This window comes from Dyella choica, from assembly GCF_003977665.1.
Classification (GTDB): Bacteria; Pseudomonadota; Gammaproteobacteria; order Xanthomonadales; family Rhodanobacteraceae; genus Dyella_B; species Dyella_B choica.
Window position 1 is genome coordinate 342567 of the sequence record NZ_RYYV01000001.1, and the last position, 224733, is coordinate 567299.

Here is a 224733-nt window from a genome sequence, read left to right on the forward strand (position 1 = left end):
ACCGGCTGGGTCCTTACCACCATCGGTAGCGGCGATGCGATTGGCAGGGATGTTGCCATCGATGCCGCCGGAGGAATCATTGTCGGCGGCTACTCCAGTGCGGGCAGCTACCGCCAGCTGACCTTGAATCGCTACGACTCGTTCGGCAACCAGGACTACAGCTTCGGACCTGTTGCAACCACCGTCGGCAGCTCGAATGCCGCTGTTCAAGGGCTCGCCCTACAAGGCGACGGCAAAATCGTCGTCGCGGGCTATGGCAACTCGCCATATACCTTTGTTGTTGCGCGCTATCAGCAATAAGCTTCCGCTCGAAATCGCAAGCCTCAACGGTAGCATCGGGAAAGCCCCTCCCCTCTCGCCCACGGCGGGAGGGGAGGGGGTGAGGGTTCCTCGCTCTTTTTCATCGGCCAGCTCAATCCTGCTGAAACGGGGCGTGCCGAAACGGGCTCACCATTTCGCCAAAAGTGACCCTGCCCCCGATTTCCCGAACGTTGTTCAAAGCTTCAATCCTCCGAATGACGGTTCAAATAACCGGCCCAGCTACCGTTTTCAAACGACGGCGATCCATCTGACCAGCCCGAGGCTTGCCAGAAGATGTCGAGTTGCTCATGAAGCAAACTTGCCATGGGATTCGATAGATCAACAAGCCTTGCTGCCGGTGGCACGACGTAAGGCTCGCTAATACGCTTCTTAATTGCGCTGTGCCCTCGCATAAGTCGAACATCTTCTACACCATCGAGTGTCACTGAGACCAATGCTGCGCCACCCAACCCCAATTCGACGGCGCAAGTTGCCAAGTTTTCTAGCATCCCTACAACTGTTGACTCAAGGCTGAGACCATCGACCAAGATGTCCCGATCATCGTCAATGCGCTGCCCAATATTGATTTGAAATTCAAAGTATCCAGGACGAGCGATTCGCACGAGCCAGCTAGTCTCTGGATTCTGTGCTGGCCGCCGCTGGTGCGGCCGGGCGCATCTCCACCATTGCTTTGCATCGCAGTCGCCTTCGACGGGCGCATCAAAGTGGGAAGAAAAACGGTCCAGCACATCACTGACCAGCTGCGGACTAAGTCGCTGATTCAACGTCGCGGCAAAAGGCACCAGGCGCAAGATCAGTCGTGGTCGAGTGACAATTTTTGGAACCCCTCCACGACCTGCGTCGAACGAGAGTTCATTTATCGCGGCCTCGGCGGCAGCCTGACGAATGCGAAATTCTTCGCCAGATTTATCGCCCATTTCGGTTCGTGCTGTCTCATCGTCAAAGACAGCTTTTAAGGCCGTGATCAACTGCCTCGTAAGCGCGTCTTTGGCCTCTTCACGAGTTTCGCGATTTGCACCATCTGCGCAGGAGAAGAGCATTGGACGACGGGTGTGGCGGATGTCGAACGGCAATTCGTGCTGGCCTGGATCGCCCATGCAAGTGTTCATAACGGCCAGCACGCGACGCCACCCTAAACTCTTCAGCGCATAACCATGTTCAATACAAACATTCGGGTTTGGTGTCCGACTTCCATCAATCCGGTGAGCCACATAGGAGAAATCAGCGACGAAGACCGCTGCTTCGTCAATTTTTCGAAAGATCGTCTCCATAATTGGCGGTGATCCGGGAACACCACGCGTATCCCGATCCACGGTTATGTCGCGATCAGCAAGATCAATGGATGCATCCGCCTTGATAGCTTTTATCGCTTGCTCGATACATGCCTGAATGAAGCTTCGTCCGATGGCATTCGGGGTATCACTTTGCCACGAAAAGAAGATGCGATACGCCATTGCAATAGCTCACGGAGGACAGGGAAGCCGACCCACATCGGTCGACCAACAAAATGGTGAATAAATGCACGCGCGACAACAAAGATGGGCATCTAATACGTCGACTTTACATCGACCTATTCGAAGTCGCCTGAAAACTTCGTGTGCGCAGTGAATGTCCTCACCACTTACCGTATAAGATGATTCGTTTTTTTCAGCGAGCGCAACTTCCGCCGCGACCCCGTTCTCCTTGGCATGCGGCCAATCATGAAATTTGCACACTGAGCCTAGAGGTGTCGCCGTTTTATAAAACCAATGCTCGCCAGTTACGACTAGGTATTCGGGGTACCTTTCGCCTACGTGAATCACGAATCTCGGCGCCTGTTTTTCAACTTGCTGACCCGCAGCGGCAACTGCTGCAATGGTTGTTGGCTGAGCCACTTCGTCGCGCCATGAGTCAGAACAGAAGCCGGGAAATTCCAGCAATGGACGTGCCACGAGGTCTAAGCGCCCCAACATTTGAAGCAATTGCCTTTCGAAATCGGACCCTCGCGTGACTAACTCCTGGATGACATCCGGGAGCTTCGTTGGATCTAGAGGGTCTTCGAGCAATCCTCCGCCAAAGTCAACGATCGCGAAGGGCCGGTCTACGGAGATTACGACTAAAGCAGGAAGAAGCGTGCGCGTCGGGTAGTGTCGACGCCGCGGCCCGCTTTCGCGCGTCGCGACTAGTACACCCCGAAAATAACCAGCTATGGTATGCGGCGCAAGAAATTCAGCTGCGTCACCACGAGTAAAAAGCAGCGGGAGCGTATCAACTAGCCGCGGCCGATGCAGCAACTGAAACAGCGTTGCACTTCTGTCAAATATGTCCGTGAAGCTAACAAAGCAATGAATGAATCCACTAGGCGGCGGGCCGTCATCAAGAAATACCATTACGGGCTCCTCAAATACCACCACCCATTGGCCAGCCGTTGATACAACCCGACGAAGCGTGGAGCGGCCAAGTTCACTGAGTGAACTCACATAGTCTCGTAAATCGCTTAGCCATGTTATCCACTCCGCCAAGATCGAGTGCTCTTTCCTACCCGACTTTAGGTCAGCAATGGCGCCGCTGATCAAGTCCGTCATAGAACGAGCATCCAGCGATGCGCCGTGAGGTTTTCGCGGAGCGCCCTTGTCGTAGGCTTTTGCTTCTACAAGAACCACCGGCGTTCGTGTGAGTGACGAGATTCCGAGGTAGTCAAAATAAAGCCGCTCCCCTTCTTGATCCCAGCTTCTCACCTCTTCCCCGACTTGGTTCGGATCGTCTGGATTCCAATCCAGCGCCCGTAACATTCGATCAACCAGGAAGCGCCTCGTCGGTCTCTCCAGCAGCTCGTCGTCGTCTGCACCAGGCGGAGCATTGCCGCTATCGACATCCCGGGCATACTGGCTACGGATATTTTGTTCCTCAGCCTGAAAGAACTCGAAGGCGCTTAAGAGCGCCCTGCGAAATGCAGCGATCGCCGCTTCTTCACTCAACGAAGCAGGTCCGGCAGCTCATATAACAATTTCAAAGCGTCCGGCCATCCTTCGGAGGAGAAACTTTCGAGGACGGCAATGAGCTGTGCGCGCCTGGAAGGATCTTCAAAAATTTCACGATGGTCAGCGAGATAGACTCGAATTAGTGAGACCAAAACCTGAGCACCAAGACCCTCTGACTGATAGTTCTCGGAGAGAGCTGGCCCAGTGAGGATGGATGCAACACGATCGAAAACGTCACCGGGCGATGCATCAACCAAAAAGGCGTAAAGCTCGATAAGATGATGAATAGTTTGAGCTGCCCCATGTTGTCCTATGACATCGAGTTCCGTGCGATAGTCGACCAGGAAAGAACGCATCTCTGAGTGAGAAGTGACGCCAGGACCTTCCTTTGCAGATTCGCGGAACGCTCCCGATCCGAAGTAAAGCTCATCGCATGCATGTCCGATTAAGCGCTCACCGGCAATGTATAGTGCCTCCGCCGAAGATTTCTCCAAATCCGGTGCATCGCTAGAACGCAAAATTGGTTCCGCTCTTTGCTTTGCATCAGCCGCCGCGGCCAAGATCCTTTCGAGGGCACACTTCGCACGCTCCCGCACTGCGACGAATTCAGATTTATCTGAAGCTTTGTATCCGAGAAAAAAAGCACCTCGAAGACTTGAAAGCATGGACCAAAGAAATGAGTCATACCCAACGACATCAGCGCACCACATGTTGAATCGGGCCCATGCTTGAGCGCTGTCCAAGCTCACGCACAGCCATCCAATGAGATTGCCGACAGCCTCGTAGAAGTCGTGGGGGGTGGAACGCGTGCTACCGGGTATAACGGGAAAACGGTCGAGGATTTCCGATAGCAGCTGTCCAGTACGAACAGGCTCTGCGCTAGCGATTCTTTGCAGCGGCCCTCCTACAAAGAAGGCAAGGACACCCAGGCTGGGTTCGTTTTTCGCTATGTAGTCAGCGAGTCCCCACATTCGTTCACGGGAGACATCCCAAAGAGCATTTACCGATTGGGCGACTTGAAGCCGCACGGTTCGAACGCGATCCCTGACAAATAAGTCGAGCTCATCCAAGATTGCAGGATGGGTACCTGTAAAACGCCTGGCAAGTCCTATAGCTGTAGACGCGGCATAGACACGTACGTCCCAGTTTCCCCATGCCATTAAAGCACTCTCATCGTCGTTGAGAGCACTCTCATCCCCTTGTTGACGGGGTTCTGGATAAGGGCTTTGGCGAAGACGGACGTTTAAGGCGAGCAACTGCGGCAGCCCGGGATGACCATCGGATTCCGGGGCGTATGCCTCGCTGTTCACAATCTGCTCGAGGGCGTTACTGACCGCCCCCCAACTTGAATGCAATATTTCAGCGTGTGGCGCGGGATCGAGATACTCGTCGATGGCATTGATGACTTGAGAAATTTTGCGCCAAAGGCCAGGGATGTCTACTTGTTCAGATTCGCTTCTTCCTGGTTTAACGGCGTCTTCGAGCGCCTTGGAAACGAAGCGCAGCGACCGATCTGGCTCGTTTTGAAGATCGACGCCTCCTCGGGTAAGAAGGACATCCCCAATTTCCACATCCCCACCAAATTTAGCTTCGATCGATATGAAAGGCGGATTTCCTTGTAGTCGGTTCTTCGAGGCCAATGTCGCCCGATATAACTTCATTTCATCCGTGGCTAGCGCGTCTTCCGGAAGTACGGAAAGCCAGCGCGCCAAAAGACCGCGCCACCAGTTCCCGGCGCGCGTGTCGTTTAGAAGCTGTGGACTGAGTGCTGACGCTTCAAATGCCACTCGCTCACGAGCAGACCGCGTTGGATAAACTCTTTGGAGATAAATTATGGCATCCCTAGCGAATCCCCCGACGCTGACGAATGCCGGTGTTGACGCAATAGGCCAAAGCAGATCATCGGCTGCACCCAATTTTTCTGATGCAATTCGCAGAAGTCGTGCCCAGACCGATGAAGCCGTCTCAGTCGCCAAAGCGATGTTCACTGCAAGCTTGAACTTAACTGAATCCGCAGCCACCAAAAACTGAGTGAATGCATTTAGGACGTTGTATTCTGTATTCGATGTTGCCCGCGAATCTTGCCTCCAGTCCTGCAATGATTCGAATTCGTCGAGAATATTGATGAACCTTCCATCGACTTCGATCGCTTGGATTTCTACCCTTGCCGCGCGTCGCCCGCTCGTGGCTGCCCCATTGACGGCCCCAATTACCGCAGCAATGGCGTCAGCGGGTGCCACATCGAGAAAGAATGGAATTGCTTGACTTAAATGCCAATAGGCGTGCTCATACTCTTGCTTCATATCGATGGACAAGGGGAGTATCCGACTTAGTTGTCCACCTAACCAGGTCTTGCCAGCTTTGGGCGCCGGCCTAGCATATAAAGTCCGATAGATCGTCGCTGCGAATGGAGCATCGTATTCAATCAAGTTTCGGACGCTTTCCGCTAGCCATGGCACTTCCGTATGGGCGTGCTCCGAAAAATGTGGTTCTTCAAAAATCTTACTGAGCAACGTCCGCGAGGCATCAGCATCGGAGCTATAGCTTCTTGCTACGCAGCGAATGGCGGTCGCCGTAATCGAAGATACATACGGGGACATCGACAATGCCGTACGAAGCAAGGACCTCGACGCCGCACCAAAAACTGCTGTGAAATTCGCGTCTTTGAAGTCGGCGCGCTCAAAGAGCGACCAAAGCAAAAAGCGCGCACCGTCGACAAAGCATCGATCCCCTAGCTCCGAAGCTGCACGAGCAACCGCGGCCCAAGCTATACCAACCGGGGGCGAGAGCCCCTGAGCGACTGCCATGCCTACGAAGCGAGCCAGCTTCGAAAGTGTAGATCCGGCGATGGGCCGATCCGTAGCGCTCGTTAGATATGCAACTAAGCCCTGAACGTCCTCCTGGCTTTCGACCCGCTCCGCGATGGTTCGCAATGCAACGCTTGCCATAATCGGATCCACATCCGTCGATGACGCGATCTTCGTCGCAAGTTTCCAAGATTGCCATCGATTCACATCATCGTTTTGCCAAATGCGCTCCATCGTAAAGCGAAGCGCAGGGCCCAGAAGCAATCCCGCCCCGGAATCATCAGAGACTTGCGCTTTCAGGCGATCTATATCATTCCATGAGAGATAGAACCGACTCGCCACATGATCGAAAAGTACGTGATGCGCAAACGCAACAAGGTCGCCCGCCTTGACCATGACACCTGCTTGCAAAACGTCATCAAGTGCATCGTGATCAACTTCGACCTGCGGAATACTAAGTCTACGGCTAGCCACCATTGCGCCAATTGCAGCGGATGCAGCTCGCTTTAATGGCTGCGTTCGTAGCCGCTCATCTTCATATCGGTCAATCAATTCAGACTGAGTTGTGACATTGCGGATAGTTGAAGATGCGACACCGGCCTTTATTAGATCTGCAGCCAGCGACAAGTTAAAAATATTCTGTAGCAAGCCGTGCAACGTCGGCGGCGAAGTGGCAATGAGTTCGCCGAGCTTCGGTGCATTCTTGCCGATCTGACCCAGCTCGCCGGGCGACAATGCCTTTACCGAGAAATGTCGAACTCCGCGAAGCCGTAAGTCGGCATAGCTTGGGTCTGGGGAATCGCCGCGCATTACGTCACGAAAGCGACGTCCATTGATGAGGTCGAAGGTGCGGATCGAAGCAACAATCGACCATCTGTCGCCAACCTTTCGCTGTGCCAGTTCAATCAGCAAAGCGAACACAGCTTCTGAAGGGCCTCCTCGAGATGCATCGAGCGCGTCAACGATGAGAATGCCGGGCTCCTCACCTGGCCATGCGGTCAGCACTTCGATTAGATCGTGTTGTAACCCCAGCTCCCCTTTCAATGCTGAGAGCGTCGACACTCCGGCTAGACGGTCAACCGACAGAAATATTAAGGGGCGAGATTGATTCAAACTTTGCTTGGCGAGAGCGACGAGCACTCCCGTCTTGCCCGCTCCCGGCTCACCGATCACGAGGAGACTGCCACCGTCGATTGCAGTTCTCAGAGCTGGCAGACAATCTCGATCCACGGGCGCAGGCGAATCGGCATCTAATATCGTGTGGCGCGCAAGACGTTCGCATTCCTCGGTTGCGTATCTGCGAAGCACGGCGACATCAGTGTCGAATCCAGGCGCATGTGTTTCGGGGTAGCCCGACGACCTTAACGCACGAGCCAGTCCGAAACGATTGGCCGATGCACCACTGCGAATCATTTGCCGAACAAAATTCAACAGCGCCAAAGTCGGTTGTTCCCCGAATTCAGCCCCCCCGTAAAGGCGAGAACCGATGACGCGGGTCATTTCGCGCCAGTCTGTGCTCGTAGCATCGGCACCAAAACGCCTAATTCGAAATAACTTCGCCAGCTCAACTAGCTGATCATCAGTGATCGCCATGCCTGTATTGTGATTCCAGGCTCGACCAGCATGAAGCTTGAAGCATCCAAGCGCAGTTTTCTGTGCATCTGACACGCGTCCTAACACGCTCGCCCACGCCTCTCCATGATCGAATTGCCGACATGCCTCCTCCAAAGCATCGATCGATCGCGGCGCATTGTCCGCAACAGCGAGCACCGCAGCGGTCAGGCTTGGATCCAGTGCCGCGGCTTTCGCCTGCTGCGCAATGGCAAACGTGACAAGTTGCGCAATTGTTTTGCCTAAAGCGGAGTCCGGGCCACTCTCTAACGAGGGACGAGTTTTGCACTGAACATAGATTGCGGCGTCATTCGTGAGCCTTAGAACGACATCATCCAGAGCATCCCCCGTTTCGAATTGTAGCTCGATGGGTTGAAGGTCACTGGTGAGCCCGAATCGCGTGCCGGGACGCATATCGGCGATGAGTTGCGTGGCCAGCCACGTTCCGACCATTGCCTGGAATGACATTCCTGCTTCAGTAGCGCGACCACCCGCTTGGGAACTAGAAGAGCCAACCATCAGAGGATCGCTCTTGGGTAGGCTTCGCATAAAGCACTTACCCCACGTAAACCTCCTAACGCTAGGTGATGAGCGGGATGGCTACGCGCGATGACGCTTGATGCCGGGAATACAAGACCGCCAATTACTGTAGGCATTGCCTTAAGCAGCCCAGCGCTCGCCATAGGTTGACGACATGGTGAGAACGCACGACAGAATGATCGGCTTATCTGCGAGGAATGCACTTCCTTGCCCCTGTTCCTGAGCTCACTGATTGGCGAATCTAACCGAAGAATGCGGTCAGATTCCACCGACTTTGCTTCCAGGCCGCCAGTTAACCTCAAGCAGTGAGTCAGGCTTCGACAGTGTCCGCGTCCTATTTACGCACCACGAATGGTGCGGCGCAACGTGTGCTGCCGGTCCGCTCTGCGCACTGCGCTGCATCACCCCCGGTGAACTAGCTAAAGCTCGCGAAGTAGGGGTTTGCTTGCGAGCTTCGGACCGTGATCTGACATTGGCGTCTAGTTGGCCAGGGACCGCTTCTTGGATGTACCCGATTCCACTTGCCGGCTCCATGCAGATTCTGATGCTTCTGCTATTTCTTTTGGTCCTTCCGTACAAGCCTGAGTGGGCCTAACTTTCCACTCTTCACCCTCCTCTTGACCTCAGTCAGGAGTTCATCAAGGGATGGTTCATCGTAGAGCTCACAAAGCTCTGCGACGACGAAGAAATCTGGTCGCCTCTCGGAAATCTCTAGGTCAGAGACGGCCGTTTGTGCGATGCCCAGCCGCTCAGCCACGTCGGTTTGGGACAAGCCGGCATTAAGCCGCATTTCCCGCAACACCCCACCCAAGGCCGCCTGAAGCGGTCGATGTACTGATGTCTTTTTCATGCCTGGGTCCTTGTGTAAGGCCCAGAAATTTTTTACCCCAAATTTCTTTAAGCAAATTTTACTTATTTATGCAATTTTCGTTTAGACTTGTCCGCACGGTCATCGTGGAATAAGGCGATATGAACTCGGCCACCACCAAAGGCTCTGGCTCGCCTCAGCCAATTTCTGAGCAAGCAGATCGCCAACACTGTTCTCTGGCCTACCCGGCGCCCGTGCTTAAACTCACTTTCCTCGCTTCGGCAGCCAGCGTCCCCGTCCCCGTCCTCACCCTGGATTACTTCCTCGTTGACATGGGCGGCTACTTGGCAACCCTGACCACAACGGCCATGGGGACAGCCACAGCCTGGCTGCGCCTTCGCAGCCTGCATAGCGGCAGCCACGCTGAGATTCGTCCGTGGGTTCTAGGCCCCCAGCAACAGTACCCGACCCGCCGTCCCGCAGCACCCACCGTACACCCCAGCCGCAGTTGGACGCGCCGTACGCAGCGTACGGCGTGACTACCTTGGAGTATTCGTGATGAACGCATCTCCCAATCGCATCTTTTACCCTTCCCGCAAAGCGCAGCTGTTTAAGCCTTTGGCAGTGAGAGAACCACCCGCGTCGTATCACGCGCGATCCCAGGCGCCGGCGCGCATCCTGGTGGTGGCGAATGATCCTGAAACGCGTAGGGTTTTGACCGCCGAACTCAAGGCGCTTAGCCTGGACCCGCTCCCCGTGCCTGACAGCCTGGCGGCCTTGAATGCCATCGATTTGCAGGTGCCCGACGTGATCTTGATGGCCTTGGAGGGGCCGGACGCAGCCGTCTACCAAGCCGTGCTGCGTTTCGCGATGGCTAACCTTGCAAGGCGCACCCGCATTCCGCTCGTTGCCGTCGTTGGGCAAGGCGGCGAAAGCTGGCGTCGCGCCTTGGATGGCTGTCTGGCAGGCGTCCTGCACAACCCCCTAAGCCCCGAGGAGCTGTATGCCACTCTCGCGCGGTGGCTCGACCTGCCGCCTCCCGCCAATCAGGCACTGGATGAACCCCTGCCGCTCGCATGGAGCCGAGCCTGTATCGACCTGGACGTCCAGGAGTATGAGCGAGCCCTGGCAGGGCAGGACACCGCCAACATGGTGCACTTTGCGCATCGCGCGAAGGGCGCGGCGCTGGTGCTGCATGCGGATCGGGCAGCCGAGCTGGCGGATCGGCTGGAACTGGCGGCAAGAGGCTATGCACCGCTACAACCGCATGAAATACAGCGCACGCTCGCCGCGTTGAAAGCGGCTATCGCCCGCCACTTTGGCTAAGCAGAAGGTGCGGGCAACGTGAGAGGAAAACGGAAGGCCAGGCTCATCTGAAAAGGAAGTAGGACATGTCCGATCCCCTGTCGCCGCGCTTGCGCGTGATGTTGCTCGAAGACCACGTGCTGGTACGCCGTGGCATGGAGCTATTGCTCAAGCATGAGTACGGAATGGACATAGCAGGCAGCTTTTGCGCGCCTAGGCAACTCTTCGAGGCGTTAAAAGAAGATCGGCCCGACGTGATCGTTACGGACTACGCCTTGGGTGCAACGGATACCGATGGCGCCAAGCTGCTGCGCTCCTTGCACCTGCATTATCCGCATGTGCGTGTCTTGGTGGTGTCGTCCCACTGCAACGCCCCTACGATAGCTCTGGCGATGAAAGCCGGCGCGCACGGCTTTATTCGCAAGACGCAGCACGAGTCCGAACTGTATGCGGCCATCCGAGCGGTGGCGGCGGGCCGAACCTATATCAGCCAGCAATTGGCCGATGTCGTCGATGCTATCCACCCTGCCAAATCCAGTGACGAGCCCGTCGCGGACCTCGGCGACGAGTTACTGGACTCCTTCAAGCTTTCCGCGCGGGAGCACGAGGTGCTGCGCTGCCTGCTCGATGGCATGTCCGTTACAGCCATTGCCAAGAAGTTTTCCCGGTCCGTCACCACGATCAGCGCGCAGAAGCATTCGGCCTTCCGTAAGCTGGGCTTACGTACTAATCATGAGTTGTTTAGGGTGCGGTATCAGTGGGGGTGAGCCGGCGGCCATCGGATAGCAATGAGTTGAACCGAGGCCATCAGGCCATGATGGCCCGCGTCAGTGGTTTCACTCCGAGGATCTTCATCACCCGCTTCTTGTTGTACCGTCTGCTGATCTGCGATTAGCATTGATTCGTGCCATAAGGCTCAAACCATTGGTACCGGATGATTGCTAACGAAGCACCGATCAAGACGCAGTGCCTTATCCTCGAGCCATTGCTCGTTGCGCATGCATCCGCACTCTATCACGGGCTGTGTTCCCCGGAACTGTATTGCTACACCGATGATGAGGCGCCGCCCAGCTTGGAATGGCTGCACGCGCGTTATGCGAGGCTTGAGCGCCGGACTTCGCCCGACGGACTGACAGGCTGGCTGAACTGGGCGATCTGGTCGATGGAAGGCGCGCGTTATGTCGGTTATGTGCAGGCCACCGTCCCAGCGCCGGGAAGCGAGGCTGAAATCGCATACGTCCTGTTCCTAGCCGACTGGGGCAAAGGTTACGCACGCGAGGCCGTGACTGCGATGGTGGCCGTACTCATCGAGTCACGAGGTGTCTCGAGCTTCGTAGCAAGAACAAGCCCGGGTAATATTCGCTCGAATGCGCTGCTCGAATCGCTTGGATTTTCCCGCGCGGCCCTGCCTGATCCCGGGTCAGGTGATGTCCTTTGGCATCTCGCCAAACGCCGCTAAATGCTGACATCCGCTTAAACAGCCCAGAGGTCCAACAAGCCTAGTCGCCGTCGCCATTCCATGAGCGCGCCATGAAACGCGCCTTGCCACCTGACAACACATACATGGCCCGCTCAAGATGACGCTCCTTGGCGTCGGCGGATTTCACCTGCTCGAAATAGCGCAGGATTTCTTTTTGCAGACTTGGTATCAAAGCATCCCAGGCTTGCCGCGCGACGGGATTATTTTCCAGGGCTGTGCCAAATGCCGGTGGCATGGGGTGAACGGGGCCGCTGCGGTAGTCGTTATCGAACTCCAGCTCCACGTCGACGACCTCGCCCACCTTGCTGCCTGATGCCTTGCGCACCTCGGCATGCAAATACAAATAAAAGGAGCCATCGCCGACCGGCATCATATTGATGCGCCACGGCGCTTCCGGCTCGCCATTCACCCTGATTCGCACCGGCATCGGCTTGCGCCAGCCCGGCTTCAGCTGATGCGCATCCTGGGCGCTGACCAACACATAAGGATTGATGTTATTGATCTCGATCAGGGATCGAAAACGCAGGATGGTCATACCTGCCCCCCAGTGCCGGGATGCGATGCCTGCAGAGGCTTCATAGGCAATTAGCTCCTGAGGTATCCCCACGTTTTTCAATCAACAACCATCGGTGCATCAGGGATGATAGCTTATCGCGGCGATGTCCGACGATTTTGCTCGTCATTCCGGCAAAGAGCGAGGCGCTTTGAAATAGCATCCCTGTGATACCGAATTTGACGGGAGGCAAGCTAAAAACTTGGAGATAACTCTGTGGCAGATCCCCTTTCCAAAAATCCACGGACACTTAGTGTCAGACGGGCTGCCGTCCGGGGCTAGGGTTTACCCTAGTGGGAGGGACTGTATCCTGATGCTCCAATAGTAGCCTCGACCCAAGAATGCGCAGACGGCGTTCGTAATTGCTCGCATCAACGTAGCGCTAGAGGAACTGCCTGGCACCAAATGCCTTGGACGCTTCTGAGATGAATTTGTTGGCGGATAAATCAAGATCCGTCCACATTCGTCGGATCGCGTTATGGCGGAGTTCCGATCGGCGCGTTTGGGTTGAACAGGGGAATTTCGCCGCCATGCGCCGGGCCATTGACTTCTTAATTGACGACGGACTGTCTACTGTAGGAATCCACCGAAAAAAAGCGAAGGCGCCTTAAAGCGCCTCGCGCAACAAAGCAAAATCCTTGTAGAAATCCTTTTTATTGTTCCACCAACGAGCAACGGATCCAAAAATTCCAAAGTCAAGGAGATCGACCCATGAGTCATCGTTTCCAAAAACTCGGACTTGGCGCAGCCATTCTCTTCGGGCTATGTAGCCATGTCAGTGCACAAGGTCGCGTAGCATGCGATGCCAGCGGAGGGTACAGCACTTGCACGGCCATGCAATTGCCGACAACCAGCTCAGAACTGTATCCCGATTTCGCCAACAACGGCGTGATGCATGGAAATTCCAACAGAACCATCAATGTTCACTTTATTTTGTATGGAAGCTGGTACTACGACGTCAGCGGTCTTGGCATGTATTACCAGGATCCCCAAGTAAACCTAATGCAGCACTTCATTGTGGACGCGAACAATTCACAGTGGCTTTCGGGCGTTGCCGACTACTTCGATCAAGCTAGCAGTGCCGCAACTACGCTTTCCCTTGGCAGCACGGTCGTCGACGGTTTGGCGAACTACGGGTTCTCCAACACAGCGCCAAGTCAGGGATTTCAAATCCAGGACAGCACCCCTACCGCCTCGTCTATCATAAAAATACTTACGCGCGCGCTGACCACGTCACTGGACTACAATTCGTCAGGGAATTACCACGGGACCCTCCCCACTGACCGTACGGCACTCTACGTCATTGTCGGGAAGGGATCGTCGATCAACAATCCCGTTGTCAACACAGTTTCGGCGGTGAATATAGGCGGTGGAAACACATACCTATTGGGGGGATCCAACGGACAAGAATGTGCTTATCACGCGTCAACCAAATATGCCTACTATGTAGGTAGCGACAATGGCACAAATCAAGGCTTGAATGCTCAATCCGAGGTCTTCATCAACGGACAAAACATTCATTACATCTACATCTCGGACCCGGCATCCAATCCGTCGCTATGTGCCAGCGGATATTCAGCGAGTGGCCCCTCCCCGAATGGAAGTGTTAGTGGTGACGCCATGGTGAACCTTCTCGCCCATGAGCTCGTTGAAAGCATCACTGATCCTCACTCCTTTTCAACGGGCGGCCCCTCAACCGGCATCATTTGGCCAACCATCGGGGCTCAAGGGAGCGGAGCTTGGATTACCGAAATACCGCACTATTACAACAATACGACTGATCAAGCCGTTGGCGGATATGCGACACGGGTCAGTTGGCAGGGTGGAGAGATTGCCGATCTATGCATGTCTTCTTCGAACCTGACGGCATTTCCCAATGTTGCTTACGTCCCGCCAGGCCAGCCTAACGCTGGGGCGCCCTATAACGTGATCGCCAGATCGGGCATGCATTATCTTGTTCAAGCCTATGGCCGCGCCTTCGACGGCACATGCCACATGGGTCATTTGCCGGATGGTACGAACAGCTCTTTCTGATTCGTACGCAGTCAGAGGTCAGCTGCTTGCAAAAGCTCGTTCGCGACAAGAATCGGGGCGGAGATAAATCAACTCCCCCTGGTTCCAAACCTTAGGGAGGGAGGCGGTTAAATCAAGTAACCTCCTCCGTCTCTGAGGGTTCCCACGCTTTTTTGCAACCAGCCCCGCAAATTCAGCGTTACATTGATGCTGTTTCAAAGCGAGTTGTCATTCCGGCGAAGGCCGGAATCCAGTTCTGATATGCGTCCGAAGGACACATTACTTTTTTATGTCGAGTGCCTCGCACGACGTACTTGAACTGGATTCCGGCCTTCGCCGGAATGACGAGCGAAAAAACAAGCATGGCATCGATACACCACCTTGCTGTTTTGGCGAGGGTTCGAGGGCGAAAAACGTGAGCATACCCCGGTCTCCACCCCGATTTCCGCGAGCCGGAAACCTGTAAGGCGTGAAATCGTCGCTCTGCAAGCATGCAACAGGCACTCCGCATCTCGCCAAATTTGTTACTCCCACCCATCGAGGGCACGACGGCAATCTCTCCCACGATCGCCAAACACCGGAAACAACCGGTAGCGGCACGACACGAGGAGAAATGGCATGAAAGATATCGCTGTGTGGGGCTTCGCCTGGGTACCGCCCTTTGCCCAGGGCCTGGTGCGCGATCTGCGCGTGCGTTGGGCGCTTGAGGAGGCGGGGCTTGCGTACGAAAGCAGGTGGATCGACGCTGATGAGCGAACCTCCGAGAGCTACCGGCGCAAGCATCCTTTTGGCGCGGTACCCGTGCTTGAGAGCAATGGCGAAGCCATGATCGAATCAGGCGCCATCCTCTATGCCATTGCCGAGCAGTGCGATGTGCTCATGCCACCCGATAGGCGCACTGAGACGCTCGCCTGGATGTTCGCTGCGCTCAACACGGTCGAGCCATCGATCTGGAACCTCTTCGTGATTGACCAACTAAAGAGCGACGAGGCATGGACAAAACTGCGCCGTCCCGGTGCCGTCGACGAAGTGAAGGCTCGGCTGGCCTCACTTTCTGCGTGGCTTGAGGGCCGAGAGTACTTGCTTGGACGCTTCACGGCAGCCGATATCCTGATGGCAACCGTACTGAGATTCATACGGCACACGAATTTGGTAGCGGAGTTCTCGACGCTCGATAGCTATCTCAAGCGTTGCGAAGCGCGGCCAGCATTCCAGGCTGCCGTGCGCAATCAGGCGGAAGGTTACGTGCGCAACACTCCAGTCGCGGCCTGAGTTCGACCTTGAGAGATGCCGTTGGCTAGTGCAACGGCACCAAAATTCATTCTCAGATGCACTACCAAGCAGACAGCTCCACACTGGTGGGGCTTTCTGCGCGTAAAAATGGATCGTTGCGCACCCAATAGCCACTAGGCCGGGCGGGAACAGCCGGCCTCCAGCCGGTGCAGCCAGCCCTGCGCCATCAGCATGTCGGGATTCAATGCCGCCGCCCGCTCGAAAGCATCGCGCGCCTTGGCGGCATCGCCCGCGCCGAGATGGCATAGCGCGAGGTTGTAGTGGGCTTCGGCTGATTCGCCCCGCTCGGCCATGCTGTGCTGATAAAGCGTGGCAGCCTCATCCCAGCGCTGCAGGTGCTGGCACAGGTGCGCGATGCGGAACAGGGTGTCGGGCGCCCCAGGCAGCCGATTGCGGTTCGAGGCAATGCGCGGCAGCGCAGCGAGCAGGTCTGCCGACACCGCCGGCATCGCCTCGCCGAGGCGGCTCAGCAGGGCGTCGTACATGCCTTCGAACACGGCGGCGTCCCAATCGGTCAGCTTCAGCAGCGACAACAGGGCGGCCACGTCCATGTTGAACCGATGCGGCAGCATCGCGTTGACCAGGCCATAGACATCGCCGGGACTGGCCGCGTCGAGCTGCCGCGCGAAGGTGCGCGCACTGCGCCGCGACTGGGGCCGCGACAGGCCGATCAGCCATGCGGCTGTGGCGAGCGTGCTTTGTTGCGTACTCTGCAGCAGGCTCACACCGCCCTGCTCCTCGACGTGGCGTCCGATGGCGTGCATGTTCACCAGCATCGAAGCGCTCACGAACGAGCCGACCTCGATGAGGCTGCGTTCGCGCAGGGCATGCTCGGTCGACAAGGCCTTGTCGGAGCAGACCAGCAGCATGCGGTCGTCGCTCAGCATCCGCAATCGCTCGACGCAGGCCAGCGCGCCGGTGGGCACGACCACGTGTCCGCGCAGGCCGGCTTGCCGATAGTCGGCCACCCGGCGCGAGACAGCCGGCGGAAGGTCCGAATCGACATACGGCCGGAAGTCGAAGGAAAGCTCGAACCGCTCCGGATCCAGCGTGTCGCTGTTCCCGGCCTGGCCGAAACGCACCGTCGCGCGCAGAGTCTCGTCTTCGCGCAGCAGGAAGATATCCTGCGGCAAGGTGTCGAATAGGTAGTTGGCGATGAAGATGCACGGCGCTGCGCCGGCGCCGCTCGGCCAGTCCTGCGCGCCGAAGAGCATCGAGGGATCTGCATCGGCCAGGCAGTCGAAGCGGGCAAAACTGGCCCAGCCCGCGTCGAGCGCCGCCGAGAGAACGGGGTTCTGCTGCCAGCCCGCGACATTGCTCTGGGCCAGGTCGGATGCAATGTAGTGCACGCGTACACCGATCGCGTTGAAATCCTCCTCGGCTTCGGCCAATGCCTGCAGCATGTGTCCGGTGAACACGCCGTGGCCGCTGCCCAGTTCGACCACGTGCACAGTTCCGTCGATGGCGCCGTGCGCGACGATCCAGTCGTCCAGAAAAGCCTGTATCAGGTCGACGTAGCCGGCCGCGATGTGTGGATTGCTGGTGACATGATAGGGAATGCGTGCATGCCAAGCGTTCGGACCTTCGTCCTGATAGAAACGGGCCAGGCGTCGCCAGACTTCGGAGTCGGAAAGCCAGACTCCCTGTTCGACGCTCTGGTTGCAGCTGCCATCGTGCATCGGCTCCTTCCCTTTTTTTGTGTTCTGTCCACTTCAATTGACCATGCGTCTTGCAAATCCGAGCCGCATGGCGAACGCCGCCTAATTCTGGTTGATCGGGAGAATTTCCTGCGCTTCGCTTCGTTTGAACCAGCGACTTGCCGGGTCGTACGAGGCTTTGTACAGATCCGCGTCGCAGACCAGGCTGGTTGGAAATGCCTGCGCGGCCCAGGCCGCGAAATTGATGAGTTCGAGACGCCACGCAGCCATGTCTGCTTTATAGTTCAGGTATTGATTCTGCGCATCGGCAGCAGCGGGAATCAGCGGCCCCAGAATGTTTTCCGCTGCCACATTGCCGGCCAAGATGGTGGCTCCGACTCCTCCCGCCAAAGCACCCAATGTCACGGCAGCCTGTGCGGCCTGATAGGCATTTTTTGCGGCAGCCGCTGGCAAATTGAGAGCCTGACCAAGATCCCTTACGCTGGCACCCACCGAAGCGTGATAGTTTTCCACGATGTTGGTCTGGATCGTAGGCGACAGCACACCGCCGTAAGTCGGCACGACAGTGTAGTGGATCCAGCGGGTTGCCTTGCCTAGGCCGGCGGGATCGGCGGAATGCGTATACGGCTTGGCCACGCCCGCGACATTCACGTTCGCGTTCGGTGCGGCCGCTTGCCGCCCGACCATCGCGGGGTTGACAGGCCCGTTCCAATAGGCGACGTCCGCGTGCAGGAAGTTCGGCGGATCGGCCGCCAGCTCGTTGTCATAGGTCGTAGCCGTGTCGGCGGCGGCCAAGCCTACGCGCAAAGGATTCTCGATCTGGGCGCGATGATGGTTGTTGTCCGCGGTGGAACCGAGCACCAGGTTGTTAACGGTCCCCGGCCCGTGCAACTTGCCGTTGATAAGGTGCATGTGGGTGTAGCGCTTATTGCCGCCCGGCTGAAACAGGATGCCGTTGCCGAGCGCGGCGGAGAAATGCGTGAACCCGCCGAGATCGTTCGGCGCGGCATAGGGCGTGGAGCTGGCGATGTTGATGGCGCGTGCCGTGGCGCCGGCCTGCTGTCCGCCTGCGTTGTTATTGGCGCCGCCAGGGAAGGCATCCATGTTGGCGCCCAGCGGCAGATTGTTCGGCGCGAAACCGGGCCCTGTATAACCTAGGAAGGCGCCCTGCACGACCGTGTTCTGCGTGGGTGCGACTCGTTGCAGCGGGCGTGCCGCATGTTGCAGAGCGGTCTGCAACGACACCGGCTCAGCGCGCTTGAGCTGCATGGCGCGCGAGCCCATTACGTCGGCCTCACGCTCAAGCGCGGGATCGTCGTTGACCTTCACGCCCTGCAGTTGGGTGGTGGCGCCAACGCGTCCCTGCTTTTGTTGCACGACATGCCACGCTTCGTGCGGCAGGTGCCGCTCTTGCCCCGGCGCCAGGTGGATGTCGGTTCCCTGGGCATACGCATGGGCGGCCATTTGCGCCGGCTTGGAGGAGTTGTAGTGCACACGCACATCGTCCATTGCGTGGCCGGACAGAGTCTCTACGCCGGCCTGCAGCCCCGGCGGTAGGCCGCCGGACGCTGCCTTGCGCTGGACGGCGGGCGCCGCTGCCGGATCCAGCGCGGCGAGCCTCTCGCGCTGCGCCACCATGCGGGGACTGTCGGCGATCTTGGCGTCCAGCGGCGACGCCTGCGCGCCGACCCGCTGAGCAACCCCACTTTCGCCTTCCCCCGATTGCTGCTGCGATGCCTGTTGCGGGCCGGGCCTAGCATTTTCCGCCATATCTGCCACTCCGTACCTGGATCGATTGCTGCACGAAGCGACGAGAGCCCGCCCACCGCAGAGCGCCGATAAACTAGCATGCAGCGAGCGGCGCATCCAACGCTAGGGTGTCGAGGTCATGCGTAGTGTGTTGCATTGACCGGCTGACGCCGCAACCCATAGCAGACGCTTCATTTCCGAATAAAAGCTGAAATTCAAATGGGTCACATCGGGTCAGATGGCGTTGCCATTGATAGACAAAGCGACAGCGATGCCCTGATGGGAAATTTGTTCGCCATCCCCCATGTACGGTGACCTCTGGCACTCGCTGCCACCCGGCCAGGTGCTAGTTTTGCCTAGTCGAGTGGATTTCAAATCCATGCACTGCTTCAATCCATTGTCGACGCTCCAGGGAAGTGTTTCGGCGAATCTTGCAACCGATCTGTCCCAGCATGTGGCGGCGACAGGGCTGGGTTCACCGCATCTGTTACGCAATGCAACCTTGTCAGTAAAGGAGCAATGACGGTGACGCATTCCATGAAGGCAATTCATTTGACGTTTGTCGCAGGGCTTCTGGCTTTTACGGGCGCATCCGCCAGCGACATGGATAGTAACGCCGCGAAGATATCTGAAGTCGAAAACGGACTTCGCCCGGCGGCGGCGATAAACGGCAAGCCCGTTCCCGTGCATAGCTTGCGCGAGGAAATGACGGCGATGCACGTGCAAGGGGTTAGCATTGCTGTTATCGACCACGGCCGCATAGCCTGGTCTAAAGGGTATGGCGTCTCCCGGCACGGCGGTGCACCTATAACGCCAGAAACGCTTTTTCAGGCGGGATCGATCAGCAAATCGCTAACGGCCGTAGCCGCGATGCAGTTGGTGCAGGATGGAAAAATTCAGCTAGACGAAGACGTCAACGGTGAACTGACAAGCTGGCACTTCCCCTCCAATGCCTTTACCAAGAGTCATTTCGTTACGTTGCGGCAACTTCTTTCGCACACGGGCGGCATAAACGTCCATGGCTTCGAAGGATATGCCGCGGGCGCAGCGGTGCCCACTCTCTTGCAAGTGCTAAATGGAAGCTCTCCGGCCAACTCCCCAGCTATCCAGGTTGTCTCGGTGCCAGGTTCGGCATGGAGCTATTCTGGAGGTGGGTATACCGTAGCGCAGCAGTTAATCATTGATATCACGCGTACGCCCTTTGAAAAATGGCTCCAGCAGCAGGTGTTAATCCCTGCAAACATGCAGCACAGCACCTTTTCGCAGGTACTTCCTCCGGAGTTGGCGAACTACATCGCCATGCCCCACAAGGAGAACGGCGAGCCGGTAGCCGGAGGTCCCTACCGATACCCTGAAATGGCAGCGGCAGGTCTATGGACAACGCCTACTGACTTGGCAAAGTTTCTTATCAGTATTCAAACGGCCTGGAACGGAGGGGATGGCGCGTTAATTCAGCCCACTACGGCCAAGGAGATGCTCAAGCTGGTCAAGTCGGGTAGCAGCATGGGCTTTGACATCGGAGGGTCGGGTGACGATCGCTACTTCGCAAAAGGGGGTGACACCACGGGATTCGCGGGCCAAATGGTCGCATTCAACTCGCGTGGTGAAGGTGTGGTCATACTCACCAATAGCTCCGACGGCAACGCACTTGCCGACGAGCTCATTCGGAGCGTTGCAGCGGCTTACCATTGGCCCGCACTTCAGACGCACATGCGTAGCGTCGGCCATGTTGATGGAAAAAAATTGCATCTCCTGGCAGGCAACTACGCCTATGGTGATCGGGGGCGTTTCTCCATACAAGTTGAAGGCGGTCATTTGAGTATCAAGCAAATCTTGCGCCCCGCAGAAAGCATGTACCCCCAGAATGCGACGACGTGGTTTACTCTCTCCGACGACGAGAAGTATGTCTTCAACGATGACAACGGCGCTTCCGGTTACATAGACGACGGTGGCGAGCGTGTCTCTTTCCATCGTCTGAAGGAAAGTGAATTGAAGTGAGCCGTGCGCCGAACAGCGTGAAGGGAGCTGCGCGAAGGAGGTCGGCATCGAAGCTTCGAACGATTCTCCTGATGGTGATAATTCTCATCGTAAAAAAAAACAGGGCTGTAATTTCGTCGTGCGTGCAGGGCAACCAGGAAGCCTCTGACCTATTCCTATTGACCCGTAACCGCACTGAATACGTGCCTCGCTTCGCGTAGGTTGGGGTGCAAACCCCAACTTCGTGCAGCGCGGGGATGGCCATGTTGGGGTTTTCACCCCAACCTACACGGTGAGGCGAAGCGAGGCGCGCATACAGTGCTGCCACACCATATTGAATTTAAAGACAGGGTGATATCCAGAAGGCCCGCAGGCCATTGCCTCGCGGCTTGAACGGACGGCCACGTGCCCCCGCGGGTCTTCCGGACGTCATGCCGGCACGTAGGAATGGATCAGAGGCTCCTTAGGCCCGCTTACGTCCCGGCGCGGATGTCGCAGCTCGTTTGCACGGATTGGCTGGGCATCAAACCTCGATAAAGGTCGCCTCATAGCTGATTGGAAAGTTCACCGACCTTGCGATAAAGCAGAAGTGATGGACTTCGTGATGCAGCGATTCGGCCTCTGCGAGGTCCGCACCGCGTTCCACGCTGATCGTTGGTCGAAGCACGGCCCGGACGAAACGTCCCTCACCGCGCGTGCCAGTCTCTCCAACGCCAAGCGGCGCATCCTCATAGTGCTTTACGACGATCCCCGCGTTGCTCGCCAGATGCAGATACCAAAGCATGTGACAGGCAGAGAGGCTGGCCAGCAGCAAATCCTCCGGATTGGGTTTGGAGGGGTCGCCGCCAAGCATAGGGTCGTTGGAGCATTCGATAGGGGCCTTGCCCGGCGTTGCGATGCGCCAGGTGCGGTCATAGCCCCGGTAGGTCCTGGTTCCCTCGCCGCGGTCGCCGGTCCAGACGATCTCTGCGGTGAAATCGTGGTTCTTAGCCATCTGCTGTCCTTGAGGGTTAATGTATACATGTATACACTTTGCCTCCAGCGAAGACAACCGTTAGGAGCAGCACGATGACGCCGGAAATGATAGCCAGCGAATTGCGGGGCGAGCTGATGGCGGGCGTTCTGCGCCCCGGGACGGATCTTTCACAGGTCGAGCTTGCCGAGCGATTCGGTGTCAGCCGAATTCCCATCCGGGATGCGCTGCGTATCCTGGCCGGTGAGGGGCTGGTCGACATCGTGGCCAATCGGGGCGCCAAGACCATCAGCCTGACTCCCAAGGAGGTTCGCGAGATCTACGACCTGCGCATCCTGCTGGAGTGCGATTGTCTTCAACGCGCGGCAGCGGCGATGACGCCAGCGAATCTTGAGGAGATCGACCGCGTGCGCCTCAAGTCCAACCTGGACGCAGGCGGCCCCGATTGGGCGGACGGCGACTGGGCATTTCACCGAGTGATTTACACGCTTGCAGGACGTCGGCGGCAGCTTGCCATGATCGAAGCCCTGCGCCGGACGTGCGTCTTGTTTGTCAGCGCCTACGGCACCATGCCTTCAAAGAAACCTCGTTGGCTGGGCGAGCACGATGCTATCGTGAAGCATCTGCGCCGAGGCGAAACGGAGCAGGCCGTTCTCGCGCTTCAAGTACATCTGGACGGGGCGGCGACACACCTGCTCACGCATATGAAGGCGTCGACGGGTTAGCGAGATAACCCGCGTCAAGGAAGCATGGGCGTCGGCAAAGGTGGGCATTCGACCTGAAGCGGACCTCTAAAATAAGGCGTTTCTGCAGGCGGATTTCCGAATCTCAGTGGAATGAGCGTTCACTTGAGAAATTGGCTCAATTGGCAGCAATCCATGGCGCTGCGTACCTAGCCGGTGATTCCGCGATGCAATTTTCGCTAGTGGTTACCGCCAAGAACTCTGGGCGATATATCACCCTTGAGAGCGTCGACCGAATATAGTCGCTCAGCATGTCCGCTTTTATCCAAAGCGGACATCCCGAAGAGACAATCACTGTTTCGATTTGGTATCGAACAACGAAAGTCCCTACACCTATGGTTTCGTCGCCGACGTAGACGAGGGTTCGATCACAAAAGTGGTGACGGAGAATGGAGGCAGGCTATACGAGAATGTTCCATTTACAATATTGACGGACCCGAGATTCACCGGGTTAGCCGACGAACTGCTTGACTGGTCCCGCCTCCACACGACCGCCGTACCGGCATCGACGCCATTCAAGGCAATACTCGCCGCCTGATAGAGGCTGGGGTCCTTGTTGATGACCACGATGTTCTTGGGATTGTCCGAGGCGTATACCTCGACGTTGGGTAGGCTTGTGGTCGACTGCACCAGCTTGGTGCCGAACCGGGGGAACAGACCTTCGCCTGTGTACATACCCAGGGCGTGATACATCGACGTCGGGTCGTCCATCTTCCCGTTGGGGACTTCGGCACCCGTCTTCAGGAGTAGGTTGCCTTTGTCCGCATACAACATCCCAATCCCGCCTGCTTTCAGGATATGTCCCATCGCAGAGGCGCCCCACGCCGTTTCAAAAGGCGTGTACTGCAGCAGATGCCCGATATAGTCGAGATCCCACTCACCTACTTCAATCGAGATGGCCGAAGCCCGGGAAGGGACGGTGGCTTGGATACGCTTGTAGAGATCCAGGATATCGGTCTCGTAAGCTTGAGCCTTGCCAAATAGCACACCGTAGGAATGCTGCGTCGATCCCTGCGCGTAGCCGTGGAAATCAAGAAAGTCCACGCGACTGCCTGAGACATTCAGGAAAGTCTGCAGATAGCCACTGTCGTACCAGGCAATGGTCGGACCGCCGATAAGGATGGTCTGATCCACTTTCTTCATGGCGTCATAGGTGACATTGAAAGCGGCGCTGTAGGTCGCCGCATTCTGCCCGTGGATATTCGGCTCGTTGATGCCACCAAGCCACCGGTGGACAACATTGTTGGTATCCACGTTGAAATGCTTCACCAGGTTCGGCAGATCGCTCGGATTGGTGGGATCTTCCACGACGGGCTCCGCCCCAATCGCTTTGATATGGTTGACCCAATCGTCACCGCTCCATCGGCTGTCGCATCCGGCGGCGCCGCAAACAATACGGCTGTTCGGGTTGCCGGGCGTGCTGTATTTCAGATTGATCCGCATATAGGGAACACCCAGCAGCTGCAGCCTGTTTTGCTGCAAGGTGTCGTTGACCAACACGTAGGGCGCCCCATAAGCACTTTCGTCAGCGCCTCCGACGGCCAAGGGGTCCAGCGTTCTTACCACGCTCGCATAATTGACGGAGATGTTTTCCGCAGCAGGCGAACCCGCCGCAAAAAGCGCCATGGGGACTGCAAAGGCAAGGGGTCGGAGAAACGTTCCGATACGGCGCAACATGTAACCTGCGCCTGCATTCTGATTTGCTTCATGCGTAATTCGCGTTTGAGTCTCTTTCATATGACAGCCTTGTAGTAAGTAGTTCATACGAGGGAAGTGCGGTCAGCCTTGACCGCGAATAAGCCTGTTTTGCAGGAAAGGTGCATCTGTACTAAGCGCATTGAGCTCTGCGCACAATCTAGCTTTGCCGGCCAAGAAGGTCCGGGTTCGTGCATCCGGCTTTTGCTGTGCGCTCGTCGTGATCCGAGCTTGTCTAAAACCGGGATGCGCACGACGCAGTCGCTTCCGGTCGCTAATCGTGATGGCCACGTCAACCTCCTCGTCCCCTGAGTGCTTGCAAAGGCTGCCATCACGGTTCGGTGCACGGACCTTTAAGCCGGCCCCACCTTGGCTCTATCGGTAGGTTGAAAGCGCGACCGTGCCATGAACTGCACCCTATTCATGGCGCGGCGAGTATGCGGACACCCCCTCGGCGGTTCTGTGAACTGGCGTGCACTTTCGATCTACTGCACAGAGGCACCGGACGTGCGTGAGGAGTACAACTAATTCGGCAGTCGGGCACGGTTTTGACACTTCGTTGGACAGGCGAAGTCGCACAGGTTCAAATAGCCCGCGTCCCATTCACAACAGTTGTGAGCAGATGATGCATAAACTTGCTCTGGTTCTCGGTGGCGGTGGCGCTGCCGGAAATGCGTGGTTGATCGGCGTCATCGCAGGCCTGGCCGAAGCGGGGTTCGATATGACAAAAACCGCCGATCTGGTCATTGGCACCTCGGCCGGTGCCACCGCGGCAGCGCACGTACGCAGTGGCATACCAGCGGCCGAACTGTTGGCCGCAGTGCTAGCTCCGCCAACTCGACCTGTCGGACAGAGCCCGGAACAACCACCATCCTTGCCGATGCCCCAAGTGTTCGAGCGGATGCGTGCCATCGGCGCTGCCGCCACCTCGGCAGCCGATCTGCAACGTGCGATGGGCGCATTCGGGCTGGAGAGCGACTCCAAACTCGGACCCGCAGCAGCGGGACAGCGCCGCGCGCTGGTCGCCGCCAGGCTGCCTTGCCTTGATTGGCCGGATAGGCCGATGATCTTGGTGGCCGTCGACGCACACACTGGCGAGTTGGCAGCGTTCGACCGCGATTCCGGCGTCGAGCTAGTGGACGCAGTCACCGCGAGCACCGCGATGCCGGGTCTGGCCCCCACGCACGCCATCAACGGAGCTCGCTATATCAATGGTGGCGTGCGCTCCGGCGAAAACGCCGACCTTGCTTCGGGCTATGCAAACGTCGTGGTGCTCTCGCCGTTCGGCGGACGGAGCGGACCCCTGCCGGAAGGCCAGTTCGAAGGCCTGCGCAGAGAACCGGAATGGGGCACGGACCTGGCAAGTCAGGTTGCGGCCCTGCGCCAGCAGGGCAGCCGCGTCGAGGTGATCACACCGGACGCCGATTCCCTAGCCGCCATGGGCACGAACCAGATGGATCTTGCGACCCGCATCCCTTCTGCCCGCGCCGGATTCGCCCAAGGCAAGCGAGAAGCGAGCAGAGTGACGCTGCGCTGACGATGGCATGCTGGAATTGGGGCGCAGGCAGTTAAATCATTCAACTACCTCCGTCCGATTCCTCCAAAAGCCAGCCTCACGTCGATGTCGTGTCAAAGCGGGTCGTCATTCCAGCGTAGGCCGGAATGACGACCCGCTTTGGTGTGAAGAATGTCCCTTGGAGCATGCCCAGGACTGACCTTCGGGGTTGAAGCCAGTTACTGCTCTCAACCCGAAGCCCACGCCTGAAGAGTCGAGGCACGCAATGCTTTGTAGCATGTACAATCGACTCCGCAGATCTCTCATGTCAGTTGGGAAGCCAATCGTTCTGATCCAGGAGGATTGCATGAAACCATCCCTACTTTTGCGAATCGCGTCTGTCCTTACGTTGCTGCTCGCGGTGGGACATACCACCGGCGGATTGAGCTTCTGGTCTCCTGCCGGCGAAACGGATGTTCTGCGCGCCATGAGGTCGTTTCATTTCGATGCAGCGGGCGCCAGCCGAACGTATTTGGATTTCTATCTCGGCTTCGGCTATGTCAACAGCGTCTACCTATTCTTGCAAACAGTCGTACTCTGGCAGTTGGCGTCCTTGGCGAAGACGGATGCGGTTCGCGTTAGGCCACTGATAGGCTCGCTCCTTTTAGCGTCCGTCGCGTCCGCAGCCTTGGCATGGAGGTTTATCTTTGTGGTGCCAGTGGTGTCGTTTCTTGCGATTGCTGTTTGCCTAGGGCTTGCGTTTTACGCCGCTGGGAAACGCGGATAGGCGTGGCGCTTGAGTTGAGCCGGCTTTCGGAAGTGAAGTCCGGCTCCCTTGTCGGGTGACCGTACCCGATATCCGCCTCCGACCCCGACGCTCCCCTACGTTTTTGGCTCGATGATTTCAATGAAATCAGTTGGCCAATCCAGATCTTTGAAATTGCCTCACCGTCATTCCGGCGAAGGCCGGAATCCATGTCTCGAACTGCAATAGATTCTGGCCTTCGCCGGAATGGCGGCGGGGAATAAATCAGAGCATTCTTAGGCCTCCGACTCCGTTTCGAGGCGCTCGAAGTAGCGGCACCAGCTCTATTTGTCGAAGCTTCCAAAATCAGAATTTTTGAATCTATAGGCAACAAAAAGGTCATTGCCAGCCATGGCGGTCTTCAAATCCCATTGGGAGATGACCTTCGACCCCGAAAAGCCAAATCCAACAACAACGGGCTGCACATCAATGGTGTCTATGGAAATGGTAAACCTTGCATCAAACCCCGTGAGTACCAATTGGTGCCCTGAAATATCTTTTAAACTGACTATAGATCCGGAGTTTGACATGACTCGATCGCGAGCTGTAAACCTAGTCACTTTAAATGTCTTTGTTGGCCGGTCGTAAACAATCATGATCTTGGCAGTTATCCTACCACCATTGCCGTTATCGTCGATTCTGCGAGGATTAAAGTGCCCATAGGATCCGGCTATCATAAGAAGAACATCAGCCTCATGATCCTCCCACTGAAAGCGGTGAAATCGCGCAGGATCACTGGTCGCGTCCGGCGCACCTACACGAAGAATCCCTAGATCAAGGCTCGGCAACAGAAGCTTCAGCTCCTCAGTTCCGTAAGACGGAATCAATGACGAACCCTCAAACATCGTGATGTCGGTGATCTTACCGTCCTTATCGCGGGTGATGTAGTTATGTCCATCCTTGCTTCTACCTTCAGCATCAAAATCGGATTCGCTTGATACGTCAATATAGCGATTAAGATGCGAAACTAATGCTGCCAATTGCGGCATATCCGCTGAAATAGTGTAAGACACAGTCACGTCATAGTCGATGACACGGTAAAGACCTCGCCGCACTTCTGAGATGAGTTTCGTCTGTTGTTTGACCTGTTCGGCCATTTCTGCCAGCTTGTCGGCGTGATCCTTGGCCTTCTGTATCAACTCAAGACCAAATAGTGAGAGCGCGAGAACCGCAGCAACGATGATGCCCGCGATCTTTATTTTGTCATCGCGAGTCAACGGCCCTTTGGACTCTTTTGATAATGTCCCCAAAACACCAAAGACCGCACCGATAACAATAGACAGCGCCTGCACAATACTGCTGATTGTCGGCCACATGAAGAAACCTCTCTTCGCTTTCCTTAAACCATTGGCGAGAATTGCTGTAATATTCGGAACGGCGCACCTTCAGTTGTGGTCGATATGCAAATGAGGATCCGGACCTGAGATTCCTCCACACTTCACACTTCATTTGATCGAGCACATGAGGCTACAGAAAGCGTAGTGCCAATAGCTGCTTTTCTTGATTGACTTACAGCAAAATGCCATCACAATTGTCTTGATGTTCGTGGAACCGAACTTAGCCCTCTGATTGTTCTGAGACCCAAGAGCGTTAAGTGATGACCACTTAAACGGCGAATTCCAAAATCGCGATGTCGGCATAATGCTACAGGAAAATCAATCCTTCCCCAACTTACTTTATCTATCGACCTGATTCGATAGACATGCCGCGTGCACCCATGCAACGTTGGCAAAGTCGGGATCGCCCTTGGCCACTGGAAGTCCGCACCCGACGTAGGATGTAAAGCGCGAGCCGCATGATGTGCGAGCTCACACGACCCGCTAACCATAATAATTTGCGACGTGGGACCGCTTAATTCATCACCTCACGCCAGTACGGAGAAGAAGGCCCGGCGTTCCGTCGCCGGTAGCCTACCGGAGCATGTGCGTTTGGCAACGGAAGGGTGTGAAACTGCCCGGATGAAGATTGCCCGCCTTCGGACAGGGGCTATCCCGCGAGGGATTGCCCTCTTCTGCTAGCGTCGACGCGAATGGGGTCTCTGGCTGAGCTGCACGGTTAACCCAAGTGAAAATATCGTGAGTTTCAGCTGGTGTCGTCTGGCAAAACTGTATCACCCCTGCGCGGCCATGGCCCACGTATAAAGCCCAATTGCTGTTATGGCTCTTGACTAGATTCTGGCTCAGCCCGAGTCTGAGAAAGTGAGGATACCTGTCTTGCGGGTCATCGTTACTTGCGGGTACTGATCGAAGTTCCGGTTCGGTCGGTTGCTAACGCCGCTAAACGATCGAAGTGGGCATGTCGATTCGGCGGTGAGTCGTTCGTCGTCATGTCAAAGAGGGCAAGAAAAGCGCCCTAGGTTGAAACCAAGCATCGGCGCCGTGGCTTCCGAGAGCGGCGCCGAGCCACCACGATCACCAGGAGACTCCGATGACTGTCACCCTTACTGCCTTTGAACGGTCGCCCGATGGCGGCATGGGGCTGGCGCGCGATACGCGCGTTCGCTGGGCGCTTGAAGAGGCGGGCCAAGCCTACGAGGTTCGTCCTGTTTCGTTCTCGGCGATGAAGGAGCCCGCGCATCTGGCCGCTCAGCCCTTCGGGCAGATTCCCGTCTATCAGGAAGGCGATCTTGTGCTGTTCGAGTCAGGCGCGATCATTTTCCATATCGCCTCGCACCATTCGGGTCTGTTTCCGGACGACGCCAACGCCCGGGCGCGCGCGATCACCTGGATGTTTGCCGCGCTCAATACGGTGGAACCGCCGATCCTTGAACTCATAACGGTCAAGTTTCTGGAGGGCGATAAGCCCTGGAACAAGGATCGCTTGCCCTTGGTCTTCGATCGCATCCGCCACCGACTGACCCAACTTTCCGCTCGCTTGGGCGATGCCGACTGGCTCGATGGCGCGTTCAGCGCGGGCGACCTGCTCATGGTGTCGGTGCTGCTCAGGACGAGGCCGTCGGGCATCTTGAATGAATTTCCCAGCCTGGCCGCCTATGTCGCCCGCGGCGAAGCACGGCCCGCATACAAGCGAGCGTTCGCCGCCCAATTGGCGTTCAATACGGCCCAGCCAGCGGCCAGCTAGAGCTGGCCCTGGAAAATGGAACCGCGTGGTAGTTCGCCTCCCACTACTACAGGCGTTCTGAAACCGCGTCCGCCAGATGGTCCAGGATATTCCCCCAGCCCTTGGTATGACCTTCAACAATGGCCGAGGTCGGTAGGCGCTCGTGGGTCAGCACGAGTTCGGTTTCATAGCCGTGTGGATGGAGTTCGACGGTTACCAACGTGTCCACATGGTTCGTCAGCGGGCCCATCCACGTGAATACAAGCTTGCGCGGCCGGTCGACCAGCACATAGATGCCCGATACGTCGCGGCTTGATTCCCCCGACGACATGGCAAGGCTGAAGGCTCCGCCAGGGCGAAGGTCGCAGCTCGCCTTGCAATGGACCGCACCCGGAAAGGGACTCAGCCACCGAACCATCAAGTCAGGTTGAGTCCACAGGTCGAAGATCTGCTCGGCACCCGCCTTCAAGCGCCGGCGTATCTGGACGGTCGGGGCCGTTGTGTCAGCGTGAACCATGCTTGCGATCCTTGTGACTCGATTTGGGGTCCTGCTTGAGTTCGACCAGCAGGCGCTCCATGGCGTCCAGCCGCGCGTCCCAAAAGTGGCGCATCCGCTCGATCCAGCCATCGACCTCGTCCAGCGAACCGGTATTGATGGAGAGGATGTGGTCGCGCCCTTTCCTGTGTCGCTCGACCACGCCGCTCGCTTCCAGCACGCGGATATGTTTCGACACCGCGTTCAATGACATCTGGAAGGGTTCGGCGATCTCGGTCACGCGCGCCTCGCTGCGTGAGAGCCGTTCGATTATCGCCCGCCGCGTGGGATCGGCCAATGCGGCAAACACCGCATCGAGACGCGCGGTGCGCGTAGCGGCTTTCTTTCGAGCTTCGGTCTCAATCATGGCGGCAACGTGCTCGATTCTCCATCGCAAAAATATTCTACCAAAGAGATTGACAATCTTTCGCCGCGATGCTTTTATTCAACCTGTAGGTTGAGCATTTTCATTGATATAGGAGAGATCGATGCTAAACAAAGCCCTTGCCGTTGCGATCGCAACGGCTGCACTTCTGTCAGCAGCCGTATCCCCAGTGCGGGCTGAGCCAGTCAAGAACGTCGTCATCGTCCACGGCGCCTTCGCCGACGGTTCCGGATGGCAGCGTGTCGCCGACCTTCTTGGTAAGGACGGCTATAAGGTCAGCATGGTGCAGGAGCCGCTGACATCACTTACCGACGATGTCGCAGCGACCCAAAGGGTGCTGGATCAGCAACAGGGCCCCACTCTTCTGGTCGGCCACAGCTATGGCGGAGTGGTCATCACCGAAGCGGGCAACGCACCGAATGTCGCCGGCCTCGTCTACATCGCCGCTTTCATCCCCGACCACGGCGAGAACGCAGTCGGCCTGCTCTCGCAGGCTCCCCCTGCCAACAAGGACATGCGCGCCACCAAGGACGATTTCCTGTATCTGGATCCGGCCGCCTTCCCCGCCGATTTCGCTGCCGATGTTCCGTCTGCCCAGGCGAACTTCATGGCCCATTCCCAACCCATGCTGGCCAAGGCCGCCGCAGGCGCAACGGTGACGACACCCGCCTGGCGCCAAAAGAAGAGCTGGGCACTGATCGCGACTCGCGACCACAACCTCAATCCCGATCTCGAACGCAGCATGGCCAAGCGGGCCGGCAGCGAAACGATCGAAATTCCCGCCAGCCACGCGGTCTATCTTTCCAAGCCGAATGAAGTGGCGCGTTTGATAGAGCGGGCAGCGAAGGCCTCCAGCCAGTAACCCATTCCTACAACATGACTCGCCATGTCCTTCTCCCTCTCCTGCTTGCAGGGGAGGGGCGGGGTGGGGTTGTACGAGCTTGCCGCCATGTTCAAGTTCATCGCGAGGTTGTTTCACTTCACCCCACCCCAACCCTCCCCTACTACACGTAGGGGAGGGAGCAGATAGCAGCAAACTGAGGTTCGACGTCAATCAGGGAACTCAATGAAGATGCCCCGTTTCACTAGCATGGGGATCATGTCTGTTCCGGGCGAAGGCGATAAGAAACAGCAGCGAAGCCTGGCACCGTAAGGCGCCAGGTCGCTGACAGAACGCTAGATAGTCTGCCCTCCCCCCTAGTGATGGCGTTCCAACCTTGCGCTTCCGTTCTTGGCATTCACACGAGCCACCTTGTGGAGGTCTGTGAATGGCACAGCCTCAAGGTCCTTGGGTACTTCAAGGACTTCGTGCTTCTCACCCTTCGATGGGACGTAATGCACCGTGAAATCAGCTCCACGCATTTTTTCCGGGTTGAACATGGTAAGAATGGTGCCGTCCGCGTCATAGCTGACTGCAAGTTTCATGATCTGCCCCTTATGCCGTTGGATTGGTGTTGCTAGTCGCCGATGCTGGCATTCAGCGACTAATTGCTCCCGACTTGCAGGTTGTAATAGGTGGAATTCGGACCATTGTTCTTGACCGTGTAGCCAAACGAATACTGGCCACCGTTGTTCAAGCTTACGGACTCCGACCCGGCATAAAGCAAAGAAGCCCCGGTATTCAGCGGCTGGGGCTGAATGAACGTGTCACCTTTCCAGCCGGGATTATTCCAGGTTGTGATCCAGCCCTGTGACTGGCCGTTGGCGATGTAAATGTTTCCAAGTGTGATGGATGACATGTCAAATACCTCTCTCTTGGCTTCGCGGAAACCGCGTCCCATTCAAGAACACGCTCTTTGACCGCTGCGCTCGTTTTGAGCGGCAGTGCTGGTGCTGCGGTGACGCCGACTTACGTTTTGCAACGCAAAATCCCAAGTCGAAGCTGTGACGCTAATTAGGAGGACGCACGAACTGCGTCGGGCACAAGGTGGCGATGCTGGAAGTCGCCACAAAACAGGGTCGGTTCAAATTGAAGCTAACGACACAACCAAGTCGTTAAAGACTATCAATTGGCATGTAATCCACGCGTCAATATTGTTTTAAGAAGAGTCTCTTGGCCGGGGACACGGTCATTCAGCTCTGCCTCCCTCTTTCCACCTAATCATTACCCAAAAGAATTTCCACTGACCATGCTCACGCCGTAGTAAACGCAGCATCTCGCCATGCATCGATGAAATCGGCCTGTCGCTTCCCTTCCGAAAGCCGGCATCGAAGTAGCCCTATTCGAATGCCCAATCTCCGGTGACGCGGATGTTTGGAGTGCCTTCGCGTTGTTCATGAGCGTAACGCGCACTTCCAGTTCGCGCAGTTCCTCGATCCCGGCAAGATCCGCAGGATCATTGATGCCTCGGTAATCCATTGTCGATGCGCTGGCAACACCGCACGCATGACACTATCAAGCGAGTGTCCATCGAGCATGCCAACGACAAAAACCAATGTGTATCGCCCCATCCTCTTCAGTTGTATCAACTAAACCTCTTCTTTATGGATCTGACAGAATTTCCCGTCGGAATCGCGTCGACATCGCCATCACCGCAATACGCCCGCATCCAAAATGCCGCCTCCTACAAGATACTTCACCACCCCTTCACGGACATGCCGGTGATATACGTGCCACTTATTCCGTGCGCTACGCATTCCTAAGGAAGCAAGGGGGGCTGCATGGTTGGTCATACGATGCACTTGCGCTGCATGGTCCGATATCGCTCGGCGAAGCGGATACCCGCATCGATGTAATCACGCGTCGGCGGCTGGGCAGACACCGATTAACCGCGCAAACATTGCCGCTGCAAATTAATACCTGCTTTGAGGCGAAGACCCATCTTCGCCCTTGATATCTACTCGCCGCTCAAATGGAAGGTCACGGGTAGCGCGGCGTTTTTTCCGGCACTACGACCACAAAGAGATTGGTGGGCCATCATCGGGCCCTTCGCGTAGGGAGCTCGGCGCCAAGCCGCAAAAGCTCTTGGCCGAGTTGTTACATATTGTGAGAAGTGAAGAGGTTACGGCTGCGCAACATCAAACCAGGAGGATGAGCTAGCTATGAACACGCACGATTTTCGCTCTATCACTTTGATGCTTACCCTGTCTCTACCCTGGCTGTTCGCCACCTCGGCTCACGCAGATACATGTGTAGCCACGGATTCGGGTTCACCGTATAAAACGGCAGTTGGTTGTAATGCTCTACAAGCCAACACCACTGGCCAGGCGAATACGGCAACGGGATTTCAGGCTCTGCTATCCAATACGACCGGTAGTGAAAATACGGCATCCGGTAGCTACTCCATGCAACTCAATACCACCGGCAACCAAAATACCGCATCCGGCAAACTTTCGCTCCAGAACAACACCACCGGGTCTAAGAACGTCGCCGTTGGAGCGCTTTCGCTTCAATACAATACGACCGGAAGCTCAAACACGGCCACCGGTTTTGAGTCGCTGTTGAACAACACTACCGGCCAATACAACACTTCGATGGGATCTCTATCATTGAGCAACGCCAAGACCGTCAGTTCCAACACCGCCATTGGCTATAGAACTCTTTACTCTGACACAACGGGCCTGGGAAATACGGCAGTCGGCTCTCAGTCGCTTACATCCAATACAACCGGTAACTACAACACTGCCACCGGCGTCAATACGCTATCTGCCAATACTACCGGCTATTACAACTCGGCGTTTGGCTATTATGCGCTCCAGAATAATACGGGCCCGACCAGCGACCTTCCCAAGGCAGGCACGTCGAACACCGCGATCGGCTATAAAACACTTACGGCCGATACGACCGGGTGGCAGAATACGGCCGTTGGCGAATCGGTGCTGACAAGCAATACCACCGGCTCACACAACACGGGAATCGGCGAAGACTCCCAGTTCAACAATTTGTCCGGAAGCGACAACACCGGCCTGGGCGAGTCGACGCTTTACGACAATACCGCCGGCAACTACAACGTTGCCGCTGGCTATTTCGCACTCAATCATGACCTTGGTGACGGCAATGTTGCAGCCGGCTATCAAGCGGGTCTTAGCGTCGCCAGCGGAAATTACAACGCGCTCATCGGGTATCAGTCCGGCATGAACCTGACCAGTGGCGACTATAATTCGTTCCTTGGTTATCAGTCCGGCACGAATCTCACCAGCGGCAGCCATAATATTTACGTTGGTAACGTAGGTGCCAGCAGCGAGTCGTACATAATACGCATTGGAACGCAGGACAAGCATCTGGGTGCCTACATCGCCGGCATTTACGGCGTGACGGTAAGTAATGGCGTCGCCGTCTACGTCAACTCCAGCGGACAGCTTGGTGTGCAGCCGTCTTCCTTGCGCTTCAAGAAAGACGTCCAGCCTTTGAGCGATGCCACCAATGACAAGCTCATGAGCCTAAGGCCGGTGAGTTTCGAGTATAAGCAGGTCGATGAAAGCGGTCACTACCCCCTTCAATATGGCTTGATAGCAGAGGAAGTAGCCAAGGTCTTCCCGAATCTGGTGCAAGCCGACGCCAGCGGCAAACCTTTTGCTGTCCGTTATAACTTGCTCATTCCGCTGCTTGTGAAGGGGTTGCAAGATGAGCATCTTGAAAGCGCGAGGCAGCAGGCGATGATCGCCTCACAGCAGGAGGCGCTAGCTTCCTTGCAAGCACAAAACGAAAAGCTCAAACAAGAGATGGACGCGCTACGCGCACAGCAGCAGAAGCAGCTGACCATGGATGAAGAAGCGCGGCCTACTAAAGAAGCCTTGGTGAAGGAAATTGTCATCCTTCAGAAGCAAGCGGATGTTCAAGCTGCTCGGTTGGCATCATTCGAGCAACGGCTTGATCGCAATCAACACCTCCAAAGTGCCAGCTATGCCAGTGCCGATACCGAACATTAAGCAGGAACATTCGCTGGAGCATTAGGACAGCCCCCTGGCTGACGGTTCATGGGGTAACCCGGGCAGTCGGGTGTACCGTGGCCACCGCATTGCTAGCCAGGCTTTTACCCCCGGGGGCTTGGCGGCCCGCCATGCGGGCCGCCATAGCCAAAAGCACTTTTGCTTACCTGCCGCCGTGTACGTCAACGGGAACCATGGCAGAAAGAATGCATGACGGGGCTTGGGTTCGTGGCGTAAAAAGCATTACGACCTTCACATGCCCCGCATAAGCCTTCGGGGTTAATTTAAACCTACCTTCGTCATGGATCATCCAACGGACCGATTCAGGCGATTTGGTGTGAACCAAGGCGTCACAGGAGGAGACGCTACTCCCAACAAGGAAGAAAAGTATCTTGGCAGCCACCCCACTGCCGCGATGCCATTGACATCGATTGAAAGCCGACGACCGCGCGAGCGGTTGAACGGTTTGTCACACCCCAAACCCACGAGCATCCCCATGAAAACCAGTCAAAAACCTACAGCCTTTGGGCGCCGGCATCAAAATCGCCACTACGCGATCAGGCTCATGGCGGCGATAGCCGTGAGCGCATTCGGCGCCATCGCAATCCATTCCGCATACGCGCAGTCAACCAGCTCCAGCATTTTTGGCAGGGCACCCGCGGACAGCACCATCACCGTGCACAGCGACAACGGCGGCGCCCGCCACGGAACCGCCAACAGCAAGGGTCGGTACACCCTCACTTCGCTGCTACCCGGTACTTACGTCGTCTCGCTGGAAAGGAACGGCCAGACAGTCGCCAAGGTACAGGGTGTTCCGCTCTTTGCGAGCAGGTCATCCCAAGTCGATTTTGTTTGCGACAATGACCAGTGCACGGGAACGTTTGGTCGCTGATCACGCGGCCCCTGGTGTCATGCCCTAGGGCATGACACCAAAGATCCGGGCGCCCACCACGGGCTCCCTACAGCGAAGCTGATCTGCCTGGTGCCAGTACACGACACTCCTTGATTACCTTTCTGGCCTGGTTGGCGCCGGATGTCACTGGATCATCGCCGTCGCGCTGCGAAGGCGATCATCGCCAGGGAAATCCGCACTGAACATCTGCGGGCCGGAAGCGAGCACGGTTTGGTTGATGCCAAAGGAAAAAGAACCGTCCGAGCGGGTTCTCACCGTGCCTATCGGCGTCTTGATCGATTCGAGGTAGAGGAATCGCCGTCCGACCTCATGCCCTGCGTCGTCGACAAACAACACGGCGACGTAAGCGGAGTGTTCAACGTTGATGCGCGCCTCGTACGGAACTTCCAACGTAAACGCCGCACCAGGCGTTACGGGAAATTTCGCGGAATTGTTGTACACGGTACCGCTCGCATCCACGGCAATCTTGCCGCCAGGAATTTCATGAACATTCGTCCTGCCACCTCCGGCTTGAGCATTCTCATAGTAGGTGACCTTCCCAATGTTTGCGGTGACGGGGCCGGAACAAGTGCACTGGAGCTCCTTGTTCGCCCGCACGGCGAACAAGGCCGCGCGCGCATTCTTAAAGGCCGTGCTGGATAGGTTTCTGGTGGGCATCGTTTCTCCCGTCATCGCACCGATGTCGGCGATTGAGATGGGAGCGCCGCTGATCGCTGCACCCGCCGAATCGCTCAGGCGACCGGAAAGGGTCGTCCCGTTACGCATGAGTGTCATCACGCTACGCGGTCGCAGATACTCAAGCACCAGATTCGTGAGCGTACCTGCTGTTGCCTCTGGCAGATTGTGCGATGGAAGCGCCACCCAAGTCTGAAAAACCGCCTGATCCGGGATGACGCCAAGGCCGGACTCGATGTAGGTGAAATGGTCCGCCGCTGCACGAGCCCAGGATTGATCCGTTTGTCCGTCGGTGTTGCCGCCGTTGTAGATAATGCCAAAACTTATCCGGCGTGACTTTCTGACAAAAGAAGACAGCAGCGGCAGGTTGGCCATTCCCGCCGGCGACCAGCTCACATCCGCGTGCAGGAATTCCAGATTGAATCCAACTGCTTCGCGGTACGCATCCACCCATTCCTCGGTAGCCTGGAGAAACGCCTTCGAAGCATAGACGACTTCGATATCCCCGATCTTGACGTTGGGAAAGATGCGCTTGGCCAACTTCACATTCGGGGCCACGTCCGCAGCTACTTGCCGGACGGAAAGCCTGCAGGCGTCGCCGCCTTGATATTCATGGCCATAGTAGAGCGGCTCGTCCATGGCGATATAGGAAGGTTCTCCGCCCAGGCGTTTGACTCGCTGCAGCAATCCCTCCACCAAACCCGGCTCTCCATAGGCCTCGGTGCGCTCCTGACAATGCTCCGACCGCGTCGCCATCCCGATCTCCAGCGCCAGTTTGATGTTGCGACGCTTGAGCTCGGAGAAAATCCGTTGCAGATCCTCGTCCCTGCCCTGCTGCACGAATCCCGGCCCTATTTTGAAGACGCGCAGGTTCGCCGCCACCGTTTTCCACTCGGAATCCGCGCGGAACAAATCCATGTAATCCTCGCTGGCGTTCCAGTTGTGAGCCGCGCGTGCGACCGGGTCCAGCGGGCTGAGCCAAACTTCATTGGCATGGGCGCTACCGTAGACGATGCAAACGACGCACATCAGCCGAAGTACCCAAGTGCTGACGGATGGAAATTTTGCCTTGTTTCGATTTTCGAATTCGGTCCGCATGATCATCCTTTGCGATGGCTTCAACCGGGGTTCCACGAGCACCGTGCATCCATTGACTGAATTCGCAGTCGAATGTGGACATCCCGCCTATGCTTTCAGCACCTGCCTTGGCTGTCAAAGGGCCAGTTCAGGTGCGTACCTGTTGAACCCAAGCACGCGTTTTGGAAGCCCAACCGGGTTCACATCCGCCGGAATGCCAGGAACGAGGTGGCCGCTGCGGTTCGAGTTATCGGATGGCAGCTTGCTGGTGGCCGGTGGTCGGCTGACCGGCTACGCCTGGTCTGAAGAGGTGTTGGCCGGCATTGCCAAAGATGTGCCCTACAACGCCGAGCAAGCCATGAAAGACCCCGGCGCGCTGTACGAAAAAGCCTTGCTTCCATTCGTCTCAAACGTAGTGGTGGATGGTCGGCTCGTCACGGGTCAAAACCCGGCATCGGCCAAAGCCACCGCCATGCAGGTCGCTTCCATGCTTCGATCACCCTTTGACGCGTAAAGAAAGAACCGCTTTCGCAAAAAAAACCGGTCAGGCGCGTTATTGGTTTTCAGGGAAATCCCTAGCTCGGGATAGCCCCAGCTTGTGGGTGCAAAGCGCCCGGCACCTCACAGGATCTCAGCAAGTCCTTAAATGACCCGGTGTATCTAGGCGCCGTCGTCGGCGACATGTTTTGCATAGGGGGAAGTATTGCCGAAGTCTTTGGCGGTGAGCTTGCCGGCGAGCTCATCAACTGCGCGGGGATACTGATAGCCGCACCGTTCCAGGTCACGGGTGGCGCTATCGACAGCATCAAGGAAGAGAGTGAACTGAAAAATCAAGCAAAGGAATATCTAAAGCAAGCGAATGAGCTCGGTAACGCCGAGACACGGGATAAACCGGACGGTTTGCATAGAATCCGATCGCTGGGTGAAACCGGCGGACTGGATGACAAGACCATCGACGCGCTGGTCGATAATGCCGGCGTCTTTTCATCGTCACCCGACAAAGCCGAGGAGTACTTGCGCGAGCTGAGCAAGTTGCCCCAGCGAAGCCGCGGCTCTTTTAAGCTAGGGATGCTCTGATCTATTCCACGTGCCCGGCCTTCTGGACGTCACCCCGTCATTCAAATTTAAGATGTGGGGGCCGAACTGTATACGCGTCTGGTGGAGCGTAGGCTGGGATGGCAATCCCAGCATCGCGCGGCTGTAGGCATGGCAATGCTGGGTTTCTCAACCCAGCCTACGCTCCGCCAGACGCGCATACAGGGCGGTGACGGGTACGTGGAATAGATCAGAGCATCCCTAGGGGGCCGGAACTTCCGCCTAGCTCTTCAACGCGAGCGATGCGCCTAGATCATCCATGGATCTCCACGCTCGCCACGATGTCGGAAGCCATCCAGGCGGCCAGAAGACTGCCGGCGCGAGTAACGCCCTCTGCTTCGCCAAGGTGCTCAACGACGACATCACACATGGCGTTGAAGTCTCCATCATTCAGCAGCGATAGGAGCGCCGCGCGTTCAATCGCATCGACCTGTCTGAGCTGTGATGAAAACCCGCGACGCCAGACAATTACGCCGGCTGGCGTATCGAGCATTTCGGCCTCGATCGCCTCAGTCTGATGGTGCAATGAGGACCAGACGTCAACGGCATTGGTGGTTGCGACGTGCTGACGAAAGCTTGGCGTGAGACGAAGGCGTGCGTGGTCCCAGTCAATGTCACCCAATGCCTGGATGGTCAGGGTCGTTGCGTCTGGCGCCACGAAGCACTCCGAAAGTGTCCACTCGATCCACGCAAGTTCGTCCAGATCCGGGTTGTCCGGGTATATCACACGCAAGGTCTGGCGAAAGTCCGCGCCATAGTCGTCCAGGGTCCACGACGACGGCGGATGAAGGTCGATGTGACGGATGGCTGTCTGTAGAAAGGCGCCCTCACCCATTCGGCTGAGAAGTTGCGGATAGCTCGCCTTGAGGACATTCACCAGCTGGGAACGATAGTTGTTCTGATAAGCTGCAAGCCCGCGCGGGGAAACAAGTCGGCGTTGGAGACGATTTTCGTCACCCGTGTTGACCAGCCAATGGTGAAAATCCCGCTGCATGTCGGCCAACATCACGCTGCCTCCTGCAAGGGAAGATGGCGTTGGCGCAAATTGCGCGCAAGGTCGAGTTCGCCCAACAGATCGGCAAGCGGCGGAATGGCGTCATCGCGTTCGATCATGGTGGCGACAGGGCCTAGCACGGACCCAGCTCTCGCATACAGCGCCCACACGTCCACGCCTACGGGTTGGTCATGGGTGTCGATCAGCATGTCCGAGCCCTGGGTGTGGCCGGCCAGGTGGATCTGGCGCACGCGGTCAACCGGTATGCCGCTCAGGTAGGCCTCCACGTCCCAGCCATGGTTCCTTGCGCTGACGAATAGGTTGTTGACGTCGAGCAAGAGGCCGCAGCCCGTACGTCGGGTCATTTCGCTGAGGAACTCCCACTCCGTCAAGGTGGAAGCCGTGAAGGTGACGTAACTCGACGGGTTCTCGAACAGCATCGGCCTGCCGACGGCCTCCTGCGCGGCGTGAATGTTCCGGCAGACGATGGCCAGCGTTTCCTCCGTAAAGGGAAGAGGAAGCAGGTCGTGCGAATTGAATTGCTCGAAGCGAGACCAGCTCAAATGGTCCGATACGAACAAGGGGTCAAGCCGATCCACCACAGAACGCAGGCGGCGCAGATACGCCGGCTTCAAGCCGTCCGCCGAGCCAATGGACATCGATACGCCGTGGAGCGCGACGGGATAGCGCTCGCGTACGCGGCGCAGGATATCCAACGGCTGCCCGCCATCGACCATGAAGTTCTCGGAGATCACTTCCACGAAATCGACCGGCACCTCGGTTTCAAGAAAGTCGTGGTAATGCTCTTTGCGCAAGCCGAGACCGAAGCCGGCAAAGGTGGGAAGCGATGTGGACATGGCGATGCTCCTGGGCAAGGAAAGGCGCTGGACCCGCTCGCAGCGGGTCCAGCCAGGCGATCACTTCGGTTCGGTCAGCGTGCCGCCGGCTGCGGCACACTCGCTCGGGGTCTTTACGATGACGCCCTGGCCCTTGCAGTCGTTGAGGCCCTTGCAGTCGTGCTTGGCCATGGCGCAAAGGCTTTGGCCCTTGCAGGCGTTAGCTCCGTAACAGCGGGTCGGCTGTTCTTTGTGGCCCGACTGATCGGCGGCGTGCGCAGCACCGTTGAGTGATGCGATAGCGAGTGCGACGACGGCGGCCGCCGCAGCGAAACTGCTGCGGGACTTGGTGGTGATGGTGCTCATGAGTCGTTTTCCTGTTGGGTAAGGGTTTAGGTCAAACCATTGGGGGTATGACGCGGCGCTACTTCAAGCTCTTCGCCGCGTTCTCGATCACTTGCGCAACCTGTTCCGGCTGCGACATGTAGACGAGGTGGCTGCCCTTGATCTCGGTGATCCTGGAACCGGCTCGCTGATACATCGAGCGCTGCAGATCGGGGCTGTAGAAGTGATCTTCGGTCGCAACCACCGCCCAGCTGGGCTTGTTCTTCCAGGCAGCCGCTTCGGTAACGGCGCCCAGCGCAGGAACCGTTGCGGGCACCTGGGAAATGGCCAGGTAGTTGGTGCGGTTGGTAGTCAGATCGTTGCCTAGGTCGGCGCCGAAGTGCTTCTCGTTGACGTAAACAAATCCGTCCCAGGAGGCTTCGATGTCGTTGCTGGGCTCCGGCACGGAGTTGACTAGTATGCTCACGCTTTCACCCACGCTCGGCGCTACCGCGGCCACGTAGACCAGGCCTTTCACCTTGTCGCGATTGCCGGCTACCGTGATCACCGCGCCGCCGTAGTCACTGCCTACCAGCAAGGTCGGGCCACTCTCCTTGCGCAACTGGCGATAGACGGCTTCGGCGTCATTACTCAGCGTGTCGATGCGCGGTTGCACGACATTTACGCTGTAACCATGCTTGGTAAGGATGTCGTGGACGACGCGCCAGCCCGAACCGTCGACGAAGGCGCCGGGGACGATGACGATGTTCTTGACGCCTTCGGGGGCGTCGCCAGCAGCGAACGCGGGTGCGGTCGACGCCAGCATGAGCAACAACAAACTCAATGGCTTTCGCATGATGTTTCCTGAGGAAGTGAAATTGATGGGAATGGGGAGTCACGCAACGGAAGGCGACCGTTGCAGCGATCGGTTGCGACGGATGTGATCCATCGACCACGCGCCGCCGCCGCGGACCACGAGCGGAAGCAACAGAGCGGCCCAGCTAAGGTGCGTTGGCCATGCGTCCGGGTAGACGAAGATCTCGATGACCGTGGTCATGCCCAGCAAGGCGAGCGCGGACAGCCGCGTGCACAAGCCCAGCACCAGCAGCACGGGAAACAGGTGCTCCGCGCCTGTGGACAAACGTGCGGCGATGTCCGAGGGAATCAGTGGCAGCGCGTACTCGCTGGCAAACAGCTGATAGGTGGACTCTTTGATCGTCAGGAGGCCTTCCACTTTCGTACGGCCCGACTGGAAGAACACCGCAGCGATGCCCAGCCGTGCCATCAGCAATAGCATGGCCTCCGGAACGAAACGTTGCGGCGCGGGCCATGCGCTCATGGCTTGGCCTCAAGCGAACCGTACCCCTTGGGGGTCTTGAAGGTCGTACAGGTGCCCTTGTCGACCAGGATCCAGGCATTGCCCTGGTAGTCGACTTTGGCAGTGCCCGCACACGTCGTACCAGGGCCGGCGGCGCAATCGTTCTTGCCGGCGAGCGCCACGCCGTAACATTTTTCCATCGGCTTCTTGGCGTTCTCGGCATGACCGGCCACGGCGAAGCAGGCCAGGCTGAGGGCGAATGTGGCGGCCAGTGCCGCGCGAGTGCTTTTCATGATGATTTCCTTGGGAAGGTGGGGAATTTTTCGGCTCAGCGCAGCTCAAGCCACAGCGATACGCTGTTACGGTTAGCTTTAGCGCGGATCTTGTCCGCGCATCGGGTGTTGGGCATCGGGTAACTCCGGTATGACTGGAAATGCCGGTCGCGACCCACTGAATCAGGTCTTACGCGAGGAGGCTGGGTGGGCAGAAAACTACCCCCTACCCGATTCATTCAGTAGCCGGTAAATTCGAGAGGCGCCCTTTCACAGGGTGAGAGGCTCAGGACGAAAAAGAGGCCCGCTTTCGACCAAAGCGGACCGCTTCGACGGACGATGTACGCTGACGCGCTTGCGTGTAAAAGATGAGCCTGGCTGCGTATCGTCATTGACCCGAGCGGGGCATCGCACCAATGACCCACTACACCTACATTTGGGAATTCATGGTCAAAGCAGGAAAAGAGGCTGAGTTCGTTGAGCACTACAGCCCGGATGGGACGTGGGCAAAGCTATTCAAGCAAGCTCCTGGATACGTCGAAACATTACTGCTCAAGGACAGGAAGGATGGACAGCGCTATTTCACTGTGGACCGTTGGCGCAGCGAAGCGGCCTATCAAGCCTTCAGATCCCGGTTCGCTGACTCGTATGCCGCTCTTGACCGGGTCTGTGAAGACCTGACCACTTCGGAGAAGCCAATGGGCTGTTTCGATGAATGACCGACCCTTGCAAGTCTACTTCTCGCCCTACTCGCCCTTCGTACGCAAGGTGCTGGTTTGCGCTGCCGAGCTCGGTATTGCAATCGAACGTCTGCCCTGCGCAGCGCATCCGGTGACGCGCGATCAAGCCATCGTTGCGCTCAATCCCCTCGGCAAGGTGCCAACGCTCTTGAATTCCGATGGCGAGGCGCTCTATGACAGCCGGGTGATCTGCGAGTACCTCGATGCGACAAGTGCGAATCCCCACCTGTTTCCGATCCAATCCCCCGCGCGTTGGCAAAGCCTGCGGGAACAGGCGCTTGCAGATGGGCTCCTCGAAGCGGCTGTGCTGATGCGCTACGAACAGGTCGTTCGTCCCGAGGAGTTGCGCTACCAACCATGGTATGAAGGGCAACACGCGAAGGTGATCTCGTCCCTGGACCAGTTCGAGGCATGGGTGCCGGACTTCGGCGAACGCGTTGACATCGGTACGATTTCGGTTGCCTGTGCGCTCGGTTACCTCGACCTGCGTTTTCCCGGCGAAGGATGGCGTTCGCGCGAGAACCTGGCGGCGTGGTATGCAAGTTTCAGCGAACGACCCTCCATGTCAGGAACTCGCCATCCCCAAGCCTGATACCATTGAGCAGGACACGCAGACCCCCACACTTCGGGAGAACTCATGTTTGACCACGTCGTCTTCGGAGTCAGCGATTATGCAGCGAGCAAAGCGTTTTTCCTCAAGGCACTCGAACCGCTCGGCATAGAGGTCGTCCACGAGAGGCCGGACGGCATCGAGCTCAGTTCGGACGGCAAGGTTTCATTGTGCCTGCTGCAAACCGAGGAGAAGCCGGCGCATCTCCACCTGGCGTTCGTCGCCGAGAGCCGCCAGCAAGTCGAAGCCTTTCATCGCGCAGCTCTGGCTGCGGGCGGCAAGGACCATGGCGCGCCCGGTCTGCGCCCGCATTACCACGCGAACTACTATGCAGCTTTCGTGATTGATCCGGACGGGCACAACATCGAAGTGGTTTGCCACAGACCCGAGGCCTGATCCTTCCATCTATAGGATGTTCAGAGCGGGAATCGCACGCTTGCGCTCGCCCTCCTTCCAAACGTTATCGACGTCATCGGGGAGTACGGGAATTGGTCATGGTGTGATTGAGCAGGGCCATCTTGGCATGGATGGCTATGAGATCGAACTGCTGTACGGGAACAAGGATTGATGATGAAGAACGCCTTTCCAATCAAGTCTGCTCTGGCGCTGTGCTGCCTGGGCGGTGTCATCGAGGCGGGGCATTCGATGCCGGCTGATCCAGCTGTGTCCGGGATATCGGCACCGTCAAGCTTCGTGATTGGGCCGGAGGCCGGCGATTCTCACTCGCACGCGGCCTTCCCCCACGTGCCCAAGGCCATCATCAAAGTGTCATCGCGTGTGCGCGTAACCCATGCCGTGGGCCAAGGTCTCAACTTTTTTGCCATCCAGGTCAATTTTCCCAATCGAACCTGGGCCCATGGCGGCCCTCAGCGGGTGAGCGGCAAGTATCAAATGAACTGGGGTGGCCTGGTGTCCCGCGGGGGCGGCGCTACGGATTATCGCGAGGAAAACCCCGCTTCGGATCTGCAGCTGATGCAGAACGCAGGTGATGCTGAGCGCAGTGCACCGTACACCTGGGTGGAGGGAAAAGACTACGAGCTGACGATCGAGCGTGGCAATCAGGTCACGCTTCCCCCGGGACAATACATCTTCATCGGATCTGGCCCCACCGTTTCCGTAAGCAACGCGCGCAACATGTGGGAATGGAAGTTCACGCTGAGGCCGGCGGACGGGCATGGCCCGGTCCAAGTGTCCACCTTGTATGACGCGGCCGATCGGATCTCCAGTTTCTACATCTGGAACGAGTGCGGTTACGGCTCATGCGGTAAGAGACAGAGCGCCCGCTGGTCCATGCCTGTCTATTCGACGCTCGACGCACCAGGCAAGAGCGTGCCAGCACAAGTGCTGACACGTTTTTGAGCCGCCAATCACCTTCACGTCCATACCTTGCGAGGATCGGCGTCAGGGAAGTGCGTAGGCTGGGATGGCAGTCCCAGCATCGGGATGTCGCGTGGACAGCTGGGATTATCATCCCAGCCTGCGTGCTTCATCTGTGTTGTATCGTAGATGTGCTTGCACTACGTCTCGGGAGGAGGACGGTATGAGCTTTCAAAGGCGCCAATGGCTTCAATCCTTGTCATACGCTTTCGGGGCCAGCTTCATTCTGCCCAGGAACGTATTCGCCGTGACGGCACGAAACCCCGCGCAACCGGCAACTGCTGCTACGCCAGGGCAGGCAAATGCCAAACATGAGTCAGCGGCAGCGGAAAGGGAGAAAGTGACCGGAATCGGTGGACTGTTCTTTCGAGCCCATGATCCCGATGCGCTAGGGCGCTGGTACCTGCAACATCTGGGGATCGCACTCACCCCCACCAGCAACGACGCCCCCGTTTGGCAGCAGGAGGCCGGACCGACCGTCTTCAGCCCCTTTCCCGAGAAGAGCGGCTATTTCGGGGACCCGCACAAGGTTTGGATGGTGAACTTTCGCGTGCACAACCTCGACAAAATGATCGCCCAGCTACGCGCAGCGGGGATCGAGGTCAAGCTTGATCCCCAGACTTATCCCAACGGTCGTTTTGCGCATCTGCATGACCCTGAGGGGAATCCGATCGAACTGTGGCAACCTGCCTGACGCTTATCTCCACGTCCCCCCAAAAAACTGTTGGCGGACATGTTCGCGCTGTTCTTCAAAACGAAGAACTTCCACTGGCCTATGACAGGTCCGCACTTCCGCAACTACCACCAGCTGCTCGACGCGCAAAGCATGCAGATCTTTGCTGCCACGGATCCGATTGCCGAGCGAGTCCGAAAACTCGGCGCCACCAGCTTGCGATCCATGGTGCAAGCAGCCGGCCTGCAACGCAGTGAAGTAACCACAAAGATGACGTGGCTGCGCACGACATACTGTCTGAAGCGAAACCTTCAGCCAGATCCAGCCGTCAAACCTGTGCTGGGAGGGCAATCCCAGCACAGCGATGCCGCGTGGAAGCTGGGATTATCATCCCAGCCTACGCCCAGGCAAACGCGCTGATAGGGTCACGGTCAGGTCTGGACAAGTGCATCGCGAGCGAAGCGCAGGAAATTCTCTGCCATGGGATTATCCGATCCCGATCGCACGGCAACGTCGATGGTGGTGCGTGCGCTGCCTGGAAATTCACGAAAAACCGCACCACGCACGGTGAGCTGGGTCATACAGGCCGGGGCGAGTGAAACTCCGATGCCCGCGGCGACCAGGCGGAACATCGTGGCAAATTGGGGCGAGTACTGCACGATATGAGGGCTGAAGCCGGCGCGCTTGCAGCAATCCATGCTGCGATCGTAAGCCAGTGGCCCCATGTGCCTCGGAAATAGCACGAAAGGTTCGGCGCGAAGGTCATGCAAGCGCAACGTTTTTTTTGCCGCGAGGGGATGGCTCTGGGGAAGTACGGCGACATAGCGCTCGCGCAGCATGGTTTTGACCGCCAGGCCTTCGCCAGCCTCTCCGTCGCGTAAAAAAGCAATGTCCAACGATCCGTCACGCAGCGCCTTGGCCTGCGCGGAAGTCCACATTTCATGCAGCTGCAGTTCCACGTTGGGGTATTTCCTGCGAAAGCGATGAATCGCAGCCGGCAATTCGGTGAACATCACCGAGCCGGTAAATCCGATACTGAGGGCACCTTTTTCGCCCAGGCCAACACGACGCACCTGTGCCAGGTCGTCATCGACGCGCGCTATCGCAGCGCGGGCTCGCTCCGCGAGGAGCTCCCCTGCAGCGGTGAGTTTGACGCCACGCGTAGTACGGATAAGGAGAGCATGGCCGAGCAACGATTCGAGCCGGCGGATTTGTTGACTCAGGGCAGGCTGCGCAATGTGCAGCTGTTCGGCCGCCCGCGTGAAGTGCAGGTTCTCCGCAACAGCAAGAAAGTAACGCAGGTGTCTGAGTTCGATTTCATCATTCATAAGTTGATCATATCAATAGCAATGAGCAAGATATTGGACTTATGAAATGCAAAATGCGAAGGTCGGCGCAAGGGGCAACCGACAGCGACAGGTAACAGGGAGATGAACGAGGAAATCAGGTATTTCAGCCCGGGCAGCGACCAGTCCCCTCCCCTTCGGGCGATGGCGCGAAGGTGTTTCACGGATACTTTTTCGCACCTGTATGAGCCGGAGCCGTTTGAGCGGTTTCTGAATGCGGCTTACGGCGACCAAGGCTCCATGTCCAAAGACCTGCTCGATGCGGGCATGGAGTGGCGGGTCGCGCAGGTGCACGGAGAAATCATCGGCTATGCCAAGCTTCGTCCGCTCGCGGCACCTGCACCCAACCCGCGCAAAGGCGCCTTGGAGTTACAGCAGATTTATGTGCTGCGCGAATGGCACGGGCGTGGGGTCGCTGACCGACTGATGCACTGGGCCCTGGATCGTGCCCGCATGCTCGGCGCGCCGGAAATATACCTTACCGTGTTCGACCATAACGAACGGGCCAAACGCTTCTACGCGCGACATGGCTTCGTTGAGGTTGGGCGCTGTACCTTCCAACTCGGGGACCGGATCGACGACGATCGCGTCTGGCAAAAGACGCTTTAGCGGTTTCGGAAAGAGGGTATTCGCAGAAGCCACGCTTTCCTGCCCTAGCGGACATTGCAACGACAGCGCAGGGCCTGAGGCATCCAAAGGGGGGCTTTCAGGCTCGATTTGCCTCCAGCCTGGACTCTTACCGCTTATGGCGATCGGACGTCACGCCGCCGCGTGATTGACCAGGACGGCATTAATCGGCCATCCAGACGGACGATCAGGTGCCGGCGTGGTTCTTCGCCAATCGCTCTTTGAGGAACTCGATGAAGCGCTGGGTCTTGGCCGGAAGCAAGCGTGTTTCCGTCAGCGCATAAACCGGTATGGGCTTGCCTTGCCATTGGGGCAGCACACGAACCAGCCGCCCCGCCGCCACGTCGTCCGCAGCCAGTTCATCCGTGATCAGAACGATGCCCATGCCGAGCGTCGCGAAACGGCGGATCAGGCCAACGTTGTTGAGCGTGAAGCGGCTGCTGGTCGAGACCTGGATCGACTGCTTCCCTCGGTGCAAGGTCCATGGCCTGTCCCTGAGGACGTTAAGGCATTCGTGCCGCGCAAGGTCGGCTGGCTCCATCGGCACACCCGATCGCTTCAGATAGCTCGGCGAGGCGTAAAGGCGCTGCACGAAAGACGCCAACGGGCGCGCAATCAGATGTGAACTCTCCGGCTCGCCGATACGAATGGCCACATCGAAGGGTTCACTCACCAGATCCACTTGTCGTGGCGTGAGGTCGAAATCGAAGCGGATGCCGGGATACCGCTCGGCGAACTCGGCGATCAGCGGCGCCATGTAGATCACCGCGAAATCGACCGGCAGCGAGGCGCGCAGTACGCCGCTGGGCTGGGCGAGCATCTCGCCCAATTGTTCGTGCGCGAGCCTGGCCTCATCGACGATGCGCTTGCAGCGCTCGAAATAGACCTGGCCCGCTTCGGTCAGCTCGACCCTGCGCGTCGTACGGTGCAGCAGACGCAGTCCAATGGCCTTTTCAAGAGCGCTGATGCGTCTGGAGAGGGTGGAGTTCGGTACGCCCGTCGCCTCGGACGCGCCCCGAAAACCCTTGGCCTTGGCGACCTCGACGAACAAAGCCATATCGTTCAGAAGTTCCATGACATTGCTCCATAAATGGATCAATGTTCTCCACTATACCTCCTTTATTCCATCCATGGTTTGACCGCATGATTTCGCCAACCCGATTTCGAGGACTTGATCATGCATCAGCTATTCCTGCCGGTTCGCCTTGGCGACTACACCTTGCCAAATCGCCTGGCAATGGCGCCGATGACGCGCAGCCGCGCCGAATTGGACGGCACGCCGGGCGAACTGACCGTTGAGTACTACGCGCAGCGCGCTGATCTGGGCCTGATAGTTACCGAAGGCACACAGCCGTCGGAGGATGGCCAGGGCTACCTCGCCACACCGGGCATCCACACCGACGAGCACGTCGCAGGATGGCGCAAGGTTACGTCGGCCGTGCGCGCCAAAGGCGGTCGCATCTTTATCCAGCTGATGCACGCGGGACGCATGTCGCATCCCGATAACACGCCCCATCATCGCCAAGGCGTTGCTCCCTCCGCGATCGCTCCGGGCACGCCGATGTTCACGGCCAAAGGCATGCAGGATATCCCTGTGCCGCGTGCCCTCACCACGGAAGAGGTACGCCAGACCGTTGCCGACTTCCGTCACGCCGCACGGCGTGCGATCGAGGCTGGCGCCGACGGCGTCGAGATTCACGGTGCCAATGCCTATCTGATCCATCAGTTCCTCGCCCCGAGTGCCAACGTGCGAACGGACGAATACGGCGGGTCGATCGAAAATCGCGCGCGCTTCGCCATCGAGGTGGCCACGGCCATCGCCGAAGAAATCGGCGCGCATAGAACCGCGATCCGCTTGTCGCCCGGCACCAGCATGTGGGGCATCGACGAGGGCGTGGAAGGGCCGGATCTGTACCGCCACCTGGTCGCGCAACTGGATCAGCTTGGGCTCGCGTACCTGCACATCATGCATCTGGGCAATGAGCCGCTGCTTGTCGATCTGCGCAAAGCCTGGACGCAATCGTTGATCCTCAACCGACCGGGACGTGCGCGCGAACAGATCGGAACGGACGTGGCCGCAGGACTGGCAGACTTGGAAGCGTATGGGCAGATGATCCTGGCCAACCCGGATTTCATAACCCGCTTGAGGACGCATGCGCCCCTGAACGATGCCGATCGCAACACGTTCTTCGGCGGCGGCGCGCAAGGGTATGTCGACTACCCCGCGCTGAGCGAAGCGCTCACTGCCTGAACGCAAACCAATCAGGCGTGCGAGCGTAACGGACACAGTGGATGGAAATCTGCTGAGCCGGATTGTCCGCCTCGAATGGCGGACATCTCGCCTCATTCGACCGTCAGTTTTCCGCACGCATGCCGATTCTTTGATGCACTTCACATCGCCAGCAAAACGATCACTTAACTGAACGCCAAGACCGGCTTGTGTCGAACCGCCCTTATGACCAACACTTCCCGCGTGCTTAGCTAAGCCCTAACGGCGAATCGCATTCGCAGACACGGGGCGTGTGACGGAACCACCCGCTTGCACGAAACAGGGGGTTTCTCACATGCATTTCGGGAGTCGGTTATGCGTACCTGCCGTTTTTCAAAGCGGTTGATTTGCTGCAGCATCATGCTTGCGTTTGCCTCGGCACTGCCGGCTTACGCACAGACAAGCACCACCACAACAACAACAACGACCACGACGACCAGCACAACGCAAGAAACGTCGCGGCTCACCAACGAATTCACCCCGCTTGCCGGTTCCACCAGCAATGCTCAGGCGCTGGTCAACGGCCTGCACAATGGCTCGACCGTTACCTTGACGAGCACGTCGCCGACGGGAGCTATCACTACCACCACGTTCACGCCAGATACGGGCAAGCTGGGCTACGGCAACGTGCGTATCGCCCTGTCGCTGGCCGAGGCAAGTCTTGCGAAGCAAGGCATTACCGATCCCACTTCGGCCGAACTCGCCGCGGCGCTGAACGGAGGCAAGCTGGTGCTTGCCGACGGCAACACGGTTTCACTGCACGGTGTGCTTGCGTCGCGCGCAGCGGGAGAAGGCTGGGGAGAGGTCGCCAAAGGCCTTGGCTTCAGGCTTGGCGATGTGATGCGTTCGCCCAAGGCGGTTGGCAGCGAAGCCGCGGAAGGACATGAGCATGCGAAAGTGGCGCATGTCGAGATCGCAAGCCGCGATACCCACTCGACCCTCACGCATCCCGATCACGTAAGCAAGCCGGACTCCGTCCAGCGGCCCGAGCGCGTGGAAGCACCCGAGCGTCCGGAACGTCCGGAACGCCCTGATCGTCCTGATCACGCTGGCCGTCCCGGCGGCTGATCTTTTTTTCTACTCCGTTGGCACGCAGCCCTTAGCTGGGCTGCGTGCCTCCTTATGCATGCTCCAAGGAAAAACCATCGATGTTGAAGAAGCCCTTTTGGATGATGACCGCCAGCCTGCTGCTCGGCACGACTGCCGTTCACGCGGCAGGCACCGCCGATGATCAGTTCAGCCTTGCCGCCGGCGCGGACTTCTCCAGCGGCAAATACGGCACCGACACCACGACGGACATCTGGTCGGTACCGGTGACGGCTACCTACAACATGGACCGTTGGACCTTCAAGCTGGTCGTGCCGTATGTCCACATCAGCGGCTCAGACAACGTCATCCCTGGCGTTGGCCGCGTCAACAACGGCAATCCGCACGGGCGCGGTCATGGCCGCGGTGCAGGCAACACCGGCACCACCACGACCACCGCCGCCGCAACGAACGGTTCTGCCTCCGGGCTCGGCGATATCGTCGCTTCGGCCGGCTATGAAGTATTCCAAAGCAGCGACCGTACATTCGGCGTGGACCTTACCGGCAAGATCAAGTTCGGTACTGCCGATGAGAACAAAGGGCTCGGCACCGGCCAGAACGATTACGGCGCCTCGCTGGATACCTATAAGGTCTACGGCAATTGGACTGCCTTCGGCGGCGTGGGCTGGATGAAATACGGCAGCTCGCCCTATATCCAGCTGAAGAACGGCTTCAATGCCAATGTCGGCCTCGGCTACAAGCTGAGTCACGACGACGATTTCGGCGTGTACTACAACTATCGCCAGAAGATCGCCACCAACGGCGGCCCGCAAAGCGAAGTCACCGCCTACTGGAACCACAAGCTCAATCAGAACTTGCGCGTGCAGGCCTACGTACTGGGCGGTTTCGCGAATGGAAGTCCTGATTACGGCGTGGGCGCTAGCCTGAAGTACCTGTTCTGAGCGGTATGCAACTCCCTCCCCTGCTCGCAGGGGAGGGTCGGGGTGGGGTCGCACGAGCTTGCGACAATGCTTGAATTCATCGCCGCGCCAGTTCCGCCAGCAACAGCCTGATCGCTGGCGACGCAGCGATACCAGGTCGCGTAACGGCTTGAACAATGCGAACGAGCGCATGGTCCTTGGGCGTACCGATGCCCACATTGACCTTGCTTGACCGGTCCAATGCCAATCGCGGGACGAAACCGACACCCAGCCCCGCCTCGACCATCTTGAGCACCAAATCATAGTCGTCAACGGCGTGCACGATCCGCGGCACAAATCCCGCGGCGGCACAGGCGCGTTCCGCCAACAGCCGATCATCCAGTTGACGCGATCCGACGATCCAGTCGTCCTGCGCAAAGGCTCCCAGATCGATGGTCGAACGCTTGCGTGCCTTGGAATGCGGGAAGGCCAGGAGCACCGGTTCTCGAAATAGTTCTTCCACGATCAAGCTGTCATCGTTCGGTTTGGGGACGAGGCTGTATGCAAACGTCACCGCCAGGAGGCAGCGTCCGTCTCGCAGTGCAACGAGGGCATCGTCGGGTTCCATTTCATGGAAGACGACGTCCAGTTCGGGACATTGCGCCCTGACCCGAAACAGCGCGGGCAGCAAATGGGCCACCGCGTACGTTGCGAAGCAGGCAATCACCAATCTGCCAACCGGTTTCGTCGTTGCGCCGCGCAGATCGAGTTCCGCCTTCTCCACCGCGCGCAGAATGACGTCCGCGTGCTCGGCCAGCCGTTCGCCGTCGGGCGTCAGGCGAACGCGCCGTCCAACCCGTTCAAGCAATCGAACCCCTGCCTCGCGCTCCAGAATGGCCAGATGCTGCGAGACCGCCGAAGAGGTCAACGCCAGGGATTCGGCCACCGCGGTCATCGTGCCGAGCCGGGAAAGTTCGCGAAACAAACGCAGGCGGACCAGATCAATCATAAAGTTTTACTTAGCCATTGAATTAGCTTTTCAAAGTAGAAGTTTGCAATAGCCTGGGCTAATTTGCGACCGACCGCCGCTAGCCGTTCGCCAGGGCGGGCTTCGTCAAAAAATCGGGAGATCCGGCCATGGCCAAGGTATCGCTGCTCGGCGTCCCGCATGACGCCAACTCCTCCTTCCTGCGAGGTGCCGCGGACGCGCCACCGCTCATTCGCAGGGAGCTGTACTGCGATGCCTACAGCATCTGGAGCGAATCAGGGATCGACTTGAGCGTACCCGGCAGACTCGTCGATCACGGCGACGTGGCATTCGAACCGACAACCGATGCATGGAAAAGCATCGAGGATCACGTCGACCGCCTTTGCGGCTCCGGCGACCGCCTGATTTGCCTGGGTGGCGACCACGCCATTACGCATCCGATCATGCGCGCTGTGCGTCGACACCACCCGAAGTTGACGATCCTGCACATCGACGCGCACGCCGACCTTTACGACAGCTACCTGGGTAATCCCCGCTCCCACGCCTCCCCGTTTGCCAGGATCATGGAAGAGAGGCTGGCGGACCGCTTGATCCAGGTCGGTCTGCGCACGATCAATGATCATCACCGTGAGCAGTTCAAGCGTTTCGGGGTCGAGGTAGTCGAGGCCGCCCGGTGCGGCGAGTCACTGCAAATCCGTTTGGATACCCCCGTGTACCTTTCGCTCGACATGGACGGGCTCGACCCCGCCCATGCGCCCGGCGTATCGCACCGCGAACCCGGCGGTCTGTCGACCCGCCAGGTCATCCGTCTCATTCAAAGCATCGATCAACCCGTCGTGGCCGCGGACATCGTCGAGTTCAATCCGCGCAACGACATCGGCAACATGACCGCCACCGTGGCCGCGAAGCTTACGAAGGAAATTGCCGGCATCATGCTGCGCTGATTCGCGGAAATTTTTTTGCCGCAACGAATGTTTCCGCGGCCACTTGTTTTGCGCCCATTCCGGCATCACTTGATGGTCAGTTGCAAAAGGGCGAAACCATGACCACCCAAACCGAAACAGCCATCCTGGCCGGCGGATGCTTCTGGGGCATGCAGGATCTGCTGCGGCGCTACCCCGGGGTGTTGTCCACGCGCGTCGGCTACTCCGGCGGCGAAGTGGCCAATGCCACCTACCGCAATCACGGCACGCATGCCGAAGCGATCGAGATCGTGTTCGACCCGGGCCGGATCAGCTATCGCCAGATCCTCGAATTTTTCTTCCAGATCCACGATCCGACCACCCCTAACCGCCAGGGCAACGATAGGGGTACCAGTTATCGCTCGGCCATCTTCTATCGCGACGAAAAGCAAAAACAGGTCGCCGTTGACACCGTGGCCGATGTCAACGCATCGGGCCTCTGGCCCGGCAAGGTGGTCACCGAGATCGCTCCTGCAGGCCCGTTTTGGGAGGCCGAGCCGGAACACCAGGACTACCTGGAACGCTATCCCGAAGGCTATACCTGCCATTTCATCCGGCTGGACTGGAAGCTGCCGCCACGCGCTTGACGTGGTGGTATTTCGAGCGTTGCATTCCAGCGATTTCCGCAACAGTGTCTTCCGCACGGCGTCTATTTGCTTGGCGCCGGCATCGGCCTAGGCTTGCCTTCCCGACGAAGTGGGCGGCACGCACTTCGGCTGTCTTTTCAGTTGAACCTACAGGAGAAAGAACATGGCAAACGGATACTGGGTCATAACGTTTCGCTCGGTCTCGGACCAGGCGGGCCTCGACAAGTACGCAGCAGTCGCCGGACCGGTGATCAAGGCGCTCGGCGGCAAAGTGTTGATTGCCGGCCAGCCTTCATTCGCCTATGAAACCGGCATAGCTCAGCGCGTTGCCGTGGTGGAGTTCAGCAGCCTGGCCGCAGCAGATGCCGCCTACAACAGCGCAGAGTACCAAGCCACGGTGCAACACCTTGTCGGTGCGGCCGAGCGCGACGTTCGCATCATCGAAGGACTATAGGACGCCCCTGTATATGCGTCTGTAGGCTGGGATGACAATCCCAGCTTTGCACGCGGCATCCCAGTGCTGGGGTTGCCATCCCAGCCTACGCCTGGCCAGACACGCACACAGTGCGGTGACGATGTTTCAGCTCAACGTCGACTTCGAAAACAGATCTCACGGCAACGATTGCTCAGCTAGTTCCAGGAACATGCTTTGCAGCTCTCCTTCAAGCTGCCGCCCGGCATAGCTCAACCGGAAAACGCCATCGGCATCTGCCAGCTCCTGGGTTCCATCGATAACGCCAAGGACGTTGGCTACGGCGTCAATCGTGACATGGCGGGTAAGCTCCAGTAGCACTTCTCGCTGGTCAGCACCCAACTGGCCGAAAAGCGTCAGGACGCGCTGCCAATACGGATCGGAAGCCTGCTCCACCCCGGTATCCAGCAGCAGGCTGCGGTAAAGAGCGTAATTCTTGTCGACAACTTCGGCACCGAGTTTCGATACAAAGTCCTGCGGCGTCATGCAAGTCCCCTGATTTTAGCGCTTAGGCTGGGATGATAATCCCAGCTTTCATGCGACACCCCGATGCTGGGATTATCATCCCAGCCTACGCGCTGCGATGACGGGTACGTGGAATGGATCAACGCCTGGTCGCCAGCACACCATCCAAGGCCAGCTGCGCCTTGAATCCCGCCTTCTCCAGGCGCTTCGCCACTTCGCGTGGAACGTCGCGATCGCTGGTGAGCTTGTTTGGGCTGCCGGTGTAGTGGAACAGGCGACCGCCACGGCGAAGCACGCGCGCAAGCTGATCGTAGAATGCCTGCGAGTAGAGTTCGCCGGCGATGCCGAAGCGTGGCGGGTCATGCAGTGCGGCATCCACCGAAGCATCCTCGATCTGCGCGATTATTTGCTGCACGTCGGCATGGGTCAGCTCCAGGCGGCCGCCGTAGGCGGAATCGTCCGGATCCGGCGACCAAGGGTTGAGCTGGCGCAACCACAATACGTCGGGGTTCTTTTCGAACGAGCGGATGCGCGTCACGCCAGCCTCCAGACAGCAGGCCGCGAAGTAGCCCAGCCCGCCGCAGGTATCCAGCAGCACCTTGCCGCGAGGCTCGACCAACGCCACCTTGCGGCGTGCATCCTCAACCGGCGATTCCTTCGACGTAGGCAACATCTTGATGCCGTCAATCTCGAAGGTGGGCGCTCCCCACTCGGTAGGCACCAGCTTGATCAGCGAACCGGAAAAACGCGAAACCGGCGCGAACTCGTCACCATCCCAGTAGTAGATCGTGCGGTCTTTCAGCTTGTGCGGGTAGGGATAATCCTGGCCCTTCCACTGCCACCTATCCGCGTGCAGCAATGCATCGCCATGGGAGCGGCCAAGGTCGAGGGAGCCATTCCATTCGACGGCACCCGCGCCGCATGCAGCCAGCATGGATTGCGCGGCAGCGCGCGTGAGCAAAGGGCCGGAGTAATGCGTCACGAAGAGAGGCTTCCAGGGGGGAGAATGCGGATTTTAGGCAAAGCTGCCCGGATTCACGAAGCCCGGTCATCCCACGGCACGATTTCGGCGCGATGAGCAAACAACCCGCCCCAATCGGCCATTCACCCGAGGCTGCTTGCGCTTACCTTTGGCGCCCCGGCGAGTCACACTGCGCCGAATGAACCTCTCTCCCAGCCATGAGGAAGTGTCATGAACGCAAAAAGCGGATCCATGGTCGGCCTGCAACGCCCGGACGGTCAGCGGCTCGAGGGTTATTTGGCCCTGCCGGAAAGGCCGGATGGCGCGCCCGCGGTGGTGGTGATCCAGGAATGGTGGGGCCTGAACGGGCAGATCCGGGGGGTGGCCAACCGGCTGGCGCAATCGGGCTACCTCGCCCTGGTGCCTGACTTGTATCGCGGCAAGGTCACCGTGGAAGAGGAAGAAGCGCATCACCTGATGGAGGGCCTGAACTTCGGCGATGCGGCCTCGCAGGACATTGCGGCCGCTGTGGCCTACCTCAAACAACGCATCACCAAGGTTGCCGTGCTGGGCTTCTGCATGGGCGGCGCACTCGCCCTGCTCGCCCTCGGCCAAAACGCCGATCTGTCCGCGGGCGTCGTGTGGTACGGCCTGCCGCCGCTGGAGTACATCCAAGCCTCACGCATCAAAGTACCCGTGCTCGGACACTGGGGAACGCAGGATGCGTTCTTCTCGATCAAGTCCGTGGACGCGCTGGAAACGAAGCTTGCCGAAAGCGGCGTACATGCACAGTTCCACCGCTACCTCGCGCATCACGCCTTTGCCAACGAAACGGCGATCGGTCATGGCCGAATTGCCGGTACGCAATACGATCCCCAATGGGCGCAGCTGGCGTGGGACAGGACGTTTACCTTCCTGGGGCGCACGCTCTGGGCGTAGGCTTACGCTGCAAAACCCAGCATTGCCATGCGACAGCACGCGCGATGCTGGGATTTCATCCTAGCCTACGTCATCGCTCCGGCAACGATGCAGCAACCCGGCGTTGCCATACATAAATCGGCAGCCCGGCCAGAAGCAGCACCGCACCCCACAGCATGGTCTCCGTACCGGTACCGATAAGTGCCCAAACACTGAAAGCGAGCGCGCCCAGAGCAATCCCTCGACGCAATGGGCTGACGACGGTGTCGATCCGCCACCATGCCAGCACTGTTATCAGATAAGGCAGTAGCGTTGCGGCGGTGGACAGCAAAATGGTGAATGTAAACAGCGCAACCAGCGAGCGGCTGTAGTTGGAAACGATCAGCGCACTGGCCAGTACACTGCTTGCAAGCAGGCCAAACCAGGGCGTGCCGCGCTTGTCCAGGCGGGCGAAGGCTTTGGGAAACAAACCGTCCAGCGCGGGAGCAAGGGTGGTCTGCGCCTGCAGCAGCACCCAGCCGTTGAGCGCACCAAAGCACGATATGGTAGCGATGGCGCCGATCCCCATACCCGCCGCATTGCCCCATACGCGTCGTGCGGCTTCGGCCATCGGCGCCGCCGAGGCGTGCAGCACGTCTGCTGGGAGCATGCCGACCACCACGGTGCAAGCGAGCATGGTGGCGACTCCCGCGACAGTCATGCCGATCACTGTGGCGCGCGGCACCGTGCGTTGCGGATCACGCACCACACCGGTAGGCACGGTGGCCGTCTCCAGGCCGAGGAACGCCCAGAGCGTAAGCGAGGCGACCGACGAGGCCACGTTCACCAGGGAATGACCACTGGGATTGAGGGGATGAAAAGCGCTTGCATGCACCCAGCCCAGTCCCAGCAAGCCGAATACCACCAGCGGCACCAGTTTGAGCGTAGTGGTGACGATCGCCGTATAACCCGCCTCGCGCACCCCAGACAGGCTGATGGACGTGCAGATCCATAACGCACCCAGCGCACACAGGGCGCCACGCAGCGGCGTGGCAGTCGCCACCGGCCAGACGTAGCCGAGGCTGCCGGCAAATGCCACTGCAATGGCTGCATTCGCCGACCACACGCAGACCCAATAACTCCACGCCGCGAGAAATCCGACCTGGTCACCGAAAGCGCGACGGGCATAGGCGTACGCGCCGCCGTAGTTGGGAACGATCTGCGCCAGCCGCGCGTACACCAGCGCCAGCATCAGCGCGCCGCCGAGGCTGATGCCCCAGCCAAGCAAGCTCGCGGCACCATAAGGCGCCAACGCAGCCGGCAACACGAAAACGCCCGATCCGATGATGTTGCCGATGACCAGTGCGATCAGCATCCACAGCCCGAGCGACCGCTGCGCCGTAGTCATGCTTGGTCGAGCGAGTTGCGATAGGCCCGGCGCACCATTTCATGAAAATGGTGAACGGCATTTTCGCGCAGCGGGTTCAAGCGCCCGGCTTCATAGGAACCCGAAGCCAGCCCGCGTTGCACGTCTTCGCAAATGGTGACGTCCTCATCCTGCACTTCATCGCTGAACTGGATGTCCTTGGCGCGCCGCGCCTGCGCCTCCGGACGGCTGTCCGGCGCGTAATAGAAATCGAACTCCACCCGGCAGCGGTCCACCCCAGCCGGCAGCACGCGATTGGTCTGCAGGCGGCCAGGCAGGATATTGAGCATGGCATTGGGATACAGGAAGTAGTACAGCGCTTCGCCGCTGCCGTAGAGATCGTCGCCGCTTTCCAGCGGGCTGTACTGGAAGGAATACCATTGGGCCGTTTCGGTGATGTAGCTGCGGTAATCGAGCAGGCTGTTCAATCCAGGATGGATACACGGCACGTGATAGCCTTCGAGATAGTTGTCGACGTAGACCTTCCAATTGCAGGCCACGTCGTAGCTGACACGGTGATGGAACTCGTAGCCGTCCAACGCGCGCTGCGGCCCGAGGCGCGCATCGATACCGGCAACGAATGATTCGAACGGCGGGGCTTCGCCAAGGGCGACGAACACCAGGCCTTGCCACACCTGCACCCGCACTTCAGGCAAGCGGATATCCGCCGGATTGAAATCCGGCGCGCGGCCCATTTCCGGCGCTCCGCGCAGCACGCCATCCAGGCCGTACGTCCAGCCGTGGTAACGGCAGCGCAGGTTTTGCGCGCCGCGTCCGTCACAGCTGGCGATCGGCCCGGCACGATGCCGGCATACGTTATGGAAGGCCCGAATGCTGGTCTCAGTACTGCGCACCACCAAAAGCGGCAGCCCCGCTATCTGCGTAACCACATGGTCCCCTACACCCGACAGTTGCGACTGGTGGCCTACCAGTTGCCAGCTCCGCGCAAAGATGGCCGAAGCATCCAGGGCCGGGATACGGGGGTCGGTATAGAAGCGGGCCGGCAGGGTCAGGGCGTGATCGAGCTGTTGTGCAGCGAGTGAGTCGGGGGAAAGCAGCTCGACCATGGCCATACCCGTAGGCGGTGATGACCGAGTATTTATCGGACCGCAGTGCAGCATCAATGCGAAGGGCGGGCGTTCCGTGGCGCCGGCTCACAGCTTGCCGGCTATCTCCATCTCCTGCCCGGTCCATGACGTCCCTGGGCATCGAATCGCTGCTTGTGCCGTGAAATGTCAGGTTTCCGAAACACCGGCGCCCGCCCGCTCGGCAAAAACAGGGGTAGCGAACGTCGGGAAGGCCGAAAACTTAACGGCACGGCAACATTCATCGCGGCGTTTTGCCCTGCCCCTGGCCAAATATTTGAACTTCCAACGCTGCGCTTAACGACGCCGGCACAGTCACGGCACCAAATCGTGATGTACAGCACATTCCAACTGCAAACATGGCGTGACGCGTGCATCCATGTAAGCAACTGGCGAGGAGTCCTGAACGGGCCTCGCCTGTACGGCAGGGGGAAGCAGGAGATGGAACAGATCGTTGAATGTTTTATTGCCGGTGGCCCGCAGCATGGCCTGGTGCGTCTGCAGCTGTGGGACCCTCAGTATCCGGCGCCACCGGTAGTGGCGTCCAATGACGGCAAAGTGTGCATCGCGGCAGCGCGCCTACCGGCGGGTCAGTGCAGCAAGCGCTTTCTGGTACTGCATCCGCAAGCAACCGGTCAGCAGATCCTTGCCATGGTCGCCAGGTTGCGGACGCACGCCATGTCCACCGTTGCCTGAGCTGGGCTGGAGAAAGCGAAGCTATTTCTCAATCCCATCAATGCAAGCCTTCCATCGCTACAGACTCCAATGCCGATAGCACTGATCGATCGCCTGGGCCGATGGCAGGTAAATTTTCGGCAATGGCGTTTGCCGATAGATCTCCGCGTACCGGCGACGGCTCCATGGAGTGACGATGGCAATATGGTGGATCATGGCCCATTTGATGCTATCGCGAGCGCCCTCCAAAGTACCGACTCTGTCGCGAGCGCACAGTGTCCTTCTCGCATATCGGAACAAGCTGAGGGGCATGCTTACATCCAGCAAAATCAAGCCCGTTGCGCGCAGAAAACGCTGCGGCATGCACTTGGAGTAATTGCCGTCCATGACCCATTGGTCGCCTATGATGGCGTGGTCGTGCAGGGCGACAAATTCATCTGGGGGACGCGGCGTCCAATTCGAATTCGGGATGTGATACAGCTGGTCCAGATGGATCGCCTTTAGCCCGCACTTTCGCGCAATTGCATTGGCCAGGGTGGATTTGCCGCTGTTGGACGGACCGAGTATGCATATGCGTTCTCCCAGGTCCGGGAGCTGCACGTGCTTGGATGCCGCGGCTGGAATCCGGCGCACAAACTCTCCCCTGTTTCTTTGGTCGGCGAACTCTACAACATCAGGCCCCCTATGCCCGGCCGGACCTCTCAATGATCCTTGTCATGGGAATTGAGGACTGACCAGACTTGAGCAGCGCCATCTTTTGGCTCCGATCGATAGCCAGTAGGCGGCACATGACCGCGCTGGGAGAGAAGAAAAAGTCCAAGCAGCGCGCTGCCCAACACGGGAATGATCCAGATGATCAAGATTTGCAGCACCTTCTGTGCGTCCGCTGTAACCCGCATCGACCGCAACAGCTATCGAAACCACCGTATTCAAAGCGGCCAAGGCAAGCCATGCCGTTCGAAACCACTCGTGTGCGTTCATAAGCCCCTTTGCTTTGTTCGTAGTGTATGACGACTCCGCTCATCCTCCGCAATGCCGGCTAACGCAAACTTTGCAGAGCCGTTTTCACTGCGATTCATCCAGCTGTCCGACAGCTGAAACCCGCCCGATTTCGTTCAGGATGCAGTTGCCCTCATTCGCCTAGCGTCTGCTCGCCACGTCAGAAGAACGCGGCGTTCCCCACTCGGAGGTTACCCTATGCGCAAGTCCATTCTCGTTGCCGCCATCGCCACCGCCAGCGTGCTGAGCATCCCCGCTTTCGCTCAAGTCACTGCCGGCGGCGCTGTTGGCGCAGGCGTCGGTGCGGGTGTGAACGCAGGTACGGCCTTGCACGGCGCAACGCAAACGACGACCGGCGCGACCCAAGCGGCTAGTGAGACCGTCGAGCACACGGCTCGCAAAGCCAAGCACACGGCGCACAAGGCTACGCATACCGCCGCATCGACTGCTGACGAAGCCTCGACCACCGCCAAGAAGACCACAATGGGCGCAACTGAGCCCGCCGATGCCAAGGTGCAGACCGGCGCTTCGGTGAACGGAAATGCGGGTGCCGCCAATGCCAACGCCGGCATCAGTGCGAATGCGGATGCTGCTGCCGGCAAACAGTGATCGTTTGACATAGCGCATTTCGTCGTAACGACCAAGCCGGATCCCTCGGGATCCGGCTTTTCTGCATTCAACGCTGCCGTTTTCGCGCAGGGAACTTTACGTCAATGGCCCGCGTTCTCTGCCGCTGCCTGTTGCAAGAATCCGTCCCTGACGCGCGCCAGCAAGCTCTGAAACAAGACCAGCTCGTCCGTCGATAGGCCGGCGAGCGCATTTTTGAGCCTGCCCGCATTCATTTCCATCGCACGCGTGATGACCTCGCGGCCCTTTTCCGTGAGCTTGGCGAGCAAGCGCCGGCGATCCTGCGGATCACCGGCCGACTGCACCAGGCCATCTTGTTCCAGCGAATACATCAGCGCGGAAACGGTCGCGCGCTTCACTTGCAGCGCGGCAATGATGTCCTGGTGCGGAACCAGGCGACCACCGGCCCCCCACAGCAAGGCAAGGGTCTGAAAGCGCGCTTGCGAACCGGCCGTGCCTTCCAGCCATTCGTTCAAGACATTGGTGATCTGCTGGGTGGCGGAGCGCAGGGCAAACACTGTTTCCACGCGCTGGAATGCCTCGGGAGGAAAACGCTCCAGATAGGCCTGGCGCAGGTACTGGGGTGGAAAGACCGGGCCATGGGGGGAATCGGGGTTTTTCAATGACATGACCTCTTCCGGAACAATTCCTCAGCTGAATTGTATGGCTTAGTACAAATAAGTTCCATTGTAAAAACAATTACATAGAAAATAGTATGTCAACGAACTGTATGTTTATTGACTAATTCCTCGAACGAGAATATTGTCTGCCTCCATACAAATCGCAGCACGGCACGCGATCGGCGCCTGCCGGCCGGTGAATTGGAGAGTTGGACATGACCCCTGCAGAAGAACCGGAAGGCGCCAAGCCCTTGCCCGCCCGGCCACCCTGGTCCCGCAAAACCCGTATCACGGCGAGCGTGGCCGCTGGGGCGCTGCTGGTGAGCGGCATTGCCTATGCCGTCGTGGCCGGCCATGAGGTTTCCACCGACGATGCCTATACGGATGGCCGGGCCATCACGGTGGCGCCACACGTCGCCGGCTACGTCAGCGCGCTGGAGGTAACGGATAACCAGTTCGTGCACCGGGGACAGGTACTGGTGCGCATGCAATGCGCGGACTATCTCGCCGCCCGTGACCGAGCCCAAGGTGCGCTGGAATCAACGCAAGGCCAGTTGGCTGCCGCGCAATCGGAACTGGCGCTGGCCAAGATCACCTACCCCGCCAAGTTCGCCGCGGCCCAGGCCACGCTCGCCACGCAACACGCCAATCTGTTCAAGGCGCAGTCGGAGTTCCTGCGCCAGCACGACATCCCGAAAGAAGCCACCACTTCCCACGACATCGACTTCGCCACCGCCGAACGCAACGCGGTGACAGGCGACGTGGCGCAGGCGCAGGCGCAATTGCGCATGGCCGAACCGGTAAGCCTCAATATCGATGAAGCGCAAGCCCATGTCGTGCAACTGCACGGCGAAGTAAAGCGCGCCCAGGCCGATCTTGATCAGGCCAAGCTCAATGTCGGCTGGTGCGACATCACTTCGCCGCAGGATGGCTGGGTCACCAAGCGGGGCGTCGAGCAAGGCGATTACGTCCAGGTCGGCCAGCAACTGTTCTCGATCGTGAGTCCTGAAGTGTGGGTAACGGCCAACTTCAAGGAAACCGAACTCACCCACATGCGCGCCGGGCAGCGTGTATCCATTGCAGTGGATGCCTACCCAGGACTCAAGCTGGAAGGGCACGTCGACAGTATCCAGCTGGGCTCCGGGGCGAAATTCACCGCCTTTCCCGCGGAAAACGCTACCGGCAACTTCGTCAAGATCGTCCAGCGCGTGCCGGTCAAGATCGTGATCGACTCCGGGTTGGACCCCAAGCAGCCACTGCCGCTCAATCTTTCGGTCGAACCGACGGTAGCGCTGCCATGAACGCGGTGTCCGAGGCGCAAGGCATGGCCTGGAAACCGCGCGCCAATCCGTGGCTGATCGCACTGGTGGTGACGCTCGCCGCGTTCATGGAAATCCTCGACACCACCATCGTCAACGTCGCCCTACCCCATATCGCCGGCAGCCTTTCGAGCAGCCCGGATGATGCGACATGGACACTCACCTCGTACCTGGTCGCCAACGGCATCGTGCTCACCATTTCCGGCTGGCTGGGCTCGGTGATCGGCAGGAAACGCTACTTCCTGATCTGCATCGCCATGTTCACCGTGTGCTCGCTATTGTGCGGGCTGGCGCAAAGCCTGCCGCAGCTGATCGTGTTCCGTTTGCTGCAAGGTTTCTTCGGCGGCGGCTTGCAGCCGAATCAGCAAGCCATCCTGCTCGATTCCTTCGAACCGCGCAAACGCGCCGCAGCGTTCGCCATCACGGCCATTGCAACGGTCGTGGCACCGGTGCTCGGTCCCCTGCTCGGAGGCTACATCACCGATCATGCCTCCTGGCGCTGGATCTTCTTCATCAATGTTCCGGTCGGCATTTTTGCGTTCTTTGCCATCGGCGTGCTGGTGGACGATCCACCGTGGGCGGTGAAGCGGAAACGGTCGGTCGACTACATCGGCCTGTCACTCATCACGCTAGGCCTGGGTTGCATGCAGGTGATGATGGACCGTGGCGAAGACGAAGGATGGCTGCACTCCCCCTTCATCGTGCATCTGGCGATCCTGGCCGCACTCGGCATTGCCGGTGCTGTGCTGTGGCTGCTGGTCGCCAAGAAGCCAGTGGTCGATCTACGCGTGTTCAAGGACCGCAACTTCGCGGTCAGCTCGATCCTGATCATCGGCATGGGCATGATCCTCTATGGCAGCGCCGTGCTGATTCCGCAATTTGCGCAAACGACGATCGGCTATACCGCCACCTGGGCCGGCCTGGTGCTGGCACCCGGTGGCGTGGTGATCATTCTGCTCATCCCGTTCGTCGGACGGCTGATGAAGGTGGTGCAACTGCGTTACGTCATCGCAATGGGCTTCACCGTCATGGCGTTCGCGCTTTGCTATTCGAACACCCTGGTGCCCTCGATCGATTTTCGCACGCTCACCACGATGCGCAGCCTGCAGACGGCCTCGCTGGGGTTCCTGTTCGTCCCGATCAGCATCATGTCGTACCACAGTCTGCCCAAGTCGCTCGGCGCAGATGCGGCAGCGCTGTTCGTGATGTTCCGCAATGTTTCGGGCTCGGTCGGGATTTCCATCGCGACCGCGCTGGTTTCGGAGCGCACGCAAGCGCGCCAGGCGCATTTGTCGACGTGGCTGACGCCGTTCAATTCGTCTTTCAATGCGCTGGTCGCCCGGAATGAAGCCGCGTTGCGCTCGCTTGGCCGGGCGGCCGGCAGTTTGCACAGCCAGGCCGTTGCCTACGCCTTTCGCACCCTGGAACACCAGGCCGCCGTGCTGGCGTATAGCGACGCCTTCATCTACAGCGCCGTACTCGCGGCATTGATGGTTCCCGCGGCCATGCTGCTTTCGCCGGTCAAAGACGGCCATGCGTCGGCACCGATGCATTAATGAGGATCAAGCTCATGCACGCTTTCAAGTCTTCGATAATGGCGGCCGCCGTGCTGCTGGCCGGCTGCACCGTGGGCCCGGATTTCACCCGACCCGACGCCAAGTTGCCGACAGCCTGGTGCTCGGCGCACTGCCAACAGAACAGTGCTATACCGAGCAAGCCAACGGCTGCGCCCATCCCCGCCTCTTGGTGGACCTCCTTCAACGATATGGAACTGACCAAGCTGGAGGAACGCGTCGCCGACGCCAACTTGGATCTGAAAGTGGCCTCGCTCCGTCTCGCCGAAAGCCGTGCCGAACGCTCGATCACGGCGGCTGATCAATATCCCACGGTCAACGGCAGTGCGAGCGCTGTGCGCGAACGCGCCAGCGCCAATGGCGTGATGAGCATCGCCGGCGCGCTCACCCAGCCGACCAACGCAGCGACGGCAGCGAACGGAACCGGCAGTGGCGTAGTGACCACTCCCGGCAACGGCAAAGCTTCCTCGGGCCCGGCTCCGTTCAACCTGTTCCAGGCCGGCTTCGATGCGTCCTGGGAACTGGATCTATGGGGCCGCGTGCGACGTGAGATCGAAGCCGCGGACGCCTCCGTGGAAGCCCAGGCAGATGCACGCCGCGACCTATTGATATCCGTCATGGCCGAAGTCGCGCGCGACTACATCCAGTTGCGTGGCTACCAGACCGACTACGCCATTACGCTCGACAACCTCGCCGCCGCCAAGAATGCCGAACGCGTGACCCGCGAACGGCAGGCGCACGGCCTCGCGAGCGAACTGGACGTAGTGGAGGCCGCCTCGCAGGTGTCGGCCGAAAACGCGCTGTTGCCGCAGCTCGCGCAGCAGCAGGATGAAAGCATCAATCGCCTCAGCTTCCTGCTCGGCCAGGCACCGGGCGCGCTGCGTGCCGAACTGGAACAAAGCAGGCCGGTACCGCCTACACCCCCGGTTGTTCCCGTGGGGCTTCCTTCCGACCTGGCGCGGCGGCGCCCGGACATCCGCGAAGCGGAAGCAACGCTGCACCAGGCCACCGCGGAAATCGGCGTGGCCACGGCGGACTTCTATCCCAGCATCACACTCTCAGGCAGCGCCGGCCTACAATCGCTGCAGTTCAACCAGCTAGGCAGCTGGGCATCGCGCCAGTTCAGCATCGGCCCATCGATCAGCCTGCCGATCTTCGAAGGCGGCCGGTTGAAGGCGACGCTCAATCTACGCAAGGCACAACAGCAAGAAGCAGCCGTGAACTACCAGCGTGTCGTGCTCGCGGCATGGCATGACATCGACAACGCACTGACTCAGTATTCTTCGCAGCAGCTTCGCCACGATCAGCTGCAGGCCACCGTGCAGAATGACCAAAAGGCGCTGCGGCTGGCACAGACGCAATACACCGCGGGCACGGAATCCTTCCTGCAGGTGCTCGATGCGGAACGGCGCTTGCTGTCCGCGCAGCAGGATCTCACTGACAACACTACCCAGATCTCGGCCACGCTGGTGTCGCTTTACAAGGCACTGGGCGGTGGCTGGGAAGCGACTTATCCGGAAGTGGTTGCCAATGGCCTCGACGCGACACCTGCCGATAACGAGCGGCACTCGCTTGCCCTGAACCAGGCGCCGCGCGCCTAACCCGGAAAAAGAAGGCGAATATGGGCAAACCTCTCACGTCTAAGGCTGGCGGATGCAAACCGCGCTCACCGCCTGCAGAACACTACGCCATCGCCAGCTCGCTGCAAGCACCCATCGAAGCGATCCATAAAATCGCGCAAGTCTGCCGCAGCTTGCGGAATGCCACCCACACCATGGAAAGACTGGTTCGGCTAGCCTCGGGCAGCAGCGACTTGACGCTGGCGCATTGGCTGGTATTGGTTCACTTGTCGAAGACCTCCAGCTGCAAGCAAGCCGATTTGAAATCCGCTACCGGCTTCGCGCCCGCACACCTGACAAAACTGCTGGACGAGCTGGTGGACCGGCGCCTGGTTCATCGGCATCGCTCTTCGTGGGACCGCCGGCAAATCCTGCTGGCGTCGACCGGAACCGGAAGAGAGACAGCGCGCAAGCTGCTGCTGTCGTTGAGCCAGCTTGCGGGTAAGGCGAGGGTAGAAGCCATCGAAAGCTTGAGCTCATCCTTGGAGGGATTCGTCTCCATGACGGCAAACGACGGATGGCTGGATGGGACGGGCACCGAGAGCAAGGTCCCCGACGACCACCCCACCGTGTGACATCGGCTTTTTTTGCAGCAATCAGCGCATCTGTGCACGTTAGTCGATCAGGCATTTTCCCAAAGGAATTCGCTCAGCTTGCGCAGCTCATCGAACTGGCTGGCCAGTTCGAAGCTCAGCAGGAAGGCGCCGACGTAGAAAGCTCCCTGGTATTTGACCGACCAATCGAGCACCGGAGTGGCGAGACGCCGCCGTATCACGGCGTGGTTGAGCAGGAGGCAGATCACGACACCCAGAACGGCGCCGGCCAATACATCCGTTGGGTAATGCATGCCCAGATAGATACGCGGAAAACAGATGAAGGCAATGGTGTAGACGAACGCGACAATGCCGAGCCGGCGAGAAGCCAGGTAGACGCCGGTGGCCACCGCGCACCACATCATCGCGTGATCACTGGGAAACGAACTCCACGAACGCAGGACCGGAACCCTGCAAGTGGAGACTTCTGCGGGGAAGCGCAATGCCAGTGCAGGATCGGCAAACGGGCGAAGCCGGAACGGCAGATAATGAGCAAGAAGCCTGCCTGTGAACAACGCAAGCATCGTCGCCACTGCGGTGCAGATGACGATTTCACGATCACGGCGCACATCGGGCCCGTTACGGAACCAGATCCACCACAGCAGACAGATCAAGCCGAGGCCGCGCGTGAAATAGAACTTTTCGATGGCCATCGCCATGTAGTCGAAAAGCGTCGATCGAAATGCAAAGTGATTAACGAACCTGAGAATGGCAAGGTCGAAAGCATTCATTTTAGGTACGGACTACTGCAAAGCGGTGACGTCCCACTCATCTACTCATTGGACCGTGGTCCAAATGTGAAAAGCAGTTTGCGGCAGTGGTCCGCCGCAAGCCGTATTCGGCTGCGGTTTTGCATTCGACGAGGAAGAGCGGTCCAGCACGTTGGGCCTTACGCCATCAACACCGAAAGGCCATGAATGCTCAGGGGTCGCCGGTAGGAACGATGGCGGCCGTTTCCATCATCAGGATGACCGCCCGCTCCGGCGCTCGAGTGCGGTGCACGACCCCTTTGGGGACTACGTAGCCCTGCTGGGGCTCAAGTTCGATCGATTGCCCCTCGAGATCGATGATGAAGCGTCCGTCCAGGACAAAGAACAGTTCGTCGTCATCATCATGCTTGTGCCAGTGGTACTCGCCCTGCATGACCCCCAGGCGCAAAACCGAGTCGTTGACCTTGCACAAGGTCTGATTGAACCACTTGGCCTGGACCTGAGAAACGACGCTGGGGATGTCGATCACGCTTAGCGAAGGGAACAGGATGTTCAAGTGGGTGGTATAGGGATAATCGTCTGGTTGGTTCATGATCTGCCTCGAGCGATTGGCCGGATGCCAAGCTTGGTAAGTCACACCGGATCTTTCTCGTACCGTACAACCGCGTCCGGCAGTTTCACCCAGGCATGCCGCCGGCACTCATAGACAGAATCCTGCGGCGGCGGGAAACCAGGGTCGGCAAAGGCGCCGATCGCCACCATGACATATGGGTCGGCGCCTTCTTCGGTATGAAACACATTGCTGCCGCAAACGGGACAGAACCGGAAGCGGAACTTCGCGCCCTGGTCGCCAGTGCGGACGAACTCGGTGGCCTTGCCGGCAACCGTGTAAGGCGAGGCGAAAGCTGCAAGCGCAGCAAACACACTGCCCGTGCGCTGCTGGCATGACAGGCAGTGGCAAACGCCCGTGCCAAGGACTTCGCCTTGAACTTCTATGCTTAGCTGCCCGCAACAGCAGGAGGCCGTTCTGCGCGACATAATGGTCCCCAAGAAAGTTTTAGGACTAGAGCGCATGGTACGCCTTCCTGACGCAGGGGATGCAATCAGCAATGACCTCTGGCATTGGTCCTTCCCACCACGAGTTCGCATGCTGGTCCGGCTTTTTTTCCATTGCGGAGCTTCGAGTGAATGCCTGGCGCCGTTCTCTGCTTGCCTCGTTGCTGTGCCTTGTCGCCGTGGGGACAACCGCCCAGCGCGCACCCCAAAGACAGGCGTTCGATCTGCGAGTGCCATGGATACCGCAGCCGGTAAGCGTGGACGGCAAGGCGTCGCTGGTCTATGAGTTGCACCTTACCAACTATGCGCAGGAACCCCTGAAGCTTGAGCGGCTGAGCGTACTCGACAATCGGGATCATGTGCTGGCCGAATGGGGGCCTACTTCCCTCAATCAGATCATCGGTCGGCCCGACCACCCCGCGGATCATGACAATGGCTTGCTACCTCCCGGTATCACTGCCGTCGCCTACCTGTCGGTTCCCATGGACGACAACCCGGAAGCCGCGGCCCGAATCACGCAGCGCATTTCGTATGCAACGAGTTCGGGGCAAACCTTCAGCGTCGATGGCGGAGCCTTCGCGGTCGATACACGCAAGCCGTTGCAGTTGGGACCACCGTTGCGTGGCGGTCCCTGGGTAGCGATTTATGATGCCCGCTGGGAACGCGGTCATCGGCGCGTCATGTACGCGATCGACGGAAGTGTGCACATCCCCGCACGTTTCGCGATCGACTGGATCCGCGTAGGCGCGCATGGCGGCTACGCGCGCGGCGATGGTGCCGCACCTTCGCAGTGGTTCGGCTACGGCGCCCAGGTGCTGGCCGTGGCGGACGCGGTGGTAGCCTCCACCGGTGAAGGCATTCCTGAACCGCTTACCCTGGCCGAAGGTATCGCGCACAAGGTTCCGCTGGAGAACGCGGCGGGGAACTATGTGGCACTGGCCCTTGGCGATGGGCGCTACGCGTTTTACGAGCATCTCAAACCGGGCAGCATCAAAGTCAAACCAGGCGATCAGGTGCGTCGTGGGCAGGTGATCGCGCAATTGGGCTTTACGGGTGAATCCACCGGACCTCATCTGCATTTCCATGTCAGCGATGCGAATGCGCCGCTCGATGCAGAAGGGTTGCCTTATGCGCTTGACCCTTTTCGCGTACTGGGCGCCTACCCGTCCATTGAAACCTTCGATCAAGGGAAGCCGTGGCTGCCCTCGGACAAAGCGGGTGGAGACGTACGCACCGGCGAATTTCCAGCTCCGTTGTCGGTGGTCGATTTTGGTGGCGCCGCCATGCCTTGAGCCGTTGCTGGCATCCGTGGATTTCGTGAAGGAAAGCAACGCTGCATAATGAGCCTGGAGGCAAGGATTCTTTCGCCTGACGCACGACTGTCTGCCAAGCGGCATGGCTTCGATCCGTGCGCCCACGCGCGTAGAGTGGACAACATCTCGCGGATTGTCCCCACTGCGCAGCACAGGAGTCCCAAATCATGGCGGCCTTCCCTTCCTCGCCATTGCTCGGTCGGCTTGGCATCCGGCTACCCATCATCCAGTCGCCGATGGCGGGGGTATCTTCGCCCGCCATGGCTGCGGCGGTCAGCAACTACGGTGGCCTCGGCTCGCTTGGCGTCGGCGCCATGACGGCATCGCAAGCGCGCGAAGCGATTCATCAGTTCCGTGCCCTGAGCCAGGGGCCGCTCAATGTGAACGTATTCGTGCATCAGCCGGCGCAGACCAATCCGCCAAAGGAAGCGGCATGGCTCAAGCGTCTGGACTCGCAGTTCGGGCGCGCAAAAGCGCAGCCGCCGGCAACCCTGCACGAGATCTACACATCCTTCCTCGTCGACGACGACATGCTTGCCATGCTGGTGAAGGAGAGACCGAAAGTCGTTAGCTTTCACTTCGGCGTGCCGCGTCCGGACCAGGTCGCCGCGCTGCGTCAAGCGGGCATTGTGCTGCTGGCATCCGCCACCAATGTGCAGGAAGCCAAAGCACTCGAAACGGCAGGTGTCGATGCCATTGTCGCGCAGGGCTACGAAGCAGGTGGACATCGCGGTGTGTTCGATCCGGATGGTGAAGACAATTGCCTAGGCACATTCGCTCTCACACGTTTGCTGGTACGCACGCTTGGCATTCCCGTCATTGCAGCGGGAGGCATCATGGACGGTGCTGGCATTGCTGCAGCATTGAAGTTAGGCGCTGTTGCCGCTCAATTGGGTACCGCCTTCATCGCCACCGACGAGTCCCTGGCGGACCAGGGATTTCGCCAATTGCTGTTCAGCGACGCCGCGCACCACACCGTGATGACGCGTGTGATTTCCGGACGGCCTGCACGCAGCCTCGCGAATGACTTTACGCGCTGGGGCGCGGGTGTGCCCAATGATGCGGTGCCTGATTACCCGATTACCTACGACGCAGGCAAGGCGTTGAATGCGGTCGGGAGGGCCGCAGGGTTGAGTGGCTATGGTGCGCACTGGGCGGGGCAAGGTGCACCGTTGGCGCGGGCGCTGTCTACCGAGGCGTTGATGGAGGCGTTGGAAAGAGAGCTTGAGCGAGTGCTTGGTTGATACCGGTGCCTCGTTGAGACTTTCTCCATCAAGAAGCCTTGTTTCGGGTAGGCTGGGGTGCAAACCTCAGCTTTGCCATGCGCGCAAATCGCGATGTTGGGGTTTGCACCTCAACCTGCATGCTGGGATTGCCATCCCAGCCTACGGGTGTTGGCGCTGGACGGCTTCGCTAGGCGCGCTCCCGAACCTGTAGCAAACTTCCGGCTGCCGCCATCCACGCATACACCCTGAGGCACGCCGTATGGACCGCATCGACGCCATGAAAGTCTTCGTTACCGCACTGGACGAAGGCAGTCTCGCCGGTGCGAGCCGGAAAACCGGACGCTCTGCTGCGGCGGTGAGCCGGGCGATTGCTTTCCTGGAAGCGCACGTGGGCGTACCGCTGCTGCATCGGACTACTCGCTCCATCAAGCTGAGCGAGGCCGGCGAACGCTATGCGATGGCGTGCCGGAAGCTGCTGGCGGATCTGGAAGAAGCGGACCGCCAGGCGGCGGGAGAGAAGTCGGTGCCCCGCGGCACGCTCACGATCAGCGCTACCGTCTACTCGGGAGTGGAATTGCTGCGCCCGATCGTGGATGCGTTCATGGAGCAATACCCGACCGTCAACGTACGCATGTATCTGCTGGAACGGCCGGTCAACCTGATCGATGAAGGCATGGACCTGGCCTTGCGCATTACGCATCTTGCCGATTCGACGTTGGTTGCCCTTCGTGTCGGCGAAGTTCGCAGGGTCGTGGTGGCGTCACCACGCTACCTGGCCACGCATCCGCGCATCGAAGAGCCTGCGGACCTGTCCAAGCACTCGGTCATCGCCCTGCAGCATGCCGGCGTGGATTCGTGGACTTTCCCGCCGCAGAAAGGTTCGTCGGTACCGCGTGCGGTGCCCGTCACGCCTCGCCTGGTGGTAAACAATGTGCGTGCAACCATTGCGTCCACTGTGGAAGGGCATGGCGTCACACGTTTGCTTTCCTACCACGTAGCGACAGAAATCAAGCAGGGTTTGCTGCGCATCGTGCTTGCTGATGCGGAATCGGCGCCGATTCCGGTGCATATCGTGTCACCTTATGGCCGCCTTTCCGTACCCAAGGTGCGCGCCTTCGTCGATTTCGCCCTGCCCCGCCTGCGTGCGCAATTCACGCGCCTGGCGAGGGATGCAGAAACCCGGCCGGAGGCGCCGATTCCACCGCGCCGCGGAAGAATGTCTGCCGGTTAGCGGAGATTCGCTAACCCCCATGATGAGCCTAAATTGAAGGTGTCGGCGCTCCACGACTCATTCGGCAGCGCGCTGGCTTTCCTTCCTTCAGAGATCATCATCATGAACAGCTCACGCAAAGTCGCCATCATTACCGGCGCATCCCAGGGTATCGGCGCAGGCCTGGTCAAGGCATTTCGCGATCGCGATTATCGCGTCGTGGCCAACTCGCGTTCGATCAAGCCGTCCAGCGATCCGGACGTACTGACCATTCCCGGCGACATCTCCGATCGCGCCGTGGCCGAGCGCATCGTCAAGGAAGCAACGGCCCACTTCGGCCGCATCGATACGCTGGTCAACAACGCCGGCATCTTCATTGCCAAACCGTTTACCTCCTATACCGCTGAGGACTACGCCAACATTTTGGCAATCAACGTCAACGGCTTCTTCCATATCACGCAGCTGGCCATCGCCGAGATGGAGAAGCAACGCAGCGGCCATATCGTAAACGTCACCACGACACTGGCCGAATACGCCATCGACGGAGTGCCCTCGGTGCTGGCTTCGTTGACCAAGGGTGGCCTCAATGCGGCGACCAAGTCGCTTGCCGTCGAGTACGCCAAGCGGGGCGTTCGCGTCAACGCGGTAGCGCCGGGCGTGATCAAGACCCCGATGCATGCTCCCGAAACCCATGCTGCGCTGGCCTCGCTGCACCCGGTCGGCCGCCTGGGCGAGATCAGCGACATCACGGACGCCGTGCTGTTCCTGGAATCGGCCGGTTTCGTCACGGGCGAAATCCTGCACGTCGATGGCGGCCAGAGCGCCGGCCACTAAACGCTTCGGGGCGGGCGCAACGCCCGCCCCGCCAACAGAGTCAATCGTCATGCCTATCGTCAACATCAAAGTGACCCGCGAGGGTTCCGGTCCCGGCCGTAGCGCCATCACCGCCGAAGAGAAGGCGGCCCTGATCAAGGGCGCCAGCCAGCTGCTGCTGGAAGTTCTTCACAAATCGCTCGAGTCCACCTTCGTCGTGATCGAGGAAGTCGAACTGGAGAATTGGGGATGGGGCGGATTGCCGGTTCCCGAGTACCGCAAGCGATTGCAGGCCAAGCCGAAGTAATCCATTCGACCACGCCTCCCTGAATTCGGCATGGCGAACATGGTGTCACTGATCGGCGTTGCACACAGCGTGGCGGAACTCGTTATTAGTGCCATACGCCGGTTTCAATGCTTGGATATACCGCGTTTTGTCACTGCAGGCTGAACGTTGCCTGATTTTCCACGCCGGCATGTCGCCCAGGTCCATGCACAAAATGCCGGCAAAAATGGGTTGCGCTGTGTGATTGGGCAGGTCTTGCCATCAGCAATGGTCCGACGCACTTGCAAAACACTCACCTGCGCACATGAATTTCTTCACTCTCGCAGGATGTCTTACTGCATCGTCAATCGACAGTAACAAAATCGTCATACCTTGATTCTAGTTTGAACGAGTCACCCCACACTCCTCCACGACGCGTGCTTCTCTCGCGTCAAGGATGGGCTTTTCCCTGTCGAGGCTCGTTTCATGCAAGTTTCAACTTTAACTAAGGCAATTCTAAGCTGTATGGCAGTCGTTGGGCTTGGTGCGTGGAGTGCGCCGGGTTACGCATGGGATCAAAGCACCCTTGCATCCGGTGACCATGGACCGTCCAACGCCAATGCTTCGGTAGCGGCGGACAGCGACGACGACAAAGATGGGGACAAGAAGAAAGTAAAGGACCTGCAGGGCGTGCACGTGGTAGCGCCACGCACCACCGAGGAAATGGCCCGCCTTACCCAGCAGGATTCGCCGAACCTGATCAATATCCGCACCGGCGACGAAATCCGCTCGTTGCCCGACGTCAACACGGCCGAAGCCGTGCGCCGCATTCCCGGCGTTTCCATGGAAACGGACGAAGGCGAAGGCCGCTACGTCAACATCCGCGGCCTCGATGCCGACTTGAACAGCACGACCTATGCCGGTGTGCGCCTGCTGCCGACCAACAATGCATCGCCCTTCGGCGGCTATCGCGGCGTAGCGCTGGACTCCATCCCCACCGGCTTCATCGGCGCGGTGGAAGTGACCAAGTCGAACCTGCCCAGCCAGGATTCCGAAGCGCTCGGCGGCACCATCGAAGTCCTGCCCAAGACGGCGCCGGATGAACAAGGCCCGTTCCTGGAAGGCGACGTGGGCGGTGGCTATGAACCGTTGCGCAGCACCGGCGTAAGCAACTTCTCGCTTACCGGCGGCGGACGTTACGGCCCGTTCTCGATCGTACTGACCGCCTCCAGCCACATCGACTCGCGCGGCATCGATGACGTCGAACCGGCGTACTTCAACGACAGCGCGCACCCGTACCAGGCGGTCAATGACATCGAACAGCGCGACTACGAGTTGCATCGCCGTCGGCACGGCTACGCCATCGACATGGGCTATCAACCCGACGACGACAACGAGTGGTACTTCCGCGCTTTCGAAGCGGGCTACACGGAAAGCTACAAGCGCCAGTATTTCGACGTCATCCCGGACGGCAACACCACGGTGTCGTCGAGCGGCACGCTGCAGGATACGCTGACCTTCCCCAACGCCCTCACCAAGTCCCTACGCGACGAGGAGGAAACCTCGCGCGAGCGCTTCTACATGCTCGGCGGCAAGAACGAGTTCAAGGGCAGCGACACCACGATCGATTATCACGTCGCCTATGTGGAAGGCACCTACAATAAACCTTACGACTACAACTCCACGTTCACCTACAACTCGCCGACGGGCGCACAAGGCCAGGTCCACTATGGCCCCACCGGCCCCGGCAGCGTGCCGCTGTACACCATCACCAATGCTCCGGGCTATCTGGACCCGGCGAACTACACGCTGTCAGCCATCAACAACAGCACTGCGCACAACTTCGATCGCGAGATGACCTACGCCATCAACTCGAAGACCGATGTCAACTGGGGCAGCCTCAGCGAACAGTCGCTCAACTTCGGCCTGAGCGTTCGCCAGCGCCACAAGCAGACCAATTCGCAGCCGTACGCTGTGGCGACCACTCCGATCTCCCTGAGCAACGTATCCAGCGGCGCGCAGGAGACCTATTACGATGGCAACTACCAGAACGGTGAAGACATCATTCCGGGCGCGCTGCAGCGCATTTTCGGCTACGGCACGGTCGGCCCCAACCAGGTGCTGAGTTCCGAGCAGCAGTTCCTCGACGTGCACGAGGATGTGTATGCCGGCTATGGCGAATACATGGGTACCTACGGCAATCTGGGGATTCTCGCAGGCGTTCGCTACGAACAAACCAACAACCGCAGCAACGCGTTCTCCGCCGGCGTGGATGCCAACGGCAACAACTTTGCCAACCCGATCAACAGCCGGCACCGTTACCACAACTTCTTCCCCAGTGTGCAATTGCGCTACGACCTGGGCGACGACATGCTCCTGCGCCTGGCTTACTCGTCGACCATCGCCCGCCCCGGCTTCAATCAGAACAATCCGGCCTTGTCGGTGGACCTGGGCTCGGGCATCGTCACCACCGGCAACCCGGCGCTCAAGCCAGCCACGGCGAACAACATCGACTTCAGTTTCGAGAAGTACCTGCCGGGCGGCGGCATTGCGTCCATCGGCGTATTCGACAAGGAAATCTCCAACTACATCGTTGCCGTACAAACCACCCAGGCTTTCGACAGCAGCCTGTTCCCCGGCAACTCCCAGCCGCTGCGCGTCTATACCTACCAGAACGCCGGCTCGTCCTTTGTGCGCGGCCTGGAATTGAATTGGAACCAGCAGTTCCAGGGCCTGCCGGACTGGCTGCAAGGCCTGGGTGCCGGCGCCAACTACACCTGGGTGGACTCGCGCTTCGAAATTCGCCCGGGCGAATACGCCATGCTGCCGTCGACATCGAAGAACACGTGGAACGCGTCGCTGTTCTACAAGCGTGGCGGACTTTCGCTGAATCTGGCCGCCTATTCGGTATCGTCCGATCTGTTTGCGATCGGCGGCGACCGCACCAGCGACGTGTTCAACGCCACCCGCACGTCCATGGACTTCGGCGCCAGCTATCAATTCCCGCAGAACTGGACGATCTATTTCGACGCGAAGAACCTGCTCAACACGCCGCATGCGTTCTACCAGGGCACGCCGAACCGTCCGATCCAGCGCGAGTTCTACGACGTGACCTTCCTGGCGGGTGTCCGCTTCCAGTTCTGAGCGCTGGCGCTGAGAGCTTAGGTCATCACCTTGAGCGCGTAGGCTGGGATGACAATCGTAGGCTGGGTTGCAAAACCCAGCATTGCCATGCATGCGCCTGCGCGATGCTGGATTGTCATCCCAGCCTACGCGCTGTCATGAATTCGTAACCTAATTCAGGCTTGCTAGTCGACTACCAACCTCAAAGGACGAGGCCGCCACTCCATCCTCCACGCAACAAGTTGAACGCAACACCATGAAGATCCTGCTGGTCGAAGATGACATTGATACCCGCTCTTACGTCTCCGCGGGACTGAAGGCGCGAGGGCATTGCGTCGACGAAAGCGGCAATGGCAGCGATGGCCTGTCGCGCGCCAGCGCACAGGAGTACGACGTCATCATCCTCGACAGGATGCTACCGTCGATCGACGGCATGAGCGTGCTGCGAAGCCTGCGCAACGGCGGCGCGCATGCAAGAATACTGATGCTCACGGCACTGGGCGATGTGGACGCGCGCATAGAGGGCATGGAAGCCGGTGCCGACGACTATCTCGGCAAGCCGTTTGCGTTGAGCGAACTGCTCGCACGACTCAATGCCATTTCCCGCCGCGGCGCCTATACAAGCGCGGCTACCACGCTGCAAGTGGGTGACCTGGAACTGGATCTGATCGCTCAGCGCGTTACCCGCGCCGGGCGACAGATCCATTTGCAGCCGCGCGAATGGGATCTGCTCAAATACTTTGCCTTGCATGCCGGCGAGGTGATCACACGCGCCATGCTGCTGGAACACGTCTGGGGATTTCAGTCATCGTTCCAGAGCAACCTGGTCGATACGCACGTCTGCCGGCTTCGCAGCAAGATCGATCGGGATTTCTTCGGACCGCGCCTGCTTCGCACGGTGCGGGGCGAAGGTTATAGGTTGTGCGCAAAACAAGGTCACTGATGTCCCACCCGGCAAGTTCGCTGCTTGGCGCCTCACTCTTCAAGAGCGCCGCATTTCGTCTTGCGGCCCTGCAGGCGTTCCTGTTTGCGCTGGCCGCCCTGGTCTTGTTCCTGGTTTCCTGGCTGGCGGCGCGCAACTACATCGAAGGCCAGCTGCGCCAGGATATCTCCGACGAAGCCGCAGAAGTGGCGGTACTGCACGCCAACGTGCGCGCCGATGCTGTTCGCAGGGTGCTGGCCAGGAGGCCCCGGACTCCGTTCGACTACGGTCTGTTCGAGCGTGACCATACGTTGATCGCCGGCGACGTACGGCAAGAGCCGGCCATTGGCTGGAGCAAGGTAGACCAGCGCGAAGAACACGCGCGAAGCGGCGGATACGTGCGCCGCATGCTGGTACTCGCCACCACCCTGGACGACGGCCGGATACTGGTGGTAGGTCGCGACCTGGCGAGCGTCGAGCAGCTGGACTCCCTGCTGAAACGCACGTTTACCTGGGCCAGCCTGGCTGTGGTCTTGTTGGCGCTGATGGGCGGCATGGTTACCGCGCTCAGCTATTTGCGTCGCGTGGAAGTGGTCGCCTCGGCAGCCTCCCGCATTGCAGCGGGCGATCTGGGAGCGCGTGTTGCGGTAACCCGGCGCGGCGACGAGTTCGATCGCCTTGCCGTGTCGTTGAACAGCATGCTGGAACGCATCCAGACCCTGGTGGAAGGGATGCGCCAGGTGTCGAGCGATATCGCGCATGATCTGCGCACCCCGCTTACTCATCTGCGTCAGAAGCTGGAAACCGCGATGCAGGAAGCCACCAGCATCGAAAGCTACGACCAGGCCTGTGAACGCGCCCTGGCGGATGTCGACGGTGTACTGGAGACTTTCAGCGCCTTGCTGCGCATTACCAAGGTCGAGAGCCGCCAGCGGCAGGCCGGCTTCGCCGAGGTGGCACTTTCCCCCTTGTTGGAGCGGCTGGCGGACGACTACCGGCCCATGCTCGAAGATGACGGGCGTATGTTGCACACCGATATCGCGCCCGGAGTCCAAGTGCATGGCGACGCCTTGCTGCTCACGCAAATGGTCGTCAACCTGATCGAGAACGCCCTGCACCATACTCCGCCCGGCACGCCGGTCCGCCTGAAGCTTGAAGCTTTAGATAAGCTTCGCCGGGTCATCATTGAGGACGCCGGTCCGGGCATCCCGGCGCACGAACGCACCCGTGTGTTGAAGCGTTTTGTGCGCCTGGATGCTGCGCGTACCACGCCCGGCAATGGTCTGGGCCTGGCCCTGGTCGCTGCGGTAGCCGATCTGCACCAGATCGCGCTGACGCTCGCCGATGCCGGCCCCGGTTTGCGCGTGCAGCTGGACTTCACTTTCCCCCCAAACATCAGCAAGGGAGTCACCCCATGAACAAGAAAATCGCGCAGGCACTGGCCCTGGCGGGTCTGCTCTGCACGCCGCTGTGGGCCGCGGCGCAAGGCCAGGATGCCTACAAGGTCACGCATCAATATGCGCTCGGCGGCACGGGCGGCTGGGACTACCTGACGCTGGACCAGGCCGGGCATCGCCTGTTCATTGCGCGAGACGACCGGGTGATGGTGGCTGATTCGGCCAGTGGCAAGCTGCTGAAGGAAATTCCCGGCATGCAGCATGTGCACGGCGTCGCCCTGGTGCCCAGCCTGCACCGCGGCTATGCCAGCAACGGCCACGGCAACAATGTCAGCGTGATCGACCTGGATACGCTCAAGGTCACCGGTCATATCGCCGTCAGCGGCAAAGACCCGGACGCGATCATCTACGATCCGGCTACGTCGCACGTGCTGGCCATGAATGGCGACAGCAACAACATCAGCGTGATCGACCCGGCCAGCGGCAAGGAACTGGGTACGATCGCGCTGGACGGCAACCCGGAGTTCGCCGTCAGTGACGGCCAGGGCAATGTCTACAACAACATCGAGGACAAGGCCGAGCTGGTGCAGATCGACAGCAAGGCCGGCAAGGTGCTGCACACCTGGTCGCTGGCGCCGTGCGAAGGCCCCACCGGCCTGGCGCTGGATGCAGCCAACAAGCGGCTGTTTTCCGCCTGCGCCAACGGCTGGCTGATCGTGACCGATGCGACGGACGGCCATCAGGTCGCCAAGCTTCCGATCGGCAAGCAGCCCGATGCCGCTGGCTTCGACCCTGAGACGCATGAAGTCTTCGCATCCAGTCGCCAAGGCGTGCTCAACGTGTACCACCAGGATTCGGCCGACCAGTACTCCAAGGTGGCGGATGTGCCGACCATGAAGAGTGCGCGCACTATGGCGCTCGATGCGGATTCGCACCAGATCTATCTGGTGGGTGCGAAGGTGGCGGAAAAAGGGAAGCCGGTGAGCGGGTTCACGCTGCTGGTGGTAGGGAAGTAGCCATACTTCGCGCTTCCACTCCCTGTCGAAATCAGCGCCCGCTCCCCTTCGAGGGAGCGGCTTGGAGTGAAAGCATAGGCGCAGGTTGGGGCTCCAACCCCCAACCTGCGGTGGGCCGCCGTTCACCTCGGGGACATAGGGAACCAGCGAGACTGCGTGGTTTCAGATACCACCGCATCCGTCTCACGGGAACATGCTCGTGCCGTACCGCAAGACCTTTCGACACCCTCTTCAGCACCAATTGGCGAGCCTCCTGGTGTCGACAGCCTGCCTGGCCTTGGCCCCCGCAGCGGCGGCGCAAAAAAATTCGGCACATCAGCCAAGCGCATCGCAGCTCAACATCCAGGTCAACGATGATCGCATGACGTTGAGCATGGCCCGCTTTCCGCAGATTTATCTCTACGGGCCGATCGACGCCGACGCGCCGCAACGATTCGAATCCCTGGTGAGCTCCGGTCGCATCAAACCCGGCTCGGACATCTATTTGAACTCGCCCGGCGGCAGTGTCGAGGCAGGTATCGCGCTGGGCCGCCTGTTCCGGCAAGGTTCGATGGTTACGCACCTGGGTACGCCGCGGCCGCCCAAGCAAAGCCTTTATGTGAACAGGTCCGCGCTGTGTGAAGGCGCTTGCGCCTACGCCTATCTAGGTGGCCTGTATCGCTGGGCAGTCAGCGGCAGTGACCGCATCGGCTTTCCGACTTATCCAGCGCAGCAGACGCCTGTACCAGTCGCCGCGTACCTGAAGGACATGGCTATCGATCTGGGCGCGCTCACCGCCACGTCCGCCGGATCTGCGCCTTCGACCGGAGCTTCATCGGATCCAACGGCGTGGCTGAATGGGGATCAGATGATCGCCAAGGGCCTCGCCAACAATGGCCGGCAGAACCTGATCGCAACCTACAAATATGGGCAAGGCACGCCATCTCTCGAACTCAAGCAGGCCGACCGCAACGGCGAGCACGAGATCAGCTTCCTGTGCAAACCAAGCGGCGCGGAACTCACCACCTACGACACCATTGGCGCCGTGCGCGCCAAGCACATCGTGGCGCGCGAACTGCGCTCGTACTTCGAACTCAATCAACAGGAAACCCTGCCACAGCAGGCTGGGGCCACGGCGGTCGATCAATCCGTGGTGCTGCATCGCATCTACCCGTTAAGCCGGCTGCCGCAGTTGGCCTCTGCGCAGGCGATGGGTGCATGGGTACGCGATCGCACCGGCATCCGCTACGGTTTCGCCTTCGAAGTGGCCGGCGTGAGAAAGGTGCTCAGCGATTTCTACAACGCCTGCACGCTGGCGACGCAGCAACATTCCTGAAACATTCTTCCGCGCAAGCGGCTTGCATTTGGCCGATTCGGCGATGGCTTCGTGGTCAGCCATCGCGCTTTTTTGGGCTCTACTAAGCCTCAGCTAAGACTTGCAATCAAAGCAAGCTAGTGCCGGCTCCCGCTGTGACTCTATATAGATCAGGACGCGATCGGAACCGGGCGTGACGTCGGTCAACGCCCGCGCGTCATCGTGTTGCAACAAAAACACGCCATCCAGGCCTTACGCATGGCGATTCGGTTCGTAACTGATCATCACAGCGCCCTTGAGGTTTTTAATGAGCACACGCAAGCACGGCCGAAACGTCCTGGCCGCATGGATTGCCGCCAGCCTGCTGGGCGGCGTTTTCGCAACAGCCGTTCACGCCGACGACCACGGCACGGCGCAGCAGACGCAGGACCCTGCATCGGTACAGGACAGCTCGCCGCAGTCGACGACCTCCTCCTCCCAAAAGGATGTCAGGCAACTCAAGCAGGTCTCAGTCAGCGCCACGGTGCAGACAGTTCCGCTTACCGCGGCCTACACCCAAGGCCTGATCGACGAAGACACCTTGCGCAATCTGTCGCCCGGTCCGACCGTCAGCGTGCAGACCATGCTCAATCAGCAACCGTCGGTCTTTGCCTATGCCAACGGCCCGAACGGCGTGGAAACCACCATCTATGTGCGCGCCTTCAATTCCAGCCAGTTTTCCGAAACCTTCGACGGCGTGGCGCTCAACGACCTGTTCAACGGCGGCGTGACCAACCAGGCCGAAAACCGCAACAACGTGCTGTTGATTCCCGGCAACCTGCAGTCCGTGGAAATCTACCGCGGCATCAACAATCCGGCCGTCAACTCCTACAATTCGCTAGGCGGCACCGTCAACTTCGTGCCGCGGCAGCCGGACGATACGATGGGTGGAACGGTCGGCGCCAGCTATGGCAGCTTCAAGAGCTGGGACTACCACGCCACCTTCAACACCGGTGACTGGAATGGCGTGAAGCAGGTGTTTTCGTTCGAACACTCGGCCAGCCGCGGCTGGATCGACAACACCGGCGACCACAACAACAATTTCTACTGGGGTTTGACCTACGATTTCAACGACAACAACCGGCTGTCGAACTATCTTTTGTTCAACAACAACAAGGGCTTTTCGCCGTTCAACATGCCGGCGCCGCTGCAGCAGCAGTATGGCCGTAACTATCAATGGCCGCTGAGCTGGACCAACTCGCCCATCAAGGACACCAACTGGATGGACATCATCGAGCTGAAGTCGAAATTCAGCGACGATATCCAGTTTCAGAACAAGCTGTTCTTCGGCCGCAACGACTACCTGCGTACCTCTTTCTCGAACCCGGCGTTCCAGCAGAGCGCCAGCCAGCCCTACAACCTGGAAGACAACCCCAGCTCGTTCGCGTTCTGGCTGGGCAATCCCAACGGCCCGACCTACGATCCGGCCTCGGTATTCGGTTCAGTGCAGAACGGCACCGACTACCACTTCTACGGCTATACGACGAAAGGCGTTGGCGATACACCGACCCTCACGCTCAAGCTGCCGCAGAATGAAGTCGTCATCGGCGCCAATGCCACCTACGGGGAGCTTTACTCGCGTGAGTACTGGTATGGCTCGGCCCCGGTACCGAAGATTCTTGGTTACAATGACACGTGGGATGAACACGATCATCGCACGCTGACATCATTCTTCGTGCAAGACACGATAAGCCTGTTCGATAACACCCTGCATCTCACGCCGGGCGTGAAGTACATCTACGCCAGCACGACGGACCGCGACGCGGTAGGCATCTACTACCCGATTGCCGGCGAAGTGCACGATACCGAACACTTCGTGTCACCCACTTTCGGCATCAACTATCAGCTCATCGATGGCTTGAACGTCTATGCCTCGTACGGCAAGAACTTCAAACTGCCAGACATTTCGGCCTATTACGGCGCGTTCCAGACCGACGCCAATGGCAACAACACCATCGCCCCGCCGCATGTGAAACCGGAATACGTGCAGGATTATGAAGTCGGCATCCGTTATCAGGTCGACGGCTTCAGCGCGATGGTCAACGGCTATCGCGAAAACTTCCGCAACACCTTCGTCACCGTCACCAATCCGGTGAGCCTGCTCAGCACCTTCACCAACGGCGGCAGCTCCCGCTACCAGGGTGCGGAACTGCAGCTGCAGAACAACTTCGGCTCGGTAGGAGTAGGCGACCTGAGCGCCTACTTCAATTATGCGCACAACCAGGCCAAGTTCACCTCCAGCTTCACTTCCGATTTCGCCGGACAGGTCAACGCCGGACAGCCGCTTGCCGGCGTCCCGCAGAACCTGATCAGCGCCGGCTTCGTGTGGAAGTACGAAGGCTGGCGCTTCAATCTGGATGCGCGTTTCGTCGACAAGCAGTACATCGACCAGCTCTTTGCCGGTACGCCGACCGCATCGACCATCAAGCCGTATGCCGTAGTCAACTTGGGCGTCAGCGATACGATCCGCCTTCGGGATTCGGGTTTCGGCAAGCAGATCCGCCTCGGCCTGAATGTTGACAACCTGCTCGATCGCCAGTTTTTGAATACGGCGTTTACGGATACCGACTACTTCGGCAACAACTTCGTGCGCGGGGTCATTGCGCCGCCACGGACGATCACCGGAAGCGTCGACGTCGATTTTTGAACCTGCCGCATGGACTGCCTCCCCCTCCCTGCAGGGGGAGGCAGATTGACAGCAAGCTCAGTCCATCAATGCCAGCACGCACGCATCCGCGCCGCAGCTACGGCAGCAGACCGCGAAGATCGACAGGCCTGGCGAGGCAAGCATCGGTCCGAGCAAGCCTTCCAGGTAACCGCTGAAGAACTTGCAGCTCGAGCGGCCTTGTTGCGTGCACAAGGGGCTGTTGCGGATATGCAGCTGGTTGCCGGAATAGTCCACTTCGGCCAGTGCACGTAACGCTGGAACGCCGATGAATTGCATGGCTTCGTCCAAGCCCATCTTTGCCGTCGCTGCATGATTGCGCTCACGCAGCCAGGCGCCGATGCGTTGACCGGCCATCGACAGGGATGACTCGCGCGCCCCTTCTTCCACTGACTGCTCCAGCTTTTTCACCCACGGAAAGATCTGCGGGTAATCGCCCGTCAGTTTCGGCAGCAGCTTCTCCACCTCCGCCTGATCCGCATCGAGCTCGACCGATTCCCGGAAAGGCTCCACCGGTGCGGTTACAGGGGGTGGCGCTGAAGCGGGAGTGCGCATTAAGGCAAACTCCGGCTCAGGTTCGGGTTGCAGCGGTGGCCGCGGCTTTACGAAGGCCTGCACAACCTCCGATGCGGTCGACGTCCGTTCCACTTGCGCCACCGTACCAGCCGCCTTGGGCGAACGACTGGCTTCCTCCGGCTTAGGCTTTTCGGCAGGCGGCGCCGGTGGCGGTGGAGGGACGTAGTTGGCTGCGACCGGACGTGACGCTGCAAAATGCTCTTTCGGCGAGCCCTCTACGAACGGCGATATTTCGAAACTGATGATGCGCTCATGCGTATCCAATTTCTCTTCCAACGCGCGCTGCTTGCGCGCGGGCCCGCGCACGACCATGGTAAGCAGCACGCCATTGTGGTCATCTGCCAGGCGCTGTCGAACGAGCGCAAAACCGCACGCTATGATGGTTCGCCCGACGTCGACAAGCAGACCCTCTCGCGCAAGCGAGAGCGCCTGTACTTCCAGCTCGATCATTGCCCCCCCTGGGTTCGATGCTGGTGGTTCAGTACGAGATTATGACCGGTTTTGCCCAGCGTTACTGTGATGGGGTGGCATGCTACGGCGCTAAACGGGTTGCCGGTGTGGCTTTCCACTACACATGAGCAGGACTCCTGTGTCCGCGCCAGAATGAAAAGACCCACAGCACGCCCGCCAAAGCACCGACGATCGCGCTGAATGCGCTGAACCTGCTCAATCGCCGTTATTTGATGCTGCCGTCCAGCCCGACGATTTCGGCGGGCGTGTCATCGCCAACGTATTACGTGGGGGCGCCGCGCCAATGGTATTTGACGCTTAGTACGGAATGGTTCTGATACCCCCTCCTGCCTCATTGACCCTTGCATGCAGGAGGAGGTTCTGGAAAGACGCATGCTTGCGGAATTCGCGTAGGCTGGGATGACAATCCCAGCATCGCTGCAGGTTCGCGCACGGCGATGCTGGGTTTTGCAACCCAGCCTACTCGCTTGCTCAGGTCTTGCGGCTGAGGATGATTCTCGCCGCACGATCCCCCTTGATATACAGCCACAGCCAATTCAACGCCACCAGCAGCCGATTGCGTACCCCGATCAGGAAGTAGATGTGCGCAAGCGCCCACACGACCCAGGCCATGCGGCCGCGAAGCTTGACGCGGCCGAAGTCCACCACCGCCGTATGCTTGCCGATGGTGGATAGATTGCCGTAGTTGCGGTATTGGAACGGGCGCGGCGCGAAGTGATGATTCAGGCGCGCGCTGATCACTTCGGCCACATACCGACCTTGCTGCTTCGCCGCGGGCGCCAGACCGGGAACCGGCTTGCCGTTTTCCTGTTCAACCAGGGCGGTGTCGCCGATCACGAAAATGTCCGGGTGCGCGGGAACCGTGAGATCGCGTTCGACCTTCACGCGACCGGCCTTGTCGGCAGAAGCACCCAGCCACTGCGCAGCGGGCGATGCGCGCACGCCTGCCGCCCAGAACACTGCACCGGCGTCTATGCGTTTGTCTTTGCAAATAACCCCCTCTGCATGGCATTCGGTCACCGGACAATTCAGCATGAGGGTGACGCCGAGCTGTTCCATGGTGTGTTGCACGTAGCCTGCCAGCGACTCTGGAAAACTGGACAGCACCCGCGCGGCAGCTTCGACCACGATAACGCGCGTCTGACGCGTGTCGACGCGACGAAATTCACCAGGCATTTCCTCGCGCGCCAGTTCGGCAATGGTGCAAGCCAGCTCCACGCCCGTGGCGCCTGCGCCGATCACCACGATAGTCTGCAAGGTCTGCCGCTTGTTTGGATCGGGTTCCCGCTCTGCCTGTTCGAATACGGTCAGCAAATGCTGCCGGATCGACAACGCATCGCCCAGAGTTTTCAGCCCGGGTGCGAACGGCGCCCACTCGTCGTGGCCGAAATAGGCATGGGTGGCGCCCGTGGCGATCACCAGTGTGTCGTAGGGAATGCGGGTTTCGTCATCCAGCATTACGGTCTTGCCGGCCATGTCGACCCCGTTCACCTCGGCCATCAGCGTAGTGATGTTCTTGAACTGGTGAAGCACGCGCCGGATCGGCCAGGCAATCTGTGAAGTGTCCAGCGCCGCACCCGCCACCTGGTAAAGCAGAGGCTGGAAGACGTGGTGATTGCTGCGGTCGATCAGCGTGACCTCCACCGCTTGATGGCCAAGGCGCCGCGCGGCTTCGAGACCGCCAAAACCGGCGCCTATGATCACGACGCGATGTGGATGGGACGTCGGGTTCAAGCAAACTCTCCTTAGGTTGCGTGACGCTTCTTGGCCGACTGGGGGTACTCGATCCGGCCTATGCATGGCCACCATTTTCGCGCAGGCAAATGAGCGGCGCATAGCTAGCCCGGATCTGCCGCCAGCAGATAGCGCTTGCGGTATTCGGCCGGCGTCACACCCACATGCTTGACGAACGCACGCCGGAACGTGTCGACATTCTGGAAGCCGCACCTAGCGGCCACCTGCTTCGGAGCCCCGTGTGCGGCTTCGAACAAGCCGCGCGCTGCGGCAATGCGCGCCGCCTCCACCCATGCTGCCGGCGTGCTGCCGACCTCGGCATGGAACAGGCGCGCGAAATGGCGCGGGCTCAAGCCGGCGCGCTCGGCAAGTTCCGCCACGCTATGGTCCAGTTCGGGATGCGCCACTATCCAGCGCTGCACCTCCTGCAGAACGGATCGTCCTGCAGGCCGGGCCTCGCCGCTACGGCTGAACTGCATCTGCCCGCCCGGCCGCTTGAAAAACATCACCAGCTGCGATGCCACGCGCATGGCGATGTCCCGTCCAAGGTCTTCCTCCACCAACGCCAGGGACAGGTCCAGCCCCGCCGTGACGCCGGCCGCCGTGCGCAGTTTTCCGTCGCGCACGTACAGCGCGTCTTCGTCCACGCTGATCGAGGGATGGTCCTGACCCAGGCGCGCCGCAGCCGCCCAATGCGTGGTGATGTGTTTTCCCTTCAACAGCCCGGTGGCGGCAAGTACGAATGCGCCCGTGCAAACCGAGCCATATCGGCGCGCGCGCACTGCCATGCCGCGCAGCCAGGCCAACGTTGCGGCCGGCATCGCATAGTCGGCGGCATGGGGAGCCCCCGCTACCAGCAAGGTATCGACACGCTCGTCCGATTCACCCGCCACGCGGTCCGGCAGCAGGCGCACGCCGGATGAGCTGGTGAGCGGGCCGCGCATGCAGGCGATCACCTGCAATGCGTAGTACGCACTCCCTGTCTCGATATTGGCCTGGGCGAACACGTCGAGCGGGCCGGAAACATCCAGCAACTGCACCCCAGGCAGTGCCAGGACCGCAACCGTCTTGGCCATGTCACAGCTCCCGTGTCCGTGATCCGCGCGCGATGGCAGTATATAACATATCACGCTATTTGATGCCATTTCTGCACCAGGCCACACTGGGCCTGCGTTCCCATGCAGGAGATGGCCCATGCCCCTCAACATCAACGGCGTCGGCATTCCCGACAGCCAGCTCGCCCGCGAGATCACCGACCTGGTGCGCGATACCGCGTCACCGCTGCTGTTTCATCATTCAAGCCGCGTCTATTATTTCGGCGCCTTGGCCGGCAAACGCCGCGACCTGTCGTTCGACGCCGAGTTGCTGTACGCCGGCGCCATGTTCCACGACATGGGACTCACCCCCCAGCACCGCAGCAGGGACCTGCGCTTTGAAGTGGACGGCGCCAACGTCGCGCGTGACTTCCTGCGCAGCCACGGCATTGCGCAGGCCGATATCGATACGGTCTGGACTGCCATCGCGCTGCACACCACACCCGGCATTCCAGTCCATATGCATCCGGTGGTCGCACTAGTGACGGCCGGCGTGGAGATGGACGTGCTCGGCATCGACCACCATTGCTTCGGCAAACAGGACCGCGAAGCGGTCGTACACGCGCATCCGCGCGGCGACCATTTCAAGGAGGCCATTATTCACGCGTTCTACGACGGCATCCGGCACAAGCCGGAGACAAGCTTCGGCAACGTGAAAGCGGACGTGATCGCCGACAAGCAACCCGGATACTCGGCCGGCAATTTCTGCAGCGTGATCCGCGGCTCGGCCTGGACGGAATAGCACCTTCCCCGAATGTTGCGTAGTGCGAACGGGACTACGCATCGCCGGGTGTCTCTGCTAGCGTCTAGCCGCCAACACCCACGGGGAAACAAACTATGCGCCTGCGCCGTCTTCAAGCCGGTCTGCTTATCGCAATGAGCCTGGTCGTGCTGCCCGCCTTGGCGGACACGCCCAAGGCCACGCCTACCACGAAGGAGCTGATCGCCAAATCCAGACCGGAAGAGTGGCGCACCCCCGATCCCAACAATCTGCTCTACATGCAGTTGCCGCAAGGCCGCGTGGTGATCGAGCTGGCACCCGACTTCACCCCCCTGCATGCCGCCAATATCCGCACGCTGGTACGCGAGCATTATTTCGACGCCCTGGCGATCATCCGCGTGCAGGACAACTTCGTCACGCAATGGGGCGACCCCAATGACGATGACAACGGCGATAAAACCAAGATCAAGCCGCTAGGCAGCGCCAAGCGCACGTTGCCGCCTGAATACACGCGCACTATCGACCCCAAGCTGGCATGGACGCCGTTACCTGATGGCGACGTTTACGCGCCGCAAGTGGGTTTCAGCGAAGGCTTTCCCGCGGCGCGCGACCCGGCCGGCGGGAGTGAATGGCTGGTGCATTGCTACGGAATGGTTGGCGTCGCGCGCGATGTTGCGCCAGACAGCGGCAACGGCAGTTCCTTGTATGTCGCGATCGGCCAGGCACCGCGCCAGATCGATCGCAATCTGGCGATTGCCGGCCGTGTCATCGAGGGCATGCAGTACCTGTCGGCACTGCCGCGCGGCACCGGGCCGCTGGGTTTCTACACCCAGGCGGCCCAGCGCGTGCCGATCCTGTCGGTGAAGCTGGCGGCCGACCTGCCGCCTGCGCAGCGTGAAAAGCTTGCCCTGCTGCGCACCGATAGCCCCACGTTCGCCGCCATCATCGATGCCAAGCGCAACCGCCATGATGCGTTCTACACGTTGCCGGCCGGCAAGATCGATATCTGCAATATCGATGTGCCGGTGCGTACGGACGCTGCAGCGACCGGACATTGATTTGACGGCATCTCATAACGCCGTCTCTCAACCATGCGGAGATTCAGCTCCCTCCCCTGCCCGTGCAGGGGAGGGAGCAGATTCCCTCTCCCACCATGAATCTGTCCTAAGCGGGTATCCGGCAGGTACACGCCATTTTCGCCTGCATCGTTTTATTTGAGGCGGGCGCCAAACGTATCCTGCACGGCAATCGACGGAGACAGGGAGTGATGCGGCTCGGTCTGAAAATACTGGCCTGGAGCGTGGGCATGGTGGCAGTACTGGTGATCGCACTGGTGCTGTTCATTGCACTGTTCGACTGGAACCGGCTCAAGCCCACGATCGACGACAAGGTCAGCGCAGCCATCGGACGCCCTTTCGTGATCCGTGGCGAGCTGACCGCAGCGTGGCAGCGTGAACCCAGCGAGCCCGGCCTGCGCAGACTGGTGCCGTGGCCGACTTTCACCGCCCGCGCCATCGGCATCAGCAATCCACCGTGGGCCCAGCAATCGCAGCTCGTGCAACTGGACGCGCTGGCGTTCCGGATCTCGCCGTTGCCCTTGCTGCTGCATCATATCTACGTACCTACATTGAGGCTCATCGGCCTGCATGCAGACCTGGAGCGCAACGCCCAAGGCGAAGCCAACTGGCAGCTGGCCCTTGAGGACAACCAACCGCCTTCCCGCTGGAAACCTACGCTGGGCACGGTCGGCCTCGACCAGGGCGATATCACGGTGGACGACGCCAAGACTCGCCTAGACTTGCACGTCACCATCAGACCTCTGCAGCAGGCGATCCCTTACGACCAGATCGTGGCGCAGGCCAGCAACGACGCGCGGACCGACGTGGGGCACGATGTCGGCCGCATGGTGAACGAGGAAAAGACCCCTCCGGACCTTTCCACCGGCGCCAAGCAGACGCTTTACCAATTCGCCTGGAACGCTACCGGCACTTACAGGGGCGATCCGGTGGACGGCAACGGCAAGACCGGCGCGGTGCTGGCCTTGCAACGCGCCGACGAGCCATTTCCAGTGCAGGCGCGCGTGCATATCGACAACAGCAAGATCGCCCTGGTCGGCACGCTGACCGACCCCATGCACCTGGGCGCCTTGAACATGCGCGTATGGTTTGCCGGGACCAGCATGGCGAGGCTCTATCCGATCCTTGGCATCGCCCTGCCGGATACTCCGCCTTTCGCCACGGAAGGGCATCTGTCGGCGCAACTGCACGCACACGGCAGCCATTTCAGCTATCGCGATTTCCGTGGCCGCGTGGGCGAAAGCGATCTGGGCGGCAACATGGAGGTAACAACCAGCGGGCCGCGCCTCAAGCTGAGCGGCGATGTGCACTCGCAATTGCTGCGTTTCGTCGACCTGGGGCCGCTGGTCGGGGCACAGCCAGAGGAACATGGCAACAGCACGCTGCAGCCGCAGAACAAGGCGCTTCCAGTGCAGCAGTTCCATACGAACCGCTTGCTCAGCATGGATGCCGATGTGACTTTCGAAGCGATGCACATCGAACGACCTGGCTCATTGCCCATCGATGCCCTCGGCGCGCACGTCTACCTGGACAACGGCGTACTGAAGTTCAATCCGCTGCGCGCAAGCGTGGCGGGCGGCAGCATCGAGGGCAACCTCAGCATGGATGCCAATACCCAACCGGTGCGCACGACCCTCGACATGCACGCCCACCACCTGCAACTGAAGCAGTTGTTTCCCACCGTGCAGTCGATGCAGACCAGCTTCGGCGAAATCAACGGCGAAGCGAACTTGAGCGGCAACGGCAGCTCGGTTTCGGGCCTGCTCAGCCATTCGGATGGTGAATTGAAGCTGCTGATGAACAACGGTGCGATCAGCAAAACCCTGCTGGAAGCGGCTGGCTTGAACGTCGCCAATGTGGTGATCGAAAAACTGTTCGGCGACAAGACCGTTGAGATCAATTGTGCCGCCGTGGACATGGCCGGCAGCCAGGGCGTATTCACCAACCGCCTGTTCGTGCTGGATACCAGTGATGCCACGGTCGAGGTCAGGGGCACCATCCGCTTCAGCGACGAGCATCTGGATCTGGATGTGGTGCCGCACACGAAGGGCATGCGCTTGTTCTCGCTACGCTCACCGCTGTACGTGAAAGGCACTTTCAAGGACCCGGACGTCGGGGTGAAGCCTGGCCCGCTGCTGCTGCGCGGTGGCGGTGCCGTAGCACTTGCCGTACTGGCGGCTCCGGCCGCCGCTTTGCTGGCGGTGATCGTGCCCAGTCGGGGAGAGCAACCAAACCAGTGCCAGCAGGTGTTATCGCAGTTGCGCAGCGGACCGCTGCCGGGCGGGGCCAGGAAATAGCAAGCTGTGTAAGCTGGGATGACTATCCCTGCAGTACGCGTATTGCAGGCGTGGCAATGCTGGGTTTTGCAACCCAGCCTACAATGGCCCGTCTCCCTTCCCTGTGTCCTTAAGTCCATGCAGCCCGTCACCCAGGCCCGCCTGCAAATCCATTTCTGCGTCTTGCTGTGGGGCTTCACCGCCATCCTCGGTAAGCTGATCACGCTGCCGGCAATGGCGCTGGTGTGTTGGCGCATGCTGCTGGTAAGCGGCAGCCTGCTGCTGATGCCCCGCGTATGGCGCGGCTTGCGTGTCATGCCGATGAAGCTGCGCCTGGCGTACGCCGGCATCGGTGTGCTGGTGGCGCTGCATTGGCTGACGTTCTATGCGGCGATTAAACTCGCCAACGCTTCCGTAGGCGCGACCTGCATTGCGCTAGGCCCGGCCTTTCTCGCCTTTATCGAACCCTGGGTGGCAAAGCGGCGTTTCGATGCGCGCGAGCTGTTGATTGCCGTTGCGGTGGTGCCTGGCGTAGCGATGGTGGCTGGCGGCGTGCCGGGACATATGCGCGTCGGCATTGCGGTGGGCGTGCTGTCGGCACTGTTCGTGGCGCTGTTCAGTTCACTCAACAAGCGCATGGTCGAGCACGGCGAGCCCCTGACCGTCACCTGCCTGGAACTGGGCACGGGCGCACTGTTCCTGGCTTTGCTGACGCCACTGCTGCCGCATGCGACTGCGGCCTTCCAGCTGCCGAATCTGCACGACGCGGTGCTGCTGCTGATCCTGTCGTTCGGCTGCACCCTGCTGCCGTTTTCACTGGTGCTGGTAGCGTTGCGCCACGTCAGCGCCTTTGCCATGCAGATGATCACCAACCTGGAGCCCGTCTATGCCATCGTGCTGGCGATGTTGCTGCTGGGCGAGCAGCGGCAGCTGGATGGCTGGTTCTATGCAGGCGTGACGGTGATTCTTGCAGCGGTGTTCGCGCATCCTCTGCTGCACCGGCAGGACCAGGCGCCGGTACAGGCGGAGTTGCTGGGAACGGCGGAAAGTCACAACCTCGACTGATCAGAGCGTCCCTAGCGTTTTGCCAACCGGTCACGCATGAAATCGATAAAGGCGCGCACTTTGGCGGGTGGCTGCGGATCGGGATACACCGCGTGAATGCCGCCTTCGGGCAGCCGGTATTGCGCAAGCAGCACTTGCAGGCGCCCCGCCTGGACATCCTCCTGCACCAGGTAGTCCGGCAACACCGATACGCCGCCCCCAGCGAGTACCAGCGCACGAATCGCCGCCGCGTTGTTCGCCTGCACCGCCTGGCGCATGCGCACGATACGGCGACTGCCATTGCCGTGCGTGAACGTCCAGCGCAAGGGCGTGGCCATGGCGGACAGCGCAATCCAGCCGTGCATGGCCAGATCCTCCGGCCGGCGCGGCATGCCGTGCTCGGCGAGATACGCAGGCGCGGCCATCACCCATTGGCGAAAATTCCCCAACCGGGTCGCACGCAAGCTGGAGTCGCGCAGCCAGCCAATCCGGATCGCCATGTCGAAACGCTCGGCAATCAGGTCATTGATGGCGTCGTTGATGACCAGATCGACCTGCAACGACGGATGCAGCCGGCGAAATTCGGCCAGCGCCGGAGCAATGACCGCCATGCCGTAATCGGTCGAGGTGGTGAGGCGCAAGGTCCCGCTTGGCTTGCTGCGCTGGTCGCCGACCCTTTCGATGGCGGTCTGGGCCTGCTCGAGCAACGCCACGCAATCGGTGTGAAAGGCCGCCCCCGCCTCGGTCAACGCCATGCGCCGGGTACTGCGCACGATCAGCGTGACACCCAGTTCGCGCTCCAGGCGCAATAGATGCTGGCTGACCATGGCCTTGGTCATGCCCAGCTGCGTCGCGGCGGCAGTGAATGAGCCGGCCCGCACCAGCGCCACGAATACAGCCAGTCGATTGAGATTGACCTGGTCGCCCATGGCCCGATCATTGTCAAACTTTTCTTGACAGTCAATTCTTTATCCGTCCGCTTATCGACCCAATGGGAAAGGCGCATGCTTTCGAGCCATCGCTTCCCTCCCGGAGATCTCGCATGAAACTGGTTCTGTTCGGCGCTACCGGCCATATCGGCCACGCGCTTCTCGATGAAGCCCTTGCACGGGGGCACGACGTTACCGCTGTGGTGCGCGATATCAGCCGCCTCAGACAGCGGCACGACAAGCTGCACGCAGTCGTGGGCGCGGTCGAGCAGCCGGCCATCTGGCAGGCCTATGCCAGGCAAGCAGATGCGGTGGTTGCCAGCCTGTCCCCGCGCCGCGACGGCAACAGCGATACGCTCCCCCACGCTGCGCAGACCTTGCTCGAAGCGCTCAACGGCACCCATCCCAGGCGCCTGCTATGGGTGGGTGGCGCCGGCAGCCTGGAAACCGCGCCCGGCGTGAGGTTGATCGACGATCCGCACTTTCCCGCAGCGTGGAAGCCGGAAGCACAAGCCCATGCGCGCGCACTGGACGTGTTTCGCGCCAGCAAAGCCGACGTCGACTGGACCGTCATCAGCCCAGCCGCGCTGATCGAGGACGGTGAGCGCACCGGCAAGTACCGCGTCGGCGGCGACCAGCTGCTGGTGGATGACCAGGGCATCAGCCGCATTACCGTTGCCGACTATGCGATCGCGCTGCTCGATCAGCTCGACCGGATGGACGCGTTGAAGAAGCGCATCACGGTGGCGTATTGAGACCATGGACTCGATCCAGGGCGAACGCCAGCGTCACGCGGTAGCATAGACGGTGATGTTGGGGGGTTGCACCCCAACCCCCTACACGTGCCTACCACCATGAATTACCGCCACGCCTACCACGCAGGCAATTTCGCCGACGTCCTCAAGCACAGCGTCCTGTTTGCGCTGATCGAAGCATTGAAAGCGAAGGACACGCCCTTCGCTCTGATCGACACGCACGCCGGAAGCGGCTGCTATGCGCTCGACAGCGAAGAAGCCGGCAAGACCGGCGAATACCGCGACGGCATTGCGCGCCTGCTGTTTCCCGACCTGCGGCAATCCGGACCCAGCAAGCTCCCCCCGCTGCTGCGCCATTGGCTCGATTCCATTCTCGCCCTGCCCGGCAACGAGCACGGCCTGAAGCTTTATCCCGGCTCACCGCTGCAGGCCGCGCTCGCGATGCGTGCCACCGACAGTGCGCAACTTTGCGAACTGCATCCGGAGGAAGCAGCGCACCTGCGCGAACTGTTCCATCACGATCGCCGTGTGCACGTGCATCATCGCGACGGTTACGAAGCGCTGAAGGCGTTGCTGCCACCGAAGGAAAAACGCGGCCTGGTGTTGATCGACCCGCCTTACGAAGCGCAGGAAAACGAGTTCCGCCTGATCGAAGCGGCATTGAAAACCGCACTGCAACGCTGGCCCAACGGCGTCTATGCGATCTGGTATCCGATCAAGCTGCGCAGCCAGGTGCAGCCGTTCCTGCGCTGGCTGCAGCATTGCGGTGTGCGCCGTGCCTTGCAGGCGGAATTGCTGGTGCACCCGGACGACTCGCCGCTGCGCTTGAACGGATCGGGCATGGCCATCCTCAATGCGCCTTGGCATCTCGATCAGGCGCTACGAGAACCGCTGCACGCCATGGCACGTTTGTTGTCGCAGGAGCGTGCGGCGGAATGGCGTTTGCACTGGCTGGTGCAGGAGGGCGATGCGCAAACCCCTCAAGCGCACCACACCCGACCGCTACCCCCACCGAGGCGTCCCCGCTAAGCTCGAATCCGCCTCGTGCTGCAAGGACATCGCGATGAATCTCCGTACTGCTTTGCGTCCGCTCGCGCCGCTCGCGCTGCTGTTGCTGGCGGCATGCGCGCCCGCGCCCCTCTACAAAGCCGCGCCCGGCGCGATCTCGGCGCCTCCCATCCAGGTAGCGCACGCCCCGGAGCAGTACGGCAACGGTTCGGTGATCTGGGGCGGCAGCGTCGTTGCCGTACGCAACTTTCCCGACCACACCGAGATGGAAGTGCTGGGCTACCCGCTGGATTCCTCCCAGCGCCCACAGCCGAACGCACAAGGCGTGGGCCGTTTCATCGCGGTCTTTCCCGGTTACCTGGAATCTTTCAACTATCCGAACGGCCGGCTGGTCACGTTGACCGGACAGCTCAACGGCACGCGTGCGGGCTCGGTGGACCAGGCGCCCTACACCTATCCGCTGGTGACCGTGGCGCAATCGCATCTGTGGACGTCGGATGAACTGCGCCAGGGGCATCCGAACATCAGCTTCGGGGTAGGCGTAGGCGTCGGGATCCATTGACCCGATGAGTGGTCAGGCCAATTCGATCAAGGCCGTTGTGCTGGCCTTGGGCGCCAACTTCGCGATCTTCCTTGCCAAGCTGGCGGCCGCGGTGATCACCGGCTCCGGCGCGATGCTGGCCGAGTCGATCCACTCGCTGGCCGACTGCGGCAACCAGTTGCTGTTGCTGCTGGGCATGCGACAGGCGCAAAAGCCGCCCTCCGATGAATATCCCTTGGGCTGGGGCCGCGCGCTGTATTTCTGGTCATTCGTGGTGGCGCTGCTGCTGTTCGCGGTGGGTGGCCTGTTCTCGATCTACGAAGGCGTGCACAAGCTTGCGCATCCCGAGCCGCTGCGCTGGCCGTGGCTGGCCCTGGCCGTGCTGCTGTTCGGCATCCTGATGGAAAGCATTTCCATGCGCGGCTGCCTGCATGAAGTGAACCGCGCGCGCGGGGAACAAAGCCTGTGGCGCTGGTTTCGCGAAACGCGTTCCAGCGAGCTGCTGGTGGTCTTCGGCGAAGATCTCGCTGCTCTGCTCGGCTTGTGTCTGGCCGCCTTGGCCATCGGCGCCACCCTGCTCACTGGCAATCTATGGTTCGACGCCCTGGGTACGATCGCCATCGGCGTGCTGCTGGTGGCGGTGGCCGCCGCACTGGCCAACGAGGTGAAGGCCCTATTGATTGGCCAGGGCGTGGAACCGCGGCGCCGTGAGGAGTTGCTGGCATTCCTGCGCAACCGCCCGGAAGTCGCCGAGGTGCTCAACCTGATCACCCTGCAGATGGGACCGGATGTGATGGTGGCGGTGAAGGCGCGAATGCAGCGTTCACCCGACGACCTGAGCCTGATAGAGGCGATCAACACCGTGGAGCGGGAGATGAAGGCCCAGTTCGCCGAGATACGCTGGAGCTTCTTCGAACCGGATGTGGCGGACTGACGGCGGCGCTCTGCCGCGTCGCGGCATTTCCTCCTGGACTGTTCACGTCAAAAGCGCGTTGACAATCGTAAATCTGGTACAAATTCAGATTAATCGTTCATGTTGCAGTGCAAACAATACGCTATAGTATGGTCCATGGCCATGAACTCTGCTCACGATCTCGACGCCTACCCGCACCACGCCCAGTTGCCACCACGCAGCCGTGAGCGGTTTGCATCCCCACCCTCGCCGCTGTCCAGCGCCCCCCGGGGTGAGGTCGTGCATACCTCCGACGGGCGCGAATTGGTCCTGCGCAACATCGAGCCCGGCGACGTTGCCGCTGTGCAACGCTGCTTCAAGCGCCTGCCACCCCAGGATGTGCGCCGCCGCTTCATGCACGCCATGTCGGAGCTGCCTGCACCGATGGCACAGCGCTTGTGCCGTATCGATCCCGAGCTGGAAACCGCCTTCGCGCTGATCGACGAAACGGTGAAGCCGGCCGAACTACGTGGCGTGGGCCGCGTCTTTGTCGACGTCGCCAGTAACAGCGCCGAATTCTCGGTGCTGGTGGAGCGCGAATGGACGCGCATCGGCCTCGGCGCCCTGCTGTTGCAACGGCTGGTGGACGAATCACGCCGCCGCGGCCTGGACGAAATCTGGGGCTATGTGCTGATGGAAAACCGCCCGATGCTGCAGCTGTGCAAGGAGCTGGGCTTCGTCGCCACCATGGTGCCGGGCGAAGGCAGCACCGCGCAGATCCGCCTCAAGCTTTAACGCATTTCAGTAGGCTTAAGATGAGCATCATAGGCTGGGTTGCGAAACCCAGCATTGCCATGCGTGGAACCCTCGCGATGCTGGGATTGCCATCCCAGCCTACCTAACCCTACGCGGGTGGATGGGTCGAAACGATCCATCGCGTTAAACTTGCGCGCTCGATGGGGCCCGGCATCCTGCCCGTGCCCGCCCACGCAAGATCCCCATGCAGACTCCGATCAGTCACCCGCCCCTCCCCACCACCCCCAAGCAGCGCCGTTTCTGGACGCCCCCGCACGGCTCCGCCCGCGCGCTGCTGGTAGCCGAAACCGCTCGTTCGCACGACGGCCTGGTGGTGGTGGTGACACGCGATACGCAACGCGCCCATGCATTGGAAGACGAGCTGCGCATTTTCGCAGGCAGCTTGCCGGTGCTGCATTTCCCTGATTGGGAAACCCTGCCTTACGATGTCTTCAGCCCGCATCCTGACATCGTCTCCCAGCGCATCGCTACGCTATATCAGTTGCCAAGCGTCAAGCGTGGCGTGCTGGTGGTGCCGGCCGCGACGCTGATGCAGCGCATTGCGCCACGCGCGCATGTCACCGGTGCCGGCCTGGTGCTGAGCAAGGGGCAAAAGCTCGATCTCGCCGCAGAGCAGCGCCGGCTGGAAGCCTGCGGCTACCGGCACGTGCCGCAAGTGGCCGAACCGGGCGACTTTGCCGTGCGCGGCGCGCTGATCGACATCTACCCGATGGGCGCGGGCGAGCCGTATCGCATCGAACTGTTCGATGACGAAGTGGAATCGATCCGCAGCTTCGATCCGGAAACGCAGCGCTCGCAGCAGCAAGTGGAAAAAGTCGAATTGCTGCCTGCGCGCGAGTTTCCCGTCACCGATGATGCCGCGAAGGTTTTCCGCAACCGCTTGCGTGAGCGCTTTCCCATCGACGTGCGCCGCTGTCCGCTCTACCAGGACATGAAGGAAGGTGTCACCCCCGGTGGCATCGAGTATTACCTGCCGCTGTTTTTCGAAAACACCGCTACTCTGTTCGATTATCTTGCCGACAACGCGTTGTTCGTACTGGGCGAAGGGACCCACGAAGCGTCCGAACAGTTCCGGACCCAAACCGCCGAACGCTACGACCAGCGCGCGCACGATATCGAACGTCCCGTCCTGCCGCCGGCCGAGCTGTACCTCTCGCCCGAACAGTTGCGCGAGCAGCTCAACAAGCGCCTGCGCGTAGAAGTGGCCGACGCCGGCCACGAACATGCGGTCGATGCCGGCACGCAACCTGCACCGGAGGTCCCGCTCAACCGCAAAGGCGAGGAGCCGGGTACCTCGCTGCGGCACTTCATCGAAGCCTATCCGGGGCGCACGCTGATCGCCGCCGACTCGGCCGGCCGCCGCGAAGCCTTGCTCGAACAACTGGCCACCGCCGGCCTGCGCCCGCCCCATGTCGACAGTTGGACCGCGTTCCTCACCGACGCGAACCAGCTCGCGATCACCATCGCACCGCTGGAACAGGGCTTTGCGCTGAAGCAGCCGGCGATTACCGTGCTAACCGAACGCGAGCTGTTCGGCGAGCGCGTGCGCACCGAACGCAAGCGCCGGCGCGGTGCGGCGCGTGATCCGGAAACGATCATTCGCGACCTGACCGAGCTCTCCATCGGAGCGCCGATCGTGCACGTCGATCACGGCGTGGGCCGCTACCAGGGCCTGGTATCGATGGAACTGGGCGGCATGACCGGCGAGTTCCTGGTCATCGAGTATGCCAAGGGTGACAAGCTCTACGTGCCGGTGGCGCAGTTGGGGCTGGTCAGCCGCTACTCCGGTACCGCGCCGGAACTGGCGCCGCTGCATTCGCTGGGCGGTGACGCCTGGGAGCGCGCGCGCAGGAAAGCGGCGGAGAAGGTGCGCGACGTGGCCGCCGAGCTGCTGGCGATCTACGCTCAACGCGAAGCGCGCGGTGGCGAATCGCTGCCGATCGACCGCCAGATGGTGGAGGAATTCGGCAGCAGCTTCCCATTCGAGGAAACGCCCGACCAGCTCAGTGCGATCGACGCCGTGCTTGGCGACCTGGCGCGGCCGCGCGCGATGGATCGCGTGATCTGCGGCGATGTGGGCTTCGGCAAAACCGAGGTGGCGCTGCGAGCGGCATTCGCCGCCGCCACCGCCGGCAGGCAGGTCGCGCTGCTGGTGCCCACCACCTTGCTGGCGCAGCAGCATTATCGCAACTTCGCCGATCGCTTTGCGGACTGGCCGGTCAAAGTAGACGTGCTGTCACGCTTCCGCTCTACCAAGGAGGTGAACGAAGCGCTCAAGCGCTTGGCCGACGGCCAGATCGACGTCATCATTGGCACGCACAAACTGCTGCAGGCGGACGTGAAATTCAAGCAGTTGGGACTGGTGATCGTCGACGAGGAGCAACGCTTCGGCGTACGCCAGAAAGAGCAGCTGAAAAAGCTGCGGGCGGAAGTGGATCTGCTCACCATGACCGCCACGCCGATTCCGCGCACGCTGAACATGGCCATGAGCGGACTGCGTGACCTCTCGTTGATTACCACGCCGCCCGCGCATCGCATGGCGGTACGCACATTCGTATCCACTTGGGAGCCGGCCCTGATTCGCGAGGCCTTCCAGCGCGAACTGCAGCGCGGCGGCCAGATCTATTTCCTGCATAACGAGGTGGAAAGCATCGAGCGCACCGCGCGCGAAGTGCAGGAACTGATTCCCGATGCGCGCATCGGCATCGCGCACGGCCAGATGCCGGAGCGCGAACTGGAACAGGTGATGGCGGATTTCCATCGCCAGCGCTTCAATGTCCTGGTGTGCACCACCATCATCGAAACCGGCATCGATATCCCCACCGCCAACACCATCATCATCGATCGGGCGGACCGTTTCGGCCTTGCGCAGCTGCATCAGCTGCGCGGCCGAGTGGGGCGTTCGCATCATCGCGCCTATGCCTACCTGATCGTGCCGGACCGCCGCTCGATCACCGCCGATGCGGAAAAGCGCCTGGAAGCGCTCGCCTCGCTGGAAGAACTCGGCGCAGGCTTTACGCTCGCCACGCACGACCTGGAAATCCGCGGTGCGGGCGAACTGCTGGGCGACGAGCAATCGGGCCAGATCCAGGAAATCGGCTTCGGCCTGTATACCGAGCTGCTGGAACGCGCCGTGCGTGCGTTGAAATCCGGCAAAGTGCCCGATTTCGACCTCAGCAGCGAGCATGAAACGGAGGTGGAATTGCACCTTCCCGCGCTGATTCCCGATGACTATCTGCCTGACGTGCACGCGCGACTGACGCTGTACAAGCGCATCGCCAGCGCGCGCGATGAGGAAATCCTGCGCGAACTGCAGGTGGAAATGATCGATCGCTTCGGCCTGCTGCCGGATGCGGTGAAGAACCTGTTCGCCGTGGCCGGCCTGAAACTGATGGCCACGCCGCTTGGCATCCGCAAGCTGGACATGGGCGCGAATGGTGGACGCATCAGCTTCCGCGACAAGCCCGACATCGATCCGATGGCGATCATCCGCCTGGTGCAGAACTATCCGCGCGTGTACAAGCTGGATGGGCAGGACAAACTGAAGATCAGCCTGGAGCTGCCTGGGGCGAGCGAGCGGATTCGCGCGGCGCAGGAACTGCTTGGAAGGCTTGGAGCGCGCAAAGCGGCGTAGAGCCCTGCTCTCTCCCCTGCTTGGCAGGAGAGGGGTGGGGTTACACGAGCTTGCCGCACCATTGAGATTCATCGCGAGGTTGCTTCACCCCACCCCAACCCTCCCCTACTACACGTAGGGGAGGGAGCCATCACACCGCGCGCGTGAGGTATTGCAGGCTGAACAGCCGCTCCGGATCAAACCACACATGCCGCACGGCCAAGCCGGCCGTCGCCGCCAGCGCTGCAAAATCCTCCGGCGAATACTTGCAGCTGTACTCCACCAGCATCGCTTCCTCTTCGCGGAACAGCACCTGTAAGCGCCCTACGCGCACGCGCTGTTCCCGCTCGCTGAGAATATGCGTTTCGATTCGACCTGCCATCGCGTTGTAATGCGCACGATGCCGGAACGCACCCAGATCGAAGTTGCAGCCAAGCTCGCGATTCAGGCGCGCCAACATGTTGAGCGTGAACGCAGAGGTGACACCTGCGCGATCGTTGTACGCCGCCTCGATGGTTGCACGATCCTTCTTCAGATCCGCACCGACCAGGATGCCGCCGTTGTCGCCCATCTCACCGCGCATCTTGCGCAATAGCTGCGCGGCTTCGCGATCCTCGAAGTTGCCGATGGTGGAACCGGGGAAATAGACCACGGTGCGGCGCGGTGCGCGCGGCGGCACCGGCAGACGCAACGGCCGGGTGAAGTCCACGGCCAATGGCTGGATCGGCAGATGCGGAAAATACCCGGCCATGCGTTCCATGCTGTGCCGCAAGGGTTCGGAGGAGAGCTCGATCGGCACCCACGCCACCGGCGTGGGCAGGTGTTCCAGCAACGACCGCGTCTTGATCGCGTGACCACTACCGTATTCGACCAGGCGTACGTCCGGCCCGAGTACCTCGGCGATTTCACCGGCGTGCTGATTCAGCAGGGCAATTTCGGCACGGGTGAGGTAGTACTCCGGCTGCTCGCAAATCTGCTCGAACAGGGCCGAGCCCTGTTCGTCATAGAACAGCCAGGAAGGCAGGCGCTTGGGCTGCGAGCGCAAGCCGCGCTGCACCACTTGCAACAACAGATTATCGGGTGGACGTTGTTCGTCCCGTACTGCATAAGCTTGAACACTCATCGGTCCTGTCCCAGTCGAATGCCCGCAAATTGCCAGCGGGCATGGGGCGGAAAGAAATTGCGGTAGCTGGCGCGAATGTGGTCGCGCGGTGTTGCGCACGAACCTCCGCGCAGCACCCACTGGCCGTTCATGAATTTGCCGTTGTATTCACCCAGCGCACCCGGCAAGGGCTTGAATCCGGGATAGCTGACGTAGGGCGAAGCGGTCCATTCCCACACGTCGCCGAACATCTGCAGCAGGCCATCGCCCAGCGAACCGGCGATGGGATGGAAATGGGCGTTGTCCTGGAAGTTGCCATGGACCGGCAGCCGCGCCGCGGCATCCTCCCACTCGGCTTCGGTGGGCAAGCGCGCACCGGCCCAACGCGCAAACGCATCCGCTTCGAAGTAGCTGATGTGGCAGAGCGGCGCATGTGGATCGAGCGGGCGAACCCCGGTCAGCGTAAATTCGCTCGCCAGGTCTTCCTGCCAGTACAAAGGCCGCTGCCAGCCCTCGCGCTGCACCACCGTCCAGCCATCAGACAACCACAGGCCTGCTTCCTGGTAACCGCCATCGCGCACGAAGGCGAGGTATTCGGCATTGGTCACCAGGCGGTTGGCCAGGGCATGCGCGGAAAGCCAGGTGGTATGCCGGGGGGTTTCGTTGTCGTAGGCGAAACCGTCGCCTTCGTGACCGATGTCGACCGGCCCTTGCCTGCCGGGCAGGAAACGCAAAGGGGCGATTCGGCCCTCGCCCGGCATGGCTATGTCGCGGTACACCGGCTGCAACGGATTGCATGAGAACAGGTGCTTGAGGTCGGTAAGCAACAGTTCCTGATGCTGCTGTTCGTGCTGCAGCCCCAGTTCAATGCGGGCGGCCAGTTCGCTATTGACGCCACGCACCAGCAACTCGCCGACCGCTTCTTCGACTCGCGCACGGTAGTCGCGAATCTCGCCGAGCGTCGGCCGCGACAGCAGGCCGCGCTGTGGGCGCGCGTGCATCGGCCCGACCGATTCATAGTAGGAATTGAACAGATAATGCCATTCGTGGTTGGGCGATCGGTAATCCGGATCGTGCCCCAGCACAAATTGCTCAAAGAACCAGGTGGTATGCGCTAGATGCCATTTTCCGGGACTCGCGTCCGGCATCGACTGCACTTGCAGGTCTTCGCCGCTCAATCCGGCGCACAGTGCCAGCGTTTGCCGGCGTATGCGCATGAACCGCGCGACGGCATCTTTGGTATCTACAGCGAATGTGGGGACATTCATGACGCAGGCTCGATAGGGGCGAACGTGCTGCGATACACCTTGTGGCGCGCGAAACAGCGGACGATCATACAACCACCATGCCGCAGCAGTTGTTCATATTCTGTGATGCGCCCATGGCAGGAATATGGCCGGCTTTGGCCAGCACCATCCATGCTTGATTCAGCAGTGAGGTGACCCCATGAAGACCGTCTTGTGTATGGTGCTGGGCGTTACGCTGGTGGCGACCGTAGCACCCGCATCGGCGCAATCGGCAGCCACGCATAGCTTGCCCTATAACGACTGCATGCGCCTTGACCAGATCAACGAATGGCACGTGGTGGATGCGCAGACCGCGATCGTGCGTACCGGCCCCTATCAGCGTTATCTGGTGAAACTGAAGGCGAGCTGCGACAAATTGGGCATTGGCCCTCGTGGTCTTGAGTTCATAGCCAGCGACGCGGATAAGGCCGTCGCGCCCCTGCGCATCTGCGGCGGAGTAGGTGAAAAAGTCCGCTCGAGAGAACAACCCCCTTGCGCCATCGATTCGGTCAGCCTGATCGACGAAGCGACCTTCGATGGCTATCGCAGCCACGCCAAGTACCACAGCGTGACTAGCCAGCAGCCAAGCAGGAATCCCTGAAGCAAGAAAAGAGCCCGGCCATCGGCCGGGCTCTTTTTGAGTTTCTCATCCAACGATCAGTATGCCGGGCCGATATAGCGGGTCTGGTAGGGATCCGACGTGATCACGGTGGTGGTCACCACCGGCGGTGGAGCCGACTGGTAGACCACGGTGCCAGGCGTATACACCACGGTCGGCGGCGGCGCGTAATACACCGGCGGTCCCGCCACTGCACCCGCTACGAGACCGGCAACGGCGCCACCCACAATGGCGCCGGCAATCCAGCGGTCGCCACGCCAATAGCCGCAGCCGTAGCAGCCGCCGTGATAGTAACCATAACCGCCATGGTAATAACCATAGCCACCACCGTGCCAGCCATAACCACCGTGCCAACCACCATAACCGCCATGCCAGCCTGGGCCGCCCCAGGGATGCGCCGCAGCGCTGAAGGGCACCGCAACCCCGGCTACCGCCAAGGCCAGACCGACCGCAACGAACTTGCCGACATTCCGTTTAAACATGGCACACCTCCATCAGTACACCGTGCATAGTGAGCCGGAGGCACTTAATCTGTACTGAAGGGTTTTATGGCTTGACGCGGGCGTTTTGCCAGGGATTGACCTGGCTTCCACTCGCGTGCGGACGCAACAACCAGCAATCGTGGATATTGGCGCGCCGCGAAAAATCGAACGGGATGCTGCCTGCCCCCCAGGGTTCGATGGCAAGCTGCGGCGCGAGCGCCTCGCGGTCGAGCGAGAAGCGGCGAAAATTGTTGGAAAACAGGATCACGCCATCGTGCGCGAGCCGCTGTGCGCAAGCCAACAGCAACTTGACGTGATCGCGCTGCACGTCGAAATCTTCCGCCCGCTTGGAATTGGAAAAGGTCGGCGGATCCACGTAGATCAAGCCATAGCGCTCGCGCGTACGCTCGAGAAAACCGGCAGCATCCGCCTGGACCAGACGATGTCGTTCGCCGGCAAAGCCATTCAGCGCAAGATTGCGCGACGCCCATTCCAGATAAGTGCCTGACAGGTCGACGCTGGTGGTATCGCGCGCACCGCCCGCTGCGGCGTAGACGCTGGCAGTGGCCGTATAGGCGAACAAATTGAGAAAGCGCCTGCCTGCCGCCAGCTCGCGCACTTTCGCGCGGACCAGGCGGTGATCGAGGAACAGGCCGGTATCCAGGTAATCGTAAAGGTTCACCAGGAAGGTCAAGCCGCCCTCTTCCACTTCGATGAACTCGCCCCTTTGATCGAACTGGCCGTATTTAGAACCGCCCTTGCCGCGCTCACGGGTCTTGATGGCTATGCGTGCGCGTGGCGTGTCGAACACCTCACCGGCTGCGCGCGCGATCTCCCGCAGGCGCGTGCGCGTCACTTCCACGGGAACGTCTGCAGGTGCACGGTATTCCTGGACATGCAGATGGGTGCTGCCGGATTTGTCGGCATAAACGTCGATCGCCGCGGCGTATTCCGGCAGATCCTGATCGTAGGCGCGCCAGGCATGGATACCTTCGCGCTCCAGCCGCTTGCGCAGATGCCTGGCGTTCTTTTCCAGCCGGTTCTTCAGCATCTGCGCGCCGGGCGAGAGCGGCGGCTTTTCACGCGGCGTTTCATCGCGCGCATGCAATTCGAAGATCAGCAGCACCGTTTCCAGCGCGCCGTTGTAAAGCGTGTATTTCTTTTCTGCGCGCAGGGTGGTGGCGCGCCCCAGTTCCGCATCGCCGGCAAGCACGGCCGCGCGCCAGCCGTTGAAATGATCGCGCAGGGTTTCACCCAGGTTGCGATAGAACCTGGGCAGGCTTTCGCGTTCACCCAACCGCTCGCCATAAGGCGGATTGGTGATGACCAATCCCTGCGTAAAGCCGGGCGGCGGACGCACGTGCAGCGCATCGTGGCGATCCAGCGTAAAGAAGCCGGCAATGCCCGCTTCCTGCGCATTGCGCTTGGCCATCTGCACCATGCGCGAATCCGCATCGGAACCAAAAAAGCAGCTGCGTAACGCAGGCAGGCCGATTTCCGCACGCCTGCTCGCTTCGTCAAGCAGACTGCGCCACAGCGCAATGTCGTGCTGCTTCCAGCCGAGAAAACCGTAGTACTCACGACGCAAGCCCGGTGCGACATCCGCCGCCATCAAGGCGCCTTCGATCACGATCGTGCCGGAGCCACACATGGGATCGAGCAGCGCGCCGCCTTGGGCATAGATGGCCGGCCAGCCCGCGCGCAACAGCATCGCCGCAGCCAGATTTTCCTTGAGCGGTGCTTCGCCCTGGGTTTCACGCCAGCCGCGGCGGTGCAAGGGTGCGCCGGCGAGATCGATCGACACCGTTGCGCGATCACGACGCAAGCGCAGGTTGATGCGCACGTCAGGTTCTTCGGTATCCACGTCTGGACGCGCATGGCCGCGCTGGCGAAACTGATCGACCACCGCATCCTTCACCCGCTGCGCCAGGTATTGGCTATGCGTGAGCTTGCTTTGCGCGGTATTGGCGTCCACCGCCAGCGTGGCGTGCAGCGCGAGGTGTTCCGACCAGTCGATGGATTGCACACCTGCGTACAAGGCCTCGTCGGACGCCGCTTCGAATTCGGCCACCGGCAACAGGATGCGACTCGCCAGCCGCGACCACAGGCAGGCGCGATAGGCCGTTTCCAGGCTGCCGGAGAAACGCACGCCGGCGAGCGCTTCGTGCACCTCGACGGCGCCCAACGACATCAACTCGTCGCGCAACAGGTATTCAAGCCCTTTGGGGCAGGTTGCAAAGAACTGCTTCAAGCCTGACTCGCGAGTTGTTGTAGAAAGAAACCGAACTGACGGCCGATCGAATCGACGTGCTCACCCAGCCGGTGGTCGTCATTCACGATCAGCAACGGCAATTCGCGCCGCCCGGCAAATTCATAGATCTCATCCAGCGGACAGACCTCGTCGCGCCAGCCGTGGATCAGCAGCGCCGGCACGTCCAGGCGCACGTCGAAGGCCAGGTCGTTGCCGGGAATCAGCGCCGGCGTGGCCAACAGGAACAGGCCTGCTACGGGCACTTCCAGCGAGACCAGTCCGGAGACGAAAGCACCCATGCTGGACCCCACCAGCACCGGCGGCGCGTCGCAAGCGGCAATCCGCTGGTGCAGGCGGGCGATGCGCGGCTCGATCGATTCGGCGTGACCCAGCTTGTCGTCCTCGCGGTAATCCGGACGCTCCGTGGTCCAGCCCATCGACTGGGCGAGCTTCGCCAGCACGCTGACCTTGGTGGCATCCGGACCGGTATCCGAGCCGTGGGAGAGGATGATGTGGCCGGGCATGGGGGGCTCCGTTTTTGCTCAGCGGGACGTGCATGATAGCTGCTTGGTGAAGCACGCGATGAGGCGAGACTCTACGATGAGCACCCCCGCCCTATGGCAACCATGCCCATGCTGACCATTCACGACCAGCCCCTCCCCTACGTCGCCAAGCTGCCCGAGCGCCCAGCCAGCGCCGTCACGCTGGTGGTCATCCATTGCACCGAACTGCCCGACCTGGCAACTGCACGCGAATACGGGGAACGCGTGTTGTACGAAGCCGGCACCGGCAACAGCGGCCATTACTACGTCGACCGCGAAGGATCGGTGTATCGCTACGTGCCTGGCACGCGCGTGGCGCATCACGTGCGCGGTTACAACCCCCAGTCCATCGGCATCGAACTGGTGAACCGGGGACGTTTCCCGAACTGGTTCGACTCGCGCAATCAGACCATGACCGAGCCTTACACCTCCGTGCAAACGACCGCCCTGCGCGAGCTGCTGGCGCAGTTGCGCACGGAGTATCCAAACTTGCATGAGATCGCCGGCCATGAGGATCTGGACACGGCGCGCGTACCGGCCAGCGACGACCTGAGCCGGGAGGTGCCTCGCAAGCTCGATCCCGGCCCGCTGTTCCCGTGGCCGGAAGTGCTGGTGGGCAGCGGTCTGAAGCGAATCCGAGCTCAATCCTGAGCTTACGCAAGCCGCCCCGCTATACTTCCGGGTCATTTACTAGGGGACTGGCTGAGATGCGGGATACACACGTCAAGGAACTGGTCGAGCTGCTGCAGCTCGAACGCCTGGAAGACAACCTCTTCCGCGGCCAGAGCCGCGATATCGGCACGCGCTTCGTGTTCGGCGGCCAGGTGCTCGGCCAGGCGCTGTCGGCCGCCCAGCAGACGGTGGATCCCTCGCGCCAGGCACATTCGCTGCACGCGTATTTTCTGCGTGCAGGTGATATCGATGCGCCGATCGTCTACAGCGTGGAACGTGCGCGCGACGGCGGTTCATTCTCGTCCCGCCGCGTGGTGGCGATCCAGCACGGCCAGCCCATTCTCAACGGCGCGATTTCGTTCCAGATTCCTGAACGGGGCCTCGAACACCAGTCCAGCATGCCCGAAGTGCCCGAACCCGAAGACGTGGAGCCGATGCATAGGGTACCGCCGGAAGAACTCGCCCGCCTGCCAGTCAAACTGCAGCGTTGGCTGGGTAGTGACGGCCCGTTCGAATTCCGCCAGGTCTGGCCGCGCGATGAACTCCATCCGGCCAAGCGGCCGCCTATCCAGCACATCTGGTTCCGGCTTAACGCGCCGGTCGACGAGTCGCCGATCCTGCATCGTGCCCTGCTGGCCTACGCATCGGATTTCCACCTGATCGGCACGAGCACCCTGCCGCATGGGATTTCCTATCTCACGCCCAATCTGCAGATGGCGAGCCTGGACCACGCCTTGTGGTTCCACCGCCCGTTCAGGGTGGACGAGTGGCTGCTCTACTCGTTCGACAGCCCCACGGCGCAGGACTCGCGCGGGCTGGCGCGCGGGCAGATCTTCAGCCGCGACGGCCGCCTGGTGGCCTCGACGGCGCAAGAAGGCTTGATCCGGCTGCGCGGCGAGTAAACTATCCCCATGCGTCTGCTCTATACCTCGCCCCGGCAGGAAAACATCGATCGCGTGGCCGCCTATATGGCCGAAAACGGCGTCGAAACCTCCATCACCAACCGCTCCAACTGGAATCGCCCCAGCTACCAGCGTTTCAGCTATTCGCAGCGCAGCCAGAACCGAGACGCCTGGCCTCAAGTGTGGGTGAGCAAGGCTGACGACTACACTAGGGCTCGTGAACTGCTGCGCAAGCTGGGCATCGAGCCGGAAGTGCGCCACGCCGAGGAGCTGAAGATTTCACGCGACCCGGTGGCATCCCTGTATAACCGCCGTGAACATACTGTGGTCAGAGTGCGGCGCATCGCGCTGCTGGCCATCCTGGGCGTATTCATGGTGCTGGCCCTGCATTACCTGCATATCGTTTAGGGATGCTCTGACCTATTCCACGCACCCGGCATGACGTCCAGAAGGCCCGCGGGGGTGTCGTGCGGCACAGGACAGACTGGCCGTCTGTTCAAGCCGCGGGGCACAGCCTGCGGGCCTTCTGGACGTCACCCGTCTTTAAATTTCAGATGTTGGGGCCGCACTGTATGCGCATCTGGCGGCGCCCCCCAGCGCCTAGACAGACAGCCCTGGGGCGCCGCCAGATGCGTATACAGTGCGGTGACGGGTACGTGGAATAGATCAGAGCATCCCTAAGCCGGGACAGTCATCCCGGCAACCGGTCAGCTCCCCTTCAAAAGCCTTGGCACGGCGGCCGTCAGCAGTCATAGAATCAGGCCATGCGCTCCGACCATGTCCGCCTGTTCCAGACGCTGCCGCACGCCTGCGGTTACTATCCAGGGCGTACGGCACAGAATCTGGTGATCGATCCGGCCGCCCCACAGTTGGACCGTCTGTATGGCGCGGCGCTGGAGCATGGTTTCCGCCGCGCGGGCGGGCACCTGTACTTCCCGCACTGTCCGGGCTGTCACGCGTGCACACCGTGCCGTATCGACGTGGCGAATTTCAAGCCGGACCGCTCGCAGCGCCGCTGCCTGAAGCGCAATCACGACCTGACCGTGCGCGAATGCATGGCCGGCTATAACAGCGAACGTCACGCGCTGTATTCGCGCTATCTGCGCACAAGGCACCCTGGCGGCGGCATGGACGAAGCCGAAGCCAGCGATTTCCGACGTTTCCTCACCGCACCGTGGAGCCCCACGATCTTCCTGGAGCTGCACCAGGGCGAGCGATTGCTCGCCGTAGCCGTCACGGACGTATGCATCACCGGCGTTTCAGCCGTCTATACGTTCTACGATCCCAACGAACACGAACGCGGCCTGGGCACCTTCGCCATCCTGCAGCAGATCGAGCTGGCCAAGCGCCGCGGCATTCCATGGGTGTATCTGGGCTTCTGGATCGAAGCTCATCCGAAAATGGACTACAAGCGGCGCTTCAAGCCGCTGCAGGTACGCACGACGGAGGGCTGGGCGGAATTGCAGCGGGATTGAGCGATTCCATTTCGACGTTCCAGCCGCGAGTCGAGCCCGATCCAAGCATCCGTCATTCCGGCCTGCGCCGGAATGACGACGAGGCAGGTTCAAGCCCTATTGACGGCAGCCACTGGCGGATACGGAAACAACTTGACCAACGGCACCGAAACGCCGTCGACGCCCATCACGCGGCAATGCGTGCGATCCAGTTCACGCGGATCATCCACGCCGCAGCTGTGCGCAATGATGCCGACTTCATGCATCACGTTGCGCGCGTAGTTTGCCACGCGTTCGCCCTTGTCCGTCACCACCAGGCCGCGCTGCAGGCGCGTATTCTGGGTGGTGATGCCGGTGGGACAAGTGTTGCGATTGCATTGCAGCGACTGGATGCAACCCAGCGCCAACATGAAGCCACGAGCGGAATTGACGAAATCCGCGCCCATCGACATCGCCCATGCCACGTCATACGCGGTGATGCACTTGCCCGAGCAGATCACCTTGATGCGTTCGCGCAGTCCGCGTTGCATCAGAAGATTGACCAGCGCCGGCAGCGCTTCGCGCAACGGCAGGCCCACGCCTTCCATCAGCGTCTGCGGCGCAGCGCCGGTGCCACCCTCGGAACCGTCGATGACGATGAAATCCGGTGCGCTCTCCATACCGCGCCGGCTGATTTCATCGCAGAGCTCCTCGATCCATGCCGTGCCGCCGAACACCGCTTTGAAGCCGGTGGGCTTGCCGGTGAGATCACGGATGTGCCCGATCGCATCCATCAGCTCGCGTACATTGCCGATATCCAGATGGCGATTGGGGCTTTGCGAATCCTGACCCACCGGAATGCCACGAATCGCAGCGATTTCCGGCGTCACCTTGACTGCGGGCAGCAGGCCGCCCATGCCGGGTTTGGCACCCTGGCCCAGCTTGATGCTGACCATCTTCACCTGCTGGTGCGCGCAGATCGCCAGCAGCTTCTCGTCATCCAGCTTGCCGTCCGGGGTGCGCACCCCGTATTTGGCGGTGCCGATTTCGAACACGATGTCGCATCCGCCTTCGAGGTGATAGGGCGACAGGCCGCCCTCGCCCGTGTCCAGCCAGATGCCCGCCTTGGCCGCTCCGATCGAAAGTGCACGCACTGCCGGCGCAGACAGCGAACCGAAACTCATGGCGGAGATGTTGAAGAACGCCGCGTGATCATACGGCTGCCGTGCATACGGCCCGATGCGCACCGGCTGGGGTTTCACGTGCGTCTGGCCCAGGGCCGGAAACGCGGCGTTGACAAAGAACGGCACGCCCTCCAGGTGCAGATCGCGCGTGGAGCCGAATGCATTGGTGTTCTCGGCATTCTTCGCCGCGCGATACACCCACATGCGCTGGGCGCGGTTGAACGGCATTTCCTGGCGGTCGCTGGAATACAGGTATTGGCGAAAGAATTCACCCAGATGCAGGAACCAATAGCGAAAGTGCCCGATCACCGGGTAATTGCGCAACACGGAATTGTGCGTCTGGTTGCGGTCCACTACCCAGGTCACCAGCACCACCAAGATGGCGATCGCCAGCAGCAGCACGAACAGCACTGCAAAGGTTTCCACCAATACCACCAGCCAATGTGAGAAGCCTGTCGGTTCCATGCCTGTCCTCGATCACTAGTTATCGCAAGCCCCTTTCAACGCGACAGGGGCGCAAGCCAAGCTGATATTCCTACAACTCGATGCGAATCATCCTGGCCGCACGAATCGCCTTGGCCTTGGCCGCCTCGATATCGTTATCTCGCGCCAGTGTGACCGCCATGCGGCGGCGACCTTTCACCTCCGGCTTGCCGAAAATGCGCAGCTGCGTATCCGGCTCCGCCAATGCGTCAGCCATGCCGTGATAGCGCGGCGCCCGGCCTTCGCCTTCCTGCAGTACCGCGCACGACGCGGACGGTCCCAGCTGGCGAATCGCCGGTATGGGCAAGCCCAGGATCGCCCGCACATGCAGTGCGAATTCCGACAGGTCCTGCGAGATCAACGTGACCAGCCCAGTGTCGTGCGGCCTCGGACTGACCTCGGAGAAGATCACGCGGTCGCCTTGCACAAAGAATTCCACACCGAATACGCCCCAGCCACCCAGCCCGCCGGTAATGGCTTCGGCCTGGCGTTGCGCCTCGGCCAAGGCCACCTGGCTCATTGGCTGAGGCTGCCAGGATTCCCGGTAGTCACCGTCCTCCTGGCGATGACCGATGGGCGCGCAGAAGCTGGTGCCGTCCTTGTGCCGCACGGTCAGCAATGTGATTTCGTAGTCGAAGGGAACGAAGCCCTCGACAATCACCCGCCCCTTGCCGGCACGGCCGCCGGATTGGGCGTAGTCCCAGGCTGGCTGCAGCTCTTCCATTTCGTGCACGACGCTCTGGCCCTTGCCGGATGAGCTCATCACCGGCTTGATCACGAAGGGGTAGCCGATCGCCGCCACCGCCTCGCGGTATTCGGCCTCGCTGTCGCAGAACCGGTAGGGCGAGGTCGGCAAGCCCAGCTCCTCGGCGGCAAGGCGGCGGATACCTTCGCGATCCATGGTCAGCCAGGCGGCACGCGCCGTCGGGATGACCTTCAGGCCTTCCTGTTCCAGTTCAACCAGGGTGGGGGTGTGGATCGCTTCGATTTCCGGCACCACCAGGTCCGGTTTTTCCTGTGCAATGAGGGCGCGCAGGGCGGTGCCGTCGAGCATGTCGATGACATGGCTGCGGTGCGCCACCTGCATCGCCGGTGCGTGCGCATAGCGATCCACCGCAATCACTTCCACGGCGAAGCGCTGCAGTTCGATCGCCACTTCCTTGCCTAGCTCGCCCGCGCCGAGCAGCAACACTTTCAGGGCATGGTCGGAATGGGGCGTGCCGAAGGACGTCATTGCGGTCTCCAGATAAAAGCCCATTGTACGTCCACCGGGTTGCCGCACCGCAGATTGACGGGAATCCCAAAAGAGCATCCACTAACCTGCATCCGTCTCCCCACGGACTGACCTATGCGCAGCAGGTTCGCCCCGCTTTTGCTGGTGCCGATGTTGTGCCTTGCCCCCAGCCAGGTAAAGGCCGCCGCGGATGCTGCGTCCGTCGACACCACCTGGATGACCGTGCTGCTCAACGGCCGCAAGATCGGCCATGAGGAAATCCGGCGCGAACAGCGCGGTAACACGGTCACCACCACCCAGACGCTGGTGATGTCGATCGAGCGCAATCAAAAGGTGGTGCCATACATCAATGTCAGCCGCAGCGTGGAAACCGCAGCGGGAGAACCCGTCGACTTCACCATGACCAGCACCATGTCCGCCACCGAAACCAAGGTGGAAGGCAGCCGGTTGCCCGATGGCCGTCTGGAGCTGGTCAACACCGTCGGCGGGCAAACCCGCCGATCGATCGTCACTTGGCCGGCGGGAGCCGTGCTGGTGGAAGGCCAGCGCAAAGCCATGCAGGCGGCCGCCGCGCACCCTGGCACGGATTACCGCCTGTTGACGTACAACCAGGCCAGTCAACAGGCGATAGACCTGAGCGTGACCGTCATCGGCAACGAACGTGTGCAACTCGTCGATCACGCGGAGACATTGAGTCACCAACGCGAAACGCTGCAAGGGCCCCAAAGCATCCAGAGCGTCGATCTGTGGCTGGACGCGCAGGGCAATATCCGCAAAGGTGAGGTCACCCTGCTTGGCAAGCCGATGGATATGGTTGCCTGCAGTGAGGCTTGCGCCGAGGCGCCGACGCAAAACCTGAACATGCTGGATTCGGCATTAGTCGATTCCCCACGCCTGATCACACCGGAAATGTTGTCGGATTTCCTCAGCTATCGGGTGCACGTCACCAACAAGGCGATCATCAAACCGTTCATCAACACGGACGAACAGTCGGTGGTCGATCTTGGCGATGGCGAGTGGCAAATCAATGTCTACCGCGGAGAACTGGACGCACAGAGCCCGCCTACGTCGGCGGACACGCAACCCAATGCCTGGCTGCAATCGGATGCGCCGGAAATCAAGCAGCTGGCGTCGCTCGCAGCCGGAGGCGCGCACAACAAATCGCACATCATGGGCAATCTCAATGCATTCGTGAACCGTTACCTCTCCGCACGTGGGCTGGACATCGGCTACGCCTCCGCACTGGAAGTGGCGCGGGACCGACGCGGCGACTGCGCCGAATATGCCGTGCTGCTTGCCGCGCTGGCGCGCGCAGAAGGTATTCCTGCGCGCGTCGTCGTAGGCATGCTCTATGCCAAACGCTACGACAACAAGCAACGCGTGTTCGTGCCCCATGCCTGGGTCGTGGCTTGGGTACATGGACGCTGGCAGAGTTTCGACCCTGCTGTTACACACTTCGATACCGGCCATATCGCGCTGGACATCAGCGACGGCAATCCATGGCATTTCTTCAATGCGGCCAATGAATTCGGCAGCATCCAGATCGATTCGATAGCGACGTTCAGCGAGGTGTTCAACGCTACGCCGGCCAGCTTTTCAACGGGAGGGGTTTCAGTAAACGGAGGCGGCGGTGCCGGTAGAACGAGGTAAGGCGCCGGTCCGGCGCCACCGCTACTGGCCGGTGGAGTGCCGAATGCAAGCAGGTGCCCTCTGAATGTCGGCGGGAACCGGATAGCCGCATCCTCCAGCGCCGCAGGCCTCTTTCACGCGGCGCCTCAGGTCTGGACGGTCCACTTGAATTAGATATCTTTTTGATATCTAATTTTGATCATTCAGGAGGACCGTCCCATGAACGAACGCACAGGGTTTTCGATTGCCGGGATTCCATTCGTATTCGTCTGCCTGGGGCTCGCGCTGATCGGTGTGGCGTGCTACGCGAATGTGGCCAATGGCGCAGCGCCCGTCTGGATCGGCGGCCTTGGGATCCTTATCCATGCGCTGACGCTCTTTTTCCTCAAAGGCTACTTTCAGGTCGCACCCAACGAAGGACAAGTCATGCAGCTGTTCGGCAAATACGCCGGCACGGTGCGCCATGAAGGCCTGCGCTGGACCAACCCGTTCTATAGCAGGCAGCGCATATCGCTGCGTGTGCGCAACTTCGAGAGCGGCAAGCTCAAGGTCAACGACAGCGACGGTAACCCGATTGAAATCGCGGCCGTCGTCGTATGGCAGGTCGTGGACACGGCGGAAGCCGTTTTCTGCGTGGACAACTACGAGAATTTCGCCAGCATCCAGAGCGAATCGGCGTTGCGCCAGATGGCGCAAAGCTATCCCTATGACGCTCATGAGGACGGCAAGCCATCGCTGCGCAGCCACGGGGAGATCATCAACAATCACCTGCGGGACGAAATCCAAGCGCGACTGGACCGGGCCGGCGTGCAGGTGACGGAAGCCAGAATCAGCCACCTTGCCTATGCGCAGGAAATCGCCCAAGCCATGCTGCAGCGGCAACAGGCAAGTGCGATCGTCGCGGCACGTGAGCGAATCGTGCAAGGCGCCGTCGGCATCGTGGGCATGGCGCTTGAAAAACTGCGCAGTCAAGGCGTCGTGGATCTGGACGAAGAGCGCAAGGCGGCCATGGTAAGCAACCTGCTGGTGGTCCTGTGCGGGGAGCGTGCAACGCAGCCGGTGGTCAATACCGGCACTTTGTACCACTGAGTCCCCATGCCGGCTGAAAAAAAGGCCTATCCGCTGCGCATCAGTCCCGTCGTGCTGGAAGCCATGCAGCGATGGGCCGATGATGAATTGCGTAGCGTCAATGCGCAGATCGAATATGTCTTGCGTAACGCGTTGTACGCTAATGGCCGGCTCAAGCCGGCCAAGGCAAAGCCGATAACGGATGACGAGGGCCGCTAGGAAAACTCTGAATAAGCTCAGCGTTTTCGCGGGCCAGGGACGGCGCGGAAGTCCGTGACGGACTTTTTCAGACCCTCTCTAGATCTTCAAGGGCTCGTCCTCACGCTTGCCCCCAACCCGATCCAGCCAACGATGAACGCCACGCCGCCAAGAGGCGTAACGATGCCGACCCAATGCGGCGCACCCAGCGCTAACGCATACAGGCTTCCGCTGAACAACACGATGCCAAGCGCAAACGCCCGGATCGCCAGCCGGCGCGCCTTGCCTGCGTGAGCCAGGGCCGCAGCAGCCAGGGCCAAGGCATGCCAGAAGTGGTATTGCACCGCCGTGTGCCAAAGCTCCAGCTGGGCCGGGTTGAAGACAGTCCGCAGAGCGTGTGCGCCGAAGGCGCCCAGCAATACAGCACTAGCTCCGGCAGCGCCCAACAGCACCCCTTCGTGGGATTGGGCAAGTTGTCGCATGGTTGCGTTTTCCTGTGTCACGGAAAGAGCCGAAACGCAGGCGCATGGCGTATCCTGCTCGGGTTCCAGCGAAGGAATTCTTGCATGAAGCGTGCTCGCCTCGCCCGCCTGGCCTGCCTATTCGTCTTGGGGCTGCTGCTTACCGCATGCCAGCGAAATGACGCAACGGCGCCATGGCAACTCACCGATATCTCCGGGCACATGCCGGATCTCGCCTTTGCGCTCACCGATGACCAGGGCAAGGCCGTCACAGCGTCGGATTACCGCGGCAAGGTCACCCTGCTCTACTTCGGTTACACCCATTGCCCTGATGTCTGCCCGCTGACTCTTGCCCATCTGCACGTGGTGATGCAGCGGCTGGACAAGTTGGCGGATGGTGCGCGGATTCTGTTCGTGAGCGTCGATCCGCAGCGAGACACCGCCGAAGCGCTGCATGCCTATGTCACCGCATTCGATCCCCACATCGTCGGCCTGACCGGTTCGCCTGCCGACATCGAGGCACTCACCAAGCGTTATCGCGCCGCCTTCAGCCGTGAACCCGGCAAAGCGGGCGGCAGCTACGAGGTCAGCCACAGTTCCGGCATCTACATCTTTGACGCCAGCGGCAAGGCTCGCCTGCTTGCCACGCCTGAGGATACCCAAGACAAGCTGGTGCATGACCTGCACCTGCTGCTCAGTCCAGGAGGTGCTACATGAAGCGCGGCGTGCCATGGCTATGGCTGGCGATCCTGCTTCCGTTGCAGGCCCATGCAACGCAGGCAGACCAGGTCAAGGCCAGCCATGGGTGGATTCGCCTGCTGCCGGCCGATCTGCCGGCGGCAGGTTATGTGACGCTGGACAATCAGGGCTCGTCCGCCGCCACGCTGGTTTCCGCACGCAGCGCTTTCTATGCATCGGTGATGCTTCATCAGAGCGCAACGGATACGGCGGGAGGCAGTTCCATGCGCATGCTCGATCGCTTGACCATTCCGGCCCACGGCGAGGTTTCCCTGGCGCCGGCAGGCTTTCACCTGATGCTGCAGGAAGCGACCCATCCCTACAAACCAGGCCAAACGATCGACGTCACGCTGGATTTCGCCGACGGCAGCCATTTGCGGGTACCCTTCATGGTGCGTCCGGCCAACGCCCCTGATTGAAACCCCATGCGCGTTTTCGCGATCTCCGATTTGCACCTGGACTATGCGGCCAATCGTGAGTGGCTCCAGCAACTGCCGTTGCACGAGTACAACGATGACGTACTGATTCTTGCCGGCGACGTTTCCGACCGCCTTAGCCTGCTCGAAGACGCGTTCAGAACACTGACGAAACGCTTTTCCGCCGTGCTGTTCGTACCTGGCAACCACGATCTATGGATCAATCGCGAGCACATGCGCGATTCGTTCGGGAAGCTGGAGGCTGTGCATTCGGCCATGCGAGAGTTTGGCGTGCGCATGGATATCTTCTGCCAGGGTGATCTGGCGATAGTGCCGCTGCAAGGCTGGTATGACTACTCCTTTGGCGCTGCGGACGATTACCTCAGGGCAGCCTGGGCCGACTACCGTAACTGCCGATGGCCAGGCTACGACGAAACCGCCCTGACAAAGTTTTTCACGGACCAGAACCCGGCGTCGTCCTCATCCGCGTTGCGGGACGCACGCCGGATCATCAGCTTTTCGCATTTCCTGCCGCGCATCGACCTGATGCCCGATCGCATACCCGACAAGCACCGCAAGATCTATCCGGTGCTGGGCACGACGATGCTGGAGTCGCAACTCAGGCAGCTTGGATCCAGCGTGCATGTCTACGGTCACAGTCACGTCAACCGCCAGGTGACGATCGACGGCGTCAACTATGTCAACAACGCCTTTGGTTATCCCTCGGAAGCGCACTTCACCCGGCGCCAGCTGGTACAGGTGTACTGAATCAACGGCTCACGCCGCCCACCGTGACGTGGGCAACCGTTTGCGCCCGAGCCTGCCGCCTGATGCGCCCGCTGCGCGACAAGCGCAACCACTGTCGCATCGCCAGCAAACCACCGATGGTTTCAAGCGTCGCGGCCGGCACCCAGATGATGATGCCGCCGATCAGTTGCCCGGTGAACACGTTGAAGTTGAAGGCACGCCCGCAGATTTCGAAGATGGGATAAAGATCGGCCCTGGAAAAAGTGATGATGGCGCCGGCCAGGATCTGCGGCGCCATGGTGATGCCGGGCGACAACACGCGCATGCCGGGAATCATCCGCCCCGGCGGCCGCGGCCGATGATCCAGCACCAGCCACCAGTACACGAAGCCGCTGACAATCATCGACCAGTTCATGAAGCGATAGACGCGCCAGTCGAGCATCGCCATGGTCTGCATGGAAGGAATCAGCCAGACCAGGACGAAAGCCACGAACACAATGGTGGCAACGGCGGGATTGAGCAGTACGGCGCTGACTATTCGCCACAGCCATGTGCGCAACGCCGGGCGCAACAAGCGGACGCGCCAATCCAGCGGCAAGCCGGCGCGCAGCACCGGGCCTGGATAGGACGCCACGATCATCAGCGGCGCCAGATGGTGCAGCAGCAACTGCTGGATACGATGCATGAAAAACTCATGCTCGGCATAGAAATCGAAATAGGTGTGCAGGCTCAGATAGACGATCGTCATGCCCGTCCAGAACGCAAGCTTGCGCCCCGTGCTGACCCGCAGCTTGCGGCTACCACGCCAGTACAACATTGAGGCGCACAGGAAGCTGAGCAGAAAAATCCAGGAGAACTCCCAGGGAATGATCCACTTGAGCAGGGCGGCGATCATTCTATCGGCCTCAACCGGCGCGCTGCCGTCGATTCCGCCGCGTGCGCTGCCAGCCATACATCAGCCCCACCAGCGTAATCAGCGCCGGTAGCAGCACGATATTGATGACCTTCAGCCGCATGCCCAATGCGTCGATCTCTGCGTTGAGCTGATGCTGCACTTCGCGCAGTTCATTGCTGATCGCCAGCTGACGCTGCAGGAACTGCCCGATTTCCTGCTTCTGTTCGGCACTGGTCGAGGTATCGCGTGCACTTTTGCCGGGCTGCAATTCTTCCAGCCGCTGCTTGGTATCGGCCAGCTCACCTTGTAGTTCCTTCTCTTTCTGCAGGAACTTGCGGTCTGCCGCGCGCCGCAGTGCTTCTACGCGCGTAAAGGGGCGTTGCGAGGTGGAACGACCGCGAATGGACAGCAGCGCGGAGGAACCGGTGAGGTTATCCACCATGTTGCTGATGAAATCGCCGTTGTTGGTGAAGGCGCTCAACATCGGCTGGCCGAGGAAATTCTGCGTTTCCACCCACAAACGGTCGGTCAGCAGATCCGTGTCGGCCACCAGGATCACTTCCGCGTTCGGCGGCGAGGTGGACAGGTGCCCAGGACGCTTGGCGAATTCCGGGAAAGCGCTGACGAAGGGCCCTCGCAGGCGCGCCGCGATTACGTAGTTCTGGTTCTGCGGCTGATAGTTATCCAGCAGGCTGGAGGGATTGCTGCTGGCCTCGATCACGCGCTGCGTAGGCACGACCTCGGCATCCGAGCTGCTTTGCATCAGCGGGATCAGGCGCGTGGTCGAGTCCGGCAGCAGGTCGAAATGCCCGGCGGTCGAAACATTGATGCGCTGCAGGCTGGCGGTGATCACATCGTCGCGATTGAGTTCCGCAGTCCCCAGGCCAAGCATGGCAGGATGGGCAAGATTCGCCCCGGCCAGCTCGATCTGCAACGCTCGCGCCTGGTCGAGCACGACCTGGTCCGGATTGAACGAAACCCCCCAGTCGGCAAACAGTCGTGGCAGGTTGGAGCTGTGATTGTTGGTGGCACTGGTCGCATCGGTCACCAGCGGCACGGGATCGGATTCAGAGAAGGGGTCGACAAATACCACCAGGTGTCCGCCGCCAAGGACGTACTGGTCGAGTGCGTATTGCACGTCGGCAGGCAGATTCTTGGGCTGGATCAGCAGCAGCGCCTGGATGCTCTTGTCGATCCGCTTGAGCTTGTCCGTATTGACCACCTGGACGTCGAACAGCTGCTGCAGCTGGCGCATCACTGCCCACGCCTGCGTGCCCTGCGCGGGGTCACCCATTACCGGCAGCCCGGTGATCACGCCGATACGCGGCTTTTCCGATTCGCTCAACTGATACAACAATTTGGCAGCATCGTATTCGAGAAAGGTTTCCCGATTCGGGTCGAAGAAAGGAATCGACAGCGTGCGCTCGGCCTGCTCGCCCGATTTCGCCTGCGGGTAGTCAGCCAGGGAGTCGGCCGCAGCTTCGCTGCTGGGTGGGCGAGTGGTGCCCACCAGGCCGAAGAAAATGCGCTCGCCGTTGCTGCCGCCGTTGATCGGCGTAAGGCCGTTGCCTTCCGCACTGGCTTCATCGTCCGAGTAAGGGACCGGGTCGGCGACCTGCAAGTGGATGCGGCTGTGTGAGCGGGCCACGATTTCCTGCAGCATCTCGGCGACACGCTGTTCGTAGCTGCGTAATTGGGGCTGGTCTTTCGTCGCATGCTGCGAAAAATACAGGGTAAGCCAGAGCGGGCGATTCACGTTGTCCACAATCTGCCGCGTTCCGGGCGAGAGCGTATACAAGCCGTCCTGGGTCAGGTCGAACCGCTTGGGCGCCAGCCAGCGACTGGTGATCAGGGTCAGGCAGCAATACGCGAGGATCAGCGCGAGAAGGCCGCTAATGAGTACAGTGCGTCGACGCAGGGAAAGCCCGAACATGTCAGTGGCTCCGCTTCATGTCGAGCACCAGCACGCCCGCGGCCAGCCAGGCCGCGATAGTGAGAATGAAATACAGCAGATCGCGCACATCGAGCACGCCACGCGCTATCGCCTCGTAATGGCGCAGCATGGACAGGTGCGCCACGCCATTCACCAGCTTGCGCGGCAGGGTGCCCTGGAAGAAATCAAGCACCTGCGATTGCCCGGCAAGTAACAACAGCACGCACACCACGGCAGTAAGAATGAAGGCCACCACCTGGCTGCTGGTCACCGTCGACAGACATGCACCGATCGCCAGGAAGGCCCCCGCCATCAGCCAGCTGCCGATATAGCCGGCAATGATGATGCCGTTGTCCGGCGAGCCCAGGTAATTGACGGTAATCCAGATGGGAAACGTGAGCAGCAGGGCGAGGCCGACAAACAGCCATGCGGCGAGGAATTTGCCCAGCATGGCTTGCCACAGATTGATCGGCAGGGTGAGCAGCAGTTCCAGCGTGCCCGACTTGGCCTCCTCCGCCCACAGGCGCATCGACACCGCCGGCACCAGGATCAGGTAGAGCCACGGGTGCATCACGAAGAACGGCTGCAGATCGGCAATGTTGCGGTTGTAGAAGTCGCCGACGTAGAAGGTGAGGATGCCCGAGAGCACCATGAAGATCACCATGAACACATACGCCACCGGCGTCACGAAATAGCTACGCAATTCGCGGCGCATCACCGCCATGGCTGGACTCATCGCCGCGCCTCCCGCTCCGTGCCCAGCGTGATCTGGCGGAACACTTCATCAAGGCGCCCGCGCTCGAGCTGGATTTCGGAAATCTCCAGCCCCTGCTGGCGCAACAACGCTTCGACCGGTTCCAGGATGCGCTCGCCGGGTTTGGGGAACACCGTGATGCGACCGTCCAGGGGATCCACCTCGATGCCGGCCACCTGCGGCAAACGTCCGAGCATTTCCTGCGACACGCCGCTCCCCTGAGCGCTGAAGGAAACCGCGCCGTGGTAACGCGAGCGTGCTTCCAGTTCCGCCGGCGTTGCGTCGGCACGCAACTGGCCGCCTGCGATGATCACCACGCGGTTGCACAGCGCATGCACTTCCTCCAGCAGATGGGTGGAAATCAGGATCGTGCGTTCCCTCGCCATCGCATCGATCAGACGACGCACCGCATGTTTCTGATTGGGATCCAGGCCGTCCGTGGGTTCGTCCAGCATCAGCACCGGCGGATCGTGCAGGATCGCCTGCGCCAGCCCGACACGACGGCGCAAGCCCTTGGACAAGGTATCCACACTCACGCCCAACGCCTCTTCCAGTTGCAAATAGCTGACGATTTCATCAAAACGGCGCCGGCCCACGTCCGAGCGCAGCCCACGCATGCGCATGACGAACACCAGGAACTCCCGCACCGTCATTTCGCCATAGCTGGGCGCGCCCTCCGGGAGGTAGCCTAGGGCGCGCCGGGCTTTGAGCGGCGCCTTGATCACATCGTAACCGCATACACGCGCCGTACCCGAACTAGGCGTGAGGAAGCCGGCAATCATGCGCATCGCCGTGGTCTTGCCCGCACCATTGGGGCCTAGCAGGCCGAGCACCTGACCCGGCTCGGCGTAGATGCTGAGCGCATCCACTGCAGTCAAATGCCCGTAGCGCTTGGTCAGCTTGTCGGTCTCGATCATGTCCGCTCGCGTAAGGAACCGCAACGCAATGTACCGCAAGCGCGCTACGAAGTTTTGCGGATCGCAAAGTCGCGTCGCCGAAACGAAAAAGCCCTCCGCGGGGGAGGGCTTTTCTGGGCCATTGGAGTCGTATGGCTTACTTCGCCGCGCTGCTCGCCGGAGCCGGCGCACTGCTGCCGGAAGCCGGCTGCGGGTTGTTGCTCAGCACCGTCGGCTGCTTCATACCAGCCTGCTGTTCGGGCGTCTGTGCCGGCACGGCGCCGCCGGTGACTCCCTGGGCGTCGAATATCGGCAAATACACTTCGTACTGGGCGTAGGTACTGATATTACCGGAGTTGTCCTTCACTTCCGGCTGCACTTCGATGTCGTAGCTGCGGCTGGTGATTTCGTTGAACTTCAGGCCATGCGTCTGAGCATAGGCCTCGAGCTGTTCGCGGGTGTTCTTCACGCCGACGATGGTGCCGTTCCACTTCGCCATCAGCGCCGAACCGCCGAAGGCCAGCTCGCCACGCACGTTGGCGTCGATCACCAGGCGGCCATTGCGATCCTTGTCGCCGGGATTCAGCGCCGGGGCGCTGGCCGGGTTGGCGCTGGTGCTGGCGGAAGCAGCCTGGTCTGTCAGCGACGGCGGCGTTTCCGCCGCGAGCTGGTAGCTCTGGCCATTGATGTTGAGGCTGGCGTTGTCGATCGGCATCGCCACGTCGAACGTATAGGTCTGGTCGCCGAAGTTGGTCGTGTAGATGATGCGCGGGCCGGTGATGTTCACGCCCAGCTTCTTCGCCGCTGCCTTGATCTGGTTCTCGGCCGCCGGCACCGCATCGTTCATGGCGTCGATCAGACCATGCTTGAGGTCGATCTGGGTGGACACCATCAGCACGGGTGCGGGCTTGGGCTGCGCCATGTAGGGAACCACGTCGCCGTAATCGACGTTCGGTACGCTGGCCAGGGCGTTCTGCAGATTGTTCAGGCTGTACTGGATGAAGGCATCCGGCTGGCCGTGGATGTACAGGTTGGAGTAACGGTCCAGCAGGTTGAAGCCGTAGCTCACGTCATACGACCAGGTGATCTTGGTCAGCTTGCCGGTGCTGCCTTGGCGCAGCAGATCCACGGTGAAGTGCTTGTCGCTGCCACGCCAGGCGTTGTCCACGTTCCAGGTGAGCCCAGCGCTGTTGACAGTGCTGTCGATCTTGTTGAAGTCCGGCTTGGCATTGGCGATGGTCAGCTTGCCTTCGCCCACCTTGTCATCCTGGCTGCTCCAGCTGATCTCGGAACCCGCGCCGAAAGCGCTGCCGGAAAGGCTGTACTGGGTCCGCGGATCGTAAGCGCGCAGCACGGCGTAGTCCGGGAAAGTACGGAAATTGGACACCATGTCGTAGACCTGGCGCAGGTCTTTGCTCACCACCAATGACCGTTCAACGTGGCCACTGCCGGGCATGATGATGCCCACCACGACGCCGGCCACGACGACGATGATGAGGGCAACGATGAATTCCAGAACACGCGTCATTCCAGGTTTCTCCGAGACGTCTCTCTAACTGCGATGGAAAGCGCAGGTCGGAACGGACCGCCTCGGTGGTCTTCCAGGGAGGGAAACCGCGTCAGGACGGGGGGTCGGCCGGCGCCTAAGCTGCCGATGGTACTTGCTCACGCGAAGGAACGCTACGGGCCGACAAGGCCCCTAGCTGCGTTGCGAAGCAGCATTTTTCGACCGTCTAAAGTAGTCGGCGGATCAGACGATACCCAGTTCCAAAGCCTTGAGCACGGCGCGGGTCCGGTCGCGCACGCCAAGCTTGGAAAGGATGTTGGAGACGTGATTCTTCACGGTGCCCTCGGCCACCTTGAGTGAATTGGCGATTTCCTTATTGCTGTAGCCGCCGGACAGGAGACGCAGAATCTCCGTCTCGCGCTCGGTCAACGGGTCGGGCTGCTCCAGGCTGGTGAACTGATTGTGGATACGGCCGACACCCGCCAGCAGGCGCTGGGTGACCATGGGCGCAACCAATGAACCACCGTTGGCCACGGTACGCACCGCCTCCACCAGCTGTTCCAGCGATACGTCTTTCAACAGGTAGCCGCGTGCACCGGCCTTCAGCCCCTGCAGCACGAGCTGGTCGTCATCAAAGGTGGTAAGGATGATGGTGGGCGGCAGCTCGTTGCGCGCCGAAAGCGCCTGCAGCACTTCCAGGCCGCTCATGTTGGGCATGCGCAGGTCCAGCAGCACCACGTCCGGCTTGATGCGCGGAATGTCCTGCACCGCTTGCACGCCGTCGGCACACTCGGCCACCACGCGAATGTCTTCGGCCAGATCGAGCAGGGAACGCACACCCTGACGCACCAGGTTCTGGTCGTCGACGAGACAAACGGAAATCATCGCGGATCCTCGCAGCTAAGATGACTTGTCGGGCTTATGAAATTCTGACAAGTCATCAGGTAAGGCTCAATGCCGGGGGCTCGAACCGGGAAGGCGTATGGGCCAGCACCGAGGGTTCGCCCAATGGAAGACGGATGCTGAGGGCAAAACCCTGCCCTGCCGCACTGTCCATCGTCACGTTACCGCCGAATTCGGCCAGCCGCTCACGCATGCCGGAAAGGCCGTTGCCAGGCGTGATGTCGCTGGTGCCGCGGCCATCGTCCCGCGCGCACAGGCTGAGCAGGGTCTCGTCCTCGTAAGTAAAGGTGAGCCACAGGTTGCGGGCACCGGCATGCCGGGCGGTATTGGTGATGATCTCCTGCACACAGCGCAGCAACACCTGCGCCCGACGTGGGTCTTCCACGCTGAAGCGCGGCGGGATGGTCAGGTGTACGTGCAGGCTAGGGACGCCGTCGACCAGGCTTTGCAGGGCCTGGGTCAGATCGATTGCGTCGTCCTGGCGCAACTCGCTGACCGCCTCGCGTACATCGGCCAGCAGCAGGCGTGCCGTGGTTTGCGCCTTGCGTACGTGCACAGCGGCTGATTCGTTGCTGAGGTGACTGGCCACCTCCAGATTGAGGCTGAGCGCAGTAAGGTGGTGGCCGATCAGGTCATGCAACTCACGCGCGATGCGCATGCGCTCGGCGATGCGGGTGGATTCGGCCAGCAACGCGCGCGTGGCGCGCAATTCGGAGATCAGGCGCCGCTGCACCTCGCGCTCCTCGGCTTGCTGATTGGCCACGGTCGATACCACGAAGACCAGGCCAGAAAACGCTGTATAGATGCACGCCTGCAAAAATGCGAGGGTGATGCTGTACTTCAGCTCGGGGAAGGCGGAGAACAGGACAGTCAGACAGACCGCCTGCAGCACCATCCACGCCACGCCGATCCAGAATGGCACCACCCACGGCAGGATCACCGACACCACTACCAGCAGAATCGCCGATAGACCACTGTGGCTGTACCAGCCCACCAGCGCGGCCGCAGCGGTCATCAGCAACAGGCCGCACAGGCGTGCGCCGACATGCGTGCGCGAGCCGAGGTTGTTGGTGACCAGCAGGTACAGCACGCCGAAGACCAGATAGAAAAGCAGGCACAGCAACAAGGCGAAGTTCGGGCGATGTAGCAAGTCCAGCCGCTCGGTGGCCCAGCGCGTGAACAGCGGGAGGCCGTCGCACAGGTATGCGAACAAGCCGGTAATGCGCAGTAGCCGCTTGTGGTTGAAGTTGGTGATCGCCATGGCTCGCATCATAGGCCTGCCCGGGGGCGGGGTGTCATGCGCGGGAAGTCATGAAAGGCGGGGAACGAGACCCAGGGGACGGGATGGGAAGATGAAGATTGCGCCGCCGCACGCCCCTGCGAGGGCTTGCGGAAAACCAGGCACAAAGCGCCCGGCCTGCTCAGGCCTCGATCGTCACGCCCCCTTCCCCACCCCCTGCTCTTTACTTTCCTTTTACATGCCGCAATACGGGATGTGCCGCCCGGTGGCGCATGCCATAATGCGCGACAGCTGGGCCGTCAGTCGGTCTGAACTAGCCACCACTTATTGCGGAGCAACGAATGGCCCTTGCCATCCGCGACGTGCGCGAGCACGACCTGGATGCCGTACTGGCACTCAACAACACTGCCGGTCGCTCCATCCTCGCCCTGGATGCCGAACGCCTGCGCTACTTCTACGAACAGGCCGATTACTTCCGGGTGGCCGAGATCGACGGCCATCTCGCCGGCTTCCTGATCGCCCTGCGCGACGGCCGCGACTACTTGAGCCCCAACTACCGCTGGTTCAGCGGGCACTATCCGTCGTTCGTCTATATCGACCGCATCGTGATCGCCAACGCCTACCGCCGCCACGGCCTGGGCCGCATCTTCTATTGCGACGTGAACAGCTACGCTGAGGTTCGAGTGCCGTTGCTGACGTGCGAGGTGTTCCTGGAACCGGCCGACGATGTGGTCGTGCTGTTCCACGGCACCTATGGCTTCCAGGAAGTGGGCCAGCAGCGCATGGGCGAACGCGGTCCGCAGGTGAGTCTGCTCGCCAAGGACCTGCCCAGCTACGCCTACGTGCGCGATACCTACCTCGAACACGGCGGCCTGCCCGACCTTCCCTGGCTGGCGGGCCGCGACCTTCCTTTGGCCAACCAAGACCCCCAGGCGCGCCGCCTCGCCGGAGAGCGGCGCTCATGAATGCAAAAATGGAAACCTCTGATGCCTGCGACCTGCGTTTCGGGCAGGTCGGAATTGCCTGCGTACGTGTAAGAAGACCCGACGCGGCGGCTTTATGCGAAGAACTGGAACGCCGCGTACGATCGGCGCCGCAACTGTTTTCGCGCGCCGCGGTGGTGCTGGACCTGAGCCATCTGCTCAATTTGCCGGACGACGGCATAGTGGACGCGTTGCTCGAAGCGGTGCGCAGCGCCGGCATGCTGCCGGTAGGCCTTGCCTATGGCACCAGCGCCACTGAAGCGCTAGCGCAACGCATGGGCCTGCCGCTGATCGCCAAGTTCCGCGCGGCGTATGAGCCGGCCGATGGCGGCAGCAGCGCAGCGCCCGCCCCCGCTGCTCCCGCAGTGCCTCCCGCAGTGCCCCCCGCCCCGCTCCCCGTGCGCGAACCTGTACTGTCGCAGCCGGAAGGTGCCGTCGGCGCACAACGCCACGATGGCGCAGTGCGCTCGGGCCAGCAGGTCTATGCGCGCGATCGCGACCTGGTGGTGGTCGGCACCATCGCCAACGGCGCCGAAGTGATCGCCGACGGCAGCATCCATATTTACGGCAGCCTGAAGGGCCGTGCGATGGCGGGCGCGCAAGGTGATGCAAAAGCGCGTATTTTCATCTCGGACTTTCGCGCAGAGCTGGTGGCGATCGCCGGCCACTACCGTGTGTTCGAGCAGATACCGAAGGACCTGGAGGGCCAGTCTGTGCAATGCTGGCTCGATGGCGAAAAGCTGCTGATTGCACCGCTGAAATGAAGCATGCTCTGACCGGTTCGCCGCATGGCAGAGCAAAAAACATTAGAAAAACATATTCGGAGATGTGCCTTGAGTGCTGAGATTATCGTTGTGACGTCCGGCAAGGGCGGTGTGGGCAAAACCACCACCAGCGCGTCGCTTGCCACGGGCCTGGCGATGAGCGGCAAAAAAGTGGCCGTGATCGACTTCGACGTCGGCTTGCGCAATCTCGACCTGATCATGGGTTGCGAGCGCCGCGTGGTCTACGACTTCGTCAACGTGATCCAGGGCGAAGCCGCCATCAAGCAGGCGCTGATCAAGGACAAACGCCACGAGAATCTCTACGTGCTGGCCGCCAGCCAGACGCGCGACAAGGATGCGCTTACGCAGGAGGGCGTGGAGAAGGTACTCGAAGAGCTGGGCAAGGATGGCTTCGACTACATCGTCTGCGACTCGCCCGCCGGCATCGAGAAAGGTGCGCACCTGGCGATGTACTTCGCCGACCACGCAATGGTGGTGGTGAATCCGGAAGTCTCCTCGGTGCGCGATTCGGATCGCATCCTGGGGTTGCTCGCCAGCAAGACTCGCCGCGCCGAGCGTGGTGACGGCGGCGTCACCCAGCACTTGCTATTGACACGCTACAACCCCTCGCGTGTCGAACAGGGCGAAATGCTCAGCGTAAAAGACGTGGAAGAAATTCTCGGCATCAATGTGGTCGGCGTGATACCCGAATCGGAAAACGTGCTGGCCGCCTCCAACTCCGGCGTGCCGGTGATTCTGGACGAAAACTCGCATGCCGGTCAGGCCTACCGCGACACCGTGGCCCGCTTGCTTGGCGAAAGCCGCCCGATGCGCTTTCTCGACGCACCCAAGAAGGGCTTCTTCCAGCGCGTGTTCGGAGGCTGACCGCCATGGGCATTCTCGATTTCCTGAGGCGCAAACCCGAACCGACCGCGGTGGTAGCGAAGGAGCGGCTGCGCATCATTGTCGCGCAGGAACGCTCTACGCGCGGCGCGCCCGATTATTTGCCGCTGCTGCGCAACGAGCTGCTGGAAGTCATCAAGAAATACGTCAACGTCGACCTGGAAGCGATCAGCATCAACGTCGAACGCGATAGCGGGCACGAGGTGCTGGAGCTTTCCGTGGCGTTGCCTGAGGGCAAAGCTGCGGAGAATCCCGCAACCTGAGCGAAAGTCCTCCCGGACCTCAATCGGCGCGCTCGTCATCCCGGCGAAGGCTGGGATCCAGTGTCAATACGCCGTGCGAAGCACTCAACACAAAAAAGTTTTGTGTGCTGCGCACGGGTTGTTTGGACTGGATCCCGGCCTTCGCCGGGATGACGACAAGGCAAGATTTTCATCGCGCCAAGCGGAGGTCCTGGGGAGAAACCTTATGACCTCATCCATCCTTCGTCTTATCGACATCGACCGCAGCACCATAGAATCCCTGCTCGCCCGTCACGGCCTGAGCCTGGTGCTTGTCGCCGACGGCGAAGCGATCCCAGGCAGCTTCTGGGGCGATGACGAAGCCGGCATCATCGGCCAAACCGTATACTCCCGCGGCGATACGCCCGTGCATTCGGTGCTGCATGAAGCCGGTCACCTGATCGTGCTGCCGCCGGAGCACCGCAGCGAAGTGCATACCGACGCCACTGATTCGATCGAGGAGGAGGATGCGGTCTGCTACCTGCAGGTCGTGCTGGGCGACCTGCTCCCCGGCGTGGGGCGCGAGCGCATCATGGCGGACATGGATGCCTGGGGCTACACGTTTCGGCTTGGTTCGGCCCGCGCCTGGTTCGAGCACGATGCGGAGAACGCCAGAATCTGGCTGATCGGGCGCGGATTGCTCACGCCGGCCGGCGAACCGGTATAGTCGCCGTCGCCTTATTGCCACCAAGCCTGCCGTGCTGAAGAAAACGCGCTACTACAGCCCCATCAACGACTTTCGCCGCACTGTCGCGCGCCGGCTCATGCGCATGGTATTCGGCAGTCACGGCCAGCCGACGTCGGAACCACTGCCGGCCAAAGGCATCTATCGCATCCTGGTCTGCCATGTCAGCCACAGCCTCGGCAACACGCTGCTGCTGACGCCACTGCTGTCGGAGCTGGAAAAAGTCTATCCGGCAGCGGAAATCGACATCCTTACGCGCAGCGCAATCGCCAAAAGCGTCTACGGCCACTTCTTCAATGTGCAACGGATCTTCCGACTGCCCGCGCATGGTGTAGGCCATCCGTTCCAGTTCTTCGGCACTCTGCGGCGCATGCGCAAGCTCCGCTACGACCTGGCGATCGATGCCGATCCCTTGTCGCACACCGGCCGCCTGCTGACGTTGCTGTCCAATTCCACCTACACGCTCGGCTTCAGCAGTCCGAAGAAGCACGGCGAGATCACCCACCCGGTGCCGCTGCCGGACGAGCTGGAAAGCAAAGGGCGCCGTCCGGTTTATCTCCTGCGCCACGCGATGGGCAGCAAGGTTGCGGCAGACTATCCCGTGCCGGACATCCGCCTCAGCGCCAGCGAACGCGCGCAAGGCAAGGAAGCGCTGATGCGTTCGCTGGCTGCCGCTGGCATCGCATCGCCCGGGCGCGGCATCGTCGGCATCTTCGGCAATGCCACCGGCAGCAAGCTGCTCGGTGAAGCATGGTGGGCGCGCTTCATGCAGGCGCTGGAAGCGGTGCACCCTGGACATCGCTTCGTGGAAATCCTGCCGCACTCGGGCGAGTCGATGCTCGGCTCGCGCTACAGCGCCTACTTCTCCAGCGACCTGCGCAAACTGGCCTGCGTCCTGTCCGGTTTGGACGTCTATATCAGCGCCGATTGCGGTGTGATGCATTTGGCGTGCGCCTCGGATGTGCCCACCATGGGCATCTTCACCGTCACCAACGCCGCCGAATGGGGACCGTATGGACCTGGCCGGCATGTGATCCAAGCACAGGGCAAGGAACCCGAAGAAGTGGCGCGCATCATTGCCGCCATGCCGGAGTTGAACACGTAGGCTGGGATGACAATCCCAGCTCGCCTGCCGCCTCCAGAAGCAGGGATTGTCATCCCAGCCTACCCACGACCATGCGCATCGGCTAGCATGCCTGGCATGAATTGGAGTGGTTTCCTTGCCGTCGGTCTCGGTGGCGCGATCGGATGCTGGCTGCGCTGGATCCTCGGCGTGCTGCTCAATCCGGTCTTCCCCACCCTGCCGTTGGGTACCTTGGTCGCGAATCTGGGCGGCGGGCTGATCATGGGCTGCATGATGGGCATCTTCGAACACCTCCAGGCACTGCCGCCGGAAGCGCGGCTGTTCGTGATGACCGGCTTCCTCGGCGGCCTGACCACCTTCTCCACTTTTTCCGCAGAAGCAGACACCCTGCTGCTGCGCGGGCAGCTGCTATGGTTTGGTGTACACGTCGCGGTGCACTTGCTCGGCAGCCTGGCCATGACCATCCTAGGGATCTTCATTACGCGCGGTCTGTTGCATCATTGATACGGAGTCGGCCACGTCATGAGCATCGATGTCTCATTTCGTAACACCCCGGCAAACGGCATCTTTTTACGCTTCTATACGCATGTTCACGCCAGGCACGATGGCCTGCTGATCTCCGAGTGGCTGCTGGAACTGGCCAAGCGCAACAAACTGGGCGGCGGCTCGGTGTTCCGCGCCACGGCCGGCTTCGGGCGACATGGCGTGCTGCATCACGAAGCCTTTTTCGAACTCGCCGACGACCTGCCGCTGAAGGTGGAGTTCCTGCTCAGCGAAGCGAATGCGCAGACCTTGCTGCGCCTGGTACGGGAAGCCGGCGTTGATCTGGTTTATGCTTGGTCACCGGTACAATTCGGCATCCTGGGCAAGGACGAAGCAACATGAGCCAGGACTCCCTGCGCCAACGCGCCGCCGAACTGCTCGAACTGGCCGGCGTATGCATCAACGGCGCCACTCCCACGGATATTCGCGTCCACGACGAACAGCTCTACGCGCGCGTGTTCGCCCATGGCTCGCTGGGCCTTGGCGAAGCGTACATGGACGGCTGGTGGGACGCGGAAGATCTGCCCGGTCTTTTCACGCGGATTCTCCGCAGCCATCTGGATGAACACCTCAAGTCACTGGATACGTTGATCGCGCATCTGAAGGCCCGTTTCATCAACCTGCAGCGAGGCCAGCACGCGTTCGAGATCGGCAAGATGCATTACGACCGCGGCAACGACCTGTTCAAGGCCATGCTGGGCAAGCGAATGGTGTACTCATGCGGCTACTGGGCCAACTCCACCAACCTGGACGATGCGCAGGAAGCCAAGCTCGACCTGGTCTGCCGCAAATTGCAGTTGAAGCCCGGCATGCGCGTACTCGACATCGGCTGCGGTTGGGGCGAGGCCCTGAAGTTCGCCGCCGAACACTACGGTGTGAAAGGCGTAGGTATCACCGTTTCCAACGAACAGGCCGCGCTGGCACGCGAGCTGTGCCGAGGCTTGACGGTAGACATCCGTCTGCAGGATTACCGCGAACTGCATGAACCGTTCGATGCGATCATGTCGATCGGCATGTTCGAGCACGTTGGCGGCAAGAACTATCGCGAATACTTCGAAGTGGCGCGCCGCTGCCTCAACGACGACGGCCTGTTCCTGTTGCACAGCATCGGCACCAACCAGGCGCCAGGACGGCCCGATCCGTGGATCGAGAAATACATCTTCCCCAATTCCATGATTCCGGCGGCCAGCCAGGTCGCGGCCGCGTTGGAAGGATTGTTCGTGGTGGAGGACTGGCACAACTTCGGCACCGATTACGATCGCACGCTCAGCGCCTGGCGCGAGAATTTCGATGCAGCATGGCCCGCGCTTTCCAGCCACTACGACGAACGATTTCGTCGCATGTGGCAGTTCTACCTGGCGGTATCTGCCGCTATTTTCCGTAGCCGGCGCGATCAGCTCTGGCAACTCACCCTGAGTCCGCACGGCGTGGCCGGCGGCTATCGCTCTCCACGCTGAGTCCCACCATGACCCTCTATCGACGCCTGCTCGTTCTGCTTACCCTGCTGTTCCTGCTGAGCGGAAATGCGCTCGCCCATCCCACTCTGTGGCAGGTCAAGCGCGGCGACAGTACGGTCTATCTGTTCGGCACCGTGCATCTGCTGCCGAACGATACGGATTGGCGTTTTCCGGCCTTGAACGACGCACTCTCCAAGAGCCAGGTGCTGTATATCGAGCTGATCGATGACGACCAGGCGAGCATGGCCTCACTGGTACTGCGCTATGGCATGGATACGGAGCATCCCTTGTCAACGCTGCTCAACGAAAGCGACAACGCCGCCCTGGCGAAAGCCGCGCAACTGGCCGGGCTGCCGGGAGGCACCACCGCCCTGCAGCCGATGAAACCGTGGCTCGCCGCCTTGACGCTTGCCGTGGCGCCCTTGATGAAAGCGGGGCTGGATCCCGCTGCCGGTGTCGACAAGCAGTTGCAGGCGCAGATGACGCACACCGGCAAGCCGGTGCATGGCCTGGAAACCGCGGAGCAGCAGATCCGCTTTCTCGCCGACCTGCCGAACTCGCTGCAGCTTGCGTTCCTGCGTGACACCTTGCGCGACGTTGAAAAAGACAAGGCCGAACTGCTCTCGTTGGTCGACGCGTGGAAGAGCGGCGACGTCGCCGCTATCGCCAAGCTGGAGAACGATGAGCTCAAAACGCAGGAACCGGTGCTGTACCAAAAGCTGCTGGTGCAGCGGAATCAGGATTGGGCAGCCAGGATCAAGGACATGCTAAGGCAGCCAGGCGCCACGGTGTTCGTCGCGGTAGGCGCGGCACACCTGGCCGGGCCGGACAGCGTGCAGGCGCAGTTGGCCAAGATCGGGGTTACGGCGCAGCAGGATTGAACAGAGCCCCTCTCTCCTAGAACCTTCCCCACGTGCGCGGGAATGACGGCTTTTAGGGCGTCAGAACGAGGCCGTAATCGCCTTGGGCGAAAAGGGGAAGCGCGGCATATGGATCGTGTACGAATCCATCTTGCCCAGGTCCTGGTACGACGCCGTCAGCAGCGCTCCATTGAAGCCCACTTCGATGCGGTAAACATGGCCGGCCTCGACCTTGTCGATGATGACCTGCTGGCGATTGAGCTGATGCGAATTGGACAGCGTCAGCTTGATCACCTGCTTGCCCGGCAGCACGCGCACCCATGGCGTCTTGCCGCCGTTGAACTTCTCCCAGGTGGCGACCTGGTTCACACCGGTGATGCCGCAACTGTACTGGGATGGCTCGCCGCACACGACCAAAGCGGTATCCGCCGACGGATGATCCTGGTCCGCATAACCGGGCAACGGCCGGCGCCCGGCAAAATGCGAGCAGCCTGCAGCGAGCAGGCAAGCCATGGCCACGGCGGCGGTGCGTAGATAGTGCATGACTCACCTGGAGGGAACGGATCGCAGGCATTCTAGCCCAAGCGCCTCGCCATCTGGCACCATCTCCAGGTTGTAACCCCGCCATCCTCGGCGTCGCCCCTGGCAGTCCTATCTCCATGACCCTGCAAGCCAATTACGAACAGATCCCGCTCAAGGAATACGCCGAGCGGGCCTATCTCGATTACTCGATGTACGTCGTGCTGGACCGCGCTCTGCCCTTCGTTGGCGACGGCCTCAAGCCCGTGCAGCGGCGCATCATCTATGCGATGAGCGAGCTGGGCCTGGCGGCCAGCGCCAAGCCGAAAAAATCCGCGCGCACGGTCGGCGACGTGATCGGCAAGTTCCATCCACACGGAGACAGTGCCTGCTACGAGGCGATGGTGCTGATGGCGCAGCCGTTCTCGTATCGCTATCCGCTGATCGACGGCCAGGGCAACTTCGGCTCGCCGGACGACCCCAAGAGCTTCGCTGCCATGCGCTACACGGAGTCCAAGCTCAACCCGATCGCCGACGTGCTGCTCGGCGAACTGGGCCAGGGTACGGTGGATTTCGCGCCGAATTTCGACGGCACGCTGGAAGAGCCAAGCTGGCTGCCCGCGCGCCTGCCGCACGTGCTGCTGAACGGCTCCATGGGCATCGCCGTGGGCATGGCCACCGATATTCCGCCGCACAACCTGCGCGAAATCACCAGCGCCTGCATTCGCCTGCTGGATGACCCGGACGCCACCGTCGCCGACTTGTGCGAACACGTGCGCGGCCCTGACTACCCGACCCAAGCGGAAATCATTACGCCGCGCAACGAACTGATCGCGATGTACCAGACCGGCGTCGGCTCGATTCGCGCACGCGCCGTGTACACGCAGGAAGACGGCAACATCGTGATCACCGCGCTGCCGCACCAGGTCAGCCCGTCCAAGATCCTGGAGCAGATCGCCGCGCAGATGCGCGCGAAGAAGCTGCCGATGATCGAGGACCTGCGTGACGAATCCGACCACGAAAACCCGATCCGCCTGGTGGTCGTGCCGCGCTCCAACCGCGTGGAGCTGGCCGAGGTGATGCAGCACCTGTTCGCCACCACCGACCTGGAAAAGAGCTTCCGCGTCAATCTGAATATGATCGGCCTGGACGAACGGCCGCAGGTGAAGGATCTCCGGCGCATTCTTTCCGAATGGCTGAGCTTCCGGGTCGATACAGTTACGCGCCGCCTCAATCATCGGCTGGCGAAAGTCGAGCGCCGGTTGCACTTGCTGGAAGGCTTGCGCGTCGCCTACCTCAACCTCGACGAAGTGATCCGCATCGTCCGCACCGAGGAGGAACCCAAGCCGGTGCTGATGGCGCGCTTCCGCCTGAGCGAGGAACAGGCCGACTACATTCTCGAAACCCGGCTGCGCCAGCTGGCGCGCCTGGAGGAAATGAAGATCAATGCCGAGCGCGATCAGCTTGAGGAAGAGCGCGCGAAGATCAACGTGCTGCTGAAATCGCCGGCCAAGCTCAAGAGCTTGATCAAGGAAGAGCTGCGGGCCGACGCCGCGAAGTACGGCGATGATCGCCGCTCGCCGCTGGTCGAGCGCGAAGCCGCGCAAGCGCTGGACGAAAGTGCATTGGTGGCCAGCGAACCGGTCACAGTGGTGCTGAGCCAGAAGGGCTGGATCCGCGCCGCCAAGGGCCATGACGTGGATGCCGAGGGCCTGTCGTATCGCGAAGGCGACAACCTGCTCGCCACGGTGAAGACGCGTACTACGCAGCAGATCGCGGTTATCGACTCAACTGGCCGCAGCTACTCCACGCCGGCGCATACGCTGCCCTCCGCACGCGGTAACGGCGAGCCGCTCACCGGTCGCTTCACGCCGCCAGCTGGCGCGCGTTTCGATGCGATCGCCGCCGGCGACAATGACACACGCCTCGTGCTCGCCACGGACTTCGGTTATGGCTTCGTCACCCGCTTCGAAGCCCTCACCGGACGCAACAAGGCCGGCAAGCAGATCATCACGCTGGGTGACGGCGCGCGCGTGCTAGCACCGCAAACAAGTGCCGATCCCGCACGTGATCGCATCGTCGTCGCCACCACGGATGGCCACCTGCTGATGTTCTCGGTCGCCGAACTGCCTGAGCTGGACAAGGGCAAAGGCAACAAGCTAATCGAGATTCCCAAGGCCAAACTTGGCAATGGCGAGGAACGTGTTGCCGGCATAGCCGTGGTCGCCGAAGGCAAGGGCGAAGTCACGCTGTTCGCCGGACAGCGCAAACTTACGCTGCGCTGGGCCGATCTGGTCGAATACGGTGGCAATCGGGCCACGCGTGGCGGCGTCCTGCCGCGTGGCCTGCGCCGCGTGGAGCGGATCGAGACTACCGGCTGACCGGAATCAGGCAGGGGTGCAATCCCCAGCATTGCCGTGCATGCGCATTGCGATGTTGGGTTTGTACCCTGTCTTACGGTGGAATCCTGTCCTTGAACGGAACTTCCCCCACCCGCAAGTCATCTCACAACCATGTGCACGGCAAGGCATTGCCATGCGTTATGTGCGTGACGAACTTCGGAGCCTCCTCATGAAACGCAGTGCCATCACCGCCCTGGCCGCAACATGGCTGGCCACTGCTGCCGGGGCGCAGACAGGCAATCCGCCGCTGAATCTGAAGCTGCCACCCGGTAGCTACCAGGGCTACCCGGCATCCGGCTCCAGCACCGCGCAACCAGCTTCACCCAGCAGCGCCCCCGCCAAGCAGGGCGCGGTGACCGTGAACGGCCATCCCGCCGCCATCAGCCCGGCGCCAGGCGTCTACTACGGCGATACCAGCGGCGCGCGCGGCAACCACGACGCGGCCGTACCCGTTTGCGACGACTCCACCTACAACAAAGCTCAGGTGCACGGCGCGGTTGGCATGGGCGTGGTCAGTGGCAGCCATATCGGTACCGGCAACTACCAATCCGGTGCAGTAAGCGTGGTGCAAAACACCGGCAGTTGCGACCATCCGACCGGCTCGGTGGGCATTTCCATCGGGGTGAGCCGGTTTGGCGGATTGAACGGGCATTAATGCTCCTCGCCCGGCCTTTCCGCCCCGAAAGCACCTAGAAAGCCGCTCCCCACAAACTGCAGGACCGGTTCAGCCCTTTCGTCCGCAGTCGAGCCCCCTAGTGATTCAAAACGTCGAGTTCCGCTTCGAAGGTGGCCGTTGTGGCGTGCTGCTGATCCATGGCCTCACCGGCACGCCAACCGAAATGCGCTTGGTCGGCAAGGGCCTGAATCGCGCCGGCTTCAGTGTCTACGGCATGCAGTTGGCCGGCCATTGCGGCAATGTGCCGGACCTGCTCGCCACCGGCTGGAAGGACTGGTATGCCAGCGTGGAGACGGCAGCGGAGAGATTCCGCCACGAAGTGGATCATCTGTTCGTGGCCGGCCTTTCGATGGGTGCGATCCTGGCGCTGAAGCTTGCCGCGGAACGTCCTGAATGGGTGCGCGGCGTGGGCGTGTACGGCGCCACGTTCCGCTATGACGGCTGGGCGATACCGTGGTATGGCCGCCTCTCCTTCCTGCTGCCGTGGCTGCATCGCCTGGGACTGGGCAAGCACCGCATGGTGCATGAAAACGAACCCTATGGCCTGCGCGACGAGCGCCTGCGCGCGCAGATCAGCGGCCTGATGCTAGGTGGCGACAGCGCGGCAGCCGGCCTGCCGGGCAATCCGTGGCCATCGTTGGCCGAAATGTACAACATGGCCGCGGTGGTCCGACGCGAATTGCCCAAGGTGACGGCGCCATGCCTGGTCGCGCACGCGACCGAAGACGACGTGGCCAGCCTGGAAAACGCCTATCTGGTCGCCCGTTCGGTGTCGGGGCCGGTGGAAATGCAGCTGCTGGAAGACAGCTACCACATGATCACCGTCGATCGCGAACGCCGGCTGCTGATCGACCGCTCAGCCGATTTCTTTTCGAGGGTGGCTGCAAGCTGCACACCCAGTGCGCTTGCAGCGGCCTGAAGCGGATCCCTCGCGTGTCCCCCCTCGTCGCCACGCTGTGGCTGGTCAACGTGACGCTCGATACCGGCGGCCAGCTCGCCTTCAAGGCCGCCGCCAGCGATCCTGACGCCGGCGACGGCTCAGCGCGTTGGCGCCACATGGCCAGCCGTCCCTGGCTGTGGCTGGGCCTCTCGGCTTATGCGCTGCACCTTGCGTCGTGGATCGCCTTCCTTTCACTGGTGGATCTCTCCAAAGGCATGCTGCTGGCATCCATCAACATGGTGGTGATCATGCTCGGCGGGCGCTGGCTGTTCCGGGAAAAACTCACGCCGCTGCGGGTTGCAGGCATCCTGCTGGTAAGCATCGGTGTGGCGATCGTGGGCGCAGCCGGATGAGCGCCGCGGCTCACACCTGGCGCTTCTACCTGGGCGGGTTCGCCCTGCTGCTGGTGTTCGACACCCTCGTGCAAGTCAGTTTCAAATTGACCGGCGCGCACGCGTTTCCGCCGGAAGCAAGCTGGGCATGGGTGCTGCGCATCGTGGGACATCCGTGGATCTATATCGCGCTGATCGGCTACGTTGGTAACTTCTTTACCTGGATGAACCTGCTCAAGCACGCGCCCATCGGCCCGGCTTTCGCCGCTTCGCACCTGGACGTGGTCAGCGTGATGCTGGCCTCGGCATGGCTGTTCCATGAAGCACTGACCCCCGTGCGCCTGCTCGGCGCAGGCGTGGTCGTGCTGGGAATCGTGTGCCTGGCCTGCGCCGAAAGCCGCACGCATCCTGCGCACGATGTGCCCGAGGAAGCTGCCGGCTCCCTGGGCGTAACCAGCGGGGATTGAACATTTTTGGTACTGCAAGGTTCACCTATCCCACGCGACGATGCCGGACCGGGTAGCCATTCTGCTGTCCCGCTCAAGATTTACCTTCCTGTTCATATGGACAATGTGCACGCTCTTCGTCAGGCTTGCACTCAGCGGAATAACGGGGACTTTTCATGAGCAACGTGCAACAAGAAGTTTTCGAGATCATCAGCAAGCAGGCGAAGATCGGCATGGAGACCATCAAGCCCGAATCAACCTTAAAGGATCTCGGCGTAGCTTCGCTGGACGCCATCGAAGTGATTTTCGACATCGAAGAGCACTTCAACATCAACCTTCCCAACGAGGAAGTCGATTTCGAGAACGGCACCGTCGGTCACCTGACTGGGGCGGTGGAGCGCCAGCTGGCGCAGAAGCCGGCCAACGGTTGAGTCCATGCGCCGCATCGTGATTACCGGCATGGGCGGCATCTGCGCGCTCGGCCACAATGCTTCCGACATCTGGCAGGCCATGGCCGAAGGCCGCAGCGGCATTGGTCCTGTGCATCACATCGACGCCAAATACCTGCGCGCCTCCGCCGCGATCGCGGCGGAGGTCAGCGATTTCGATCCGCTGAAGTACATCGATGCGGCGCGCTTGCCGTTCCTCGACCCGCTCAGCCAGCACGCGCTGGTCGCGGCCGGCGAAGCCATCCGGCAATCGGGCCTGCCATTGGACCACGAGCGCGCCCCTCGCACTGCCGTAGTGGTGGGCGTGGGCGCCGCCGGCGAAGAAACGCGTGAAGGGCTGTATCAGAAGCTCTACGGCGAGCAGGCTAGCCGGTTCCATCCGCTCGGTATCGTGCGCATCATGAGCAACGCGCCTGCCAGCCAGATCAGCATGACGCACGGCATAACCGGTCCAACTTTCACGGTGTCGAGCGCCTGTGCCTCTTCCAACCATGCCTTCGCCCAGGCCGCCCTGATGATACGCGCGGGCCTGGTGGATGCGGCTGTGGCGGGCGGTGCCGAAGCCTGCATCACCCTAGGCATATTGCGTGCTTGGGAAGCGATGCGCGTGCTGGCACCCGATACCTGCCGTCCGTTCAGTGCCAACCGCCGCGGCCTGGTGCTGGGTGAGGGTTCGGCCATGTTCGTGCTGGAAACCTTGGAGAGCGCGCAAGCGCGCGGCGCCACGATCCTGGCGGAGCTGGCCGGCGTCGGCATGAGCGCCGATGCCGGCGACATCGCCGCACCTTCCGACGTGGGAGCCGCCGCGGCCATGCGCATCGCACTGCAGGATGCCGGTATGCAGCCGGCGGATATCGACTACATCAACGCGCATGGCACCGGTACTGTCGCCAATGACTGCACCGAAACACGCGCCATCCACAACGTATTCGGCAAGCATGCGCGCCGGCTGGCAGTGACTTCGACCAAGCCCATGCACGGCCATGCGCTTGGTGCGGCCGGTGCGCTGGAACTGATTGCCGTGGTCGGCGCGCTACGCAACGGTATCGTGCCGCCGACGCTCAATTACCTTGGCCCCGACCCGGCTTGCGATCTCGACTACGTGCCGCATGAGGCACGCGCCATGACGGTACGTGCGGCGCTGAGCAATTCCTTCGCGTTTGGCGGGCTCAATGCGGTGGTGGCATTACGACGGGCACCATAGGTTGGGGGCTTGCCCCCAACGCCCTCACAACCTCGTAAACGCCCACGACTGCATGCGGCCGTCCTGATACGGCATCACGCCGTGGAAGGGACGTGGGTCACGGTCGAACACCAGCGGCAGGAAGTGGCGATCCCCCTCCCACATCGGCAGCTCCATGATCCGCTCGACGTCGATCCATTCGAGCACCCCCTCGGGATTGCTCGTGTAGGGCTCGCCGCTGAAGCTGTCGATCACGAAGATGAAGCCCAGCCAATCCTCGCCCTGCTTTCCGAAGCCTGGCCAGTTGAGCGTGCCGCGCAGGTGCATCGACTCGCATTCGATGCCGGCCTCTTCGCGGATCTCGCGGCGCATGCAGGCAGCGATGTCTTCGCCGGGCTCCATCTTGCCGCCCAGGCCGTTGTACTTGCCCAGGTGCTGGTCGTCAGGCCGCGCATTGCGGTGGATCATCAGGACTTTGCGCCGATCCGGGGAAAGCACGTAACCGAGCGTGGCGACAATGGGTGTATAGGGCATGGGTATCCCTTCCTGATCCAAAAGCTGAAGTTTACCCCGACGATGCTCTTGCATCCGTCACCGCCGGGCGGCGACCATCCACGGATGCACTCGTCCACCCACATCCGACGGCTGCGCCGCAGCCTGACGCCTCGCTTGCTCGCCCTGCTGGGGGTGCCGGTGCTGCTGACCGCTTGCGGCAACCAGTTGCACCCGATGGAAAGCCGCGAAGTAAGTTTCCAAGGTCAGGATTTCACGGTGGTGAGCCTGGATCTGCACCGCGAGGCGTTGACGCTGCATTGGAAGAATCCCGACAACGGCCAACCTTTCGGCGATATCCAGAGCCTGCGCGAATGGGGTGCGGCCTACGGTAAACGGCTGATGTTCGCAACCAATGCGGGCATCTACGACCAATCCTACGCGCCGCTGGGGCTGTATGTGGAAAACGGCAAGACGGTGGTGCCGTTGAATTTGTTCCGCGGCAACCCGGCCGCCGGCAATTTTTCGATCCGTCCCAACGGCGTGTTCGCCGTCTATCGCGATGGTCATGCCGCCGTTCGCACCAGCACCGACTTCAAGGCCGACGCCAAGCCGGTGGACTGGGCCACACAGTCAGGGCCCATGCTGGTGGTCGACGGCAGGATCAACGACCAGTTCGTGCATGATTCCACCAGCAACAAATGGCGTAGCGGGGTGTGCGCACGCACACCCTATCAGGTGGTGTTCGCAGTGAGCGAGTCGCCAGTGAACTTCCATACCTTCGCGCAGTTGTTTCGTGACAAGCTCGACTGCCATGATGCGCTGTACCTGGATGGCAGCATTTCGCAGTTCTATATCGACGGCACCGGCTACGCCGGTGCTCCCACCTTCATGGTCAAGCCCTATGCGGGCATCTTTGCGGTGTTTGCCGAACAATGACGACGAAACCTCGCTTCCGTTGGTTCCGCACGCTGTTGATTGTTTTGCTTGTCGTAGCACTCGGCTTGTTCGCCACGGGATGGTGGCTGCTGGCCGGCAGCCGCGCGCAGCTCGATGGCCGGCAAAGGGTCACTGGGCTGCAGCATGAGGTCAGCATTGCCCGTGATGCGCTGGGCACGACCACCATCTCCGGTCAATCGCGCGAAGACGTCGCCTACGCGCTCGGCTACGTGCATGCGCAAGAGCGGTTCTTCCCAATGGACCTGATGCGTCGCGTGGCGGCAGGCGAACTGTCGGAACTGGTGGGGCCGGCCGCGCTCGACACCGATATCAATCACCGTGCCCATCGCCTGCGCGCGGTTGCCCAGGCCGCTTATGCGGCACTCGCCCCCGAACAGAAGCACATGCTGGACGTGTACCGCGACGGTGCGAACGCAGGCCTTTTCAACCTGCGCGAGAAACCCTGGGAATACTTGCTGCTCAAGGCCAAGCCGCAGCCCTGGCGCTCGGAAGACACCATGCTGGTGATCGCTGCCATGTACCTGGATCTCAACGACGATGGCCGCAACGAACGCGAGCAACACATCGCACAAATGCGTGCCGTGCTGCCCGAACCGCTGGTGAAGTTCCTGAACTCGCCTGACCCGACCTGGGAGGCGCCGTTGAAGGACGGCACCTCCCCTTCGCCCGTCGTTCCCGCGGCGGATGTGTTCGACCTGCGCAAGCCCGGCGCACTGGGCGGCAACGCGACGCTGGCCGAAACATCGATACGGTCGGTGGATCGCTTCTATCCCGGCAGCAACAGTTTCGCGGTGGCCGGCAGCATTTCGCGTAGCGGGTCGGCGATTCTCGCCAACGACATGCACTTGGGGCTGCGCGTGCCGGACATCTGGTTCCGCGCGCGCGTGCGTTATCCCGATCCGACCGCGCCGACGGGCCAACGCGACGTGATAGGCGTCAGCCTGCCCGGCACGCCCTCGCTGGTGGTGGCCTCGAACGGGCAGATCGCCTGGGGCTTCACCAACAGCTACGGCGATTGGATGGATTGGGTGCGCATCCAGCGCGACCCGAGTGATTCCAATCGCTACAAGGTGCCGGAAGGCTGGGCGACGATTGAACCGCACGACGAGATCATCGGCATCAAGGGTGCAGCGCCGCATACCTTGCACGTGGAAGACACGCGCTGGGGGCCGATCCTGGCCAAGGACACCGACGGCACGCCGCTTGCGCTTTCCTGGATTGGCGATCAGCCACGCGCTTATAACGTCGCCTTGATGCAGCTGGAGCACACCAGCAGCGTTTCGGCAGCACTGGATCTGGCCCCGGGCTTCGGCATGCCGCCGCAGAATTTTCTGGTCGCCGACAGCGCCGGCCATATCGGCTGGACCATCGCCGGCAACAGCATTCCGTTGCGTTCCGGCTTCGACCCGCAACGGCCAGCCGACTGGTCGCTGCCGAACACCGGCTGGACCGGATGGGCCGCACCGTCCGAATACCCACGGATCGAGAATCCCGCCGACGGGCGCCTATGGACCGCCAACAATCGCACGGTAGGCAGCGACGAATTGGCACTGCTTGGCGAAGGCGGGCACGACGTCGGTGCGCGCGCCCAGCAGATTCGCGACGACCTGCGCGCACGTGCGGATTTCGGACCCGGCAATCTGCTGGATATCCAGCTCGACGACCACGCACTGTTCCTTTCCCGCTGGCAGCAACTGCTGCAAACCACGCTCGCCAACACCCAGGATGCCTCGCTCGGCCAACTGCGCCAGCTCACCGGCGCATGGCGCAACCAGGCCGCGCCCGATAGCGTGGATTACCGCCTGGTGCACGCGTTCCGCGATGAGGTGCACAAGCTGGTGCTCGCTCCATTCGTCTCCCGGATCCAGCAGCGTTTTGCGGATTTCGAGTGGCCCGGACCGGGCGATCAGGAGGCGGCCGTATGGATGCTGGTCCAACAGCAGCCTGCGCAGCTGCTCGACCCAACGTATCACGATTGGCACGCCCTGCTGCTGCAGGCCGCACGCAATGTCGCCGACACATTGGGCAAGCAACCGGGCGGACTCGCCGCCCGCACCTGGGGCGAAATGAACCACGCCGGCATCCAGCATCCGCTGTCGCGCGCCCTGCCCGGCTTTGTCGGCCGATGGCTGGACATGCCGGACGACGAGTTGTCCGGCGATCACAACATGCCACGCGTAGCGGGACCTGCAACCGGCGCATCCGAACGTCTTGATGTATCGCCCGGACACGAAGACGAAGGCATTCTGGAAATGCCGGGCGGACAAAGCGACAACCCGCTATCGCCGTTCTATGGAGCCGGTCATGAGGATTGGGTGCATGGGCGGCCTACGCCGCTGATGCCGGGCAAGACGCGATACACCCTGCTGCTTGAGCCGCCTCCGCGCTGATGTCCCCAGGGATGCTCTGATCTATTTCACGTACACGTCAGCGCGCGGTGTGCGCGTCTGACGGTGCGTAGGCTGGGATGGCAATCCCAGCATCGGAATGCTGCGTCCAAAGCTGGGATTGTCATCCCAGCCTACGTACTGTGCGTCGATTCTCAACGGCTTCGGGCGAAGGCCATCGCAGGTGGCTTGCGCCGATTGTGCGTGTCCGACAACGCCATCCGATGCAGTGCTTCGAGCTACACGTAGGCAAACGATGACAGCCATAACCTCGGTAGGTTGGCGTGCATCTTCTGCATGGAGCTGCGATCGGCAAACAAACAGGCACAAATTTCCGACATACGTCATCAGCAATATCCGGCCTGACAGCGAGGTTCATAACCCTAGCATCGCCTGCGCGCAAGCATTGTCATAGGGCGTCGCGGCGCTAAGGAGGGGCCGCGATGGATTCCCTGCTTTGCGCACCCTCATTCCATCTCTAAGGAGGTAAATGACAATGTCTTTGACTTTGACCAAAGCGCTCGTTTTCGGTTCCATGCTCGCCGCTGGCGCGCTGTCGGCGTCATCTGCTTTTGCCTACCACGCCAATCCCGTCAACACCACCTTCACTGCGACGGGTCCGACCAGCATGACTGCGCTGGGCGTCCCTATTCCCTGCACCTCCACCTTCGTGCTGGTCACTGACGGCTCGGGCAATGTGCGGGTCACCGCTGCAAGTTTCTCGGGCAGTCGTGTTTGCAGCGACCTTAAGGCCATGAACTTGCCGTGGACGGTGTCGATCAGCTCGCTGACCATTGCCACCATCCAGGGCGTGTCGGTGACCACTCCGTTCGGTATGCGCTGCGCGGGAAATGTCGGTGCCACGGTGGACAACAGCAAGAGCGAGATCACCCTCAACGGAAGCCTCGGTACCTGTACGGTCAACGGCACGCTTTCCGTGACCCCGACGTTCTCCATTTCGAACTGAGCCTCGCTTCGCTATGCCGTGCCCACTAGACGCGTACCGACGTTCTGTGGGCGTTGGATCGAAATTTCACCGTGATGCGCAGGCGGCCTGAAGATTTCGACAGGCAGTCGTCTTACCTGCGGAATTCAAAGTTGGTCGGAACGCCAAGGCATTGCTCAATACCTTGATGTCACGCGTCACCTGCTCAATCCACGAAACTGATGAAAAAAACATTCATGAATAAGCTTTCGCTTCGTTCCATCCATGCCTCCCTGCCGATGGCGGTGCTGGCTACCACTGTGTTCGTCGCTTTCGGCACCGCGGAGCAGGCCCATGCCGCCGCCTTCCAGTTACCGACCACCAATGCCGCCGGTTTCGGCCGCGGCTTTGCCGGCGGCTCCCTGTGGACCGATGATCCTTCTGCTGCCTATAACAACCCGGCGGCCATGGCGTGGCTGAGCGGTCCGGTGGCCCAGGGCAGCTGGATCGGCATTCGTCCCAGCATCGAATACCACGGCAGCTTTACCGACGCCGCCGGCCGTCCGATGACGGGCGGGTTGCCCAATGGCGGTGGCCGCGTGATCAGCGACACTTCGGCGTTCTATGCACAGCCGGTGTCGGACCGGTTCGCGATCGGCCTGGGCCTGACTGTTCCCTACGCTCTGGTCACCCAATACCGCCCGGATTGGCAAGGCCGTGAGTTCGGCACCATGACCTCGCTGAAGTCGATCGCGTTGAGCATGTCGGCGGCTTACAAGGTGCAGGACCATTTCTCAGTGGGTTTCGGCCTCGTGGCCCAGCGTACTCGCGCCCAGCTCAATAACGGCCTGGATGTGGGTGGCACCTTGACCACGTTGAGCGGGGTTCCGCTCAGCCCCTTGAGCGATGCACAGATCAACGTCCGGGTGCACAACTGGTCCTGGGGCTATTTCGCCGGCGCGGAATGGAAACCCACGCAGCACGACTCCCTGGGAGTGGTCTATCACTCGCGCATCCTCAATCGCCTGCATGGTCAATATGCCATGTACTTTCCCAACGACGGCAAGATCGACCCCGCCACGGGAGCAGTGATCAATATGCGCGATACGCTTGAGGCTATTCCGCTGCTCAATCAGGCCTATGGCACTCACCTGCCAGATCTGAATCCGGATGGCGCCGGAGCGTCTTCGCAGTTGAACCTGCCAGCGTTCATCAATATCGACTACCTGCATAAGTTCAACGACGCTTTCAGCCTGGGTGCCACGGTCCAGTGGACCAACTGGTCCCCCTTCAAGACCCTTGAACTGTATTCGCAAGGCCAGCAGCTGTTGTCCCTGGACACAGCCTACCGCAATACCTATACGCTGAGTGTCGGTGGCGACTACAAGCTCAATCAGCAGTGGACCCTGCGCAGCGGCTTGGCATGGGACCAGACCCCGACCCGCAACCCTACCCGCGATCCGCGCATTCCCGACAATACCCGCAGAATCATCTCGGCGGGCGTGGGTTACCAGTATAGCGAGCACCTGGGCTTCGACGCGGCTTATCAGCACCAATTCCTGAGCAAGGCCACCTTGCGTCAGACCACCTTGCTGGCGCTAGGTGGCGGCTCCATGGATGGCTACGCCAGTGACAGCGGTGATGTGCTGGCGCTGACGGCCACCTACAAGTTCTAAAGGCCGGTTCAAAGTCTTTGCGAGATCCCCTCACCCAGGCGGATGACAAACGGCAGAGGCGATTCATCACTTGACCCAAGACATGAGAGAACACCATGAAAACACGGTTTCGCTGGATCATCGCTGCCCATTTACTACTGGGCGCCGGCATTGCCGGCGCCACCGACAGCAGCACGCCGGTAGGCACCTGGCAACAGATCGACGACGTTTCCGGCCAACCCAAATCGATCATCCAGATCAGCGAAGTCAACGGCGAACTGCAGGGCAAAATCACTCAACTGATGAACCTGACCCCTGAGGAAATCGCCCGGGACGGCGAAAATCCGGTATGCCGCAAGTGCGAAGGTGTACGCAAGGACGAACCGATCAAGGGAATGGTGATCATGTGGGGCGTCAAACGCGAAGGCGAGGTGTGGCAGGGCGGCCAAATCCTCGATCCTGCGAAAGGCAAGATCTACAAGGTCAAGCTTTCGCTCTCCGAAAGCGGCCAAAAGCTCGACGTACACGGCTACATTGGCATCTCGTTGCTCGGGCGCAGCCAGACCTGGGTGCGGCAGGAACAGTAAGTCCGCCCCGTGATGGAAGGCGAGTTGACGCCGGTCAGCAGAGCGGCCGCAACAACATTCGTTCGCAAATCGCCTGATACAAATCAGGCAAGCGTTCCAGCTCGGCCAGGTCAATGCACTCGTCCACCTTGTGGATGGTGGCATTGACCGGCCCCAGCTCCACCACCTCCGCGCCCATCGGTGCGATGAAGCGGCCATCCGAAGTACCACCGCCCGTGCTCTGTTCGGGTTCCGTAGCGCATAGTTCGCGGCATACCGATACCACCGTATCGCGCAAGCGCCCTCCCGAGGGACACAAAAACGGCTCGCCCGACAGCGACCACTCCAGCGTGTAGTCCAGGCCATGCCGGGCAAGAATCGCCTCGCTGCGCCGGCGCAGGTTTTCCGCCGTGCTCGCGGTGCTGTAGCGGAAATTGATCAACGCGGTCAGCACACCCGGAATGACGTTGCTTGCACCGGTGCCGGCGTTGAGATTGGAAACCTGGAACGACGTGGGCGGAAAATCGGCGTTGCCTTCATCCCAGCGCTCTCCCGCCAGTTCGGCCAGCGCTGGCGCAAAGGCGTGAATCGGATTTAGCGCCTTGTCCGGATACGCCACGTGGCCTTGCACACCGCGCACCTTCAAGCTTCCCGACAGCGAACCGCGCCGGCCGACGCGAATCAGATCGCCCAGCTTTTGCTTGGAAGAAGGCTCGCCCACCACGCACCAATCGATTCGCTCGCCCACCTCGCGCAAGTAAGCCGCGACGCGCCGCACGCCATCGAGATTGGTGGGTCCCTCTTCATCGCTGGTAAGCAGCAGACCAACACGTCCGGGATGATCCGGATGGCGGGTCACGAATCGCTCCAGCGCCACCGCCATGGCTGCAACCCCGCTCTTCATATCCGCCGCGCCGCGGCCGTACAGTCGGCCATCACGCACAGTCGGCTCGAACGGCGGACTCTGCCACGCATCTTCCGGCCCACTCGGCACCACGTCGGTATGACCGAGGAAAACCAGCAAGGGTCCCTCGCCCGGCGCATTGTTCGCACCACGCGTAGCCCACAAATTATCCACGTCACCGTAGCGAAGATGCTCGATACGGAAACCAAGCCGCGCCAGCCGCGCACTGATTTCCTGCAAGCAGCCGCCATCTTCCGGCGTGACGGAGCGACGGCGGATCAAGTCGACGGCCAAATCGAATACCTCAGACATCGTTCAGCGCCCGAACAGTTTCTTGAAGCCATTGTCGGTAAATCCCACACTCACCGCGCCATCGGCCTGTACCACCACGGGACGACGGACGAGCGCAGGATATTCCTTCAGCAGCAAGGTCCACTCCGGATCGGTGCCTGGGTTCTTGCGTTGCGGCAGCAGATTGCGCCAGGTAGTGCCGGATTTGTTGACCAGCTTTTCCCAGCCGCCCAAATGCTGCGCCCATGCTTTGAGTGTGGCGGGCGGCACCGGGTGGGCGCGGTAATCGACGAACTCGTGCGTCACCTCGAAGCGAGTAAGCCAGTTGCGCGCTTTCTTGCAGGTGTCGCAATTGGGCAGGCCATATAGCGTGGTGACTGTCATCGGTACTGATCCGTCTTGAGTTGTTGTTGCTGCAGCATGCGCAGGATGAAGGAGAAAGCTGCGGCCGCAAGCAAATGCTTGATGGTATGCCCGCTGAGCGTTTCTGAGGTCCAGTGAAAAATCCGTACGTCGATTTTTTCGCTGACAAACGCTACCGCATAACAACCCAGCACCGGCCACAGCATGCGGCGCTCGGTCCATGGCGTCGGCAACAACACGATGGCCAAGAGAATAAGCAGCACCGTGCCACCCTGAGCCATCAAGTAGGGCATCAGGTTACCGTTGTATTTCCAATACGCCACGCTGCCGATGCCCAATAGCGTGAGCACCAACAGAGGCAAGTCCGAATGCCAGTACAGACGTTCGGCAAAGGTCGCGGCCAGCAACGGCATGAACACCAAGGTCATCGGCAAGCGGTCCCATACCAGCCGTGCGTCCGAAGGCGCGCAGTGGTAGTAAGCCGACCCGAATGCAGTGAAGACCAGGCCAAGGAACATCAAGCCATAGGCATGGCGCGCTGCGCGCGGCATGCCGCGCACGGCAGGCCCATGCATGATGGCGGCCAAACCAACCAGCCCGACCGCCAGAAACATGATATTGGAAACAACATTGCCGGCATTGGGGATGCCCAGCCAGCCGCGCGCATCTGCAAAGTCGTGATAGCTCTGCGGTTGTGCAAAAGATGGCAACACGAGCGCGAGGATCAGCAACGCTCCACCCAGCACGGCCAAGGCGTAGGCTCGACCTAGCACCCGACTGTCCAGCGTGGCGACGAAATGGCTGCTCACTCACCGCTCCGCAGCAGTTCGTTGATGCCCGTCTTGCTGCGGGTTTTCTCGTCGACCTGCTTGACGATGATCGCCGCGTACAGACTATGGCTACCGTCCTTCGCCGGCAGGTTGCCTGCCACCACTACACTACCGGCCGGCACGCGGCCATAGCTGACTTCACCCGTAGTGCGATTGTAGATGCGCGTGGACTGGCCGAGGAACACGCCCATGCCGATCACGCTGCCGCGCTCCACCACCACGCCCTCCACCACTTCGGAACGAGCGCCGATGAAGCAGTTGTCTTCGATGATGGTGGGATTGGCCTGCAAAGGTTCCAGCACACCGCCAATACCGACGCCGCCGGACAAATGCACCCCTGCGCCGATCTGCGCGCAAGAACCGACCGTGGCCCAGGTGTCCACCATGCTGCCCGGGCCGACATAGGCGCCGATGTTCACGTAGCTGGGCATCAGCACTGCGTCTTTCGCGACGTGGGCGCCCCGACGCACCAATGCTCCAGGCACCACGCGCGCGCCGAGATTTTCCAGTTCCGAGTCGTTACCTTGCTGAAAACGCAACGGCACCTTGTCGAACGCCAGCGCCGGGCCACCGTCCACCACGCGATTGCCGTTGATGCGAAAATACAGCAGCACGGCTTTCTTCAGCCATTGGTTGACGACCCAGCCGCCTTGGCCATCGGGTGCGGCAACGCGTTGCTCGCCTGATTCGAGCAGATCCATCACCTGGGTCAGCGCCGGGCGCAAATGGGTTTCGATCTCGGCCTGGGTGAGGTCGTTGCGGCGCTCGAAGGCGGCGTTGATGAGGGTTTCAATGGGCTGCATGAGCAAGTCTCGTGTTCGGGACGACTTTTGAAGATTACAACCACTTGCCGGTCGATGCGGCGCGAGGCTTCAAATAAGGGCAAGGACGATCGGAAATATCGTCCCCGCCGCCAGCAACATGCTTATCAGCACGTGCTTGCGCGTGTACCGATAAGCCATGTAGAGGCCCAGCAGGGTCGACACGAACAGCCCTAACGACACGAAAGCGGAGAAAATCTTCAATGGCAGCGGATGCCGGATGGCAGTCGCCGGCCCAGTCTCCTGCGTGGCGCCCGCGCCAACCCGGGACGCACTTCCTTCCACGGGGCGCACGCGGCGCGCGGGCAACACGTCCGTTTGCTTCTTGTGCAGCTGCGCAGCCACCGCCAGCCACGCGGGCGGCCGATAATCGCCGTCGCGGGAGGTTTCATGCAGGCCGAACACCTGCAAGCCGCCGGTGAAGGCGAAGAACAGCACCGCGGGCGCAATGAACACGCCGATATACAGATGAAGCTGTCGAGCAAGTTTCAGAAAGGTATGAGATGCGGACATGAGGGCACGGCCTTGCAGGGCAGATTTCAGCCAAAATGGGGAAAGATGATTGGCGATGGCAAGCCGCCGAGACGGCTTGGCGGAAAATCATCCCATGCGATGCTTGCATAGCCGCCGGGTACATAGCCTCAGGCTATGCGGACAAGCTCTGTGGTCCGATCCGCTCCCGCAGAGCCTGCCACAACCGCTGCTGCTGTGTCTCGCTCAACGGCTCGTTGCGGCGATCAGTGAGCTGGAAAAAGTCCTCCACGCGCTCGCCAAACGTCGCAATGCGGGCATCGTGCACACGCACCTCGCAAGCCATCATCACTTGTGTGACAGCGGCAAGCAGGCCGGGACGGTCGCTACATACCAGCGCCATCTGCGTGCGTCCATCGGATTGCTTGAAATCGATGCGCGGCGTCATCTGAAAGTGCTTCAAATGCCGCGACATGCTGCGTCGTGACGGCATGATCTGCGCCGACTGCAGCAGGGCCCGATGCAGGCGTTGCTGCAATTCCTCCGCCCGCTCGGGGCTCGCTGGTTTCTGCGTTTCCGCTTCCAGCAGCGCAAAGGTGTCCATCGCCTTGCCGTCAGGCGAGCTGAGCACGCGCGCCTCCATCACCGAAAAGTGCAGGCGGTCCAGCATGGCGGTGACGTTGGCGAACAGGCCGTCTCGATCCGGCGCATAGACGAACAATTCGGTGCTGCCGCGCACCGACAGCGGATTCACCGAAATCAGCGGCAACTTGCCTTGCCCGCTCAGGATTTGGGCGCTCTGCCAGGCGATCTGCTCCGGCCGATGGCGCAGAAAGCTGACCATCGGGAAGCTGTCCCACAGCCGTTCAACCGCCATGCGGTCGTTGCCATCGGCCATCAGCAAGGCCATGGCCTGCTCGCGGCATACCTGCACGCGCGCAACTGCGCCGGACGACGGCTTGGCCTCGCGGCGCAGGGCATAGCGTGTGGCGGTATAGAGGTCCGCAAGCAGGCGGTCCTTCCACGCATTCCACAGGCGCGGACTGGTGCCAATGATGTCGGCGATGGTGAGCAGGTACAGCTGCCCCAGTCGTTCGCGCCCTGCCACGCTCTCGGCGAAACGGTGCACCACATCCGGATCGGTGATGTCCTGGCGCTGAGCGGTGGTGCTCATCAGCAGATGCCAGCGCACCAGCCACGCCACGCGTTCGATGTCTTCCTCAGGCAGGCCCAGTTTCCTGCCGAAGGAACGCGCATCTTCTTCGCCAAGCACGGAATGATCCCCCCCCCTTCCCTTGGCGATGTCATGAAACAGCGCCGCAAGCAGCAGCACTTCAGGCTTGGGCAAGGTCGCCCACACTTCGCATGCGAGCGGAAATTCGGCTTGCGTGGATGCATCGGCGAATCGCGCAACGTTGCGCAGTACGCGCAGCGTGTGCTCGTCCACGGTGTAGACGTGGAACAAGTCGTATTGCATGCGGCCGAACACTTTGCCAAACGCAGGCAGAATGGCCGCAAGCAAGCCGTGGCGGTTCATGCGCCACAGCGCATCCACCGCCGGGGCGCCATGTCGCAGCAATTGCAGGAAGGAAGCGAGCACTTGTGGATCATCGGCCAGTTGCGTGCCCATCGCCGCGGTAGCCTGGTGGACGCGACGCATGGTGTCGGCGGTGAAGCCGATGACGCCTTTCTGGTCCAGTCTGGCGATGAAAATGTCCACCAGCGCCGCAGGACGGTGGGTGAACAGGTCCGGATCGCATACCGCTACGCGAGCGCCGTAGCGCACGAAATCTGCACCGACCGGCTGCGCCACGCTGGGCGGCTCCAGCATCTCCACGAAGCGCTCGGCAATCTGCCAGCCCAGGCGTTCCACCTGGCTGGCGGCGCGATAGTAGCCCTGCATGAATTGCTCGACACCAAGGTTTCTTTCGTGCTCGTCTTCGAACCCCAGCTGCGCGGCGAGCGCGCGCTGATAGTCGAACAACAGACGTTCTTCCGGGCGCCGTGCCTCCAGATGCAAGGCGAACCGATAGCGGCGCAGTGTGGCTTCGGCCTGCAGCAGCGTGTCGCATTCGGCCGGATCGAGCAAACCTTCGGTCACCATGTCCGGAAAATCCGCCGCATGGGCCAGGCGCCTGCCGAGCCAGCGCAGCGAATCGAGCGTGCGCAATCCACCGGGGCCGTCTTTGAGGTTGGGTTCCAGGTTGTACGCGGTATCGTCGAAACGCGCATAGCGTGCGTCGCGTTCGGCCAGACGTGCCTGTAGATAAGCCTGCGGTGGCCACATGTCCGGTGCTTCCACGATGGCGCGCAGGCTGGCATCAAGCGCGGGATCGCCGGCCAGACGGCGCGCGTCGAGCAGGCTGGTGAACACGCTGGCCTCGGCAGCCGCCAGCGTCTTGCATTGCGCAGGATCACGCACGGCATGGCCGACCTTGAGGCCGATATCCCAGAAGGTGGCGAAGCATTGTTCGAGCGCACGCAAGCGTGAAGCGTCCGCATGCTGGACCAGGGCCAGCAGGTCGATGTCCGAATAGGGAAACAACAGGCCGCGTCCGAAACCGCCGATGGCGAACAGCGCCGCATCCCCGACTTCGCCCAGGCAAGCCATCCACACATGCGCCACGATGCGCGTGACCGATTCGCTGCGCCGTTGCGCGAGCACCGCGGCATCGGCGCCATCACGGAAAGCCAAGGCGATGGCCCGATCGAGGTCGCCGACGAGTTGACGCAGCGCTACACGTGCTTCGGTGGAAACACCCGAGCGCGGGACGGCAACCGGGAGGCGGGGTAATGGAGGGAGGGGTACGGCGGACGAGGTCATCCGGCAGCTTGCCTGGCGCATAAGTTTGGGGGCTGGCCCCAACATTGCCATATCAATCGGGATGCTGCTGGGGTTCGCGCCCCAGCCTGCTGTGCGTCCGATCAGGCGTCCGGCCAGGGGGTCAGAATCTCAAACCCGTCATCCGTCACGGCGATGGTGTGCTCCCACTGCGCCGACAACGAGTGATCCTTGGTAACCACTGTCCAGCCGTCCGGCAGCTGCTTGGTCTGCGGCTTGCCGGCATTGATCATCGGCTCGACCGTGAAGGTCATACCCTTCTGCAGCACCACGCCCGTGGCAGGCTTGCCGTAGTGCAGGACCTGCGGCTCGTCGTGATAGACCTTGCCGATGCCGTGGCCGCAATATTCGCGCACCACCGAAAAGCCAGCCGCCTCGGCATGCTTCTGGATCGCGTGACCGACATCACCCAGGGTGGCGCCGGGACGCACGGCCTGAATGCCGCGCATCATCGCCTCATAGGCGGTTTCCACCAGGCGCTTGGCCAGCACGCCGGGCGTGCCCACGTAGTACATGCGGCTGGTATCGCCGTGCCAGCCGTCTTTGATGACGGTGACGTCCAGATTGATGATGTCGCCGTCCTTCAGCACCTTGCCGGGACTGGGAATGCCGTGGCAAATCACGTGGTTGACCGAGGTGCACAGGGTCTTGGGGAAGCCGTGGTAGCCCACGTTGGCGGGAATCGACTTCTGCACGTTCACGATGTGCTCGTAAGCGAGCCGGTCCAGGTCTTCGGTGGTGACCCCGGGTTTCACATGCTCCTTGAGCATGGCCAGCACTTCAGCCGCCAGCTGGCCGGCGATGCGCATGCCTTCGAGGTCTTGGGCGGATTTGAGGGTGATTGCCATAGGTCCAGTCAGATATGGCGGCAATCCGGCCGAAAACCAGGCCAACTTGCCGCGAAGCGGTGGTCCCGGCTACAATTTCCGGGTTTTGCAGACCGCTTCCGGCCACGAATGACCGCACACGGCGCAAAGCGAAGCGGGATTGTAACCGCCATGCGGTGCAAGCCCAACCAATGCCACACACGTATCGGCACCGTCTTCGGGGTGCTGTAGCCGTCCCTCTCCTAGCCTCGAGGGCGCTACGGTCGAAGCCGGGGGTACGTGGAGGTCCCAACCCCCGGGCCACTCGAACAAGGCCCATTGCAGGAGTACTACCATGGCTCAAGTCACCATGCGCCAGATGCTGGAAGCTGGCGTGCATTTCGGTCACCAGACCCGCTACTGGAACCCGAAGATGGCCCCGTACATCTTTGGCGCCCGCGGCAAGATCCACATCATCAACCTCGAGAAGACCCTGCCGCTGTTCACCGACGCGATGAACTTCCTGTCGGGTCTGGCCCAGAAGCGCGGCACCGTGCTGTTCGTGGGCACCAAGCGCTCCGCCCGCGAAGCCCTGGCCGAAGAAGCCGCCCGCGCCGGCATGCCCTTCGTCACCGCCCGCTGGCTCGGCGGCATGCTGACCAACTTCCGCACCGTCAAGCAGTCGGTCGCCCGCCTGAAGGAACTGGAAGCGGCCGAGACCGACGGCAGCTTCGACAAGCTGGTCAAGCATGAAGTGCTGGCCCGTCGTCGCGAGCGCGCCAAGCTGGAAAACTCCCTCGGCGGCATCAAGAACATGAACCGCCTGCCTGACGCGCTGTTCGTGATCGACATCGGCCATGAAAACATTGCCGTGCAGGAAGCCAAGAAGCTCGGCATCCCGGTGATCGCGGTGGTCGATACCAACTACAACCCGGAACTGGTGGACTACCCCATCCCGGGCAACGATGACGCGATCCGCGCCATCCAGCTGTACTCCCGCGCCGCCGCCGATTCGATCCTCGAAGGCAAGGCTGCCGCTCCGGCCGCCGCCCAGGGCGATGCCAACGAATTCGTCGAGCTGGACGAGCAAGGCAATCCGGTCGCCAAGGAAGAAGATGAACGCCGCGCCGCCCCGCCGCGCCGCAACCCGCCGCCCAAGAAGGGCGCCGGCCGTGGCGACCGTGACGGTGGCCGTGGCAACCGTGGCGGCCGTGGCGGCCGTGCGCAACACGACACCAGCGACGCCGACTAAGTCTTAAAACGCGCCGGACGCAGCAGCGTCCGGCGCCCCAAGTTTCCGAGGATCCCATGAGCAATATTTCCGCCCAACTGGTCAAGGAACTCCGCGAGCGTTCTGGCGCCGGCATGATGGAATGCAAGAAGGCGCTGGTCGAGAACAACGGCGACATCGAGGTCGCGATGGAATGGCTGCGCAAGTCGGGCCTCGCCAAGGCCGACAAGAAGGCCAGTCGCGTAGCGGCCGAAGGCCGCATCGTCACCGCCCAGGCCGACGGCAACGCCGTGCTGGTGGAGGTGAACTGCGAAACCGACTTCGTGACCAAGAACCCCGACTTCGTGAAGTTCAGCGACAACGTCGCCGAGATCGCACTGAAGTCCGGCGCCAAGGATGTCGACACGCTGAAGGCTGCCGCCTATCCGGACGGCGGCAGCGTGGAAGAAGCCTCCAAGGCCCTGATTGCCACCATCGGTGAGAACATCCAGGTCCGCCGCATGGCGCAGGCGTCCAACAGCGGCGTCATCGCCAGCTATGTCCACGGCGGCCGCATCGGCGTGCTGGTCACGCTGAAGGGTGGCTCCGAAGAGCTGGCCAAGGGCATCGCCATGCACGTGGCTGCGATGAATCCGCAGTTCGTGCGCACCGAGGACGTGCCGGCCGACTTCCTGGCCAAGGAAAAGGACATCGCGCTGAGCCAGATGTCCGACAAGGAAAAGAACAAGCCGGCCGACATCCTGGAAAAGATCGTCAACGGCAAGGTCGCCAAGATCATTTCCGAAGTCACCCTGCTCGGCCAGGCCTACGTGCTGGACACCAACGTTACCGTCACCGAGGCGCTGAAGAAGGAAGGCGCGGACGTGATCACGGTGGCTCGCCTGGCCGTTGGCGAAGGCATCGAAAAGGTGGAAGAAGACTTCGCCGCTGAAGTGATGAAGCAGGCAGGCCTGGCGTAAATCGCCGCGCTTCGCTTGCAGCAAGGGGCCGCGGGAAACCGCGGCCTTTTTGCTTTTCTTGGACACTCTCGGCCCCGCTTCGGCGCTGGTCGGGGCCTGCCCCCGAACCGAAGTCGTGCACTCAGGTCACTTGCCGCAATGGGGCAGGCGCCGGTTTCACGCGCGGCTGCAACAGGTCCCACTTGTTGCCATACAAATCCTCGAACACTGCCACGATGCCATACGGCTCTTCGCGCGGCTGCTCAAGGAAACGCACGCCGCGCGAACGCATCGCCTGATAGCGCGCGTAGAAATCGTCGACGTGCAAGAACAGGAAGACACGCCCGCCACCTTGCTCTCCAACATAGCTGTCCTGTTCGGCAGTACTGGCCTGGGCCAGCAACAGGCGTGTTTCGCGCGAGCCCGGCGGTGCCAACAATACCCAGCGCTTGCCTTTGCCCAACGGAGTGTCCTCGACCAACTCGAAATCCAGGCAACCGGTGTAGAACGCAATCGCCTCGTCATAGTCTCGCACCAGCAATGCAATGGCGGCGATGGTGTGGTGCATGGCGAACTCCGGTCGTGGCTGCGCCTTGAGCTTTACAGAGCATAAAAGTATGACGCGCTGACGTCTGCGGCGACGTCCGCTACAATGCGGTCGTTTTGCTTGGGGCATTTGTACACGATGCCCCGACGGCGATCCGGGAACAACCCTTCCCGCTGCCCCTCCCCCCAACCATCCGGAGCCCTCATGAGCGACCCGCTAAAGTATCAACGCATCCTGCTCAAACTCTCCGGCGAAGCATTGATGGGGGAGGCCGATTACGGCATCGACCCCAAGGTCATCGGCCGGCTGGCCGATGAAATCATCGAAGTTCAGAAGATCGGCGTGCAGATCGGCGTGGTCATCGGCGGCGGCAACATCTTCCGCGGCGCCGGCCTGGCTGCCGCCGGCATGGATCGCGTCACCGGCGATCACATGGGCATGCTGGCCACCGTGATGAATGCGCTGGCGATGCAGGATGCCATCGAGAAACGCGGCGGCTTTGCCCGCGTGATGAGCGCTATCCAGATCCATGACGTGGCCGAGGATTTCATCCGCCGCCGCGCCATTCGCCACATCGAAAAAGGCCGCATCGTGCTGTTCGCCGCCGGCACCGGCAACCCTTTCTTTACCACCGACTCGGCCGCGGCACTGCGCGCCATCGAAGTGGGCGCCGATCTGTTGCTCAAGGCCACCAAGGTCGACGGGGTATACACCGCCGACCCGGCCAAGCACAGTGACGCCAAGCGCTTCGATCGACTTACCTACGACCAGGTGATCGAGCGCAAGCTGGCCGTGATGGATACCGCCGCGATAGCGCTATGCCGCGACCAGCGCATGCCATTGCGCATTTACGACATGACCGTGCCGGGCAATCTTATGCGCATCATGCACGGCGAGCCGATCGGTACGCTGGTCGACGCCAGCTGACCAGCCGACTTCTACCCCTTCCCCCGCCACGAAGAGGGGCGGAAAGTTACTGCTATACTTGCCGGCTTGCACGCCATCGGGTGATTTCCCATGCTCAACGACATCAAACGCGATGCCCAGACCCGCATGGGCAAGAGCATCGATGCCCTCAAGCACGACTTGTCCCGCCTGCGTACCGGCCGTGCTAGCACGACGCTGGTCGATGGCATCAAGGTGCCCTACTACGGCTCCGACATGCCGCTGAACCAGGTGGCAACGGTTGCCTTGGCCGACGGGCGTTCGATCATCATCACGCCGTTCGAGAAGAACATGGTCGGCCCGGTCGAAAAGGCCTTGCTGGCTTCCGATCTAGGCATTACACCCACCACGGCCGGCACGGTGATCCGCCTGAACATGCCTCCGCTCACCGAGGAGCGCCGCCGCGAACTGGCCAAGCACGTGTCGCACGAAGGCGAGAATGCAAAGATCGCCATCCGCAATGTGCGCCGCGATGCACTGCAGCACGTGAAGGACCTGCTCAAGGAAAAGAAGATCACCGAGGACGAGGAACGGCGGGCGGATGATGAGATCCAAAAGCTCACCGACCAGTTTGTCAAGGAAGTCGACAAGCTGGCCAAGGCCAAGGAAGAAGAGTTGATGTCCATGTAAGGGCATCCATCCCCAGCAGGAACAAACGATTGGCATGCGCCGTACACGCCACATGATGGAGGGGCAAAGAAGGGTGAGGGGTCCATCTTGCACAACCGCAGCCCCCATGCGGACTCAGGGCCGACCGGCCGCGTGAGCCCCGCTTTCGCCATCATCCTCGCCGCGGCGAGGCAGAAGGGTGCCGTCATGTGGCCGTTTTCTGGCGAACGCGAGTTCTGCCCACCGCTCGGCGAAGCAGACGCAGTTGCCACCGTTACTCTTCATCCATGACCACGACCACGCTCAAACATATACCGCGGCATATTGGCATCGTGATGGATGGCAATGGTCGCTGGGCGAAAGCACGCCGCCGACCGCGCAGTTTCGGCCACAATGCCGGCCGCAAGGCCGTGCGCGAGGTGGTGGAGGGCTGTATCCGCCAGGGCGTGGAAGCGCTGACGCTGTTCGCCTTCTCCAGTGAAAACTGGCAGCGTCCGCCGGATGAAGTCGGCGCGCTGCTGGAGCTATTCATGCTCGCGCTGGACAAGGAAGTGGATGAGCTGGACCAAAACGGCGTGCGCCTGCGATTCATCGGCGATCTGTCAGCCTTCGACAAGGCGCTGCACAAACGTATGGTCGAGGCGGCCAAACGCACCGCCGGAAACACCAAACTGCAGTTGAATATCGCCGTGAATTACGGCGGCCGCTGGGATGTCGTGCAAGCGGCACGCCAGGCGGCCATGGCTGTGGCCCGGGGCGAACTTGCGGTCGACGCCATTGACGAAGCCGCCTTCGAGCGCTGGACCAGCCTGGCCGAAGTGCCGCCGCTGGATCTGTTCATCCGCACCGGTGGCGACCACCGCATCAGCAATTTCCTGCTGTGGCAGCTAGCCTATGCGGAGCTGTACTTCACCGAGACGCTATGGCCGGACTTCAACCAGACATCACTGCAACTGGCCATCAACGACTTCGCCCGCCGCGAACGGCGCTTCGGCCGCACCGGGGATCAAGTCGCCCAGGCGGCAGCACGTTGAGCCGGCTCGTCATAGCCCGGAGCCCCCGTCCAAATCTTGCGTCTCAAGGGACGAAGAGTAACCAGGGCGTACATACCGGCATGCGACGATGCGAACGTCCGGCCGGCCGGCAGCCATACCGCCCGTCTCTTTCCCGCTTCTCACGCCATCGCTGCCCAGGCAGCGCCGCGGCTTTAGCCAGCCGCTAGGACCCGCCATGCTGCGACAGCGTGTTATCACCGCCCTGCTCCTCGCGCCGCTGGCGATCCTGCTGATCCTGCTATTGCCGACCAGCGTGTTCGCCTGCCTGCTGGGGGCGGCCTTCCTGGCTGCCGCCTGGGAATGGTCGCGGCTGGCAGGCGTGCAAAGCCGCGTGGCGCGCACTGCACTGCTCGGCTTCGTCCTGCTGCTGTTCCTCGCCCTGTGGACGATGCGGACCACGCCATGGCTGTGGCAGGCGCTGATCGGTGTCGGGGTGGCATGGTGGCTGCTGGTGTGCGTATGGCTGCGCCATTTCGCCTTCGCGGCCGCGCCGACACCCGAAAATCGCAACCTGAAGCTGCTGGCCGGCGCCCTGGTGGTGTTTCCCGCCTGGGTGGCTGCGCTAAGCATCCATGGCAGCGAGCCCCACGGCCATGTCTGGACGTTCCTGGCCATGTTGCTGGTGTGGGCCGCAGATACCGGCGCCTATTTCGCCGGCAGCCTGTTCGGCAAAGGCAAGCGCAAGCTGGCGCCGCAGATCAGCCCCGGCAAGACCTGGATCGGGGTATATGGCGCCTTCACCAGCGGCGCGCTCGTGGCTGCCGTGGCGGGATGGTTACTGAAGGTGCACGACCTCAGACTGCTCGGCCTGATCGTGGTCACCATTGTCACCGTGGCCAGCTCGATCGTGGGCGACCTGCTGGAAAGCCTGATGAAACGCCACGCCAACGTGAAGGACTCCGGCGCACTTTTCCCGGGTCACGGTGGGCTACTGGACCGGCTGGACAGCGTATTTGCGGCGTTGCCGGTGTTTGCTCTGGGGAAACTGCTACTGGGGCTTTGAGCCATCCCGTCCCCCATTATCGTGCCTCTGGCTGCGAGGCATAAGGAACTGCCGCCGTCCGTCGTGGTCGATACCCTACCCTAACGTAGGCCTCCGGGCAGCCATCCAGGCCGTTCGGCGGGTACTTCGCAGCGCTTGCTGATAAGCTTTGAGTTCCTAAGAGACGTACCTGCTTTGATGAATCCCTTTCTTGGCTCGGTGTTCTGGCTGCTGGTCACGCTCGGCGTGCTGGTGACCTTTCACGAATTCGGGCACTACTGGGTCGCCCGACGCTGTGGTGTGAAGGTACTGCGCTTCTCGATCGGCTTCGGTCGTGCCGTGTGGAAGCGCATCGGCCGCGACGGTACCGAGTACCAGATCGCCGCTATTCCGCTCGGCGGCTACGTCAAGATGCTCGACGCGCGCGAAGGCGAAATCGATCCCGCGCAGCGCCACCTGGAATTCACCGCCCAGCCGATCTGGAAGCGCATTGCCATCGTCGCCGCCGGCCCGGTCTTCAATGTGGTCTTCACCATCGCCGCGTTCTGGCTGATGTTCCTGATCGGCCGCACCGACTACGCGCCGATCGTTACCGCCGCACCGCAAAGCCTTGCCGCGCAGGCCGGCATCCAGCCGGGTGACCGCTTGCTCACGGTCGGCGGGCTGCAGGTCAGCACCTGGAGCGACTCGTACGATGCCATCGCCAACGCGCTGCTGAGCCGCACGCCGCTGGCGGTCACCGTGCTGGGTACCGATCGCAAGGAGCGCTCGCTGGTGCTACCGCTCAATCGTCTGCCGGCGGGCGAGGATCTCGGACAATACTCGGACAAGCTGGGTCTGTCGCCGGCGCCCCCGCCGCCCGTCGTTGCCAGTGTCACCCCCGGCGATCCGGCCGCGCTGGCCGGCCTGCAGGCGGGTGACCGCATTCTGCGGGTCGACGGCAATGCGGTGAAGAACTTCGACGACGTCGGCGCGCTGATCAAGGCCAACGCCGCGAAATCCCCGCGACTCTCGGTGGATGCCGAACGCCAGGGCAAGCCGATGAGCTTCGCCGTCACGGCACGGATGAAATCCGAACAGGGGCAGCCGCTGCAATGGATCATCGGCATCAGCGCCCCCCCCGCCGAGGCCGCCATCCAGCATTACGGTCCGGCCAAGGCGTTCACCGAATCGCTCGCCCTCACCTGGCAGCGCACCACCGACACCTTCGGCATGGTCAGCAAGATGGTCACCGGCCAGGCATCGACGCGGAATCTTTCCGGCGTGATCGGCATCGCACAGGTCGCCAACGCGGCCGCGCAGATGGGGCTGGACCGCTTCCTGGAATTCCTCGGCCTGGTGTCGCTGAGTCTGGCGATCATCAACCTGCTACCCATCCCGGTCTTGGATGGCGGGCATCTGCTGTATTACCTTATCGAGCTGATCAAAGGCAGCCCAGTCAGCGAGCGGACCATGATTGCGGGCCAGTACGTGGGCATCGCCTTGCTGGTCACGCTGATGGGGTTGGCCTTCTACAACGACATCCATCGCATCATCCTGCCTTCGTGAGACGGATGCACGCCGCCCGCAACCTTTGGTTGAGTGCTGGCGCCGTCGATCGCGTGGCAAAGCTTGCGTCCTGCGCAGTGCCCGGTGTTTTTCCGCCGGCTCGGCCAGCGCAAGTGGGGAACGAATTGAAGCCGGCATGATGCCGGCTTTGGAAAAAAATACAGCGGGGCGGCCGCAAGGCCGCCCCGTCCGAATAACACAACGGAATCGACGATGAAGCGTATCGCCGCCCTGATCCTGCTTGCCTCCCTTTCGACCGGCGCGTTCGCGCTGGAACCCTTCGTCGTTTCCGATATCCGCATCGAGGGCCTCAATCGCATCTCCGCGGGTACGGTTTTCAACTACCTGCAGATCAACAAGGGCGACCGGCTCACCAGCGAGGAAGCCCAGCAGGCGATCCGCGCCCTGTACGGCACCAAGTTCTTCAGCGACGTGGAGCTGGAGCGCGACGGCAGCATCCTGGTGATCAAGGTGACCGAACGCGCTTCGATCGCCAAGCTGACGATCCGCGGCAACAGCGACATCAAGACCGATGACCTGAAGAAAGGCCTGAAGGACATTGGCCTGTCCGAGGGCGAAACCTTCGACCGCCTGGCGCTGGACCGCGTGCAGCAGGAGCTGATCCGCCAGTACTACAACCGCGGCAAGTACAACGTCTCGGTGTCGCCGCACGTGACGACGCTGGACCGCAACCGCGTCTCGATCGACATCGAAATCCGCGAAGGCAAGGTCGCCAAGGTCAAGGAAGTGAACATCGTCGGCAATACGGCGTTCACCGACAAGCAAATCGAGGACAACTTCGAAACCGGCACCACCAACTTGTTGTCCTGGTACTCGAAGAACGACCAGTATTCCCAGGACAAGCTGTCCGGCGACCTGAAAAAGCTGCAGTCCTACTACATGGATCGCGGCTACGCCGACTTCGGCATCGACTCCACCCAGGTGACCATAGCGCCGGACAAGCGCGCGATGTACATCGCCGCCGACGTCGTCCAGGGCGACATCTATCATATCTCCGGCACCCACCTGCTCGGCCAGCTGATCCTGCCCGAGGATACGTTGCGCAAGCTGGTCTTCGTGAAGGACGGCGACCTGTTCAACCGCCGCGCCATCGAAGCCACTTCCGATTCGATCAAGGCCCTGCTGGCGAACATCGGCTACGCCTTCGCCAAGGTCAATTCGGTACCCAAGCTCGACAAGCAGAACAAGACCGTGGACGTCACCTGGTATATCCAGCCGGGTCCGCGCGTCTATGTGCGGCGCGTGATCTTCCAGGGCAATACCCGTACGGAAGACGACGTGCTGCGGCGTGAAATGCGCCAGCTCGAAGGCGCTTGGTATTCGCAGGCGGCGATCGACCGCTCGAAGATCCGCCTGCAGCAGCTGGGCTACTTCAAGACCGTCACCATCGACAAGCAGACCGTCCCCGGCAGCGACGACGAAGTCGACCTGACGGCGAAGGTGGAAGAGCAGTCCGCCGGCAGCTTGACGTTCGGCGTGGGCTACTCGCAGTACTCGGGCATCATCCTGTCCACCTCGGTGTCGCAGAACAACTTCCTCGGCACCGGCGACCACTTCACCGTCGGCGCGCAGCGCAGCGACTACCTCACCTCCGTCAATGCGGGTTACGTCAACCCGTACCTGACCGACAACGGCATCAGCATCGGCTACAACGTCGCCTACTCCAAGGCCGACTACAGCAGCCTGGGCAGCCAGTACGCCAGCTACTCGAACAGCACCAAGTCGTTCTCGACCACGCTGGGCATTCCGGTCACCGACTTCGACCGCCTCAGCGGCAGCCTCGGCATCGGCAGCACCAAGATCAACACCTATTACGGCTACACGCCGCAAGTGTTGATCGACTACATCACGGCGCTGGGCCACGAAACCATCCACACCTGGACCGGCTCGCTGGGCTGGGTGCACGACACGCGCAACTCGTATTGGGCGCCCACCCACGGTGGCGAGATCACCGCGGGCGTGAACGTGGCGCTGCCGGGCTCCACCGTGCAGTACTGGACCCTGAACGCCGAAGCCAACCACTACTGGCCGATGTGGAAGGGCTTCGTGCTGTACCTGGACGGCAAAGTTGCTTACGGCGATACCTACGGCAACAAGAACTTCAAGACCACCACCGCCGACTACAACGCCACCGATCCCAAGAACGTGATCGGCTACAAGGCCGGCGAAAAGGTCACCTACCCCTTCTGGCAGAATTTCTATGCCGGCGGCGTGACCGACCTGCGCGGCTTCCAGGACAACACCCTGGGCCCGCGTGCTTGCGCTGGCGCCGGCAGCAACGGCGCCCCCATCACGCCTGATCGCAACGGCTACTGCTCCGGCAGTCCGTATTCGTACGCGCAGCCCATCGGCGGTGCGTTCAAGGTGCTGGGTACGGCGGAGCTGTACCTGCCGCTGCCGTTCCTGAAGGACATCAACACCGCGCGCGTGTCGCTGTTCCTGGACGTCGGCCAGGCGTACAAGGACGTGCAGAGCTTCAGTGCCAAGCAACTCGATGCTTCGGCCGGTGTATCCCTGCACTGGCAGGCGCCGATCGGCCCGCTGATCATCAGCCTGGGCGTTCCGTTCCGCAAACAGTCGGGTGACAACCAGTACGCCGAACGCATCCAGTTCACCTTCGGCAGCCAGTTCTAAGGCGTTCGCTGGGGATCAAACCCTGCAGAAAGCGCGGCTCTGCCGCGCTTTCTTTTATAGCCTGCGAAAGCTTGTGAATCGCCAAAAGATGCCTGCCGCAAGGACCAAGCCCTACAATGCGGCGGTTGCTCCGGGAGCCGAAGGATGACCACCTCATACACCGTTGCCCAACTCGCCGAACGCTTTGACTTGGAGTTCCGTGGTGACGGTGCGCGCGTGATCGACGGTGTCGGCACGCTCGCCGGCGCCGGCCCCTCGCAGCTCAGTTTTCTGTCCAACAGCAAATATACCGCGCAGTTGGCTACCACCAGTGCAGGCGTCGTAGTGCTGAGCGCCGACGTTGTCACCAGCTCTCCCACTGCAGTGTTGATTGCGCGCGACCCCTACGTGACCTACGCGCACATCGCCGCCTTGTTCGAACGCCTGCCGGCCGCAGCGCCCGGTGCGCATCCTAGCGCCGTGATAGCGCCCAGCGCACGCGTAAGCGCGTCCGCCAGCATTGGCCCGCACTGCGTCATTGAAGAGGGCGCAGTGGTGGAAGATGGTGCCGTGCTAGGTCCTCATTGCATCATCGGCCACGAATGCGTCGTCGGTGCCCAATCGCGCCTGGTTGCCCGCGTAACCCTGGTCACGCGCGTGACGCTCGGCAAGCGCGTGCTGGTGCATCCTGGCGCCGTGATCGGCTCGGACGGTTTCGGCCTGGCTTTCGACCGGGATCATTGGGTGAAGCTGCCGCAGCTGGGCGGCGTGCGGATCGGCGACGATTGTGAAATCGGCGCCAACACTACCATTGACCGCGGCGCGCTTGACGACACCGTGCTGGAAGAGGACGTGCGACTGGACAACCAGATCCAGATCGCCCACAACGTTTACATTGGCGCGCATACCGCCATGGCAGGCTGTGCCGCCGTGGCCGGCAGTGCGAAAATCGGCCGTTATTGCATGGTCGGCGGCAACGCCGGCGTGCTTGGCCATCTGGAAGTCGCCGACCGGGTTACCATTACGGCCAAGAGCCTGGTGACTCATTCGATTCGGGAGGCTGGCGAGTATTCCTCCGGGGTGCCGCTGCAGGAGAACCGACAGTGGCGCCGCAATGCTGCGCGCTTCAAGCACCTGGACGAGTACGCGCGCCGATTGTCGGCGCTGGAAAAGGATAAGAACGATGACTGACAACACCACCCCGATCACGCTGCCGGTGGGCGTGGAGCAGATCCGGCAACTGCTGCCGCACCGCTACCCGTTCCTGCTGGTCGATCGCGTGATCGAGATCGTGCCCGAACGCAGCGTGGTGACGCTGAAGAACGTCACCATCAACGAACCGTTTTTCAACGGTCATTTCCCCGGCCATCCGGTCATGCCCGGGGTGCTGATCGTGGAAGCCATGGCGCAATCGGCAGGCCTGCTTACGCAGATCAGCGCACGCCTGAAGGGCGGTTCGCCCAGCCCGCTGTTCTATCTGGCCAAGGTCGACAACGCGCGATTCAACGCGCCGGTCGTGCCGGGCGATCAGCTCCGCATGGAAGTGAAGCTCAAGCGCCTGCTGCGCAACATGGGTTTGTTCGAGGCACGTACGCTGGTGGACGGCCGCGAAGTGGCAAGCTGCGAATTGATGTGCGCCGCGAGGTCGGAGAAATGATCCATCCCACCGCGCAAATCGACCCATCAGCCGTCATCGGCAGCAACGTCAGCATCGGCGCCTTCACCGTCATCGGCGCCGAGGTTCAGATCGGCGATGGCACGGTGGTCGGACCGCACGTGGTGATCCAGGGCCCCACCAAGATCGGCCGCGACAATCGCATTGCGCAATTCGCTTCGCTCGGCGGTGATCCGCAGGACATGAAGTTCAACGGCGAACGCACCGAGCTGGTGATCGGCGATCGCAACCTGATCCGCGAATTCACCACCATCAACCGCGGCACCGGTGACGGCGGCGGGGTCACGCGTATCGGCAATGACAACTGGCTGCTGGCGTACGTGCACATCGCCCACGATTGCAATGTCGGCAACCACACCATTTTTTCCAATTACTCGGCCTTGGCAGGCCATGTGGAAGTGGGTGATTGGACGGTGTTCTCCGGCTACTCCGGCGCGCATCAATTCTGCAAGATCGGCGCCCACGCCTTCATCGCCATGGGCTGTCTGCTCGGCGCCGACGTGCCGCCGTTCCTGATGATGGCCAATGACCAGGCCGGACGGCCCCGCGGGCTCAACACCACCGGCCTCAAGCGCCGCGGCTTCGAGCCGGATCGCATCACCGCCATCAAGCGCGCCTACCGCACGCTCTACACCTCGGGTCTATCGCTGGCCGAAGCACGCGAACAGCTGGCTGCGCAGGCCCAGGAAAGCGTGGACGTGCGGGCGATGCTGGATTTCCTTGAGCGCAGCGAAAGAGGGTTGGCGCGCTGACGACCATGTGCGCCTCGCACATGGTCAAATCAAGCACGGGCTTTTGCTCTAGGCGGCACCATGAACGTTGATGCCACAACTCCGCTAATCGCACTCATCGCCGGCGAAGACTCCGGCGACCAGCTAGGCGCCGACCTGATCATCGCCCTGCGCAAGCATTACCCACAGGCACGCTTCATCGGCATCGGCGGCCGCCGCATGCAGGAACTTGGCTTCGAATCCTGGTACGACATTCGCGAACTGTCGCTGTTCGGTTTTGCCGAAGTCATCGGCCACCTGCCGCGCTTGCTGAAACTGCGCAAGGAACTGATCGCGCGTTTGCTCGCCGCCCAGCCTGCCGTTGTCGTCGGCATCGACGCCCCCGATTTCAATCTCGGCCTCGAACGCCGCTTGAAACAGGCAGGCCTGCGCACCGTGCATTATGTAAGCCCGTCGATCTGGGCCTGGCGCGAAAAGCGTGCGGACAAGATCGGCCAGAGCGTGCATCGCGTGCTGTGCCTGTTCCCGATGGAGCCACCGATCTATGCACGCCACGGCATCGACGCACGCTTCGTCGGTCATCCACTGGCCGATCGCTTTGCGCTCGTTTCCGATCGCGTTCCGGCGCGCCGGGCGCTGCAATTGCCGTTGGACGTACCGGTGCTGGCGCTGCTGCCCGGCAGCCGCCACTCCGAACTGGAACGCATGGGCGGCATCTTCCTGGATGCAGCACAGCGCATAACCGCCGCGATGCCCGGCTTGCGCGTGGTGATTCCGGCGGCGAATTCGCGCGCCCTCGCCACGCTAAAAGGCATGCTCGCGCGTGGGCCGCGCGATGACTCCGCGCCCATCCTGCTCGACGGCCATGCCCACGAGGCCATGCTCGCCGCCGACGTGGTGCTGCTGGCTTCGGGTACGGCGACGCTGGAAGCCATGCTCGCCAAGCGCCCCATGGTGGTCGGCTATCGCGTATCGCCGCTGAGCTATCGCATCGCGCGCCTGTTCAACATGCTCAAGACTGACGTATACGCGCTGCCCAACATTCTTGCCCGCGCCTGTGGCCTAGGCAAGGACACGCTGCTGGCACCCGAACTTATGCAGGACGATTTCACGGCGGACAAGCTGACGCACGCCACGCTGCAACTGTTTCGCGACAGCGAACGGCGCGGCGCCATCGTTGCGGCCTTCGAACAATTGCACGAAGCCTTGCGTGGCCATCTGCCGGGACATGCCGGCGACCACGCTGCTGGTGCCATCGTCGACTTGCTCGGCCATGAACGATAAGCTCAAACCAGATCCACTCCGCTCCCCGCGGGGGAACGCAGGCGAACGCGAAAAACGCGTCGCTCAACGTGTCGCCGGCGTAGATGAAGCCGGTCGCGGCCCGCTGGCCGGGCCGGTAGTCGTTGCCGCCGTCATTCTCAATGCGCAACATCCCATCGAAGGCCTGGACGACTCCAAGAAACTGAGCGAGGCAAAACGCGAAGAACTCTTCCCGCTGATCGTGGAACACGCGCTTGCCTACAGCGTGGTGGTGGTCGAGCGCGAGGAAATCGATCGCATCAATATCTTCCAGGCCACCATGGCCGGCATGACGCGGGCGGTACTGGGTCTGACGCCCGCCGCGACCGAAGTACTGATCGATGGCAACCGGCTACCCAAGGACTTGCCCTGCCCTGCCCGAGCCATCGTCAACGGCGATGCCTTGGAGCCGGCAATCAGCGCCGCGTCGATCCTTGCCAAAGTCAGCCGCGATCGCCTGATGATCGCGCTGGATGCGCAATTTCCGGGCTACGGTTTTGCCGCGCACAAGGGTTATCCCACCCCGAGCCACCTGGCCGCACTGCAGCGGCTTGGCCCCTGTTCCGAGCACCGTCGCAGCTTCTCGCCGGTCAAGCAACTGCTGGATCAAGGGCGGCTTTTCTGAACGCATGCGTGCCCCTCTTTCGGCGAGTGCGACGTTCATCTTCCTATGCAACCTTGCCTATTGCGCACGCATCTGAGCAGGTATAGGAATGGACTTAAGGAACGCCGCATGCGCGTGCATGCCAACCACGGCGTAACGACCGTCTTGCACGGATGCGCCACCGTCCGGTGCCGGCAAATAACTCATCAGACACCGGACTTTCGAGGAGGGTGTCATGATGTTTCCTTTCCGTCGCCGCCCAACGCCAAAACCGGCCAGCCAGAAGCGCAAAAACGAGGCTGCCGCAATGCCGCCGAATGTCATCAGCGAACTCCATCCGCAGCACGTCGACTACGACCTGCAACCAGTGCGCGTGGAAGGCCTTTCGCATTACATCGAGCCGATCGTCGAAACGGAACGATTCCGGGTGCATTGAATGGAAAACAAGGAACGGGGGTCGGGGACCGTTAAGCTTGCGGTAACCGTGACGCTGCCCGTTTCCTTTTCCCTATTCCCCGCCCTTGTCAATGCTTGCCCGCGCCGGACTGGCTCGCTAGGCTGAGCCATTACTTCGCGTGCGCGCCATGTCCGTCCGTTTCGCTCACCTGCATCTGCACAGCGAATATTCGCTGGTCGATTCGACCATCCGCATCAAAGCGCTGGTGGCTGCTTCCGTGCAGGCCGGCGCGCCCGCGGTGGCGCTCACCGACGAATGCAACATGTTTGCCCTGGTGAAGTTCTACAAGGCGTGCAGCTCGGCGGGCATCAAACCGATCGGCGGCTGCGACCTGTGGATCAGTTCCCCGGACGATCCGCGCCCGTGGCGCTTAAGCGTGCTGTGCCAGAACCGCGACGGCTATCTGAACCTTTCCCGCCTCGTCTCGCGCGCCTGGCGCGAAGGCCAGCAAGGCGGCCGCGCGCTGGTCGAAGCCGCCTGGCTCACTCCGCAGGCGACGGACGGCCTGATCGCGCTGCTGGGTCGCGAAAGCGAAGTCGCACGCGTCGCCGTCAACCAGGGAACGGATACCGCCACGTCGCGTCTGCAACCGATTGCGCGGCTGTTCCCGGATCGCCTGTACCTGGAATTGAGCCGCTGCGGCCGCGAAGGCGAGGAAGCCTGGAACAACGCCGCGCTCACCTTGGCGACCGGACTGGATCTGCCGGTCGTCGCCAGCAACGACGTGCGCTTTTTGAAGCAGGACGACTTCGAAGCCCACGAGGCCCGCGTGTGCATTCATCAGGGCCGCGTACTGGCCGATCCCAAGCGCCCGCGCGACTATAGCAACCAGCAATACCTGAAAACGCCCGAGCAGATGGCCGAGTTGTTCGCGGACATCCCCGAAGCCCTGGAAAACACGGTCGAACTGGCGAAACGCTGCAATCTGGAGCTTTCCTTCGGCACCTACTACCTGCCGAATTTTCCGGTGCCGGAAGGCCACGACCTGGCCAGCTACATCCGCGAGATAGCGCGCGAAGGCCTGCAGGAGCGCCTCGCTCATGCGCCGCTTGCGCCGGGCCATACGCTCGCCGATTACCAGGCACGCCTGGAACGCGAGCTGGACGTGATCATCAAGATGGGCTTCCCCGGCTACTTCCTGATCGTGGCGGACTTCATCAACTGGGGTAAGCAGAACGGCATTCCGGTGGGGCCGGGACGCGGTTCGGGCGCGGGCTCCTTGGTGGCGTGGGTGCTGAAAATCACCGACCTGGATCCGCTGCAGTTCAACCTGCTGTTCGAACGCTTTTTGAATCCAGAGCGTATTTCGATGCCGGACTTCGACATCGACTTCTGCATGGACCGGCGCGATGAAGTGATCGACTACGTGGCGCGCAAATACGGCCGCGACCACGTCAGCCAGATCATCACCTATGGTTCGATGGCGGCGAAGGCGGTACTGCGCGACTCCGGCCGTGTGCTCGGCATGGGCTACAACGCCGTCGACAAGATCGCCAAGCTGATCCCTCCGCGCCCGCTCGACCTCACCTTGTCGTGTGCACTGGGCCGCTCGGACAAGGCGCAGAAAGAGCCCGATCGCGTGGTGAAGGAATTCTGCGAGCTGTACGAGCAGGACGAAGAAGCCAAAACGCTGATCGACCTGGCGCTGAAGCTGGAAAGCCTCACCCGCAACGCCGGCAAGCACGCCGGTGGCGTGGTGATCGGGCCAAAACCGCTGACCGAATTTGCGCCGCTGTACTGCGAACCGGGCGGCGCCGGCGTGGTGACGCAATACGACAAGGACGACGTCGAAGCCGTCGGCCTGGTGAAGTTCGACTTCCTCGGCCTGCGTACGCTGACCATCATCGATTGGGCAGTGAAGGCAATCAATGCGCGCCGGGCGAAGAGCGGCGAAGAGGCGCTGGATATCTCGGCGCTGAAGCTGGATGACGTACCCACGTACGAGCTGTTGAAGCGCGCGCAAACGGTCGCGGTATTCCAGCTCGAATCCTCCGGCATGCAACGCATGCTCAAGGATGCGAAACCCGACCGCTTCGAAGACATTATCGCGCTGGTGGCGTTGTATCGACCCGGCCCCATGGACCTGATCCCCAGCTTCGTCGCGCGCAAGCACGGCCGCGAGGACGTGATCTATCCCGATCCGCGCGTCGAGCCGATCCTGAAAGAGACCTACGGCATCATGGTCTACCAGGAACAGGTCATGCAGATGGCGCAGATCGTCGGCGGCTACTCTCTGGGCGGCGCCGACCTGCTGCGCCGCGCGATGGGCAAGAAGAAAGTCGAGGAAATGGCGAAGGAGCGCGCCAAATTCCGCGAAGGTGCGGCCAAGGACGGGCTGAGCGGCGAGAAAGCCGATGCCATCTTCGATGACATGGAAAAGTTCGCCGGCTACGGCTTCAACAAGTCGCACGCCGCCGCCTATGCCGTGGTGTCCTACCAGACCGCGTGGCTGAAGGCGCACTACCCCGCCGAGTTCATGGCCGCGACTATCTCGTCGGACATGGACAACACCGACAAGGTGGTGATCTTTCTCAACGAATCGCGCGCGATCAACCTTCAGATCCTGCCCCCCGACGTGAACGCTTCGGAGTTCATGTTCGAGGCGGTGGAACCCCGGGTGATCCGCTACGGTCTGGGCGCCATCAAGGGCGTCGGCCAAGGAGCTTGTGAAGCGATCGCCGAGGAACGCAAGCAAGGCGGCCGGTACCAGGACCTGGCCGACTTCTGCCGCCGCGTCGACCCCACCAAGCTCAACCGGCGCGTGCTGGAAGCATTGATCCATTCCGGCTCGCTGGACGCCCTGGCGCCCACCCGCGCCAGTCTGATGCTGCAGCTGCCGGACGCCATCAAGGCGGCCGAGCAGCACCTGCGCGACCGCCAGTCCGGCCAGAACGACATGTTCGGGGCCTTCATGTCGGATAAGAGCAGCGGCGCGATGGCGCCAGTGGTACAAGTCGACCTGCCCACTGCGCCCGAATGGCCACTGGAGCAGAAGCTGCAGTACGAGCGCGAAACGCTCGGCCATTACCTGTCCGGCCATCCCACCGATCCCTGGCGCGAGGAACTGGCCCAGCTCTCCACCTGCCCGCTGGGCGAAATCGCCGACCGCTATCAGCCGCCACGCCCACGCAAGAACGATGGCGACGACAACCGCTTCCGCCGCGGCCCCGACACGCCCTGGACGGTGGCCGGCATGGTAATCGCCGTGCGTAAGCGTGGCGACAGCGACGCTTTCGTGCGCCTGGAAGACAGCACCGGCAGCATCGAGGTGAGCTTCTTCGGCGAGTTGTACCAGCAGGTCGCACCACTGCTCACGCGCGACGAATTGCTGGTGGTGGAAGGCGGGCTGCGCATTGACGAATTCTCTGGTGGCGGCTTCCAGCTGCGCGCCCGCAGCGCCATGTCCATGGCTGACGCCTGCCGTCGCTATGCGCGCTTGCTGCGGGTGAAGGTGAATGGCATCAACCCGGACTTCATCGCCCCCTTCCGCCAGGCCCTTGCCGGCCACCGTGGCGGCAACGCCAGCGTCATCCTCAACGGATATCGCAACACCATTGCCCAGGCCGACCTGGAACTGGGGCAGGAATGGAAGGTACACGCCATCCCCGAACTGCTACGCGCGCTGCGAGGCATGCCGGGTGTGCTGGACGCCAGCGTAAGAATCGTCAAGACCGGCAACGGGGATTAGCCGGATGTTGAGAAATGGCTAAAGCACGTTTTCTCAACTCCTTGGAAACACCCAAGTTTTAACATCCCCGGCCAAAATTCGACTTATCTTAAGCGCCGTCAGTACCGCAACGATGATGCGTGGATTCCCAGGGGGACCCCATGAGCACGGGTGCGCCGGATATTCTGCTGATTGACGACAGCCCCACTACGGCTGACTTGTTCAGGTATGCGCTGCGCGCCAACAAGTCCCGCATCACCCTGCGGGCGGTGCACGATAGCGAGTCCGCCCTGGACATGCTGCTTGGAAACGGCCAAGCCGCCTCAACTGCGCTGCCGCAACTGATCCTGCTCGATATGCATCTGCCCAGGGTGGACGGGCTGGAAGTATTGGCCCAGTTGCGCGCCGACGAACGCACCAGGCAGGTCCCGGTGCTCATCTACAGCGGAGCCGACGCCGCCGAGGTCGAAGCCGAAGTCATCCGCCACGGCGCCGATGGCTACGTTTGCAAACCGGCCGAATTCAAAGACATCTGCGCCTTGATCAAAAAGATTGAACAGCAGTGGCTGAAACGGTGAACTGATTCAAGGCTTCCCTTGCTGAAAAAGCCCAAGAGATAGACGTTCGGGTCACCTTACTCGTCATGAGCGACAAGCCACCTGTGGGCACTTGGTCGGACCTGTTCGCCGATGGCGGCGAGATGGGTGCACTCATGCGCGCCACCGACTGGTCCAGGACCCGGCTCGGCCCCGTCGAAAACTGGCCCGGCAGTCTGAAGACCATGCTCGGCGTGGTGCTTGGCAGCAGGTTTCCCATGATGATCTGGTGGGGGCCCGAGTTGCTGCAGCTGTACAACGACGCTTACCGCCCCATTCTGCGCCACAAGCACCCCGCTTCGCTGGCCCAACCCGGTGCACAATGCTGGGCCGAGGTCTGGGACGAAGCCGGCCCCTTGGTGCAAAGCGTACGGGAAGGCCATCCCGCCACCTGGATGGAAGACTGGCAACTGTTCATCAGCAGCGGCGACATGGCCGAGGAAACGTATTTCACGTCCTCGTACAGTGCGATCCCCGGCGACGACGGTAGCGTGGCGGGCGTACTGAATACCGTGCAGGAAACGACGGTAAAAGTGCAAAGCGAACGCCAGATCCGCATGCTGCACGACCTGGCCAGGCGTGCAGCAGATGCCAGGTCCGAGCGCGAAGCCTGTCAGATCGCCGTGGACGTACTGGCCGCGAATGCGCTGGATCTACCTTTTGTACTGGTGTACGGCATGGACCAGTCGGCACTAAGCGCCACGCTTATCGCCGCGCATGGCTGGAAGGAGATCGACGGGCAACCGGTGTCTGCACGGGTACCCATCGACGACCAAAGCGCTGCGCGTGACTGGCCCTTTGCAGCCATCATGCGATCCGGGCAGGAACTCATCGTCGACGATCTGCGCACCCGTTTCGGACCCATGCCCAGCGGCCGTTGGAACGCGCCAACCGAACAGGCCATCGTGTTTCCGCTGTACCGTACGGGCCACGCGGCCCCCTCCGCGTTCTTCGTTGCGGGAATCAGTCCGCATCGGAAGCTGGATGAACGCTATCGCGCGTTTTTTCTCGCTACCGCCGATCAAGTGGCCAGCGCCATGGTCAAGGCGCGTGCGCTCGAAGAGGAAAAACAGCGTGCCGAAGCGCTGGCTGAGATCGACCGGGCCAAGACCACCTTCTTCAGCAACGTCAGCCACGAATTTCGGACTCCGCTCACGCTCATCCTCGGCACAGTCGAAGACGCGCTCGCCCGGCGACAGCCCTTGAATGGCCAAGAGCTGGACGTAGTCCAGCGCAACGGCATCCGGCTGCTTCGCCTGGTCAACAGCCTGCTGGACTTCACCCGCATCGAGGCCGGACGCCTGCCGCTGTCCTTCGTGCCCACGGACCTTTCCAGGCTGACGAGTGAATTGGCCAGCGCGTTCGATTCGCTCGTCGAACGGGCCGACATGCGCCTGATCATCGGCTGTCCACCGCTGCCGGAGCCGGTCTACGTCGATCAGGAACAATGGGAGAAGATCGTCCTCAACCTGGTCTCGAACGCCTTCAAGTTCACCCTGAAGGGCGAAATCGAAGTCTCCCTCCATTGGCATGGCACGTACGCCGAATTGCGCATACGCGATACCGGAGTGGGCATTCCTGCCCACGAACTGCCGCATATCTTCGATCGTTTTCATCGCGTCGAGTCATCGCAGGGCCGCAGCTTCGAAGGCAGCGGCCTTGGTCTGGCGATGGTCCAAGACCTCGTCAATCTGCACGGGGGAACCGTGCGGGCCGTCAGCGTGGAAGGCGAAGGAACCACCTTCTTTGTCGCCGTTCCTGCCGGTACCGCCCATTTGCCGGCCGAACGAATCGTCCAGGCACCCGTGGCCGCTACGCGATCGGCCAAGGCATCAGCCTTCGTGTTGGATGCGGCTCAATGGAGCCCTTCGACTGATCGAAACGACACGTCGGCCATCCCCGCTTCCAGCCACGTCATCGACTCCAGACCGGAGCAGCAGCCGGCCCTGGCGGCTGGCCGCATCCTGCTTGCCGACGACAACGGCGACATGCGCGAATACCTGCTCCGGCTGCTGCGTCCCTATTGGGAAGTGGAGGCGGTCGGCGACGGCCAGGCGGCTCTGGAAAGCGCCCTGAACCACCCTCCGGACCTGATCCTCAGCGACATCATGATGCCGGTAATGGATGGCTTCGCCTTGCTGCGGGCGCTGCGGGCGCAAAGCAGCACAAGCACGATCCCGGTCATCCTGCTGTCTGCACGTGCCGGCGAAGAAGCGATACTGGAAGGGCTCGATTACGGCGCCGATGACTATCTGGCCAAACCGTTCACCGCGCCGGAATTGATCGCACGCGTGCGCACTCACCTGACCATGGCGGCCACACGCAACGCCTTGAACGCGGAACTGGTGCGCGCCAACCAGGAACTGGAAGCCTTCAGCCATTCCGTGGCCCATGATCTGCGCTCGCCGTTGAGCAGCATCAACGGCTTCACCCAGATCCTGCTCATGCAGCAAGGCCAAACGCTTGATGCGGAAGCCAGGGAGCTGCTGGAGCAGGTGCTGCTGGCAGCCAAAGGCATGCGGCAAACGATCGATGACCTGTTGACGCTCGCGCACATCGGGCGTGCCGAACTGCGACGGGATCCGGTGGATCTGAGCGATCTCGCCCAAAAAGCCATCAGCGTGCTGCAGCGCCTGCAACCCGAACGCCAGATACGGATCAAGCTCACACCAGGACTCACCACCCGCGGCGACCCTGGCCTGCTCCGCACGGCCCTCGACAATCTCATCGGCAATGCCTGGAAATACAGCAGCAAGCGCGCGCAGCCCATGATCGAATTCGGCGCGACCAGGGCAAACGGCGAAGTGGCCTATTACGTGCGCGACAACGGCGCCGGTTTCGACATGAAATATGCCCACAAGCTGTTCGCTGCGTTCCAGCGCCTGCACAGCGAAAAAGAATTCCCCGGTACCGGCATCGGCCTTGCCACCGTGCACCGCATCGTCAGCCGGCACGGCGGGCGGATCTGGGCGGATGCCACGGAGGGCAAGGGGGCGACCTTCTATTTCACCTTGCCGTAGGTCGGGTTCACCTAAGCTCTGCTTAAGGATGGTCTGAAAAAGTCCGTCACGGACCTTTTCAGACGCGCCGCGTCCGGTACACGCCCGGACGCGGCTACGCCAAATCAAGCGCTTACGCGCCTGATTTGCGGCGGGCCGTCCCTGGCCCGCAGAAACTCTGAACTTATTCAGAGTTTCCTTAAGCGGTCTGCAGCATAGGAAACATGGTCACTGCAAGCTTCCGTTTTTATGAAGAGTTGAACGATTTCCTTGCTCCGGCGCTGCGCCAGCGCGAGTTCCAGCGGCGCTGCGCGCGGGCGGCGACCACCAAACACATGATCGAAGCGCTCGGCGTGCCGCACACGGAAGTCGAACTGGTACTGGTCAACGGCAAATCCACCGGCTTCAACCACCTTCTGTGCGACGGTGATCGCGTGGCGGTGTACCCCAAATTCGAAGCACTGGACATCACGCCGCTATTGCGCGTGCGTGCACGACCCTTGCGCATGACGCGCTTCGTGGCCGATGCACACTTGGGCGGCCTCGCGCATTTGTTGCGCATGTGCGGTTTCGACACGCTGTACGACAATCACTTCCAGGACGACCGCATCGTGGAAATATCGCTGCAGGAAGAGCGCATCATCCTCACCCGCGACCGGGAGCTGCTCAAGCGGCGCGAAGTCACGCACGGATGCTTTGTCCATGCGCTCAGCTCGCCGCAACAATTGCACGAAGTCGTCATGCGACTGGACCTGAGCGCCAGCGCTCGACCGTTCTCGCTATGCCTACAATGCAATGCCCCTCTGCAGGATATCGACGCGGCAGCCGTGCGGCTACGGCTGCCGGCGCACGTGCTGGAACACCAGGATCGCTTCGTCACTTGCAGCCATTGCCATCGGGTGTATTGGAAAGGTTCGCATTGGCGGCATATGCGCGATTTTTTGCGGGCCAGCGCGGGCATCGACACGCCTGATGGGTAGTCTCTTGTCCGCTCCCCTGCCTGTAGGGCCTGCCCCGGACTCGATCTGGGGCAGGCGTAGGGGAGCTGGTCCCGTCCGGGGTGTACCGTTGCCCCATACGCCCCCGTTCCCGCCCCGTAACGCACCCCGGGTATACTGGCCCGCTTCTGTGCCACGTAAGTGACCGAATGAACCCCAATTTCCTCGATTTCGAACAACCGATTGCCGAGCTGGAGGCCAAGATCGAGGAGCTGCGGCATGCCAGCTCCGGCCAGGCGTTCAATATCGACGAGGAGGTCGTCCGCCTGCGCGAGAAGCTCAAGCTCAAGACGGCCGATATCTTCCGCGCCCTCACGCCCTGGCAGGTCACCCAGCTCTCGCGCCACCCCGCCCGTCCCTATACGCTCGATTACATCGGCGTGATGTGCGAGGAGTTCCACGAGCTGGCCGGCGACCGCACGTATGCCGACGATGCCGCCATCGTGGGTGGGGTCGGCCGCATCAACGGGCGTTCGGTCATGATCATCGGCCACCAGAAGGCGCGCGATACCAAGGGCAAGATCCGCCGAAACTTCGGCATGCCACGGCCCGAGGGCTATCGCAAGGCGTTGCGGCTGATGAAACTCGCCGAGCGTTTCAAGCTGCCGCTGTTCACCCTGATCGATACGCCCGGCGCGTATCCGGGTGTAGGTGCCGAAGAGCGAGGGCAAAGCGAAGCGATCGCGCGCAATCTGCTGGAAATGGCCGAACTGAAGGTACCGGTCATCTGCACCATCATCGGCGAAGGCGGTTCCGGCGGCGCGCTGGCGATCGGCGTGGGCGACCGCACGATCATGTTGCAATACGCCACCTATTCGGTCATTTCGCCCGAAGGCTGTGCCTCCATTCTCTGGAAGAGTGCGGACAAGGCCAAGGACGCGGCGGAAGCCTTGGGGTTGATTGCTCCACGCCTGCTGGAACTGGGCCTGATCGACAAGGTGGTACGCGAACCGCTGGGCGGCGCCCATCGCAATCCGCAGTCCATGGCCGTGCGCCTGAAAGCCGTGCTGCTTAACGAGCTGGACAAACTCGAAGCCATTCCGCCGCCGGAATTGCTCGAACAGCGCTACCGCCGCCTGCGCAACTACGGCGCATATACCGAGTAAGGGCTTGCGCCATGGCGGGTGTACAAGGCATTGACCACGTCAACCTAAGCGCACCCGCCGAGTTGCTGGAGCGAGTACGCCGCTTCTACGTGGACATCATCGGCCTGCACGAGGGGCCTCGTCCCACATTTCGCTCGGGTTCGCGCGGCTACTGGCTGTATGCCGGCGCCGAACCGGTCATGCATCTGACCTCGCGCGGCGGCGGCGAAGCGGCCGCGCAAGACACCGGCTGGCTGGACCATATCGCCTTCGCCTGCATTGATCTTCCTGCCATGCGCGCCAAGCTGGATGCAGCCGGCGTCCCCTATCGCATCGATGTGGTGGACATGCCGCCGCAAGTGCAAGTGTTCCTTACCGACCCTGCCGGCGTCGGCGTGGAATTGAATTTCCGCCATTAGCGGCATCCCTAGGCAGTGGCCAGGAATAGCTGGCGGCCTTTCGTGTTTTGCTGAAGAATCGCCTGACACTCACTCACGCGATGCTTCCATGCAGGCTTACTCCTTTTTGCGCAGCGCGATCCTGGCCGCGGCCATCGCGTGCGCCGCTCAAGTATCGGCGCAGGCCATCCCGCTGCAAGCCGATACCGCGGAGACTCGGACCGACAAAGCCTTCGATGCAGCGCGCCAGCAAGGCCCGCTCGCCCTGCATGCCTTTCTCGCTGCCATGCCCAAGGGCGGCGACCTGCACAGCCACCTCAGCGGCGCGGTGTACGCCGAATCGTGGATCGCCCAGGCCGCCACCGATGACCTGTGCGTGGACGTTGCCACGTCGAGCCTGGTCGACAAACACACGGCCGGCGCTCCGAATTGCGGAAGCGGCCGGCGACCTGCCGCCGATGCGTTGAGCGACCAGCATTTCTACGACACGTTGGTGGATGCGTTTTCCATGCGCAGCTTCGTACCCTCCAACGGCCACTCCGGTCATGACCAGTTCTTCGAAAGCTTCGGTCGCTTCCAAGCGGTCACCCCGCAACAGCACATGGGCGACTGGCTCAACGAAGTGAGCACGCGCGCCGCTGCGCAGAACGAGCAATACCTGGAATTGATGGCCACGCCGCCCTTTGCGCATGCCCGGGAACTGGCTCGCACGCTGGGCTGGCAAGCCGACTTCGACAGCATGCGCCAGCAGCTGCTCGAACATGGGTTGAAGGACGACATAAGCGCCGACGAACAACTGCTCACCCAAGCACTGGCCGAACGCAAACGCCAGCAGCATTGCGACGGCTCCCGGGCCGACACGGCCTGCAAGGTGCAGATCCGCTTCCTGTACCAGGTCTTGCGCGGCGCAGCGCCCGAGCGCGTGTTCGCGCAAACCCTGCTTGGCTTCGAATTGGCTTCGGTCGATCCGCGCTGGGTCGGCATCAATTTCGTGATGGCTGAAGATGGCTATCTATCGATGCGCGACTACCGCTTGCAGATGCGCATGCTCGACTATCTGCATCGCCTTTATCCGAAGGTGCATATCAGCCTGCATGCGGGAGAACTGGCGCCTGGACTGGTACCCTCCGAAGGCTTGCGCTTCCACATCCGCCAGGCGGTGGAAGTCGGCCATGCCAAACGCATCGGCCACGGTGTGGACGTGACATATGAAGACCGCCCGGAGGAACTGCTGGATGAAATGGCCGCCCACCACGTGATGGTCGAGGTCAACCTTACCAGCAACGACGTGATACTCGGCGTGCATGGCGCCGATCACCCGCTGCCGAGGTACTTGAAGCATGACGTGCCGGTGGCACTGTCCACCGATGACGAAGGCGTCTCGCGCATCGACCTCACCCACGAATATGTGCGCGCCGCCGAAGACTTCAGCCTCGGCTATCGCACGCTGAAACAAATGGCACGCAACAGCCTCACCTACAGTTTTCTGTCCGGCGAAAGCCTGTGGACGTCCAAGGCCTGTCAGGGCCAGTCACCGGGCAGCGACCATCCCGCCAGCCTTTGCCGGCAATTCCTGGGCAGCAGCGAGAAAGCCTCGGCGCAATGGGAGCTGGAACATCGATTTAACGCCTTTGAAGAGGCGCACTGAACGAATGGGGCGGAGCTTGGGATGCCAACCCCAACCTCGCACCCGATTGGGGATGACAATGTTGGGGTTTGTACCCCAACCTACGCCGATCTTCCCCATGCGCAGGAGGCCGCCATGGCCAGCGACAGCATCAAGCTCGCCGTCCTGATCGACGCCGACAACACCCAGCCGGCAATCGCGGACGGACTGCTGGCCGAGGTGGCCAAGTACGGCACCGCCCACGTGAAGCGCGCCTACGGCGATTGGACCGGCAATCAATTGAAGAGCTGGAAGGAGCAGTTGCTCACGCAATCGATCCAGCCGATCCAGCAGTTCAGCTACACCAGCGGCAAGAACGCGACCGATTCGGCCATGATCATCGATGCGATGGATCTGCTCTATACCGGCCGCTTCGACGGCTTCTGCATCGTCTCCAGCGACAGCGACTTCACCCGGCTGGCGGCGCGCATCCGCGAATCGGGCCTGATCGTCTACGGCTTCGGCGAACGCAAGACGCCCGAACCGTTCGTGGCGGCTTGCGACAAGTTCATCTACACCGAAATCCTCGCCGCCAAGCCGGATGAAGAACAGCCGCTGCAGCCACGCTCACCGGCGCAGTTGAAGAAAGACACCGGCTTGACCAATTTGCTGCGCAACGCCATCGATGCCGCGTCAGACGACGAAGGCTGGGCAGGCCTCGGCGGCGTGGGTTCGATCATCACCAAGCAGCGGCCGAATTTCGATTCGCGTAGCTTCGGCTATGGCAAATTGAGCGATCTGATCGCGGCGATCGACCTGTTCGAACTGGATCGGCGCAGCCCGGGCGAAGGCCGTCCGAAGGCGATCTATGTCCGCAACAAGCTCAAGCCGGTGGCTCGTGGCTAACCGCACTTCCTTGTCCGATACCTTGCAACAGGCGTTGCGCGAGCACCCTGAAGGTCCACTTTGCGTCGCCTTCAGCGGCGGTCCCGATTCCTCGGCATTGCTGCATGCGTTGGCGCATCTTCCCGCAGCGCGCACCCGCGGCCTGCGGGCCATCCATGTGGATCATGGCCTGCACGCGCAAAGCGCACGCTGGGCAGCCCATTGCCGCGCGTTCAGCGCCACGCTGGGACTTGCATGCGAAGTGTACGTCGCCAAAGTGGACCGCTCCGGCGGTATCGGCCTGGAGGCCGCGGCGCGCCATGCACGCTATGCCATCTTTGCTGAGCATGTACACGCCCATGAACGACTGGTTTTCGGCCACCACCAGGACGACCAGGCGGAAACCGTGTTGCTGAAGCTCCTGCGCGGCGCAGGACCGGAGGGACTCGGCGGCATGCGAGTGGAGCGACCCCTCGGGCCTGGCCTGGCATGGCGGCCATTGCTCGATGTGCCGCGCCAGGTATTGCGCGACTACATCGAGGCGCACGACCTGCCTTGTATTCACGATCCCTCGAACGATGACCGCCAGCTGGCCCGCAATCATCTGCGTCATGAAGTGATGCCGCTGCTGAGAGCGCATTGGCCACAGGCAATGATCTCCATCACGCACAGTGCCATGCTGTGCCGAATGGCCGCCGATACCTTGCAGCAGGATTGGCTTGCCGCCTTCGAAAACTTGCGCGACGACGCCAGCAACAGCCTCGACGCACGCGGCTGGCTTGCCTTGCCTTCCGCGCTACGCGATCCGCTGCTGGCCCATTGGCTGCATGCACAAGGTTTGTCAGCGCCTACAACGGCGCAGCGTCAGCAGCTTGAACGACAGTGCACGGCGCAGGAGGGTCAATTGCCACGCATCCAATGGCCAGGCACCGAAGTGCACGTGTGGAGGAACCGCCTGTGGGCGATGGCTCTTCGCAGCCAGCCATCATCGCCGGGCGCACTGTCGTGGCAAGGCGAAGAGCTGAGGCTCCCCGATGGTGGCTCACTGACCCTGGAGCCTGTTTCGCGGCTGGCTGTCGCGCTCGAAGTGCGCTGGCGGAGCGGAGGCGAGCGCATCAAGCCGGCCGGCGACCGCCATACCCGCGAACTTCGCGCGCTTTTCCAGAGCGGAGCGATTCCACCGTGGCAGCGGGATTTTTGTCCACTGCTTTATGAAGGTGATCAGCTTGTTGCGGTGGCTGATCACTGGTTGAGCGCACGTGCCGAAACGATCTTCCGCGAAGCAGGCGCCCGGCCGCATTGGCGGCCGGGCCGTTAAGCATGCTCTGATCTGTCCCCCGGAAGGCCTGTGCCCGGCGGCTTGAACAGACAATCAGAAGCGCTTGAGTCAGGATTCCTGGTTGACTTTGCTTTCCAGCGCCGCCGGATGCGCGGCCGCCGTTGCACCCATTACCCGTCGATTGACGAAATACATCAGGACGAACGACGCAAGAGTGGTGCAGACCAGGATGTCGCCGAGGGTGTCGAAGTGCATCAGCCTGCCGTCATCCAGTTGTACCACGACCATGCCGCCCAACATGGCGGCGAGGCCGCCGGACATCTGCTGCAGCGAAGAACTGATCGACATGTAGGCACCTCGATCGGCCGGCTTGGGCAAGCCCGACATCAACGCCGACGAGGAAATCATGCGCGAGAAAATGCCTATCTGCAGCAGCGCGCTCACCGTGATCAAAGTCCATAAGGGCACATTGGACAGCCGCGTATAGATCAGCACCATCACGATGGTTACCGCGCAGCCGAACGCGAACACGCGGAACTTGCCGAAAGTGTCGCTGGCCCTGCCGAGCAAGGGCCCCATTACTGCCGACACGAGACCCGTGACTAAATACACCACCGACAGATTCTCGATCGAAATCCCGACGTTATGCACCACGAACAGGGTCGAATAAGGCATCAGCATGAAGCCGCCCATGGTAAGCAATGCCGTAGTGGCAAAGCCGATCAGGTAGGAACGGGTGGTCAAGGTATGCAGCAGGTGATGCAGGGGGTTCTTGTCCGGGCGCAGCGCCAGATGCGCATTGACCGGGCGCAGGCGTCCGATGATCGAGCCGCCCACCGCCGTGCACACCGCCACGACCAGGAAAAACGGCGAATTCCAGCCCCAACGGCTGGACATCCACAGGCTCAGGGGCAAGCCCAGCACCGTGCTCGCCGCGAATGCTGACTGGATGAAACCCATCACGCGTCCACGCATGGCGAGCGGGAACAGGTCGGTGACGATGGCCATCGACGCCGCACCCACCACGCCGGCAAACATGCCGGTCACCATGCGCGCCAGCAGCAGCAGGACATAGGTGTGGGCGAGCGCACAGAACAGAGTACCGAGCATGAAACCGGCATAAAACACCAGCAGGATCTTTTTCCGGTCGAAGCGATCGGCATAGCCCGCCGCAAGAATGCCGGAGACACCCGCAGCAAAGGCATAAGCCGACACCACCCGGCCGAATTGCTCCGGCGTGATGTGCAAGGCCGGCACCACCAGCGCTCCCAACGGGGCCAGCAGCATGAAGTCCAGCACGATGGTGAATTGCAGGAAAGCCAGCACGGCCACCACGAACTTCTGATAGCCGGAAAAGCCCATGCCGCCCGGTTCGGCGGCAGGCGCGGACGCAATCGTCGTCACAAAAACTCCTATGGCAAGCCGTCCCTCGGCTCACGCGGGATTGGGGAGGATGGCAGGATAGTGTTTCGATATATCGAAATCAAGCCTTAGCGACATAGCTGCTGACAAGCCGCGAGACATGCGCTGCCTGCAACGCAAACGTCTCATTGGGTCACGCCGGCTCGTCACAACGATTGATTCCGAGCTAACGCTGCGCTAGCGTTGCCGGCCATGGCCAAGTCCACTCCCGCCCCCGCTGAAACGACCCCGGTCGCCGACTTCGAGCACTCGCTCGACGAACTCGAACAACTGGTGGCGCGCATGGAAGGCGGTGAGATGAGCCTGGACGATTCGCTCAGCGCCTTCGAACGCGGTATCGGCCTTTATCGCCACTGCCAACAGGCGCTCGACCAAGCCGAATTGCGCGTGCGCCTGCTGCTTGATCCGGAAGCGCCGGACCAGGCAGCGCCGTTCAAGCCCGGCGAAAATTAGCAGGACTCGTAAGCTGGGATGGCAATCCCAGCATCGCGCAGGTTGCATGCACAGCAATGCTGGGTTTCGCAACCCAGCCTACGATGGCCATCCCCCACCTACTTGATTAGGCGCAACGCAAACGGGTAGCGGTAACGCACGCCTTCGTTGGCTTTCACGCCGGCGATGATTGTCAACACAAGCCATGCGATGCCGATGATCGCCCACAGCGGTAGCGCGATGATCAGGCCGATTCCGAAAGTAATGGCCGACAGCACGACCAGCGCCAAAGTGGCAATGGCTACGGAAATATTGAAATTCAGCGCTTCCTTGGCCTGATCGGCGACGAAGGGCATGCTGTCCTTCTTCACCAGCCAGATCACGAGCGGCCCGATGAAGCATCCCCAGCCAGCACCCAGCGAGGCGGTAAGCAAGGCGCCGAGCAAGGCGGACAGATGCGCGAACATGGCCCAGGTGCGCTCTTCGGCGGGAATATCGCCACCGAGGGGCTCACTCGGCTGAGGCGGTACAACGGACTCGGGCGGAACGCTCATGGGCACCTCCTGTCAAGTCGTGCAAACACCGGCCTATGCCGGTGCAAAGCATCCTAGCAGGCTGCGCAGGAACTTGCCGTGTAACCTTCGCCCTACTCGCCGGCAATCGTCATGCGATCGATCAAAATCGAACCGGTCAGCAGATGCGAGCGCCGGTCCACGTCGGCTCCCACCGCAACGATGCCGGAATACATGTCGCGCAGATTGGCGGCAATGGTGATCTCTTCCACCGGATAGGCGATTTCGCCGTTTTCCACCCAGAAGCCCGCGGCGCCGCGCGAGTAATCGCCGGTGATGGTGTTGACACCCTGCCCCATCACCTCGGTGACCAGCAGTCCGGTACCCAGGCGGCGAAGCATGCCGCTGAAGTCATCCGCCGGGCCGGCGTCGCCATGGCCGGATTCGACCACCAGGTTATGGATGCCGCCGGCATTGCCGGTGCTTTCCAGCCCGAGCTTGCGCGCGGAATAGCTGCCCAGGATGTAACGGGCGAGTACGCCGTTTTCGATCAAGCTGCTGTCGCGCGTTGCCACGCCTTCCGCATCGAATGCCCCCGAGCCCTGGCCACGCTTCAGATGCGGGCGTTCCACGATGGTGAGCCAGGCAGGCATGATCTGTTTGCCGGCATGGTCTAGCAGGAAGCTGGCGCGGCGATACAACGACCCGCCGCTCACCGCGCCAATCAGATGACCGATCAGTCCGCGCGCGACTTCCGGCACGAACAGCACCGGCGCCTGACGGGTCGACAAACGCCGCGCCCCCACTCGTGCAAGGGTGCGTTCGGCGGCCTTGTCGCCCAGTGCCCGCGCGCTCATGAAGTCATTCGCACTGCGCACGGCGTCGTACCAGTCATCGCGCTGCATGCCCGCTTCATCGCCAGCGATCAACGACAGCGCTAGCGAATGCCGCGTACCGCGTTCGCGCCCCACGAAGCCGTGCGAATTGGCATAGACGGACAGGCTCTCGCCTGCCTGCACACTGGCGCCCTCGGAATTGGTAATGCCCGCGTGGGCACGCCCGGCGGCTTCGATTTCCTGACCCAACGCGATCGCTGCCGGCGTGTCGATCGCCCACGGATGCCACAGGTCGAGATCGGGAAACTGGGTGGCCATGCGCGAAGCATCGGCCAGGCCGGCAGCCGGGTCCTCTTCGGTGTACTTCGCTATGGCGCAGGCCTGGTCAAGCGTAGCCTGGATCGAATCCGCATTCAGGTCGGCGGTGCTGGCCGAGCCCTTGCGCTTGCCGAAATACACGGTCAGGCCGAAACCGCGGTCGCGGGTGTGCTCGACCGTTTCCACCTCGCCCAGGCGCACGTTGACGTTGAGGCCGGTGCCAATGCTGGCCGACACCTCCGCCTGGCTGGCGCCGGCGGCGCGGGCGCGGCGAATCACGTCTTCGGCCAGCTCGGCCAATCGGTCGAGTTCGCGCTGGCTGGTGTCCTGGCTGATGGCGATGTCGCTCACTTAGGGGTTTCCTGCAGGGGGATGGGTACAATAGGCAAACGTGGGGCCGCCTAGACCCATTGCCAATACTTCTAATCGTCAAAGGTTGCCATAGGAGCGGCCCATGTCCATAGCCACCGGCATCTATCGTCACTACAAAGGCCAGAGTTATCGCGTGATCGGCACCGCCCGGCACAGCGAAACCATGGAAGAACTGGTCGTCTACCAGTCGCTCTACGGCGACTACGGACTATGGGTACGCCCGGCAACGATGTTTGCCGAAACGGTGGAGCTGGAGGGCGAACCCATCCCCCGCTTCGCCCTGATCGAAGCCATGCCGGCCCCATTCGCACAGGCCGACCGGAACACGCCGTGAACCGCACCTACACCGACGACCCCGACCACGACTACGGCCCCACCCGCACACAGCAGCGCCGTGACGCATTGGCTGTGCTGTCGCTTGCCTCGCAGCTGGCGGAGCTGCCGCCGTCGAAGCTCGCCCGCGCCAACCTGCCGGAAGACGTGCTGCGCGAAATCGACAACCTGCGCCGCATTACTTCGCATATCGCACGCAAGCGCCAGCTCGGCTTTCTCGCCAAGATGATGCGCCGTCATGACGACGAAGCCTTCGATGGCGCGCGTGCGCTGCTTGGCGAGAATCGCGAACAGCAGCGCAAGGAGACCGCGGCAATGCATCGCCTTGAAGCCTTGCGCGAACGCTTGCTGGAAAGCGACGAAGCCCTGCAGGACCTGATCGGCCAGCACCCCGATGTCGATCGCCAGCACCTGCGCTCGCTGTTACGCCAAGCCCGTATCGAGCGCGAAACGAACAAGCCGCCGCGGGCTTATCGGGAGATTTTTCAGTTGCTGAAAGACTTGCCCGAAGACAATGCCTAGAATGCCTAGGTTGGGGTTTACACCCCAACCTACGCCGCATCAGGATGCGGTGCCGCCCACCGTCATGCCGTCCACGCGCAACGTCGGCTGACCCACGCCCACCGGCACGCTCTGCCCGTCCTTACCGCATACACCGATACCCTCGTCCAGCGCGAGATCGTTGCCGATCATCGAAACGCGCGTAAGCACCTCCGGACCGCTGCCGATCAGGGTGGCGCCTTTCACCGGCGTGGTGACCTTGCCGTCTTCGATCAGGTAGGCCTCGCTGGCGGAGAACACGAACTTGCCGTTGGTGATGTCCACCTGCCCGCCGCCGAAGTTGACGGCGTACAAGCCTTTCTTCACCGAGCGGATGATTTCCTGCGGATCATGCTGGCCGGCCAGCATGTAGGTGTTGGTCATGCGCGGCATCGGCAACTGCGCGAAAGATTCGCGGCGACCATTGCCGGTGGGCGCCATGCCCATCAGGCGCGCATTGAGCTTGTCCTGCATGTAGCCCTTGAGGATGCCATCCTCGATCAGGGTGGTGCACGAAGTTGGCGTGCCCTCGTCGTCCACGCTCAGCGAGCCGCGGCGGCCAGGCAACGTGCCATCATCCACCACCGTAACGCCCGGCGCCGCCACGCGCTGGCCGATACGCCCGGCAAAAGCCGAGCTGCCCTTGCGGTTGAAATCGCCTTCCAGGCCGTGGCCGATGGCTTCATGCAGCAGCACGCCCGGCCAGCCCGGGCCTAGCACCACCGTCATGCTGCCGGCGGGCGCATCGACGGCTTGCAGGTTCACCAGCGCCTGGCGCACGGCTTCATCCGCGAACGCCTGGGCGCGGCCGTTTTCCAGCAATTCGCGATAGCCATAGCGACCACCGCCGCCGGCATAACCCTGCTCGCGACGGCCATTTTGCTCGGCGATCACCTGCACGGACAACCGTACCAGCGGGCGCACGTCCGCAGCGAGGGTGCCGTCGGAGCCGGCGATCAGCACGGTGTCCAACGTGGCATTGAGGCTGACGATGACCTGTTTCACGCGCGGGTCGCGCGAACGCGCATAGGCATCCACCTCCCGCAGCACGGCGATCTTGTCGGGGTTGGGCAAACTGTCCACCGGATCGATCGCCGGATACAGCGACTTCACCCCATGCATCGCCAGCGGCTTCCCCGCGCCGTTACCGCCTTGGGCGATGGCGCGGGCAGCCCTGGATGCGTCCAGTAGCTGTGGCAGGATGATCTCGTCGGAATAGGCAAACCCGGTCTTCTCGCCGCTGATGGCACGCACGCCGACACCCTGCTCGATGGAGTGGCTGCCATCCTTGACGATGCCTTCCTCCAGCACCCAGGACTCGCTGCGCGAATGCTGGAAGTAGAGATCGGCTGCATCGATGGACGGCCCCATCAGCTGCGTGAACACGCGCTCGAGGTCGCCGGTGGCCAGGCCACCGGGGGTGAGCAGACGGTGTTCGGCCTGGGCGATAAGAGAATTCATGGATAGGAACCGGCTGAAAGGGGTGGGTTGGACCGATCTGGGGTCGGCTCCGGCAGTTTAAAACCCGGCTGGGCGCAGGATCGACGAAGCTTAAGGATGCCCCGTGGTTGATGCCGGAGCGGGTGTGGAAGAGCTGTTGGCCGGAGCCGTCTGCGCGGAACTGCCTGCGTCCACCGAGGTAAACACGGGTTTATCCCAACTACCGGTGATGTGGAAGCGTTGATTGACGACGTGGTTGAGTCCCCTGCCCAACACGGTCTGCACGGCCAGGCCCGCCGCCGCACCGATCGGACCGGCCACCACGGCGCCCACTACCGGCAAGCTGCTGCCGATGTGCGGAACGACCACCATCTGCTGGTCGTAATCACGGTTGCGCAAACCGGTGCGGCCCTTGACGGTGATTTCCGCGGCCGGCCCGTGCACTTTCAGGTTGTCGGTGTAGGCGTTGCCGTTGCTCAGCTTGAAGTCGCCCTTGATCGAATCGAAGCCGAAGCCCTTGCCGAACACGTCGTTGAAGTCGAATGACAGGCGGCGCGGCAGTTCCGCGATGGATGCCAGCCCAAACAGGCGGCCGACTCCTGGCGACGCCTTCGGGATATTGCCGTTGCTGACGTTCACGCCGAGCGTCCCCTCCATGTTGCCCAACTCGAACGCCCACGGTCCGCCGGGCCAGGTGGCGTTGAGCTGCGACTGCGTCTTGCCGCCGTCGAAAATCCCGGCATAACCGAAGGCGGTCAGCATGTCGCCCAGGTTGTTCGCAGCGAAGTCCACGCGCAGACGCGTATTGCTATGGGTGGGCGTGCCGTTCCAATCGCCGCTTCCGCTGATCTGTACGCTGCGCGACTGTGTGGAAAGCTGGTCGATGTGCATGCCATCGGAGGTCGGCCATGTTTCCAGGCGCGCTTCACCGAGCTTGGCTTCGTCCAGGCGCAGGTCATGGACCCAGAAATGCAGCGGAGGCATGCTGCGAGGATCGATCCCGGTGTTGGCCGGATCGGTCGCCGGCGGCGGCGCTTCGCCCGGTTTCTTGGCGAGAGTCGGCTGCTTCGGCCAGTACATGCGCTGCAGCCGTGCGGTGATGCCGCGCTTGTTCAGGTCGACCGTCGGCACGCTGAAATGGCCGGCGGCTGCGCTGCTGTCCACGTCAAGTTCCAACGTATCGGCCTTGGGCTCGGCCGTGACGTGCATGTTCGCAAAGTCGCGGCCGAACACTTCGGCGTGCTCGGTATTCACGTCGATCGTTTCCAGGCTCATGCCATTGCCGCCGGAGTTGCCGGCGATGGATTGTTTGATCCAGCCGGTTACGTCCAGCTCCGGCGCATCGCCACGAATGCGCATGCCCTTGGCCGGCAGGGTATTGGCGTCGGGCATCTGAGCGCCGAATGCAAACGTCGCCGCAAGCGGCGATGCTTCACCGTTGGCCAGGCGCAGCCGTCCTCTCGCCACCGATCCCAGCGCCACCTGCACCTGGGTGCCCGCCGTTGGCACGCCAAGCGTGACATGCAAGGGCAGCGTGCTGTCTGCCAGCTTGCTCAGTGGTATGGGAAAATTCAGGGCCACGCCGGACAACGGCGAATCGATGCTGAGCGTCTGGACGTCTGTAACGCCATCGTCGCCGTGCGCGAGCTGGTAACCGATGCTGAACTGGCTGCGTCCGTCGGCCAGGTCGCCCAGCCATTTGAGCTGGGGGTAGTCCTGCAGCAGTTCGGGCACGGTGTAGTTGCCGTCGAGCCTGGCGGCCAGCACCACATTGGGATCGCCGGTGGCATGGGCAATGGCAAGATTCACTTGCGTGGGCTCGCCATGGAAACTGCCGGCGAGCGTACCGGCATGAAAGCCGTGGGCATCGAAAGTGGCCGGGCCATTGAGCTTGTCGAGCTCAAGTTTCCAATCCGGCGCGTTCAAATCAACATCCTTGAACTGCGCGGTGCCGTCTAGCAGGAAATCGTGCATGTCCTTCATCGGCAAGGACAGATGGAAATCGAAAGTGCCGGTGCCGCCCAACTTGAGTTTGGCAAGCACATCCGCGTGCTTGTTCCCAATCGGGCTGTTGCTGACGAAGTTGATCAGGTCGGAGGCGTTGCCTGCGCCATTGAGGTTGAGATCAAGCGTGGTATGCGCCAGTTCCGGAATCACCGCCACCGCTCGATTCACCTTGGCGCCCAGCGATTCCCCCGTGGCCTCGACCAGCATCCCCGCGTCAATGAAATTGGCGACGGCCTGCACGTGCTCGGCCACAGGCCAGCTCTTGCCGTAGGACAGCGTCAGGTCGCTGATATCGGCACGCGCCTCGAAACGCCCTTCATTGTGATGGAACGGCCAATTGGCGAGGCTGCCCCGCACCAGCACGGCAGCGTCATCGATGCGCCCGGATACGAAGGCCTGGTCCAACCACTCCAGCGCATGCGGATTCAAGGAATCGATCGGCCAGAACAACTTGGCTGCCGCCATGTCCGCATGCGTAAGGGCGAGATAGACGTCAAGAATCGGACGTCCGCCAGCGCTGGGCAAATCGATTTCGCCTTGCGCGTTGCCGCCATAGCCCTCGCCTTCGAAGTCCATGTTCGCGATACCGATATGCACCGCATCCTCGTCACGCCAGGCCGCGACGCTGCCACCCAGCTGGCTCATCACGAAGGGTTTGCGGAAGGTATGCGGCAGATTGATGGTCGTCGTCTGCGTTGGCAGCTCCAACGAAACAGCTTCGGCATCGCCACGTACTTCGCCTTGCAAAGAGTCCAGGCCCGGCAGCTTGCCCACCGCCGCAATGCCGAGGTTGCCAAACGCGGCATCCAAGTTGTTCAGACCCGTTGCAGCGCTCCAGTGGAATACGGCGCGCTCGATCTCGCCATGCGGCTGCCCCGCTCCTAACCACTGCGCCAAACCTGGCGCCAGACCCGGTTTCAAGCCGATCCAAGGCATGAGGGGCGCCAGCTGCAGCTTGCTGGCAACGGCCCGGATCTCGGACTGCGGCGTGCCAAAGCCATCCACATCCACACGCAATGCCCCACCGTCCTGGTCGGTCCAACGCGCGGTGTAGCCGCTGTCGTGGCGGCTCAGTTCGGCCAGCCCGTCCAACTGCGTAACATTTACCTTGACGCCGGTCGGGCTGGTGACGACAAGATCCCGCAAATTGAGCTGGAATAGATCCCGCACGATCTGCTTCTCGCGCCAATCCATCCATACCGCGATGTCGCCCCGGCCACTGTCGATGGCGTAGCCGCCCATGTCGAAGCCGGCCAGCAGGCCGTGCAGGTCGGCGTTCTGCGTGGTCATCCAGAATTTGCCGTTGGCGCCATCGTCACGGAACCATCCGGCTGCGCTCAGCACCCCAGTGGCGCCGATGCGGTGCACGCGCGCACCCACCCTGATGTGACTGCCCTGGTGCGTCAGTCGCAACTGGTCAGCCAGCAGCGTGTAGCGTTCGTTGATGACCTGGTCGTCGATGTTGACACGCAGATTGTCCAGCCACAGCTCGATGGATAGGCGGCCGAACGAAATGTTCTGCCGCTCGGTGCTACCGGCCTTGCCCAGACCGTTCACGTGCCAGCGGCCGTCGGGATCGCGCGTGATGTTCAGCTCCAGATCGCGTGCCTGCAGGTTCAGCAAATGCCGCGAAGGCAGCAGCCAGCCCCCGAAGTCAAGCTTCAAGTCGACCTCCGGCACGTGCAGCGGAGTGCTGCTCGCCTCGCCGGGGCCGAAGGTTACATCGTGCATGACAAAACGTGGACCGGACGGTTCCCAGCGCCCTTCCAGGACAGCAAAACCCACCGGCAGCTGCAGCCTTTCGCCGAGCTCTTGCGCCACCCATTGAGGATGCTTCGCCAGCAAGGGCAGCAGCACTTGCGCCAAGGCCGCGGTGAGGGCGAGCGCAATGAGCACCACGCCCACCGACCAGCCGAGGGCACGCGTAATGCGATGGGTCCAGGCTTGAAACTGCATGCTTATGGGAAGTCCGCTACAGGGCCCAGGCCTGCTTCAAAGAAGTACGACATCGAACTGTTCCTGCGAATAATGCTCCTCGGCCTGGAAGCGTATGCTTTTGGAGATGAATTCTTCCAGCTCGGCCACCGCGGCGGATTCTTCCTCAAGAATGCGTCCGACGACCTTGGGGCTCGCCATCACCAGCAGTTTCTGCGCATTGAACTGTCGCACCGCGCGGGTGATCTCGCGGAAAATTTCGTAGGTGACGGTTTCGGCCGTTTTCACCGTGCCGCGCCCCATGCATGCCGGACACGGTTCGCACAGCTGGCGCTCCAGGCTTTCGGTGGTGCGCTTGCGTGTCATCTCCACCAGGCCTAGCGGCGACATCGGATACACGGTGGTCTTGGCATGGTCGCGGGCAAGACCCTTCTCGAGCATGCGGATGACCTGGCGCTTGTGTTCCTCATCGGTCATGTCGATGAAATCGATGATGATGATGCCGCCGAGATTGCGTAGCCGGAGCTGGCGCGCTGCCGCCTGCGCGGCTTCCAGGTTGGTTCGATAGACGGTCTCTTCCAGGTTGCGCGTACCAAGGTAGCCACCGGTATTCACGTCGATGGTGGTCATCGCCTCGGTCTGGTCGACGATCAAGTAGCCACCGGATTTCAGCGGTACCTCCTTGCGCAATGCTCGCTGGATCTCGTCCTCCACGCCGTAGAGGTCGAAGATCGGCCGCTCGCCGGAGTAATGTTCGATGCGATCGTCCAGGCTCGGCATGAACTTGTGTACGAATTTGGCGACCTTTTCATAGGTCTCGCGCGAGTCCACGCGCACTTTTTCGATGTCGTCGTTGAGCAGGTCGCGCAAGGCGCGCAGCGGCAACGAAAGCTCCTCATAGACGCGCTCGCCGACCTTGGCCTTGGCTATATTTTCCTGCACCACGCGCCAGACCTTGCCCAGGTAGGTCACATCGAACGCCAGCGACTCGGCGGACTGCCCCTCGGCATTGGTGCGCACTATGTAGCCCAGCCTGGGATTATTGGACGCGGGGTTGTTGGACGCGGGGTTATTGGACGTGTCTTCGCCGATCAGCGGGGTAAGAACCTCCTTCAGCCGCTGCCGCTCGTCGTCGTCCTCGATGCGGGTGGAGATGCCCAAGGTGCGCGCATGCGGCAGCAGCACCAGGTAGCGCGAGGGAATCGACAGGTGGGTGGACAGCCGCGCACCCTTGGTGCCGATCGGGTCCTTGACCACTTGCACCACGATTTCCTGGCCTTCGTGCACCAGCTCGCTGATCGAGGGCATATGGCCGTTGCCATTGCCGTTGGTACCGACCTCGGCCCCCTCCGGCAGCGGCGGCCGGACGATGTCCGAGGCGTGCAGGAAGGCCGCCCGTTCCAGGCCGATGTCCACGAACACCGCCTGCATGCCCGGCATCACCCGCTGCACCCTTCCCTTGTAGACGTTGCCGACGTACCCACGCCGGGACGCCCGCTCGACATGCAGCTCCTGCAGCATGCCGTTCTCCACCACGCCCACCCGGGTCTCGCGCGGGGTCACGTTGATCAGGATTTCTTCGCTCACAAATTTCCCCAAAGCATCCAGACATTTATAGCCGTTACTTGCGAGAACTGTCGATGTGTGGCGCACGTCTCCTGCTGTACTGCCGAGTTCGGTAAAGTGGCTGTCATGCGCCTGCCCAAAGCTGTTCCGACTCCATCCGACAACCCAATCCTCCCTGACGTTCTCCGCCCCGGCCTGCAACTGGTGTTCTGTGGCACCGCGGCCGGCAAACGGTCGGCCCTGGAGGGGGCCTACTACGCCCATCCGGGCAACAGGTTCTGGCGCGCGCTGTTCCAGGCCGGCCTTACGCCGCGGCTGCTGGCGCCGCGGGAATTTCCCCTGCTGCCTGAATTCGGCATCGGCCTGACCGACCTGGCCAAGCGCCATGTGGGCAACGATGACGAATTGCCCAGGGACGCCTTTGACGTTGCCGGGCTGCTGGCCAAGATCGAGCGGTACGCGCCGGGCACCCTGGCTTTCACCAGCAAGCACGCAGCGCGCGCAGTACTAGGCACCAGCGTCGTTTACGGATTGCAGGATCGTGCATTCGGTGCGACCAAGGTGTTCGTGCTGCCATCGCCCTCCGGGCAAGCGCGCGGGCACTGGGATCTGGCGCATTGGGTCGCACTGGCAGCACAAGCCAGGAGCGCATAGGCCGGGATGACAATCGTAGGCTGGGGTGCAAACCCCGGCATTGCCATGCATGCGATCCGCGCGATGCAAGGATGGCCATCCCTGCCTGCACCGCTCAGCGCAAATCCATGCGGCCCATGCATTGCCTCTGGCACATGGTTGCCGCCCCGAAAATTGTCTAGGCTGCCAAGTTCCGCCCCTCCCCCTAGAGTCAGCCCATGCGAATGGACGTCCGTTTCGCTTCGGCTGATGGAAAGCATCGGCTATGTGGATCGTCAAAATCGCGCTCGAACGGCCGCTCACGTTTGTCGTTCTCGCGCTACTGCTACTGATCCTCGGCCCCCTGGCGATCCTGCGCACGCCGGTGGACATCTTTCCAAATATCGATATTCCGGTGGTTTCGGTGGTGTGGCGGTACACGGGGCTGCCCGCCGACGACATGAACAACCGTATTGTCTCCGGCTACGAGCGGGCGCTAACTACCACGGTCAACGACATCGAACACACCGAGACGATGTCAGTCAACGGCATCGGCCTGGTGAAGGTGTATTTCCAGCCGAACGTGAAGATCGACATGGCCGTAGCGCAGGTCACTGCGATTTCGCAGACGGTATTGGGCGGCATGCCGCAAGGCACTACGCCGCCGCTGATTCTGGTGTACAACGCCTCCACCGTGCCGGTGCTGCAGTTCGCGCTGTCCTCGAAGGAGCTGTCGGAAGCCACCATTTTCGACGACGCCAACCAGATCGTGCGCACCTTCGTTACTTCCGTGCGCGGTGCGGCCACACCGTACCCTTACGGCGGCAGGCAGCGACAGGTGCAAGTGGATATCAATCCGCAGGCGTTGCTAGCCCATAAGCTGTCACCCAGCGACGTGGTGGCGGCGATCGGCGCGCAAAACCTGATCCTGCCCGCAGGCACGCAGAAGATCGGCGATATCGAATACAGTGTGAAGTTGAACGGTAGCCCGCTGCAGGTCGAAGAACTCAACAACGCTCCGATCCGCACCGTCAACGGCGTCACCACCTACATCCGCGATGTGGCCCAAGTGCACGATGGCTCGCCGCCACAAACCAACGTGGTGCGTGTGAACGGCCAGCGCGCAGTGCTGATGTCGATCCTGAAAATCGGCGATGCCTCCACGCTGGATATCGTGGACACGCTCAAAGGCATGCTGCCGGCCATCCGCGCAGCGGTTCCACTGAACTTGCAGATCAACGCGCTTTCGGACCAATCCCTTTTTGTACGCGCCGCGATCTCGGGCGTGATCCGCGAAGGCGTGATCGCTGCGACTTTGACCGGCCTGATGATTCTGCTGTTCCTGGGTTCCTGGCGCTCGACACTGATCATTGCGATCTCGATTCCGCTGTCGATCCTTGCTTCGATCATCACGCTGTCCGCGCTGGGCCAGACCATCAACATCATGACGCTGGGCGGCCTGGCGCTGGCAGTCGGCATTCTGGTCGACGACGCCACGGTAACGATTGAAAACATCAATTCGCATCTGGAGCAAGGCAAGGGGGTCTATGACGCGATCATGGAAGGGGCGCATCAAATCGCCGTGCCTGCTTTCGTCTCCACCTTGTCGATCTGTATCGTGTTCGTGCCGATCTTCTTCCTCGGCGGCGTAGCGAAGTATCTGTTTGCGCCACTGGCCGAAGCGGTGGTGTTCGCGATGCTGGCCTCATACGTGTTGTCGCGAACCCTGGTGCCCACGCTTTCGCTGTTCTGGCTGAAGAAGCACAACCACAACAAGCAAGCGAACGGGCCGTTGAGCGGCTTCCAACTGGCATTCGAACGACACTTCGAGCGCCTGCGCACGGGCTATCGCGGCGCGCTGGAGACTACGGAGCGCCATCGTGGCCTGTTCGCGATCCTGTTCTTCGCAACCTGCACTCTGTCGGTGGGCTCGCTGGTGCCATGGCTAGGACGTGACTTCTTCCCCTACGTGGACGGCGGCCAGATCAAGCTGCATTTCCGCGCCCCCGTCGGCTTGCGCATAGAGGAAACGGCGCGGCTCGCAGACGGCATCGAAAGCGTGATTCGCGACACGATTCCAAGGCAGGAGCTGGCCAGTGTCGTCGATGCGCTGGGTGTCCCTTACAGCGGCATCAACCTTTCCTATAGCAACACCGGCGTGGTGGGCACATCGGACGGCGATGTCTTCGTGACGCTCAATGAAGATCATCACCCTACCGCCGATTACGTACGTAGCCTGCGCCGACAGTTCGCACAAAAATATCCTGGCGTGATCTTCTCGTTCCTGCCGGCGGACATGGTCGGGCAGATCCTGAACTTCGGCGCGCCGGCGCCGATCGATGTGCAGGTATCCAGCCACGATGCCGAAGCTTCGGCCAAGGTCGCCAAGGAGCTCTACGGCGACTTGCTGACGATTCCAGGATTGGTCGACCTGCGCATCCAGCAGGCGCTCAACCTGCCGCAGATCGGTGTGACCGTGGATCGCACACGCGCCAGCCTGGTCGGCCTCACGACCCAGGATGTGGCGAGCAACCTGCTGACCGCGCTGGCTGGCTCTTCGCAGGTCAACCCCACCTACTGGGTGGATCCGAAAACCGGCAACAGCTACGGCATCACCACCCAGACACCGCAATACCGCCTCGACAGCTTGCAGGCACTGAAGAACCTGCCGATCCGCAGCATCTCAGGCAGCAGTTCGGCAAACAGCAGTTCGTCCGGCACGACAATCAGCCAGACGCTGCAGAACCTGGCCTCCTTCTCGCGCAGCGAAGGGCCGGCGGTCGTCACGCACTACAGCACGCGGCCCACCATGGACCTGTATGCCTCGGTCGACCGCACCGACCTCGGCGCCGTGGCGAGCGATGTGCAACGCGTCGTGGCTGAACACTCCAAGCATCTGCCGCGCGACGTGAACATCGACGTGCGCGGCCAAGTTGCGACCATGCAGGCTTCCTACCGAGGATTATTGGGTGGGCTGCTGTTCGCGATATTGCTGGTGTATCTGCTGATCGTGGTGAACTTCCAGAGTTGGCTGGATCCGCTGATCATCATTGCGGCTCTGCCTGCCGCTTTGGCCGGATTGGTATGGATGCTGTTCCTCACCGGTACCACGCTGTCGGTACCGGCGCTGATGGGCGCAATCATGTGCATGGGCGTAGCCACCGCCAATTCAATCCTGGTGATCAGCTTCGCACGCGAGCGGCTGGCCCACCATGGCGACCCGGTGCAGGCCGCCGTTGAAGCCGGCTTCCAGCGTTTCCGCCCAGTGCTGATGACGGCGCTGGCGATGATCATCGGCATGGTGCCGATGGCGCTGGGCCTGGGCGAAGGTGGCGAGCAGAACGCACCGCTGGGGCGTGCCGTGATCGGCGGCCTGGTGCTGGCGACCGCCGCTACCTTGTTCTTCGTACCGACTTTTTTCAGTCTGCTGCATCGGCGCCGCAAGGCGCGCCTCGATGCAGCCGTAGCGTGAGAGCCGATCATGTCCACTGCCCATGCTCCCCTTCCTGCCGCCAAGCCTTCGCGTGGCGCACGGCTCGTTCTCCTCGGGCTCGGTGCCCTGCTGGCCGTGCTGGCTGGATTTGGCATCACCAAGCGCGTGCATGCGCGGCGTGAGCTGACCGCCGATACCAACCGCAATGCCATCACCACGGTAGCGACGATTACTCCCAAAGCCTCGCCCGGGGACCAGGACCTGACCCTGCCCGGCACGGTCGCTTCATGGCAGGACGCACAGGTGTATGCGCGCACTACCGGCTACGTCGCCAAGTGGTACGTCGATATCGGCGCGAAGGTGAAGAAGGGGCAGCGCCTGGCCGACCTGGACACACCGGATGTCGACAACCAACTGCTACAGGGCAAGGCGCAGATGCGCACCGACCAGGCCAATCTGGCATTCGCCAAGGTCACCGCGGATCGTTATGCCAAGCTGGCGACGCAAGGCTTGGTGGCGCAGCAATTGGCCGACCAGTACATGGCGCAGTACCGGGCGGGTACCGCTACCGTGCAGGCGGATGAAGCTAACGTCGCCCGCCTGCAGAGCCTGCAAGACTTCAAATTTATTCATGCTCCGTACGACGGCATCGTTACACAGCGCAACCTGAATATCGGTGCGCTGGTGGATGCGGGTGCCAACGGCGGCAATCTGTTCGTGATCGCCGATACCAGCAAGCTGCGCGTGTACGTGGATGTACCGGAAACCTACGCTGCCAGCGTGCACACCGGCATGCCCGTCGATGTCAGCTTGAACACCTACGGCGCCAGGCCGATCACCGGCAGCGTGGCGCGCACAGCCGATGCGCTCGATCCCAGTACGCGCACACTGCGCACAGAAGTGGACGTCGACAATGCCAGTCAACAACTGCTGCCCGGTGTCTATGCCAACGTAAAGTTGAATGTGTCGACGGCCACGAGCCATTACATCGTTCCCGCCAACGTATTGTTGTTCCGTGCCGAAGGGCTGCGTGTTGCACTGGTTGATGGCCAGCAGCACGTGCATTTGCAGCCGATAACGCTGGGGCGAGATTTCGGCAATACGGTGGAGATTACCGACGGACTCAACGATAAGGACCGTCTGGTGCTAAGCCCGTCGGATTCTCTGTACGAAAAGCAGCCAGTGAAGCTGGTCGAACCCAACCCGGCGCAAGAACAGCGCCTGCCATAGACCGGGATACCCATCGCGGCATGCGCAGACTAGTCGATCGGCGTGTGCCGGTACGTCGCCACATCGCGCTCCTGTATCCCCGTTGCGCGATTGGACCAAGCCTGCCGGATGTAGGTCACCACCGCGGCAACATCTGCATCATTTAGCCGCTGCGCATACGGTGGCATGGAGTACGGGCGAGGGTTGCCGGCGGCCAGCGCAGGAAATCCGCCCAGCAGCACTACGCGCGTTGCATTGATACCCGTAGGCTCCACCACCGACGCACTGCCATTCAGTGGCGGGTAGATCCCTGGGATACCCATACCGTCCTTGCCGTGGCAGTTCTCGCAGCGTTCGCCGTACACCGCACTACCGCGGTCGGTCAGGGATTGTGCGCTGAGGTTCGAACGCACGCGTGCAGGAGCGGCACGGGCCGGTAACGAAAGCAGATAATCGGCGATGGCTTGCAGATCATCGTCGCGCAGGTATTGCGTACTGTTCGCCACCACGTCTGCCATGGGCCCGACCGCGTCGCCTTTCGACGCCTGGCCCGTCTTCAGCACGTCGACGATGTCCTGCCGGCTCCAGCCCTGCAGGCCGCCATTGGCCTGCGTGCTCAGATCCGGCGCATACCAGTCCTGTTCGGGTATCCGTCCACCGGTCAAGGCGGTGCTGGCCTCAATACCGCCCCATGCGCCGCGAGCTGCGTGGCATTCGTTGCAGTGTCCAAGGCCTTGCACCAGATAGGCGCCGCGATTCCAGGACTCCGATTGCGAAGGATCGGGCTGATACGCGCCCGCCTTGAAATACATCGCCCGCCATGCCGTAAGCGTGCTGCGCAGGTTATAGGGAAAGCGCAGCCCAAGCGGTACGTTGACCTGATGAACGGCCGGCAAGGAGCGCAGGTAGGCGAAGATGGCGACAGCGTCGTCATGCGGCACCTTGGTAAACGACGTATACGAAAATGCCGGATAGAGCGGCTCGCCGTCGCGTCCGACGCCATCGTGCAAGGCGTGCCAGAAATCCCTGAACTTCCAGTTGCCGATGCCGGTTTCCGCATCGGGAGTGATGTTGGGCGCGGGGATATTGCCGAATGGCGTGGGCAGCGGGCGGCCACCCGCGTATGCCTGGCCACCGCGTGCGGTGTGGCAGGAAACACAATCGCCGGCCGTAGCCAGGTAATGGCCCTTGGCGATCCTGGCGGGATCCTTGAGCATCACGGCAATGACCGGATCTTCCAATTCGGGCTGCATCTGCCGATGTCGCTGCGACAGCCACCAGCCTCCGGCCAGCACGATCACCCATAACACGGCAGGCATCCACAGCCACCGCCTCATGCACCGCCTCCTTGACCTTGCAATACGCCACAACGCAAGGGCGGCGTGATGGAGCCTGCGGACTGCGGATGCGCATCGGCCGGCACGTCCCGGCTCGCCAGCCAGGCCGAAACAGCTGTGATGTCAGCAGGCGCGAGGCGGTTGGCAATCTGGGCCATGCAATCCGGCGCAGCGGAAGCGCGTGTGCCGGTGCGCCACGAGCCGAGCTGCGAACTGAGGTAGTCGTAAGGCAGGCCAACCAGCCCCGGCACCGAAGGTTCCGTCCCAGTGAGCTGCTTGCCGTGGCAAGCCTGGCATGGGGGTATCTGGCGGGCGGGATCGCCCGACATGACCAGTTGCTCGCCACGCTGCAGCGTTGACGGTGTAAGCGTCGGCACCGGTTTGCGCTCGTAAGGCACCTGCTGTCCGGCGAAGTACTCGGCGATCTCGTGCATGTATTCTGGCGTGAGCAGGCGCACGGTGTATTCCATCGGCGCGTACTCGCGCAGCCCACGCTGAAAGTTCTGCATTTGCAATGCGAGGTACCCGGACGGCTTGCCCGCCAGGCGCGGGAAGAAGCCACCGCCGGAAGAACCTTCGCCGTGCACGCCATGGCAGGAGGTGCAAGCGGCAATGCGTTGTTGCAGCGTGTCAGGCACGCCCGGTTGATCGGCGTGCGCAAGAGCGACGCAAATCAGCAGGGTAAATGGGAGCAGTCGTCGCAAGCACATACGAAGAGTTGGCCGACCCCTGGTAGCCATGCCGAAAGTATAGGGGTAGCCCACACGCCAACCGCGGCACCTGCGGTTATGCTGCGGCATCACGCCACGCCCCTAGTCGGAGGTCGCCATGCTTCGCCCGTCGCTGTTGTGCGCCGCCCTTGCGTTTGCCGTTTTGCCTACTACTCCTCTTTTGGCCCAGGACAGCCATGACATCGCCTGGCAAAGCGTGACCGCGCTGCAGCAACGCATGGACGCAGGCAAGCTCACCAGCAAGGCGCTGGTGCAGGAAGATATCGCACGCATCCGCAAGATCGATCAGGCCGGCCCGATGCTGCGCTCGGTACTGGAGCTGAACCCCGATGCCGGCAAGATTGCCGCCGCCGCGGATGCGAAGCGCACGTCTTCGCATGGGCCGCTGTATGGCATTCCGGTTCTGCTGAAGGACAACATCGACACCGGTGATCACACGCTGACCACGGCCGGCTCACTCGCGCTGATAGGCGCACCGGCAGCGCAAGACGCAGCGCTGGTGACACGGTTGCGCAAAGCCGGTGCGGTGATCCTCGGCAAAGCCAATTTGAGCGAATGGGCGGATTTCCGCTCTGCCCACGCCAGCAGCGGATGGACGGGGCGAGGCGGACAGACGCGCAATCCGTATGCGCTGGATCGCAATCCGTGCGGCTCGAGTTCCGGTTCCGCCGTGGCGGTAGCCGCCGGCCTGGTGCCCGTGGCCGTAGGCTCGGAAACCGACGGCTCGATCATCTGCCCTGCATCGATGAACGGCATTGTCGGCATCAAGCCGACGCTGGGCTTGGTCAGCCGCAGCGGCATCATCCCGATCAGCCACAACCAGGATACCGCCGGCCCCTTGGCGCGCAATGTCACCGATGCGGCGATCCTGCTTTCCGCCTTGGCAGGCAGCGACCCGCGCGACCCGGCCACGGCCGAAGCGGACAAGCATGCGACGGACTACACGCGCTTCCTCGACCCGAATGGCTTGCGCGGCAAGCGCATCGGCGTGGTGCGCCAGCTTGCCGGCAACGAACCGAATGCCGATCGCGTGCTGGACGAAGCCATTGCGGCGATGAAAGCGCAAGGCGCGATCATCGTTGATCCGGTCGCGCTGCCGCATCTGGCTGATCTGGGCGATCCGGAAATGACCGTGATGCTGTACGACTTCAAGCATGACCTCAATGCGTATCTCGCCGACCGCAAGGGATTGAAGGTGAAGACGCTTGCCGATCTGATTGCCTTCAACCAACAAGAGTCCGCGCGCGAAATGACCTGGTTTGGGCAGGACCTGTTCGAACAGGCGCAAGCCAAAGGTCCGCTTACTGACAAGGCGTATCTGAATGCGTTGACCAAGGCCAAGCAGCTCTCGGGACCGCAAGGTATCGACGCGGCACTTGAGGCCAATCATCTGGATGCCCTGCTCTCGCCTTCATGGGGGCCGGCCTATCTCACGGACCTGGCGCTCGGCGATCACATCGTCAGCGGCAATCCGACCATTGGCGGTGCCTCGCAGCCGGCTGCGGTGGCGGGTTATCCATCGATCACCGTGCCGGCGGGATGGGCACACGATCTACCGGTAGGCATCGTGTTCTTCGGTGGCAAGTGGAGCGAACCGGCGCTGATTTCGATCGCTTATGGTTTCGAGCAACACACGCATGCGTGGCAAGCGCCCAAATTCCTGGATACGGTGGATGGCAAGGCCTACGCACCCGTGCCCGCGCAGAGCCATTGAAACGCCAGCTGGCTGGCCGAAGCCCTTCTGCTTCGGCCAGTTCGGGGAGCTAGCGTTACGCCACCTCCCCTGGGCCTATCCCATGAACCATTGGTTAGTTTTGTGCGCGCTGGCTTTCGTCACTACCCATGTGGATGCCGCTACGCCGTGGACAGATCCCGATATGCGTGCCACCTGGACGCAGCCACAGCAGCCTTTCCGCATCTACGGCAATACGTATTACGTCGGCTCGCATGGACTTAGCGCCATTCTGATTACCTCGCCCAAGGGCCATGTGCTGATCGATGGGACGCTGCCGGAAAACGCGGGGATGATCGAATCGAATATTCGCGCGCTGGGCTTTCGCGTGCGGGACATCAAACTGATTCTCAACTCACATACGCACGGTGACCACGCAGGCGCCATTGCTGCGCTAGTGCATGATAGCGGAGCCCAGGTAGCCGCAAGTGCAATGTCGGCAAAGGCGTTGGAGCTTGGCGGAGACGATCCCGATGATCCACAACACGGGATGGCGCCGTTCTACCCCAAAGTCTCCAAGATCCGTATCGTGGCCGACGGGGAAACCGTGCACGTAAGCTCATTGGCATTGCAAATGCACGCCATGCCTGGACACACGCCCGGAGGCAGCGGTTGGACCTGGCGCTCCTGCGAAGAAAATCGCTGTCTGTCGATCGTCTATGCCGACAGTATCTCGCTACTCAGTACGGATGATTATCGCTATACCGATCCGACTCATCCGGAACGTCTTGCTGGCTACCGCCACGCGCTCGCCGTGCTGTCCGCATTGCCTTGCGACATTCTGCTGACACCACACCCGCGCGATGGCTTTTTCGAAAAAGCGGCGGCCATGGCGCCCGGTAAACCTAATCCCCTGATCGATACGCAGGCGTGCAAAGCCTACGCTGACGAAGGGCAGCACAATCTTGAACAACGCATGCGCAAGGAAGCCGGGACCCTGTAGGCTGGGATGACAATCCCAGCATCACGCCGCGGGTAGAAGCTGGGATTGTCATCCCAGCTTACGAACTAGCTCATGCGCCCGGATTTGCGCACGATCAGCATCGCCAGCTCCAGCGATTGCTCGTAGTTGAGGCGTGGGTCCACCATCGATTTGTAGGCACGCTGCAGATCGGCCTCGCCCAAATCGCGGGCGCCGCCCATGCATTCGGTGACATCCTCGCCCGTCAGTTCCAGGTGCACGCCCCCCAGATGAGTGCCGGCAGCGGCGTGGATATCGAAAGCCTGGTCCAGCTCGCTGCGGATATTGTCGAAGCGACGCGTCTTGTAGCCACTGGCGGTGCTTTCGGTATTGCCATGCATCGGATCGGCCACCCAAAGCACCCGGCGGCCTGCACGCTTGACCGCATCGAGCAGCGGCGGCAGCCGCTCGGCTATTTGCGCGTGGCCCATACGGTGAATCAAGGTGAGACGGCCCGGCTCGTCCTCGGGATTCAGGCCATCGATCAGGGGCAACAGCTGTTCAGGCGTGACCGACGGCCCCACCTTCACCGCAATCGGATTGCGAATGCCGCGGAAGTATTCCACATGCGCGCCATCCAGGGCGGCGGTGCGCATGCCGATCCATGGGAAATGGGTCGAAAGATTGAACCAGCCGCGATGGCGGGGAACCTGGCGCGTAAGCGCCTGCTCGTAGTGCAGCAGCAGCGCTTCGTGCGAGGTGAAGAAATCCACGCGGGTAAAGCCGGCAATGGGTCCGGCCAGCGTTTCCATGAAACGCAGCGAATCTCCGATGCCCGCCACCATGCGGCGATATTCGGCGGCCAGCGGCGAGTGTTCCACCCAGGCGAGATCCCAGTACTCGGGATGGTGCAGATCGGCAAAGCCACCGTCGACCAGGGCGCGCACGAAGTTCATGGTAAGCGCCGAATGCGCGTGCGCGCGAATCAGGCGCTGTGGGTCGGGTCGGCGTGCCGCGGCGTTGAATTCCGGGCTGTTGATCACGTCTCCGCGGAAACTAGGCAACGTGACACCGTCTCGGGTCTCGGTATCGGCCGAGCGCGGCTTGGCGTATTGCCCGGCAAAACGTCCCACTCGCAGCACCGGCTGCTTGAGTCCATGCACCAGCACCAAGCTCATCTGCAACAGCACCTTGAGGCGGTTGGAGATGATCGGGCTGTTGCAGTCGGCAAAACTCTCGGCGCAATCGCCGCCCTGCAGGAGGAAGCGTTTGCCTTCCTGCGCTTCGGCCAAGGCCTGCTTCAGCGCCAGCACCTCCCAGGATGTGACCAGCGGCGGCAGTTGCGACAGTTCGCCGAGCGCACGGTCGAGCTCGGCGAGGTCCTGATACTGGGGCTGTTGCAGGGCCACGCGCTGCTGCCAGGAAGTGGGCGTCCAAGTCAGTTGTTCGATGGAATGTACAGTCTGGCTCATCGGCGCAACCTCGGCGCAGCGCGGTGCAAGGTCGCGCGTATCGCCAGTATCGAAAGAAGAACGAACCACAGCAAAGCCCACAACGGAATGGGCAGGCCCAGGATGGGCTGGATCTTGGCGCATTCACCGGAGCCAGTGAACACCATTTTCAGGGCCTTTTCGAACGGGAAGGCGTCGAACATGTAGGCCAGATTGGGACCGCAGGCGGGCACCTGGTCCGGCGGCAGCGTCATGATCCATAGATGGCGCCCGGCCACCGCGGTCCCGAACAATGCGCCCAGGAGCACCAGCCCGGTATAGAACCAGCGGCCGCCTGCGCGCGGCCCATGCACGCTACCGACCAGGAAGAACAGGGCCATGAAGAGGAAGCCGATGCGCTGGAAGATGCACAGCGGGCACGGTTCCAGTCCCCATTGATACTCGGCATACAGTGCAAACCCCAGCAGGCCGGCGCAGATCAGGAAGCCAAACAAAAAACTGACGCGATAGGACCAACGAAGAGGGTTCATGGCCGAAATGGAGTGGGGGGGAATGACGACATTACCCGCTCCCAGCCACGCTGTCAGCAGGTCATGGCGCGCCCCTCCCCAAAACACAAACCCCGCCTGGTTGCCCAGCCGGGGTTTGCATTTGGACGTCCAAACCTGTCTTGGAGCGGACTTACTCGGCGGCACCCTCGGTGCGCGGGCGGTCCACCAGCTCGACGTAGGCCAGAGGGGCGTTGTCACCCGGGCGGAAGCCGCACTTGAGAATACGCAGGTAGCCGCCGGGACGCTCGCGGTAGCGCGGCCCCAGCTCGACGAACAACTTGCCCACGGCCTGCTTGTCACGCAGGCGCGCGAACGCGAGGCGGCGGTTGGCCACGCTGTCGGTCTTGGCCAGCGTGATCAGCGGTTCAGCCACGCGGCGCAGTTCTTTCGCCTTGGGCAGGGTGGTACGGATCAGCTCGTGCTTGATCAGCGACGAAGCCATGTTCTTGAACATCGCTTCGCGATGCGAGCTGGTGCGGTTGAGTTTGCGACCGGATTTTTGGTGGCGCATGGTGAATTTCTCTTAGTGTCTGTTGTTATGAAAAGCCGGCCATCGGCCCGACTTCCCGCGGTTGCCCGCTGTTAAAGCCCTATGTGAATCAGGCTTTTTTAAGAGCGCAGCCATGAACGGCCGCTTCTGCATGGCGAATGGAACAGTTCCGTGCTCGCCAGCCTATTTGTCGCGGCGATCAAGCGGGATCGCCAATACATCTTATGCGCAGCCATGGAGGCTGTCTTTTCATCTTCGGCGAATGATCGCCTTGGGTAACGGCAGGTACAAACCCGCCGCTACGAAATCATGTCGGTGATCATACGATCGCCGACATCATATCAACCCAGCTGCATGCCGTGCGACAGGCCCGGCGGCGGCCAGTTTTCGAGCTTCATGCCGAGCGCGAGACCACGCACGCCCAGGACGTCCTTGATCTCGGTCAGCGACTTCTTGCCAAGGTTCGGCGTCTTCAGCAGCTCCACCTCGGTCTTCTGCACCAGATCGCCGATGTAGTAGATGCTTTCGGCCTTCAGGCAGTTTGCCGAACGGACGGTGAGCTCCAGATCGTCGATCGGACGGAGCAAGAGCGGATCGAAACCACCCTTTTCCGCCTTGTCCGTGGCGCTTTCGCGGCGCGAGAAATCACCGAACACCGACAGCTGGTCGTTGAGGATTTCAGCAGCCTTGCGTACCGCGTCTTCCGCACCGATGGTGCCGTTCGTTTCAATATCGAGGATCAGCTTGTCGAGGTTGGTACGCTGCTCCACGCGAGCCGCATCCACTTCGTATGCCACGCGCAACACCGGTGCGAACGAGGCATCCAGCTGCAGGCGGCCGATCGGACGCGCTTCGTCATCCGGATGCTGGCGCGCGCTGGCCGGCTGATAGCCCACGCCACGACGCACCTTCAGGCGCATGTTCAGCGTGATGTCCTTGGTGAGGTGACAGATCACGTGTTCGGGATTGATGATCTCCACCGAATGGTCAACGGCGATGTCGCCGGCCGTGACCACGCCCTTGCCCTTCTTGGACAAGCTGAGGGTGACTTCATCACCCGTATGCTGACGGATCGCCACTTCCTTGAGGTTGAGCAGGACTTCGATGACGTCCTCCTGCAGACCTTCGAGGGTGGTGTACTCGTGCAGCACGCCATCGATTTCGACCTCGACGATGGCGCTGCCGGGGATCGATGAGAGCAGCACACGACGCAACGCGTTGCCCAGGGTGTGGCCGAAACCGCGTTCGAGCGGCTCCACCACCACCTTGGCGCGATTCGGTCCAAGCTGTTCAACGCTGAGGCCGCGGGGCCGCAGTACGCTGGTTGACGAAACTGCCATGCAGGGCTCCGGTTGATTACTTCGAATAAAGCTCGACGATCAGCGCTTCGTTGATGTCGGTCGGCAGATCTGCGCGATCAGGGACCGACTTGAACGTGCCGGCGAACTTCTTGGCGTCCACTTCGACCCACTGCGGACGCAGGTCCATCGTGTCGAACACGGTGGAGGCTTCCTGCACGCGCAGCTGGTTGCGCGCGCGCTCGGTCAGCGCGACCTCGTCGCCGGGGCGAACCTGGTAGGACGGGATATTGACCTTCTTGCCGTTCACCAGCACCGCCTTGTGCGAAACGAGCTGGCGGGCCTGGGCGCGGGTGACCGCAAAGCCCATGCGGTAAACGACATTGTCAAGGCGGCTCTCCAACAGGCGCAACAGGTTCTCGCCCGTATTGCCCTTGAGAGTCGATGCCTTGGTGTAGTAGTTGCTGAACTGGCGCTCAAGCACACCGTAGATGCGCTTGACCTTCTGCTTTTCACGCAGCTGGACGGCGTAGTCGGACATGCGCATGCGCTTGTTGGCGCCGTGCTGGCCGGGTTTGTTCTCCAGCTTGCACTTGGAGTCGATTGCGCGTGCCGGGCTCTTCAGACTCAGGTCCGAACCTTCGCGGCGCGCGAGTTTGCAGGTAGCTCCACGATAACGTGCCATGGTTGTGCTCCTTAGACGCGACGCTTCTTGGGGGGACGGCAGCCGTTATGCGGAATCGGCGTCACGTCGATGATGTTGAGGACCTTGTAGCCGAGCGCATTCAGCGAACGCACTGCCGACTCGCGGCCCGGGCCCGGGCCCTTGATCCGCACTTCCACCGTCTTCACGCCGTATTCGCCGGCAGCACGGCCGGCCTTCTCGGCGGCGACCTGGGCAGCGAACGGGGTGGACTTGCGCGAACCGCGGAAGCCCGCGCCACCAGCGGTCGCCCACGAGAGCGCATTGCCCTGGCGGTCGGTGATGGTGACGATGGTGTTGTTGAAGGAGGCCTGCACGTGCGCCACCGCATCGGTGACAACACGCTTGACTTTCTTCTTGGTCTTAACTGCTGGCTTTGCCATGGTTTATTCCAATTATTTCTTGATCGCGCGACGCGGGCCCTTACGGGTGCGCGCATTGGTACGCGTGCGCTGGCCGCGCACCGGCAGGCCGCGGCGATGGCGCAGGCCGCGGTAGCAACCCAGGTCCATCAGGCGCTTGATGGCCATACCGACCTCACGGCGCAGATCGCCTTCCACGACATACTTGCCGATTTCGTGGCGGATCTTCTCCACCTCGCCTTCGCTCAGCGACTTGATCTGAACGTTCGGGTTCACACCCGCGTCCGCGCAGACCTTCTTGGCCCGGCTGCGGCCGATGCCATAGATGCTCTGCAGGCCAACCCAGACGTGTTTCTGGACCGGCAAATTGACACCCGCAATGCGCGCCATGATCTACTTTCTCCGATGCTTTCTCGCGCGGTAAACGCGCAATTCTAACCTTAATCAAACTGTCAGGAAAGTACCGCGACACCTCGAGCGCCGCCGCCCTTCCACCGGGACCCGCCTGCACCTCAGCCGCGGCGCAAGTTGGCCTTTTTGAGCAAACCTTCGTACTGGTGGCTGACCAGATGCGCCTGCACCTGGGCGGTGAAATCCATCACCACGACCACCACGATCAGCAGCGAAGTGCCGCCGAAGTAGAACGGAACATGCCAAGCGTTCTGCATGAACGTCGGCACCAGACAGACCAGCACCAGGTAGAGGGCGCCAACGCCGGTCAGACGGGACATTACCGAGTCGATGTAATCCGCCGTCGAACGACCTGGGCGGATACCCGGAATCAGGGCGCCGGACCGCTTCAGGTTGTCCGCCGTGTCCTGCGAGTTGAAAACGATCGCCGTGTAGAAGAAGGCGAAAGTGATCACCAGGACCGCATAGACGATGTCGTAGAGCGGCTCGCCCGGGCTCAACACCTGGATCAGATCCTGCAACCAGCGGGACTGGTGGCTGGCGTTGCCCCAAGTGGCGGCCATCGCCGGGAACATCAGAATACTGTTCGCGAAGATGGGCGGAATCACACCCGCCATATTGATCTTCAGCGGCAGATGCGAGGTCTGGTTCATGTACGACCGCTGCCCGCCCGACCGCCGCGCGTAGTTCACGGTAATGCGCCTCTGGGCGCGCTCCATGAACACCACGAAAGCCGTTACCGTGAGCACCAGCGCAACTACCATGACGAGCTTGATCGTGCTCAGCTCGCCGTTGCTCGACATCGACAGCGTGTGCACCACCGCGTTCGGCAAACCAGCCACGATGCCAGCGAAAATCAGCAGCGAAATGCCGTTGCCGATGCCGCGTTCGGTCATCTGCTCGCCCAGCCACATCAGGAACAACGAGCCGGCCGTCAAACCAACCACCGACGACAGGATGAACCCGAAGCCCGGCATGTAGACCACCGGCACACCACCATTGGTCTGCTGCTTCATCAGTGCCACGGCGATGCCGAAAGCCTGAAAAGCAGACAAGCCAACCGTACCAATGCGCGTATACATGGTCAGCTGCCGCTGGCCGGACTGCCCTTCCTTGCGCAGCGCCTGCAGACTGGGGATGACCGAGCCCATCATCTGCACCACGATCGAGGCAGAGATGTAGGGCACCACACCCAAGGCAAAGACCGAGAAACGCCCGAGCGAACCACCCGAGAACATGTTGAACATGTCCAGGATGCCGCCGGTCTGGCCAATCAGGTTAGCCATGGCATCGGGGTTCACGCCCGGCACCGGGATGAACGAGCCGAGGCGGTACACGATCAGCGCAGCGATCACGAAAAAGATGCGCTGACGCAGCTCGGTCAACTTGCCGAGCGACCCTACCGATGGACCCTTGGCTGCGGCCACGAGTTACTCCACGCTGCCGCCGGCAGCTTCGATGGCAGCCTTAGCGCCCGCCGTGGCGAGCAGGCCGGACAGCTTCACCGCACGGCCGATTTCGCCCTTGGCGACAACCTTGACCTTCTTGGCGCGGCTGTCGATCAGGCCGGCCTGATGCAGGACGACGGCGTCGATCACGTCAGCCTTGAGGCTAGCGAGCTGGTACAGGAACACCTGTTGGCTCTCGGCCTTCTTCAGCGAACGGAAGCCGACTTTCGGCAGGCGGCGCTGCAGCGGCATCTGGCCGCCCTCGAAACCGAGGCGGTGGCTACGGCCGGTACGGGCATGCTGACCCTTGTGGCCGCGGCCGGCGGTCTTGCCCAGGCCCGAACCGATACCACGACCGACGCGCAGGCGGCTCTTGCGCGAGCCGGCAGCGGGCTTGATGTCATTCAGACGCATCTTGATTACTCCTCAACCCGGACCAGGTAGTAAACCGTGTTGATCAGGCCGCGAACCTGCGGGCTGTCTTTCAGTTCACGGACGTCGTTGGTCTTGTTCAGGCCCAGCGCCTTCACACTGAGGCGATGGCGGGACTGTACGCCGCGCAAGCCCTTAACCAGGCGCACGCGGATGGTTTTTTCGTTGTTAGCCATTGCCCATCACCTCTTCCACGGTCTTGCCGCGCTTGGCAGCGATCTGCTTCGGCGAGGCAACGGCCTGCAGGCCCTTGATGGTGGCGCGCACCAGGTTGATCGGGTTGCGCGAACCAACGGCCTTGGCCAGAACGTTCTTCACACCGACCACTTCCAGCACAGCGCGCATGGCACCGCCGGCGATCACGCCGGTACCTTCGGAGGCCGGCTGCATGTAGACGCGAGCGGCGCCATGGTTGGCCTTGATGGCGTACCACAGCGTGCCGTTGTTCAGGTCGATGCTCACCATGTTGCGGCGGGCGCGTTCCATGGCCTTGGAGATGGCCACCGGCACTTCACGAGCCTTGCCATAGCCGAAGCCAACCTTACCCTCGCCGTCGCCGACCACAGTCAGCGCGGTAAAGCTCATCTGGCGGCCGCCCTTGACGGTCTTGGCCACGCGGTTGACGGCGATCAGCTTCTCGAGCAGGCCGTCAGAGTTTTCGCGATCAGTAGAAGACATTATCTTTTTCCGTATGCCCGGACCATCCGGGACTTTTGCTTGCGGCTGTGCCGCTTGGAGTTGTTTTGGTTGTTGCTTAGAACTTCAGGCCGGCTTCACGGGCGGCATCAGCCAGCGCCTTGATGCGGCCGTGATAGCGGAAACCGGAGCGGTCGAATGCCACGGCTTCGATACCAGCAGCCTTGGCGCGCTCGGCAATCGCCTTGCCCACCGCTGCGGCGGCTTCCAGGTTCTTGGTGCCCTTCAGGCCTTCGGCGATCGCCTTCTGTACGGTAGAGGCTGCCGCCACCACTTTCACGCCGGCGGCGTCGAACACCTGGGCATAAAGATGCTGGCCGGTGCGATGCACGGACAGGCGAGCTACGCCGAGCTTGCGGATGTGCGAACGCGTGGACTTGGCGCGGCGCAGACGGGCTTCATTCTTGTTCATCATGTGTCTCCGGAAAGCGGATTGGCTAATGGTGATCTGCTCTTTTGAAGCGTCCGGCCATGGATGGCCGGATGACTTCACGAGGGATCGCCTTACGCCTTCTTGGCTTCCTTCAGGGTGATCTTCTCGCCGGCATAGCGCACGCCCTTGCCCTTGTAGGGTTCCGGCGGACGATAGCCGCGAATCTTGGCAGCAACCTCACCGACCAACTGCTTGTCCGAACCCTTGATCAGGATTTCGGTCTGCGTCGGGGTCTCGAGGGTGATGCCCTCCGGTGCGTTGAACACGACCGGGTGGGAGAAGCCGAGGCTGAGATTCAGCGCCTTGCCGGCCATCGAAGCGCGGTAACCCACGCCGACCAGCTCAAGCTTGCGCTCGTAGCCTTCAGACACACCCTTGACCATATTGGCCAACAGCGCGCGGACCGTACCGCCGAACTTGTCCTCGGCACCTTCGGCGACCACGACGTTGACCACGCCGTTCTCGACGTGCACCGACGCGCCCGGCAAGGAGTGCACCGACAAGGAGCCCTTCGGGCCCTTCACGGCAATACCGTCCTCGGCGACCTTCAGTTCGACGCCCTTGGGCAGGGTAATGGGTTTCTTGGCAACACGAGACATCGGAAACTCCTTACGCGACCAGGCCGATGACTTCGCCGCCCACGCCCTTGGCGCGAGCCTGCGAGTCGGTCAGCAGACCGGCAGACGTCGAAATGATCGAAATGCCCAGACCGCCGAGCACCTTCGGCAGCTCGTCCTTGCCGCGGTAGACGCGCAGGCCCGAGCGGCTCACGCGTTCGATGCGCTCGATCGCGGGACGGCCTTCGAAATATTTGAGCTTGATCTCGAGCACCGGCTTGCCCTCCGCTTCGGAGGCCTTGGCGTCGAGGATGTAGCCCTCGTTCTTGAGAAGGTTGGCCAGCGCCACCTTCAGCTTCGACGACGGTACGCTGACAACCTGCTTGCCCGTAGCCTGGGCATTGCGGATGCGCGTAAACAGATCGGCGATGGGATCAGTCATGCTCATGAAAACATCCTTCAGAGTGCACCGATATCCGATAAAACCGGAGATCAATTCTAGATTGTGAGCCGACGGAACAGTCGGCCTGCGATGCGCAGACCGACAATCATATCAGCCTTTTCCGGCTTTTGCGAATATTGGTGCGACAAAGTAGTCATTACCCCGCCCCCGACCTTCCGCAGAAGGATCAGGGCCGGGCTTTAGGCTGATGCCAGCAACGGCACCGCCCGGTTCTGGGTGGTTGGGTTTCCCCACCCCAAGCCGCCCTCCGCAGAGAGAGGCCAGCTGAAGCACTGGCTTACCAGCTCGCCTTGCGCAAGCCCGGAACGTCGCCGCGCATGGTGGCTTCGCGAAGCTTGTTACGGCCAAGGCCGAACTTGCGGTAGACGCCACGCGGACGGCCGGAAAGTTCGCAGCGGTTACGCAGACGGCTGGCGCTCGAATCGCGCGGCAGCTTCTGCAGCTTGGTTTGCGCGTCCATCTTTTCCTCGTACGAGGACTTCGGATTGGCCACGGTAGCCTTCAGCTCAGCGCGCTTGGCGGCGTACTTCTTGATGAGTTTGGACCGCTTGATATCGCGGTTAACCATCGATGTCTTTGCCATAAGAACTCTCTTTCTTAAAGAGTCCGGCCAAGGATGGCCGGTTTCTTGATCAAGGATGATCGTATTAATTACGGAACGGGAAGCTGAAGGCTTCCAGCAACGCCTTGGCTTCCTCGTCGGTCTTGGCCGTAGTGGTAATGGAGATATCCATACCGCGGATGGCGTCGATCGCGTCGAAGTCGATTTCCGGGAAGATGATCTGTTCCTTGACGCCGAAATTGTAGTTGCCACGGCCGTCGAAGGCGCGACCCGAAACGCCGCGGAAGTCGCGGACGCGGGGCAGCGAGATGTTGATCAGGCGATCCAGGAATTCCCACATGGTGGCGCGGCGCAGCGTGACCTTGCAGCCGATCGGCCAGCCGTCACGGATCTTGAACGAGGCCACGGACACGCGCGCCTTGGTCGTGATCGGCTTCTGACCGGCGATCTTGGCCATGTCCGCCACGGCGTTCTCGAGCACTTTCTTGTTGCCCGCGGCTTCGCCAACGCCCATGTTCAGCGTGATCTTGGTGATGCGCGGAACCTGCATCACGTTCTCGTAGCCGAACCGCTCGGTGAGCTTCTGGACTACCTGTTCTTTGTAAAAGGTTTCAAGGCGCGTCATGTTCGTGCTCCTCACGCGTCCAGGACCTCGCCGGACGAACGGTACACGCGGACCTTGCGCCCATCAGCGAGCGTTTTGGCACCAACGCGTTCACCCTTGTTCGTGGCGGGGTTGAACAGCATTACATTGGAAATATGGATCGAGGCCTCGCGCTCAACGATGCCGCCGGCCTGGCCGGCCTGCGGGTTGGGCTTGGTGTGGCGCTTGACCAGGTTGACGTTGGAGACGAACACTCGGTCGCCCTCAACGCGCAGCACGTCACCGCGCTGGCCTTTGTTCTTACCTGCGATCACGATGACCTGATCGCCTTTGCGGATACGGTTCATGGTTCTTCTCCGCCTCAGAGCACTTCGGGTGCGAGCGAGACGATCTTCATGAACTTCTCGCCGCGCAGCTCACGAGTCACGGGCCCGAAGATACGGGTGCCGATCGGCTCGAGCTTGTTGTTGAGGAGCACGGCCGCGTTTCCGTCGAAACGGATCAGCGAACCGTCGGCGCGGCGCACGCCCTTGGCGGTACGTACCACCACGGCGTTGTAGACCTCGCCCTTCTTCACCTTGCCACGCGGGATGGCATCCTTCACGGTGACCTTGATCACGTCACCGATCGCGGCGTAACGGCGCTTGGAGCCGCCGAGCACCTTGATGCACATCAATTCCTTGGCGCCGCTGTTGTCGGCAGCGGAAAGCGTGCTTTGCATCTGGATCATGGCTGCACCCTCCCCTTACGCTTCGGCGCGCGTGACGATTTCGACCACGCGGTGATGTTTGGTCTTGGAAAGCGGGCGGCATTCCGCAATGCGCACCACGTCGCCCTCGTTCGCGCCCAGGTCGTTCTGCGCGTGGAGCTTGGTGGAACGGCGCACGATCTTGCCCAGCAGCGGATGCTGCACCTGGCGCTCGATCAGCACGGTAACCGTCTTTTCCATCTTGTTGCTGATGACGCGACCCTCGAGGGTGCGTACCTGTTTCTGGTTGTCGCTCATGTCGGCCGCCTCTTACTTCTTGCCGCCGAGCACGAATTTCGTGCGGGCGATATCGCGCCGAACACGGCGCAGTTGATGCGGCTGGCTGAGCTGGCCGGTGCCCTTCTGCATGCGCAGGTTGAATTGCTCCTTGCGCAGGTCCAGCAGGTGCTGCTTCAGCTCTTCGGCCGACTTGGTTGTTAGGTCTTTGATGGCCATCACATCACCGCTCTGGTCACAAACTGGGTCTGCACCGACAACTTGGCGGCGGCCAGGCGGAACGCCTCGCGCGCAGTAGCCTCGTCGACACCCTCGATTTCATAAAGCATGCGGCCCGGCTGGATCGGTGCGACCCAGAACTCCACGCCACCCTTACCGGCGCCCATACGGACTTCGATCGGCTTCTTGGTGATCGGCTTGTCCGGGAACACGCGGATCCACAACTTGCCGCCGCGCTTCACGAAACGCGTGATGCAACGACGGGCCGCCTCGATCTGACGCGCGGTGAGCGCACCGTGCGTGGTGGCCTTGAGGCCATACTCGCCAAAGCTGACGAGGTTGGCGCTGAAAGCCAGGCCGTCATTGCGGCCCTTGAACTGCTTGCGGTATTTGGTTCGCTTGGGTTGCAACATGGCAACTCTCCTTACTTCGTCCGCTCGCGGCGGCCTTCACCGCCCTCGCGATCACGACGCCCTTCACGACGCCCCTCGCCACCCTCGCGCTCACGGCGAGGCTGCGCGGACTGCTCTTCCTTCGGCTCCTGCCCGATCTGCGCCAGGTCGAAGATTTCGCCCTTGTAGATCCAGACCTTGATGCCGATGATGCCGTAGGTGGTCTTCGCCTCGGCGGTGCCGTAGTCGATGTCCGCACGCAGCGTATGCAGCGGCACGCGTCCTTCGCGGCTCCACTCGGAGCGTGCGATCTCGGCGCCGTTCAAACGGCCCGACACGTTGATCTTGATGCCCAGCGCACCCAGGCGCATCGCATTGCCCACGGCGCGCTTCATCGCGCGACGGAACATGATGCGGCGCTCGAGCTGCTGCGCGATCGACTCGGCCACCAGCTGCGCGTCGAGTTCAGGCTTGCGCACTTCGTTGACGTTGATGTGCGCCGGAACGCCCATCATCTCGCTGACTTCCTTGCGCAGCTTCTCGATGTCCTCGCCCTTCTTGCCGATCACCACGCCCGGGCGGGCGGTATGAATCGTCACGCGGGCGGTCTTGGCCGGGCGCTCGATCAGGATCTTCGAGATACCGGCGGCCGCGAGCTTCTTGCGCAGCATCTCGCGGACCTTGAGGTCGGCAGCGAGGTACTGGGCGTATTCGCCCTTATTGGCGTACCACTTCGAGTTCCAGTCCTTGGCAATGCCGAGGCGGATACCGGTGGGATGAACTTTATGACCCATCGTCTACGTCCTCTTAGTTACCAACGACCACGGTGATGTGGCTGGTGCGCTTCAGGATGCGGGAACCCCGGCCTTTGGCGCGGGCGTGCATGCGCTTCATCGCCGGACCTTCGTCCACGAAAATGCGCGAGACCTTCAGCTCGTCGACATCGGCGCCGAGGTTGTTTTCGGCGTTGGCGACGGCCGACAGCAGCACTTTGCGAACCATGTGCGCGGCCTTCTTGTTGGTGAACTGGAGCACGTCGCTGGCTCGGCCCACGGGCATGCCGCGGACCAGGTCAGCTACCAGGCGTGCCTTCTGCGCTGAGATGCGAGCGCTGCGCAGGATCGCTTTGGCTTCGGTGCTCATCACTTGCCCTTCTTATCGCCGCCATGGCCCTTGAAAGTACGCGTCACCGCGAACTCGCCGAGCTTGTGCCCGACCATGTTCTCGTTGACCAGTACCGGCACGTGCTGGCGACCGTTGTGGATGGCGATGGTCAATCCCACCATTTCCGGCAGGATCATGGAGCGACGCGACCAGGTCTTGATCGGGCGCTTGGAGTTGGTGGAAACCGCAGCTTCCACTTTCTTCACGAGGTGAAGGTCGACAAACGGACCTTTCTTCAATGAACGCGGCATGTCGGTTTCCTAATTACTTGCGACGACGCACGATGAACTGCTGCGTGCGCTTGTTGTTACGGGTCTTGTAGCCCTTGGCCGGCGTACCCCACGGGCTGACCGGATGACGGCCGCCAGAGGTCTTGCCTTCACCACCACCGTGCGGGTGATCGACCGGATTCATCACCACACCGCGAACGGTCGGACGGATGCCCTTCCAGCGGGTGGCGCCAGCCTTGCCCAGCTTACGCAGGCTGTGCTCACCATTACCCACTTCACCAATGGTGGCGCGGCAATCGACCGGAACCTTGCGCATTTCGCCGGAGCGCAAACGCAGGGTGGCATAGCCGGATTCGCGTGCGATCAGCTGCACGGAGGCACCTGCCGAACGGGCGATCTGGGCGCCCTTGCCGGGCTTCATTTCCACACAATGCACGGTCGAGCCGACCGGGATATTGCGCAGCGGCAGGCTGTTGCCGACCTTGATCGGGGCGTCGTGACCGGAGACCACGCGATCACCTACCGCCACGCCGGCCGGTGCGATGATGTAGCGGCGCTCGCCATCGGCGTAGCACAGCAGCGCGATATGTGCAGTGCGGTTCGGATCGTATTCCAGGCGCTCGACCTTGGCGGCAATGCCTTCCTTGTCGCGCTTGAAGTCGATGATGCGGTACGCCTGCTTGTGACCACCGCCGCGATGACGGGTGGTGATGCGGCCAAAATGGTTGCGACCACCCGTTTTGCTCTGACTCTCGGTCAGAGGCGCGTACGGCGCACCTTTGTGCAGCCCCTCGGTGCGGACGCTGACGGCGTCACGACGACCCGGCGAGGTTGGCTTGTGATTGATTAGTGCCATCTGTCAGAACTCCTGGCTCAGGCCTTGGCCGCCACGTCGATCGTCTGGCCTGCGGCAAGGCGAACGTACGCCTTGCGCTTGCCCTGACGGCTGCCCGCGCGGAAACGGAAGGACTTGGCCTTGCCCTTGGCATTGACGAGATTCACCTGCTCGACCTTTACGTCGAACATCTTCTCGACCGCTGCGCGGACGTCAGCCTTGGTTGCTTCGGGGGCAACCACGAATACGTACTGGTTGGTTTCGGCCAGACGGGCCGCCTTCTCGGAAATGTGCGGCGCGCGCAGCGTATTCAGAATGCGTTCGTTGCTCATGCCAGCCACTCCTCGACTTTCTTGACCGCTTCGACGGTCATCACCACGTAGTCGGAACCGACCAGGCTGACCGGATTCAGCGCCAGCACATCCACCACATGCAGGTAGGGGATGTTGCGCGAGGCCAGGTACAGCGCTTCGTTCGCATCTTCTGACACCAGCAGCACGCGGCCGGACACTTCGAGCTCGGCCAGCTTGGCGACCATCGCCTTGGTCTTGGGGGCGTCGATGCCGAAGCCTTCGACCACCTTCAGACGACCCTGGCGGTTCAGCTCCGACAGGATGGAGCGAATCGCCACGCGATAGGACTTGCGGTTGACCTTCTGCTCGTAGCTGCGGGGCTTGGCCGCGAAGGTGACACCGCCGCCCACGAAAATCGGAGCGCGATAGTCGCCGTGACGAGCGCCGCCGCCTTTCTGCTTCTTGAACTTCTTAGTGGTACCGGACACGTCGCTGCGCGAAAGCTGCGACTGCGTACCGGCGCGACCGCCGGCCCGATAGGCCACCACGACCTGGTGGATCAGGGCCTGCTTGAACTCGCCGCCGAACACTTCATCCGACACGCTGAGTGGCTTGGCGCCAATAACATTCAGTTCCATGCCGTCTCTCCTCAACCCTTGGTGGTCGGACGGATCACGACGTCGCCGCCGGTAGCACCCGGCACCGCGCCCTTCACCGCGATCAGATGACGTTCGCCGTCGACCTTGACCACTTCCAGACCCTGCACGGTACGGTTCACCGCACCCATGTGGCCCGACATCTTCTTGCCCGGGAACACGCGACCCGGCGTCTGACGCTGACCGATAGAACCCGGCGCGCGATGCGACAGCGAGTTACCGTGGGTAGCGTCGCCCATGCTAAAGCCATGGCGCTTGATCGTGCCCTGAAAGCCCTTACCCTTGCTGACGCCCGCCACGTCGACGATCTGGCCGACCTGGAACACTTCGTCAGCCTTGATTTCGGCGCCCACGGCATACTTGCCGGCGTCAGCCGAGTTCAGGCGAAATTCCCACAGACCACGACCCGGCTCAACCTTCGCCTTGGCGTAGTGGCCTTTTTCCGGGTTGGTCAGCAGGCTGGCGCGCTTGGCGCCCGCGGTGACCTGCACCGCGCTGTAACCATCGTTATCTTCCGTCTTCACCTGCGTAACGCGATTCGGGGTCGCTTCGATCAGCGTCACCGGAATCGAGCGTCCGTCTTCAGTGAAGAGTCGGCTCATGCCGCATTTGCGGCCAACCAGTCCGATACTCATGTTCGTATCCTGTCTATCGCTCAACCAAGCTTGATCTGAACGTCAACGCCAGCGGCGAGATCGAGCTTCATGAGCGCGTCCACGGTCTTGTCGTTGGGGTCGACGATGTCCAGCACGCGCTTGTGCGTACGGGTTTCGTACTGATCGCGAGCGTCTTTGTCGACGTGCGGCGACACCAGAATGGTGTAGCGCTCGATCTTGGTCGGCAGCGGAATCGGACCGAGAACCGTAGCGCCGGTGCGCTTGGCCGTCTCGACGATTTCGCTGGCCGAACGGTCGATCAGACGATGATCGAACGCCTTGAGCCGAATGCGAATCTTTTGGTTCGCCATAACCGTGTCCTGTTATCTAAAGAACATACTGTGAACCGGGACAGCTTCTCGCCGTCCCGCACAACCCTTCGTACTGCAGACCCCAGACCAGGCCCGGGGAAGGTTCTGCAAAACCCTTCTCCAGCATTCGCACACTGAAGAGACCTCAAAACGCCGGGCAGGCCGTTTTGCGGCCTGCCCAGACAGATATCGTACGCGGAAACCCATTTGGCGACAGAGACTTAGCTCAGCACCGGGACCCCGCAACATCCTTGTTAGCGAATTCGAAGTACGTCCTGTACCTCATTTCGCGGTGAGCCGCTCCAGAAGAAACGGCGAGTCAACTTGGCGACTATAGCTTATTTACAGCCATAGGACAAGCGTCTTACAGAAGGTCGCCTGACTCGCAGGCGACCTTCATACAGCGAAGCTTACTTGGTGATCTTGGCGACGACGCCGGCGCCCACCGTACGGCCGCCTTCACGGATCGCAAAGCGCAGGCCTTCGCTCATCGCGATCGGGGCAAT

Annotated in this window: 220 protein-coding genes (1 of these 220 cut by a window edge); 121 read left to right on the top strand and 99 right to left on the bottom strand. The window is 61.3% G+C overall.

All coding sequences use genetic code 11. The annotated features are described in order from the left end of the window. Positions 1-300, top strand: the end of a protein-coding gene (locus EKH80_RS01675; RefSeq protein ID WP_158628711.1) for an NHL repeat-containing protein. Its footprint begins 921 nt before the window's first position; 300 of the gene's 1221 nt are visible here — the last part of the coding sequence; its start codon lies beyond the left edge, outside the window; its stop codon occupies positions 298-300. A gap of 203 nt (positions 301-503) precedes the next feature. Here the strand turns inward: EKH80_RS01675 and EKH80_RS01680 are convergent, their stop codons facing one another. From EKH80_RS01680 to EKH80_RS01695, 4 genes are all read right to left on the bottom strand, one after another. Then, the gene (locus EKH80_RS01680; RefSeq protein ID WP_126682978.1) at positions 504-1775 is read right to left on the bottom strand and encodes a hypothetical protein; all 1272 of its coding nucleotides are present in this window, start codon (positions 1773-1775) and stop codon (positions 504-506) included. Between the two features lie 9 nt (positions 1776-1784). Then, positions 1785-3278 carry a hypothetical protein gene (locus EKH80_RS01685; protein ID WP_126682979.1) on the bottom strand — a complete coding sequence of 498 codons (1494 nt, stop codon included), beginning with the start codon at positions 3276-3278 and terminating at the stop codon, positions 1785-1787. After that, positions 3275-8167: an ATP-binding protein gene (locus EKH80_RS01690; protein WP_126682980.1), complete on the bottom strand. Its 4893-nt coding sequence runs from the start codon at positions 8165-8167 to the stop codon at positions 3275-3277. Before EKH80_RS01690 ends, EKH80_RS01685 begins: the two co-directional genes overlap by 4 nt. A 625-nt stretch (positions 8168-8792) precedes the next feature. Then, positions 8793-9089, bottom strand: coding sequence for a helix-turn-helix domain-containing protein (locus EKH80_RS01695; protein ID WP_126682981.1), 297 nt, complete (start codon positions 9087-9089; stop codon positions 8793-8795). A 516-nt stretch (positions 9090-9605) separates the two neighbouring features. Here EKH80_RS01695 and EKH80_RS01700 point away from each other — a divergent pair. The 3 genes from EKH80_RS01700 (at position 9606) to EKH80_RS01710 (ending at position 11811) form a co-directional block, all read left to right on the top strand. Then, positions 9606-10373, top strand: coding sequence for an Hpt domain-containing response regulator (locus EKH80_RS01700; protein ID WP_126682982.1), 768 nt, complete (start codon positions 9606-9608; stop codon positions 10371-10373). A gap of 65 nt (positions 10374-10438) precedes the next feature. Then, positions 10439-11119 carry a response regulator gene (locus EKH80_RS01705; protein ID WP_126682983.1) on the top strand — a complete coding sequence of 227 codons (681 nt, stop codon included), beginning with the start codon at positions 10439-10441 and terminating at the stop codon, positions 11117-11119. A gap of 167 nt (positions 11120-11286) precedes the next feature. Next, a complete protein-coding gene (locus tag EKH80_RS01710) occupies positions 11287-11811 on the top strand; it encodes a GNAT family N-acetyltransferase (protein WP_126682984.1) in 525 nt (174 codons plus the stop codon). 40 nt (positions 11812-11851) lie between these two features. On the opposite strand, the gene EKH80_RS01715 is transcribed toward EKH80_RS01710, so the two are convergent. Then, positions 11852-12439 (bottom strand): YdeI/OmpD-associated family protein, encoded by a 588-nt coding sequence (locus EKH80_RS01715; protein WP_230473376.1) that lies wholly within the window; start codon positions 12437-12439, stop codon positions 11852-11854. A gap of 657 nt (positions 12440-13096) precedes the next feature. Between EKH80_RS01715 and EKH80_RS01720 the strand changes: the two genes are divergently transcribed. Both EKH80_RS01720 and EKH80_RS01725 read left to right on the top strand, forming a co-directional pair. Further along, positions 13097-14419: a hypothetical protein gene (locus EKH80_RS01720; protein ID WP_126682986.1), complete on the top strand. Its 1323-nt coding sequence runs from the start codon at positions 13097-13099 to the stop codon at positions 14417-14419. A 597-nt stretch (positions 14420-15016) separates the two neighbouring features. Further along, positions 15017-15670, top strand: coding sequence for a glutathione S-transferase family protein (locus EKH80_RS01725; RefSeq protein ID WP_126682987.1), 654 nt, complete (start codon positions 15017-15019; stop codon positions 15668-15670). 134 nt (positions 15671-15804) lie between these two features. Here EKH80_RS01725 and EKH80_RS01730 read toward each other — a convergent pair whose 3' ends face one another. Then, positions 15805-17370 carry an SAM-dependent methyltransferase gene (locus EKH80_RS01730; protein WP_126682988.1) on the bottom strand — a complete coding sequence of 522 codons (1566 nt, stop codon included), beginning with the start codon at positions 17368-17370 and terminating at the stop codon, positions 15805-15807. Between the two features lie 81 nt (positions 17371-17451). Then, positions 17452-19119 (bottom strand): eCIS core domain-containing protein, encoded by a 1668-nt coding sequence (locus tag EKH80_RS01735; protein ID WP_126682989.1) that lies wholly within the window; start codon positions 19117-19119, stop codon positions 17452-17454. A 504-nt stretch (positions 19120-19623) separates the two neighbouring features. On the opposite strand from EKH80_RS01735, the gene EKH80_RS01740 reads away from it, so the two are divergent. Further along, positions 19624-21096: a serine hydrolase domain-containing protein gene (locus EKH80_RS01740; RefSeq protein WP_158628712.1), complete on the top strand. Its 1473-nt coding sequence runs from the start codon at positions 19624-19626 to the stop codon at positions 21094-21096. Positions 21097-21598: 502 nt separating this feature from the next. On the opposite strand, the gene EKH80_RS01745 is transcribed toward EKH80_RS01740, so the two are convergent. Then, positions 21599-22069 carry an OsmC family protein gene (locus EKH80_RS01745; RefSeq protein ID WP_126682991.1) on the bottom strand — a complete coding sequence of 157 codons (471 nt, stop codon included), beginning with the start codon at positions 22067-22069 and terminating at the stop codon, positions 21599-21601. Positions 22070-22143: 74 nt separating this feature from the next. On the opposite strand from EKH80_RS01745, the gene EKH80_RS01750 reads away from it, so the two are divergent. Then, positions 22144-22773 carry a GntR family transcriptional regulator gene (locus EKH80_RS01750; RefSeq protein ID WP_126682992.1) on the top strand — a complete coding sequence of 210 codons (630 nt, stop codon included), beginning with the start codon at positions 22144-22146 and terminating at the stop codon, positions 22771-22773. Between the two features lie 351 nt (positions 22774-23124). On the opposite strand, the gene EKH80_RS01755 is transcribed toward EKH80_RS01750, so the two are convergent. Beyond that, positions 23125-24528 carry a glycosyl hydrolase gene (locus EKH80_RS01755; protein WP_158628713.1) on the bottom strand — a complete coding sequence of 468 codons (1404 nt, stop codon included), beginning with the start codon at positions 24526-24528 and terminating at the stop codon, positions 23125-23127. A gap of 583 nt (positions 24529-25111) precedes the next feature. On the opposite strand from EKH80_RS01755, the gene EKH80_RS01760 reads away from it, so the two are divergent. Next, positions 25112-26023: a patatin-like phospholipase family protein gene (locus tag EKH80_RS01760; RefSeq protein WP_230473356.1), complete on the top strand. Its 912-nt coding sequence runs from the start codon at positions 25112-25114 to the stop codon at positions 26021-26023. Positions 26024-26348: 325 nt separating this feature from the next. Next, entirely contained in the window at positions 26349-26768 is a 420-nt protein-coding gene (locus EKH80_RS01765) for an LIC_13387 family protein (RefSeq protein WP_126682995.1), read from the top strand. Between the two features lie 302 nt (positions 26769-27070). Here the strand turns inward: EKH80_RS01765 and EKH80_RS01770 are convergent, their stop codons facing one another. After that, entirely contained in the window at positions 27071-28102 is a 1032-nt protein-coding gene (locus EKH80_RS01770) for a hypothetical protein (protein WP_126682996.1), read from the bottom strand. A gap of 1111 nt (positions 28103-29213) precedes the next feature. On the opposite strand from EKH80_RS01770, the gene EKH80_RS01775 reads away from it, so the two are divergent. Continuing rightward, positions 29214-29867 carry a glutathione S-transferase family protein gene (locus EKH80_RS01775; RefSeq protein ID WP_126682997.1) on the top strand — a complete coding sequence of 218 codons (654 nt, stop codon included), beginning with the start codon at positions 29214-29216 and terminating at the stop codon, positions 29865-29867. Positions 29868-29913: 46 nt separating this feature from the next. On the opposite strand, the gene EKH80_RS01780 is transcribed toward EKH80_RS01775, so the two are convergent. Further along, complete coding sequence (locus tag EKH80_RS01780; RefSeq protein WP_158628714.1) at positions 29914-30363, bottom strand: SRPBCC family protein; 450 nt, start codon at positions 30361-30363, stop codon at positions 29914-29916. Beyond that, on the bottom strand, positions 30350-30748 hold the full coding sequence (locus EKH80_RS01785; RefSeq protein ID WP_126682999.1) for an ArsR/SmtB family transcription factor: 399 nt from the start codon (positions 30746-30748) through the stop codon (positions 30350-30352). The genes EKH80_RS01780 and EKH80_RS01785 overlap by 14 nt, the downstream gene beginning before the upstream one ends. Before the next feature lie 121 nt (positions 30749-30869). On the opposite strand from EKH80_RS01785, the gene EKH80_RS01790 reads away from it, so the two are divergent. Beyond that, the gene (locus tag EKH80_RS01790) at positions 30870-31628 is read left to right on the top strand and encodes an alpha/beta fold hydrolase (protein WP_126683000.1); all 759 of its coding nucleotides are present in this window, start codon (positions 30870-30872) and stop codon (positions 31626-31628) included. Positions 31629-31963: 335 nt separating this feature from the next. On the opposite strand, the gene EKH80_RS01795 is transcribed toward EKH80_RS01790, so the two are convergent. Next, positions 31964-32191 carry a hypothetical protein gene (locus tag EKH80_RS01795; protein WP_126683001.1) on the bottom strand — a complete coding sequence of 76 codons (228 nt, stop codon included), beginning with the start codon at positions 32189-32191 and terminating at the stop codon, positions 31964-31966. Between the two features lie 59 nt (positions 32192-32250). After that, entirely contained in the window at positions 32251-32505 is a 255-nt protein-coding gene (locus EKH80_RS01800; RefSeq protein WP_126683002.1) for a hypothetical protein, read from the bottom strand. 1303 nt (positions 32506-33808) lie between these two features. Here EKH80_RS01800 and EKH80_RS01805 point away from each other — a divergent pair. Both EKH80_RS01805 and EKH80_RS01810 read left to right on the top strand, forming a co-directional pair. Beyond that, positions 33809-35635 (top strand): tail fiber domain-containing protein, encoded by a 1827-nt coding sequence (locus EKH80_RS01805; RefSeq protein WP_126683003.1) that lies wholly within the window; start codon positions 33809-33811, stop codon positions 35633-35635. A 496-nt stretch (positions 35636-36131) separates the two neighbouring features. Further along, a complete protein-coding gene (locus EKH80_RS01810; protein WP_196240318.1) occupies positions 36132-36527 on the top strand; it encodes a carboxypeptidase-like regulatory domain-containing protein in 396 nt (131 codons plus the stop codon). Between the two features lie 144 nt (positions 36528-36671). Here EKH80_RS01810 and EKH80_RS01815 read toward each other — a convergent pair whose 3' ends face one another. Next, positions 36672-38321 carry a hypothetical protein gene (locus EKH80_RS01815; RefSeq protein ID WP_126683005.1) on the bottom strand — a complete coding sequence of 550 codons (1650 nt, stop codon included), beginning with the start codon at positions 38319-38321 and terminating at the stop codon, positions 36672-36674. Between the two features lie 241 nt (positions 38322-38562). Here EKH80_RS01815 and EKH80_RS01820 point away from each other — a divergent pair, with 241 nt between their 5' ends. Next, positions 38563-38814, top strand: coding sequence for a type 1 glutamine amidotransferase family protein (locus EKH80_RS01820; protein ID WP_230473357.1), 252 nt, complete (start codon positions 38563-38565; stop codon positions 38812-38814). A gap of 140 nt (positions 38815-38954) precedes the next feature. After that, positions 38955-39377, top strand: a complete 423-nt coding sequence (locus EKH80_RS01825; RefSeq protein ID WP_126683006.1) for a hypothetical protein — start codon at positions 38955-38957, stop codon at positions 39375-39377. Positions 39378-39648: 271 nt separating this feature from the next. Here the strand turns inward: EKH80_RS01825 and EKH80_RS01830 are convergent, their stop codons facing one another. From EKH80_RS01830 to EKH80_RS01855, 6 genes are read right to left on the bottom strand one after another with little or no spacing between them, the layout of a single operon-like run. Then, the gene (locus tag EKH80_RS01830) at positions 39649-40401 is read right to left on the bottom strand and encodes an HvfC/BufC N-terminal domain-containing protein (protein ID WP_230473358.1); all 753 of its coding nucleotides are present in this window, start codon (positions 40399-40401) and stop codon (positions 39649-39651) included. Continuing rightward, complete coding sequence (gene bufB / locus EKH80_RS01835) at positions 40401-41246, bottom strand: MNIO family bufferin maturase (protein WP_126683008.1); 846 nt, start codon at positions 41244-41246, stop codon at positions 40401-40403. The genes EKH80_RS01830 and bufB overlap by 1 nt, the downstream gene beginning before the upstream one ends. Positions 41247-41306: 60 nt before the next feature. After that, entirely contained in the window at positions 41307-41591 is a 285-nt protein-coding gene (gene bufA2 / locus EKH80_RS01840) for a BufA2 family periplasmic bufferin-type metallophore (RefSeq protein ID WP_126683009.1), read from the bottom strand. A 58-nt stretch (positions 41592-41649) separates the two neighbouring features. After that, entirely contained in the window at positions 41650-42405 is a 756-nt protein-coding gene (locus EKH80_RS01845; protein ID WP_126683010.1) for an alpha/beta fold hydrolase, read from the bottom strand. A gap of 39 nt (positions 42406-42444) precedes the next feature. Next, positions 42445-42888, bottom strand: a complete 444-nt coding sequence (locus EKH80_RS01850; protein WP_126683011.1) for a DoxX family protein — start codon at positions 42886-42888, stop codon at positions 42445-42447. Then, a complete protein-coding gene (locus EKH80_RS01855) occupies positions 42885-43160 on the bottom strand; it encodes a BufA1 family periplasmic bufferin-type metallophore (RefSeq protein ID WP_126683012.1) in 276 nt (91 codons plus the stop codon). The genes EKH80_RS01850 and EKH80_RS01855 overlap by 4 nt, the downstream gene beginning before the upstream one ends. A gap of 395 nt (positions 43161-43555) precedes the next feature. Between EKH80_RS01855 and EKH80_RS01860 the strand changes: the two genes are divergently transcribed. The 6 genes from EKH80_RS01860 to EKH80_RS01885 all read left to right on the top strand — a co-directional run bounded on the left by EKH80_RS01860 (position 43556) and on the right by EKH80_RS01885 (position 46959). Beyond that, the gene (locus tag EKH80_RS01860) at positions 43556-43858 is read left to right on the top strand and encodes an antibiotic biosynthesis monooxygenase family protein (RefSeq protein WP_126683013.1); all 303 of its coding nucleotides are present in this window, start codon (positions 43556-43558) and stop codon (positions 43856-43858) included. Further along, positions 43851-44471 (top strand): glutathione S-transferase family protein, encoded by a 621-nt coding sequence (locus EKH80_RS01865; protein ID WP_230473359.1) that lies wholly within the window; start codon positions 43851-43853, stop codon positions 44469-44471. Before EKH80_RS01860 ends, EKH80_RS01865 begins: the two co-directional genes overlap by 8 nt. A 45-nt stretch (positions 44472-44516) precedes the next feature. Continuing rightward, positions 44517-44885, top strand: coding sequence for a VOC family protein (locus EKH80_RS01870; RefSeq protein ID WP_126683014.1), 369 nt, complete (start codon positions 44517-44519; stop codon positions 44883-44885). 171 nt (positions 44886-45056) lie between these two features. Further along, positions 45057-45848, top strand: a complete 792-nt coding sequence (locus EKH80_RS01875; RefSeq protein ID WP_230473360.1) for a hypothetical protein — start codon at positions 45057-45059, stop codon at positions 45846-45848. 358 nt (positions 45849-46206) lie between these two features. Further along, positions 46207-46560, top strand: coding sequence for a VOC family protein (locus EKH80_RS01880; protein WP_230473361.1), 354 nt, complete (start codon positions 46207-46209; stop codon positions 46558-46560). 39 nt (positions 46561-46599) lie between these two features. Beyond that, positions 46600-46959 (top strand): Dps family protein, encoded by a 360-nt coding sequence (locus EKH80_RS01885; protein ID WP_196240319.1) that lies wholly within the window; start codon positions 46600-46602, stop codon positions 46957-46959. 11 nt (positions 46960-46970) lie between these two features. Here EKH80_RS01885 and EKH80_RS01890 read toward each other — a convergent pair whose 3' ends face one another. After that, positions 46971-47867 carry a LysR family transcriptional regulator gene (locus tag EKH80_RS01890; RefSeq protein ID WP_126683015.1) on the bottom strand — a complete coding sequence of 299 codons (897 nt, stop codon included), beginning with the start codon at positions 47865-47867 and terminating at the stop codon, positions 46971-46973. A gap of 102 nt (positions 47868-47969) precedes the next feature. Between EKH80_RS01890 and EKH80_RS01895 the strand changes: the two genes are divergently transcribed. Continuing rightward, positions 47970-48494 carry a GNAT family N-acetyltransferase gene (locus EKH80_RS01895; RefSeq protein WP_126683016.1) on the top strand — a complete coding sequence of 175 codons (525 nt, stop codon included), beginning with the start codon at positions 47970-47972 and terminating at the stop codon, positions 48492-48494. A 205-nt stretch (positions 48495-48699) separates the two neighbouring features. Here the strand turns inward: EKH80_RS01895 and EKH80_RS01900 are convergent, their stop codons facing one another. Continuing rightward, on the bottom strand, positions 48700-49587 hold the full coding sequence (locus EKH80_RS01900) for a LysR family transcriptional regulator (RefSeq protein ID WP_126683017.1): 888 nt from the start codon (positions 49585-49587) through the stop codon (positions 48700-48702). Positions 49588-49689: 102 nt separating this feature from the next. On the opposite strand from EKH80_RS01900, the gene EKH80_RS01905 reads away from it, so the two are divergent. The 3 genes from EKH80_RS01905 (at position 49690) to EKH80_RS01915 (ending at position 52769) form a co-directional block, all read left to right on the top strand. Next, positions 49690-50763 carry an alkene reductase gene (locus tag EKH80_RS01905; RefSeq protein ID WP_126683018.1) on the top strand — a complete coding sequence of 358 codons (1074 nt, stop codon included), beginning with the start codon at positions 49690-49692 and terminating at the stop codon, positions 50761-50763. Positions 50764-51141: 378 nt separating this feature from the next. Then, complete coding sequence (locus EKH80_RS01910) at positions 51142-51849, top strand: hypothetical protein (RefSeq protein WP_230473362.1); 708 nt, start codon at positions 51142-51144, stop codon at positions 51847-51849. Between the two features lie 80 nt (positions 51850-51929). Beyond that, positions 51930-52769, top strand: a complete 840-nt coding sequence (locus EKH80_RS01915) for a transporter family protein (protein WP_126683020.1) — start codon at positions 51930-51932, stop codon at positions 52767-52769. Between the two features lie 76 nt (positions 52770-52845). Here the strand turns inward: EKH80_RS01915 and EKH80_RS01920 are convergent, their stop codons facing one another. Beyond that, positions 52846-53736 carry a LysR family transcriptional regulator gene (locus tag EKH80_RS01920; RefSeq protein WP_126683021.1) on the bottom strand — a complete coding sequence of 297 codons (891 nt, stop codon included), beginning with the start codon at positions 53734-53736 and terminating at the stop codon, positions 52846-52848. Between the two features lie 128 nt (positions 53737-53864). Between EKH80_RS01920 and speB the strand changes: the two genes are divergently transcribed. From speB to EKH80_RS01935, 3 genes are all read left to right on the top strand, one after another. Continuing rightward, positions 53865-54659, top strand: coding sequence for an agmatinase (gene speB, locus EKH80_RS01925; protein ID WP_126683022.1), 795 nt, complete (start codon positions 53865-53867; stop codon positions 54657-54659). Between the two features lie 98 nt (positions 54660-54757). Then, positions 54758-55264: a peptide-methionine (S)-S-oxide reductase MsrA gene (gene msrA, locus EKH80_RS01930; protein ID WP_126683023.1), complete on the top strand. Its 507-nt coding sequence runs from the start codon at positions 54758-54760 to the stop codon at positions 55262-55264. A gap of 163 nt (positions 55265-55427) precedes the next feature. Continuing rightward, positions 55428-55718 carry a DUF1330 domain-containing protein gene (locus tag EKH80_RS01935; protein ID WP_126683024.1) on the top strand — a complete coding sequence of 97 codons (291 nt, stop codon included), beginning with the start codon at positions 55428-55430 and terminating at the stop codon, positions 55716-55718. Between the two features lie 156 nt (positions 55719-55874). Here the strand turns inward: EKH80_RS01935 and EKH80_RS01940 are convergent, their stop codons facing one another. Beyond that, positions 55875-56222, bottom strand: a complete 348-nt coding sequence (locus EKH80_RS01940) for a hypothetical protein (RefSeq protein ID WP_126683025.1) — start codon at positions 56220-56222, stop codon at positions 55875-55877. Between the two features lie 118 nt (positions 56223-56340). Next, the gene (locus EKH80_RS01945; RefSeq protein WP_230473377.1) at positions 56341-57135 is read right to left on the bottom strand and encodes a class I SAM-dependent methyltransferase; all 795 of its coding nucleotides are present in this window, start codon (positions 57133-57135) and stop codon (positions 56341-56343) included. A gap of 279 nt (positions 57136-57414) precedes the next feature. Here EKH80_RS01945 and EKH80_RS01950 point away from each other — a divergent pair, with 279 nt between their 5' ends. Beyond that, positions 57415-58101, top strand: coding sequence for a dienelactone hydrolase family protein (locus EKH80_RS01950; protein ID WP_230473363.1), 687 nt, complete (start codon positions 57415-57417; stop codon positions 58099-58101). Between the two features lie 70 nt (positions 58102-58171). Here EKH80_RS01950 and EKH80_RS01955 read toward each other — a convergent pair whose 3' ends face one another. After that, the gene (locus tag EKH80_RS01955; RefSeq protein ID WP_126683028.1) at positions 58172-59467 is read right to left on the bottom strand and encodes an amino acid permease; all 1296 of its coding nucleotides are present in this window, start codon (positions 59465-59467) and stop codon (positions 58172-58174) included. Further along, on the bottom strand, positions 59464-60552 hold the full coding sequence (locus tag EKH80_RS01960) for an aromatic ring-hydroxylating oxygenase subunit alpha (protein ID WP_126683029.1): 1089 nt from the start codon (positions 60550-60552) through the stop codon (positions 59464-59466). Before EKH80_RS01960 ends, EKH80_RS01955 begins: the two co-directional genes overlap by 4 nt. Positions 60553-61011: 459 nt before the next feature. Here EKH80_RS01960 and EKH80_RS01965 point away from each other — a divergent pair, with 459 nt between their 5' ends. Together EKH80_RS01965 and EKH80_RS01975 are read left to right on the top strand one after the other, a co-directional pair. Next, a complete protein-coding gene (locus tag EKH80_RS01965) occupies positions 61012-61266 on the top strand; it encodes a hypothetical protein (protein WP_126683030.1) in 255 nt (84 codons plus the stop codon). A 1176-nt stretch (positions 61267-62442) separates the two neighbouring features. Continuing rightward, a complete protein-coding gene (locus EKH80_RS01975) occupies positions 62443-62853 on the top strand; it encodes a hypothetical protein (protein ID WP_126683031.1) in 411 nt (136 codons plus the stop codon). A 101-nt stretch (positions 62854-62954) separates the two neighbouring features. On the opposite strand, the gene EKH80_RS01980 is transcribed toward EKH80_RS01975, so the two are convergent. Continuing rightward, positions 62955-63500 (bottom strand): MarR family winged helix-turn-helix transcriptional regulator, encoded by a 546-nt coding sequence (locus tag EKH80_RS01980; RefSeq protein ID WP_126683032.1) that lies wholly within the window; start codon positions 63498-63500, stop codon positions 62955-62957. Positions 63501-63706: 206 nt separating this feature from the next. Here EKH80_RS01980 and EKH80_RS01985 point away from each other — a divergent pair, with 206 nt between their 5' ends. From EKH80_RS01985 to EKH80_RS02000, 4 genes are all read left to right on the top strand, one after another. Then, positions 63707-64792 carry an HlyD family secretion protein gene (locus tag EKH80_RS01985; protein ID WP_126683033.1) on the top strand — a complete coding sequence of 362 codons (1086 nt, stop codon included), beginning with the start codon at positions 63707-63709 and terminating at the stop codon, positions 64790-64792. Beyond that, the gene (locus EKH80_RS01990) at positions 64789-66366 is read left to right on the top strand and encodes a DHA2 family efflux MFS transporter permease subunit (RefSeq protein WP_126683034.1); all 1578 of its coding nucleotides are present in this window, start codon (positions 64789-64791) and stop codon (positions 66364-66366) included. The genes EKH80_RS01985 and EKH80_RS01990 overlap by 4 nt, the downstream gene beginning before the upstream one ends. A gap of 14 nt (positions 66367-66380) precedes the next feature. After that, positions 66381-67985, top strand: coding sequence for an efflux transporter outer membrane subunit (locus EKH80_RS01995; RefSeq protein ID WP_230473364.1), 1605 nt, complete (start codon positions 66381-66383; stop codon positions 67983-67985). Between the two features lie 173 nt (positions 67986-68158). Then, the gene (locus tag EKH80_RS02000; RefSeq protein ID WP_196240320.1) at positions 68159-68578 is read left to right on the top strand and encodes a MarR family winged helix-turn-helix transcriptional regulator; all 420 of its coding nucleotides are present in this window, start codon (positions 68159-68161) and stop codon (positions 68576-68578) included. A 47-nt stretch (positions 68579-68625) separates the two neighbouring features. Here EKH80_RS02000 and EKH80_RS02005 read toward each other — a convergent pair whose 3' ends face one another. The 3 genes from EKH80_RS02005 to EKH80_RS24530 form a co-directional block, all read right to left on the bottom strand. Then, positions 68626-69255 (bottom strand): phosphatase PAP2 family protein, encoded by a 630-nt coding sequence (locus EKH80_RS02005; protein WP_230473365.1) that lies wholly within the window; start codon positions 69253-69255, stop codon positions 68626-68628. A gap of 262 nt (positions 69256-69517) precedes the next feature. Next, a complete protein-coding gene (locus tag EKH80_RS02010; RefSeq protein WP_126683037.1) occupies positions 69518-69898 on the bottom strand; it encodes a cupin domain-containing protein in 381 nt (126 codons plus the stop codon). A 41-nt stretch (positions 69899-69939) separates the two neighbouring features. Beyond that, positions 69940-70599 (bottom strand): GFA family protein, encoded by a 660-nt coding sequence (locus EKH80_RS24530; RefSeq protein WP_484481965.1) that lies wholly within the window; start codon positions 70597-70599, stop codon positions 69940-69942. On the opposite strand from EKH80_RS24530, the gene EKH80_RS02020 reads away from it, so the two are divergent. The 11 genes from EKH80_RS02020 to EKH80_RS02070 all read left to right on the top strand — a co-directional run bounded on the left by EKH80_RS02020 (position 70491) and on the right by EKH80_RS02070 (position 85627). After that, entirely contained in the window at positions 70491-71654 is a 1164-nt protein-coding gene (locus tag EKH80_RS02020) for a M23 family metallopeptidase (RefSeq protein ID WP_158628716.1), read from the top strand. The two genes, EKH80_RS24530 and EKH80_RS02020, sit on opposite strands and share 109 nt — an antisense overlap. A gap of 188 nt (positions 71655-71842) precedes the next feature. Further along, on the top strand, positions 71843-72919 hold the full coding sequence (locus EKH80_RS02025; RefSeq protein WP_126683039.1) for an NAD(P)H-dependent flavin oxidoreductase: 1077 nt from the start codon (positions 71843-71845) through the stop codon (positions 72917-72919). A 241-nt stretch (positions 72920-73160) separates the two neighbouring features. Next, entirely contained in the window at positions 73161-74132 is a 972-nt protein-coding gene (locus tag EKH80_RS02030; protein ID WP_126683040.1) for a LysR family transcriptional regulator, read from the top strand. Positions 74133-74234: 102 nt separating this feature from the next. Beyond that, positions 74235-74945 carry an SDR family NAD(P)-dependent oxidoreductase gene (locus EKH80_RS02035; protein WP_126683041.1) on the top strand — a complete coding sequence of 237 codons (711 nt, stop codon included), beginning with the start codon at positions 74235-74237 and terminating at the stop codon, positions 74943-74945. 49 nt (positions 74946-74994) lie between these two features. Further along, a complete protein-coding gene (locus EKH80_RS02040) occupies positions 74995-75231 on the top strand; it encodes a tautomerase family protein (protein WP_126683042.1) in 237 nt (78 codons plus the stop codon). A gap of 483 nt (positions 75232-75714) precedes the next feature. After that, complete coding sequence (locus EKH80_RS02045) at positions 75715-78333, top strand: TonB-dependent receptor (RefSeq protein ID WP_230473367.1); 2619 nt, start codon at positions 75715-75717, stop codon at positions 78331-78333. Between the two features lie 235 nt (positions 78334-78568). After that, positions 78569-79255, top strand: a complete 687-nt coding sequence (locus EKH80_RS02050; protein ID WP_126683044.1) for a response regulator transcription factor — start codon at positions 78569-78571, stop codon at positions 79253-79255. After that, complete coding sequence (locus EKH80_RS02055; protein ID WP_126683045.1) at positions 79255-80652, top strand: sensor histidine kinase; 1398 nt, start codon at positions 79255-79257, stop codon at positions 80650-80652. Before EKH80_RS02050 ends, EKH80_RS02055 begins: the two co-directional genes overlap by 1 nt. Next, the gene (locus EKH80_RS02060) at positions 80649-81647 is read left to right on the top strand and encodes a YncE family protein (protein ID WP_126683046.1); all 999 of its coding nucleotides are present in this window, start codon (positions 80649-80651) and stop codon (positions 81645-81647) included. The genes EKH80_RS02055 and EKH80_RS02060 overlap by 4 nt, the downstream gene beginning before the upstream one ends. A 256-nt stretch (positions 81648-81903) precedes the next feature. After that, the gene (locus tag EKH80_RS02065) at positions 81904-82962 is read left to right on the top strand and encodes a hypothetical protein (protein ID WP_230473368.1); all 1059 of its coding nucleotides are present in this window, start codon (positions 81904-81906) and stop codon (positions 82960-82962) included. Positions 82963-83248: 286 nt separating this feature from the next. Next, positions 83249-85627, top strand: coding sequence for a TonB-dependent receptor (locus tag EKH80_RS02070; RefSeq protein WP_126683047.1), 2379 nt, complete (start codon positions 83249-83251; stop codon positions 85625-85627). Between the two features lie 57 nt (positions 85628-85684). Here EKH80_RS02070 and EKH80_RS02075 read toward each other — a convergent pair whose 3' ends face one another. From EKH80_RS02075 to EKH80_RS02085, 3 genes are all read right to left on the bottom strand, one after another. Next, entirely contained in the window at positions 85685-86671 is a 987-nt protein-coding gene (locus tag EKH80_RS02075; protein WP_126683048.1) for a hypothetical protein, read from the bottom strand. Positions 86672-87163: 492 nt separating this feature from the next. After that, positions 87164-88426: an NAD(P)/FAD-dependent oxidoreductase gene (locus tag EKH80_RS02080; protein ID WP_230473369.1), complete on the bottom strand. Its 1263-nt coding sequence runs from the start codon at positions 88424-88426 to the stop codon at positions 87164-87166. Positions 88427-88530: 104 nt separating this feature from the next. Further along, positions 88531-89502 carry a GlxA family transcriptional regulator gene (locus EKH80_RS02085; RefSeq protein ID WP_126683049.1) on the bottom strand — a complete coding sequence of 324 codons (972 nt, stop codon included), beginning with the start codon at positions 89500-89502 and terminating at the stop codon, positions 88531-88533. 118 nt (positions 89503-89620) lie between these two features. On the opposite strand from EKH80_RS02085, the gene EKH80_RS02090 reads away from it, so the two are divergent. From EKH80_RS02090 to EKH80_RS02105, 4 genes are all read left to right on the top strand, one after another. After that, on the top strand, positions 89621-90262 hold the full coding sequence (locus EKH80_RS02090; RefSeq protein ID WP_126683050.1) for an HD domain-containing protein: 642 nt from the start codon (positions 89621-89623) through the stop codon (positions 90260-90262). A gap of 95 nt (positions 90263-90357) precedes the next feature. Then, on the top strand, positions 90358-91299 hold the full coding sequence (locus EKH80_RS02095) for a peptidylprolyl isomerase (protein ID WP_126683051.1): 942 nt from the start codon (positions 90358-90360) through the stop codon (positions 91297-91299). A gap of 209 nt (positions 91300-91508) precedes the next feature. Next, complete coding sequence (locus EKH80_RS02100) at positions 91509-93614, top strand: AsmA family protein (protein WP_126683211.1); 2106 nt, start codon at positions 91509-91511, stop codon at positions 93612-93614. Between the two features lie 117 nt (positions 93615-93731). Next, positions 93732-94658, top strand: a complete 927-nt coding sequence (locus EKH80_RS02105) for a DMT family transporter (protein WP_126683052.1) — start codon at positions 93732-93734, stop codon at positions 94656-94658. Positions 94659-94669: 11 nt separating this feature from the next. Here the strand turns inward: EKH80_RS02105 and EKH80_RS02110 are convergent, their stop codons facing one another. Beyond that, positions 94670-95566: a LysR family transcriptional regulator gene (locus tag EKH80_RS02110; RefSeq protein ID WP_126683053.1), complete on the bottom strand. Its 897-nt coding sequence runs from the start codon at positions 95564-95566 to the stop codon at positions 94670-94672. Between the two features lie 113 nt (positions 95567-95679). Between EKH80_RS02110 and EKH80_RS02115 the strand changes: the two genes are divergently transcribed. The 6 genes from EKH80_RS02115 (at position 95680) to mfd (ending at position 103212) form a co-directional block, all read left to right on the top strand. After that, positions 95680-96321, top strand: a complete 642-nt coding sequence (locus tag EKH80_RS02115) for an NAD(P)-dependent oxidoreductase (RefSeq protein ID WP_126683054.1) — start codon at positions 95680-95682, stop codon at positions 96319-96321. Positions 96322-96420: 99 nt separating this feature from the next. Continuing rightward, entirely contained in the window at positions 96421-97350 is a 930-nt protein-coding gene (locus EKH80_RS02120) for a 23S rRNA (adenine(2030)-N(6))-methyltransferase RlmJ (RefSeq protein WP_126683055.1), read from the top strand. Positions 97351-97384: 34 nt separating this feature from the next. Beyond that, entirely contained in the window at positions 97385-97891 is a 507-nt protein-coding gene (locus EKH80_RS02125; RefSeq protein ID WP_126683056.1) for a Slp family lipoprotein, read from the top strand. Between the two features lie 4 nt (positions 97892-97895). Beyond that, a complete protein-coding gene (locus tag EKH80_RS02130; protein ID WP_126683057.1) occupies positions 97896-98804 on the top strand; it encodes a cation diffusion facilitator family transporter in 909 nt (302 codons plus the stop codon). A gap of 141 nt (positions 98805-98945) precedes the next feature. After that, on the top strand, positions 98946-99557 hold the full coding sequence (locus tag EKH80_RS02135; protein WP_126683058.1) for a GNAT family N-acetyltransferase: 612 nt from the start codon (positions 98946-98948) through the stop codon (positions 99555-99557). A gap of 205 nt (positions 99558-99762) precedes the next feature. Next, complete coding sequence (gene mfd, locus EKH80_RS02140; RefSeq protein WP_126683059.1) at positions 99763-103212, top strand: transcription-repair coupling factor; 3450 nt, start codon at positions 99763-99765, stop codon at positions 103210-103212. A 130-nt stretch (positions 103213-103342) separates the two neighbouring features. Here mfd and egtD read toward each other — a convergent pair whose 3' ends face one another. Beyond that, positions 103343-104314 (bottom strand): L-histidine N(alpha)-methyltransferase, encoded by a 972-nt coding sequence (gene egtD / locus EKH80_RS02145; RefSeq protein ID WP_126683060.1) that lies wholly within the window; start codon positions 104312-104314, stop codon positions 103343-103345. Beyond that, positions 104311-105561 (bottom strand): ergothioneine biosynthesis protein EgtB, encoded by a 1251-nt coding sequence (egtB, locus tag EKH80_RS02150; RefSeq protein WP_126683061.1) that lies wholly within the window; start codon positions 105559-105561, stop codon positions 104311-104313. The genes egtD and egtB overlap by 4 nt, the downstream gene beginning before the upstream one ends. A gap of 178 nt (positions 105562-105739) precedes the next feature. Between egtB and EKH80_RS02155 the strand changes: the two genes are divergently transcribed. Next, positions 105740-106180: a DUF6491 family protein gene (locus EKH80_RS02155; protein WP_126683062.1), complete on the top strand. Its 441-nt coding sequence runs from the start codon at positions 105740-105742 to the stop codon at positions 106178-106180. A gap of 56 nt (positions 106181-106236) precedes the next feature. Here EKH80_RS02155 and EKH80_RS02160 read toward each other — a convergent pair whose 3' ends face one another. The 3 genes from EKH80_RS02160 to EKH80_RS02170 all read right to left on the bottom strand — a co-directional run bounded on the left by EKH80_RS02160 (position 106237) and on the right by EKH80_RS02170 (position 109455). After that, positions 106237-106680 carry a hypothetical protein gene (locus tag EKH80_RS02160; RefSeq protein ID WP_126683063.1) on the bottom strand — a complete coding sequence of 148 codons (444 nt, stop codon included), beginning with the start codon at positions 106678-106680 and terminating at the stop codon, positions 106237-106239. A 64-nt stretch (positions 106681-106744) separates the two neighbouring features. After that, the gene (gene rlmKL, locus EKH80_RS02165; RefSeq protein ID WP_126683064.1) at positions 106745-108931 is read right to left on the bottom strand and encodes a bifunctional 23S rRNA (guanine(2069)-N(7))-methyltransferase RlmK/23S rRNA (guanine(2445)-N(2))-methyltransferase RlmL; all 2187 of its coding nucleotides are present in this window, start codon (positions 108929-108931) and stop codon (positions 106745-106747) included. Then, on the bottom strand, positions 108928-109455 hold the full coding sequence (locus EKH80_RS02170) for an alpha/beta hydrolase (protein ID WP_126683065.1): 528 nt from the start codon (positions 109453-109455) through the stop codon (positions 108928-108930). Before EKH80_RS02170 ends, rlmKL begins: the two co-directional genes overlap by 4 nt. A gap of 93 nt (positions 109456-109548) precedes the next feature. Between EKH80_RS02170 and EKH80_RS02175 the strand changes: the two genes are divergently transcribed. From EKH80_RS02175 to EKH80_RS02190, 4 genes are all read left to right on the top strand, one after another. Continuing rightward, positions 109549-110124: an N-acetylmuramoyl-L-alanine amidase gene (locus tag EKH80_RS02175; RefSeq protein WP_425481126.1), complete on the top strand. Its 576-nt coding sequence runs from the start codon at positions 109549-109551 to the stop codon at positions 110122-110124. 56 nt (positions 110125-110180) lie between these two features. After that, the gene (tesB, locus tag EKH80_RS02180; RefSeq protein ID WP_126683066.1) at positions 110181-111047 is read left to right on the top strand and encodes an acyl-CoA thioesterase II; all 867 of its coding nucleotides are present in this window, start codon (positions 110181-110183) and stop codon (positions 111045-111047) included. Between the two features lie 9 nt (positions 111048-111056). Beyond that, positions 111057-111455, top strand: coding sequence for a hypothetical protein (locus EKH80_RS02185; protein WP_126683067.1), 399 nt, complete (start codon positions 111057-111059; stop codon positions 111453-111455). A gap of 356 nt (positions 111456-111811) precedes the next feature. Beyond that, complete coding sequence (locus tag EKH80_RS02190) at positions 111812-112522, top strand: arginyltransferase (RefSeq protein WP_126683068.1); 711 nt, start codon at positions 111812-111814, stop codon at positions 112520-112522. An 89-nt stretch (positions 112523-112611) separates the two neighbouring features. On the opposite strand, the gene EKH80_RS02195 is transcribed toward EKH80_RS02190, so the two are convergent. Together EKH80_RS02195 and purT are read right to left on the bottom strand one after the other, a co-directional pair. Further along, on the bottom strand, positions 112612-114129 hold the full coding sequence (locus tag EKH80_RS02195; RefSeq protein ID WP_126683069.1) for an FMN-binding glutamate synthase family protein: 1518 nt from the start codon (positions 114127-114129) through the stop codon (positions 112612-112614). A gap of 70 nt (positions 114130-114199) precedes the next feature. Beyond that, positions 114200-115381: a formate-dependent phosphoribosylglycinamide formyltransferase gene (gene purT / locus EKH80_RS02200; RefSeq protein WP_126683070.1), complete on the bottom strand. Its 1182-nt coding sequence runs from the start codon at positions 115379-115381 to the stop codon at positions 114200-114202. Positions 115382-115495: 114 nt separating this feature from the next. Between purT and EKH80_RS02205 the strand changes: the two genes are divergently transcribed. The 3 genes from EKH80_RS02205 to EKH80_RS02215 all read left to right on the top strand — a co-directional run bounded on the left by EKH80_RS02205 (position 115496) and on the right by EKH80_RS02215 (position 118297). Continuing rightward, positions 115496-117031, top strand: coding sequence for a transglutaminase-like domain-containing protein (locus EKH80_RS02205; RefSeq protein ID WP_126683071.1), 1536 nt, complete (start codon positions 115496-115498; stop codon positions 117029-117031). Between the two features lie 198 nt (positions 117032-117229). Then, entirely contained in the window at positions 117230-118099 is an 870-nt protein-coding gene (locus EKH80_RS02210) for an SPFH domain-containing protein (RefSeq protein WP_126683072.1), read from the top strand. A 6-nt stretch (positions 118100-118105) separates the two neighbouring features. Continuing rightward, a complete protein-coding gene (locus tag EKH80_RS02215; protein WP_126683073.1) occupies positions 118106-118297 on the top strand; it encodes a type II toxin-antitoxin system antitoxin in 192 nt (63 codons plus the stop codon). A gap of 86 nt (positions 118298-118383) precedes the next feature. Here the strand turns inward: EKH80_RS02215 and EKH80_RS02220 are convergent, their stop codons facing one another. Next, complete coding sequence (locus EKH80_RS02220) at positions 118384-118758, bottom strand: DUF423 domain-containing protein (protein ID WP_126683074.1); 375 nt, start codon at positions 118756-118758, stop codon at positions 118384-118386. An 84-nt stretch (positions 118759-118842) separates the two neighbouring features. On the opposite strand from EKH80_RS02220, the gene EKH80_RS02225 reads away from it, so the two are divergent. From EKH80_RS02225 to EKH80_RS02235, 3 genes are read left to right on the top strand one after another with little or no spacing between them, the layout of a single operon-like run. Further along, positions 118843-119454: an SCO family protein gene (locus EKH80_RS02225; protein WP_126683075.1), complete on the top strand. Its 612-nt coding sequence runs from the start codon at positions 118843-118845 to the stop codon at positions 119452-119454. Continuing rightward, the gene (locus tag EKH80_RS02230; RefSeq protein WP_126683076.1) at positions 119451-119894 is read left to right on the top strand and encodes a copper chaperone PCu(A)C; all 444 of its coding nucleotides are present in this window, start codon (positions 119451-119453) and stop codon (positions 119892-119894) included. The genes EKH80_RS02225 and EKH80_RS02230 overlap by 4 nt, the downstream gene beginning before the upstream one ends. A 6-nt stretch (positions 119895-119900) precedes the next feature. Continuing rightward, a complete protein-coding gene (locus tag EKH80_RS02235; RefSeq protein ID WP_126683077.1) occupies positions 119901-120659 on the top strand; it encodes a metallophosphoesterase in 759 nt (252 codons plus the stop codon). A gap of 1 nt (position 120660) precedes the next feature. On the opposite strand, the gene EKH80_RS02240 is transcribed toward EKH80_RS02235, so the two are convergent. The 7 genes from EKH80_RS02240 to EKH80_RS02270 form a co-directional block, all read right to left on the bottom strand. Next, positions 120661-121533 carry a cytochrome c oxidase assembly protein gene (locus EKH80_RS02240; RefSeq protein ID WP_126683213.1) on the bottom strand — a complete coding sequence of 291 codons (873 nt, stop codon included), beginning with the start codon at positions 121531-121533 and terminating at the stop codon, positions 120661-120663. Positions 121534-121543: 10 nt separating this feature from the next. Next, positions 121544-123466: a GldG family protein gene (locus EKH80_RS02245; RefSeq protein ID WP_126683078.1), complete on the bottom strand. Its 1923-nt coding sequence runs from the start codon at positions 123464-123466 to the stop codon at positions 121544-121546. Between the two features lies 1 nt (position 123467). Continuing rightward, a complete protein-coding gene (locus EKH80_RS02250; protein ID WP_126683079.1) occupies positions 123468-124202 on the bottom strand; it encodes an ABC transporter permease subunit in 735 nt (244 codons plus the stop codon). Next, entirely contained in the window at positions 124199-125137 is a 939-nt protein-coding gene (locus EKH80_RS02255) for an ABC transporter ATP-binding protein (RefSeq protein ID WP_126683080.1), read from the bottom strand. The genes EKH80_RS02250 and EKH80_RS02255 overlap by 4 nt, the downstream gene beginning before the upstream one ends. 136 nt (positions 125138-125273) lie before the next feature. Continuing rightward, entirely contained in the window at positions 125274-126644 is a 1371-nt protein-coding gene (locus tag EKH80_RS02260; RefSeq protein WP_126683081.1) for an SRPBCC family protein, read from the bottom strand. Between the two features lie 222 nt (positions 126645-126866). Continuing rightward, on the bottom strand, positions 126867-127508 hold the full coding sequence (locus tag EKH80_RS02265) for a response regulator (protein ID WP_126683082.1): 642 nt from the start codon (positions 127506-127508) through the stop codon (positions 126867-126869). A 55-nt stretch (positions 127509-127563) separates the two neighbouring features. Continuing rightward, positions 127564-128787 carry a sensor histidine kinase gene (locus EKH80_RS02270; protein WP_230473370.1) on the bottom strand — a complete coding sequence of 408 codons (1224 nt, stop codon included), beginning with the start codon at positions 128785-128787 and terminating at the stop codon, positions 127564-127566. 320 nt (positions 128788-129107) lie between these two features. Here EKH80_RS02270 and EKH80_RS02275 point away from each other — a divergent pair, with 320 nt between their 5' ends. The 10 genes from EKH80_RS02275 (at position 129108) to EKH80_RS02320 (ending at position 136347) form a co-directional block, all read left to right on the top strand. Beyond that, positions 129108-129731: a GNAT family N-acetyltransferase gene (locus EKH80_RS02275; RefSeq protein WP_126683084.1), complete on the top strand. Its 624-nt coding sequence runs from the start codon at positions 129108-129110 to the stop codon at positions 129729-129731. Further along, entirely contained in the window at positions 129728-130513 is a 786-nt protein-coding gene (gene minC, locus EKH80_RS02280; protein WP_126683085.1) for a septum site-determining protein MinC, read from the top strand. Before EKH80_RS02275 ends, minC begins: the two co-directional genes overlap by 4 nt. 24 nt (positions 130514-130537) lie before the next feature. Continuing rightward, complete coding sequence (gene minD / locus EKH80_RS02285) at positions 130538-131398, top strand: septum site-determining protein MinD (RefSeq protein WP_126683086.1); 861 nt, start codon at positions 130538-130540, stop codon at positions 131396-131398. 5 nt (positions 131399-131403) lie between these two features. Then, positions 131404-131679, top strand: coding sequence for a cell division topological specificity factor MinE (gene minE, locus EKH80_RS02290; RefSeq protein ID WP_126683087.1), 276 nt, complete (start codon positions 131404-131406; stop codon positions 131677-131679). A gap of 205 nt (positions 131680-131884) precedes the next feature. After that, entirely contained in the window at positions 131885-132364 is a 480-nt protein-coding gene (locus EKH80_RS02295; protein WP_126683088.1) for a hypothetical protein, read from the top strand. 31 nt (positions 132365-132395) lie between these two features. Continuing rightward, positions 132396-133487 carry a glycosyltransferase family 9 protein gene (locus tag EKH80_RS02300; protein ID WP_126683089.1) on the top strand — a complete coding sequence of 364 codons (1092 nt, stop codon included), beginning with the start codon at positions 132396-132398 and terminating at the stop codon, positions 133485-133487. Positions 133488-133583: 96 nt separating this feature from the next. After that, entirely contained in the window at positions 133584-133970 is a 387-nt protein-coding gene (crcB, locus tag EKH80_RS02305) for a fluoride efflux transporter CrcB (protein WP_126683090.1), read from the top strand. An 18-nt stretch (positions 133971-133988) separates the two neighbouring features. Next, a complete protein-coding gene (locus EKH80_RS02310) occupies positions 133989-134351 on the top strand; it encodes a DUF190 domain-containing protein (protein ID WP_126683091.1) in 363 nt (120 codons plus the stop codon). Continuing rightward, positions 134348-135466 carry a cyclopropane fatty acyl phospholipid synthase gene (cfa, locus tag EKH80_RS02315; protein ID WP_126683092.1) on the top strand — a complete coding sequence of 373 codons (1119 nt, stop codon included), beginning with the start codon at positions 134348-134350 and terminating at the stop codon, positions 135464-135466. Before EKH80_RS02310 ends, cfa begins: the two co-directional genes overlap by 4 nt. Positions 135467-135474: 8 nt before the next feature. After that, a complete protein-coding gene (locus tag EKH80_RS02320; protein WP_126683093.1) occupies positions 135475-136347 on the top strand; it encodes a TraB/GumN family protein in 873 nt (290 codons plus the stop codon). 60 nt (positions 136348-136407) lie between these two features. On the opposite strand, the gene EKH80_RS02325 is transcribed toward EKH80_RS02320, so the two are convergent. Then, the gene (locus tag EKH80_RS02325; RefSeq protein WP_126683094.1) at positions 136408-136869 is read right to left on the bottom strand and encodes a hypothetical protein; all 462 of its coding nucleotides are present in this window, start codon (positions 136867-136869) and stop codon (positions 136408-136410) included. Between the two features lie 116 nt (positions 136870-136985). Between EKH80_RS02325 and parC the strand changes: the two genes are divergently transcribed. The 7 genes from parC to EKH80_RS02360 all read left to right on the top strand — a co-directional run bounded on the left by parC (position 136986) and on the right by EKH80_RS02360 (position 143294). After that, entirely contained in the window at positions 136986-139226 is a 2241-nt protein-coding gene (gene parC, locus EKH80_RS02330; protein ID WP_126683095.1) for a DNA topoisomerase IV subunit A, read from the top strand. A gap of 190 nt (positions 139227-139416) precedes the next feature. Then, positions 139417-139902, top strand: a complete 486-nt coding sequence (locus EKH80_RS02335; protein WP_126683096.1) for a hypothetical protein — start codon at positions 139417-139419, stop codon at positions 139900-139902. Between the two features lie 100 nt (positions 139903-140002). Beyond that, positions 140003-140842 carry an alpha/beta hydrolase gene (locus tag EKH80_RS02340; protein WP_126683097.1) on the top strand — a complete coding sequence of 280 codons (840 nt, stop codon included), beginning with the start codon at positions 140003-140005 and terminating at the stop codon, positions 140840-140842. 14 nt (positions 140843-140856) lie between these two features. After that, complete coding sequence (locus EKH80_RS02345) at positions 140857-141216, top strand: EamA family transporter (RefSeq protein ID WP_126683098.1); 360 nt, start codon at positions 140857-140859, stop codon at positions 141214-141216. Beyond that, complete coding sequence (locus EKH80_RS02350; RefSeq protein ID WP_126683099.1) at positions 141213-141662, top strand: DMT family transporter; 450 nt, start codon at positions 141213-141215, stop codon at positions 141660-141662. Before EKH80_RS02345 ends, EKH80_RS02350 begins: the two co-directional genes overlap by 4 nt. A 155-nt stretch (positions 141663-141817) precedes the next feature. Continuing rightward, positions 141818-142072: an acyl carrier protein gene (locus EKH80_RS02355; RefSeq protein WP_126683100.1), complete on the top strand. Its 255-nt coding sequence runs from the start codon at positions 141818-141820 to the stop codon at positions 142070-142072. Positions 142073-142076: 4 nt separating this feature from the next. After that, entirely contained in the window at positions 142077-143294 is a 1218-nt protein-coding gene (locus EKH80_RS02360; protein WP_126683101.1) for a beta-ketoacyl-[acyl-carrier-protein] synthase family protein, read from the top strand. Positions 143295-143318: 24 nt separating this feature from the next. Here EKH80_RS02360 and EKH80_RS02365 read toward each other — a convergent pair whose 3' ends face one another. After that, positions 143319-143807 carry an NUDIX hydrolase gene (locus EKH80_RS02365; protein ID WP_126683102.1) on the bottom strand — a complete coding sequence of 163 codons (489 nt, stop codon included), beginning with the start codon at positions 143805-143807 and terminating at the stop codon, positions 143319-143321. Between the two features lie 84 nt (positions 143808-143891). On the opposite strand from EKH80_RS02365, the gene EKH80_RS02370 reads away from it, so the two are divergent. The 5 genes from EKH80_RS02370 to EKH80_RS02390 all read left to right on the top strand — a co-directional run bounded on the left by EKH80_RS02370 (position 143892) and on the right by EKH80_RS02390 (position 150279). Continuing rightward, positions 143892-144704: a phosphodiester glycosidase family protein gene (locus EKH80_RS02370; protein ID WP_126683103.1), complete on the top strand. Its 813-nt coding sequence runs from the start codon at positions 143892-143894 to the stop codon at positions 144702-144704. After that, a complete protein-coding gene (locus EKH80_RS02375) occupies positions 144701-147115 on the top strand; it encodes a penicillin acylase family protein (RefSeq protein ID WP_126683104.1) in 2415 nt (804 codons plus the stop codon). The genes EKH80_RS02370 and EKH80_RS02375 overlap by 4 nt, the downstream gene beginning before the upstream one ends. Before the next feature lie 493 nt (positions 147116-147608). Continuing rightward, positions 147609-148079: a hypothetical protein gene (locus tag EKH80_RS02380; RefSeq protein WP_126683105.1), complete on the top strand. Its 471-nt coding sequence runs from the start codon at positions 147609-147611 to the stop codon at positions 148077-148079. Positions 148080-148294: 215 nt separating this feature from the next. Next, complete coding sequence (locus tag EKH80_RS02385; RefSeq protein WP_158628717.1) at positions 148295-149713, top strand: outer membrane protein transport protein; 1419 nt, start codon at positions 148295-148297, stop codon at positions 149711-149713. A gap of 95 nt (positions 149714-149808) precedes the next feature. Next, on the top strand, positions 149809-150279 hold the full coding sequence (locus EKH80_RS02390; protein WP_126683107.1) for a DUF2147 domain-containing protein: 471 nt from the start codon (positions 149809-149811) through the stop codon (positions 150277-150279). Between the two features lie 34 nt (positions 150280-150313). Here EKH80_RS02390 and dapE read toward each other — a convergent pair whose 3' ends face one another. The 7 genes from dapE to map form a co-directional block, all read right to left on the bottom strand. Next, entirely contained in the window at positions 150314-151474 is a 1161-nt protein-coding gene (gene dapE / locus EKH80_RS02395; RefSeq protein ID WP_126683108.1) for a succinyl-diaminopimelate desuccinylase, read from the bottom strand. 3 nt (positions 151475-151477) lie between these two features. Further along, positions 151478-151837, bottom strand: a complete 360-nt coding sequence (locus tag EKH80_RS02400) for a Spx/MgsR family RNA polymerase-binding regulatory protein (RefSeq protein ID WP_126683109.1) — start codon at positions 151835-151837, stop codon at positions 151478-151480. Beyond that, complete coding sequence (locus tag EKH80_RS02405; protein WP_126683110.1) at positions 151834-152625, bottom strand: ceramidase domain-containing protein; 792 nt, start codon at positions 152623-152625, stop codon at positions 151834-151836. Before EKH80_RS02405 ends, EKH80_RS02400 begins: the two co-directional genes overlap by 4 nt. Next, complete coding sequence (dapD, locus tag EKH80_RS02410; RefSeq protein ID WP_126683111.1) at positions 152622-153449, bottom strand: 2,3,4,5-tetrahydropyridine-2,6-dicarboxylate N-succinyltransferase; 828 nt, start codon at positions 153447-153449, stop codon at positions 152622-152624. Before dapD ends, EKH80_RS02405 begins: the two co-directional genes overlap by 4 nt. Before the next feature lie 69 nt (positions 153450-153518). Continuing rightward, the gene (locus tag EKH80_RS02415; protein ID WP_126683112.1) at positions 153519-153980 is read right to left on the bottom strand and encodes a PepSY domain-containing protein; all 462 of its coding nucleotides are present in this window, start codon (positions 153978-153980) and stop codon (positions 153519-153521) included. A 133-nt stretch (positions 153981-154113) separates the two neighbouring features. Beyond that, positions 154114-156762: a [protein-PII] uridylyltransferase gene (gene glnD / locus EKH80_RS02420; protein WP_126683113.1), complete on the bottom strand. Its 2649-nt coding sequence runs from the start codon at positions 156760-156762 to the stop codon at positions 154114-154116. A gap of 101 nt (positions 156763-156863) precedes the next feature. Continuing rightward, positions 156864-157628, bottom strand: a complete 765-nt coding sequence (gene map / locus EKH80_RS02425; protein WP_126683114.1) for a type I methionyl aminopeptidase — start codon at positions 157626-157628, stop codon at positions 156864-156866. 313 nt (positions 157629-157941) lie between these two features. On the opposite strand from map, the gene rpsB reads away from it, so the two are divergent. Both rpsB and tsf read left to right on the top strand, forming a co-directional pair. After that, positions 157942-158838 (top strand): 30S ribosomal protein S2, encoded by an 897-nt coding sequence (rpsB, locus tag EKH80_RS02430; RefSeq protein ID WP_126683115.1) that lies wholly within the window; start codon positions 157942-157944, stop codon positions 158836-158838. Positions 158839-158894: 56 nt separating this feature from the next. Beyond that, positions 158895-159776 carry a translation elongation factor Ts gene (gene tsf, locus EKH80_RS02435; RefSeq protein ID WP_126683116.1) on the top strand — a complete coding sequence of 294 codons (882 nt, stop codon included), beginning with the start codon at positions 158895-158897 and terminating at the stop codon, positions 159774-159776. A gap of 121 nt (positions 159777-159897) precedes the next feature. Here tsf and EKH80_RS02440 read toward each other — a convergent pair whose 3' ends face one another. Beyond that, positions 159898-160323, bottom strand: coding sequence for a VOC family protein (locus tag EKH80_RS02440; protein WP_126683117.1), 426 nt, complete (start codon positions 160321-160323; stop codon positions 159898-159900). Positions 160324-160506: 183 nt separating this feature from the next. On the opposite strand from EKH80_RS02440, the gene pyrH reads away from it, so the two are divergent. The 21 genes from pyrH (at position 160507) to tilS (ending at position 186396) form a co-directional block, all read left to right on the top strand. Beyond that, a complete protein-coding gene (pyrH, locus tag EKH80_RS02445) occupies positions 160507-161229 on the top strand; it encodes a UMP kinase (RefSeq protein WP_126683118.1) in 723 nt (240 codons plus the stop codon). Positions 161230-161319: 90 nt separating this feature from the next. Continuing rightward, positions 161320-161877: a ribosome recycling factor gene (frr, locus tag EKH80_RS02450; protein ID WP_126683119.1), complete on the top strand. Its 558-nt coding sequence runs from the start codon at positions 161320-161322 to the stop codon at positions 161875-161877. 266 nt (positions 161878-162143) lie between these two features. Next, positions 162144-162890, top strand: coding sequence for a polyprenyl diphosphate synthase (uppS, locus tag EKH80_RS02455; protein ID WP_126683120.1), 747 nt, complete (start codon positions 162144-162146; stop codon positions 162888-162890). A gap of 196 nt (positions 162891-163086) precedes the next feature. Then, positions 163087-163914 carry a phosphatidate cytidylyltransferase gene (locus EKH80_RS02460; RefSeq protein ID WP_126683121.1) on the top strand — a complete coding sequence of 276 codons (828 nt, stop codon included), beginning with the start codon at positions 163087-163089 and terminating at the stop codon, positions 163912-163914. 177 nt (positions 163915-164091) lie between these two features. Further along, positions 164092-165441 (top strand): RIP metalloprotease RseP, encoded by a 1350-nt coding sequence (rseP, locus tag EKH80_RS02465; protein ID WP_126683122.1) that lies wholly within the window; start codon positions 164092-164094, stop codon positions 165439-165441. Positions 165442-165654: 213 nt separating this feature from the next. After that, positions 165655-168096, top strand: a complete 2442-nt coding sequence (gene bamA / locus EKH80_RS02470; protein WP_126683123.1) for an outer membrane protein assembly factor BamA — start codon at positions 165655-165657, stop codon at positions 168094-168096. A 144-nt stretch (positions 168097-168240) separates the two neighbouring features. Further along, on the top strand, positions 168241-169266 hold the full coding sequence (lpxD, locus tag EKH80_RS02475; RefSeq protein WP_126683124.1) for a UDP-3-O-(3-hydroxymyristoyl)glucosamine N-acyltransferase: 1026 nt from the start codon (positions 168241-168243) through the stop codon (positions 169264-169266). Continuing rightward, positions 169259-169732 (top strand): 3-hydroxyacyl-ACP dehydratase FabZ, encoded by a 474-nt coding sequence (fabZ, locus tag EKH80_RS02480; RefSeq protein WP_126683125.1) that lies wholly within the window; start codon positions 169259-169261, stop codon positions 169730-169732. Before lpxD ends, fabZ begins: the two co-directional genes overlap by 8 nt. Then, on the top strand, positions 169729-170502 hold the full coding sequence (lpxA, locus tag EKH80_RS02485; RefSeq protein ID WP_126683126.1) for an acyl-ACP--UDP-N-acetylglucosamine O-acyltransferase: 774 nt from the start codon (positions 169729-169731) through the stop codon (positions 170500-170502). Before fabZ ends, lpxA begins: the two co-directional genes overlap by 4 nt. A gap of 60 nt (positions 170503-170562) precedes the next feature. Continuing rightward, positions 170563-171765 (top strand): lipid-A-disaccharide synthase, encoded by a 1203-nt coding sequence (gene lpxB, locus EKH80_RS02490; protein ID WP_126683127.1) that lies wholly within the window; start codon positions 170563-170565, stop codon positions 171763-171765. Further along, positions 171755-172408 carry a ribonuclease HII gene (gene rnhB, locus EKH80_RS02495; protein ID WP_126683128.1) on the top strand — a complete coding sequence of 218 codons (654 nt, stop codon included), beginning with the start codon at positions 171755-171757 and terminating at the stop codon, positions 172406-172408. Before lpxB ends, rnhB begins: the two co-directional genes overlap by 11 nt. A gap of 214 nt (positions 172409-172622) precedes the next feature. Beyond that, positions 172623-172823, top strand: a complete 201-nt coding sequence (locus EKH80_RS02500) for a hypothetical protein (protein WP_126683129.1) — start codon at positions 172623-172625, stop codon at positions 172821-172823. Between the two features lie 148 nt (positions 172824-172971). Next, positions 172972-176532 carry a DNA polymerase III subunit alpha gene (gene dnaE / locus EKH80_RS02505; RefSeq protein WP_126683130.1) on the top strand — a complete coding sequence of 1187 codons (3561 nt, stop codon included), beginning with the start codon at positions 172972-172974 and terminating at the stop codon, positions 176530-176532. A 140-nt stretch (positions 176533-176672) separates the two neighbouring features. Next, a complete protein-coding gene (locus EKH80_RS02510) occupies positions 176673-177089 on the top strand; it encodes a response regulator (protein WP_126683131.1) in 417 nt (138 codons plus the stop codon). Between the two features lie 65 nt (positions 177090-177154). After that, positions 177155-180127 carry an ATP-binding protein gene (locus EKH80_RS02515; protein ID WP_126683132.1) on the top strand — a complete coding sequence of 991 codons (2973 nt, stop codon included), beginning with the start codon at positions 177155-177157 and terminating at the stop codon, positions 180125-180127. Positions 180128-180330: 203 nt separating this feature from the next. Then, the gene (locus EKH80_RS02520) at positions 180331-181086 is read left to right on the top strand and encodes a Mut7-C RNAse domain-containing protein (RefSeq protein WP_126683133.1); all 756 of its coding nucleotides are present in this window, start codon (positions 180331-180333) and stop codon (positions 181084-181086) included. A 167-nt stretch (positions 181087-181253) separates the two neighbouring features. Then, positions 181254-182210 (top strand): acetyl-CoA carboxylase carboxyltransferase subunit alpha, encoded by a 957-nt coding sequence (locus EKH80_RS02525; RefSeq protein ID WP_126683134.1) that lies wholly within the window; start codon positions 181254-181256, stop codon positions 182208-182210. 11 nt (positions 182211-182221) lie between these two features. Beyond that, positions 182222-182608 (top strand): VOC family protein, encoded by a 387-nt coding sequence (locus EKH80_RS02530; protein ID WP_126683135.1) that lies wholly within the window; start codon positions 182222-182224, stop codon positions 182606-182608. Between the two features lie 88 nt (positions 182609-182696). Next, on the top strand, positions 182697-184235 hold the full coding sequence (locus EKH80_RS02535; RefSeq protein WP_126683136.1) for an adenosine deaminase family protein: 1539 nt from the start codon (positions 182697-182699) through the stop codon (positions 184233-184235). Between the two features lie 114 nt (positions 184236-184349). Then, positions 184350-185099 (top strand): NYN domain-containing protein, encoded by a 750-nt coding sequence (locus tag EKH80_RS02540; protein WP_126683137.1) that lies wholly within the window; start codon positions 184350-184352, stop codon positions 185097-185099. Then, positions 185092-186396 carry a tRNA lysidine(34) synthetase TilS gene (tilS, locus tag EKH80_RS02545; RefSeq protein ID WP_230473371.1) on the top strand — a complete coding sequence of 435 codons (1305 nt, stop codon included), beginning with the start codon at positions 185092-185094 and terminating at the stop codon, positions 186394-186396. The genes EKH80_RS02540 and tilS overlap by 8 nt, the downstream gene beginning before the upstream one ends. A 69-nt stretch (positions 186397-186465) precedes the next feature. On the opposite strand, the gene EKH80_RS02550 is transcribed toward tilS, so the two are convergent. After that, complete coding sequence (locus EKH80_RS02550; protein WP_230473372.1) at positions 186466-187761, bottom strand: MFS transporter; 1296 nt, start codon at positions 187759-187761, stop codon at positions 186466-186468. Between the two features lie 210 nt (positions 187762-187971). Between EKH80_RS02550 and EKH80_RS02555 the strand changes: the two genes are divergently transcribed. Further along, positions 187972-188232 carry an exodeoxyribonuclease VII small subunit gene (locus EKH80_RS02555; RefSeq protein ID WP_126683139.1) on the top strand — a complete coding sequence of 87 codons (261 nt, stop codon included), beginning with the start codon at positions 187972-187974 and terminating at the stop codon, positions 188230-188232. Positions 188233-188330: 98 nt separating this feature from the next. Here the strand turns inward: EKH80_RS02555 and EKH80_RS02560 are convergent, their stop codons facing one another. Both EKH80_RS02560 and pmbA read right to left on the bottom strand, forming a co-directional pair. After that, on the bottom strand, positions 188331-188765 hold the full coding sequence (locus EKH80_RS02560; RefSeq protein WP_126683140.1) for a DUF4870 domain-containing protein: 435 nt from the start codon (positions 188763-188765) through the stop codon (positions 188331-188333). A gap of 92 nt (positions 188766-188857) precedes the next feature. Next, positions 188858-190228, bottom strand: coding sequence for a metalloprotease PmbA (pmbA, locus tag EKH80_RS02565; RefSeq protein ID WP_126683141.1), 1371 nt, complete (start codon positions 190226-190228; stop codon positions 188858-188860). 103 nt (positions 190229-190331) lie between these two features. Here pmbA and EKH80_RS02570 point away from each other — a divergent pair, with 103 nt between their 5' ends. Continuing rightward, positions 190332-190583 carry a DUF1653 domain-containing protein gene (locus EKH80_RS02570; RefSeq protein ID WP_126683142.1) on the top strand — a complete coding sequence of 84 codons (252 nt, stop codon included), beginning with the start codon at positions 190332-190334 and terminating at the stop codon, positions 190581-190583. Further along, complete coding sequence (gene yjgA, locus EKH80_RS02575) at positions 190580-191104, top strand: ribosome biogenesis factor YjgA (protein ID WP_196240326.1); 525 nt, start codon at positions 190580-190582, stop codon at positions 191102-191104. The genes EKH80_RS02570 and yjgA overlap by 4 nt, the downstream gene beginning before the upstream one ends. Before the next feature lie 39 nt (positions 191105-191143). Here yjgA and tldD read toward each other — a convergent pair whose 3' ends face one another. The 3 genes from tldD to rng form a co-directional block, all read right to left on the bottom strand. Continuing rightward, complete coding sequence (tldD, locus tag EKH80_RS02580) at positions 191144-192583, bottom strand: metalloprotease TldD (protein WP_126683144.1); 1440 nt, start codon at positions 192581-192583, stop codon at positions 191144-191146. Between the two features lie 90 nt (positions 192584-192673). Beyond that, the gene (locus tag EKH80_RS02585) at positions 192674-196525 is read right to left on the bottom strand and encodes a YhdP family protein (protein ID WP_230473373.1); all 3852 of its coding nucleotides are present in this window, start codon (positions 196523-196525) and stop codon (positions 192674-192676) included. A gap of 36 nt (positions 196526-196561) precedes the next feature. Then, positions 196562-198091: a ribonuclease G gene (gene rng / locus EKH80_RS02590; RefSeq protein WP_126683146.1), complete on the bottom strand. Its 1530-nt coding sequence runs from the start codon at positions 198089-198091 to the stop codon at positions 196562-196564. Between the two features lie 105 nt (positions 198092-198196). On the opposite strand from rng, the gene EKH80_RS02595 reads away from it, so the two are divergent. From EKH80_RS02595 to EKH80_RS02605, 3 genes are all read left to right on the top strand, one after another. Beyond that, positions 198197-198724, top strand: coding sequence for a mismatch-specific DNA-glycosylase (locus EKH80_RS02595; RefSeq protein WP_126683147.1), 528 nt, complete (start codon positions 198197-198199; stop codon positions 198722-198724). Positions 198725-198968: 244 nt separating this feature from the next. Then, the gene (locus EKH80_RS02600) at positions 198969-202154 is read left to right on the top strand and encodes an efflux RND transporter permease subunit (protein ID WP_126683148.1); all 3186 of its coding nucleotides are present in this window, start codon (positions 198969-198971) and stop codon (positions 202152-202154) included. 9 nt (positions 202155-202163) lie between these two features. Further along, on the top strand, positions 202164-203345 hold the full coding sequence (locus EKH80_RS02605; RefSeq protein ID WP_126683149.1) for an efflux RND transporter periplasmic adaptor subunit: 1182 nt from the start codon (positions 202164-202166) through the stop codon (positions 203343-203345). 29 nt (positions 203346-203374) lie between these two features. On the opposite strand, the gene EKH80_RS02610 is transcribed toward EKH80_RS02605, so the two are convergent. Further along, entirely contained in the window at positions 203375-204661 is a 1287-nt protein-coding gene (locus EKH80_RS02610) for a c-type cytochrome (RefSeq protein WP_126683150.1), read from the bottom strand. Next, complete coding sequence (locus tag EKH80_RS02615; RefSeq protein WP_425481127.1) at positions 204658-205299, bottom strand: c-type cytochrome; 642 nt, start codon at positions 205297-205299, stop codon at positions 204658-204660. The genes EKH80_RS02610 and EKH80_RS02615 overlap by 4 nt, the downstream gene beginning before the upstream one ends. Before the next feature lie 190 nt (positions 205300-205489). Here EKH80_RS02615 and EKH80_RS02620 point away from each other — a divergent pair, with 190 nt between their 5' ends. Then, positions 205490-207106 (top strand): amidase, encoded by a 1617-nt coding sequence (locus EKH80_RS02620; RefSeq protein ID WP_126683152.1) that lies wholly within the window; start codon positions 205490-205492, stop codon positions 207104-207106. 82 nt (positions 207107-207188) lie between these two features. Continuing rightward, on the top strand, positions 207189-208067 hold the full coding sequence (gene bla, locus EKH80_RS02625) for a subclass B3 metallo-beta-lactamase (protein WP_126683153.1): 879 nt from the start codon (positions 207189-207191) through the stop codon (positions 208065-208067). A gap of 65 nt (positions 208068-208132) precedes the next feature. Here the strand turns inward: bla and EKH80_RS02630 are convergent, their stop codons facing one another. The 30 genes from EKH80_RS02630 to EKH80_RS02775 all read right to left on the bottom strand — a co-directional run. Then, positions 208133-209497, bottom strand: coding sequence for a class II 3-deoxy-7-phosphoheptulonate synthase (locus EKH80_RS02630; protein ID WP_126683154.1), 1365 nt, complete (start codon positions 209495-209497; stop codon positions 208133-208135). Continuing rightward, a complete protein-coding gene (locus EKH80_RS02635; protein WP_126683155.1) occupies positions 209494-210006 on the bottom strand; it encodes a disulfide bond formation protein B in 513 nt (170 codons plus the stop codon). Before EKH80_RS02635 ends, EKH80_RS02630 begins: the two co-directional genes overlap by 4 nt. Before the next feature lie 151 nt (positions 210007-210157). Beyond that, positions 210158-210538 carry a 50S ribosomal protein L17 gene (gene rplQ / locus EKH80_RS02640; RefSeq protein ID WP_126683156.1) on the bottom strand — a complete coding sequence of 127 codons (381 nt, stop codon included), beginning with the start codon at positions 210536-210538 and terminating at the stop codon, positions 210158-210160. 320 nt (positions 210539-210858) lie between these two features. Next, positions 210859-211857 (bottom strand): DNA-directed RNA polymerase subunit alpha, encoded by a 999-nt coding sequence (locus EKH80_RS02645; protein ID WP_126683157.1) that lies wholly within the window; start codon positions 211855-211857, stop codon positions 210859-210861. A 16-nt stretch (positions 211858-211873) separates the two neighbouring features. Then, entirely contained in the window at positions 211874-212500 is a 627-nt protein-coding gene (gene rpsD / locus EKH80_RS02650; RefSeq protein ID WP_126683158.1) for a 30S ribosomal protein S4, read from the bottom strand. Between the two features lie 11 nt (positions 212501-212511). Further along, positions 212512-212901, bottom strand: coding sequence for a 30S ribosomal protein S11 (gene rpsK / locus EKH80_RS02655; protein ID WP_126683159.1), 390 nt, complete (start codon positions 212899-212901; stop codon positions 212512-212514). Between the two features lie 12 nt (positions 212902-212913). Further along, positions 212914-213270, bottom strand: coding sequence for a 30S ribosomal protein S13 (rpsM, locus tag EKH80_RS02660; protein ID WP_126683160.1), 357 nt, complete (start codon positions 213268-213270; stop codon positions 212914-212916). A 122-nt stretch (positions 213271-213392) separates the two neighbouring features. After that, a complete protein-coding gene (secY, locus tag EKH80_RS02665) occupies positions 213393-214718 on the bottom strand; it encodes a preprotein translocase subunit SecY (RefSeq protein ID WP_126683161.1) in 1326 nt (441 codons plus the stop codon). Positions 214719-214721: 3 nt separating this feature from the next. After that, positions 214722-215159 (bottom strand): 50S ribosomal protein L15, encoded by a 438-nt coding sequence (gene rplO, locus EKH80_RS02670; RefSeq protein ID WP_230473379.1) that lies wholly within the window; start codon positions 215157-215159, stop codon positions 214722-214724. Next, positions 215159-215347 (bottom strand): 50S ribosomal protein L30, encoded by a 189-nt coding sequence (gene rpmD, locus EKH80_RS02675; protein ID WP_126683163.1) that lies wholly within the window; start codon positions 215345-215347, stop codon positions 215159-215161. Before rpmD ends, rplO begins: the two co-directional genes overlap by 1 nt. Further along, positions 215340-215849: a 30S ribosomal protein S5 gene (gene rpsE, locus EKH80_RS02680; RefSeq protein ID WP_126683164.1), complete on the bottom strand. Its 510-nt coding sequence runs from the start codon at positions 215847-215849 to the stop codon at positions 215340-215342. The genes rpmD and rpsE overlap by 8 nt, the downstream gene beginning before the upstream one ends. Positions 215850-215925: 76 nt before the next feature. Beyond that, on the bottom strand, positions 215926-216279 hold the full coding sequence (gene rplR, locus EKH80_RS02685; protein WP_126683165.1) for a 50S ribosomal protein L18: 354 nt from the start codon (positions 216277-216279) through the stop codon (positions 215926-215928). A 92-nt stretch (positions 216280-216371) separates the two neighbouring features. Then, positions 216372-216899: a 50S ribosomal protein L6 gene (rplF, locus tag EKH80_RS02690; RefSeq protein WP_126683166.1), complete on the bottom strand. Its 528-nt coding sequence runs from the start codon at positions 216897-216899 to the stop codon at positions 216372-216374. A 10-nt stretch (positions 216900-216909) separates the two neighbouring features. Next, the gene (gene rpsH / locus EKH80_RS02695) at positions 216910-217305 is read right to left on the bottom strand and encodes a 30S ribosomal protein S8 (protein WP_126683167.1); all 396 of its coding nucleotides are present in this window, start codon (positions 217303-217305) and stop codon (positions 216910-216912) included. Positions 217306-217597: 292 nt separating this feature from the next. Next, positions 217598-217903, bottom strand: coding sequence for a 30S ribosomal protein S14 (rpsN, locus tag EKH80_RS02700; protein WP_126683168.1), 306 nt, complete (start codon positions 217901-217903; stop codon positions 217598-217600). A gap of 64 nt (positions 217904-217967) precedes the next feature. Next, positions 217968-218507, bottom strand: a complete 540-nt coding sequence (rplE, locus tag EKH80_RS02705) for a 50S ribosomal protein L5 (protein WP_126683169.1) — start codon at positions 218505-218507, stop codon at positions 217968-217970. An 11-nt stretch (positions 218508-218518) separates the two neighbouring features. Next, on the bottom strand, positions 218519-218833 hold the full coding sequence (gene rplX, locus EKH80_RS02710; RefSeq protein WP_126683170.1) for a 50S ribosomal protein L24: 315 nt from the start codon (positions 218831-218833) through the stop codon (positions 218519-218521). Positions 218834-218847: 14 nt separating this feature from the next. Then, entirely contained in the window at positions 218848-219216 is a 369-nt protein-coding gene (gene rplN, locus EKH80_RS02715) for a 50S ribosomal protein L14 (protein ID WP_115477106.1), read from the bottom strand. Positions 219217-219231: 15 nt separating this feature from the next. Continuing rightward, a complete protein-coding gene (rpsQ, locus tag EKH80_RS02720; RefSeq protein ID WP_126683171.1) occupies positions 219232-219492 on the bottom strand; it encodes a 30S ribosomal protein S17 in 261 nt (86 codons plus the stop codon). A 12-nt stretch (positions 219493-219504) separates the two neighbouring features. Further along, positions 219505-219690 carry a 50S ribosomal protein L29 gene (rpmC, locus tag EKH80_RS02725; RefSeq protein WP_109723395.1) on the bottom strand — a complete coding sequence of 62 codons (186 nt, stop codon included), beginning with the start codon at positions 219688-219690 and terminating at the stop codon, positions 219505-219507. Then, positions 219690-220103, bottom strand: coding sequence for a 50S ribosomal protein L16 (gene rplP / locus EKH80_RS02730; protein WP_126683172.1), 414 nt, complete (start codon positions 220101-220103; stop codon positions 219690-219692). Before rplP ends, rpmC begins: the two co-directional genes overlap by 1 nt. Positions 220104-220114: 11 nt before the next feature. Continuing rightward, the gene (rpsC, locus tag EKH80_RS02735) at positions 220115-220876 is read right to left on the bottom strand and encodes a 30S ribosomal protein S3 (protein ID WP_126683173.1); all 762 of its coding nucleotides are present in this window, start codon (positions 220874-220876) and stop codon (positions 220115-220117) included. A 13-nt stretch (positions 220877-220889) separates the two neighbouring features. Further along, a complete protein-coding gene (gene rplV, locus EKH80_RS02740; RefSeq protein WP_126683174.1) occupies positions 220890-221225 on the bottom strand; it encodes a 50S ribosomal protein L22 in 336 nt (111 codons plus the stop codon). Next, positions 221225-221497 (bottom strand): 30S ribosomal protein S19, encoded by a 273-nt coding sequence (rpsS, locus tag EKH80_RS02745; protein WP_115477112.1) that lies wholly within the window; start codon positions 221495-221497, stop codon positions 221225-221227. Before rpsS ends, rplV begins: the two co-directional genes overlap by 1 nt. 13 nt (positions 221498-221510) lie before the next feature. Next, the gene (gene rplB / locus EKH80_RS02750) at positions 221511-222332 is read right to left on the bottom strand and encodes a 50S ribosomal protein L2 (RefSeq protein ID WP_126683175.1); all 822 of its coding nucleotides are present in this window, start codon (positions 222330-222332) and stop codon (positions 221511-221513) included. Positions 222333-222349: 17 nt separating this feature from the next. Next, on the bottom strand, positions 222350-222643 hold the full coding sequence (rplW, locus tag EKH80_RS02755) for a 50S ribosomal protein L23 (RefSeq protein WP_126683176.1): 294 nt from the start codon (positions 222641-222643) through the stop codon (positions 222350-222352). Further along, positions 222640-223242, bottom strand: a complete 603-nt coding sequence (gene rplD / locus EKH80_RS02760; RefSeq protein WP_126683177.1) for a 50S ribosomal protein L4 — start codon at positions 223240-223242, stop codon at positions 222640-222642. The genes rplW and rplD overlap by 4 nt, the downstream gene beginning before the upstream one ends. Before the next feature lie 11 nt (positions 223243-223253). Next, positions 223254-223895 carry a 50S ribosomal protein L3 gene (gene rplC, locus EKH80_RS02765; RefSeq protein ID WP_126683178.1) on the bottom strand — a complete coding sequence of 214 codons (642 nt, stop codon included), beginning with the start codon at positions 223893-223895 and terminating at the stop codon, positions 223254-223256. A 20-nt stretch (positions 223896-223915) separates the two neighbouring features. Continuing rightward, positions 223916-224227, bottom strand: coding sequence for a 30S ribosomal protein S10 (gene rpsJ / locus EKH80_RS02770; RefSeq protein ID WP_014402136.1), 312 nt, complete (start codon positions 224225-224227; stop codon positions 223916-223918). A 410-nt stretch (positions 224228-224637) separates the two neighbouring features. Then, a partial coding sequence (locus EKH80_RS02775) for an EF-Tu C-terminal domain-related protein (protein ID WP_148110417.1) occupies positions 224638-224733 on the bottom strand: 96 nt, incomplete at its 5' end.

Excerpts from the sequence above, each read along its gene's own strand:
- EKH80_RS01680 (WP_126682978.1), bottom strand. The coding sequence starts at position 1,775 with ATGGCGTATCGCATCTTCTTTTCGTGGCAAAGTGATACCCCGAATGCC.
- EKH80_RS01690 (WP_126682980.1), bottom strand. The coding sequence starts at position 8,167 with ATGTCATTCCAGGCAATGGTCGGAACGTGGCTGGCCACGCAACTCATC.
- EKH80_RS01695 (WP_126682981.1), bottom strand. The coding sequence starts at position 9,089 with ATGAAAAAGACATCAGTACATCGACCGCTTCAGGCGGCCTTGGGTGGG.
- EKH80_RS01700 (WP_126682982.1), top strand. The coding sequence starts at position 9,606 with ATGAACGCATCTCCCAATCGCATCTTTTACCCTTCCCGCAAAGCGCAG.
- EKH80_RS01705 (WP_126682983.1), top strand. The coding sequence starts at position 10,439 with ATGTCCGATCCCCTGTCGCCGCGCTTGCGCGTGATGTTGCTCGAAGAC.
- EKH80_RS01710 (WP_126682984.1), top strand. The coding sequence starts at position 11,287 with ATGATTGCTAACGAAGCACCGATCAAGACGCAGTGCCTTATCCTCGAG.
- EKH80_RS01720 (WP_126682986.1), top strand. The coding sequence starts at position 13,097 with ATGAGTCATCGTTTCCAAAAACTCGGACTTGGCGCAGCCATTCTCTTC.
- EKH80_RS01725 (WP_126682987.1), top strand. The coding sequence starts at position 15,017 with ATGAAAGATATCGCTGTGTGGGGCTTCGCCTGGGTACCGCCCTTTGCC.
- EKH80_RS01730 (WP_126682988.1), bottom strand. The coding sequence starts at position 17,370 with ATGCACGATGGCAGCTGCAACCAGAGCGTCGAACAGGGAGTCTGGCTT.
- EKH80_RS01735 (WP_126682989.1), bottom strand. The coding sequence starts at position 19,119 with ATGGCGGAAAATGCTAGGCCCGGCCCGCAACAGGCATCGCAGCAGCAA.
- EKH80_RS01745 (WP_126682991.1), bottom strand. The coding sequence starts at position 22,069 with ATGGCTAAGAACCACGATTTCACCGCAGAGATCGTCTGGACCGGCGAC.
- EKH80_RS01750 (WP_126682992.1), top strand. The coding sequence starts at position 22,144 with ATGACGCCGGAAATGATAGCCAGCGAATTGCGGGGCGAGCTGATGGCG.
- EKH80_RS01755 (WP_158628713.1), bottom strand. The coding sequence starts at position 24,528 with ATGAAAGAGACTCAAACGCGAATTACGCATGAAGCAAATCAGAATGCA.
- EKH80_RS01760 (WP_230473356.1), top strand. The coding sequence starts at position 25,112 with ATGCATAAACTTGCTCTGGTTCTCGGTGGCGGTGGCGCTGCCGGAAAT.
- EKH80_RS01765 (WP_126682995.1), top strand. The coding sequence starts at position 26,349 with ATGAAACCATCCCTACTTTTGCGAATCGCGTCTGTCCTTACGTTGCTG.
- EKH80_RS01770 (WP_126682996.1), bottom strand. The coding sequence starts at position 28,102 with ATGTGGCCGACAATCAGCAGTATTGTGCAGGCGCTGTCTATTGTTATC.
- EKH80_RS01775 (WP_126682997.1), top strand. The coding sequence starts at position 29,214 with ATGACTGTCACCCTTACTGCCTTTGAACGGTCGCCCGATGGCGGCATG.
- EKH80_RS01780 (WP_158628714.1), bottom strand. The coding sequence starts at position 30,363 with ATGGTTCACGCTGACACAACGGCCCCGACCGTCCAGATACGCCGGCGC.
- EKH80_RS01785 (WP_126682999.1), bottom strand. The coding sequence starts at position 30,748 with ATGATTGAGACCGAAGCTCGAAAGAAAGCCGCTACGCGCACCGCGCGT.
- EKH80_RS01790 (WP_126683000.1), top strand. The coding sequence starts at position 30,870 with ATGCTAAACAAAGCCCTTGCCGTTGCGATCGCAACGGCTGCACTTCTG.
- EKH80_RS01795 (WP_126683001.1), bottom strand. The coding sequence starts at position 32,191 with ATGAAACTTGCAGTCAGCTATGACGCGGACGGCACCATTCTTACCATG.
- EKH80_RS01800 (WP_126683002.1), bottom strand. The coding sequence starts at position 32,505 with ATGTCATCCATCACACTTGGAAACATTTACATCGCCAACGGCCAGTCA.
- EKH80_RS01805 (WP_126683003.1), top strand. The coding sequence starts at position 33,809 with ATGAACACGCACGATTTTCGCTCTATCACTTTGATGCTTACCCTGTCT.
- EKH80_RS01810 (WP_196240318.1), top strand. The coding sequence starts at position 36,132 with ATGAAAACCAGTCAAAAACCTACAGCCTTTGGGCGCCGGCATCAAAAT.
- EKH80_RS01815 (WP_126683005.1), bottom strand. The coding sequence starts at position 38,321 with ATGCGGACCGAATTCGAAAATCGAAACAAGGCAAAATTTCCATCCGTC.
- EKH80_RS01830 (WP_230473358.1), bottom strand. The coding sequence starts at position 40,401 with ATGTTGGCCGACATGCAGCGGGATTTTCACCATTGGCTGGTCAACACG.
- bufB (WP_126683008.1), bottom strand. The coding sequence starts at position 41,246 with ATGTCCACATCGCTTCCCACCTTTGCCGGCTTCGGTCTCGGCTTGCGC.
- bufA2 (WP_126683009.1), bottom strand. The coding sequence starts at position 41,591 with ATGAGCACCATCACCACCAAGTCCCGCAGCAGTTTCGCTGCGGCGGCC.
- EKH80_RS01845 (WP_126683010.1), bottom strand. The coding sequence starts at position 42,405 with ATGCGAAAGCCATTGAGTTTGTTGTTGCTCATGCTGGCGTCGACCGCA.
- EKH80_RS01850 (WP_126683011.1), bottom strand. The coding sequence starts at position 42,888 with ATGAGCGCATGGCCCGCGCCGCAACGTTTCGTTCCGGAGGCCATGCTA.
- EKH80_RS01855 (WP_126683012.1), bottom strand. The coding sequence starts at position 43,160 with ATGAAAAGCACTCGCGCGGCACTGGCCGCCACATTCGCCCTCAGCCTG.
- EKH80_RS01860 (WP_126683013.1), top strand. The coding sequence starts at position 43,556 with ATGACCCACTACACCTACATTTGGGAATTCATGGTCAAAGCAGGAAAA.
- EKH80_RS01865 (WP_230473359.1), top strand. The coding sequence starts at position 43,851 with ATGAATGACCGACCCTTGCAAGTCTACTTCTCGCCCTACTCGCCCTTC.
- EKH80_RS01870 (WP_126683014.1), top strand. The coding sequence starts at position 44,517 with ATGTTTGACCACGTCGTCTTCGGAGTCAGCGATTATGCAGCGAGCAAA.
- EKH80_RS01875 (WP_230473360.1), top strand. The coding sequence starts at position 45,057 with ATGATGAAGAACGCCTTTCCAATCAAGTCTGCTCTGGCGCTGTGCTGC.
- EKH80_RS01885 (WP_196240319.1), top strand. The coding sequence starts at position 46,600 with ATGTTCGCGCTGTTCTTCAAAACGAAGAACTTCCACTGGCCTATGACA.
- EKH80_RS01890 (WP_126683015.1), bottom strand. The coding sequence starts at position 47,867 with ATGAATGATGAAATCGAACTCAGACACCTGCGTTACTTTCTTGCTGTT.
- EKH80_RS01895 (WP_126683016.1), top strand. The coding sequence starts at position 47,970 with ATGAACGAGGAAATCAGGTATTTCAGCCCGGGCAGCGACCAGTCCCCT.
- EKH80_RS01900 (WP_126683017.1), bottom strand. The coding sequence starts at position 49,587 with ATGGAACTTCTGAACGATATGGCTTTGTTCGTCGAGGTCGCCAAGGCC.
- EKH80_RS01905 (WP_126683018.1), top strand. The coding sequence starts at position 49,690 with ATGCATCAGCTATTCCTGCCGGTTCGCCTTGGCGACTACACCTTGCCA.
- EKH80_RS01910 (WP_230473362.1), top strand. The coding sequence starts at position 51,142 with ATGCTTGCGTTTGCCTCGGCACTGCCGGCTTACGCACAGACAAGCACC.
- EKH80_RS01915 (WP_126683020.1), top strand. The coding sequence starts at position 51,930 with ATGTTGAAGAAGCCCTTTTGGATGATGACCGCCAGCCTGCTGCTCGGC.
- EKH80_RS01920 (WP_126683021.1), bottom strand. The coding sequence starts at position 53,736 with ATGATTGATCTGGTCCGCCTGCGTTTGTTTCGCGAACTTTCCCGGCTC.
- speB (WP_126683022.1), top strand. The coding sequence starts at position 53,865 with ATGGCCAAGGTATCGCTGCTCGGCGTCCCGCATGACGCCAACTCCTCC.
- msrA (WP_126683023.1), top strand. The coding sequence starts at position 54,758 with ATGACCACCCAAACCGAAACAGCCATCCTGGCCGGCGGATGCTTCTGG.
- EKH80_RS01935 (WP_126683024.1), top strand. The coding sequence starts at position 55,428 with ATGGCAAACGGATACTGGGTCATAACGTTTCGCTCGGTCTCGGACCAG.
- EKH80_RS01940 (WP_126683025.1), bottom strand. The coding sequence starts at position 56,222 with ATGACGCCGCAGGACTTTGTATCGAAACTCGGTGCCGAAGTTGTCGAC.
- EKH80_RS01945 (WP_230473377.1), bottom strand. The coding sequence starts at position 57,135 with ATGCTGGCTGCATGCGGCGCGGGTGCCGTCGAATGGAATGGCTCCCTC.
- EKH80_RS01950 (WP_230473363.1), top strand. The coding sequence starts at position 57,415 with ATGGTCGGCCTGCAACGCCCGGACGGTCAGCGGCTCGAGGGTTATTTG.
- EKH80_RS01955 (WP_126683028.1), bottom strand. The coding sequence starts at position 59,467 with ATGACTACGGCGCAGCGGTCGCTCGGGCTGTGGATGCTGATCGCACTG.
- EKH80_RS01960 (WP_126683029.1), bottom strand. The coding sequence starts at position 60,552 with ATGGTCGAGCTGCTTTCCCCCGACTCACTCGCTGCACAACAGCTCGAT.
- EKH80_RS01965 (WP_126683030.1), top strand. The coding sequence starts at position 61,012 with ATGGAACAGATCGTTGAATGTTTTATTGCCGGTGGCCCGCAGCATGGC.
- EKH80_RS01975 (WP_126683031.1), top strand. The coding sequence starts at position 62,443 with ATGCGCAAGTCCATTCTCGTTGCCGCCATCGCCACCGCCAGCGTGCTG.
- EKH80_RS01980 (WP_126683032.1), bottom strand. The coding sequence starts at position 63,500 with ATGTCATTGAAAAACCCCGATTCCCCCCATGGCCCGGTCTTTCCACCC.
- EKH80_RS01985 (WP_126683033.1), top strand. The coding sequence starts at position 63,707 with ATGACCCCTGCAGAAGAACCGGAAGGCGCCAAGCCCTTGCCCGCCCGG.
- EKH80_RS01990 (WP_126683034.1), top strand. The coding sequence starts at position 64,789 with ATGAACGCGGTGTCCGAGGCGCAAGGCATGGCCTGGAAACCGCGCGCC.
- EKH80_RS01995 (WP_230473364.1), top strand. The coding sequence starts at position 66,381 with ATGCACGCTTTCAAGTCTTCGATAATGGCGGCCGCCGTGCTGCTGGCC.
- EKH80_RS02000 (WP_196240320.1), top strand. The coding sequence starts at position 68,159 with ATGGAAAGACTGGTTCGGCTAGCCTCGGGCAGCAGCGACTTGACGCTG.
- EKH80_RS02005 (WP_230473365.1), bottom strand. The coding sequence starts at position 69,255 with ATGGCGATGGCCATCGAAAAGTTCTATTTCACGCGCGGCCTCGGCTTG.
- EKH80_RS02010 (WP_126683037.1), bottom strand. The coding sequence starts at position 69,898 with ATGAACCAACCAGACGATTATCCCTATACCACCCACTTGAACATCCTG.
- EKH80_RS24530 (WP_484481965.1), bottom strand. The coding sequence starts at position 70,599 with ATGGCACTCGCAGATCGAACGCCTGTCTTTGGGGTGCGCGCTGGGCGG.
- EKH80_RS02025 (WP_126683039.1), top strand. The coding sequence starts at position 71,843 with ATGGCGGCCTTCCCTTCCTCGCCATTGCTCGGTCGGCTTGGCATCCGG.
- EKH80_RS02030 (WP_126683040.1), top strand. The coding sequence starts at position 73,161 with ATGGACCGCATCGACGCCATGAAAGTCTTCGTTACCGCACTGGACGAA.
- EKH80_RS02035 (WP_126683041.1), top strand. The coding sequence starts at position 74,235 with ATGAACAGCTCACGCAAAGTCGCCATCATTACCGGCGCATCCCAGGGT.
- EKH80_RS02040 (WP_126683042.1), top strand. The coding sequence starts at position 74,995 with ATGCCTATCGTCAACATCAAAGTGACCCGCGAGGGTTCCGGTCCCGGC.
- EKH80_RS02045 (WP_230473367.1), top strand. The coding sequence starts at position 75,715 with ATGGCAGTCGTTGGGCTTGGTGCGTGGAGTGCGCCGGGTTACGCATGG.
- EKH80_RS02050 (WP_126683044.1), top strand. The coding sequence starts at position 78,569 with ATGAAGATCCTGCTGGTCGAAGATGACATTGATACCCGCTCTTACGTC.
- EKH80_RS02055 (WP_126683045.1), top strand. The coding sequence starts at position 79,255 with ATGTCCCACCCGGCAAGTTCGCTGCTTGGCGCCTCACTCTTCAAGAGC.
- EKH80_RS02060 (WP_126683046.1), top strand. The coding sequence starts at position 80,649 with ATGAACAAGAAAATCGCGCAGGCACTGGCCCTGGCGGGTCTGCTCTGC.
- EKH80_RS02070 (WP_126683047.1), top strand. The coding sequence starts at position 83,249 with ATGAGCACACGCAAGCACGGCCGAAACGTCCTGGCCGCATGGATTGCC.
- EKH80_RS02075 (WP_126683048.1), bottom strand. The coding sequence starts at position 86,671 with ATGATCGAGCTGGAAGTACAGGCGCTCTCGCTTGCGCGAGAGGGTCTG.
- EKH80_RS02085 (WP_126683049.1), bottom strand. The coding sequence starts at position 89,502 with ATGGCCAAGACGGTTGCGGTCCTGGCACTGCCTGGGGTGCAGTTGCTG.
- EKH80_RS02090 (WP_126683050.1), top strand. The coding sequence starts at position 89,621 with ATGCCCCTCAACATCAACGGCGTCGGCATTCCCGACAGCCAGCTCGCC.
- EKH80_RS02095 (WP_126683051.1), top strand. The coding sequence starts at position 90,358 with ATGCGCCTGCGCCGTCTTCAAGCCGGTCTGCTTATCGCAATGAGCCTG.
- EKH80_RS02100 (WP_126683211.1), top strand. The coding sequence starts at position 91,509 with ATGCGGCTCGGTCTGAAAATACTGGCCTGGAGCGTGGGCATGGTGGCA.
- EKH80_RS02105 (WP_126683052.1), top strand. The coding sequence starts at position 93,732 with ATGCAGCCCGTCACCCAGGCCCGCCTGCAAATCCATTTCTGCGTCTTG.
- EKH80_RS02110 (WP_126683053.1), bottom strand. The coding sequence starts at position 95,566 with ATGGGCGACCAGGTCAATCTCAATCGACTGGCTGTATTCGTGGCGCTG.
- EKH80_RS02115 (WP_126683054.1), top strand. The coding sequence starts at position 95,680 with ATGAAACTGGTTCTGTTCGGCGCTACCGGCCATATCGGCCACGCGCTT.
- EKH80_RS02120 (WP_126683055.1), top strand. The coding sequence starts at position 96,421 with ATGAATTACCGCCACGCCTACCACGCAGGCAATTTCGCCGACGTCCTC.
- EKH80_RS02125 (WP_126683056.1), top strand. The coding sequence starts at position 97,385 with ATGAATCTCCGTACTGCTTTGCGTCCGCTCGCGCCGCTCGCGCTGCTG.
- EKH80_RS02130 (WP_126683057.1), top strand. The coding sequence starts at position 97,896 with ATGAGTGGTCAGGCCAATTCGATCAAGGCCGTTGTGCTGGCCTTGGGC.
- EKH80_RS02135 (WP_126683058.1), top strand. The coding sequence starts at position 98,946 with ATGAACTCTGCTCACGATCTCGACGCCTACCCGCACCACGCCCAGTTG.
- mfd (WP_126683059.1), top strand. The coding sequence starts at position 99,763 with ATGCAGACTCCGATCAGTCACCCGCCCCTCCCCACCACCCCCAAGCAG.
- egtD (WP_126683060.1), bottom strand. The coding sequence starts at position 104,314 with ATGAGTGTTCAAGCTTATGCAGTACGGGACGAACAACGTCCACCCGAT.
- egtB (WP_126683061.1), bottom strand. The coding sequence starts at position 105,561 with ATGAATGTCCCCACATTCGCTGTAGATACCAAAGATGCCGTCGCGCGG.
- EKH80_RS02155 (WP_126683062.1), top strand. The coding sequence starts at position 105,740 with ATGAAGACCGTCTTGTGTATGGTGCTGGGCGTTACGCTGGTGGCGACC.
- EKH80_RS02160 (WP_126683063.1), bottom strand. The coding sequence starts at position 106,680 with ATGTTTAAACGGAATGTCGGCAAGTTCGTTGCGGTCGGTCTGGCCTTG.
- EKH80_RS02170 (WP_126683065.1), bottom strand. The coding sequence starts at position 109,455 with ATGCCCGGCCACATCATCCTCTCCCACGGCTCGGATACCGGTCCGGAT.
- EKH80_RS02175 (WP_425481126.1), top strand. The coding sequence starts at position 109,549 with ATGGCAACCATGCCCATGCTGACCATTCACGACCAGCCCCTCCCCTAC.
- tesB (WP_126683066.1), top strand. The coding sequence starts at position 110,181 with ATGCGGGATACACACGTCAAGGAACTGGTCGAGCTGCTGCAGCTCGAA.
- EKH80_RS02185 (WP_126683067.1), top strand. The coding sequence starts at position 111,057 with ATGCGTCTGCTCTATACCTCGCCCCGGCAGGAAAACATCGATCGCGTG.
- EKH80_RS02190 (WP_126683068.1), top strand. The coding sequence starts at position 111,812 with ATGCGCTCCGACCATGTCCGCCTGTTCCAGACGCTGCCGCACGCCTGC.
- EKH80_RS02195 (WP_126683069.1), bottom strand. The coding sequence starts at position 114,129 with ATGGAACCGACAGGCTTCTCACATTGGCTGGTGGTATTGGTGGAAACC.
- purT (WP_126683070.1), bottom strand. The coding sequence starts at position 115,381 with ATGACGTCCTTCGGCACGCCCCATTCCGACCATGCCCTGAAAGTGTTG.
- EKH80_RS02205 (WP_126683071.1), top strand. The coding sequence starts at position 115,496 with ATGCGCAGCAGGTTCGCCCCGCTTTTGCTGGTGCCGATGTTGTGCCTT.
- EKH80_RS02210 (WP_126683072.1), top strand. The coding sequence starts at position 117,230 with ATGAACGAACGCACAGGGTTTTCGATTGCCGGGATTCCATTCGTATTC.
- EKH80_RS02215 (WP_126683073.1), top strand. The coding sequence starts at position 118,106 with ATGCCGGCTGAAAAAAAGGCCTATCCGCTGCGCATCAGTCCCGTCGTG.
- EKH80_RS02220 (WP_126683074.1), bottom strand. The coding sequence starts at position 118,758 with ATGCGACAACTTGCCCAATCCCACGAAGGGGTGCTGTTGGGCGCTGCC.
- EKH80_RS02225 (WP_126683075.1), top strand. The coding sequence starts at position 118,843 with ATGAAGCGTGCTCGCCTCGCCCGCCTGGCCTGCCTATTCGTCTTGGGG.
- EKH80_RS02230 (WP_126683076.1), top strand. The coding sequence starts at position 119,451 with ATGAAGCGCGGCGTGCCATGGCTATGGCTGGCGATCCTGCTTCCGTTG.
- EKH80_RS02235 (WP_126683077.1), top strand. The coding sequence starts at position 119,901 with ATGCGCGTTTTCGCGATCTCCGATTTGCACCTGGACTATGCGGCCAAT.
- EKH80_RS02240 (WP_126683213.1), bottom strand. The coding sequence starts at position 121,533 with ATGATCGCCGCCCTGCTCAAGTGGATCATTCCCTGGGAGTTCTCCTGG.
- EKH80_RS02245 (WP_126683078.1), bottom strand. The coding sequence starts at position 123,466 with ATGTTCGGGCTTTCCCTGCGTCGACGCACTGTACTCATTAGCGGCCTT.
- EKH80_RS02250 (WP_126683079.1), bottom strand. The coding sequence starts at position 124,202 with ATGAGTCCAGCCATGGCGGTGATGCGCCGCGAATTGCGTAGCTATTTC.
- EKH80_RS02255 (WP_126683080.1), bottom strand. The coding sequence starts at position 125,137 with ATGATCGAGACCGACAAGCTGACCAAGCGCTACGGGCATTTGACTGCA.
- EKH80_RS02260 (WP_126683081.1), bottom strand. The coding sequence starts at position 126,644 with ATGACGCGTGTTCTGGAATTCATCGTTGCCCTCATCATCGTCGTCGTG.
- EKH80_RS02265 (WP_126683082.1), bottom strand. The coding sequence starts at position 127,508 with ATGATTTCCGTTTGTCTCGTCGACGACCAGAACCTGGTGCGTCAGGGT.
- EKH80_RS02270 (WP_230473370.1), bottom strand. The coding sequence starts at position 128,787 with ATGGCGATCACCAACTTCAACCACAAGCGGCTACTGCGCATTACCGGC.
- EKH80_RS02275 (WP_126683084.1), top strand. The coding sequence starts at position 129,108 with ATGGCCCTTGCCATCCGCGACGTGCGCGAGCACGACCTGGATGCCGTA.
- minC (WP_126683085.1), top strand. The coding sequence starts at position 129,728 with ATGAATGCAAAAATGGAAACCTCTGATGCCTGCGACCTGCGTTTCGGG.
- minD (WP_126683086.1), top strand. The coding sequence starts at position 130,538 with ATGGCAGAGCAAAAAACATTAGAAAAACATATTCGGAGATGTGCCTTG.
- minE (WP_126683087.1), top strand. The coding sequence starts at position 131,404 with ATGGGCATTCTCGATTTCCTGAGGCGCAAACCCGAACCGACCGCGGTG.
- EKH80_RS02295 (WP_126683088.1), top strand. The coding sequence starts at position 131,885 with ATGACCTCATCCATCCTTCGTCTTATCGACATCGACCGCAGCACCATA.
- crcB (WP_126683090.1), top strand. The coding sequence starts at position 133,584 with ATGAATTGGAGTGGTTTCCTTGCCGTCGGTCTCGGTGGCGCGATCGGA.
- EKH80_RS02310 (WP_126683091.1), top strand. The coding sequence starts at position 133,989 with ATGAGCATCGATGTCTCATTTCGTAACACCCCGGCAAACGGCATCTTT.
- cfa (WP_126683092.1), top strand. The coding sequence starts at position 134,348 with ATGAGCCAGGACTCCCTGCGCCAACGCGCCGCCGAACTGCTCGAACTG.
- EKH80_RS02320 (WP_126683093.1), top strand. The coding sequence starts at position 135,475 with ATGACCCTCTATCGACGCCTGCTCGTTCTGCTTACCCTGCTGTTCCTG.
- EKH80_RS02325 (WP_126683094.1), bottom strand. The coding sequence starts at position 136,869 with ATGCACTATCTACGCACCGCCGCCGTGGCCATGGCTTGCCTGCTCGCT.
- parC (WP_126683095.1), top strand. The coding sequence starts at position 136,986 with ATGACCCTGCAAGCCAATTACGAACAGATCCCGCTCAAGGAATACGCC.
- EKH80_RS02335 (WP_126683096.1), top strand. The coding sequence starts at position 139,417 with ATGAAACGCAGTGCCATCACCGCCCTGGCCGCAACATGGCTGGCCACT.
- EKH80_RS02350 (WP_126683099.1), top strand. The coding sequence starts at position 141,213 with ATGAGCGCCGCGGCTCACACCTGGCGCTTCTACCTGGGCGGGTTCGCC.
- EKH80_RS02355 (WP_126683100.1), top strand. The coding sequence starts at position 141,818 with ATGAGCAACGTGCAACAAGAAGTTTTCGAGATCATCAGCAAGCAGGCG.
- EKH80_RS02360 (WP_126683101.1), top strand. The coding sequence starts at position 142,077 with ATGCGCCGCATCGTGATTACCGGCATGGGCGGCATCTGCGCGCTCGGC.
- EKH80_RS02365 (WP_126683102.1), bottom strand. The coding sequence starts at position 143,807 with ATGCCCTATACACCCATTGTCGCCACGCTCGGTTACGTGCTTTCCCCG.
- EKH80_RS02370 (WP_126683103.1), top strand. The coding sequence starts at position 143,892 with ATGCACTCGTCCACCCACATCCGACGGCTGCGCCGCAGCCTGACGCCT.
- EKH80_RS02375 (WP_126683104.1), top strand. The coding sequence starts at position 144,701 with ATGACGACGAAACCTCGCTTCCGTTGGTTCCGCACGCTGTTGATTGTT.
- EKH80_RS02380 (WP_126683105.1), top strand. The coding sequence starts at position 147,609 with ATGTCTTTGACTTTGACCAAAGCGCTCGTTTTCGGTTCCATGCTCGCC.
- EKH80_RS02385 (WP_158628717.1), top strand. The coding sequence starts at position 148,295 with ATGAATAAGCTTTCGCTTCGTTCCATCCATGCCTCCCTGCCGATGGCG.
- EKH80_RS02390 (WP_126683107.1), top strand. The coding sequence starts at position 149,809 with ATGAAAACACGGTTTCGCTGGATCATCGCTGCCCATTTACTACTGGGC.
- dapE (WP_126683108.1), bottom strand. The coding sequence starts at position 151,474 with ATGTCTGAGGTATTCGATTTGGCCGTCGACTTGATCCGCCGTCGCTCC.
- EKH80_RS02400 (WP_126683109.1), bottom strand. The coding sequence starts at position 151,837 with ATGACAGTCACCACGCTATATGGCCTGCCCAATTGCGACACCTGCAAG.
- dapD (WP_126683111.1), bottom strand. The coding sequence starts at position 153,449 with ATGCAGCCCATTGAAACCCTCATCAACGCCGCCTTCGAGCGCCGCAAC.
- EKH80_RS02415 (WP_126683112.1), bottom strand. The coding sequence starts at position 153,980 with ATGTCCGCATCTCATACCTTTCTGAAACTTGCTCGACAGCTTCATCTG.
- glnD (WP_126683113.1), bottom strand. The coding sequence starts at position 156,762 with ATGACCTCGTCCGCCGTACCCCTCCCTCCATTACCCCGCCTCCCGGTT.
- map (WP_126683114.1), bottom strand. The coding sequence starts at position 157,628 with ATGGCAATCACCCTCAAATCCGCCCAAGACCTCGAAGGCATGCGCATC.
- rpsB (WP_126683115.1), top strand. The coding sequence starts at position 157,942 with ATGGCTCAAGTCACCATGCGCCAGATGCTGGAAGCTGGCGTGCATTTC.
- tsf (WP_126683116.1), top strand. The coding sequence starts at position 158,895 with ATGAGCAATATTTCCGCCCAACTGGTCAAGGAACTCCGCGAGCGTTCT.
- EKH80_RS02440 (WP_126683117.1), bottom strand. The coding sequence starts at position 160,323 with ATGCACCACACCATCGCCGCCATTGCATTGCTGGTGCGAGACTATGAC.
- pyrH (WP_126683118.1), top strand. The coding sequence starts at position 160,507 with ATGAGCGACCCGCTAAAGTATCAACGCATCCTGCTCAAACTCTCCGGC.
- frr (WP_126683119.1), top strand. The coding sequence starts at position 161,320 with ATGCTCAACGACATCAAACGCGATGCCCAGACCCGCATGGGCAAGAGC.
- uppS (WP_126683120.1), top strand. The coding sequence starts at position 162,144 with ATGACCACGACCACGCTCAAACATATACCGCGGCATATTGGCATCGTG.
- EKH80_RS02460 (WP_126683121.1), top strand. The coding sequence starts at position 163,087 with ATGCTGCGACAGCGTGTTATCACCGCCCTGCTCCTCGCGCCGCTGGCG.
- rseP (WP_126683122.1), top strand. The coding sequence starts at position 164,092 with ATGAATCCCTTTCTTGGCTCGGTGTTCTGGCTGCTGGTCACGCTCGGC.
- bamA (WP_126683123.1), top strand. The coding sequence starts at position 165,655 with ATGAAGCGTATCGCCGCCCTGATCCTGCTTGCCTCCCTTTCGACCGGC.
- lpxD (WP_126683124.1), top strand. The coding sequence starts at position 168,241 with ATGACCACCTCATACACCGTTGCCCAACTCGCCGAACGCTTTGACTTG.
- fabZ (WP_126683125.1), top strand. The coding sequence starts at position 169,259 with ATGACTGACAACACCACCCCGATCACGCTGCCGGTGGGCGTGGAGCAG.
- lpxA (WP_126683126.1), top strand. The coding sequence starts at position 169,729 with ATGATCCATCCCACCGCGCAAATCGACCCATCAGCCGTCATCGGCAGC.
- lpxB (WP_126683127.1), top strand. The coding sequence starts at position 170,563 with ATGAACGTTGATGCCACAACTCCGCTAATCGCACTCATCGCCGGCGAA.
- rnhB (WP_126683128.1), top strand. The coding sequence starts at position 171,755 with ATGAACGATAAGCTCAAACCAGATCCACTCCGCTCCCCGCGGGGGAAC.
- EKH80_RS02500 (WP_126683129.1), top strand. The coding sequence starts at position 172,623 with ATGATGTTTCCTTTCCGTCGCCGCCCAACGCCAAAACCGGCCAGCCAG.
- dnaE (WP_126683130.1), top strand. The coding sequence starts at position 172,972 with ATGTCCGTCCGTTTCGCTCACCTGCATCTGCACAGCGAATATTCGCTG.
- EKH80_RS02510 (WP_126683131.1), top strand. The coding sequence starts at position 176,673 with ATGAGCACGGGTGCGCCGGATATTCTGCTGATTGACGACAGCCCCACT.
- EKH80_RS02515 (WP_126683132.1), top strand. The coding sequence starts at position 177,155 with ATGAGCGACAAGCCACCTGTGGGCACTTGGTCGGACCTGTTCGCCGAT.
- EKH80_RS02520 (WP_126683133.1), top strand. The coding sequence starts at position 180,331 with ATGGTCACTGCAAGCTTCCGTTTTTATGAAGAGTTGAACGATTTCCTT.
- EKH80_RS02525 (WP_126683134.1), top strand. The coding sequence starts at position 181,254 with ATGAACCCCAATTTCCTCGATTTCGAACAACCGATTGCCGAGCTGGAG.
- EKH80_RS02530 (WP_126683135.1), top strand. The coding sequence starts at position 182,222 with ATGGCGGGTGTACAAGGCATTGACCACGTCAACCTAAGCGCACCCGCC.
- EKH80_RS02535 (WP_126683136.1), top strand. The coding sequence starts at position 182,697 with ATGCAGGCTTACTCCTTTTTGCGCAGCGCGATCCTGGCCGCGGCCATC.
- EKH80_RS02540 (WP_126683137.1), top strand. The coding sequence starts at position 184,350 with ATGGCCAGCGACAGCATCAAGCTCGCCGTCCTGATCGACGCCGACAAC.
- EKH80_RS02555 (WP_126683139.1), top strand. The coding sequence starts at position 187,972 with ATGGCCAAGTCCACTCCCGCCCCCGCTGAAACGACCCCGGTCGCCGAC.
- EKH80_RS02560 (WP_126683140.1), bottom strand. The coding sequence starts at position 188,765 with ATGAGCGTTCCGCCCGAGTCCGTTGTACCGCCTCAGCCGAGTGAGCCC.
- EKH80_RS02570 (WP_126683142.1), top strand. The coding sequence starts at position 190,332 with ATGTCCATAGCCACCGGCATCTATCGTCACTACAAAGGCCAGAGTTAT.
- tldD (WP_126683144.1), bottom strand. The coding sequence starts at position 192,583 with ATGAATTCTCTTATCGCCCAGGCCGAACACCGTCTGCTCACCCCCGGT.
- EKH80_RS02585 (WP_230473373.1), bottom strand. The coding sequence starts at position 196,525 with ATGCAGTTTCAAGCCTGGACCCATCGCATTACGCGTGCCCTCGGCTGG.
- EKH80_RS02595 (WP_126683147.1), top strand. The coding sequence starts at position 198,197 with ATGCGCCTGCCCAAAGCTGTTCCGACTCCATCCGACAACCCAATCCTC.
- EKH80_RS02600 (WP_126683148.1), top strand. The coding sequence starts at position 198,969 with ATGTGGATCGTCAAAATCGCGCTCGAACGGCCGCTCACGTTTGTCGTT.
- EKH80_RS02605 (WP_126683149.1), top strand. The coding sequence starts at position 202,164 with ATGTCCACTGCCCATGCTCCCCTTCCTGCCGCCAAGCCTTCGCGTGGC.
- EKH80_RS02610 (WP_126683150.1), bottom strand. The coding sequence starts at position 204,661 with ATGAGGCGGTGGCTGTGGATGCCTGCCGTGTTATGGGTGATCGTGCTG.
- EKH80_RS02620 (WP_126683152.1), top strand. The coding sequence starts at position 205,490 with ATGCTTCGCCCGTCGCTGTTGTGCGCCGCCCTTGCGTTTGCCGTTTTG.
- bla (WP_126683153.1), top strand. The coding sequence starts at position 207,189 with ATGAACCATTGGTTAGTTTTGTGCGCGCTGGCTTTCGTCACTACCCAT.
- EKH80_RS02630 (WP_126683154.1), bottom strand. The coding sequence starts at position 209,497 with ATGAGCCAGACTGTACATTCCATCGAACAACTGACTTGGACGCCCACT.
- EKH80_RS02635 (WP_126683155.1), bottom strand. The coding sequence starts at position 210,006 with ATGAACCCTCTTCGTTGGTCCTATCGCGTCAGTTTTTTGTTTGGCTTC.
- rplQ (WP_126683156.1), bottom strand. The coding sequence starts at position 210,538 with ATGCGCCACCAAAAATCCGGTCGCAAACTCAACCGCACCAGCTCGCAT.
- EKH80_RS02645 (WP_126683157.1), bottom strand. The coding sequence starts at position 211,857 with ATGGCAGTTTCGTCAACCAGCGTACTGCGGCCCCGCGGCCTCAGCGTT.
- rpsD (WP_126683158.1), bottom strand. The coding sequence starts at position 212,500 with ATGGCACGTTATCGTGGAGCTACCTGCAAACTCGCGCGCCGCGAAGGT.
- rpsK (WP_126683159.1), bottom strand. The coding sequence starts at position 212,901 with ATGGCAAAGCCAGCAGTTAAGACCAAGAAGAAAGTCAAGCGTGTTGTC.
- rpsM (WP_126683160.1), bottom strand. The coding sequence starts at position 213,270 with ATGGCGCGCATTGCGGGTGTCAATTTGCCGGTCCAGAAACACGTCTGG.
- rpmD (WP_126683163.1), bottom strand. The coding sequence starts at position 215,347 with ATGGCTAACAACGAAAAAACCATCCGCGTGCGCCTGGTTAAGGGCTTG.
- rpsE (WP_126683164.1), bottom strand. The coding sequence starts at position 215,849 with ATGTCTTCTACTGATCGCGAAAACTCTGACGGCCTGCTCGAGAAGCTG.
- rplR (WP_126683165.1), bottom strand. The coding sequence starts at position 216,279 with ATGAACAAGAATGAAGCCCGTCTGCGCCGCGCCAAGTCCACGCGTTCG.
- rplF (WP_126683166.1), bottom strand. The coding sequence starts at position 216,899 with ATGTCTCGTGTTGCCAAGAAACCCATTACCCTGCCCAAGGGCGTCGAA.
- rpsH (WP_126683167.1), bottom strand. The coding sequence starts at position 217,305 with ATGAGCATGACTGATCCCATCGCCGATCTGTTTACGCGCATCCGCAAT.
- rpsN (WP_126683168.1), bottom strand. The coding sequence starts at position 217,903 with ATGGCAAAGACATCGATGGTTAACCGCGATATCAAGCGGTCCAAACTC.
- rplE (WP_126683169.1), bottom strand. The coding sequence starts at position 218,507 with ATGACGCGCCTTGAAACCTTTTACAAAGAACAGGTAGTCCAGAAGCTC.
- rplX (WP_126683170.1), bottom strand. The coding sequence starts at position 218,833 with ATGAACCGTATCCGCAAAGGCGATCAGGTCATCGTGATCGCAGGTAAG.
- rplN (WP_115477106.1), bottom strand. The coding sequence starts at position 219,216 with ATGATCCAGATGCAAAGCACGCTTTCCGCTGCCGACAACAGCGGCGCC.
- rpsQ (WP_126683171.1), bottom strand. The coding sequence starts at position 219,492 with ATGAGCGACAACCAGAAACAGGTACGCACCCTCGAGGGTCGCGTCATC.
- rpmC (WP_109723395.1), bottom strand. The coding sequence starts at position 219,690 with ATGGCCATCAAAGACCTAACAACCAAGTCGGCCGAAGAGCTGAAGCAG.
- rplP (WP_126683172.1), bottom strand. The coding sequence starts at position 220,103 with ATGTTGCAACCCAAGCGAACCAAATACCGCAAGCAGTTCAAGGGCCGC.
- rpsC (WP_126683173.1), bottom strand. The coding sequence starts at position 220,876 with ATGGGTCATAAAGTTCATCCCACCGGTATCCGCCTCGGCATTGCCAAG.
- rplV (WP_126683174.1), bottom strand. The coding sequence starts at position 221,225 with ATGAGCACCGAAGCCAAAGCGATCCTGCGCAGCGCTCGCATCTCAGCG.
- rpsS (WP_115477112.1), bottom strand. The coding sequence starts at position 221,497 with ATGCCGCGTTCATTGAAGAAAGGTCCGTTTGTCGACCTTCACCTCGTG.
- rplB (WP_126683175.1), bottom strand. The coding sequence starts at position 222,332 with ATGGCACTAATCAATCACAAGCCAACCTCGCCGGGTCGTCGTGACGCC.
- rplW (WP_126683176.1), bottom strand. The coding sequence starts at position 222,643 with ATGAGCAACGAACGCATTCTGAATACGCTGCGCGCGCCGCACATTTCC.
- rplD (WP_126683177.1), bottom strand. The coding sequence starts at position 223,242 with ATGGAACTGAATGTTATTGGCGCCAAGCCACTCAGCGTGTCGGATGAA.
- rplC (WP_126683178.1), bottom strand. The coding sequence starts at position 223,895 with ATGAGTATCGGACTGGTTGGCCGCAAATGCGGCATGAGCCGACTCTTC.
- rpsJ (WP_014402136.1), bottom strand. The coding sequence starts at position 224,227 with ATGGCGAACCAAAAGATTCGCATTCGGCTCAAGGCGTTCGATCATCGT.